General features: G+C 44.1%; 223 protein-coding genes, 2 pseudogenes, 12 riboswitches and 1 other annotated feature (2 of these 238 only partly in view). Of the genes and pseudogenes, 63 read left to right on the top strand and 162 right to left on the bottom strand.

Features of this window, described 5'->3' with window-relative positions:
• The 6 genes from AZ46_RS14820 to AZ46_RS14845 all read right to left on the bottom strand — a co-directional run.
• Nucleotides 1-785: the 5' portion of an MBL fold metallo-hydrolase gene (locus tag AZ46_RS14820; protein ID WP_029283969.1), read on the bottom strand. Its footprint begins 133 nt before the window's first position; only the first 785 of its 918 coding nucleotides appear in the window; it begins with the start codon at nt 783-785; its stop codon lies off the left edge, out of view.
• Entirely contained in the window at nt 766-1,182 is a 417-nt protein-coding gene (locus AZ46_RS14825; protein WP_029283971.1) for a secondary thiamine-phosphate synthase enzyme YjbQ, read from the bottom strand. The genes AZ46_RS14820 and AZ46_RS14825 overlap by 20 nt, the downstream gene beginning before the upstream one ends.
• Before the next feature lie 84 nt (nt 1,183-1,266).
• A complete protein-coding gene (locus AZ46_RS14830) occupies nt 1,267-2,928 on the bottom strand; it encodes a glycoside hydrolase family 13 protein (RefSeq protein WP_029283973.1) in 1,662 nt (553 codons plus the stop codon).
• Nucleotides 2,929-3,184: 256 nt separating this feature from the next.
• Nucleotides 3,185-4,420, bottom strand: a complete 1,236-nt coding sequence (locus AZ46_RS14835) for a dicarboxylate/amino acid:cation symporter (RefSeq protein ID WP_029283974.1) — start codon at nt 4,418-4,420, stop codon at nt 3,185-3,187.
• 109 nt (nt 4,421-4,529) lie between these two features.
• Nucleotides 4,530-5,843: a hemolysin family protein gene (locus AZ46_RS14840; protein ID WP_029283975.1), complete on the bottom strand. Its 1,314-nt coding sequence runs from the start codon at nt 5,841-5,843 to the stop codon at nt 4,530-4,532.
• 112 nt (nt 5,844-5,955) lie between these two features.
• Entirely contained in the window at nt 5,956-7,263 is a 1,308-nt protein-coding gene (locus AZ46_RS14845; protein ID WP_029283976.1) for a glycosyltransferase family 2 protein, read from the bottom strand.
• Nucleotides 7,264-7,401: 138 nt separating this feature from the next.
• Between AZ46_RS14845 and AZ46_RS14850 the strand changes: the two genes are divergently transcribed.
• On the top strand, nt 7,402-7,644 hold the full coding sequence (locus AZ46_RS14850) for a hypothetical protein (RefSeq protein WP_029283977.1): 243 nt from the start codon (nt 7,402-7,404) through the stop codon (nt 7,642-7,644).
• A 14-nt stretch (nt 7,645-7,658) separates the two neighbouring features.
• Nucleotides 7,659-8,651: a potassium channel family protein gene (locus tag AZ46_RS14855; protein WP_029283978.1), complete on the top strand. Its 993-nt coding sequence runs from the start codon at nt 7,659-7,661 to the stop codon at nt 8,649-8,651.
• Here AZ46_RS14855 and AZ46_RS14860 read toward each other — a convergent pair.
• The 3 genes from AZ46_RS14860 to AZ46_RS14870 all read right to left on the bottom strand — a co-directional run bounded on the left by AZ46_RS14860 (nt 8,648) and on the right by AZ46_RS14870 (nt 12,299).
• Complete coding sequence (locus AZ46_RS14860) at nt 8,648-9,052, bottom strand: YugN-like family protein (RefSeq protein WP_029283979.1); 405 nt, start codon at nt 9,050-9,052, stop codon at nt 8,648-8,650. The two genes, AZ46_RS14855 and AZ46_RS14860, sit on opposite strands and share 4 nt — an antisense overlap.
• A 590-nt stretch (nt 9,053-9,642) precedes the next feature.
• The gene (locus AZ46_RS14865; protein ID WP_029283981.1) at nt 9,643-10,992 is read right to left on the bottom strand and encodes a glucose-6-phosphate isomerase; all 1,350 of its coding nucleotides are present in this window, start codon (nt 10,990-10,992) and stop codon (nt 9,643-9,645) included.
• A gap of 143 nt (nt 10,993-11,135) precedes the next feature.
• Nucleotides 11,136-12,299, bottom strand: a complete 1,164-nt coding sequence (locus AZ46_RS14870) for an iron-containing alcohol dehydrogenase (RefSeq protein ID WP_029283983.1) — start codon at nt 12,297-12,299, stop codon at nt 11,136-11,138.
• A gap of 159 nt (nt 12,300-12,458) precedes the next feature.
• Here AZ46_RS14870 and AZ46_RS14875 point away from each other — a divergent pair, with 159 nt between their 5' ends.
• Nucleotides 12,459-12,692, top strand: coding sequence for a DUF378 domain-containing protein (locus tag AZ46_RS14875; protein WP_029283985.1), 234 nt, complete (start codon nt 12,459-12,461; stop codon nt 12,690-12,692).
• 82 nt (nt 12,693-12,774) lie between these two features.
• On the opposite strand, the gene yugI is transcribed toward AZ46_RS14875, so the two are convergent.
• The 5 genes from yugI to AZ46_RS14900 form a co-directional block, all read right to left on the bottom strand.
• Complete coding sequence (gene yugI, locus AZ46_RS14880) at nt 12,775-13,173, bottom strand: S1 domain-containing post-transcriptional regulator GSP13 (RefSeq protein ID WP_029283986.1); 399 nt, start codon at nt 13,171-13,173, stop codon at nt 12,775-12,777.
• Nucleotides 13,174-13,376: 203 nt separating this feature from the next.
• Nucleotides 13,377-15,014: a hypothetical protein gene (locus tag AZ46_RS14885; protein ID WP_029283987.1), complete on the bottom strand. Its 1,638-nt coding sequence runs from the start codon at nt 15,012-15,014 to the stop codon at nt 13,377-13,379.
• On the bottom strand, nt 15,007-15,564 hold the full coding sequence (locus AZ46_RS14890; protein ID WP_029283988.1) for an RNA polymerase sigma factor: 558 nt from the start codon (nt 15,562-15,564) through the stop codon (nt 15,007-15,009). Before AZ46_RS14890 ends, AZ46_RS14885 begins: the two co-directional genes overlap by 8 nt.
• A gap of 195 nt (nt 15,565-15,759) precedes the next feature.
• Nucleotides 15,760-16,929, bottom strand: a complete 1,170-nt coding sequence (locus AZ46_RS14895; RefSeq protein ID WP_029283995.1) for an aminotransferase — start codon at nt 16,927-16,929, stop codon at nt 15,760-15,762.
• The gene (locus tag AZ46_RS14900) at nt 16,926-17,426 is read right to left on the bottom strand and encodes an Lrp/AsnC family transcriptional regulator (RefSeq protein WP_029283996.1); all 501 of its coding nucleotides are present in this window, start codon (nt 17,424-17,426) and stop codon (nt 16,926-16,928) included. The genes AZ46_RS14895 and AZ46_RS14900 overlap by 4 nt, the downstream gene beginning before the upstream one ends.
• Nucleotides 17,427-17,661: 235 nt before the next feature.
• Here AZ46_RS14900 and AZ46_RS14905 point away from each other — a divergent pair, with 235 nt between their 5' ends.
• Nucleotides 17,662-18,489 carry an alpha/beta fold hydrolase gene (locus AZ46_RS14905; RefSeq protein ID WP_029283997.1) on the top strand — a complete coding sequence of 276 codons (828 nt, stop codon included), beginning with the start codon at nt 17,662-17,664 and terminating at the stop codon, nt 18,487-18,489.
• Nucleotides 18,490-18,527: 38 nt separating this feature from the next.
• Here AZ46_RS14905 and AZ46_RS14910 read toward each other — a convergent pair whose 3' ends face one another.
• A complete protein-coding gene (locus AZ46_RS14910) occupies nt 18,528-18,782 on the bottom strand; it encodes a DUF1871 family protein (RefSeq protein ID WP_035206850.1) in 255 nt (84 codons plus the stop codon).
• Between the two features lie 109 nt (nt 18,783-18,891).
• Between AZ46_RS14910 and AZ46_RS14915 the strand changes: the two genes are divergently transcribed.
• The 3 genes from AZ46_RS14915 (at nt 18,892) to AZ46_RS14925 (ending at nt 22,061) form a co-directional block, all read left to right on the top strand.
• Entirely contained in the window at nt 18,892-20,061 is a 1,170-nt protein-coding gene (locus AZ46_RS14915) for a MalY/PatB family protein (RefSeq protein ID WP_412768601.1), read from the top strand.
• Nucleotides 20,062-20,353: 292 nt separating this feature from the next.
• Nucleotides 20,354-21,652: an ATP-binding protein gene (locus AZ46_RS14920; RefSeq protein WP_161781217.1), complete on the top strand. Its 1,299-nt coding sequence runs from the start codon at nt 20,354-20,356 to the stop codon at nt 21,650-21,652.
• A 94-nt stretch (nt 21,653-21,746) separates the two neighbouring features.
• Nucleotides 21,747-22,061 (top strand): hypothetical protein, encoded by a 315-nt coding sequence (locus AZ46_RS14925; RefSeq protein WP_029284009.1) that lies wholly within the window; start codon nt 21,747-21,749, stop codon nt 22,059-22,061.
• A 109-nt stretch (nt 22,062-22,170) separates the two neighbouring features.
• Here the strand turns inward: AZ46_RS14925 and AZ46_RS14930 are convergent, their stop codons facing one another.
• Complete coding sequence (locus AZ46_RS14930; protein ID WP_029284011.1) at nt 22,171-22,371, bottom strand: hypothetical protein; 201 nt, start codon at nt 22,369-22,371, stop codon at nt 22,171-22,173.
• Between the two features lie 155 nt (nt 22,372-22,526).
• On the opposite strand from AZ46_RS14930, the gene kapB reads away from it, so the two are divergent.
• Nucleotides 22,527-22,916, top strand: coding sequence for a kinase-associated lipoprotein KapB (kapB, locus tag AZ46_RS14935; RefSeq protein WP_029284012.1), 390 nt, complete (start codon nt 22,527-22,529; stop codon nt 22,914-22,916).
• Nucleotides 22,917-22,943: 27 nt separating this feature from the next.
• On the opposite strand, the gene kapD is transcribed toward kapB, so the two are convergent.
• Nucleotides 22,944-23,567 (bottom strand): 3'-5' exonuclease KapD, encoded by a 624-nt coding sequence (gene kapD / locus AZ46_RS14940; RefSeq protein WP_029284013.1) that lies wholly within the window; start codon nt 23,565-23,567, stop codon nt 22,944-22,946.
• Between the two features lie 225 nt (nt 23,568-23,792).
• On the opposite strand from kapD, the gene AZ46_RS14945 reads away from it, so the two are divergent.
• From AZ46_RS14945 to AZ46_RS14955, 3 genes are all read left to right on the top strand, one after another.
• Nucleotides 23,793-24,971, top strand: a complete 1,179-nt coding sequence (locus AZ46_RS14945) for an MFS transporter (protein ID WP_029284014.1) — start codon at nt 23,793-23,795, stop codon at nt 24,969-24,971.
• Nucleotides 24,972-25,811: 840 nt separating this feature from the next.
• Entirely contained in the window at nt 25,812-27,638 is a 1,827-nt protein-coding gene (locus AZ46_RS14950) for a transglycosylase domain-containing protein (protein ID WP_051865704.1), read from the top strand.
• Between the two features lie 58 nt (nt 27,639-27,696).
• A complete protein-coding gene (locus AZ46_RS14955) occupies nt 27,697-28,095 on the top strand; it encodes a thiol-disulfide oxidoreductase DCC family protein (RefSeq protein WP_029284020.1) in 399 nt (132 codons plus the stop codon).
• A 51-nt stretch (nt 28,096-28,146) separates the two neighbouring features.
• On the opposite strand, the gene AZ46_RS14960 is transcribed toward AZ46_RS14955, so the two are convergent.
• A complete protein-coding gene (locus AZ46_RS14960) occupies nt 28,147-28,704 on the bottom strand; it encodes a DUF5366 family protein (protein WP_029284022.1) in 558 nt (185 codons plus the stop codon).
• A gap of 417 nt (nt 28,705-29,121) precedes the next feature.
• The gene (locus AZ46_RS14965; protein WP_029284024.1) at nt 29,122-29,349 is read right to left on the bottom strand and encodes a hypothetical protein; all 228 of its coding nucleotides are present in this window, start codon (nt 29,347-29,349) and stop codon (nt 29,122-29,124) included.
• Nucleotides 29,350-29,565: 216 nt separating this feature from the next.
• On the opposite strand from AZ46_RS14965, the gene AZ46_RS14970 reads away from it, so the two are divergent.
• From AZ46_RS14970 to AZ46_RS15005, 8 genes are read left to right on the top strand one after another with little or no spacing between them, the layout of a single operon-like run.
• Nucleotides 29,566-31,956, top strand: a complete 2,391-nt coding sequence (locus tag AZ46_RS14970) for a Na+/H+ antiporter subunit A (RefSeq protein WP_029284026.1) — start codon at nt 29,566-29,568, stop codon at nt 31,954-31,956.
• Nucleotides 31,953-32,387, top strand: a complete 435-nt coding sequence (locus tag AZ46_RS14975) for a Na(+)/H(+) antiporter subunit B (RefSeq protein WP_029284028.1) — start codon at nt 31,953-31,955, stop codon at nt 32,385-32,387. Before AZ46_RS14970 ends, AZ46_RS14975 begins: the two co-directional genes overlap by 4 nt.
• Nucleotides 32,387-32,728, top strand: coding sequence for a Na(+)/H(+) antiporter subunit C (locus tag AZ46_RS14980; RefSeq protein WP_029284030.1), 342 nt, complete (start codon nt 32,387-32,389; stop codon nt 32,726-32,728). Before AZ46_RS14975 ends, AZ46_RS14980 begins: the two co-directional genes overlap by 1 nt.
• Nucleotides 32,721-34,202: a Na+/H+ antiporter subunit D gene (locus AZ46_RS14985; protein WP_029284031.1), complete on the top strand. Its 1,482-nt coding sequence runs from the start codon at nt 32,721-32,723 to the stop codon at nt 34,200-34,202. The genes AZ46_RS14980 and AZ46_RS14985 overlap by 8 nt, the downstream gene beginning before the upstream one ends.
• 5 nt (nt 34,203-34,207) lie before the next feature.
• Nucleotides 34,208-34,684: a Na+/H+ antiporter subunit E gene (locus tag AZ46_RS14990; protein WP_029284032.1), complete on the top strand. Its 477-nt coding sequence runs from the start codon at nt 34,208-34,210 to the stop codon at nt 34,682-34,684.
• Nucleotides 34,684-34,974, top strand: a complete 291-nt coding sequence (locus AZ46_RS14995; protein WP_029284033.1) for a Na(+)/H(+) antiporter subunit F1 — start codon at nt 34,684-34,686, stop codon at nt 34,972-34,974. Before AZ46_RS14990 ends, AZ46_RS14995 begins: the two co-directional genes overlap by 1 nt.
• Nucleotides 34,952-35,317 carry a monovalent cation/H(+) antiporter subunit G gene (gene mnhG / locus AZ46_RS15000; RefSeq protein WP_029284035.1) on the top strand — a complete coding sequence of 122 codons (366 nt, stop codon included), beginning with the start codon at nt 34,952-34,954 and terminating at the stop codon, nt 35,315-35,317. The genes AZ46_RS14995 and mnhG overlap by 23 nt, the downstream gene beginning before the upstream one ends.
• A gap of 33 nt (nt 35,318-35,350) precedes the next feature.
• Complete coding sequence (locus AZ46_RS15005; RefSeq protein WP_029284037.1) at nt 35,351-36,010, top strand: DNA alkylation repair protein; 660 nt, start codon at nt 35,351-35,353, stop codon at nt 36,008-36,010.
• Between the two features lie 46 nt (nt 36,011-36,056).
• Here the strand turns inward: AZ46_RS15005 and AZ46_RS15010 are convergent, their stop codons facing one another.
• From AZ46_RS15010 to AZ46_RS15070, 14 genes are all read right to left on the bottom strand, one after another.
• Nucleotides 36,057-36,626 carry a GNAT family N-acetyltransferase gene (locus tag AZ46_RS15010; RefSeq protein WP_029284039.1) on the bottom strand — a complete coding sequence of 190 codons (570 nt, stop codon included), beginning with the start codon at nt 36,624-36,626 and terminating at the stop codon, nt 36,057-36,059.
• A 24-nt stretch (nt 36,627-36,650) separates the two neighbouring features.
• Nucleotides 36,651-37,043, bottom strand: a complete 393-nt coding sequence (locus AZ46_RS15015) for a hotdog fold thioesterase (protein WP_029284041.1) — start codon at nt 37,041-37,043, stop codon at nt 36,651-36,653.
• A 13-nt stretch (nt 37,044-37,056) separates the two neighbouring features.
• Nucleotides 37,057-38,118: a PQQ-dependent sugar dehydrogenase gene (locus AZ46_RS15020; RefSeq protein WP_235728226.1), complete on the bottom strand. Its 1,062-nt coding sequence runs from the start codon at nt 38,116-38,118 to the stop codon at nt 37,057-37,059.
• Nucleotides 38,119-38,378: 260 nt separating this feature from the next.
• Nucleotides 38,379-39,077: an SIMPL domain-containing protein gene (locus AZ46_RS15025; protein WP_029284045.1), complete on the bottom strand. Its 699-nt coding sequence runs from the start codon at nt 39,075-39,077 to the stop codon at nt 38,379-38,381.
• A 270-nt stretch (nt 39,078-39,347) separates the two neighbouring features.
• Nucleotides 39,348-39,989 carry a response regulator transcription factor gene (locus tag AZ46_RS15030; protein WP_029284047.1) on the bottom strand — a complete coding sequence of 214 codons (642 nt, stop codon included), beginning with the start codon at nt 39,987-39,989 and terminating at the stop codon, nt 39,348-39,350.
• A gap of 80 nt (nt 39,990-40,069) precedes the next feature.
• A complete protein-coding gene (locus tag AZ46_RS22380) occupies nt 40,070-41,302 on the bottom strand; it encodes a sensor histidine kinase (RefSeq protein WP_235728227.1) in 1,233 nt (410 codons plus the stop codon).
• Nucleotides 41,303-42,414: 1,112 nt separating this feature from the next.
• Nucleotides 42,415-42,576: a competence pheromone ComX gene (gene comX / locus AZ46_RS21595; protein ID WP_081870207.1), complete on the bottom strand. Its 162-nt coding sequence runs from the start codon at nt 42,574-42,576 to the stop codon at nt 42,415-42,417.
• 3 nt (nt 42,577-42,579) lie between these two features.
• Nucleotides 42,580-43,506 carry a polyprenyl synthetase family protein gene (locus tag AZ46_RS15040; protein ID WP_051827371.1) on the bottom strand — a complete coding sequence of 309 codons (927 nt, stop codon included), beginning with the start codon at nt 43,504-43,506 and terminating at the stop codon, nt 42,580-42,582.
• Nucleotides 43,507-43,652: 146 nt separating this feature from the next.
• Complete coding sequence (gene degQ / locus AZ46_RS15045; RefSeq protein ID WP_029284053.1) at nt 43,653-43,793, bottom strand: degradation enzyme regulation protein DegQ; 141 nt, start codon at nt 43,791-43,793, stop codon at nt 43,653-43,655.
• Nucleotides 43,794-44,021: 228 nt separating this feature from the next.
• The gene (locus tag AZ46_RS15050; RefSeq protein WP_029284055.1) at nt 44,022-44,249 is read right to left on the bottom strand and encodes a hypothetical protein; all 228 of its coding nucleotides are present in this window, start codon (nt 44,247-44,249) and stop codon (nt 44,022-44,024) included.
• A gap of 113 nt (nt 44,250-44,362) precedes the next feature.
• Complete coding sequence (locus tag AZ46_RS15055) at nt 44,363-44,974, bottom strand: pyroglutamyl-peptidase I (protein WP_412768602.1); 612 nt, start codon at nt 44,972-44,974, stop codon at nt 44,363-44,365.
• Between the two features lie 91 nt (nt 44,975-45,065).
• On the bottom strand, nt 45,066-45,968 hold the full coding sequence (locus AZ46_RS15060; RefSeq protein ID WP_029284059.1) for an aldo/keto reductase: 903 nt from the start codon (nt 45,966-45,968) through the stop codon (nt 45,066-45,068).
• Between the two features lie 61 nt (nt 45,969-46,029).
• Entirely contained in the window at nt 46,030-47,262 is a 1,233-nt protein-coding gene (locus AZ46_RS15065; protein ID WP_029284061.1) for an EAL and HDOD domain-containing protein, read from the bottom strand.
• Between the two features lie 100 nt (nt 47,263-47,362).
• On the bottom strand, nt 47,363-48,634 hold the full coding sequence (locus AZ46_RS15070) for a helix-turn-helix transcriptional regulator (protein ID WP_029284063.1): 1,272 nt from the start codon (nt 48,632-48,634) through the stop codon (nt 47,363-47,365).
• 136 nt (nt 48,635-48,770) lie between these two features.
• Here AZ46_RS15070 and AZ46_RS21980 point away from each other — a divergent pair, with 136 nt between their 5' ends.
• Nucleotides 48,771-48,911, top strand: a complete 141-nt coding sequence (locus AZ46_RS21980) for a hypothetical protein (protein ID WP_161781218.1) — start codon at nt 48,771-48,773, stop codon at nt 48,909-48,911.
• Nucleotides 48,912-49,108: 197 nt separating this feature from the next.
• On the opposite strand, the gene AZ46_RS15075 is transcribed toward AZ46_RS21980, so the two are convergent.
• Both AZ46_RS15075 and AZ46_RS15080 read right to left on the bottom strand, forming a co-directional pair.
• Nucleotides 49,109-50,359: a S8 family peptidase gene (locus AZ46_RS15075; protein WP_029284065.1), complete on the bottom strand. Its 1,251-nt coding sequence runs from the start codon at nt 50,357-50,359 to the stop codon at nt 49,109-49,111.
• A gap of 458 nt (nt 50,360-50,817) precedes the next feature.
• Nucleotides 50,818-51,207: a YueI family protein gene (locus tag AZ46_RS15080; protein WP_029284067.1), complete on the bottom strand. Its 390-nt coding sequence runs from the start codon at nt 51,205-51,207 to the stop codon at nt 50,818-50,820.
• A gap of 477 nt (nt 51,208-51,684) precedes the next feature.
• On the opposite strand from AZ46_RS15080, the gene hpaB reads away from it, so the two are divergent.
• Nucleotides 51,685-53,145, top strand: coding sequence for a 4-hydroxyphenylacetate 3-monooxygenase, oxygenase component (gene hpaB, locus AZ46_RS15085; protein ID WP_029284069.1), 1,461 nt, complete (start codon nt 51,685-51,687; stop codon nt 53,143-53,145).
• Here hpaB and AZ46_RS15090 read toward each other — a convergent pair.
• From AZ46_RS15090 to AZ46_RS15120, 7 genes are all read right to left on the bottom strand, one after another.
• Complete coding sequence (locus tag AZ46_RS15090; protein WP_029284072.1) at nt 53,142-55,190, bottom strand: molybdopterin-dependent oxidoreductase; 2,049 nt, start codon at nt 55,188-55,190, stop codon at nt 53,142-53,144. The two genes, hpaB and AZ46_RS15090, sit on opposite strands and share 4 nt — an antisense overlap.
• A gap of 105 nt (nt 55,191-55,295) precedes the next feature.
• Entirely contained in the window at nt 55,296-56,264 is a 969-nt protein-coding gene (locus AZ46_RS15095; protein ID WP_029284073.1) for a LacI family DNA-binding transcriptional regulator, read from the bottom strand.
• An 88-nt stretch (nt 56,265-56,352) separates the two neighbouring features.
• Nucleotides 56,353-56,574 (bottom strand): spore germination protein, encoded by a 222-nt coding sequence (locus tag AZ46_RS15100; protein WP_029284075.1) that lies wholly within the window; start codon nt 56,572-56,574, stop codon nt 56,353-56,355.
• Between the two features lie 106 nt (nt 56,575-56,680).
• Nucleotides 56,681-57,829 carry an AI-2E family transporter gene (locus tag AZ46_RS15105; RefSeq protein ID WP_029284077.1) on the bottom strand — a complete coding sequence of 383 codons (1,149 nt, stop codon included), beginning with the start codon at nt 57,827-57,829 and terminating at the stop codon, nt 56,681-56,683.
• A 448-nt stretch (nt 57,830-58,277) separates the two neighbouring features.
• Nucleotides 58,278-59,615 carry a hemolysin family protein gene (locus AZ46_RS15110; RefSeq protein ID WP_029284079.1) on the bottom strand — a complete coding sequence of 446 codons (1,338 nt, stop codon included), beginning with the start codon at nt 59,613-59,615 and terminating at the stop codon, nt 58,278-58,280.
• Nucleotides 59,616-59,699: 84 nt separating this feature from the next.
• Entirely contained in the window at nt 59,700-60,113 is a 414-nt protein-coding gene (locus AZ46_RS15115; protein WP_029284081.1) for a MerR family transcriptional regulator, read from the bottom strand.
• Nucleotides 60,114-60,229: 116 nt separating this feature from the next.
• The gene (locus tag AZ46_RS15120; protein ID WP_152554760.1) at nt 60,230-60,418 is read right to left on the bottom strand and encodes a hypothetical protein; all 189 of its coding nucleotides are present in this window, start codon (nt 60,416-60,418) and stop codon (nt 60,230-60,232) included.
• Nucleotides 60,419-60,465: 47 nt separating this feature from the next.
• On the opposite strand from AZ46_RS15120, the gene AZ46_RS15125 reads away from it, so the two are divergent.
• Complete coding sequence (locus AZ46_RS15125) at nt 60,466-61,020, top strand: TVP38/TMEM64 family protein (RefSeq protein ID WP_029284085.1); 555 nt, start codon at nt 60,466-60,468, stop codon at nt 61,018-61,020.
• A 73-nt stretch (nt 61,021-61,093) separates the two neighbouring features.
• Here the strand turns inward: AZ46_RS15125 and AZ46_RS15130 are convergent, their stop codons facing one another.
• Nucleotides 61,094-61,315, bottom strand: coding sequence for a YuzF family protein (locus AZ46_RS15130; protein WP_029284087.1), 222 nt, complete (start codon nt 61,313-61,315; stop codon nt 61,094-61,096).
• 183 nt (nt 61,316-61,498) lie between these two features.
• Here AZ46_RS15130 and AZ46_RS15135 point away from each other — a divergent pair, with 183 nt between their 5' ends.
• Complete coding sequence (locus AZ46_RS15135; protein ID WP_029284089.1) at nt 61,499-63,004, top strand: esterase/lipase family protein; 1,506 nt, start codon at nt 61,499-61,501, stop codon at nt 63,002-63,004.
• A gap of 69 nt (nt 63,005-63,073) precedes the next feature.
• Here AZ46_RS15135 and AZ46_RS15140 read toward each other — a convergent pair whose 3' ends face one another.
• Nucleotides 63,074-63,607: an HD domain-containing protein gene (locus tag AZ46_RS15140; protein WP_029284091.1), complete on the bottom strand. Its 534-nt coding sequence runs from the start codon at nt 63,605-63,607 to the stop codon at nt 63,074-63,076.
• 186 nt (nt 63,608-63,793) lie between these two features.
• Here AZ46_RS15140 and AZ46_RS15145 point away from each other — a divergent pair, with 186 nt between their 5' ends.
• Nucleotides 63,794-64,267 carry a helix-turn-helix domain-containing protein gene (locus AZ46_RS15145; protein WP_029284093.1) on the top strand — a complete coding sequence of 158 codons (474 nt, stop codon included), beginning with the start codon at nt 63,794-63,796 and terminating at the stop codon, nt 64,265-64,267.
• 111 nt (nt 64,268-64,378) lie between these two features.
• On the opposite strand, the gene AZ46_RS15150 is transcribed toward AZ46_RS15145, so the two are convergent.
• The 4 genes from AZ46_RS15150 to AZ46_RS15170 all read right to left on the bottom strand — a co-directional run bounded on the left by AZ46_RS15150 (nt 64,379) and on the right by AZ46_RS15170 (nt 72,181).
• A complete protein-coding gene (locus AZ46_RS15150) occupies nt 64,379-64,921 on the bottom strand; it encodes a hypothetical protein (RefSeq protein ID WP_029284095.1) in 543 nt (180 codons plus the stop codon).
• 149 nt (nt 64,922-65,070) lie between these two features.
• Entirely contained in the window at nt 65,071-65,823 is a 753-nt protein-coding gene (locus tag AZ46_RS15155; RefSeq protein WP_029284097.1) for a (S)-benzoin forming benzil reductase, read from the bottom strand.
• Nucleotides 65,824-65,894: 71 nt separating this feature from the next.
• Entirely contained in the window at nt 65,895-70,421 is a 4,527-nt protein-coding gene (locus tag AZ46_RS21030) for a cell wall-binding repeat-containing protein (protein WP_235728237.1), read from the bottom strand.
• A gap of 356 nt (nt 70,422-70,777) precedes the next feature.
• Nucleotides 70,778-72,181, bottom strand: coding sequence for an alanine/glycine:cation symporter family protein (locus AZ46_RS15170; protein ID WP_035319416.1), 1,404 nt, complete (start codon nt 72,179-72,181; stop codon nt 70,778-70,780).
• A gap of 280 nt (nt 72,182-72,461) precedes the next feature.
• Here AZ46_RS15170 and AZ46_RS15175 point away from each other — a divergent pair, with 280 nt between their 5' ends.
• Complete coding sequence (locus tag AZ46_RS15175) at nt 72,462-73,691, top strand: PucR family transcriptional regulator (protein WP_029284104.1); 1,230 nt, start codon at nt 72,462-72,464, stop codon at nt 73,689-73,691.
• Nucleotides 73,692-73,831: 140 nt separating this feature from the next.
• Entirely contained in the window at nt 73,832-74,962 is a 1,131-nt protein-coding gene (gene ald / locus AZ46_RS15180) for an alanine dehydrogenase (protein ID WP_029284106.1), read from the top strand.
• 361 nt (nt 74,963-75,323) lie between these two features.
• On the opposite strand, the gene AZ46_RS15185 is transcribed toward ald, so the two are convergent.
• Entirely contained in the window at nt 75,324-76,046 is a 723-nt protein-coding gene (locus AZ46_RS15185) for a DsbA family oxidoreductase (protein ID WP_029284108.1), read from the bottom strand.
• Between the two features lie 147 nt (nt 76,047-76,193).
• Between AZ46_RS15185 and AZ46_RS15190 the strand changes: the two genes are divergently transcribed.
• On the top strand, nt 76,194-77,123 hold the full coding sequence (locus tag AZ46_RS15190) for a DMT family transporter (protein WP_029284111.1): 930 nt from the start codon (nt 76,194-76,196) through the stop codon (nt 77,121-77,123).
• Here AZ46_RS15190 and AZ46_RS21035 read toward each other — a convergent pair.
• Both AZ46_RS21035 and AZ46_RS15200 read right to left on the bottom strand, forming a co-directional pair.
• Nucleotides 77,120-78,886, bottom strand: coding sequence for an ATP-binding protein (locus AZ46_RS21035; RefSeq protein ID WP_029284113.1), 1,767 nt, complete (start codon nt 78,884-78,886; stop codon nt 77,120-77,122). The genes AZ46_RS15190 and AZ46_RS21035 overlap by 4 nt on opposite strands.
• A gap of 115 nt (nt 78,887-79,001) precedes the next feature.
• The gene (locus AZ46_RS15200; protein WP_029284115.1) at nt 79,002-79,598 is read right to left on the bottom strand and encodes a sulfite oxidase-like oxidoreductase; all 597 of its coding nucleotides are present in this window, start codon (nt 79,596-79,598) and stop codon (nt 79,002-79,004) included.
• A 104-nt stretch (nt 79,599-79,702) separates the two neighbouring features.
• On the opposite strand from AZ46_RS15200, the gene AZ46_RS15205 reads away from it, so the two are divergent.
• Nucleotides 79,703-80,287, top strand: a complete 585-nt coding sequence (locus tag AZ46_RS15205; RefSeq protein ID WP_029284116.1) for a biotin transporter BioY — start codon at nt 79,703-79,705, stop codon at nt 80,285-80,287.
• A 148-nt stretch (nt 80,288-80,435) separates the two neighbouring features.
• On the opposite strand, the gene AZ46_RS15210 is transcribed toward AZ46_RS15205, so the two are convergent.
• Entirely contained in the window at nt 80,436-80,969 is a 534-nt protein-coding gene (locus AZ46_RS15210) for a DUF6241 domain-containing protein (protein ID WP_029284118.1), read from the bottom strand.
• 185 nt (nt 80,970-81,154) lie between these two features.
• Here AZ46_RS15210 and AZ46_RS21985 point away from each other — a divergent pair, with 185 nt between their 5' ends.
• Nucleotides 81,155-81,313: a hypothetical protein gene (locus AZ46_RS21985; protein WP_158001665.1), complete on the top strand. Its 159-nt coding sequence runs from the start codon at nt 81,155-81,157 to the stop codon at nt 81,311-81,313.
• Between the two features lie 38 nt (nt 81,314-81,351).
• On the opposite strand, the gene AZ46_RS15215 is transcribed toward AZ46_RS21985, so the two are convergent.
• From AZ46_RS15215 to AZ46_RS15225, 3 genes are all read right to left on the bottom strand, one after another.
• Complete coding sequence (locus AZ46_RS15215; protein WP_029284120.1) at nt 81,352-82,680, bottom strand: Na+/H+ antiporter family protein; 1,329 nt, start codon at nt 82,678-82,680, stop codon at nt 81,352-81,354.
• Nucleotides 82,681-82,880: 200 nt separating this feature from the next.
• On the bottom strand, nt 82,881-84,371 hold the full coding sequence (locus tag AZ46_RS15220; protein WP_029284122.1) for a leucyl aminopeptidase: 1,491 nt from the start codon (nt 84,369-84,371) through the stop codon (nt 82,881-82,883).
• 30 nt (nt 84,372-84,401) lie between these two features.
• Complete coding sequence (locus AZ46_RS15225) at nt 84,402-84,785, bottom strand: DUF309 domain-containing protein (RefSeq protein ID WP_029284124.1); 384 nt, start codon at nt 84,783-84,785, stop codon at nt 84,402-84,404.
• A 158-nt stretch (nt 84,786-84,943) separates the two neighbouring features.
• Here AZ46_RS15225 and AZ46_RS15230 point away from each other — a divergent pair, with 158 nt between their 5' ends.
• Together AZ46_RS15230 and AZ46_RS15235 are read left to right on the top strand one after the other, a co-directional pair.
• Entirely contained in the window at nt 84,944-85,423 is a 480-nt protein-coding gene (locus AZ46_RS15230) for a divergent PAP2 family protein (RefSeq protein WP_029284126.1), read from the top strand.
• A 12-nt stretch (nt 85,424-85,435) separates the two neighbouring features.
• Nucleotides 85,436-86,251: a cobalamin-binding protein gene (locus AZ46_RS15235; RefSeq protein WP_035319418.1), complete on the top strand. Its 816-nt coding sequence runs from the start codon at nt 85,436-85,438 to the stop codon at nt 86,249-86,251.
• 616 nt (nt 86,252-86,867) lie between these two features.
• On the opposite strand, the gene AZ46_RS15240 is transcribed toward AZ46_RS15235, so the two are convergent.
• The 5 genes from AZ46_RS15240 to AZ46_RS15255 all read right to left on the bottom strand — a co-directional run bounded on the left by AZ46_RS15240 (nt 86,868) and on the right by AZ46_RS15255 (nt 90,175).
• Nucleotides 86,868-87,542 (bottom strand): 3D domain-containing protein, encoded by a 675-nt coding sequence (locus AZ46_RS15240; protein WP_029284130.1) that lies wholly within the window; start codon nt 87,540-87,542, stop codon nt 86,868-86,870.
• A gap of 146 nt (nt 87,543-87,688) precedes the next feature.
• Nucleotides 87,689-87,979 carry a YuiB family protein gene (locus tag AZ46_RS15245; RefSeq protein WP_029284132.1) on the bottom strand — a complete coding sequence of 97 codons (291 nt, stop codon included), beginning with the start codon at nt 87,977-87,979 and terminating at the stop codon, nt 87,689-87,691.
• 91 nt (nt 87,980-88,070) lie between these two features.
• A complete protein-coding gene (locus tag AZ46_RS21990; RefSeq protein WP_158001666.1) occupies nt 88,071-88,199 on the bottom strand; it encodes a YuiA family protein in 129 nt (42 codons plus the stop codon).
• Between the two features lie 164 nt (nt 88,200-88,363).
• Nucleotides 88,364-88,846, bottom strand: coding sequence for an NUDIX hydrolase (locus AZ46_RS15250; RefSeq protein ID WP_029284134.1), 483 nt, complete (start codon nt 88,844-88,846; stop codon nt 88,364-88,366).
• Nucleotides 88,847-88,951: 105 nt separating this feature from the next.
• Complete coding sequence (locus AZ46_RS15255) at nt 88,952-90,175, bottom strand: NAD(P)/FAD-dependent oxidoreductase (RefSeq protein WP_029284136.1); 1,224 nt, start codon at nt 90,173-90,175, stop codon at nt 88,952-88,954.
• A 382-nt stretch (nt 90,176-90,557) separates the two neighbouring features.
• Between AZ46_RS15255 and yumC the strand changes: the two genes are divergently transcribed.
• On the top strand, nt 90,558-91,553 hold the full coding sequence (gene yumC / locus AZ46_RS15260; RefSeq protein ID WP_029284138.1) for a ferredoxin--NADP reductase 2: 996 nt from the start codon (nt 90,558-90,560) through the stop codon (nt 91,551-91,553).
• 255 nt (nt 91,554-91,808) lie between these two features.
• Here yumC and AZ46_RS21040 read toward each other — a convergent pair whose 3' ends face one another.
• From AZ46_RS21040 to AZ46_RS15295, 5 genes are all read right to left on the bottom strand, one after another.
• Entirely contained in the window at nt 91,809-92,639 is an 831-nt protein-coding gene (locus AZ46_RS21040; protein ID WP_051865588.1) for a hypothetical protein, read from the bottom strand.
• A 143-nt stretch (nt 92,640-92,782) separates the two neighbouring features.
• Nucleotides 92,783-93,145: a HesB/IscA family protein gene (locus AZ46_RS15275; RefSeq protein WP_029284144.1), complete on the bottom strand. Its 363-nt coding sequence runs from the start codon at nt 93,143-93,145 to the stop codon at nt 92,783-92,785.
• Nucleotides 93,146-93,228: 83 nt separating this feature from the next.
• On the bottom strand, nt 93,229-94,089 hold the full coding sequence (dapF, locus tag AZ46_RS15280; RefSeq protein ID WP_029284146.1) for a diaminopimelate epimerase: 861 nt from the start codon (nt 94,087-94,089) through the stop codon (nt 93,229-93,231).
• A gap of 135 nt (nt 94,090-94,224) precedes the next feature.
• Nucleotides 94,225-95,448 (bottom strand): NupC/NupG family nucleoside CNT transporter, encoded by a 1,224-nt coding sequence (locus tag AZ46_RS15285; protein WP_029284148.1) that lies wholly within the window; start codon nt 95,446-95,448, stop codon nt 94,225-94,227.
• 643 nt (nt 95,449-96,091) lie between these two features.
• On the bottom strand, nt 96,092-96,328 hold the full coding sequence (locus AZ46_RS15295; RefSeq protein ID WP_029284153.1) for a YuzB family protein: 237 nt from the start codon (nt 96,326-96,328) through the stop codon (nt 96,092-96,094).
• Nucleotides 96,329-96,613: 285 nt separating this feature from the next.
• Here AZ46_RS15295 and AZ46_RS15300 point away from each other — a divergent pair, with 285 nt between their 5' ends.
• On the top strand, nt 96,614-97,681 hold the full coding sequence (locus AZ46_RS15300) for an NAD(P)/FAD-dependent oxidoreductase (protein ID WP_029284155.1): 1,068 nt from the start codon (nt 96,614-96,616) through the stop codon (nt 97,679-97,681).
• 81 nt (nt 97,682-97,762) lie between these two features.
• On the opposite strand, the gene AZ46_RS15305 is transcribed toward AZ46_RS15300, so the two are convergent.
• Entirely contained in the window at nt 97,763-98,089 is a 327-nt protein-coding gene (locus tag AZ46_RS15305; RefSeq protein WP_029284157.1) for a YuzD family protein, read from the bottom strand.
• Nucleotides 98,090-98,193: 104 nt separating this feature from the next.
• Here AZ46_RS15305 and AZ46_RS15310 point away from each other — a divergent pair.
• Nucleotides 98,194-98,527, top strand: a pseudogene (locus AZ46_RS15310) (NifU family protein).
• Between the two features lie 46 nt (nt 98,528-98,573).
• Here AZ46_RS15310 and AZ46_RS15315 read toward each other — a convergent pair.
• The 7 genes from AZ46_RS15315 to yutH all read right to left on the bottom strand — a co-directional run bounded on the left by AZ46_RS15315 (nt 98,574) and on the right by yutH (nt 106,448).
• Complete coding sequence (locus AZ46_RS15315; protein ID WP_029284161.1) at nt 98,574-100,547, bottom strand: S9 family peptidase; 1,974 nt, start codon at nt 100,545-100,547, stop codon at nt 98,574-98,576.
• Between the two features lie 124 nt (nt 100,548-100,671).
• Complete coding sequence (gene thrB / locus AZ46_RS15320) at nt 100,672-101,607, bottom strand: homoserine kinase (protein WP_029284163.1); 936 nt, start codon at nt 101,605-101,607, stop codon at nt 100,672-100,674.
• Nucleotides 101,604-102,662, bottom strand: coding sequence for a threonine synthase (gene thrC / locus AZ46_RS15325; RefSeq protein WP_029284165.1), 1,059 nt, complete (start codon nt 102,660-102,662; stop codon nt 101,604-101,606). The genes thrB and thrC overlap by 4 nt, the downstream gene beginning before the upstream one ends.
• Nucleotides 102,662-103,960: a homoserine dehydrogenase gene (locus AZ46_RS15330; RefSeq protein WP_029284167.1), complete on the bottom strand. Its 1,299-nt coding sequence runs from the start codon at nt 103,958-103,960 to the stop codon at nt 102,662-102,664. The genes thrC and AZ46_RS15330 overlap by 1 nt, the downstream gene beginning before the upstream one ends.
• Nucleotides 103,961-104,192: 232 nt before the next feature.
• A complete protein-coding gene (locus tag AZ46_RS21995) occupies nt 104,193-104,366 on the bottom strand; it encodes a hypothetical protein (RefSeq protein WP_158001668.1) in 174 nt (57 codons plus the stop codon).
• 53 nt (nt 104,367-104,419) lie between these two features.
• Nucleotides 104,420-105,385, bottom strand: a complete 966-nt coding sequence (locus tag AZ46_RS15335) for a 2-hydroxyacid dehydrogenase (protein WP_029284169.1) — start codon at nt 105,383-105,385, stop codon at nt 104,420-104,422.
• Nucleotides 105,386-105,449: 64 nt separating this feature from the next.
• Nucleotides 105,450-106,448: a spore coat putative kinase YutH gene (gene yutH / locus AZ46_RS15340; protein ID WP_029284171.1), complete on the bottom strand. Its 999-nt coding sequence runs from the start codon at nt 106,446-106,448 to the stop codon at nt 105,450-105,452.
• Nucleotides 106,449-106,611: 163 nt separating this feature from the next.
• On the opposite strand from yutH, the gene AZ46_RS15345 reads away from it, so the two are divergent.
• Entirely contained in the window at nt 106,612-107,112 is a 501-nt protein-coding gene (locus AZ46_RS15345; RefSeq protein WP_029284173.1) for a phosphatidylglycerophosphatase A family protein, read from the top strand.
• Between the two features lie 50 nt (nt 107,113-107,162).
• Here the strand turns inward: AZ46_RS15345 and AZ46_RS15350 are convergent, their stop codons facing one another.
• Together AZ46_RS15350 and AZ46_RS15355 are read right to left on the bottom strand one after the other, a co-directional pair.
• Nucleotides 107,163-107,933, bottom strand: coding sequence for a TIGR01457 family HAD-type hydrolase (locus AZ46_RS15350; protein WP_029284175.1), 771 nt, complete (start codon nt 107,931-107,933; stop codon nt 107,163-107,165).
• A gap of 265 nt (nt 107,934-108,198) precedes the next feature.
• Nucleotides 108,199-108,636, bottom strand: coding sequence for a DUF86 domain-containing protein (locus AZ46_RS15355; RefSeq protein ID WP_029284177.1), 438 nt, complete (start codon nt 108,634-108,636; stop codon nt 108,199-108,201).
• A 121-nt stretch (nt 108,637-108,757) separates the two neighbouring features.
• On the opposite strand from AZ46_RS15355, the gene AZ46_RS15360 reads away from it, so the two are divergent.
• The gene (locus tag AZ46_RS15360; protein WP_029284179.1) at nt 108,758-109,024 is read left to right on the top strand and encodes a DUF3055 domain-containing protein; all 267 of its coding nucleotides are present in this window, start codon (nt 108,758-108,760) and stop codon (nt 109,022-109,024) included.
• Nucleotides 109,025-109,075: 51 nt separating this feature from the next.
• On the top strand, nt 109,076-109,363 hold the full coding sequence (locus AZ46_RS15365; RefSeq protein ID WP_029284181.1) for a hypothetical protein: 288 nt from the start codon (nt 109,076-109,078) through the stop codon (nt 109,361-109,363).
• Between the two features lie 31 nt (nt 109,364-109,394).
• Here the strand turns inward: AZ46_RS15365 and AZ46_RS15370 are convergent, their stop codons facing one another.
• On the bottom strand, nt 109,395-109,670 hold the full coding sequence (locus AZ46_RS15370) for a YutD family protein (protein WP_029284183.1): 276 nt from the start codon (nt 109,668-109,670) through the stop codon (nt 109,395-109,397).
• Nucleotides 109,671-109,779: 109 nt separating this feature from the next.
• On the opposite strand from AZ46_RS15370, the gene AZ46_RS15375 reads away from it, so the two are divergent.
• On the top strand, nt 109,780-110,454 hold the full coding sequence (locus AZ46_RS15375; RefSeq protein ID WP_029284185.1) for a YhcN/YlaJ family sporulation lipoprotein: 675 nt from the start codon (nt 109,780-109,782) through the stop codon (nt 110,452-110,454).
• A 45-nt stretch (nt 110,455-110,499) separates the two neighbouring features.
• Here the strand turns inward: AZ46_RS15375 and lipA are convergent, their stop codons facing one another.
• Nucleotides 110,500-111,396, bottom strand: a complete 897-nt coding sequence (gene lipA, locus AZ46_RS15380; protein WP_029284187.1) for a lipoyl synthase — start codon at nt 111,394-111,396, stop codon at nt 110,500-110,502.
• Between the two features lie 223 nt (nt 111,397-111,619).
• Between lipA and AZ46_RS15385 the strand changes: the two genes are divergently transcribed.
• A complete protein-coding gene (locus AZ46_RS15385) occupies nt 111,620-112,600 on the top strand; it encodes a M23 family metallopeptidase (RefSeq protein ID WP_051827386.1) in 981 nt (326 codons plus the stop codon).
• A 38-nt stretch (nt 112,601-112,638) separates the two neighbouring features.
• Here the strand turns inward: AZ46_RS15385 and AZ46_RS21780 are convergent, their stop codons facing one another.
• From AZ46_RS21780 to AZ46_RS15515, 28 genes are all read right to left on the bottom strand, one after another.
• Nucleotides 112,639-112,743 carry a methionine/alanine import family NSS transporter small subunit gene (locus AZ46_RS21780; RefSeq protein WP_139015515.1) on the bottom strand — a complete coding sequence of 35 codons (105 nt, stop codon included), beginning with the start codon at nt 112,741-112,743 and terminating at the stop codon, nt 112,639-112,641.
• Nucleotides 112,743-114,248: a sodium-dependent transporter gene (locus tag AZ46_RS15390; RefSeq protein ID WP_029284191.1), complete on the bottom strand. Its 1,506-nt coding sequence runs from the start codon at nt 114,246-114,248 to the stop codon at nt 112,743-112,745. Before AZ46_RS15390 ends, AZ46_RS21780 begins: the two co-directional genes overlap by 1 nt.
• A 216-nt stretch (nt 114,249-114,464) precedes the next feature.
• Entirely contained in the window at nt 114,465-116,021 is a 1,557-nt protein-coding gene (locus AZ46_RS15395) for a Na+/H+ antiporter NhaC family protein (RefSeq protein ID WP_029284193.1), read from the bottom strand.
• A gap of 127 nt (nt 116,022-116,148) precedes the next feature.
• Nucleotides 116,149-116,331: riboswitch (Lysine riboswitch) on the bottom strand.
• 121 nt (nt 116,332-116,452) lie between these two features.
• Nucleotides 116,453-117,220 (bottom strand): sporulation protein YunB, encoded by a 768-nt coding sequence (yunB, locus tag AZ46_RS15400; protein ID WP_029284195.1) that lies wholly within the window; start codon nt 117,218-117,220, stop codon nt 116,453-116,455.
• 102 nt (nt 117,221-117,322) lie between these two features.
• Nucleotides 117,323-117,625: a YunC family protein gene (locus AZ46_RS15405; protein WP_029284197.1), complete on the bottom strand. Its 303-nt coding sequence runs from the start codon at nt 117,623-117,625 to the stop codon at nt 117,323-117,325.
• Between the two features lie 61 nt (nt 117,626-117,686).
• Nucleotides 117,687-119,087, bottom strand: coding sequence for a bifunctional metallophosphatase/5'-nucleotidase (locus AZ46_RS15410; RefSeq protein ID WP_029284199.1), 1,401 nt, complete (start codon nt 119,085-119,087; stop codon nt 117,687-117,689).
• Between the two features lie 33 nt (nt 119,088-119,120).
• Nucleotides 119,121-119,945 carry a sulfite exporter TauE/SafE family protein gene (locus tag AZ46_RS15415; protein ID WP_029284201.1) on the bottom strand — a complete coding sequence of 275 codons (825 nt, stop codon included), beginning with the start codon at nt 119,943-119,945 and terminating at the stop codon, nt 119,121-119,123.
• A 19-nt stretch (nt 119,946-119,964) separates the two neighbouring features.
• Nucleotides 119,965-120,822 (bottom strand): DUF72 domain-containing protein, encoded by an 858-nt coding sequence (locus AZ46_RS15420; RefSeq protein WP_029284203.1) that lies wholly within the window; start codon nt 120,820-120,822, stop codon nt 119,965-119,967.
• Nucleotides 120,823-121,331: 509 nt separating this feature from the next.
• Entirely contained in the window at nt 121,332-122,729 is a 1,398-nt protein-coding gene (sufB, locus tag AZ46_RS15425; protein WP_029284205.1) for a Fe-S cluster assembly protein SufB, read from the bottom strand.
• Nucleotides 122,730-122,816: 87 nt separating this feature from the next.
• Complete coding sequence (sufU, locus tag AZ46_RS15430) at nt 122,817-123,245, bottom strand: Fe-S cluster assembly sulfur transfer protein SufU (RefSeq protein ID WP_029284207.1); 429 nt, start codon at nt 123,243-123,245, stop codon at nt 122,817-122,819.
• Entirely contained in the window at nt 123,235-124,455 is a 1,221-nt protein-coding gene (locus tag AZ46_RS15435; protein WP_029284209.1) for a cysteine desulfurase, read from the bottom strand. The genes sufU and AZ46_RS15435 overlap by 11 nt, the downstream gene beginning before the upstream one ends.
• Complete coding sequence (gene sufD, locus AZ46_RS15440; protein ID WP_029284211.1) at nt 124,455-125,759, bottom strand: Fe-S cluster assembly protein SufD; 1,305 nt, start codon at nt 125,757-125,759, stop codon at nt 124,455-124,457. Before sufD ends, AZ46_RS15435 begins: the two co-directional genes overlap by 1 nt.
• A 17-nt stretch (nt 125,760-125,776) precedes the next feature.
• Nucleotides 125,777-126,562: a Fe-S cluster assembly ATPase SufC gene (gene sufC, locus AZ46_RS15445; RefSeq protein WP_029284213.1), complete on the bottom strand. Its 786-nt coding sequence runs from the start codon at nt 126,560-126,562 to the stop codon at nt 125,777-125,779.
• Nucleotides 126,563-126,731: 169 nt separating this feature from the next.
• Nucleotides 126,732-126,902, bottom strand: coding sequence for a hypothetical protein (locus AZ46_RS22090; RefSeq protein ID WP_158001669.1), 171 nt, complete (start codon nt 126,900-126,902; stop codon nt 126,732-126,734).
• A 196-nt stretch (nt 126,903-127,098) separates the two neighbouring features.
• Complete coding sequence (locus tag AZ46_RS15450; protein ID WP_029284215.1) at nt 127,099-127,467, bottom strand: carboxymuconolactone decarboxylase family protein; 369 nt, start codon at nt 127,465-127,467, stop codon at nt 127,099-127,101.
• A gap of 769 nt (nt 127,468-128,236) precedes the next feature.
• On the bottom strand, nt 128,237-129,064 hold the full coding sequence (locus tag AZ46_RS15455) for a MetQ/NlpA family ABC transporter substrate-binding protein (protein WP_029284217.1): 828 nt from the start codon (nt 129,062-129,064) through the stop codon (nt 128,237-128,239).
• Nucleotides 129,065-129,078: 14 nt separating this feature from the next.
• Complete coding sequence (locus tag AZ46_RS15460) at nt 129,079-129,735, bottom strand: methionine ABC transporter permease (protein WP_029284219.1); 657 nt, start codon at nt 129,733-129,735, stop codon at nt 129,079-129,081.
• The gene (locus tag AZ46_RS15465) at nt 129,728-130,753 is read right to left on the bottom strand and encodes a methionine ABC transporter ATP-binding protein (RefSeq protein WP_029284221.1); all 1,026 of its coding nucleotides are present in this window, start codon (nt 130,751-130,753) and stop codon (nt 129,728-129,730) included. Before AZ46_RS15465 ends, AZ46_RS15460 begins: the two co-directional genes overlap by 8 nt.
• A gap of 129 nt (nt 130,754-130,882) precedes the next feature.
• A riboswitch (SAM riboswitch) is annotated at nt 130,883-130,989 on the bottom strand.
• A gap of 219 nt (nt 130,990-131,208) precedes the next feature.
• Nucleotides 131,209-132,525 carry an O-acetylhomoserine aminocarboxypropyltransferase/cysteine synthase family protein gene (locus AZ46_RS15470; RefSeq protein WP_029284223.1) on the bottom strand — a complete coding sequence of 439 codons (1,317 nt, stop codon included), beginning with the start codon at nt 132,523-132,525 and terminating at the stop codon, nt 131,209-131,211.
• A gap of 68 nt (nt 132,526-132,593) precedes the next feature.
• A riboswitch (SAM riboswitch) is annotated at nt 132,594-132,705 on the bottom strand.
• A gap of 74 nt (nt 132,706-132,779) precedes the next feature.
• A complete protein-coding gene (locus AZ46_RS15475; RefSeq protein ID WP_029284225.1) occupies nt 132,780-133,100 on the bottom strand; it encodes a hypothetical protein in 321 nt (106 codons plus the stop codon).
• A 142-nt stretch (nt 133,101-133,242) separates the two neighbouring features.
• The gene (locus AZ46_RS15480; RefSeq protein ID WP_029284227.1) at nt 133,243-133,551 is read right to left on the bottom strand and encodes a thioredoxin family protein; all 309 of its coding nucleotides are present in this window, start codon (nt 133,549-133,551) and stop codon (nt 133,243-133,245) included.
• 20 nt (nt 133,552-133,571) lie between these two features.
• Entirely contained in the window at nt 133,572-133,919 is a 348-nt protein-coding gene (locus AZ46_RS15485; RefSeq protein ID WP_029284229.1) for a toprim domain-containing protein, read from the bottom strand.
• A 131-nt stretch (nt 133,920-134,050) separates the two neighbouring features.
• The gene (locus tag AZ46_RS15490; RefSeq protein ID WP_029284232.1) at nt 134,051-134,293 is read right to left on the bottom strand and encodes a YusG family protein; all 243 of its coding nucleotides are present in this window, start codon (nt 134,291-134,293) and stop codon (nt 134,051-134,053) included.
• 53 nt (nt 134,294-134,346) lie between these two features.
• Complete coding sequence (gcvH, locus tag AZ46_RS15495) at nt 134,347-134,730, bottom strand: glycine cleavage system protein GcvH (protein WP_029284234.1); 384 nt, start codon at nt 134,728-134,730, stop codon at nt 134,347-134,349.
• 61 nt (nt 134,731-134,791) lie between these two features.
• Nucleotides 134,792-135,154 carry an arsenate reductase family protein gene (locus tag AZ46_RS15500; RefSeq protein ID WP_029284236.1) on the bottom strand — a complete coding sequence of 121 codons (363 nt, stop codon included), beginning with the start codon at nt 135,152-135,154 and terminating at the stop codon, nt 134,792-134,794.
• A 169-nt stretch (nt 135,155-135,323) separates the two neighbouring features.
• Entirely contained in the window at nt 135,324-137,108 is a 1,785-nt protein-coding gene (locus tag AZ46_RS15505; RefSeq protein ID WP_029284237.1) for an acyl-CoA dehydrogenase family protein, read from the bottom strand.
• Nucleotides 137,109-137,142: 34 nt separating this feature from the next.
• Nucleotides 137,143-138,318, bottom strand: coding sequence for an acetyl-CoA C-acetyltransferase (locus tag AZ46_RS15510; protein WP_029284240.1), 1,176 nt, complete (start codon nt 138,316-138,318; stop codon nt 137,143-137,145).
• 14 nt (nt 138,319-138,332) lie between these two features.
• Nucleotides 138,333-140,717, bottom strand: a complete 2,385-nt coding sequence (locus tag AZ46_RS15515) for a 3-hydroxyacyl-CoA dehydrogenase/enoyl-CoA hydratase family protein (protein WP_029284242.1) — start codon at nt 140,715-140,717, stop codon at nt 138,333-138,335.
• Nucleotides 140,718-140,964: 247 nt separating this feature from the next.
• Between AZ46_RS15515 and AZ46_RS21600 the strand changes: the two genes are divergently transcribed.
• On the top strand, nt 140,965-141,114 hold the full coding sequence (locus AZ46_RS21600) for a YuzL family protein (RefSeq protein ID WP_081414238.1): 150 nt from the start codon (nt 140,965-140,967) through the stop codon (nt 141,112-141,114).
• Nucleotides 141,115-141,162: 48 nt separating this feature from the next.
• On the opposite strand, the gene AZ46_RS15520 is transcribed toward AZ46_RS21600, so the two are convergent.
• Nucleotides 141,163-142,077 (bottom strand): proline dehydrogenase family protein, encoded by a 915-nt coding sequence (locus AZ46_RS15520; RefSeq protein ID WP_029284244.1) that lies wholly within the window; start codon nt 142,075-142,077, stop codon nt 141,163-141,165.
• Nucleotides 142,078-142,178: 101 nt separating this feature from the next.
• Here AZ46_RS15520 and AZ46_RS15525 point away from each other — a divergent pair, with 101 nt between their 5' ends.
• Nucleotides 142,179-142,448, top strand: a complete 270-nt coding sequence (locus AZ46_RS15525; protein ID WP_029284245.1) for a hypothetical protein — start codon at nt 142,179-142,181, stop codon at nt 142,446-142,448.
• Nucleotides 142,449-142,460: 12 nt separating this feature from the next.
• A complete protein-coding gene (locus tag AZ46_RS15530; RefSeq protein WP_029284247.1) occupies nt 142,461-142,799 on the top strand; it encodes a spore coat protein in 339 nt (112 codons plus the stop codon).
• 52 nt (nt 142,800-142,851) lie between these two features.
• Here AZ46_RS15530 and AZ46_RS15535 read toward each other — a convergent pair whose 3' ends face one another.
• Complete coding sequence (locus tag AZ46_RS15535) at nt 142,852-143,400, bottom strand: GNAT family N-acetyltransferase (RefSeq protein WP_029284249.1); 549 nt, start codon at nt 143,398-143,400, stop codon at nt 142,852-142,854.
• Nucleotides 143,401-143,504: 104 nt separating this feature from the next.
• Here AZ46_RS15535 and AZ46_RS15540 point away from each other — a divergent pair, with 104 nt between their 5' ends.
• Nucleotides 143,505-143,723: a hypothetical protein gene (locus tag AZ46_RS15540; protein WP_152554761.1), complete on the top strand. Its 219-nt coding sequence runs from the start codon at nt 143,505-143,507 to the stop codon at nt 143,721-143,723.
• A 38-nt stretch (nt 143,724-143,761) separates the two neighbouring features.
• Here AZ46_RS15540 and AZ46_RS15545 read toward each other — a convergent pair whose 3' ends face one another.
• The 5 genes from AZ46_RS15545 to AZ46_RS15565 are packed head-to-tail and all read right to left on the bottom strand — an operon-like array spanning nt 143,762 to nt 147,680.
• The gene (locus AZ46_RS15545; protein ID WP_029284253.1) at nt 143,762-144,025 is read right to left on the bottom strand and encodes a YusU family protein; all 264 of its coding nucleotides are present in this window, start codon (nt 144,023-144,025) and stop codon (nt 143,762-143,764) included.
• Between the two features lie 14 nt (nt 144,026-144,039).
• Entirely contained in the window at nt 144,040-144,783 is a 744-nt protein-coding gene (locus AZ46_RS15550) for an IucA/IucC family C-terminal-domain containing protein (RefSeq protein ID WP_029284255.1), read from the bottom strand.
• A complete protein-coding gene (locus tag AZ46_RS15555) occupies nt 144,780-145,592 on the bottom strand; it encodes an ABC transporter ATP-binding protein (RefSeq protein ID WP_029284257.1) in 813 nt (270 codons plus the stop codon). The genes AZ46_RS15550 and AZ46_RS15555 overlap by 4 nt, the downstream gene beginning before the upstream one ends.
• Nucleotides 145,593-145,626: 34 nt before the next feature.
• The gene (locus AZ46_RS15560; protein ID WP_029284259.1) at nt 145,627-146,682 is read right to left on the bottom strand and encodes a FecCD family ABC transporter permease; all 1,056 of its coding nucleotides are present in this window, start codon (nt 146,680-146,682) and stop codon (nt 145,627-145,629) included.
• Nucleotides 146,679-147,680, bottom strand: coding sequence for a FecCD family ABC transporter permease (locus AZ46_RS15565; protein ID WP_029284260.1), 1,002 nt, complete (start codon nt 147,678-147,680; stop codon nt 146,679-146,681). Before AZ46_RS15565 ends, AZ46_RS15560 begins: the two co-directional genes overlap by 4 nt.
• A gap of 178 nt (nt 147,681-147,858) precedes the next feature.
• Between AZ46_RS15565 and AZ46_RS15570 the strand changes: the two genes are divergently transcribed.
• Nucleotides 147,859-148,857 carry an ABC transporter substrate-binding protein gene (locus AZ46_RS15570; RefSeq protein ID WP_029284262.1) on the top strand — a complete coding sequence of 333 codons (999 nt, stop codon included), beginning with the start codon at nt 147,859-147,861 and terminating at the stop codon, nt 148,855-148,857.
• Nucleotides 148,858-148,939: 82 nt separating this feature from the next.
• On the opposite strand, the gene AZ46_RS15575 is transcribed toward AZ46_RS15570, so the two are convergent.
• Entirely contained in the window at nt 148,940-150,532 is a 1,593-nt protein-coding gene (locus AZ46_RS15575) for an acyl-CoA dehydrogenase family protein (protein WP_051865709.1), read from the bottom strand.
• Nucleotides 150,533-150,711: 179 nt separating this feature from the next.
• On the opposite strand from AZ46_RS15575, the gene AZ46_RS15580 reads away from it, so the two are divergent.
• Nucleotides 150,712-151,437 (top strand): ZIP family metal transporter, encoded by a 726-nt coding sequence (locus AZ46_RS15580; RefSeq protein ID WP_029284266.1) that lies wholly within the window; start codon nt 150,712-150,714, stop codon nt 151,435-151,437.
• Nucleotides 151,438-151,466: 29 nt separating this feature from the next.
• Here the strand turns inward: AZ46_RS15580 and AZ46_RS15585 are convergent, their stop codons facing one another.
• The 8 genes from AZ46_RS15585 to AZ46_RS15625 form a co-directional block, all read right to left on the bottom strand.
• Nucleotides 151,467-152,783, bottom strand: coding sequence for a TrkH family potassium uptake protein (locus AZ46_RS15585; RefSeq protein ID WP_029284268.1), 1,317 nt, complete (start codon nt 152,781-152,783; stop codon nt 151,467-151,469).
• A gap of 18 nt (nt 152,784-152,801) precedes the next feature.
• Nucleotides 152,802-153,458 (bottom strand): potassium channel family protein, encoded by a 657-nt coding sequence (locus tag AZ46_RS15590; RefSeq protein ID WP_029284270.1) that lies wholly within the window; start codon nt 153,456-153,458, stop codon nt 152,802-152,804.
• A gap of 102 nt (nt 153,459-153,560) precedes the next feature.
• Nucleotides 153,561-153,701: riboswitch (cyclic di-AMP (ydaO/yuaA leader) on the bottom strand.
• 727 nt (nt 153,702-154,428) lie between these two features.
• On the bottom strand, nt 154,429-156,846 hold the full coding sequence (locus AZ46_RS15600) for a heavy metal translocating P-type ATPase (RefSeq protein ID WP_029284274.1): 2,418 nt from the start codon (nt 156,844-156,846) through the stop codon (nt 154,429-154,431).
• 349 nt (nt 156,847-157,195) lie between these two features.
• Nucleotides 157,196-157,402 (bottom strand): copper chaperone CopZ, encoded by a 207-nt coding sequence (gene copZ, locus AZ46_RS15605; RefSeq protein ID WP_029284277.1) that lies wholly within the window; start codon nt 157,400-157,402, stop codon nt 157,196-157,198.
• Between the two features lie 20 nt (nt 157,403-157,422).
• Nucleotides 157,423-157,749: a metal-sensitive transcriptional regulator gene (locus AZ46_RS15610; RefSeq protein WP_029284279.1), complete on the bottom strand. Its 327-nt coding sequence runs from the start codon at nt 157,747-157,749 to the stop codon at nt 157,423-157,425.
• Nucleotides 157,750-157,812: 63 nt separating this feature from the next.
• Nucleotides 157,813-158,490, bottom strand: coding sequence for a response regulator transcription factor (locus AZ46_RS15615; protein WP_029284281.1), 678 nt, complete (start codon nt 158,488-158,490; stop codon nt 157,813-157,815).
• A complete protein-coding gene (locus tag AZ46_RS15620) occupies nt 158,487-159,845 on the bottom strand; it encodes a sensor histidine kinase (RefSeq protein WP_029284283.1) in 1,359 nt (452 codons plus the stop codon). The genes AZ46_RS15615 and AZ46_RS15620 overlap by 4 nt, the downstream gene beginning before the upstream one ends.
• 115 nt (nt 159,846-159,960) lie before the next feature.
• A complete protein-coding gene (locus tag AZ46_RS15625; protein ID WP_029284285.1) occupies nt 159,961-161,208 on the bottom strand; it encodes a dicarboxylate/amino acid:cation symporter in 1,248 nt (415 codons plus the stop codon).
• Between the two features lie 161 nt (nt 161,209-161,369).
• Nucleotides 161,370-161,513: riboswitch (cyclic di-AMP (ydaO/yuaA leader) on the bottom strand.
• 116 nt (nt 161,514-161,629) lie between these two features.
• Between AZ46_RS15625 and AZ46_RS15630 the strand changes: the two genes are divergently transcribed.
• Nucleotides 161,630-162,364: an alpha/beta fold hydrolase gene (locus AZ46_RS15630; RefSeq protein ID WP_029284287.1), complete on the top strand. Its 735-nt coding sequence runs from the start codon at nt 161,630-161,632 to the stop codon at nt 162,362-162,364.
• Nucleotides 162,365-162,421: 57 nt separating this feature from the next.
• Here AZ46_RS15630 and AZ46_RS15635 read toward each other — a convergent pair whose 3' ends face one another.
• Complete coding sequence (locus AZ46_RS15635) at nt 162,422-164,215, bottom strand: M3 family oligoendopeptidase (protein WP_029284289.1); 1,794 nt, start codon at nt 164,213-164,215, stop codon at nt 162,422-162,424.
• A 134-nt stretch (nt 164,216-164,349) separates the two neighbouring features.
• On the bottom strand, nt 164,350-164,526 hold the full coding sequence (locus tag AZ46_RS15640; protein ID WP_029284291.1) for a twin-arginine translocase TatA/TatE family subunit: 177 nt from the start codon (nt 164,524-164,526) through the stop codon (nt 164,350-164,352).
• Between the two features lie 221 nt (nt 164,527-164,747).
• Nucleotides 164,748-164,925, top strand: a riboswitch (Lysine riboswitch).
• Nucleotides 164,926-165,041: 116 nt separating this feature from the next.
• On the opposite strand from AZ46_RS15640, the gene AZ46_RS15650 reads away from it, so the two are divergent.
• Nucleotides 165,042-166,457, top strand: a complete 1,416-nt coding sequence (locus tag AZ46_RS15650; RefSeq protein WP_029284296.1) for an amino acid permease — start codon at nt 165,042-165,044, stop codon at nt 166,455-166,457.
• Nucleotides 166,458-166,488: 31 nt separating this feature from the next.
• Here AZ46_RS15650 and AZ46_RS15655 read toward each other — a convergent pair whose 3' ends face one another.
• The 8 genes from AZ46_RS15655 to AZ46_RS15685 form a co-directional block, all read right to left on the bottom strand.
• Nucleotides 166,489-166,905 carry a CBS domain-containing protein gene (locus AZ46_RS15655; RefSeq protein ID WP_029284297.1) on the bottom strand — a complete coding sequence of 139 codons (417 nt, stop codon included), beginning with the start codon at nt 166,903-166,905 and terminating at the stop codon, nt 166,489-166,491.
• A gap of 16 nt (nt 166,906-166,921) precedes the next feature.
• Nucleotides 166,922-168,073: a KdpD-like non-kinase potassium sensor gene (gene kdpDN, locus AZ46_RS15660; RefSeq protein WP_029284299.1), complete on the bottom strand. Its 1,152-nt coding sequence runs from the start codon at nt 168,071-168,073 to the stop codon at nt 166,922-166,924.
• Between the two features lie 291 nt (nt 168,074-168,364).
• On the bottom strand, nt 168,365-168,949 hold the full coding sequence (kdpC, locus tag AZ46_RS15665) for a potassium-transporting ATPase subunit KdpC (protein ID WP_029284301.1): 585 nt from the start codon (nt 168,947-168,949) through the stop codon (nt 168,365-168,367).
• A 20-nt stretch (nt 168,950-168,969) separates the two neighbouring features.
• Complete coding sequence (gene kdpB, locus AZ46_RS15670) at nt 168,970-171,039, bottom strand: potassium-transporting ATPase subunit KdpB (protein WP_412768604.1); 2,070 nt, start codon at nt 171,037-171,039, stop codon at nt 168,970-168,972.
• Between the two features lie 74 nt (nt 171,040-171,113).
• Complete coding sequence (gene kdpA, locus AZ46_RS15675) at nt 171,114-172,790, bottom strand: potassium-transporting ATPase subunit KdpA (protein ID WP_051827374.1); 1,677 nt, start codon at nt 172,788-172,790, stop codon at nt 171,114-171,116.
• 18 nt (nt 172,791-172,808) lie between these two features.
• Nucleotides 172,809-172,889, bottom strand: coding sequence for a potassium-transporting ATPase subunit F (locus AZ46_RS22595; RefSeq protein WP_081414239.1), 81 nt, complete (start codon nt 172,887-172,889; stop codon nt 172,809-172,811).
• Nucleotides 172,890-173,008: 119 nt separating this feature from the next.
• Nucleotides 173,009-173,392 (bottom strand): hypothetical protein, encoded by a 384-nt coding sequence (locus AZ46_RS21045; RefSeq protein WP_051827375.1) that lies wholly within the window; start codon nt 173,390-173,392, stop codon nt 173,009-173,011.
• Between the two features lie 99 nt (nt 173,393-173,491).
• A riboswitch (cyclic di-AMP (ydaO/yuaA leader) is annotated at nt 173,492-173,642 on the bottom strand.
• A 56-nt stretch (nt 173,643-173,698) separates the two neighbouring features.
• Complete coding sequence (locus AZ46_RS15685; protein ID WP_139015517.1) at nt 173,699-174,088, bottom strand: hypothetical protein; 390 nt, start codon at nt 174,086-174,088, stop codon at nt 173,699-173,701.
• Between the two features lie 362 nt (nt 174,089-174,450).
• Nucleotides 174,451-174,587: riboswitch (cyclic di-AMP (ydaO/yuaA leader) on the bottom strand.
• 360 nt (nt 174,588-174,947) lie between these two features.
• Between AZ46_RS15685 and AZ46_RS15695 the strand changes: the two genes are divergently transcribed.
• The 3 genes from AZ46_RS15695 (at nt 174,948) to AZ46_RS15705 (ending at nt 178,738) form a co-directional block, all read left to right on the top strand.
• A complete protein-coding gene (locus AZ46_RS15695; protein ID WP_029284313.1) occupies nt 174,948-175,325 on the top strand; it encodes a Na-translocating system protein MpsC family protein in 378 nt (125 codons plus the stop codon).
• Between the two features lie 254 nt (nt 175,326-175,579).
• A riboswitch (cyclic di-AMP (ydaO/yuaA leader) is annotated at nt 175,580-175,714 on the top strand.
• A gap of 116 nt (nt 175,715-175,830) precedes the next feature.
• Nucleotides 175,831-177,168 (top strand): type I glutamate--ammonia ligase, encoded by a 1,338-nt coding sequence (gene glnA / locus AZ46_RS15700; RefSeq protein WP_029284315.1) that lies wholly within the window; start codon nt 175,831-175,833, stop codon nt 177,166-177,168.
• Between the two features lie 187 nt (nt 177,169-177,355).
• Nucleotides 177,356-178,738 (top strand): amino acid permease, encoded by a 1,383-nt coding sequence (locus AZ46_RS15705; protein WP_029284317.1) that lies wholly within the window; start codon nt 177,356-177,358, stop codon nt 178,736-178,738.
• A 47-nt stretch (nt 178,739-178,785) separates the two neighbouring features.
• Here AZ46_RS15705 and AZ46_RS15710 read toward each other — a convergent pair whose 3' ends face one another.
• Nucleotides 178,786-179,964 (bottom strand): D-alanyl-D-alanine carboxypeptidase family protein, encoded by a 1,179-nt coding sequence (locus tag AZ46_RS15710; protein WP_029284319.1) that lies wholly within the window; start codon nt 179,962-179,964, stop codon nt 178,786-178,788.
• 214 nt (nt 179,965-180,178) lie between these two features.
• Between AZ46_RS15710 and AZ46_RS15715 the strand changes: the two genes are divergently transcribed.
• The 4 genes from AZ46_RS15715 to AZ46_RS15730 all read left to right on the top strand — a co-directional run bounded on the left by AZ46_RS15715 (nt 180,179) and on the right by AZ46_RS15730 (nt 182,427).
• Entirely contained in the window at nt 180,179-180,760 is a 582-nt protein-coding gene (locus tag AZ46_RS15715) for a TetR/AcrR family transcriptional regulator (RefSeq protein WP_029284321.1), read from the top strand.
• Between the two features lie 101 nt (nt 180,761-180,861).
• On the top strand, nt 180,862-181,200 hold the full coding sequence (locus tag AZ46_RS15720; RefSeq protein WP_029284323.1) for a DMT family transporter: 339 nt from the start codon (nt 180,862-180,864) through the stop codon (nt 181,198-181,200).
• Entirely contained in the window at nt 181,200-181,514 is a 315-nt protein-coding gene (locus AZ46_RS15725) for a DMT family transporter (RefSeq protein WP_029284326.1), read from the top strand. The genes AZ46_RS15720 and AZ46_RS15725 overlap by 1 nt, the downstream gene beginning before the upstream one ends.
• Nucleotides 181,515-181,527: 13 nt before the next feature.
• Nucleotides 181,528-182,427, top strand: a complete 900-nt coding sequence (locus AZ46_RS15730) for an EamA family transporter (protein WP_029284328.1) — start codon at nt 181,528-181,530, stop codon at nt 182,425-182,427.
• Between the two features lie 444 nt (nt 182,428-182,871).
• Here the strand turns inward: AZ46_RS15730 and AZ46_RS15735 are convergent, their stop codons facing one another.
• The 6 genes from AZ46_RS15735 to AZ46_RS15760 form a co-directional block, all read right to left on the bottom strand.
• Complete coding sequence (locus AZ46_RS15735) at nt 182,872-183,396, bottom strand: NAD(P)H-dependent oxidoreductase (RefSeq protein WP_029284330.1); 525 nt, start codon at nt 183,394-183,396, stop codon at nt 182,872-182,874.
• A gap of 21 nt (nt 183,397-183,417) precedes the next feature.
• Complete coding sequence (locus AZ46_RS15740; RefSeq protein WP_029284332.1) at nt 183,418-184,077, bottom strand: SDR family NAD(P)-dependent oxidoreductase; 660 nt, start codon at nt 184,075-184,077, stop codon at nt 183,418-183,420.
• Nucleotides 184,078-184,168: 91 nt separating this feature from the next.
• A complete protein-coding gene (locus AZ46_RS15745) occupies nt 184,169-184,603 on the bottom strand; it encodes a MarR family winged helix-turn-helix transcriptional regulator (RefSeq protein WP_029284334.1) in 435 nt (144 codons plus the stop codon).
• A gap of 91 nt (nt 184,604-184,694) precedes the next feature.
• Nucleotides 184,695-185,243: a hypothetical protein gene (locus tag AZ46_RS15750; RefSeq protein ID WP_029284336.1), complete on the bottom strand. Its 549-nt coding sequence runs from the start codon at nt 185,241-185,243 to the stop codon at nt 184,695-184,697.
• Nucleotides 185,233-185,724 (bottom strand): RNA polymerase sigma factor, encoded by a 492-nt coding sequence (locus tag AZ46_RS15755; RefSeq protein WP_029284337.1) that lies wholly within the window; start codon nt 185,722-185,724, stop codon nt 185,233-185,235. Before AZ46_RS15755 ends, AZ46_RS15750 begins: the two co-directional genes overlap by 11 nt.
• Before the next feature lie 110 nt (nt 185,725-185,834).
• Nucleotides 185,835-186,731 carry an aldo/keto reductase gene (locus AZ46_RS15760; RefSeq protein WP_029284339.1) on the bottom strand — a complete coding sequence of 299 codons (897 nt, stop codon included), beginning with the start codon at nt 186,729-186,731 and terminating at the stop codon, nt 185,835-185,837.
• Between the two features lie 132 nt (nt 186,732-186,863).
• Between AZ46_RS15760 and AZ46_RS15765 the strand changes: the two genes are divergently transcribed.
• On the top strand, nt 186,864-187,709 hold the full coding sequence (locus AZ46_RS15765) for an SDR family oxidoreductase (protein WP_029284341.1): 846 nt from the start codon (nt 186,864-186,866) through the stop codon (nt 187,707-187,709).
• Nucleotides 187,710-187,711: 2 nt separating this feature from the next.
• Here AZ46_RS15765 and AZ46_RS15770 read toward each other — a convergent pair whose 3' ends face one another.
• The 6 genes from AZ46_RS15770 to AZ46_RS15795 form a co-directional block, all read right to left on the bottom strand.
• On the bottom strand, nt 187,712-188,668 hold the full coding sequence (locus AZ46_RS15770; RefSeq protein ID WP_029284343.1) for an alpha/beta fold hydrolase: 957 nt from the start codon (nt 188,666-188,668) through the stop codon (nt 187,712-187,714).
• Between the two features lie 617 nt (nt 188,669-189,285).
• Nucleotides 189,286-190,491 carry a M20 family metallopeptidase gene (locus AZ46_RS15775; protein ID WP_029284345.1) on the bottom strand — a complete coding sequence of 402 codons (1,206 nt, stop codon included), beginning with the start codon at nt 190,489-190,491 and terminating at the stop codon, nt 189,286-189,288.
• 19 nt (nt 190,492-190,510) lie between these two features.
• Nucleotides 190,511-191,341 carry a MetQ/NlpA family ABC transporter substrate-binding protein gene (locus tag AZ46_RS15780; protein ID WP_029284348.1) on the bottom strand — a complete coding sequence of 277 codons (831 nt, stop codon included), beginning with the start codon at nt 191,339-191,341 and terminating at the stop codon, nt 190,511-190,513.
• 12 nt (nt 191,342-191,353) lie between these two features.
• Entirely contained in the window at nt 191,354-192,004 is a 651-nt protein-coding gene (locus tag AZ46_RS15785; RefSeq protein ID WP_029284350.1) for a methionine ABC transporter permease, read from the bottom strand.
• Nucleotides 191,994-193,025 (bottom strand): methionine ABC transporter ATP-binding protein, encoded by a 1,032-nt coding sequence (locus AZ46_RS15790; protein WP_029284352.1) that lies wholly within the window; start codon nt 193,023-193,025, stop codon nt 191,994-191,996. Before AZ46_RS15790 ends, AZ46_RS15785 begins: the two co-directional genes overlap by 11 nt.
• A gap of 87 nt (nt 193,026-193,112) precedes the next feature.
• A riboswitch (SAM riboswitch) is annotated at nt 193,113-193,217 on the bottom strand.
• Nucleotides 193,218-193,303: 86 nt separating this feature from the next.
• Nucleotides 193,304-193,409, bottom strand: a riboswitch (SAM riboswitch).
• Between the two features lie 65 nt (nt 193,410-193,474).
• Nucleotides 193,475-193,897: a DUF4395 domain-containing protein gene (locus tag AZ46_RS15795; RefSeq protein WP_235728228.1), complete on the bottom strand. Its 423-nt coding sequence runs from the start codon at nt 193,895-193,897 to the stop codon at nt 193,475-193,477.
• Nucleotides 193,898-194,045: 148 nt separating this feature from the next.
• Nucleotides 194,046-194,152: riboswitch (SAM riboswitch) on the top strand.
• Between the two features lie 70 nt (nt 194,153-194,222).
• On the opposite strand from AZ46_RS15795, the gene AZ46_RS15800 reads away from it, so the two are divergent.
• Both AZ46_RS15800 and AZ46_RS15805 read left to right on the top strand, forming a co-directional pair.
• A complete protein-coding gene (locus tag AZ46_RS15800) occupies nt 194,223-194,993 on the top strand; it encodes an alpha/beta hydrolase (RefSeq protein ID WP_035319420.1) in 771 nt (256 codons plus the stop codon).
• Nucleotides 194,994-195,022: 29 nt separating this feature from the next.
• Nucleotides 195,023-195,757: an AAA family ATPase gene (locus AZ46_RS15805; RefSeq protein WP_029284358.1), complete on the top strand. Its 735-nt coding sequence runs from the start codon at nt 195,023-195,025 to the stop codon at nt 195,755-195,757.
• 105 nt (nt 195,758-195,862) lie between these two features.
• Here AZ46_RS15805 and AZ46_RS15810 read toward each other — a convergent pair whose 3' ends face one another.
• On the bottom strand, nt 195,863-196,237 hold the full coding sequence (locus AZ46_RS15810) for a YciI family protein (protein ID WP_029284360.1): 375 nt from the start codon (nt 196,235-196,237) through the stop codon (nt 195,863-195,865).
• Nucleotides 196,238-196,774: 537 nt separating this feature from the next.
• On the opposite strand from AZ46_RS15810, the gene AZ46_RS21050 reads away from it, so the two are divergent.
• Nucleotides 196,775-201,304, top strand: coding sequence for an Ig-like domain-containing protein (locus AZ46_RS21050; RefSeq protein ID WP_051865591.1), 4,530 nt, complete (start codon nt 196,775-196,777; stop codon nt 201,302-201,304).
• 256 nt (nt 201,305-201,560) lie between these two features.
• On the opposite strand, the gene AZ46_RS15820 is transcribed toward AZ46_RS21050, so the two are convergent.
• Nucleotides 201,561-202,136: a hypothetical protein gene (locus tag AZ46_RS15820; RefSeq protein WP_029284362.1), complete on the bottom strand. Its 576-nt coding sequence runs from the start codon at nt 202,134-202,136 to the stop codon at nt 201,561-201,563.
• A gap of 1,215 nt (nt 202,137-203,351) precedes the next feature.
• Between AZ46_RS15820 and AZ46_RS15825 the strand changes: the two genes are divergently transcribed.
• A complete protein-coding gene (locus tag AZ46_RS15825) occupies nt 203,352-211,760 on the top strand; it encodes a DNRLRE domain-containing protein (RefSeq protein WP_081870211.1) in 8,409 nt (2,802 codons plus the stop codon).
• A 1-nt stretch (nt 211,761) separates the two neighbouring features.
• Nucleotides 211,762-212,187, top strand: coding sequence for an Imm26 family immunity protein (locus tag AZ46_RS15830; RefSeq protein WP_029284366.1), 426 nt, complete (start codon nt 211,762-211,764; stop codon nt 212,185-212,187).
• A 364-nt stretch (nt 212,188-212,551) separates the two neighbouring features.
• Here the strand turns inward: AZ46_RS15830 and AZ46_RS15835 are convergent, their stop codons facing one another.
• The 4 genes and pseudogenes from AZ46_RS15835 to AZ46_RS15850 all read right to left on the bottom strand — a co-directional run bounded on the left by AZ46_RS15835 (nt 212,552) and on the right by AZ46_RS15850 (nt 215,082).
• Nucleotides 212,552-212,824 (bottom strand): YolD-like family protein, encoded by a 273-nt coding sequence (locus AZ46_RS15835; RefSeq protein ID WP_029284368.1) that lies wholly within the window; start codon nt 212,822-212,824, stop codon nt 212,552-212,554.
• A 25-nt stretch (nt 212,825-212,849) separates the two neighbouring features.
• A pseudogene (locus AZ46_RS22600) lies at nt 212,850-213,140 on the bottom strand (ArdC-like ssDNA-binding domain-containing protein); the annotation flags it as partial.
• A gap of 699 nt (nt 213,141-213,839) precedes the next feature.
• A complete protein-coding gene (locus AZ46_RS15845) occupies nt 213,840-214,469 on the bottom strand; it encodes an immunity protein Imm33 domain-containing protein (RefSeq protein ID WP_029284371.1) in 630 nt (209 codons plus the stop codon).
• Between the two features lie 34 nt (nt 214,470-214,503).
• Nucleotides 214,504-215,082 carry a hypothetical protein gene (locus AZ46_RS15850; RefSeq protein WP_029284373.1) on the bottom strand — a complete coding sequence of 193 codons (579 nt, stop codon included), beginning with the start codon at nt 215,080-215,082 and terminating at the stop codon, nt 214,504-214,506.
• A gap of 15 nt (nt 215,083-215,097) precedes the next feature.
• Between AZ46_RS15850 and AZ46_RS22605 the strand changes: the two genes are divergently transcribed.
• On the top strand, nt 215,098-215,409 hold the full coding sequence (locus tag AZ46_RS22605; RefSeq protein WP_412768605.1) for an SMI1/KNR4 family protein: 312 nt from the start codon (nt 215,098-215,100) through the stop codon (nt 215,407-215,409).
• Nucleotides 215,410-215,599: 190 nt separating this feature from the next.
• Nucleotides 215,600-216,073, top strand: coding sequence for a hypothetical protein (locus AZ46_RS15860; protein ID WP_029284377.1), 474 nt, complete (start codon nt 215,600-215,602; stop codon nt 216,071-216,073).
• 109 nt (nt 216,074-216,182) lie between these two features.
• On the opposite strand, the gene AZ46_RS15865 is transcribed toward AZ46_RS15860, so the two are convergent.
• On the bottom strand, nt 216,183-216,614 hold the full coding sequence (locus AZ46_RS15865) for a hypothetical protein (protein ID WP_029284379.1): 432 nt from the start codon (nt 216,612-216,614) through the stop codon (nt 216,183-216,185).
• 250 nt (nt 216,615-216,864) lie between these two features.
• Nucleotides 216,865-217,122, top strand: a binding site (T-box leader).
• A gap of 51 nt (nt 217,123-217,173) precedes the next feature.
• Between AZ46_RS15865 and metG the strand changes: the two genes are divergently transcribed.
• Nucleotides 217,174-218,790: a methionine--tRNA ligase gene (gene metG / locus AZ46_RS15870; RefSeq protein WP_029284381.1), complete on the top strand. Its 1,617-nt coding sequence runs from the start codon at nt 217,174-217,176 to the stop codon at nt 218,788-218,790.
• Between the two features lie 18 nt (nt 218,791-218,808).
• Here metG and AZ46_RS15875 read toward each other — a convergent pair whose 3' ends face one another.
• The 11 genes from AZ46_RS15875 to hutH form a co-directional block, all read right to left on the bottom strand.
• Nucleotides 218,809-220,155: a sensor histidine kinase gene (locus AZ46_RS15875; protein ID WP_235728238.1), complete on the bottom strand. Its 1,347-nt coding sequence runs from the start codon at nt 220,153-220,155 to the stop codon at nt 218,809-218,811.
• Nucleotides 220,156-220,160: 5 nt separating this feature from the next.
• Nucleotides 220,161-220,841: a response regulator transcription factor gene (locus AZ46_RS15880; protein WP_029284385.1), complete on the bottom strand. Its 681-nt coding sequence runs from the start codon at nt 220,839-220,841 to the stop codon at nt 220,161-220,163.
• A gap of 11 nt (nt 220,842-220,852) precedes the next feature.
• On the bottom strand, nt 220,853-221,290 hold the full coding sequence (locus AZ46_RS15885) for a hypothetical protein (protein ID WP_029284387.1): 438 nt from the start codon (nt 221,288-221,290) through the stop codon (nt 220,853-220,855).
• Between the two features lie 14 nt (nt 221,291-221,304).
• Nucleotides 221,305-222,477, bottom strand: a complete 1,173-nt coding sequence (locus AZ46_RS15890; protein ID WP_029284389.1) for an ABC transporter permease — start codon at nt 222,475-222,477, stop codon at nt 221,305-221,307.
• Complete coding sequence (locus AZ46_RS15895; protein WP_029284391.1) at nt 222,474-223,160, bottom strand: ABC transporter ATP-binding protein; 687 nt, start codon at nt 223,158-223,160, stop codon at nt 222,474-222,476. Before AZ46_RS15895 ends, AZ46_RS15890 begins: the two co-directional genes overlap by 4 nt.
• On the bottom strand, nt 223,161-224,066 hold the full coding sequence (locus AZ46_RS15900; RefSeq protein ID WP_051865595.1) for an efflux RND transporter periplasmic adaptor subunit: 906 nt from the start codon (nt 224,064-224,066) through the stop codon (nt 223,161-223,163).
• Nucleotides 224,067-224,623: 557 nt separating this feature from the next.
• A complete protein-coding gene (locus AZ46_RS15905) occupies nt 224,624-225,253 on the bottom strand; it encodes a nitrite reductase (RefSeq protein WP_029284394.1) in 630 nt (209 codons plus the stop codon).
• 60 nt (nt 225,254-225,313) lie between these two features.
• Nucleotides 225,314-226,258, bottom strand: coding sequence for a formimidoylglutamase (hutG, locus tag AZ46_RS15910; protein WP_029284396.1), 945 nt, complete (start codon nt 226,256-226,258; stop codon nt 225,314-225,316).
• Nucleotides 226,230-227,513, bottom strand: a complete 1,284-nt coding sequence (hutI, locus tag AZ46_RS15915; protein WP_029284398.1) for an imidazolonepropionase — start codon at nt 227,511-227,513, stop codon at nt 226,230-226,232. The genes hutG and hutI overlap by 29 nt, the downstream gene beginning before the upstream one ends.
• A gap of 11 nt (nt 227,514-227,524) precedes the next feature.
• A complete protein-coding gene (gene hutU / locus AZ46_RS15920; RefSeq protein WP_029284399.1) occupies nt 227,525-229,177 on the bottom strand; it encodes a urocanate hydratase in 1,653 nt (550 codons plus the stop codon).
• A protein-coding gene (gene hutH / locus AZ46_RS15925) for a histidine ammonia-lyase (protein ID WP_051827381.1) crosses the window boundary here: on the bottom strand, nt 229,174-230,686 show its 3' portion. It continues 20 nt past the right edge of the window; the window shows 1,513 of its 1,533 coding nt (coding positions 21-1,533); its start codon lies off the right edge, out of view; it ends in the stop codon at nt 229,174-229,176. Before hutH ends, hutU begins: the two co-directional genes overlap by 4 nt.

A 230,686-nucleotide genomic window follows, 5' to 3' on the forward strand; every position in this document is an offset into this window, starting at 1 on the left:
TGCATGGGAACAAATGGCCCTTTCGCGTTCAGATCAATGTACGCCGTGACTGCATCCTCTGGATTGATGTGCGATACCTTCATAAACCACTCAGGCTCATAAGCTCCGATGGGCATCAGGACGGCATCGACAGACATTTTTTCACCGATTTCTTTAAAGCCGCGGAAGTATCCGGAGTCACCGGCAAAATAAATGGAGTGGCCTTTGTGTTCAATGACCCAACCTCCCCAGTGGGAAGTATTCGTATCCCACAGGGTTCTGCGCGTCCAGTGCTGGGCAGGAACGAATGTAAATCTGACGTCCTCTTTATCAAACACATCCCACCATGCAGCTTCTTTCACGTTCTTATACCCTCTTCTTCTGAAGGAAGCACCGAGGCCTTCGGGCACGTAAAAAACCGGGTCTCCCTTGAGCTTTCTGATTGATGCAAAATCCAGGTGATCATAATGTCCGTGAGAAATCAGAACAGCGTCGATTTCCGAGAGTGCCCGGATTGGCATGCCCGGTTTCGTCAATCTCCTCTGCATGCCCATCCGCTCTGCCCAGACCGGGTCAGTAAGGATATTGATGCCGCCCGTCTGAATCAGAAACGTAGAATGGCCGATCCAGGTCAAACTGGTTTTTGAACGGTTAGCCGACACTTCTTCCGTCTGAGGATTATCCAGCCTTTCAATGGAGACCGACATATCCTTCTTTTTCGCTTTTCGCTCCTTCATCCACTTTCTGAAATCCGAAAAGCTTTTGGTGTTTTCAACCCCGTCCAAGTTATGATATTTCTTGCCCATCTGCCTGCACCTTTACATAAAATGTCCGGGTTCTCGGCCCGTCAAATTCACAGAAATAGACTCCCTGCCATGTTCCAAGCAGGAGGTGCCCTCCAGTGATAATGACATGCTGCGAGGAGCCGACTGTGCTTGCTTTCATATGCGCAGCAGTATTCCCTTCGGCATGCCTGTCCTTATCGTCAAACCATGGATAGACTTCATCAAAGCGTCTGATCATGTCTGTTTTCACGTCAGGATCCGCATTTTCATTGATTGTGATTCCTGCAGTGGTGTGCGGACAATAGATTAAGGCTGTGCCTTCTACTGTGCCGGTTTCATTCACAAAATCTTCGATCAGGGCTGTTGTGTCGAGCATCTCATCGCGTGCTGATGTCCTAATCGTGAATTTTTTCAGCATTCTATCAGCCTCCTTTTTTAAATTGTACCATTATCAGCATGCAAAAACCCCGTAACGGCACAGGCTGTCTCGGGGATTGCATGTTTAGAACAAGTATACTCGTGTTTCAAAAGGTTTCATTGTAAAGGAAGTCACATGTTTGTGGCCTTCTGTTTCGTAGTTTTGCAGCACCAGGCTTTCGCTTGAAAGCGGAAGCTTGCTGTACTGATAGAATGCATTTTTGTTGCTTATGTTCGAAATGACAAGGGCTGTTTTGCCTTCAAACGTACGTGTATAAGCGTAAATTTGTTTATCCTTTGGAAGGATTAAGTCATATGTCCCGTAAACAAGGACATCGTTTTCTTTTCGCAGGTCAATCATTCTTTTGTAGAAATGGTAGACAGAGTTCTCATCTTTCAGCTGCTTTTCAACGTTTGTTTCCTTGTAGTTTTCATTAGCGCCGAACCAAGGAGTTCCTGTTGAGAAACCGCCGTTTTTCTCGTCATTCCATTGCATTGGCGTACGTGAATTATCACGGCCTTTATGCCAGATGATTTCCATGATTTCTTCGTGTGAGCGTCCTTTTGCCGTTTCAATGCGGTAAAGGTTTTTCATGGCAACATCGTCGTAATCATCGATGGACGGAAGATGAACATTTTTCATGCCGAGCTCCTGTCCCTGGTAAATGAATGGTGTACCCTGCATCATAAAGTACATAGCGCCAAGTGCTTTTGCACTTTCTACAAGACAATCCTTGTCATCGCCCCATGTTGAAACAGAACGCGGCTGATCATGATTTTCAAGGAAAAGAGCATTCCAGCCATTTCCATCAAGCCCCTTCTGCCACTTCGTAAGAGTTTCTTTCAGTTTGACAAGATCAACCGATCCTTCAAGTCCATTGTCCCAAAGGCCAAGGTGCTCAAACTGGAAAATCATGTTGAAGATTCCGTCCGTATCTCCGACCCAGTCCTCTGCCTGTTCAAGCTTAACCCCGTTCGCTTCGCCGACTGTCATGATGTCGTAACGTGCAAACGTTTGCGCTTTCAGCTCGCTCAAATGCTCCATAATGCCCTCTACGTTCATGTGGTAATCAAATGATGAAACGTAATCAAGGCCGTTTGGATTTGGAAGATCAGGGAATCCTTCTTTTTTGTTGATGTGTGAAATTGCATCTACACGGAAGCCGTCGATTCCTTTATCAAGCCACCAGTTGATCATTTCATAAACAGCTTGTCTCATGTCCTGGTTTTTCCAGTTCAAGTCAGGCTGTTTTGTTGCGAATACATGCATATAATACTGGTCTGTTTTTTCATCATATTCCCACGCAGAACCGCTGAAAATACTTTCCCAGTTGTTTGGCTCTTTGCCGTTTTTGCCGTCGCGCCAGATGTACCAGTCGCGCTTTTCATTGTCTTTTGACTCGCGTGATTCAATGAACCATGGATGCTCATCACTTGTATGATTGACAACAAGATCCAAGATCAGCTTCATGTCTCTTTTATGGACTTCTTCTAAAAGTTCGTCAAAGTCTTCCATTGTTCCGAAATCAGCCATGATGTCCTGATAATCACTGATATCATATCCATTATCTGCATTTGGAGAAGAGAAAATCGGACAAATCCAGATGACATCGATTCCAAAATCCTTCAAATAATCCAGTTTAGAAATAATTCCGCGGATATCACCGATTCCGTCCCCATTCGAATCCATAAAGCTTCTTGGGTAGATCTGGTAGGCAACTGCTTCTTTCCACCACATTTTTTTCATATACAGCACTCCTTTATTTCAACCTTAACGTCCAGTAAGACGAACGGGTAAGTGTTTCAAGTAAAAAGTATTCGCTTACATTTATGCTAAGTTTTCATTTCTAAAAAGTATTATACTCTAATTGTGTTAAAGATTGAACAATTTCCTTTGAATTCCTCAAAAAACGCTGAGTGCAGAGGAGAAACTGCCTGTATAGCCACATCATTTTGCATAAAAAAGAAAAAAGCTATCCGCTCCGGATAGCTTTCTCCTCTAGTCACGCAATTTTAGAGCTGACTTCAGCTGTTTTCTTCTTCAGCCAGTTCTTGCCTTCGACCATGCGGGAGACCATCATGCTGCTGACGTTATCGCCTGTCGCATTCAGCATGGTTGCAGGAGGATCAATGATCGTTGAGATCGCCGCAATAATCGGCAGCGCTTCAGGCGGGAACCCGTAAAGCGTAAGAATAAGCATTTCGCCGATCATTCCCCCGCTCGGGATCGCTCCCATGACCGTTCCGACAAGGATGGCTACTAGTATCACGCTTGTGATCGTGCCGAATCCTGAAAAGCTCATGTCAAAAATACCGAATAAGAACACAATTTTCAGGACGCCGCCAAGAACGGAACCATCTTTATGAAGAGCGGCACCAAGTGGCACTGTCGTTTCCCTGATATCTGCACTGACACCCATTTTTTTCGTCGCCTCAAGGTTAACCGGGATGGATGCTGCACTGCTGCATGTTGCAAGTGAAGTGATTGTAGGAGACAGCATGTTTTTCCAGAAAACATTCACTCCCTGTTTCTTGCCGGCGATGAATGCGTAAACCGTAAACGCAATGATAAAGTAAATAAAGGCTGCTGCATAATACATCACACCTGCTCTGAAATAAGTGCCAAGGAGCATCGGGCCGTATTCTCCAACAAGAGTTGCGAAATAAGCGCCAAGTCCGATCGGTGCATAGTACATAATGATGGAGACAAGTTTCATCAGCACTTCAGAACCGGACGAGAGAAAGCTTGCAAACGGCTTTCCTTTTTCCCCGATCATGGAAACGGAAAGACCGACCAATACAGAGAAAACGATCATCGCAAGCATGTTGTTTCTTGAGAACAGCTCGACAAAATCAGGAACCGTAAACGTGCTGACAATCTGATCAGCCAGTGTTACATCCTCCATCGCCTCCGGCTTTTCAAGCTGCAGCGTCACACCTTGTGCAGGAGGGATGATTTTTACGACAGCCGTCATGTAAATCGCTGCAATTAATCCTGTAAACAGGAACACAGCGAGCATGCTGCCCATAATCTTTCCAAGCCGCTTCGTTCCTCCCATATTTGCAATGGATGAAGCAATCGTAAAGAAGACAAGCGGTACAACAACCGTAAACATGGCATTTAAAAACAAATCGCCGAACGGCTTTAAAAACACAGCTTTTTCGCCAAACATCAGTCCGATAATACCGCCAATCACGACTGATGAAAGCAGAATAAGCGGAAAACGGTATGCTTTCATGTTAAAATCCCTCTTTCATATCAATAAGAACCAACTAATGCTATCAGAGGAATGGACTTTTTTCAAGAATGGTTTACTGGAATTTTCAGCGGCACAAAAAAACAGGCAATCACTCAGGATCGCCTGCGGCTGTTTCAATTTTCTTTTTGGCTTCAAGTGTTATGATGTGATGGCCTTCCATATCCGTTACAGTAAATTCATAGCCGTCTGCGGTGATTTTATCTCCTTTTTGAACGTCAATCATTTCGGTGAGGATCCATCCGCCGATTGTATCCACATCTTCGGAATCAATGTTTGTCTGAAGAAGATCATTTACTTCCTCAATAAGCGCTTTTCCGTCAAAAATGTAGTGGGTATCGCTTTTCTTCTGCACATTCGGGAGTTCATCGATGTCAAATTCATCGCGGATCTCACCGACAATTTCTTCAAGAATATCCTCAACTGTCACAAGTCCGGCTGTTCCGCCGTATTCATCGACAAGAATGGCCATATGAATCCGGTCCTTTTGCATTCTTAGGAGCAGATCCTGAATCGGGATTGTCTCAATTACTTTTATGACCGGCCGGATGTAATTTTTAAGGAGCACGCCGTCTTTTGACATATACAGCGCATCAAGCACTTCCTTAATGTTCACAAGACCGATGATGTTGTCTTTGTCTTCGTGTTCAAGCGGATACCTGGTGTATCTTTCGCTTCTCATGATTTCAAGGTTTTCTTCGAATGAATCTTCCAGTGCAACAGTAACCATTTCTGTTCTTGGGACCATGATTTCTTTTGCAATCCGGTTATCAAATTCAAATATTTTGTTCACATACTTATACTCGGACTGATTGATTTCCCCGCTTTTCAAGCTTTCTGACAAGATGATGCGGAGCTCCTCTTCCGTATGGGCCATCTCGTGTTCAGATGCCGGATGCAGGCCAAACATTTTGACAATCATCTGGGCAGACCCATTCAGTGTTTTAATAAAGGGAAACATGATTTTATAAAAAAGAATAAGCGGCCTCGAAAGATTCATCGTGACCCATTCCGCCTTCTGAATGGCAAGGGTCTTTGGGGCAAGCTCCCCAATGACCACATGCAGATACGTGATCGCCACAAAAGCAAGGACGAACGATAAAATTCCTGACAGCGACGGATTGACTCCCCATGAATCAAACAGTGGATGAAGAAGCCGTTCGATGGTCGGCTCCCCAAGCCATCCCAGACCGAGAGCTGTAATTGTAATCCCAAGCTGGCAGGCTGAAAGATATTCATCAAGACTTCCCGTTACTTTTTTGGCAGCAATCGCTTTTTTATTTCCTTCTCCTACGAGCTGATCAATTCTTGAGCTTCTTACCTTTACAATGGCAAACTCTGCAGCGACAAAAAAGCCTGTAGCTGCAATTAAAAGGGCGACTAGAAGTAGATTTGTGGCAATCAAAGAGTTCCCTCATTCTTCATGGACAAGGGTCACCTCCTTTCATAAGGTGAAACCCGGATTCCTTTTTATTTGCTTTTATTCTTTGCTTTTTCGCGTTACTTTAGCATTTTATTTATTTCCAGGTTCTTTTCAGCCTGAAAACCTCCTGAAAGTATCCCCAGACGGAAACAGGAGCCATGATCAGCTGGTAGCTTAAAACGAAGAAAAAGAAGCCTGTAATATTTTTTCTTACTTTTAAATCAAGTTCTCTGAACACTTTTTTCTGATAGGTATAGATGCTCAAATAGCTGATCAGGGTAAGAGGCAGAACAAAAAGGGTCATCGGCCCGACAATCCAGTAATGACCGAAAAAAGCGAGAATCAGGCCGGGAATCCAGAAAACGGTATACGTAAAATCCAGATACGGCATGATGAAATTAATGCCCGTCAGGAATTTCGCGAAAATGGCCGGCTGATGCCAAGGCTTCATTTCCTTCAGTGCTTCAATCATCCCCCGCGCCCACCTCGACCGCTGCCTGGCAAAGTGACGGAAGGAAGCCGGTACTTCTGTAAACGCAACTGACAAAGGCTCAAAGTACACTCTGTACCCGTGATGCAGAAATCGCCAGGTCAGAACAATATCTTCCCCGATTGCTTCCGGCCATCCTCCGGTTTCCCTTACAGCAGACGTTTTGTACAAACTGAATGCCCCCTGTGCTACGAGCGTCCCCTGATATAAACCTTGAAGCCTTTTGATTGCTGCAATGCCGAGGAAGTAGTCCCACTCCTGCATTTTTGTCAGGAGATTTTCCCTGCTGTTTCTGACGAGAATGGTTCCTGCAACAGCACAGACATCCTCAGGGGAACTGATCATCCTTGAAACAATGCGCCTGACAGCACTTTTGTGCAGAAGCGTATCTGCATCAAGAGTAAGGACGAATTCTGTCATTGTTTCATGAATGCCTTTGTTCAGCGCATGATATTTCCCCGGATTTTCTTCATGGAGGAGACGCACAGGAATGCCATAGGCAGTCCCGGCTTCAAGGGCAACTGACGGAGTTGAATCATCGGATCCGTTATCCACTACAATCACTTCAAGACTGCCCTTGTAATCCTGATCGGCCAAATACCTGATTGTCGTCCCGATATTCTTTTGTTCATTCTTTGCTGCAATCAAAATAGTGACCGGAACTTCAGGACTGCTGATTTTATACGGTGGCTGCCTGTCAATCAGCAGGCTGGTGATCAAAAAGGCATTCAAAAATCCCGGTATGTAGGCAATGCCTCCAATAATGAAAATGGCAAGCGGCAGCGAGGTCAGCTCAGCAAGCTCCCTTAACCAAGGAAGAGAAAGGAAGACAGAGAAGAGCATCCACAACAAAGCCGCGGTCTGGCTGATCCAAAATTTCTTTTTCACGCTCACGTATCGCTTTAGCACCATGTCTCAACCTTTTCACTCAAGTTTTCTTTTATCTTCCGCAATCCCTGACTATGCATACATAAACGAAACAAGTAGAAAAAATGGGAGAAACTTGCACATACTACATAAAAGCATGTTTGAAATCAAGGAAGTGATGAGATGAAACTGTCTGATGAGGAAAAGACCGCGCTTAGCGAAGCCATCGACAAAATGAATGAGGGGCTTGATGTATTCATTCAATTCTACAATGATGCTGAAGAAGAAAAGCCGGTGATCGAATTCAGAGAAGATACGATTGCTGCTATTGAAAAAGCAATCGAAGCCTATGGAACAGAAGCGGTTTCGGAGAAAATAAATGCCATTATCCGTGAGGTTCTATCGTTTTTACCAAACAAAATATAAGGCGGGTGTGAACGTTGAGATCAAATAAACTGCTTGTAGACTGGCTGAGATGGCCCCTCTATGTCCGCATTATTTTAATCGTGATGCTGATTGTCCTGCTCTTTGGACAAGTGATATCGCTAATAGAACCAGACGTCTTTCCGACTGTTTTTGACGGAATCTGGTGGGCGCTTGTTACCGTATCCACCGTCGGATTCGGTGATTATGTTCCTGAAACGGTTGCCGGAAGATCAGTAGGCATCGTGCTCATCCTTATTGGTGCCGGATTTGTCACGACCTACTTTGCCACATTGTCGGCAGCAGCTTTTCAAAAGCAGCATTCTTACCTAAAAGGAGAAACGGCCTACAAATATGGAAATCATGTCGTGATTGTCGGGTGGAATGAAAAATCAAACGAGCTGATCGAAACCTTCCAAAAGGTCAAGCCCTATAAAAACATCGTTCTCATTGATGACACTCTCGAAGAGTCACCTTTAATTGAAAATCTGCATTTTATCAAAGGCAATCCAACGATTGACCGGACACTGATCAAAGCAAACATCGAAAAAGCAGATGCTGCCATCATCACGGCCGATCAGTATAAAAGCGAAACAGATGCTGACATGCAGTCGATCTTAATCCTGCTTGCACTAAAAGGCATGAACCCTGATCTTTACACGGTTGTCGAGCTTGTTACCGGGATGCATGTGAATAACGCCAAAAGAGCAGGTGCAGATGAAATTATCAAGTCCTATCAGCTTTCAAGCCACTTGATGATGAACAGCTACCTGGCGAAATACGGGCTGTCGAGCGTATATTCAGAACTCAATCCCGCAAACGGAAACTACTTTAAAATCATTCCGATACCTCCTGAACTAGTCGGAAAAACCTTTCACGATGCCAGCCACAGTCTGCTTGAAAAAGAAAACTTGCTTATTGGCATCAAAAAAGGAGATCAGACGAAACTGAATCCGCCAATCTCCCAAATTCTTAATGAAGAGGATCTTCTGATTATGATTACTCATTAATCAAGCAGCAGATCCTCAAGTTCTTTTACCAAATCCCTGCCTGTATCAATGTATTTCTCCGGAAAATCGGCGTCTTTGTCCTGCGGCTCCTGAAACTGGTCAAAAGATGCCTTTACATTTCCAATATGAACATTGTCATCAAGACCTATCTGATATTTGTGCGAAAGCAAGTAAGGGTTTGAGAGCGTGACAGTCGTATTCTGCGAATCCAGCTGGCCGTCAGCTGCCGTAAACGGAACACGCAAAAACTGATAGCCCACCTCATCATCAATCTTATAATCAAACGAACCGTGATCATAGTCCCAGCCCCCGCCGATAGCATACCCAAGCGGCTTTAATTGTGTTTCAAGATGATACAGCTTGAACGATTTCCCTTCCAGTTTCGATGGAATTTCAATCATGAGATTCGACCTCCTTTTTAAGGTAGGTTCTCCTGATAACTGTTTTTTATGAGGAAGGGAAGGGAAGGGAAGGGAAGCGGAGGGAATGACATATTTCGGATGGTTTGCTTACCCTCCCATGCCGTTATTCGCTTTTAGCAGGGTATGATTCCACGCTTTGCTTACCCTGCCCATGCCATTTATCGCTCTTGCTGGGTACGATTTATCGCTTTCCTTACCCTGCCCATGCCGTTTTTCACTCTTGCTGGGTACGATTCATCCCTTTGTTTACCCTGCCCATGCCGTTTATCACTCTTGCTGGGTACGATTCATCCCTTTGCTTACCCTGCCCATGCCATTTTTCGCTCTTGCTGGGTACGATTCTTCGCTTTGCTTACCCTGCCCATGTCGTTTTTCGCTCTTGCTGGGTACGATTCACCACTTTGCTTACCCTCCCCGATCGTTTCTTGGTTTGCGAGGGTACGATTCATCGTTTTGCTTATCCTCTCAAATCATATTTCGTTTTCAAAGAATACAATTCGCTTATGCCCCAGCTTTTTTCCCACAAAAAAAGCAGTCCGGTTCAACTGTACCGGACTGCCATTTCCTACTTATTTCAAACGCTTTTCAAGCTCAGCTTTAACCTCTTCAAATCCTGGTTTGCCAAGCAGAGCAAACATGTTTACTTTGTAAGCTTCAACACCCGGCTGATCAAATGGATTCACGCCAAGCAGGTATCCGCTCATCGCACAGGCTTTTTCGAAGAAGTAGACAAGATAGCCGAATGTATACTCGTTCATTTCCGGAAGGTTCACAATCAGGTTTGGAACGCCTCCGTCCGTGTGAGCAAGCATCGTACCCTGGAATGCTTTTTTGTTGACGAAGTCAACTGTTTCGCCTTCAAGGTAGTTCAGGCCGTCAAGGTCGTTTTCTTCTGATTCAATGGTAATCTCGTGACGCGGTTTTTCAACGTTAAGGACGGTTTCAAACAGATCACGGCGTCCTTCCTGCACGTATTGGCCCATTGAATGCAAGTCAGTTGAGAAGTTTGCTGAAGCAGGGAAAATGCCTTTTTGGTCTTTTCCTTCACTTTCGCCAAACAGCTGTTTCCACCACTCTGAGAAATATTGAAGGCCTGGCTCATAGTTAATGAGCATTTCAATCGTTTTTCCTCGGTTATACAGCGCGTTGCGGACGGCTGCATATTGGTAAGCGGCATTTTCTTCAAGCTCAGATGTTGAGAAATCGTTCATGGCAGCGGCTGCGCCTTTCATCATTTCTTCAATATCCGCTCCTGCAGCAGCAATTGGAAGCAAGCCGACAGCAGTAAGAACAGAGTAGCGGCCGCCAACATCATCAGGGATGATGAAGGACTCGTACCCTTCTTCTGAAGCAAGTGTTTTTAAAGCACCGCGGGCTTTGTCTGTTGTCGCGTAGATGCGGGTTTTTGCTTCTTCTTTTCCGTATTTTTCTTCAAGCAGTTTGCGGAAAATACGGAATGCAAGAGCAGGCTCAGTTGTTGTGCCTGATTTTGAAATAACATTGATTGAGAAGTCGCGTCCTTCAATCAGATCCATCAAATCTTTCATGTAAGTAGAGCTGATGTTGTTGCCGACAAAGATGATTTGCGGCGTTTTGCGCTGTTCTTTAGACAAAGCATTGTAGAAAGAGTGGTTCAGCATTTCAAGGGCAGCGCGTGCGCCAAGATATGATCCGCCGATTCCAACGACTAAAAGAACATCCGAATCAGATTTAATTTTTTCTGCACTTTTTTGAATGCGTGCAAATTCTTCTTTATCGTATGCCTCAGGGAGGTCAACCCAGCCTAGGAAGTCGCTTCCCGCTCCTGTTTTCTCATGAATTGAGTGATGCGCAACTTTAACGAAATCACGCAGGTATGTAAGCTCATGCTCACCAAAAAATGACAGCGCTTTTGAGTAATCAAAACGAACATGTGTCATTGCAGTTCCTCCATCGTTCCTAAAATTTTAATCCTCTTTCACTTTAACGAAACTGTGTTTGTAAATCAAGCGGACCAAAAAATGAAAACGCCATCATTTAAAAATAAATGAAAACACCCTGCAGATGCAGGGTGCTGGTGCCATTAAAGCGAAGCTCTCAAGATGGCAAGAACATCTTCTTTGTTCAGCTTTTTAAAGTTGCCGAACTCTCCGTTTGCCATTGCTTTATCTGCAATCAGATCAAGTTTCTCATCTGTAATGTCATAGTCAGCCAGGCGGCTTGGTGCACCAAGGCTGCTCCAGAACGCGCTGAGCTTGTCAATTCCCTCAAGCGCGACATCACGGTCTGATTTGCCTTCTGTATCTACTTCAAATACGCGGACAGCAAGCTGTTTGAAACGGTCAAGGTTCTCATCAAGCGTATGTCTCATCCAGTTAGGGAACAGGATGGCCAGGCCGCCGGCATGAGGGATATCATATACAGCTGAGACAGCATGCTCGATATTGTGAGTCGCCCAGTCTCCGCGGTAGCCCATCTGAAGGGATCCGTTCAGAGCAATTGTTCCTGAATAAAGGATCGTTTCGCGAAGCTCATAATTTTCAAGGTCCTTCATCAGTTTTGGCGCTGTTTCCATAACTGTTTTCAGAGTCGATTCACAGAACCGGTCCTGAAGCGGCGTGTTTTTTGTATGATGGAAATATTGCTCAAATACGTGAGACATCATGTCGACCATTCCGTACACGGTTTGATCCTGAGGAACTGTGTACGTGTTGACAGGATCAAGAATGGAGAATTTCGGGAATGTCAGCGGACTTCCCCAGCCGTATTTCTCCTGTGTTTCCCAGTTCGTAATAACCGAACCTGCGTTCATTTCTGAACCTGTCGCAGCAAGCGTCAGCACGGTTCCAAACGGGAGAGCTTCTGACGGAGTGTGCTTTTTGGTTACGATGTCCCATGCATCTCCGTCATATTTAGCTCCTGCAGCGACCGCTTTTGTGCAGTCAATGACACTTCCGCCGCCTACAGCAAGCAGGAAGTCAATATTTTCACTTTTACAGATATTCACACCGCGGTGAACGGTTGAAAGTCTTGGATTAGGTTCTACACCGGAAAGTTCAAAGACGTTTGATCCGGTTTTCTCAAGCTCAGCAAGTACTTTATCGTAGAGGCCGTTTCGTTTAATGCTGCCACCTCCGTAAACAAGGAGAACATTTTTGCCGTACTTAGGCACCTCTGTCTGAAGCTGCTGAAGCTGGTCTTTGCCAAAAATTAATTTCGTAGGATTATGGTATGTAAAGTTTTCCACAATCGATCGCCTCCTTACGTTTTATAAAATAAGTATGACCTGTTTGGAATGTTTTTTGCAAGAAATGCGCTTGTGGAACTCTTTTTTTCAGTCGTGAATAATTTTGATGACAATTCCGCATTCTATTAGTGAATTCTTACATCCAAGGAGGTTATCAGCATGAGCGCATTACAGCGTATTGCACTTGTACTTACGATTATTGGAGCAATCAACTGGGGGCTAATCGGCTTCTTTCAATTTGATTTAGTGGCTGCTATTTTCGGCGGCCAGGGTGCTGCCCTTTCAAGAATTATTTATGGACTTGTCGGAATCGCAGGTTTAATCAACCTTGCCATCCTCTTCAAGCCGGCAGCTGAGCTCGGCCGTACGGAACCAAAACCTGAAGCACGTTAAAGAAAAAGCACCGGATTCGCTCCGGTGCTTTTTTTATGCAAAAAAAAGAATCCATCCATCCGGATGCATTCTTTTCACGAACTTATTTGTTCGTTTGTTTTGATTGCTCGATCCACTCTTCAAGCTTCTCTTTAAGTGTGTTGAAACCTTGTGGAGTTTCGTTAGAGTAAGCTGGAGTAGCTTTCACTGTAGCCTGGCGCTTTTTAGGCTTCTTTGGAGCTTCTGTTTGTGCAGGAGCTTCTTGAGTTGCACGGATAGAAAGGCTGATTTTGCCTGCTGCTTCGTCAACAGAAAGTACTTTTACTTGTACTTCGTCTCCTACTTTCAGCTGTTCGTTAATGTCTTTAACGAAACCGTGTGCGATCTCAGAAATGTGGACTAGTCCTTGTGTAGACTCATCTAATGCAACAAACGCACCGTAGCGCTGGATTCCTGTTACTTTGCCTGTGTAAACAGAACCTGTTTCGAATTTTGTACTCATGGTAACACTCCTATATAAGTTGATTTTTCTCGTTTAATATACGCAATTTAAAACTATATCATATCCCGCCTGTTTTTACAATAACAATTTAGTTACTGTCAAGTAATAAGCTGTTGGCTTTTATGATCTTAACAACATCGTCGTTTACTTAAGAACGCCAAAAAACCATAAAAAACCGGGCAGAACCCCGCCCGGTTTTTCCATCAGTTATAAACAACTTTAGATGTGTAGTCACTAGCATTAACCTTTACCGTCATCTCCCTGGATGAACCATCCTTGAGCATCAGTTCAAAAATTGTGCTTCCATCATCGCTGTAGGTTTCATTCAATTTAACCGTATTTGCAGAAAGAACGCTGTACTGCTTGGCTTTCTCTTCTAAATCTGCTTTAAATTCTTCTTCTGAAGGAGCTGATTCGTCTTTTGCAATAAGGTCATAAGCCGTATCTGCATCTCCGGTAACAGCTGTGTACAGATAGAGGCGGAGCACATCAGCCGGCTGCAGCTCGTTCAATGCCGCGCTGTCCCCGCCAGTATATGCCTGATAGGCAGTTAGGATGCTGCTTGATACAGGCAATAGCTGAATCTCTCTTCCCCTGAAGAAAGATACGTCAGGCTTCAGGCTTTGGGGCACGTTCACCTTATACTGCCAGTATTCCTCCTGTGATTTAAAGGTGAAATTCTTTGCTTTCAAAAACTCATAGTATGCCGATACAGCTGATGTCGTCTCGCGATTCGGATAGTCTTTCATGAGCTGCTCGAAGGCGGATTTCCATTCCTCTTTCAGTCTGAGCTGCTCATCAACAGCCATAGTATTATTGAGGCCTTTAAGCAAAACGGTGAGCCAGAACTCATAGCGCTCTTTTAATTTTTCCCGGTATTTAAAGTTTGGGTTCTGCAGAATGAAATCTTCAAGAGCAACAGTCCGCTCTGCCAGTTCATTGATTGGGACAGCGAGAGCTGCATCCATGGCAACCTGTGCCTGGTTTTCCGTTTCAAAATATTTCTTCATTTGCGGGCTTGGGTCAAGCTCGTTTTCAAGAAGTTCTAAATCCGGCTGGAAATTGATCATGCCTTCCCCTTCGTGATAAAAACGATAGCCGCTGTTTCTGATCTCTTCAATAACCGGCCCTGCTTCAGGATGATCAGAACCTTCCTGGTTCAATTGTTCAGCGTATGCAACGACATCCGTATATGGAAGATGTATTGAAACAGTCACCCACTTTTCAAAGAAATACTCCTCCATCATCCTCTGTTTTTCAAGAAGGCTGATGATTTCTGCATCCCTTACCTCTTCTCCTTCTTCTGCCTTTGCTCTTAAGGCAGCGAGCTGGGCCGCTGGAGAGGAGACGTTTTGTTCAACTGTCAGCTTGACTGTCTTAAAATAGTTGTCTAGTTCCTGTATGGACTGAAAGGAATTTCTGCTCTTAAATTCCCGGACTGCATCTTCTGCTTCCTGGATAAAAGGATAAAGTTCCGCGTCAGGCATCTGAATCTCTTCCTTGAAAGCAGCAAGTCTTTCCTTAAACAGGAGGTCCAGTTCACTTCGTTTAGCTTCAATCTCTTCAGCAGAAGGCGGCACCTGCACAGCAGGAGGCTGTTCACCTGTTCCGCCATTTCCCTCATTATTCTGCTGGAGCAGCTGTGCACCAAGCAGCCCCGCAATCAGCACGACACCCGCAAAGCTTGCCGCATATAGCGTTTTTGCTTTGAAGAAAGGATTATTCTTCTGTTTTTCAAGCTTGATGCGGTCCATTATATGATCAGCCGATGTTTGCACTGGAAGCTTTTCATAGGATTGCTTTAAATTCGATAGACGTTTCTCAAAAAGCTGATCATCCATGTGTTTCACCTTCTTTCTTTTCGTGCTCCTCCACAAGTTTTTTCAGCATCGTTTTCCCCCTGAGGATGCGTGTTTTAACAGTAGAAAGCGTTATTGACATAATTTCAGCAATTTCTTCATATTTCATTTCGTGGAAAAAATACAGGACAATCGGGATCCGGTATTTTTCATCCAGTTTTTGAAGGCACATGTGAAGCGCCCGGTCTTCTTCATTTTGAATCACACTTGATTCCACCTCAGGATAATCCACCTGAGGTTCATTTTGAATTTTGAACACTTTCTGCATGTTTGACATGCGTTTTCTGGCTGCATCTCTTGTCACATTGAGAGTAATTTTATAAAGCCATGTAGAAAATTTTGCCTTTGAAAATTGGTCCAAAAACCGGTATACCCGGATAAATACTTCCTGGGTAATGTCATCTATATCATCACGCCGGTTTCCAAGCTGATACGCAAACCGCTCGACTGTAGGCGTATATTTTTCAACCAGTTCCCGGAATGCACTCATATTTCCCTTCTTTGCCCGCCGCACTAATTCATCATCGTTCATAATCTGCCCTCCTTTTTACACCTGTGAAACGGGAGATGCATGCAGTTTGTTTCACGCTGATGGACGCAAGATGCAAATTTTTTCAAAAAAACAGGTTTAACTCAAATTTAAGGGGGGAATACTATCAGCGTATAAGCTTTCTAGTATTCCCCCCTTTTGTTTTTAGGACAAGGCCTTTAAGGTTTTGTCCATTTTTTATTTTCTGCCCTTCTCCATAAATAAAGCCATTCTTCTAAGCGCTTCCTGAAGCTGCTCAAGGGATGAGGCATACGAACAGCGTACAAATCCTTCACCGCTTTCACCGAATACGTTCCCCGGAACAACAGCTACTTTTTGCTCAATCAGCAGCTTTTCAGCAAACTCTTCTGAACTGAGTCCTGTTTCTTTTATTGAAGGGAAGGCGTAAAATGCGCCTCCAGGCAGATGGCAGGGCAAACCGATTTCATTCAGCGTCTCTACAAAAAAGTTTCGCCTGCGGCGATAGCTTTTTTTCATTTGCTCAACATCCTGCATGCCGTTTTTCAAGGCTTCAATGGCCCCGTACTGAGCCATCGTCGGTGCACACATCATGGCGTACTGGTGAATTTTCAGCATGGCTCCTGAAAGCTCAGCCGGTGCAGCGATAAAGCCGAGCCTCCATCCTGTCATGGCAAATCCTTTTGAAAAGCCGGAAATCAATATGGTGCGTTCGCGCATTCCGCTCAAGCTCGGAAAGCTCGTATAAGCTTCATCATATGTAAGTTCTGCATAAATCTCATCAGCCAGCACCACCAGGTCGTGCAATTCAGCCTGCTCTGCGATCAACTGGAGTTCATGCTTTGATAAGACAGCGCCTGTCGGATTGCTTGGCGAGCATAACAGCAGTGCTTTTGTCCGCTCCGTCAATGCTTCTTCCATTAACTCAGGCCGAAGTTTGAACTGATCATCTGCCCGCGTATGCAAAGGCACCGGCACTCCCCCCGCTAGCGATACAAGCGGCGCATAGGAAACAAAGCAAGGCTCAGGAATGAGCACCTCATCAAGCGGGTTCACAATGGCTCTTAATGCGATATCCAGCGCTTGGCTTGCCCCCACCGTCACAATGATTTCATCTTCATGCCGGTAAGACACATCAAATTTCTCGTGAAGATACCGGGAAATTTCCTGGCGCAATTCCAAAAGACCGGCATTGGCGGTGTATGATGTAAACCCCTGTTCCAGCGACAGGATGCATGCTTCTCTTACATTCCAGGATGTAACAAAATCCGGTTCCCCGACTCCAAGCGAAATAACACCTTCCATGCTTGCCGCAAGATCAAAGAACTTGCGGATGCCGGAAGGCTTCAGGGCTGAAACCGTATGTGATAAATACTTCGATTGCGTCATGGAGACACCACAATCCGTTTGTCTTCATCATCCTGTTCGTAAATCTTCCCGTCATGTTTATATTTTTTTAAGATGAAGTGCGTCGTTGTTGAAAGGACAGAGTCAAGAGTTGACAGCTTGTCCGAAACAAAATGTGCAACCTCTGACATTGATCGTCCTTCTATTACGACGGACAGATCGTATGCCCCTGACATGAGATAAACCGATTTCACCTCATTGAATCTGTAGATTCTTTCTGCAATCGCATCAAATCCTGTCCCTCTTTTTGGCGCGACCTTTACGTCAATCATCGCCGTGACTCCCTCATGCCCATCCACTTTCCGCCAGTTGACAGTCGTCGAGTAGTCGATAATGACCTTCTGCTCTTCCAGGCGTTTAATTGTTTGGAGTGTTTCTTCTTCGCTCAGCTGAACCATTTTTGAGATGTCCTGCGGCGTTAGTCTGCTGTTTTCTTCAAGGAGCTCAAGAATTTCTGTTTCTTTTTGAGTAAGCTTCATTTTCTTTTCCTCCCTTTCCGTTAAGAATGTTCTGATAATTATAGCATGAACATCTGAAAACAAACACGCATTCTTCCGTTTTTTTTCGGGAAAAACCGGGTAGATTTTACAAGAGTTATTTTCGGCCGGCAGGTTAAAATAGTAAAAACTTTCGCTGCCGGCACTTCATTGCCGCCAGCTTTTGAAAATCATGTCTTTTTCAAGGATTTAAGAATAAATGCTGGAGTGAATGATTATGGTGATATTGGATAACAAGCAGGAGTTTAAGATGCATATTCAGGGGATAGGGGTTCACTATGAGGTATATGAAAATCCCGGCAAACCTGTGATGGTTTTAATACACGGCTTTCTTTCTTCCACATTCAGCTACCGCCGGCTGATTCCATTTCTCAGGCATGAGTATCATCTCATTGCTGTTGATCTTCCGCCGTTTGGCCAGTCGGAAAAATCAATCGCTTTCGTTTACTCGTACCGGAACATGGCTAAAGTTGTGATTGAGCTTTTGAAAAACCTGCAAGTGGAACAAGCTATCCTGGTTGGACATTCAATGGGAGGGCAAATTTCCCTGTACGCATCGAAAGAAATGCCTGAGATGATTAAAAAAGTCGTGCTTCTATGCAGCTCAGGCTATATGAAAAGGTCCCATCCTTCGCTTATATTCGGCTCTTATTTTCCTTACTTTTACCTCTGCATCAAGCACATCATGAGCAGACAGGGAGTCTGGAAAAACTTATGCAACGTCGTACATGACCGCTCGATGATTGATCAGGAAATGATGGATGGCTATATTCAGCCATTTTACGACGACCGCATCTTCATGGCGCTCTCACGGATGATCAGGGACAGAGAAGGTGATCTGCCTGCAGAAGATCTGCGGAAAATCGAAACACCAAGCCTTCTTATTTGGGGACAGGAAGACCGCGTTGTACCGGTTCATATCGGAGAGAGAATGAACAGGGATCTTCCAAATTCTCATTTCTTCTCATTAAAAAACACGGGTCATTTAGTTCCGGAAGAACGCCCTGATTTTGTATCAGAACGCATTTTTGAATTTTGCGTGTAAGTGAAGAAACATAAAAAAATGCAGCTTAGAACGGCAAATCATCGTTCACAAGCTGCATTGTTTTTGATCAGCAGAAGCTGTACAGCCATTTTTTCACACTCTATTAAAGGAATAATCTCTTCAAAAGAGAACTCATAAACAGCCTGTATTTTTCGGGAAAGCTGTGCAGGTGTTTCTGAGACGTGCACCGCCTGAAGGACATCAAATACTTCCGTTTCATATGCTTCCGCGCCGTACTTCAGCGGGTCCCATTTAGATAACAGCGCGAGCATCTGCTCGTTCGCTTCTCTCATTTCCACTGCGCATCACCCAAACCTTTTTCTTTTGCATAACGTTCCATACATATTTTATCATAAGGTTTTAAAGGAGCAACATCCGGAGAAATCAAACTGGAGAGTGATAATGATGAGCATGTTTGACCAAAAAATCGACAGATACATGACGCACTCAGTGAAGTGGGATTATTCCGAGGAGATTTTCGGTGTAAAAGATGTCCTCCCCATGTGGGTGGCAGATATGGATTTCCGTGCACCTGATGAAGTGATTTCCGCCCTGCAGGAAAGAGCATCGCACGGTATTTTCGGCTATACTTCAGCAGGTCCAGAAGCGAAAAAAGCCGTGCAGTCATGGATGAAAGCGCGGCACGGCTGGGATGTAACCCAGGAATCCATCGTATTCAGCTCAGGAGTGGTTACTGCCCTTAGTATGGCCATTCAGTCCCTCACAGACCCTGGAGACGCAGTGCTGATTCAGTCTCCTGTTTACCACCCTTTTTTTGACATGGCAGAAAAAAACGGCCGCACACTTGTAAACAATCAATTGAAACTTGAAAATGGCGCCTATCAAATTGATTTTGAAGATCTTGAAGAGAAAGCTGCACACCAAAAAGTGAAGCTCATGCTGCTTTGCAACCCGCAGAACCCGGGAGGCAGAGTGTGGACAAAGGAAGAACTCGAGAGGATCGGAGAAATATGCGCAAAGCATCATGTCATTGTTGTTTCGGACGAAATCCATTCAGACTTGATGCTGTTCGGCCATAAGCATGTCCCTTTTGCTTCCCTTTCCAAAGAGCATGCCCGGAACTCTGTTACATGCATGGCACCGAGCAAGACATTTAATCTTGCAGGGCTCCAGTCTTCAGCCATTATCATTCCGAATAAAGAAATCCGGACAAAATACGAGGAATTTCAAAAGCGCCAGGGGTCCTTTACACTTAATACCTTTGGCATAGCCGGCTTAACTGCAGCCTATACACATGGTGAGAAATGGCTGGATGAGTTAAACAGCTACCTTGAAGAGAACGTGAACACAGTGATTTCATATATTGAAGAGCATTTGCCCAAGCTTAATGTAATTCGGCCTGACTCGACATACTTAATCTGGATTGACTGCACGCAACTGCAGAAAACAGATGCTGAACTAAAGGAATTGCTGCTTCAAAAAGGAAAGCTTGCGCTTGAGGATGGGACCAAATACGGCCCCGGCGGAGAGGGCTTTGTCCGCATGAATATCGGATGCCCCCGCTCTCTTGTCCATGAAGGACTGGAACGTTTGAGAAAGGCGTTTTCATAATCCTGAAAATCCGCGGTTCACAGCTGCGGTTTTTTATTGTTTAGAAAATTATAAAAGTAAAAACATAACAAAGTTATCCTCGGCAAGCGGAAGCGCCTAAATCCTCTGTCAGAACAAATCCGTCAAAAAAGTCGGGACCCGGACTTTTCCGCCGGATTCTTATCTGCCTATCGGAGCGGGCCTTGGCGCTTGCGCTTTTGTTCTTGCCCACAAACAAAAATTGTCATTTTAGGAGTTTTTTGAATGTTCAGATGGTATAATGGACTCAGAATATAGCAAAGGTGAGAATCCGTTGATCATTCCTATAGAGTCTGTAAAAGAACTGATACTTCATATAACCTTTCTTTTGTTTCCTGTTTTTCTCTATCAGACCGTTTGGCTCAGCAGGCCGTTCAAGTCCCCTCCAAGCAGGAACAAATTTCTTATTTCCCTTCTATGCATCCCTTCAGCCCTGCTCTGCCTGACTTATCCGCTTCACACAATTGAAAGTGTAAGCTTTGACCTGCATGCGATACCTGTTATTGTCAGCATCCTTTATGGCGGACCCTTCTCAGGTGCTGCGGTCATTGCCTCCGTTCTCGCCTACCGGTTTTATGCCGGAGGACACTGGCTTCTTCTCAGTCTCGTGACAATTCCTTTTTATACCCTTTTATCCTTCTACTTTCAGCGTTCCTGGTTTTCCTTTAATAAACAGCGAAAAATGTTGGTTATTCTTTTAATCGGCAATGCCAAAACAGCTATCACCTACTCTTCCCTGTATCTTTTTCATTCCTTTGGATGGGTGCCGGATGTTTTCTCGGGGGAAGGCCGGAAGTATTTAATTATCGGCTGGATCTTTTTTAACTTCGCTTTGTTTCTGACCCACTATGCCATTGAATACATTCGTGAAAATGCCATCATGAGATATCAGATTATCAGAAATGAAAAGCTGTCCATACTGAGCGAGCTTGCTGCGAGTGTTGCCCACGAAGTCAGAAATCCGCTGACTGTTGTAAGGGGATTCATCCAGCTGATGGGGCAGGAAATACGCGACAATGAACAAAAAAACAAGGATTATCACGAATTAGTATTATCAGAGCTTGACCGGGCTCAGGATATTATTACCGATTATTTAAGTCTTGCAAAACAGCATTATATCGAAAAAGAGAATGTGTCCCTGACTTCACTGCTTTATGAAGTGGATCAGCTGATGCGCTCCTATGCCAATTATAAAACAGTTGCGATTGAAACCAGCATTGAGGACGGGCTGATGATTGTTGGAGACCGCTCAAGACTGAAACAGGTGTTTATTAATCTGCTTAAAAATGCAATTGAAGCCGTTCCTGATTTAGAGGGACAAGTGGAAATCAGAGCTTATTCATCCCATGAATTTGTGAGAATCAAACTGACGGATAATGGCTGCGGAATGAGTGCGGATCAGCTTCAGAGACTTGGTGAACCCTATTTCACTTTAAAAGAGAAAGGAACAGGTCTCGGACTTACGGTGACGTTTTCGATCATTCAGCATCATGGCGGGACGATCCGCTATCAGAGTACATTAGGCGGAGGAACATCTGTGACCGTCTCTCTCCCTATCGGAGCTCTCAAATGAATAAAATCGAATGTTTCTCTTATTTGTTAATAAACTGTTTATAGGACATGGACGAAATGAACGTAAGGAGGGGGTACTCCTGAAAAACCGATTTATGCTGATTTTTCTGCTGACCCTGTGCCTGTTGACTGCAGCTTTTTCCATCCCAAAACAAATGGGCAATGGCGCAAGCGCCATTCCAAACGAAACCATGCAGCAGGAAGCTTCCCTTGCAATTGATACGGTTTTGACCATTCATTTCAACTCTTTTCAGAGGGCGCTTACGCTGAATGAGGAAGTCCTGAGCATTAAGCCTGTTAAAGACAGCGGGCAAAAATGCTATGAAACGACCATTCAGTTCTACACTTTTTTTGGACTGCCCCTGTCAAAAGTGAAGGCGGACTGCAATGAAATTGAGGAAGTAAATTAGCACGCACGACCAAAAACGGCCAGCTCGGCCGTTTTTTTATTTTCAGGTAATGTGCCGCATCCTGTTAATAAAAAATCCAATCCCGAAGCAGCGGAATTGGATTCTGACATTATTTGTTCTTATCAGATAGTTTTAGGCTTCTTTCAAACTCCTCTGCTTTCAGTTCCTCTTTTCTGGATACCTTTTTAATCAGCATAAAGGCTGCAATGGCCAGAAGTAAAAAGATAAACATTGTGATGCCGGCGGGAAGGTACTCAGACTTGTCTTCCGGAAAATATAAAAACAGCCCCATAATGAAAGCGTTTAACAATTTAATCACTCCTTGTCCCTTTTACTATAGCAAGAATTCATTGCTTCCTCTACTTTAGATAAAAATTTTTCTCCCGGACTTTGCTATAATGGACGTAAGAACGTTAAAAATGAAAAAAATGGGGATTTGCACCATTTTGTATGGGAGGCATAAACTTGAAAGAAGAACTGAGTACCGGAGAAATCGTGACAGGCATCTATAAAACAGGCAAATATATCGGCGTCATTACAAACGTGCGCCCTGAGCATTACTTAGTGAAAGTAAAAGCCGTTCTGCGTCACCCCGCTCAAGGCGATCTGCATATGCCTAAAGAAGCGGACGTTCCTCTTTTTCATGAACGCAGAGCTCTTGCAGAAAACGAACAAACGAATATCCCGAAAAATATGGTGCGCAAATATGAAGAACCCCAGCCTGCATACAAGGATTCCCTTGTTGCCGCAGTAGCAGCAATAGAAAACGAACTAAAAGAAGATGCTCGTCCTTGGGCAGTCAAATCTCTTGAGAAAATACAGCTTCTTAAAGCGGATTATTTTAAAATCGAATGAGCCAAATCACTTGCTAGTGATTTGGCTCTAAGTTGCAAACTTGTTCATAACTTTTGAAAAATCGATCCTGTCTCCAATGGTTGGCGGAGCAGGTTTCTGCAAATAACGTTTGTCGTTTTCTACCAGGTTGTAAATGTTATAGGTCGTAAGAGCATCATCCAGTGCGCAATGATGTCTTCCTGTTCCCTTCTTGCCGTATTCTTCAACAGCCTTCCAAAGTCCTGTCTGGTTTCTGTCACCAAAAAACTTTTTGTATTCCATGGATAAATCTCTGAACTTCGCATGAAACGGGAATTCAACATTGTTCTTAAGGCAGTTTTGGCGCAGTACCTTCATGTCCATATTTCCCCATGTAATGACTGTGGTGTTGGGATAATTTCCAAAATCTTTTAAAATGGCGATCAGGTCCAGAAACGAAATGCCTGAGTTGACTTGAGACTGGGATATGTTTAAAAAGGATTTGCAGCGGTTTGTTAAAAAGGGAAACTGTACGGGTCTTACATAAGAGGAAAATTGTCTGTGAGCAGTTTGATTGATGACGGAAACGATTCCTACTTCGATAATTTCAGGATAAAATCCGCGTGGGTTGGCTTTTCCTTCAGGCATAGTAAACTCAAAATCAACGAAAATTAATTGCTGAGGAGCTTCCATTTCTCCCCCCTCCTTTCTCCAAAAATTCATCATTTCCTTTTTATTACTATTATATCACCTTACTCGAAAATATAGCTTCATTTTTCGAAAAATAATGAATATGCCCCCATAATATTTCAAAAAACGAAAGGATTGATTTATAATATTAAGGGACACGAAATAAATAGTGGGTATTCTACCAGAGAAGGTGTTTTTATTTCTATTCAGAAACGCAATTTTCTCATCATGTGGACGGCTAATTTCTTTGTTGCAGCAAGCGCGACAATGATTATGCCATTTTTGTCTTTGTATTTGAGTACATTCGGTGATTTTTCAGATGACTATGTTCGCAGATGGTCAGGATATGTGTTTGGTATTTCCTTTTTAATGGCCTTCCTTGTTTCTCCGCTGTGGGGAAGATTCGGCGATAAATACGGCTATAAAAAAATCCTGATCATGACCGGAGCAGGAATTGCAACAAGCATTTTTCTGATGGGCTTTGTTCAATCCGTGCATCAGCTGTTTGTTCTCCGCCTGCTGATGGGGGCAGTGACCGGATTTATTCCTACATCTCTTGCACTCATCTCCGCTCAAACCAAAAAGGAAGAAGCCGGCCGCACCCTAGGCACTCTGCAGATGGGAACCGTGTCAGGCGGACTGTTCGGACCGCTGATCGGAGGCCTTCTTGCTGATCAATTTGGCTTCACCTATACATTCTTCATTACATCCGCCGTCATTTACATATCTGTTTTGCTTGTAGCCTTCGGCATCAAAGAAAAACCGCTCAGAACAAAAGAAGAAGGAAAGAAATCCTACTCGCGCAAACAGGTTCTGCAGCATATCTTCAAATCTCCGCTGCTTTTGACCATTATGTTTCTGACGCTGCTGATCCAAATTGGAAACTTCAGCATTCAGCCCCTTCTTGCTCTTTATGTAAGCGAGCTTCACGGCCCTGTCAATCTTGCGTTTTTCTCAGGCCTTGCTTTCTCCGCAACAGGAGCAGGCAATTTGCTGGCTTCCCGAAAATGGGGCGCTCTCGGTGACCGCATCGGCCATGAAAAAGTATTGATCGGCCTGCTGATCGCATCTGTTTTTTGCTTTATTCCCCAGGCCCTTGTATCCACACTATGGCAGCTGATGATTTTCCGCTTCCTTTTCGGCCTGGTGATGGGCGGCATCATCCCCTGCATCACAGCCTTTATCAGGCAGACCGCGCCCGTTTCAATGCAGGGAGAAGTGCTCGGCTACAACACAAGCTTCAAATTCCTCGGGAATGTCGCCGGTCCTGTATTAGGAGGAACCATTGCAGGCGGATTCGGCATTTCAGCCGTTTTTTACGTAACAGCAGGACTGTTTTTATCCGGAGCGATCCTTTTATGGAAAAGTGTCCGCACAGAGCAAAAGCAGCTGGCAGAAGCTAGCTGAATGAGGCTGGGACATAATTATATACAGCACTTTGATCCGAACTGGGAGATAACTAGTTCGGATTTTCTATGCTTAGAATATTTCTCCCGTAGTGCTGCCACTTTTCAAAGGGATGAAGCTGTATTTGTGGCGCCACTCCACGTGGTGCTCCCACTTTTAACAGAGATGCAGATGCATTTGTGGCACCACTCCACTTAGTGCTGCCACTTTTCACAGAGATGGAGATGCATTTGTGGCACCACTCCCCTTAGTGCTGCCACTTTAAACAGAGATGGAGATGCATTTGTGGCGCCACTCCACTTAGTGCTGCCACTTTAAACAGAGATGCAGATGCATTTGTGGCGCCATTCCAGGGAGTGGCATGATTTTTAAATTTTCATTTAAATTTCTTGTACTGTTAAAAACATTTTTCATCCTCTTTTACTCGGAGGAAATATATTCTAAAAAACAGTAGGAAATGGTAGTATGAATAGAAAAGCGGAGCCGACCGTTTAGCCCTGACAGGCAGAAAAGAAATCACCCGAAAAGTCCGGTTTTGACTTTTTGGGGGATTTTGTTCTGACGGAAGGGCTGGGAGGCGGAGCTGGACAACACGAAAAGTGGAATCAGCCGTTTAGCTCCGATAGGCAGATAAGAAATCACCGATAAAGTCCGGGTTTGACTTTTTAGGGGATTTTGTTCTGACAGAGGAGTTGGCTGATGGAGCTGGACAACGCGAAAAGCGGAGCCGACCGTTTAGCCCTGACAGGCAGAAAGAGCCGTACTATTCATCATTCCAATAAACTTTAAAGGCGTGTGACATCATTGCGTTCAATTACAGGCTGGATTTGCCTTCTGGCAATGTCCCCTCTCCTCATTTTCTTATTTATGCTATCGGGGGAAGAAGTAAAACAAGTAAAAGCCGTTTCGACTGTTTTGGAAGAACGGATTCCTTTAACAGACATTCCCATGATTCAAAACAGCTACATTCTAGACCAAAATGGAAGCATCGCTTCAGAAATTGTCAACTCAAGGGAAAACAGAAGATTTGTTCCTTTGGAAGAGATGCCGGAAGCAGTAAAAACGATTTTCATTGTTTCAGAGGATCAGCGTTTTTATGACCATATCGGATTTGATCCGGCCGGCATGACCAGGGCAGTCCTTGTGAATGCTAAAAACCAGTCGACCGACCAGGGCGGAAGCACCATTACACAGCAGCTTGCCAGGAATGTCTTTTTGACTCATGAAAAATCATATAACCGTAAACTGAGTGAACTCTTATACTCGTACCACCTTGAGCGGACCTTTTCAAAAGAAGATATCCTTGAAGGGTATTTGAATGCTGTTTATTTTCACAACGGGGTTTACGGCGTAGAGATGGCAAGTCAGTACTATTTCAGCAAGCCGATAGGAAAACTCACTCTTGCCCAGACAGCCTTTATCAGCGCGATCCCGAACAATCCTGCCCTGTATGACCCTATTACCCGTTTTGAGAATACGAAAAAGCGGCAGGAACGGCTCCTTAACGAGCTTCTTGAAGGAAAGTACATAACCGGGGAACAATACCGCGCTGCTGCTGCTGAAAAAATCCGGATAAACACCCAGACGAGAACAGACCGCTATCCGGATTACATCACGTACGTTCATGATGAATTGAAGCAGCTGATTGCTGAAGAAGAAGGGTACACCATCAAGCTTTCAAAAGCGGACAGTGCAGAAAAAGAGCGTTTGAACGAGCAGCTTAAAAACCGCGTGCAGGATGTGCTGAAGAGTGGAGTGCGCATCCATACTGCTCTCGATCCAACCCTTCAGACACGTGTTTCGGATGCTTTTAAAAACCATCTGACAGATCCCTCTGTACAGGGTGCAAGTGTTGTCATTGACCATAGGTCTCATGAAATTAAAGCGATGTACGGAGGAAAGGACTATAAAAAGTTCGACTTCAACCGCGCATATCAAGCATACCGCCAGCCCGGCTCGGCAATAAAGCCTCTGCTTGACTATGTGCCGTATCTCGAAACCACGGGGGCGGGACCGAATTCCATGATCAGCGCAGAACCATTTTGCGATAAAGAGTATTGTCCAAAGAATTACGATGAAAAAACGTACGGGAGGGTAACGCTGGAAACAGCCTTTAAGCGTTCCTATAATACACCGGCCGTAAGAATGATGAATGAAGTCGGGGTTGAAAAGGCCTTTTCATACTTAGAGCCTTTCAAATTCAGCCGGATTGTCAAAGAGGATTACAGACTTCCTGTATCAATCGGGGGTTTCACATACGGCTTCTCCCCACTCGAACTCACACAGGCCTATTCTGCTTTTGGAAATGACGGCGTTTTTTCTAAAAGCCGTGCTATTAAAAGTGTGACGGACCTTGAAGGGAACCCCTTATATAAGTGGAAGGACGAGCCGGTGCGAGTATGGCAAAGCGCAACAAATACGAAAATGCGAGCGCTTTTGACTTCAGTGACTGAAAGCGGTACTGGAACGAAGGCAAATCATCCCGCTGCCTATACTGGAGGCAAAACCGGCACAACAAATGATTACAATGATTTATGGTTTGCCGGATTAACAGACGCCTATACAGCCGCTGTCTGGATTGGAAAAGATAAAGCAGAAAGCATTGAGAGCCTTTCAGCAGCAGCACCGCATCAGCTGATTTGGAGAGATATCACTAAGAACCGCTAGTTTTTTCGTTTTAAGATTGGGGAACAGAAAAAGAAACAGCCAAAAGCAGGTGAGTGACATGACACACAGCAAAATCCTATTATTTGACGGTGTCTGCAATTTCTGTGACGGAACCGTTCAATTCGTTTTAAAACACGACAAGAAAGAAGTCTTCTCTTTTGCCTCCCTTCAATCGGAAGCCGGCCAGAGCCTGCTCAGGAAACACGGACTTCCCCTTGAAGATTACGACAGCTTTGTCTATCTCGATGAAGGGAAGGTTCATACAAAATCCACTGCCGCTCTGCGCGTTCTCAAAGAGCTCGGCGGAATATACAGAGCGCTTTATCTTTTGATTGCCGTTCCAAAACCGATAAGAGATGCCGTCTACATGATGATCGCAAAAAACAGATACAAATGGTTCGGAAAAAAAGACGCCTGCACATTGCCGTCTAAAGATGTCAGAAAAAGATTTCTGTGAAAACGTGCCCGAAGTAAACGAAAGCCCCTCAAAACCTGAGGGGCTTTCGCTTTAAATTGGCAGACTCGCCAAAAGGCTGTTATACAGCTTCATGCAAATATAAAGAATACCGAACAAAAAAACGGACCAGAACAGTACGTGAAACAGAACAAGGCCAATCAGCGAAAAGGATGTCAGGAAAAAACTGAACTGATACACGGCAAAAATGAAGTAGCAGACCGTTGCAAGCAGGAAAACCGCAATAATCGCTGCGCCAAATTGAACAAGCAGCAGAGATACTCCGCCTCCTGCCAGGTAAAAGGCAGAACCGAGCCTGATTTTTTTCAGGCTCTCCCCCTCAGCATCCTTTGAGAAAAACAGAAGGGACAGCTCTGTCACGGTATCAGAGATCAGCTTAAGGGCAGAAAAAACCATAAAATAGATAAGGGCAAAGACCGTGAAAAGAGCAAGCTTAATGCCGCTCTCTGAAAAGAACTCCAGCATCCCGCCGTATACGCCAAGCCTCTTCAGCAGCCCTACAATTTCAGAAACAGTTGAAATGGAAAGCGATGTGCTGAAAAGAAGAATAGCGATTAGGGGGAAGTAGCTGGTGAAATACGTATTTTTCATTCCATAATCTCCTAATCCGTCAGAATACTCATTTAGTATGAACGAATGAGGTCCGGGTGACAAGAAGGAAATGGAAAAATGACAGCTGACGGCGTTTGGCTGTCTGATTGATGCCCTTATCTTAGTCAGCAGCATAATACGGGGCTGACAGTTGAATTTCGGTTACTGACAGTAAAATTATGAAGTTGGTTATAAAACCAGGATTGTTGGCTGTAATCTCAAAATAGTTGGTAGTAATACTTCTATTGTTGGTTGTAATACCACAATTCTTGGTTGTAAAGCTTCAGTTTTTGCCGGCTGTCCAATTATAGCTTGAAGTTAAACCGCAATTACTGATCCGAGCTAATGTATTGATTTATTTCAAACCAAATCAGAATAGAACACGCAAACGAAACCGCCTGATCCAGACGGTTTCGTTTACTTATTGACGATTCTGATATATTCTCTTGGTTTGAATTTTTCAAGCATCCGTTTTTCTTCGTTGGATAAATAGAACGGCTCCTGTTTTTCAGACCATTCAGAATCGCTCTCGGATTGGTATACGGGATTGTAAAAAGGCTGTTCTGCTGATTCGTTTGCAGCCCATGCGGCGGCAAAAAGAACGGAAAACAATGCGGATGCCGTGATGATCTTCTTTTTCAGCATATGGATCACCTCAGCAATAGGTTTCTCATTCTCTCCCTGTGCTATACAAAAAAATCCCGTTATTTTTTGCCTGATTTTAGCTTTCTCTTCTTATTTAATAGAACATGAAAAGCTGGTTAATACTAGATGTGTGAGAAATGCACGATCGAAATTTTTACGTTATAATTGCATTTAGGGTCTTATGACCGTGAAATTTTATTGTAAGGAGGTTCAAAAATGACGTTATTGCATGCGGCTATCATCTCACCATTTCTTCTGGCCATTCTGATACCCTTCCTTTATAAATATTTCAGAAACATACATACAGGCTGGTTCGTCCTTATTCTGCCTGTTGTTTTATTTGGCTATTTTCTGAGCTTTATCGGTGAGACCGTGACATCAACTGTGAAATGGATTCCGTCTCTTGGAATTAACTTCACGGCATATGTAGACGGACTTGGATTGCTTTTTGCTTTGCTGATTACAGGAATCGGAGCGCTCGTTGTCCTGTACTCCATTTATTATTTATCCAAAGAGAAAGAAAAATTAAATCATTTTTACGTATATTTGCTGATGTTTATGGGGGCCATGCTCGGTGTGGTTCTATCTGACAACGTCATCGTTCTTTATACGTTCTGGGAATTTACGAGCCTTTCTTCTTTCCTTTTGATCGGCTATTGGTACCACAGAGAAAAATCAAGGTATGGCGCGCTGAAGTCGATGCTGATTACTGTATTCGGCGGTCTTGCCATGCTCGGAGGCTTTGTGCTGCTTTATTTAATGTCCGGCACATTCAGTATTCGCGGAATGATTGATGCTGTTCCTCAAATGATGGCCAATCCGCTTTTCATTCTGGCACTTGTTCTTGTGCTTCTCGGGGCATTTACAAAATCGGCACAATTTCCATTTTACATCTGGCTTCCTGATGCGATGGAAGCGCCGACTCCGGTCAGCGCTTACCTGCACTCAGCCACGATGGTAAAAGCAGGTATTTATCTTGTCGCAAGGTTCAGCCCTGTTTTTGCGCTTACTCCCGAATGGTTCTGGCTTGTTTCCCTGTTTGGAATCGTGACTCTTTTCTGGGGATCGCTGAACGCGGTCAAGCAGACTGATTTAAAGGCCATTCTTGCGTTTTCAACGGTCAGTCAGCTCGGATTAATTATGTCCCTGCTTGGAGTCGGTGCGGCAGCGCTGCATTATGATTCGCTTGATGATAATTACTTTACCATTGCAACGGTTGCGGCCATTTTCCACTTAATCAACCATGCCACGTTTAAAGGCAGTTTGTTCATGGTCGCAGGTATTGTTGACCATGAAACAGGCACGCGTGACATCCGGAAACTTGGCGGCTTGATGAGCTTTATGCCGATTACATTTACCATTGCGGTTATTGGTGCCTTCTCGATGGCCGGCCTGCCGCCGTTTAATGGTTTCTTAAGTAAAGAGATGTTCTTTACAGGCATGATTCATGTCACGAAGATGGATATTTTCAACGCTGATACGTGGGGTCTGCTTTTCCCTGTTCTTGCCTGGATTGCAAGCGTCTTTACATTCCTGTACAGCATGGTTCTTGTTTTCAAGACGTTTACCGGCCCTGCCCAGCTTGAAAAACTTGAGCGAAAGCCGCATGAAGCGCCGATCGGCATGCTGATCCCGCCGATTATTTTAGCTTCACTCGTTGTTATATTCGGTTTTTTCCCGAACCTGCTTTCCTACACGTTAATTGAGCCGGCAGTGGAATCTATTCTGCCTTCGCTTCTCCCTGAAGGAAAACAGTTTAAAGTGCATATTTACTTCTGGCACGGTCCTACGCCCGAGCTGTTCATGACAATCGGCGTGATCTTGATTGGAACCCTTCTCTACTTAACTCTTGGAAAATGGAGAAAAGTGTATGATCTGTTCCCGAAGAAGCTCGCACTCAACAAATTGTATGACGCATCAATAAACGGCATGGAACGTTTTTCAAACAGTTTCACCCGCTTTTATATGACCGGATTTATCCGCGACTATCTTGCCTACATCTTTGTGTTCCTGATTGTGATTACGCTCGGAACGATGGCTGTTAAAGGCGGATTTGCGTTTACTCTTGACGGTACGGCTGAAATCGGGATCTATGAAGTTGTTCTGGCACTTGCCATGGTGCTCGGAACCGTGACCATCCTATTTTCCAAATCAAGACTTACAGCGATTATTGCACTCGGTTCTGTCGGATACAGTTTGGCGTTATTCTTTGTGCTGTTCCGCGCACCGGATCTCGCATTGACCCAACTTGTCATTGAAACAGTTTCTGTTGCACTCTTCCTGCTTTGTTTCTATTTCCTTCCGAAATTCAAAAAGCGGGAGAAAAAGCTCAGCTTCAGGCTGGTTAATTTCCTTATTTCACTGGGTGTGGGACTTACTGTCACACTGGTGGCTATCTCTGCAAACAGCAGCAGAGCAGGAGAAACGATTTCTTCCTACTTTATTGAAAACAGCTACAAGCTTGCCGGCGGAAAGAACATGGTCAACGTAATTCTTGTAGATTTCCGCGGATTTGATACGCTGTTTGAAATAGCTGTTCTCTGCATTGCTGCACTTGGAATCTATGGAATGGTAAAACTTCGCATGGCAAAGGGGGAGGAAGGATGAATTCAAAAATAAAGACAAATGATGTGATCCTTCAGACCATAACGAAAGTCGTGTTTTTCATCATTGTCATCTTTTCGATTTACCTCTTTTTCGCAGGTCACTATACGCCCGGAGGAGGTTTCGTCGGAGGACTCATGACGTCCTCTGCAATTGTCCTTCTTCTGCTTGCGTACGATGTAAAAACAGTAGTGGGCATACTCCCTGTAAACTATATTCACATGGCGGCGGCGGGACTTTTGATCGCTGTTCTCACAGGTGTCGGCTCTTTCTTTTTCGGCGTTCCGTTTTTGTCCCATACGTTCGGGCATGTTCACCTCCCGCTGCTCGGTGATACAGAGCTTGCCACTGCCGTTCTGTTTGACCTCGGGGTGTACCTCGTCGTTATCGGGGTGACTCTGACCATTATTCAGACGATTGGAGAGACGGAATAATGGAAATTTTAATGTCGATCGTCGTTGGTATTTTGTTTATGGCTGCAACGTATTTAATGCTTTCAAAAAGTCTGCTGCGGATTATTATCGGCACAGGGCTGTTAAGCCACGGCGCCCACCTTCTGATCCTGACGATGGGCGGGCTGAAAAAAGGAGCAGCTCCTTTGCTTGGCGAAGAGGCGTCCTCCTATGTCGATCCGCTGCCGCAGGCATTGATTTTGACTGCAATTGTCATCAGTTTCGGTGTTACTTCCTTTTTCCTTGTTATGGCATACAGAGCCTATCAGGAGCTTGGAAGCGATAATATGGATCAGTTAAGGGGAAATGATCATAATGAATAATATCGTGATGCTGCCTCTTATTGTTCCTTTATTGGCAGGCATACTTTTAATTTTTTTCAACAAATATATCACTATACAAAAATGGCTGAGCGTGATTGCTTCCGTTTTGGCAGTAGTCATGTCTGCCATGCTTGTCCAGGAAGTCAGAACAAACGGTATCCTGACAGTTGAAATCGGCAGCTGGGCTCCGCCTTACGGAATTGTTTTTGTTGCGGACATGTTCGCAAGCCTCCTCGTTCTTGCGACAAGCATTATTGGACTCACTTCCATTCTGTTCGCCTTCCGGACAATCGGACCTGAGAGAGAGCGCTTCTATTTTTATTCGGCCGTACAGTTTCTTTTAACCGGAGTTACAGGCGCCTTTTTGACTGGCGACATTTTCAATCTGTTCGTTTTCTTTGAAGTGATGCTTATGAGTTCTTATGTTCTTATTGTGCTCGGAGGAACAAAGCCGCAGCTTAGAGAATCCATTAAATATATTCTGGTTAACATTGTTTCATCTGCTTTGTTTGTCATTACGGTGGCTTACCTTTATGCGGTAACAGGAACGCTTAACATGGCGGACCTCGGGCAGAAAATTGCAGAGAACGGGCAGACAGGACTGCTGACAGTCATTGCGATTCTGTTTTTAGTCGTTTTCGGAATGAAAGGCGCGATCTTCCCTCTCTACTTCTGGATGCCTGGTTCCTACAAGGCACCGCCAGCCGCCGTTACCGCGCTGTTTGGAGCGCTTTTGACGAAGGTCGGGGTTTATGCGATTACAAGAGTTTATACACTCATATTCATTCACGATACAGGCTACACGCACCAAATCCTGGCCTGGCTTTCCGTCCTTACGATTCTGTTTGGGGTCATTGGAGCCATTGCCTATTGGGACGTAGATAAAATTGTCATTTACAATATTATCGTTGCCGTCGGCGTTATCTTGTTTGGTGTAGCCGTCTTCAATTCTCCTGGAATCGAAGGGGCCATCTATTATCTTATTCACGACATGATTATCAAAGGCGCACTCTTTATGCTTGCAGGTGTGATGATTGTCATTACCGGCACGAGCGATCTGAGGCAAATGGGCGGACTGCTGAAACATCACCCTCTCCTTGGATGGCTGTTCTTCATCGGGGCTATTTCCCTGGCAGGCATTCCTCCGCTGAGCGGATTTATCGGAAAGCTGAAAATTGTCCAGGGCGGATTTGAGGCCGGAGAATATGTCTTCGCTTTATTTGTTCTTTTGTCCAGTCTGCTTGTTCTCTACTCCATCATGAAGATTTTTATTCATGGATTCTGGGGCGAAGTAAAGCTTTCCAAGGAAGAAGAGAAAGGGTCCACAAAAGGACTGCTCTATCCAATTGCCATCCTGATCGCTCTGTCCGCTGCATTCGGACTCGGTACAGAAGCTGCTGCACCTTATATCACTCAAGCTGCAGAAACGCTGCTTGATCCGTCAATCTATATTCAAGCCGTGCTGAAGGAGTAGATGATATGGCCTTTCAAATTTTGCTGAATTTTTTCGTTGCGTTTCTCTGGATGTTTTTAAAAGGGCAATATGCAGCACAGGACTTTTTCAACGGCTATTTCTTCGGTCTGCTTATGATTTTTGCGCTGCGGCGCTTTTTTGCCCGCCGTTTCTACTTATGGAACGTCGGTGCCGTTTTAAAGCTGATCTACATTTTCAACCGTGAACTGATTATGTCCAACCTTGCTGTTTTAAAAGTGGTGCTTGCACCGAAAATAAATGCCCGTCCCGGCATTTTTAAGCTTGAAACAGAGCTGAAAAAGGACTGGGAAATTACCATTCTGGCAAATTTAATTACGCTGACTCCCGGAACACTCGTTGTAGAGATTTCAGAGGATAACCGCTTCCTTTATATCCATGCGATGGATCTTGGGGATGCGGAAGAAGCAAGAAACGATATTAAAAATACGTTTGAAAAAGCGATACAGGAGGTGAGCCGCTGATGCTTGATTTGGTGCTCAGAATATCCCTGCTCATCATTGCCGTTTCAACCATCCTGTATTTGTACAGGCTGATTAAAGGGCCGTCTGTGCCTGACAGGGTCATTGCCCTTGATGCAATCGGCATCAACTTGATCGGCATTACGGCCATCATCTCTGTCATGCTGCGTACAAATGCCTTCCTGGAAGTCATTCTGCTGCTCGGCATTTTGACCTTCATAGGCACTGTGGCTTTTGCCAAGTTCCTTGAGAAGGGAGAGATCATCGAAAATGACCGCAATCGTCATCGCTAAGTTCATTACAGGCTATTTTGTGCTTCAGGGTGCTCTTTTAAGCCTGGTAGCGGCATACGGTGTTGTGCGCCTGCCTGATGCCTATACACGCAATCATGCCGCATCAAAAAGCGCCACACTTGGAGTAATCAGCATATTGCTCGGCGTGTTTTTCTACTTCTGGCTGATTGAAGGCCATATGAATGCCCGGATCATTCTCGGGATTATCTTTGTCTTTATGACAGCTCCTGTTGCTGGCCACCTTATTATGCGGGCAGCCTACAATACGAAGGTGCCGCTTTGGGAAAAAAGCGTTCAGGATGATTTAGAAGCAGACAGAAAAAAAGAAGGGGTTAAAGGATGAGACGCTCTCATCCTTTTTCTATAGGACTGCACGATGGATTATGCTGAAGACCTGCGAAAACTCTTTCGGGAGCATGCCGACGCGGAAAAGGCTCACCTAATGTCAGCTTATATGCGCGGCCAGTTTCAATTCTTTGGAATCAGGTCTCCCGAGAGAAAAGAACTCACAAAACAATTTCTTAGAAAACACGGAAATCCAGCCTCTCTTGAAGATGCCATTTTAAAGCTTTGGGCATTTGAAGAGAGAGAACTCCAGTATGCAGCCGTGGATATGCTGGAGCGCAATAAAAAGCAGCTCTGCGGAAAAGATATGGTGTGGCTTAAAACGGCAATCACGACTGAATCATGGTGGGATACTGTGGACCTGATTGCCTCAAACATCATTGGTCCACTTGTAAAGAAAGAGCCTTCCTTACGTGAAAGATACTTAGATGAATGGGCCGAATCGGAAAACATCTGGCTGGTCAGAACCGCAATTCTGCATCAGCTGAAATATAAAGCAAATACAGACGAAGCCTGGCTCTACCGTGTGATTTCACAAAACTCATCTTCGAAAGAATTTTTTATTCAAAAAGCAATCGGATGGGCGCTCAGAGAATATTCAAAAACAGCTCCCGCATCTGTCAAAGCGTTTGCGGAGAACCATCCTCTTGCCCCGCTAAGCAGGCGCGAAGGACTGAAATATGTTCAGTAATATGATCATGATCCAGCAGCGTAGCACCAAAAAAAACAGAGCCCTTCTATAAAAGGCTCTGTTTTTTCATATATTCATCCCGCAGCATGGAGCACACTGCTGCATCACAGAATACGCCTTTTTCATAGGCGGCCTGTCTCAAAACTCCTTCAAAAATGAAGCCGGCTTTTTCAAGGCAGGATTTGGATGCGAGATTGTCAGGATCATAAAATGCTTCAATGCGGTTTACATTCATTTCGTTGTATCCAAAGGCAATGACAGGTTTAAGCACTTCACTCATCACGCCTTTTCTCCAGTAGTCCGGATGCAGCTCAAAACCGATTTCAGCTTTATAATGTTCTTTATCCCAATTGTGATAGCCGCAGCTTCCTATAATTTTATCGGTTGCTGTTTCTGCAATGCCCCATCTGTACCCCTCATTTTTACCGAATCTTTCAGCCCAGCGGCTGATGATTTCCAGCGCCTGATCTAGGTCTGTAAAGCTTTCCAAATCATAATACCTTGTGACTTCGTCCTTTGAAAAATACGAAAATACAGCTTCTGCATCCCGTTCTTCAAGTTTTCTTAATGTAAAACGGTCCGTGAACAAAACCGGAAACTCTGCCGGTGTTTTCATCTCTTCTTCCCCTTTGTCTGCCGCTTATGCTTTCTTTTTTAACACAGCCATCGTGCATCTTGAAATGCAGATCAGGCTTTCTCTTTCATCGACTATTTTGATTTCCCAGACCATCGTTGTTTTCCCTCTGTGAACAGGAACAGCGTGAGCAGTCACTGTGCCGTCCTGCTTGCCTCTGATGTGGTTTGCATTAATCTCAAGTCCCACACACATTTCCGTTTCCTGATCGATCAAGTGATATGCGCCAATGCTCGCAACGGTTTCTGCAAGCGCGACAGAAGCCCCGCCATGCAGGATGCCAAATGGCTGTCTTGTCCGATCATCCACCGGCATTGTCGCCACAACTCCGTCATTTGTAATGCTTTTAATGTCGATTCCAAGCGAGTTAAGCAGTGTATTTTCAACGTTGTATTCCATCCTGATTCCTCCTCTATTTTTTCACCAGAAGCTGATCATCTCCAGGGCGCGGATTGCCTCTTCCATCGCGGTTGTTTGTTATAGCATAGATCTCGCTGCCTGCTACCAGCACATCCCGCATCCTTCCGAAACCATCCATTTCATTTGCTGCTTTGCGGGAATTTATATTCACTCTTTTTACAGCATTTCCGGACAATGCAGCAACGTACAGACGGTCATCCTTATAGGCGATGCCGGATGGTGCCCATGTCTCGCTGCCGGTATGGAAAAACGGTGTTTCCATCCCCTCCTGCTGCTCGTCCCCTTCAATCACAGGCCATCCATAATTCCTGCCTGGCATAATTCGGTTGATCTCATCGTGAGCAGACTGGCCGTGCTCCGTACTGTACATCTCCCCGTTATCGCTCCATGCGAGCCCCTGCGGATTTCTGTGTCCATATGAGTACACATATGATTCCGGGAACGGATTGTCATCAGGCAGTGCGCCGTCAAGTTCGAGTCTCAAAATCTTCCCTGCAAGTGATTCCCTGTCCTGTGCAAGCTCCGGGGTTAAAGCATCTCCAGCTGTCGCGTACAGCTTGTCGTCAGGGCCGATCTTCAGCCGGCCGCCATTGTGAAAACGGGCACCGGGAATATCTTCGAGCAGCACACGCACCTCTTTCCATCCACCGTTCCGCTCCTCAATGACAACAATCCTGTTCTTAATGCTTCCGCCATCCTTATATGTATGGTAAGCATAGGCCTGTCTGCTTTTGTCAAAGTCCGGGGCAAGCTGCAGCCCGAGAAATCCGCCTTCCCCTTCCAGGTGAACTTTTTTGTCAAAGGAAACATTCTGAACGTCTTTTTTGCCGGATGTGCTGTCCCACTTGACAATCTTTCCTTTTCGTTCGCTCAGATAAAAAGTTCCGCTGTGTTCATTAATTGACCATGGAACATCCATCTCTTTCAAGACACTTTCAGCCCCCTGACCCTCTTGCTGAACAACAGCTTCTGATTCTGGACTTTCCTGACCCGACTGACATCCGGCAAGAAAAATCAGTGCACCAACTGCAACCCATTTCCTCAGAACGATCACCTCTGATTTCCATTTACCTCTAGTTTAACTGAAATGAAACAATCATTCACGCGTCACCCTTCTGCTATTTGCGAAGAGCTGCCAAAGCAAAGCAAAAATAAATCGCCATTAAACCAAGAATCGGTAAAACCGCCGTCACATCCATGCTGCCATCCCCCTAATAGAAAGCGCTTACTTACGCTCATAATCTTAATTAAGGTCAATCATAGCGGATGGATGTGATGGAAATATTGAGAAAAAGTATAAAGTTTGTAAACTTGCTAATGATAGGAGAAAACAACCTCGAGTTCAGCAGTTACCTCGATTTGTCTTGCAAAAATGGGTGTCTGCCCGGAAGATTGCGCTCCAAGACTTAATTCTTTGGAAAGAGGTGAAAACCCTCTTGATTCTTCTGTAATTTTTACCGGGGTGCGGTTTAAATTCAGCCGATACGACAGTGAAATGGCTTCTGCCTTTTCTAGTGCCTGCTTTGCCGCAAGATCAAGAGCCTGATTGATCCATTTCTGCTGATCAGAAAGAAAAAACTGCAGCGAGTCAGACCGGTTGGCTCCGTTTGCGAAGGCCGCATCATAAATGCTGCCGATTGTGTCTAAGTTCCGTGTTCTGACAGAGAGTGTGTTAACCGCTTCATAGCCCTTCAGGACCGGCTCAGAGCCTCCAGTGTAGTCGTATTGCGGGAACACGGTATAGGAAATCGTTTCAATTTGTTTTTCATCAATTCCCTCGGCCTGAAGTGTCCTGATAAGCTGATTGACCCGCCGCTTGTTTTCTTCTTGTGCGGCCGTTACATCCTTATCCATTGTGACAACGGCAAGCTGCAGCACGGCTGTATCAGGCGCAGCCTCCACCTTCCCCATCCCTCTTACAGACAGGGTGCTTCCGCCTTTTGCTTTTCGTTCATCCGCCTTTAAGGCATGACGGTATGCAGGATTGTAAGGCTGTCCGTACATTGGATACATACATTCATTCTCCCCTCAGCATGCTAGCGTTCTATTTAACTGTATGCAGAGAAAAAAACGTATAATCACAAAAGCGCAAGCGCCTTGAACAGATCCGATAGGCAGATAAGAATCCGACAAAAAAGTCCGGTTTTGACTTTTATGTCGGATTTGTTCTGACAGAGGATTTAGGCGCTGGAGCTGGACGATGATAACTCACTACTAATTTCACACTTTAAGCATTTAAATATCTATAAACCTGCAAAAAAGTGTGCAGATCTGCTCTGCACACTAATCAATAATGCCTTCGGATTTGGAAATCAGAACGGCTTCTGTTCTTGACCCGACATTTAATTTATTAAAGATGGAAGTAAGGCTATATTCGATCGAGCGCTTGCTCAAGTGCAGCTTATCGGCAATTTCCTGGTTGGTTAAACCGCGTTCAACCTCCTGGAGAATGGCTTTTTCTCTTTCATTCAGCGTCTCAGTCTCTGAATGAGCAGAACTGCTTTTATTTTTTTGCTGAAGAATGAGGGATTTCAAATAGGAATAAGGAACAACAATATCCCCTGAAAGAGCATGCCGGATGGAAGAAAGAATTTTTTCTTTCGTTTCTGTTTTGCTTATTGCTCCATGAATGCCAAGCCTGATGGCTTCTTCAAAATAATCCTCTACATCATAGCCTGTATATAAAATAATTTTGCAATCCTCTGAGTGCTTAATAATCTCAGTGGAAAGCTCCATGCCGTTTATGTCTCCCAGGTTCATATCCATAAGAATCACATCATACTCCTGAAAATTCAGGTGCTGAATCACATCTTTGGAGTAAGGGGGATTCAGGTACGAAACCTTCACTTGTGAATCGGTTTCAAGAATGGCCTTTGTTCCTTCACGCACTGCCGGATGATCGTCCACAACTAAAATATGCAACATTGTATCAACCTCTCTGTCCACTGCCTCTGCTTACTATTCTATAAAAAAGACCTGGCCTGTGCCAAGTCTGAAGATGCAACTTAAATCTCTACGACGAATTTGAACCCATTACCCTTCGACGTCTCAATAGAGTGAGTGCCATTCAGCGCTTTAACCCGTTCAGCAATTCCAGAGAGCCCCATACTCTGATGATTGGAGTACAGCTCGTTCTGGTCAAAGCCAATTCCATCATCCTCATAATGCAGAACGATTTTATCCTTGATGCAGACAAGCATAATCAGCACATGCATGGCATTCGAATGCTTGCCTGCATTGGTAAGAAGCTCCTGGACAATTCGGTACAAGTTCAGCTGGGTGTCAATATCAATCGATTTTGTGAAATTGCCAGCATTAAGCCTGACATCAAACGGTGCCGTTTCATTGTACTGGGCAGCAAGCTTCTGAAGCGCCTTAACGAGGCCCAAATCATAGAGCAGCTGCGGACGGAGCTCCTGGCAGGTTTCACGGGTCGTTTTAATAATATTCGTCATTGAACTGTTCATATCCTGAAGCTGGTCCGTAAAAACAGCCGGGGCAGCCTGGAGCTCAGCCAGAGCCAGCTCACACTGGCGCTTCAGTGAAATCAAATCCTGAAGAACAGAATCATGCAGATCCTTAGCGAGATTAGAGCGCTGTTTTTCCTCGATGGAAAAGAGCACCTTAGTCAGCCAGGCCGGATTGCTGCCTTCGCTTTTAATCTTCTGGAGATGGCTCATCAGTTCTTCAATCTTAAGGAAGTTTTCAAGGGAGATATTCGTATAGAAAGAAAGGGTCTTCAGCCATGAAATCTCATCCCTGTTGAGCTTTGGCGTATTGAGCATGGACAGGCAGACCATCACAAAACTGCGCTCGTCTGTCTCCCCCACATTAATCACAAAACCCCTGTCCACTTCAACAATCTTCCCGATCTCATGAGATGCTTTCCTTATTTCCTTTTCATACAGGAGATAATCAGACCCTTTCATCTGAATATCAACCGAAACAATAGCCCCATCTTTATTTACTTCCACATAGCTTGCCCTGCTGACAAGCAGGACATCTGTAATAACCTCTTTCAGCTCGCTGATGACCTGATCCAGCTTGCTCGCTTTACGGATGCTCTGCGTATATTTAAAGATACTGTCCTGATAGTTGTACTTCTCCGAAAAACGCTTAAACCGGAAGCGGAAATCGAGAATTTCTTTGATGTAGAAGACAACCAGCATTGTTATATATATGAAGATTGAAAGTTTGACGGGGTAGAAGGTAGGGCTATTTTCTTTAATAATCAACATAATGCCTACACATACTATTGTTGGCAATACGGCTAACAAAGCATAATACCTTACTCTTCCTAGTATGAATTCTATATCATATATCTTTGTAGCTAAAAATTGGTAGACTAGCGAAAACGGTATTAGCAAAAGAAACGCAGCTAATATGTTAGGCGGGAAAATGTGTTTGTTTAGAAAAATATAAGGAAGTATATACAATAATACGAATGGTGAGAAAGCTATAATATTAGTGATGATTAGAACTTTAACAATATACCCTTGTGCGGAATATTTTACTTTTTTTAAGCCAACAAACTTAACAACAAAGGTTAAAATAAATAGAATAGCAAAAGAAGCTAAATTGAGATTCTTAACAAATATATAGAAAAAAGCATATGAAAAATCAACAGTTTCTGTGCTTAATTCAGCAATAATATTGAGGGCCACAATAACGAATGATGCATACAAAAACTTTTCTGAGAATAGTTTTTGGCCAAGTTCTTTGAAGTAATAATATAAAAATAAGATATAACTAACTGGTACTAGCAAGAAACAGCTTAAATTTAGATATCTACTGACCACATCTCCTCTTGATGAACCAGTACCACTGAAGTAAGCAAGCGCAATCATTAAAAGAAAGAAGTTTAGAAGAAGAGCAGATTGAAGATTGAGTTTTTTATTGCTTTTGTATATATAATAGCTGCAGAATAAGCAAAGGATGTAAGTAATCGTGGGTATTACAACTAGAAAAAGACTCTGATGACTAATAATTGAATCCTTTACTTTGTAACTCATCTGATTACCGTTTCTTATAATCGAGAGCTCCTCTACCTGTTCAAGCATGCCATATCTGACTGCAGGATAATGTTCATTTGCAGGCAATTTATTTATACCAGTAACGACATCTCCAATTTCAAGACCCACTTTTGAGGCCCAAGTATTAGGCTCAATAACAGTTATTTCCAGTTTATCTGTGTCATTGAATCTAACACTTGCACCCACATATGGATATTTAATGCTGATTGTTAAGAAATAAGTTACTAAAACAAAACTGAAAATGATTGAAACTATATACAACTTGTTAAAATTAATAGAATGCATTTTAATAAACCCTACTTAAAATTTTGTAGAGACTAGTACCAGAATAAGTTAGTCGTTCTAGTTGTATTTAAAAGCCCCTCAACTAATCCTAACACTTCATCTACATTTTTCACACCCAGTAAGCTTGCTTCTCCGTTTACTACTTTTTCAACGATTTCAGGGTTTTCTACTAAAAAATTGACGATTTCCTGCATGAATTAATCTCTCCTTTTATTTTCTGATTGATTTATGATCAAATGAGACTTAAGAAGCTCAATTTGATGCTGCGGCAAGGGCAGTTCGGCAAGTAAAGTTGAAGCTTTTTGAAGAGCAATTTGTTTGATGACATTGAGGTAGTGGACGACGCCAGATTGAAACAATTTCGATTTGAATGCTGCTGCATCCCCGTATTGCTCCTCATATGACTTGCCTTCTGCGATAAAACGGCTCAGTTCTTTTGAATGTTCATTAAACTCCCTGTTTATGTAGAGGAGAGCCAAAGATTTTTTCTGTGATGACAAATCATTTTTATGCAGATGAAATAAGTCACGGTAATCGTTCTCAATTTGGGCAGCCAGTCCTATTTGATAGGAATATTTTTCGACAATTGCCTGCTCTTCTCCAGTTGCGAGCATAGCTCCGCTTACAGATGCGAGAGCTACGAGGGAACCTGACTTTTTTTCGATCATGGAGGTGCATTCTTCTTCGGTTTCAATCCTATTCTCCAAATCGGCGTGCTGTCCTTCCATTGCCTGAAGGGCTAAACGGTGAAATACGCTGATGATCATTCCTTTATAAGGGCTGTGAAGTTCATCAGCCATTTTCAGACTGACCGTATAGAGGGCTGTAGCAGCGTTAAGGGCGACCGAAGAATCAATCTTCATCCATGGTTCTTCAAAATTGTCTAGGTCTTCGAGATCATCCAGAATGTCGAATGAAAGAGCTAAAAGCTCAACTGCACCCGACAGGTGAACAACTTCGTCCTCTTTCCCTCCAAAAGCTGTATAGTGCAGGTTTGTCAATTGGGCAAAAGGGAAGGTCTTTTTCGCTTCTATGAACGAAAGGAGAAGGTGCAGCAATTTTTTGTTCTCAATATGAGATGTTACTGCAGTGTTTAAACGGTGAATCAGAGATTTATAGTCCAAATGTAATCACCCCTTCGAAATTATATTACAATATTCGCGACAAATTGAGTAGCTTAAAAACAATCTTTTTACATAAATATAAAACATTTAACAGTTAATCCCATTAAATGGGTAAAAAAAAAGACCCGGCTGCATTCAGCCAAGTCTTATGACACGTTTATAAAGGAGTATTTATCATACTTATCAATGCTTTTATTGATCATTCTCAGCGACTGCTTCGTTTCTTGAATTTCTTTTTCAAGACGTTTCAATAATTGAGTTATCTCTTCAATGTTGTGCTTTTTCATCGTTTCCACACTCCTCTGTAAAAGATCAAATTCTGCATGGTGAACGAAACACGTGTTTTGATCTTTCCTTACTTTAAATTTTAAAGGATATGAAAAGGATTTTCACCGAAAATAATGCGAAAGAATCAGTGCGTGATACCGCAACTTGCGCTGGTAGTCTTTTTTGTTCACTGTCCAATCTCATTTATAAAAAAAAGGCAGAAAAAAGCCCCATGTGAATGGGGTGATTTATTTTACAGTATTAATTGACTGCAGATAATAGGACTCTGCTTCCTGAAGGGCCATTTTTGTCAGTTCTTCTCTCTTTTCGATCGGTCCGCTAAATTCCAAGGTGTAATCAAGAATTCCCTGTTCTGAGAGCAAACACTCCATTTTAACCTTACTGTCACCGATAACCACCGAAAACACCGCAACCGTTTTATCATCCAGCACATATACGGATGGCTGCACACGCATGAGAGAGTTGAACCTCCTTTAAAAATAGAATGAACATTACCTTATTTCGACATCAAATTGGTCATTCCTTTATTTTCCTGGAAGCAGCTCTTATTTTTCTGCAAAAAAGTCGCTCAGTCCAAACAGCCAATCATTTTTCTGACTGCATCTGCTAATTTCTCCTGAGGCATCCCCGGTACATGACCAAGTTCCAGGGCAAGCTCTTCTGATGCAGGAATATGGATAAATCCTGCCGGAACCTTTTGATCAGCCGATTCAAAGTGATGGCACACGCGGTACATAAGGTAGTTGCATAGATATGTTCCTGCTGTATTGGAGATTCCTGCAGGTATGCCGTCTTTTTCAAGTGCATTCACAAATTTTCTGATTGGGAGTGTGCTGAAGAACGCAGCAGGGCCCTCATTCTCTATCAATTCGTCCTGCTTTACAATTCCGTCGTTGTCTTTATCTCCATCCGCACAGTTGATGGCCACTCTTTCAGGCGTAATTTTATCTCTTTCGGCAGCAAAACCGAGCAGCATGACGGCATCCGGCTTTTCCTTTTCAATCTGCAGGAGGCATTGTTCCCACGTGTTTGAAAATGCTACAGGCAATACAGCACCTGCAACTTTCCAGCTGCCTATGATCTCGCCGTCAAGCCGCTTTGCAATTTCGGCTGTCGGATTAAGCGAGTAATCCAAGAATGGTTCAAATCCTGTCAGCAATAGTTTTTTCAACTGGATCATCTCCTCACGGGCTTATTATATCAGAAGATTCTGTCACATTATTCGTTCATAGAAAACCCCCCGCCTGTCAGGCAGAGGGTTTCGGGTTAGGTCACGCTACTTCATGTCCCATTGACACCTGAAGAATGTCAAACCATTGCTCGCGCGTCAATTTGAGATCAAGAGCGCGGATCGCGGATTGAATTCTGTTCATTTTACCTGAGCCTACAATCGGCATAATCCCTGCAGGATGGCTGATCAGCCACGCATAAAGGACTTCATCGATTCCGTCTGCGCCAATTTCTCCGGCAATTCGTTCAAGGGTGCTGCGGAGGTTTTCAGCTCTTTCATTTTCTGCAGAAAAAATGCTGCCGCCTGCAAGAGGCGACCACGCCATTGGCGCCATTCTCTCTTCCTGGCAAAGATCGAGAGTGCCGTCTTCGAAGTTCTCAAGCTGATAAGCAGAAAGCTCGATTTGATTTGTCACAAGCGGAAAATCGAGATGGGACTGAAGCATTTTAAGCTGAGAGCGCTTAAAATTAGACACGCCAAAATGACGGACTTTGCCTTCTTCTTTCAATTGTTTAAACGCTTCTGCCACTTCAGCAGGGTTCATATATGGATCAGGGCGGTGGATCAGAAGAACATCTATGTAGTCTGTCCGGAAGTTTTCCAGGGATTTATCCACTGATGCCAGGATATGGTCTTTACTTGTGTCGTATGATTTAATCCCATGATCCGGGCGGTTGTCAGAGACAAGTTTAATTCCGCACTTCGTGACAATCTCCATTTTTTCCCGCAGCTCCGGTTTAAGAGCAAGCGCGTCGCCAAAGAGTTTTTCACATGTGTAGTTTCCGTAAATATCAGCATGGTCGAATGTTGTAATTCCCGCTTCAAGGCAATCTTCGATCAGCTGAAGCACTTCCTCATTTGACATGTTCCAGTCAGAGAGTCTCCAAAGTCCATGAACAATTCTTGAAAATGATAAGTTTTCTGTCAGTTGTATACGCTGCATCATCATTCTCCTTTCTATCGTATTGTATCTCTCATTTACATAAATTCAAAGCGATTGGCTTTCAGCCGCTTTTCGCCGTTTCTTTGTCTGCATCAAGCAGATGGGCTGACCAGGCAATTGCCTCTCTGTAGCATTCATCAATTTCATCAAGGGACAGCGGCAAATCCTCCCATTTAAATGTTTCAATTTTAACAGCCGCGTCCAAAACAATCCGGATTTCATTCTGTTTTCCCCGAATGGCATCCCGTATGTCGTCTGATAAAGGAAGTTCATCAAGCACTTTATCAAGACTGCGGTGCAAGAGCGCGTCTACAAGTGAAAACATGCCCGTGAGCATATAAAGAGATGGTTCTGTTTTGCCCATTTTAACAGAAAGCTTTTCGCATAATTTTGCTCTCTGCAGAGAAAGACGGATCACTTCTTCCTGAATGGGATCTTGATTTCCTTTCAGGTTTTTGATGGATAAAATGTAAATCCATTTCTTTATTTCATTTAATCCGAGAAGAACGATCGCCTGCTTTATGGACTTTATTTTATTTCTTGGCCTGAATGCAGGAGAGTTAATGAGTTTGAGCAGCTTGTATGACAAAGACAGATCCTGCTCAATTTGTTCAGTGATGGTGTCGATGTCAGGCTCTGTTTTTGACAGCTCATGAAGAATCTGCAAATAGGCCTGTATATAAATCGGAATATCATAGCTTGACAAAACAACAGGCTTGCTGAAGAAGTACCCTTGAAAATAGTCATATCCGTCGCGTACGGCCTGCTCATATTCATCATGTGTTTCCACTTTTTCAGCCAGAAAGGAAACGCCGAATGGCTTGTATCTCTCTATAATTTCTTTCCTGGCTGCAGGACTTGTCTGCAGCAGGTCAACTTTAATGATGTCGATATACGCAAGCAGCCTGTTCAGCAGAAGGTTATTCTGCACAACATTAAAATCATCCAGGGCAATTGTATACCCCTGCTTTTTCAAGTCTCTGCAGATGCTGACAAGTTCTTCTGTCACAGGAACATCTTCCAGGATCTCCACTACAATCGAACTAGGATTGAAGTAGCTTGGGAGCTTCATTTTTAGCAGGCTCTCTGTAAAGTTAATAAAACATTTTTTCCCCTGTGACAGTTCTTCAAGACCGATATTTATAAAGCTGTTTACAATCACATCTGTTGTTGCCTCGTCCCCGTCTATATTAGGGAATGTGTTACTTTTATCTCCATTGCGGTAAAGTAATTCGTAGGCAACATTTTGACCCTTTTTGTCAAAAATCGGCTGCCTGGCTACGAATACCTTCATATGTTCAACCCCTTTGCCCTTTTACCAATCAGTACAATTGACCTATATCGATTGTACACAAAAGCTGCAGTCAGGGCTGTCGAATTATGTAGATAGTTTTTTAAAGTGCCAAGTATTTTTCTGTGACGTAAAACAGCGTTTTCTCATCGCGCCTGCCGCATGCAATCGCAGCCACTTTTTTCAGTGCATCCTTAATGACTGAGCGGTCGTTAACAGCTTCCGATTCATCAAGGATTTCATGATAACATCTTAAAGCATCCGTCAGTTCCCCGCGTGATTGATGCATATCGCCAAGCAGATGAAGAAATTTAAATTTATAATCGGTAAAAGGCTCTGAATACGCTTCGTTGAATGATTTGTACAGGCTGAGAACGTGCTCCTCTTTTCCGGACTCCTGATAAGTAACAGCAAGTTCAAATAAGGTATTTAGGATCCCTTTGCTGTCTTCCAGCTGATTGTACAGGTCATGAGCTGATTTTAGATACGAGACAGCACTTTCTGCATCTGATGTATATCTGCTTAAAATACCCAGGTTTGTATATGTTCCTGCCAGGTTCAGCTGATCGTCTGTTCCCTCAAAAAACAGAAGTGCCTTTGAATAGGCGCCTTTTGCATCTTCATACTGGCTCATCCTTCTGTAGCATAAGCCAAGAACCATGTAGACGATGCCTGTCTGAAAATAGATGGCTGTTTTGCTGCTGACTGAAAGAGCCTGCTTAATAAAACGGATGGCGGAGTAGTACTCCCCCTTTTTAGCATGGGCAAGGCCAAGGTTGTTCAGCAGGGATATTTTTTCTACTCCCGATGCCTTGAAGGCAATGGAATCATCATACGCTTCATTTAAATATGTAAATGCTTTGGAAAAGCGGTCTTCATTAATCAGCAGAGAGGAGAGTTCATTGCTCGTTCTCAGCCGTTCTTCGCAATATGGCAGATTACAATACAGTTCATAGCTTTTTTCAAAAGCCGTGACTGCTCCATCCGTGTCCTGTCTGACACTTTGCAGGATACGCCCCTGACAAAAATAATAAAGAGCAAGATCCCGCTGATTAAGAGCGGACAGATTCTTTTCGATATCATTCAGATGCTCCTCAGCATCCGCAAAATCATCGTTTATAACAGCAAACTCCAAATTTGACAGCGCTTTTTTAATATCAAATGAAAGAAGTGCTTTATTTTCCTCTTCAAAGAAATCATGAATATCACACTGAAGCCGTTCACTGAACTTTAACAGCAGTTTATACGATGGCTGCACCATGCCTTTTTCAAGCTGGCTGATATAGCTTCTGTTCACAATGCCTGCTGCAAGCTCACTTTGGGTCAGTTTTTGTTTCTTTCTCAAATGCCTGAGTTTTAAGCCAACGGTATTCATTCTTACCCTCCTGAAAAAAGTCGATTATGTCTTGACAAGAAATTGAATAGTTGTATATATTTGAATTGTCAGTTAATTATAACAAAATGTTAGTTTTATTAAAATGTTTAATAAATAAATCATTGGAGGTCATAACATGAAAAAAGGGAACAAATATTTATTGTATCTTGCACTTGGTGCAGCCATCCTTACAGCAGGCTTTTCTGCATTAGATGATAAAGTCCATACGGCTGACGAAGAATGGCCGAGAATCATCAAGTCTGAAAAATACAGCTGAGCTGATTGTTTTATATTCATCTATTAAACCATATTTTTCAGAACGTGAACCAATCAATTTTGGAAAATCCTTTAAAAAAGAAAGCTTTACAGTAACTGCAAAACCGCTTAAACAGGCCTTCAAGCTACCTGTTTAAGCGGTTTTTCCTGTATAAAAAGAGCTTCCGGATCTAAAATCCGGAAGCTCTTATCATCATATTATTGAACTCTTGCAAATCCGAAGCCTGATGCATGGTCGTCACCAGTTGCCGCTCCGTATCCGCCTTTGATGTCATACAGTTTTGCACGTCGCTGAAGTTCCGCACGGACTTGTGCATTGCTTTGGCCTTTATTTGAAGACCAGATTTTCGCAGCAAGACCTGAAACGTGAGGAGTAGCCATAGAAGTTCCGCTGATTGTGTTGTAGCCGCTGTTAATCCAAGTAGATTCGATAGCAGCACCAGGAGCAGAGATCTCAACATCTCTTTCCTGAATCACAAAGTCTCCGTCAGTCGCTGAATTTCCACGGGATGAGAAGTTTGCAACACGGTATGTCCCGTTTTGCTGTACATTTTCAAGAGCTGCGACCGCCACTGCGTTTGTCAAAGCACCCGGGTAGCCGATTGTGTTATTTGCATAACCTGAGTTTCCTGCAGCAGCAATCACTAAAGCGCCTTTGCTGTATGCGTAATCAACTGCACTTGTGATAAGGCTGTCTTTTCCGCTTGAACCAAGTGACATTGAAATAACAACTTTTGATCCAGTTCTTGTTCCTTCATCAGCAGCATGTCTGATCGCCGCTGCAATATCATCAGAGTAGCCTGATCCGCTGTCAGTCAGCACTTTGTATGCCCAAAGCTCAGCCTGAGGTGCTACACCGTAAATGCCTTGTCCGTCTGAACCGCCGTTAGCAAGAGCTGAACCTGCCACGTGAGTTCCATGTCCATTGCGGTCTGTACAAGAGTTGTTCGTATACGTTGTGCCTACAGTGAAATCTTTGCACTGCTCGGCGTTTTGAGACAGGTCAATATGGCTTGTCTGTACTCCAGTGTCCAAAACAGCAATTTTAATGCCGTCACCGCCTGAAGTCTGAGTCAGCGAGCTGTTGTTGTAAATGGCCTTAATTCCCCACGGAGTCCGTGTGCTTGGCACTGCCATCGTTTTAATTGGCTTGCCTGCAGCCACTTTAAATGTTGCCACCTTTTCAACCTTCAGCCTGCTGTTTTTCTGAAGTTTCTCAAGCTGCTCCTGAGTCACCGTCGCAGTATAGCCGGCAGCACCGAAATCTCTGCGGACTTTATGATTCTTCTTTACCTTTTGTGCATCGGTTCCCTTAATGACAACACGGAATTGCTCCTGCTGCGCCTCCTGCTTAACTGGAGCCTCGGCAAAAGCGGCAGCTCCAAAAGATGAAAGACTTAAAGACAGACTAAGTGCAGCGGCTCCAAGCGTTTTTGAAAACTTCATCATATTTCCCCTCTCAAAATGTTAGTTTTTTATAACTTTGTACTTCGAAGTAAATTAAATATATAATACGTTAACAATTTTCACAATAATCTTAATTTACTAATAAGTACAAGTTTTAATATGTGAGAATAGTCTGTCTTTTGTGTTGGAAGGAGTATTCTTTTCCTGATTTTCATAATACTGGAATTTTTTATCTGGAGGTTTAACTAATCTTTAGTTGTAAAAGGAGATTAAAGAGTTTAATCGACAAAATAAGACATTTTTTGTTGAATTTTTTTCTGTTCCAAAGATATAGTAGGGGTATGACGTATCATCAAGGAGTAATTTATGAGGAATGATCAATCTTTTGCAAAAGGATGTTTTTACGGGATTATTCTTTCCATTCCTATATGGCTGTTTGTTTTTTATGTTTTTTATAAAGTATTTTAAAAACCACTGGGGATCCCAGTGGTTTTCATTCTTTATGACAAAGATTTCTTATAAATAGAGTCTTCAACAAAAATGGATTCTTTGTCGATGGCATGTTCTGCAGCGACAATCAGGCCTATTTTTGTATCCTTCTGATCACTTACAATGGTAAATGGCTGTTCTGCTTCATTTGCAAGCTTAATATATTTTGATAGGTCTGAATAGGCAATGGTTCCGTTTAAAAGCAGCTGATATCCTTTTCCGAGCCTGATGGCGGCTGCGGCTTCGCTGTATACTTTTTTCTGTCTAACCTGCCCATTTGTAAGAGCTATTTCAATTCTTTCTCTCAAAGTGCCTAGAAATTTGTTTCTTTCTTCCGGTTTCGTCTCAGGGGCACCGTAGATCCCCTGCTGTAAGTAAAGGTCAATCTGCTCGTCTGACATGATGAACGACTCCTTTTATGCTGGGTTATACATTTTACTTTAGCAGAGATGCGTGTAAACGTGAAATGATGCGATCCGCTTACAATGAATAGGCCAGAAGAATTTTCATCCATCCGAAGAAAGACAGCCACAGCGGTACACTCAAAACGCCAGCCCAGATCATCCCTTTAAAAAAATCTGCTTCTTGCATGAGTAGTTCCCCCTTTAATTCAATCTGGTATTCATCTTTTCCTTACTCTTGCCTTTTTAAAACGCCCGCATAAAAGTAAACGCTTTCATAATTAATATTCTTCTTTTTTTCTTCGTTTCCTCTGGGTCAAATTCTTCATTTCATCACACACCCTGCCTGCAGCCTCTTTCCATTTTTCCAAAACACCCGCAGCATGAGGCCGGCATATAGTATCTGTATCAGTGATTCATTTATTTGGGTATATTTTACAATCACACACGCTACTTCAAACCGCTGGGAGGAATAGGATGTCTGCGATATCAGGGAAAGATTATTTGCAGCGTATGGCGGCATTAAAACCAAATGTATGGCTAAAAGGACAGCCGATTGAGAAGCCTCTATTTATGCACCCTGTATATAAAGGTGCCATGCAGACAAAGGCTTCTCTATATGATTTGCAGGTGCAGAAGGAAAACCTCGGCTTTATGACATTTCCTTCTCCATTTACTGGGGAGCCGGCAGGGATGTCCTACCTGGAGCCGAAAACCGCTGAAGACTTAAAAAGAAGACGGCGGATGATTGAGACTTGGGCAAAAGCTACATGCGGCATGATGGGAAGAAGTCCCGACTATATGAATACCGCCTTAATGTCGCTTTCCGCTGCTGCTTCCATTGCCGGGTCCCAGGATGAGGAGTTTGCCAAGAATTTAAGGAACATGTACCGCATGGCGCTTGAACAGGACTTATCTTTTACCCACAGCTTTATCAATCCGCAAGTAAACCGCTCTTTGTATTATACAGAAGAAACACGACAGCCGATTGCAGCTAAAATCGTCAAAAAAACGGCTGACGGCCTTGTTATAAAAGGGGCAAGACTGCTTGCAACTGAAGGCGGAATGACAGATGAAGTGCTGATATTCCCTTCAGGCGGAAACAATTTAAGCGATGATTATGCGTTTGCTTTCAGTATTCCTGCCAATACACCCGGACTGAAGTTTATTTGCCGAGAGCCATTTCACTCAGGAGAATCCGCCTTTAATTACCCTCTTTCATCCCGGTTTGATGAAATGGATACCCTGCTTGTGTTTGAGGACGTTCTAGTACCGTGGGAACGGGTCTTTTTCTATCATAGACAGGACATTGCTTTTAAACTTTTCACTCAGAGCGGTTTTGCACCGCACGCTCTTCATCAAGTCGTCACAAGACAGATCGTCAAGCTGCAGTTTCTTATTGGTCTTGCCCAGGTGATGATCAATTCTCTTGAAGTAACTGCCTATGAACATATTCAGCTGAAAATGTCTGAAATGATTCTTGGGCTTGAAAGCATGGAAGCACTCCTTCTCCGTTCTGAATCTGAAGCAAAAGTGGATGCTTTCGGAACGATGACGCCAAGTTCGCATGCACTCTACGCTGCCGTTACTCTTTTCTCAAAGCTCTATCCGCACTATATCAGCCTTCTTCAGCAGATTGGCGCCGGCGGACTGATGGTGCTGCCTTCAGAAGAAGATTTTGCATCTCCTATCGGAAAGGATATTGAGCAGTACCTTCAAGGGGCAGCAGTTGATGCAAAAACGAAAACAAAGCTGTTCCGCCTCGCATGGGAGCTGACGATGAGTTCATTCGGAACGAGGCAAACCCATTATGAACGGTATTTCTTCGGAGATCCTATAAGGCTTGCTAAAAATATCTACAGCAGCTATTCGAGAGAACAGTATATGGACAGAGTAAAAGACTTTTTGGAAAAAGCGGAAGAACGCCCTCAGGACTAAGGACGTTCTTTCTTTTTTATGCCGACTCTTCCCGAGAAGAAGACAGCTCCTTTTCCCATATCGGACAGCCTGTCTGGCGTCAGTACATTCACAAGCTGTTTTTTTGCCGGGTCCTCTGCCCACAGCCCTTGTGTGACTAAAACGCCCGGCAGGACATTCTCTCCGGCAGCAACCGTCAGCTCGCACTCTCCCCTCCCGTTCCAGATAATGGCCGTATCTCCATCAGAAAGCCCCGCCTCTTCTGCATCCTTTTTATTTATATGGACAAGTGGCGTTTTCTCAAGCGAAACGTGTTTTTGATTATTGGAGAATGTGGAATTCAGAAAGTTATGATTGGGTCCCGGCACAAAAAGAAAGGGAAGCTCACTCTCTTTTACAAGCGGAGTATACACAGGAAGCGGCTGGTAGCCGGCTTTTTCCATTGCGCCTGAATAGAGCTCGATTTTCCCGCTTGGCGTATTCAGCTTCCCTGGAAATAAAGGTTTTACGCTGGCCTTTATCCATTTCTTCTCAGCCAGTTCATCAAATGTCACGTTGTCCAAATAGGGATTATGAGTATTATTCAGCGCCTGATTGATCATCTCTGCATCTGTATCTTTAAACGCCTGTTCAGTGAATCCCATCTTTTCAGCCAGAAGACGGAACACTTCGGCATTTGACTTTGACTCTCCGAATTTCTCAATAACCGGTTCCTGCAAATGAATATAGTGATGCCAGTAGGAGGTATAGAAATCCGTATTTTCAAAAGCGGATGAAGCCGGCAGCACAATGTCTGCATAAGCAGCGGTCTCTGTGAGAAAAAGATCGTGGACGACAAGAAACAAGTCTTCCCGCATCAGTCCTTTTTTTACTTTTCCCGATTCCGGCGCCACAACGGCAGGATTGCTTCCGTAGACAAACATCGATTGGATGGGCGGGTCTGCGCTGAGAAGCTCTTCGCCTATAAGGTTCATATTAATGGTTCTTGTCTGTTTTTTTCTAAGAAGATCCGGTCTTTGCAGGGCATTTGTGTTAAATGCCAGAAAGCCGGAATTGCCCTTAATGGCGCCCCCGCCCTTATGCATCCACTGGCCGGTCAGCGCCGGCAGACAGGCGATGGTCCGAATACACATCCCTCCATTATCGTGATGCTGGAGGCCGTTTCCGATGCGGATACAGGACGGGGAGGTTTCCCCGTACATTTTTGCAAGCTTAACGATATCCTCGGCAGGAACGCCTGTCAGTTCAGATACCGTGTGCGGATCGTATTGCTTCACATGCTCCCGAAGCTCCTTGAAGCCCGAAGTATACTCTTTCAAAAAGCCTTCATCTGTCAGTTCCTCTTTAAAGAGAATATGCATTATCCCCAGTGCCAGCGCGCTGTCTGTTCCCGGCAAAATGGGAATAAACCAGTCTGCCATTCTTCCTGTCTGGTTTTTATGCACATCGATGACAACGATTTTTGCGCCCTGTTTCCTTGCTTTCTGAGCAATAGTCATCTGGTGCATGTTCGTACTCACCGCATTGATACCCCAGAAAATAAACAGCTTCGTATGAATCGTGTCTTCCGGGTCAATGCCGAAGCTTCCTCCCATGGTGTATTTATACCCTTCAGAACCCGCCGCCTGGCAGATCGTGCGGTCAAGCCTGCTCGCCCCCAGCAGGTTAAAAAAGCGCCGGTCCATCCCCTCAGCGCTTAAATTCCCCATATTGCCGTAGAAGCTGTATGGGAGGATGCTCTCAGGACCATCCTTTTCGATCAGACTTTTCCATTTAGATGAAATGGTGTTCAATGCTTCTTCCCATGAAATGCGCTCAAATTGGTTTTCGCCTTTTTTTCCTGTTCGTTTAAGGGGATACTCCAGACGTTTCACATCATAAATTCGTTCAGCCATGTGCCGTACTTTATTGCAGATGCTGCCCTTGGTGACAGGGTGATTTGGATCACCGTCTATTTTCGTAATTTTACCGTTCTTTTTGTGCACCAGGAGACCGCACTGATCAGGGCAGTCAAGGGAACACACACTTGGAAAAACGCCATCCTTTTTTTCGACATAGGGATGCATGCGTACACCTCTTTTTGGAAAATGATTGCATTAAGAATAAAATAGATTTGGATATACATCAAGAAAAAAGAAGGCCGGGATTTTCCTCCGCGGCCTTCCTGATGTTTATTTTGAAGCAGTAGATTCTCTCATTTTCATCGTTGCCGGTACAAGCATTTTTAAAGGGGTATCCCTGTGATTTGTCATCTTATCCGTGAGAAGTGACAAGGCAGCTTTCGCCATTTCCTCAGCAGAAACATGAAGCGTTGTCAGGGACGGGGCAAAATAATGGGCTTCCGGCACATCATAAAAGCTGACAATCGACACCTCATCCGGTATCCTTTTTCCCTCTTCTCTCAGAGCCGTGATGGCGGCAAGCGACATGACGCTGCTCTGAACAATATACGCATCTGCCAGACTGCCGCTCTGAGATGCCTCTTTCATTATCCGGTAACCTTCTGTTCCGTGCGGATCTGTCAAATACAAATGCTCCTCAGAGAGCAGGCCTGCTTTCATAAGCTCATCCTTTAAGGTCTCTCCCCAGTTCGGCGCACCGATGTAGCCGATTTTTTCATGCCCCATCTCCCTCAGATGAGAAATAACCAGTTCAGTCATTTGATGCAGGTCAATGCTGACAACATCACCTTCAGCCCCTCCGTCCCAGTCAGTTAAAACAACTGACTGGCGGGACACTTTCTCAATAGCCTCACTGTAGCCATCTTGTACCCTGCCAATCACAAGAACTCCGTCTACATCTGCCATTCTCTTACTGTCAGATATATTTTCTCTGCGGATTATCTCACGAATATGTATGCCCTGCTTTAGACAATAAACTTCCGCATACTTTCGCAGCGCTGCAAAGAAAGGATTTTCAAGTTCATCAGATGAATCATCTAAAACAGCCAGGGCAATGGAGTACTCTTTTTCAGCAGGTTTTGAGGAAAGCTTGGGAACTCTATACTGAAGAGATTCAGCAGCCTGCATGATTCTCGTTCTGCTGATCTCAGATACGTTTGATTCATACTCATGCAGCACGTCTTCTGCTTCCTGCCGGGAAACGCCGGCAAGCTTTGCAATTTCATTTAACCGATTCATGTAAGCACCTCTTCCACTGTTCATACGGATTAATACCCAATTCCACCAAATATGAAAACCCTCTTTCTGCATGAAAGAGGGTGCTTACTTATCCGTTAAATGCTTTTGTCTGATCGATTAAATCAAAATCAAAAAGATTTGTTGCATTTTTATCACTCGTAATCACATTGAAGTCTCCTGTATTCAAACCGCCCGCTCCGAAAAAGACTTTGTCCGTGTGCTTTGGCGATAAAGCAAAAACATCTCCCACGCTGACAGCCCCGCTGCTTCTTACCCCGTGAATTAAAATCGGCCCCACAAATGCCGGCATGACATCTCCACCTTTACTGTATATAACTCTTATCTGCCTATGCCAATGTATGCAGGGATAATTTGTATTGACACCCGGGGGCTAAATTGAGCGATTCCGCTTTTCGTTATTCAGGAGGTCTCGTTTCATCCTCTTTAGGCACGGTGCTCGCCGTCTCCCGTTTGTACCGGTTTCTAAGCTTGATCAGCCTGATGACATTTAAGAGAACGGCTTTCAAAACAGCATAGGTCGGAACCGCAAGAATCATTCCCAGTATGCCGCCAAAGCTTCCTGCGCCAATCAGCAGAAGAATGATCGTAAGCGGATGTGTATTCAGTCTCTTTCCAATGATCAGCGGAGAAAGAACGTTGCCGTCGATTTGCTGAACCACTGTCACAACGACAGCAGCAAGCAGCGCTTTTGTCGAAGAATCAAGCAGCGCAATGATCACTGCAGGGGCAGCGCCAATAAACGGCCCGAGATATGGAATAATGTTGGCAATCGCTACAACGATTCCAAGAATGAGCGCATAGTCAAGTCCAATCAGCGTATAGCCGATAAAACATCCCGTTCCGACAAACAGAGAAACAAGCACCTGTCCTTGTATGTATGCAGCAAGCGTGTCATAGAGATCTTCAAAAATCTTCATTCCTTCGCGTCTGTATGCAGCCGGAAGGACTTTAACAGCAGTCACCGGAAACTTATGTCCGTCCTTCAGCATATAAAACAAAATAAACGGGACGGTAATCACAGTAAGTGTGATATTTGTGACAACCCCAAGCACCTTCGAAACGGATGAAGTAATACTCTCAGGGAGCGATGTTGTTAAATTGCCGAGCGATTTCTCTACTTTAGAAATGGTCTCTTCAATAGAGACATACTCCTGAGTCATGATCCACGTGAACCACCTGGATTCAGAAAGATTCATGATAAACTGCCGGAATTCAATCATATACCGGGGGAAATTTTTAAATAAATCCGTGATCTGCTGAGAGACAACCGGTCCTGCAGTCGACATGACCAGCATGATGAGCCCGATAAACATGAGGTACAGGATCAGAATCGCAAGGCCCCGGGGCACTTTGTTTTTCTCAAGCAGCCTGACAACCGGACTGAAAATAAAAAAGAGAAAGCCCGCAATCAAAATGGGGAAAAACAGCGTAGATGCAAAAATAATCAGCGGCTGAAACAAAAAGGAAACCTTTGTACTTACATAAATGATCAGCAGCAGCAATAATATTTCGATGGTCCAGAAATGAACCTTTGACCTGTTCAGTTTGCATCCTCCTTTTACTCATAAAAAGACCCTATTTGATTCAAACGTACTACGTGATGTACTGGGTGTCAAATTAAGATTTATGAAGATTATGCGTCAGAATTAGTTTAATTAAATAGGCTGTGTTTGTTTAGGAGCTGGAAGATTGGAAAGATTGACAGCAGCTGGGGAATGACGCCATAAATGAGCGTTCATCACAGTCAAAAATGTCGCCACTACCGCGAATGACGCCACAAATGAGCGTTCATCACAGGTAAAAGTGGCGCCACTACCATGAATGACGCCACAAATGAGGATTCATCAATGGCAAAAGTGGCGGCACTCTCACGAATGTCGCCACTTTTGAGTGTTCATCACATCCAAAAGGTATAACAATGCCACCCAAAAGCCCTTTAAACAGGAAAAATCCGAACTAATTGAATCTTAGTTCGGATTTTCAATGGCTGTATTAGCTCTCTTTTGCGATTAGTTCTTCTTCTTCTGCTTCTTCAAGCTTAAAAATTTCAATAACACGGATCAAGTGGCCATCCATTTCTTTTGTGAAGAATTCATAGCCATCAAGGATGATGCTTTCACCCTGTTTAATATCGATATTCTCAGTGAGCATCCACCCGCCGATTGTATCAACATCTGCATCATCAATTTCAAGGCCTAGAAGATTATTAACTTCATAAATGAGAACTTTGCCGTCAAGAAGGTAATGTCCCTCGCCTTTTTTCTGCACTTCAGGCACTTCATCCTGGTCAAATTCATCACGAATTTCACCAACGATTTCTTCAATGATGTCCTCAACTGTTACAAGGCCTGCCGTTCCGCCGTATTCATCGACAAGGATTGCCATATGAACACGTTCTTTCTGCATCTTTATAAGCAAATCATGAATCGGAATCGACTCAATGACCTGAATGACAGGACGGATATATTTCTCAATTGTGCTTTTCTTCCGTTCCTCTTCAGAAAGTGAAAAAATATCGGTAAAGATCTCCTTAAGGTTAATCATGCCAAGGACGTGATCTTTGTCTCCGTTAACGACCGGATAACGAGTGTACTTTTCCATACTCATCGTCTCCAGGTTTTCTTGGAACGATTTTTCTACTGAAGCAGCTACAATTTCTGTACGTGGCACCATAATTTCTTTTGCGACACGATCGTCAAATTCGAAAATTTTATTCATATACTTCAGTTCAGATTGATTAATTTCCCCGCTCTCATAACTTTCGGAAAGAATAATGCGCAGTTCTTCCTCAGTATGGGCAAGCTCATGCTCAGAAGCAGGCTTTAATCCAAAGAGTCCCGTAATGACACGCGCTGATCCGTTCAATACCCAGATAAACGGGAACATAATACGGTAAAACCAGATTAAAGGAGTTGCAAACAGCAATGTAACAGCTTCAGCTTTCTGAATAGCTACTGTTTTAGGAGCAAGTTCTCCGATTACAACGTGAAGAAACGTAACAGAAGCAAAAGCAATACCAAATGTCAGAACGTGCGAGAGTGACTCGTTAATGCTGAAATTATCAAAAACAGGTCTCAAAAGACGTTCTACCGTAGGTTCACCAAGCCACCCAAGTCCTAAAGCAGTAACCGTAATACCAAGCTGACAGGCTGAAAGGTACTCATCGAGATGTGTCGTTACCTTTTTGGCAGCAACTGCCCCTTTTTTGCCTTCTGCAATCAATTGATCCAATCGTGAACTGCGAATTTTAACAATCGCAAATTCTGATGCAACGAAAAAAGCTGTTAAAGCAATTAAAATCGCCACGAATATCAAGTTAACTATGTCCAAAACACCCTTATCCCCCCGGTGGAGAATAAGGAGTCACCTCCTAAAATAGTAAGTTCATGCATGTTCAGCCGAATTCTATAAATGTTAATGAAGCAAAACCATTAAAGACTGTATGAGTGCCATTCTCTGCGGAGATATACGGCTCGCGATCATCTCCTGGTTTTCACCGTTTAATTTATCAAATATCGGCTTTAATTCTTTTATTTCATGGTCCAGCTGCTTCATGTGAGAAGCAAGAATTTCAGCTTGTTTCAAAAGCTTATCTTCTTCATTTGTCTGGCTTCGTTTCAGCTCCAGTCTATCTTTAATATCCTGAAGGCACATATTGAAGAGCTTGCATTCTTCAATGAAGTGAATATCATCCAGCGCCTGTTCCGAATAGAGGCGATAATTAGACCCAGACGTACGGTCCGCATGGAGCAGTCCAATTTGAGTGTAGTAATCTATCGTTCTCTTAGAAACATTTGCAAGCTTTGCTACCTCGCCTATTCGATACAATGCCCCATCTTATCACCCCAATCTAAATAGTTACATCTATTATACTTTTAATCTAAGTGTACAGTCAAACGTTCTGGTTTACCCGAAAAGCGGAATCGCCCGTTTAGCTCCGGGAGTCAGATAAGGAAACGCCGGTAAAGGCGCTTTTTGCCTTTGCCGGCGGTTCCGTTCTGACAGAGGAGTTGGGCGATGGAGCTGGACACCGCGAAAAGCGGAATCACCCGTTTAGCCCTGACAGGCAGAAAAGAAATCACAAAATCCAGATAAATCCGAATCACCCGCAATCCCTTTAAAAATTCACTCATTTCCATTACACTTATTCTTTATAAACTCAAAAGACAGCGGTGAACTCATGAAAGATACTTTACTCGCATGGCTTGAGGAAAGCGGTCCTTTCGCTTTTCTTATCAGCCTTCTTGCCAATACAGCAATCAGCCTCCTGGCATTTGTTCCAAGTGTATTTGTTACGGCGGCAAACCTTTCTTTCTTCGGGCTGATCAATGGACTGATGCTTTCCTTCTCGGGTGAGGTCATTGGTGTCATGGTAAGCTTTTATGTCTACAGGAAAGGTTTCCGCTTCTTAAGTAAGAAAACGTCTGTTCACAGCAGCTCTGTATTAAAAAAGCTATCCGGCATAACAGAGAAAGACGCTTTTTTTGTCATTCTTTCCCTGCGGATTTTTCCTTTTGTTCCTTCAGGGGCAATCACACTCGCAGCTGCCTGCAGCAGCGTCAGCGCAGGAACGTTTCTGGCAGCAAGTTTTCTCGGAAAAATACCGGCAATCCTGATAGAGGGCTTTGCTGTGCATCAGGTTTTGAATGCAGGATGGCGCGTTCAGCTCTTTCTTGTAACTTGCTCTCTGCTGATCCTCGCCGGAATATGGATGAAGAAAAGAATAAACGACTAGAGAAAAGCTGCGGATGACCCCTGCAGCTTTTGTTATTTATGGAAAATAAAAAAGGCCCTAGAAGGACCAAATCTTAATCAGGCATAATCGTAACGATTTGCTGGATGCGGATAAAGAACGTCGAATCTCCCGCCTGAAGCACGATATGATCAGGCTTTACATCTTTCAGCACGCCGCGGGTGCTGTCTCTGACCGTTTGGATGACAAGGGTTTTTCCGATCACGCTTTGAAGGGTCTGGAAAACATAAGGATCCACTATTGTAATCATTTGCGGTACTTGTGATTGGTTTTGCATCGTGTCACATCCTCTTCTGAAGTTCACTGACACTATATGAAGGCATTTACCTATTTAATACAAAAAGCTGCCTGCGAGTAAAAATCCGGACTAGCATGAAAATAGGCTGAATGGCCTTCTTCTTTTTTGAAAACAGCATCCATATATTTGTAAAGGTTTTCATAAAGAAGGAGGAGATGGAACTTGAAAAAGTGGATTTTGCTGTTTGCTGTTTTTCTGCTCATCTTGCCGGGAAGTACATATGCGGGCTCTTTTGGCGGCGATTATACAGGCACGCCTGGCCAATGGTATGTTGGCGATGCACCGTCATCACAAAACACTTCTAAATCACCGGTCGTTTTTGTGCACGGACTAAACAGCTCGTCAAACACGTGGTGGAACGGAAATGATATGTACAGCACTGCGCTCGCAAATGGCTATCAGACAGCCTTTGTTGATTTATATCCCACTAAGAACATGTGGGACAACGGCGCACTTCTTTCACAGAAGCTGAGCGAAATCTACCAGTATTTCGGGGGTAAAAAGCTCGTCCTTGTCACACACAGCAAAGGCGGAATTGATGCGCAATCAGCTCTGGTTCATCACGGCGCCCATCAATATGTGAGCAATTTAATCACTTTGTCCACCCCACACTGGGGTTCACAGCTCGCAGATCTTGCCTACAGCAGCTGGGCGGGATGGCTCTCAGGCATACTCGGCAGCAAAAACGATGCTGTCTATTCGCTTCAGACAGGATATATGAGTCAGTTCAGAACACAGACAGATGTACATGCGAACTCAAGGAAAAATCCGATCTACACATTCGGAGGAACGAAATGGGGAAGCTTCGGATCTTCGCTTTACTGGGGAGGACTGTATTTAAGTACCTATGGAAGCAATGATGGAGCTGTGACGGTACAGTCTTCACGCCTCGGATACGGCAGGGAGATTAAAACCGGCAGCTGGGACCACTATTCTGTAAATAAAGGAAGCTCCACGTTTCTTCTCTTTGAACCTTATTTAAGAACGGCAGGAACAGCTTCCTTCACAGCAAGCAACAGCGCAGATGTATCTGTTTCAAATGCCTCTTCTGCCTTCTACATTAGAGGCGGCGAGTTCTCCGGAGTCAAGCAGGAGTCATTCTATGCAGAAGACGGTGTAAGGAAAGTAACCGTTGACTGGCTGAGCAGCTCAAAACAAACAAAGCTCTCTCTTCTCTCACCTGACGGAAAGAAGGTCATCACATCATTTAAAACAGCGTCAGCTGATGGAATTTTCAGTGGAGCGTATCATCATCAGGCTGTCCTGACGCTGCCTGAAAGCGGGAAATGGCAGCTCACTGCACAGAATCAAGATAAAGAAGCCTATTTATTGCACGTCTCTTACAGCTCAGATAATCATGACGCCATTTCCATGCAGCCGCTCTCAAGACAAAACCAGAAAATTTCTTTTAAAATAAATTCGGCAAAGGCTCTAAAAGAAACGGAAGCAACTATTACCATTGATCAATATAAAAACAAAACGAAAATCCGTTCACAGAAACTAACGAAAACAAAACAGCAAACTTCAGCAGGAATTCATTTAGCGCAGGAAGGTCTCTATAACATTACAGTAGAAGCTCGAGGGAAAACACAAAAAGGAGAAATCATTGAACGGACGTTTATTAAATCGGTGTATGTTGACGCTGACGGCAAATGGTTTGTTCAGTAACCAGCTGAAATCCACCAGTTTCATTGGTGGATTTTTTTCTGCTGCAGAAGACAGCAGGATCAATACACATTAAACGGATTCTTTTAATGAAGAATTCGGCAGCCGGTCTATTTTTTCATCCAGCTTTTGAATGGTCTTCAAAGCTGTCACTTCATTTATTTTACGGTAGTGATGCCCTCCGCCGGGCTCTTCATCCATTTCATCCGCTAATCTGACAACTTTCTGAAGGGTGCTTTGGTTCAATGAACCTTCAGGAAGATACGAGTCTGTATGCAGCAGGATCGCAAGGGCAATCTCTTTTGCCGACTGGGGATTTTCTCCCAGGCGAATCAACAATTTATGGGCGCGCTCTGCCCCTTTAATGGCATGAATATCGTTTTCTTTATACTTTTCATAATCCCATTCTCCGTCGGTATACCATTCATAGTGTCCAATATCATGGAGAAGGGCTGCTTTCGTCGCTAAATCAGGATTCACCCCGTATTTCACCGCTAATTTATATGCATGACAGGTTACTGCAATTGCATGCGCTAAGCCTGAACGCTGCAGATATTTTTGAGCAATCGGATGGGAATAAACCTCTGTCAATGTGACATTTCGCATGTAATCTCCTCCCTGAAAAATAATGAAAATAACGGAACCGTTGAAAATATTTCTATATACATTATCATATTACTCATGCAGCCGCAACAATCCTGTTACATTGCATAACATAATCTTCCTGTTCCTGATAGATTTAGGCAAACTCTTCGTGTAGAATTACACTAAAAGATGAGCTGAGGAGGATCTATGAAAAAACATGAACTGATTTCCGCACTATCAGGCAAAATTCTTTCCATCCGAACAGAAAGCGGCTATACACAAGAAGAAATGGCTGAAGTGCTCGGCCTATCTAAAAAAACACTTGTGCAAATTGAAAAAGGACGGCAGGAGGCATCCTGGGCGACAATCGTCGTTCTCTGCACCCTTTTCAGAGACAATGCCGCACTTCATTCCGCAATTGGCGGGGATCCTCTCGATGTTGTTCAGTTGGTTGCCCACCAGAAAATTCATTCCCGTAAAGAAAAGACGATGGGAGGAAAAGTATGGTGGAGAGATATTGCAAGCAGCAGCAAGTATAAACTGCAGCAAAATATCATCAGTTTTCACTATAGAATCATCGACCATGATGATTACCGCTGGTTTTCTTCTTTTGATAAAGACGAATTGGACCGAAAATGGACCGAATTGACGGATGAATCTCCTGGAAAAGCGCGCCAATAAGTACAAGGCCGGCGTTTTATAAAGTATATGCGGCTGAAAACATTTTGGCATAGAAATAATCACTATTTTTCAAGAAAAAAGAGGGTTGCCAAAAAGCAGCCCTCTTTCCATTTAACGGGCAGGCCCTCTGTCCAGCACCTGCTTCATTTCTTCATTATGCTTTTTCATGTACTGAAGTCTGGCATCGAGCAGCTCTTTTATTTTTGCCGCATCATTGCTTCTGACGGCAGACTCCCATTGTTTTCGTGATTGAGCTCTTTTCAGCCGGAATTGTTCTCTTTTCGCTTTGAACGAATTTATTTTTTCCTTCATTTGCGCTTCTGTCATTTCACCGTTCTTTACTTTCTCTTTCATCTCAGCAATTTCTTTTTGCCTTTGAGCTTTGAAGTGATGATGTCTTTTGTGTAATCCCTGCTTCCTCATCCTATCAATTAATTGCTTTCTTTCGCTGAGCACAGCCTCCCACTCTTTCTTTGTTTCGGGTGAGTATTTATCCGCAAGCTCCAGCAGCTGCTGATCCCATTTTTCTCTTTCCGCAATCCAATCTCCCTTTTCGTGATGACGGCTCTCTGCTTTCTCTGCCTGAACATTTGGCGCTGCTGACAAGAGCAGTCCGGCGGCCGAAAGGATGAACAGCCACTTTCTTTTTCCCATGGTTTATCACTCCTTTTTGCTGATTAGTCTTATCTTGTCCGGCAGAAGGAAAACCATTAGAAATAAATTGTGTGAAATCATGTGAAAATATGATGGCCTGCAAGAAGACGATATAAAAAAAGCACTCAATGAATGAGTGCTGAAGCTTCTTATAGAAATTCTTTTATATCATAAATCCTGCCGTTTTCAGGCTCTTCTAAAAGAAGATTCAGGAGGACGCCTGCAACAAAATCCGCTGACCTGAGCTTTCCTGTTTCGTGATACTCCTGAAACCTTGCCACATCCGCAAAATCCTCAGGCTTTGTGCTTCGAATATTCCCCTGCATCTCTGTATCCATGATGCCCGGCGAGAAAGAAAGAACGGTAATAGGATGCTTCTCCTGCTTCTGTTCAAGACCGAATGATTTTGTAAACATGTCAAGGCCCGCTTTTGAGCTGGAATAGGCATTCCATCCGAACAATGAATAATTTGCTGCACCGGAAGATATGTTTACAACTGTTTTTTTCACGGGAAGATCTTTTGTTTTCGCTGCGAAAGCATGGCTTAGAACCATCGGAGCTGTTAAATTAAGCTGAATGTGTGCTTCAATTTCAGATGCTTCCGCTTTACCTACCGGCTTCATTGGATGAACCGTTCCCGCATTGTTGATAAGCGTCAGCTGTTCGGCATCATTCCAATTGATTTTTTCAAATACTTCCGTGATCGCCGCTTCGGTTTGATGAGCATTTGACAGATCGCATGGAACGAATTGAAGAACAGCGTCTTTTTCAAATGCAAGCTGTCTCAGGGAATGGTTCTCTGAACGCGAAAGGTAAATAATATGATGGCCCGGTGCAAGAAGCTGTTTGGCAATTGCTTCCCCGAGTCCTCTTGAAGCTCCTGTAATAATCGTAGTGTTCATTTTACCGCTCCTTTCTTTCTCCTTACATTCTATCAAAAAACTGCCGGGAACACCTCCCGGCAGCATGGGTTTTATTTCTTCAGTTCGTTTACAACTTCTTCTCCTACAGCTTCTTTTCCGCCAAGGATCGTGAAGTCATTTGCTTTCAATGCTTCAATTGCATTTTTGGTTGCAGATGGAACAGCTGTTTTCTTCACTAACAGCATAGAAGCTTCATGTTTTGAAGCAAGTACAGAGCCTGTAAGAGCATCTGCAAAAGTTGTGCCGGTTGCAATGAACACTTTGTTTGAAGGGTTCAGTTTCTTGGCAATTTCAGCTGCTGTCGCGTAGCGGTCTTTCCCTGCAACACGCTCAGCATTTTTCAGCTTCTTGAATACTTTTTCAGAAACTGCATTCTCTCCGCCGGCAACAATGACACTGTCGATTCCTTTTAATGCTTTAGTAGATGCTGCTGGAAGATTCTCAGCATCTGTCAAAAGAATTGGATACTTCATTTTCGCTGCGTAAGACGAAACAGCCAGTGCATCTGGGAAGTTTCTTCCGTTAACAACTACCGCTTTTTCTGGGTCTCCGCCAAGATTCGCTGCAATGTTGGCTGCTGTGTCAAAGCGGTTTTTCCCGCCAATGCGCTGTACTTTTTCAACGTTTTCAATACCTTGCAGCTGGTTTTTAACGTAATTGCTGATTGCTTCTTTACCGCCGAGAATGATGACTTTTTCAGCTCCTAGACGCTTAATCTCAGCTTTTGCTGCAGCATTCAGTCCATCTTTTTGCGTTAATAGAATTGGTGCATCAAACTTTTTGGCAAGCGGTGCTCCAGCTAGTGCATCAGGGAAAGAATCTCCGCGTGCAATTACAACTGTTTTCGCTGTTTCCCAGCCCTTTTTCGAGATTTCAACAGCCGTTTTGTAACGGTCTTTGCCTTCAATGCGCGTTACCGGAGTTTCTTTTACTTCTTCTGCCTGAACAATTCTTCCTTCTACTTTAGGAGATACAGGATTGTTCTTAGCAAGGTAAGAAGTGAATACTTCATAATCCACTACAAACAGCTCAGTCATACGGCCGTCATCTTTTGCTTTTTTGAACATTGTGTAGCCGTCTCCGCCGTCAGCTGTAAATGCATTTGTAGCCACGCGGTAGGTCTTGGCCGGATCAATTGCTTCAAAACCATTATCTGTTTTTGCTTCTGCAAACCAGACTCTGTCTCCAACCGGCTTGTTGATATCGTATTTGAAGTTCAGGCCTGAAACTTGAAGGAATCGTCCTTCTCCTGTTTCTACTCCGCTGACGCTGTGCTCAAGTGCATCAAGCAGTTCCTGTCCTGTCAAATCAAGTGTTACAAGATTATTTCCAAAAGGAAGAACGGTAAGAACTTCACCGAGGGTAATTTCACCTTCGTTGATTGAATCACGGACACCGCCGCCGTTTTGAAGGGCGATATGAGTCTTAATAGATTCATTTGCTTTAGCAGCCATGCCGTCAGCAATCAGGTTTCCAAGGTTTGTTTCTTTCGTGCGGACATCAGCGCGAAGTCCGTTAAGGGCAACTGATGTATTTCCAACCACTTCATTCTTAATTTCTTCAAGAGGTGCTTTGTATTCCTGCACTTTTGCCTCAGCTTGTGCATCTTTTTCATAGTTTGCAAGTGTTTCTAAATATCCGTTATGACCTGTCACTACACCTTCATTGTTGAAGGTTACATCAAGCATTCCAAGGAAGTTCAGGTATTCACCAGCCTGTACGATAACTGTCGGCTCTTCTTTTTCGATTAAAACAGGAGCTTCAAGCTTCGTGTGGGAGTGACCGCCGACAATTACGTCAATTCCGTCCACTTCCTCAGCAAGTTTAAGGTCTGGTGCATATCCCAAGTGAGAAAGAACAACAATTTTATTTACGCCTTTTTCTTTCAGTCTGCTGATTGTTTCATTGGATTTTTGAACAACGTCTTCAAATACAACATTTTCTCCAGGACTTGCAAGGAAAGCTGTATCCGGAGTTGTTAATCCGTAAATCCCTACTTTTTCTCCGCCGATTTCTTTGATGATGGCAGGATAGATGTTTCCGCCTTCACCAGGTGACGCCACTTCATCTTTGAAAAGAGGTCCAAGATCTGCATCATCTTTAACGTTGACGTTAGATGAAACCATTGGGAATTCCATTTCTTTAATAAAGTTTGCGAGCGTTTTTGAGTCTTTGTCAAATTCATGGTTTCCAAGTGTCATCGCATCAAAGTTCAGCTGATTCATAAAGTGAAGATCCGCTAAACCAAGGTATTGACGGAAATACAATGTACCTGAGAAAACATCTCCCGCATCAACAAGAAGGCTGTTGTCCTTTTCTCCGCGGAACTTGTTCACAGCTGTGAACAGCTGAGGATATTTCTCTACATGAGCATGTGTATCGTTCGTGTGCATGATGGAAAGATTGTATTCATCTTTCGTTTCTGCTTTTAAATCAAATTGTCCTACATATGCATCATGGTCGCTTGCACGGCCGTGCTCTTCCATATATGGAGAATTGAAGTTCACAATGTCAAATTCAGCTTTTGAAGCTAAGCGGTTTGACACGAGCATGTGATCAAGAACCTGTGCATTTCCTTGATAAGAGTACGTATAGCGCTCAGATAAAGGAAGTGTTTCTACAAGGTTTGTAAGCTCAGTACCCTTTAATGTCTGAAGAGGAGCTGAGAATTCAAAGTCGTTCAAGTCACCTGTTACGATGACATTTGCTTTTTCGTTTTCAGCATGAATATCAGCTACAAACTCGTTGACAATTTTGGCAATTTCCATGCGCTGTGCTTCACTGCCAAGAACCGGTGGCTGCTTTTTGCCGAATAACGGCTCGTCTCCGCCTTTAGAGTTGAAGTGATTATTGATGACAACAACATCTTCGCCTTTAAAAGTAAATTCTGCAGCAAGCGGCTTGCGGCTGTCTGCAAACGCAGGATCCTGCGGGGCAATGCGGCCTGGGTTAAGAGTCAGAGAACCGTTTTCATATGCAGCTGCTTCTGTTGCCGTGCCTTTTGTTCCTTCTTTCAGTGTTACTCTCTCAGGGTTGTAAAGGAATCCTACACGGATGTTTCCGCCAGGAACTCCGCCGTCTTTTTTATCTTCAGGAGCGATTTCCGTCCATGCATAAGCAGGACCGCCGAAGCCTTTTACAGCATCGCTTAATGCTTTATAGTTTGCATCTGCTTTAACCGTGCCGTCATCTGCCGTTCCGCTTTCATCAAGTACTTCTACAAGCCCGATGATGTCCGGAGATTTCAGGTTTTCAACAATTGATTTAGAAAGCTTGTCACGCTTTTCAGCATCTGAAGCTGCAAAGTTTTCAATGTTGTAGCCTGCAACCGTCAACTTGTCTTCAGCCTTTTCAATTGTTGTTACTTCAGGTGTAAATTCACGCTCATTTAAAGCTGGAAGATTTGCTTCTTTTACTAGGATTTTAAAGTTGCTGAACCCGTAGCTGACAACGCCTGTTACCGTGCCGTCGAACTTATCTCCCGCTTTTGCAACATAATTGCGGTTATCAAGAAGCAGAAACATTCTTTCAGGGTTTTGGTTTTCTTTTGTAAGAAGAGGTGCTCCCTCTTTCGTATATGCTTTTCCTTCTGTTTTGCCTGTGACAACTGTAACTTCACCATATTTTTGAGGGCCTGTCACTGTTGGGCTTTCAAGAGAAACGCGCATGCCTTCAAGGCTTTCGTAAAAATCGATTCCGTCTTCTTGAGGATCAAATGTACCAAACTGGTCGTTATCGATGACTTCAGTAGGAGGGATGGCATCTTTGCCGATCACAACTGCAGCAGGGAGAGCCTGTCCGTTTGATTTCACTGTTACATTGCCGTTTTGGGCATTGATTTCTGTCATCGCAAGGTCAGTCTGGAGTTTCTCGGCGTAGCCGTCAAGCACCCATTCCTTCACTTGGCCGTCTACAGAAACCAGGTCGCCTTCTTTAACACCGTGGGACGGCTTGTAAACAAGAACTGCCTCTGATGTATTGGCATTGTCATCCGGAGATGCATCCTGCATGAAGAAGTTGCTTGCATCCTGAACGTGAGTGACAATTCCTTCAACTGCTTTTACATTTTGAGTGTCATAAGGAGATTTATGGCCTGCGCCCTGAATATCATGAATGCGGAGTCCTTCAACGCCTTCAAATGGCTTTGGCTCTTCAGGAGTTTCACCGTCAAATTCCATGGCTGTAGGGTTTTTGAGGCCTGGTTTTGAAAAATAGGCTTCAAGTGTGCCTGTGACAATCACTTTTTTTCCTGCATTTGCAGGGTTTGTCATTAATCCAAATTTGCTTCGGAAAGTTGATGGAAGCTGGACAGGAAGAATTTTCGATAGATCTGTTTCGCTTGCACTGTCAGCAATCGCAAAGTTTGTATCAGCAGAAAACGGTGCTTCAAAATCAACATTTGTACCGCTGACTGTATATCCTACAATGTATCCTTCGACTGTTCCGCTGCCGGAATTATTCGCGATGGCTTCTGCAACAGTTATATTGCCTTCTGCCTGCGCCGGTGCGCCAAACGGCACCATCAGCGAAACAAGCAAAGCAAAAATCGTCGTCAGAGCGATCAGCTGTTTTTTCATGATCTTCAAACTGGTTCCCCCTCAAAATGAATAAAATAATGAAATAAGCGTATGTAACCTCGGCCGGCTTATTTTAACCACAATAATGTAAGCGTTTACTTACATAGACATGTTTAATAAGCAACTAAATGTTAACCCATTGGAATTTTTGCCTTCACGCACACCTCCGGTCGAATCATGTAATTTAGCACCCTTATAATATATCACTTTTTTGTCAAATATTAAGGAATTTACAGATGATTTGCAAAAAAACTACAATTCATTTACACAATGTAAATAATTTTTACCTGTTTTTTTCAAATGAATGAACAAATTGACCTAAAAAAACGCGGACATCAGGGTCCGCGTTTCTCTTCTTAACTGGCTTTCTTGTATTCTGCCATTTTATAGTGATTTTCAAAATAATCATTTGTTTCATTTACGATTACTTTCCATAGTAAGATTAAGGCAATTAAGTTTGGAATCATCATAAGCGCATTCGCCATGTCAGCAAATGCCCATACAACAGTAAGCTGTGCGACAGCACCGTACCCGCAGGCAAAAATGTAGATCAGCCTGTAGCCAAGAATTCCCTTTGTGCCCACCAGGTACTCAAAGCATTTTTCACCGTAGACATACCAGCCGACGATCGTTGAGAATCCAAAGAATATAACGGAGAATGCCACGATATATTCACCGATTGCCCCAAGAGCAGATGCAAAAGCAGCTGATGTCAGCGCTCCCCCGTCAAGCGCAGCATTGTGTTCCACGCCTGAAATCAAACCGCCTGTAGGATCCCAGAAACCTGTAATGACAAGTACCAGACCAGTCATTGTACAAACAATGATTGTTACGATAAATGTACCGGTCATTGCCACAAGCGCCTGCTTAACCGGATGATCTGCTTTAGCATTTCCGGCAATCAATGCGGCAGTCCCAAGACCTGCTTCGTTTGAAAAAATCCCTCTTGAAACTCCGCTTCGAATCGCTTCAACCACTGCAACTCCGACAAATCCGCCGGCAGCCGCAACAGGATTAAACGCATAGTGGAAAATGGTTCCGAAAGCAGGAAGAATCTGATCGTAATTCACAGCAAGAATCATCAGTGCTCCTCCGATGTACAGAAAAGCCATGATTGGAACAAAGAAACTCGCAACTGTACTGATTCTCTGAATACCGCCGAAAATAATCAGGCTTGTCAGAACGGCAAGAACAATACCTGTTGTCAGCCCGCCTATTCCAAAGCTGTCATCCATGACCTGTGCAATCGTATTGGATTGCACACTGTTTCCAATTCCAAGTGCGGCGAATGCTCCGAAAAGGGCAAATGCAAGCGCAAGGAATTTCCACTTTTTCCCCAGACCTTTTTCTACATAATACATCGGTCCGCCAGAATATTCTCCGTTCTCATTTTTAACCCGGTATTTCATGGCCAGCAGGGCCTCTGAATACTTCGTTGCCATGCCAAGCAGTCCGACAATCCACATCCAGAAAATCGCACCAGGTCCTCCAAGCGTAATCGCTGTTGCAACCCCCGCTATGTTTCCGTTTCCGATTGTGGCAGCAAGTGCCGTCATGAGTGCTTTAAAGTTGCTCACGTCACCTTCAGCACTGTCATCTTCCTGGTGTTTTTTTGAAAAGCCCAGCTGAAACGCATAAATCAGTCTTCTAAACTGCAAACCTTTTAAAACAAATGTTAGAAATAAACCTGTCCCAAATAATAGAATCAAACTTGGAGTTCCCCAAAGGATCCCGTTAATCTTTGAAAGTATATCCATCATGTGCTGTCACCCCTGTGCTGTGTCATTTTGTTAACGCTTTCACACCATATCACTATAATAAATTTTAAGATACTACTATGTAATTGTTGAATTCCATAAAACAAGTACATCCTTTTTGTTGATTTTTACAAAGGCTAGTTACATAATATCCATAAGGGTCCCCGTTGTCAAAATTAAAAAAGTACCAATTTTTTTCGCTTAAAATAAACCCTTCAGAAAGATAAGATAGAATAATATTTCATTGTAATATTTATAAACGTAAAAAGCAGGTGATTTTCAGATGAACCGTTCAATAGATCCTTTTCACCACCATTCAGACAGACTTGAAGATGTAGCAGACCGCATCAGTGAAGTTCTGCAGTGTCCTATTACTATAGAAGATGTGAACCACAGGCTTTTAGCCTACAGTACACATGATGACTGCACAGACCAGGCCCGGATTTCCACCATTATCGGCAGACGGGTTCCGGAGAAGGTCATCAACAGCCTCTGGAAGGACGGCACGATCCCTATGCTCCTCCAGACAGATGACCCAATCCGTGTTAAAAACATTGATGAAGTAGGACTCGGGAACCGGATTGCCATTTCCATCTGGAAAAACGAAGAAGTGCTTGGCTTTATTTGGGCCCTTGAAATTGATAAAAAGCTTACGGACGAAGAACTCGGACTCTTAAAAAAGGCAGCCCAGGTTGTAAAAGGGAAGCTGCTGAATTTCCATAACCGCACATCCAAAAAAGAAGAAAGAAACCAGGAATTTTTCTGGAAGCTGCTGACTGGGCATATTCAGCAAAAAGAGGAGATCCTTAATGGCTTTCATGAAATTGGCGTCACGCCTCCTTCCCAGCATTCTGTCGTTCTTTTCCGCTTCAGCGAGGAGATCAAAGAGCCGACTGAAAAACAGATCAACTATCTGCTGCAGACGACACAGCAAGTACACGTGCTGCTTTCTACTCTTGATCAGAACGAGCTGATTGTCTTGCTTTCGCCAAAAAGCGATCAGCCCCTCTATGACATCAAGCAGTTTGTCGACTGGACCATTCTTCAGCTGAAAGAACGGTTTAAAATTGACCGTGTGAAAGCAGCAATCGGAAGCATTTACCGCGAAATTGATCAAATTGAACTCAGCTACAAAGAGGCTCTTTCTGTCCAAAACATAAAAAAGCGGTTTACTGAAGAAACAGACGGCTTGAACAGTTTTTCAGAGCTTGGCATCTATCAGTATTTAGATCTGCTTCATGAAAAACAGCAAAAAGAAGGGTTTGTTCACTATTCACTGAGAAGGCTGAAGGAATATGATCAGGTTCATCACACGGATCTGGTTGAGACGCTTGAAACTTATTTAGATAAAGACAGCAATGTGAATGAAGCTGCAAAAGCCTTGAATGTTCATGTCAATACACTTGGCTACAGAATGAAGCGGATCTCTCAAATCGCAGAGCTTGATCTGCGGAATCCAAATCAGAAAATCACGATTTATCTCAGCCTGAAGCTCGATAAAATGAATTTGTGAAATTTCACAAATGATCCGAAATCCTTTCTCTTTTTTAAACAAACAAATGTGTGAGAAAACGCTTTATACTGATGTCAGGAAATCAACACATTTGAGAGAAAAGCCAGTTTAAGGCTTCTTCAAAAGGAGGAAGGATTTCAATGATTATTGGAGTTCCCGGAGAAATTAAAAACAACGAAAACCGAGTAGCGTTAACTCCTGGCGGGGTTACACAATTTGCAGCTGCTGGACATAAAGTGATTGTACAAAAGGACGCTGGAATTGGAAGCGGTTTCACTAATGAAGATTATGCTGCTGCCGGTGCAGTCATTGCAGAAGACGTGAAAGACGTCTGGGCTGCTGAAATGGTGATGAAAGTAAAAGAGCCTCTGCCATCTGAATACGGCTTCTTCCGCGAAGGACTAATTCTTTTCACATACTTGCATTTAGCTGCTGAGCCTGCTCTTGCAGAAGCGCTTAAAAACAAAGGGGTTACTGCTATTGCGTACGAAACGGTGTCTGCCGGACGCACATTGCCTCTGCTTACACCAATGAGTGAAGTGGCTGGCCGCATGGCTGCACAAATCGGTGCACAGTTCCTTGAAAAACCTAAAGGCGGAAAAGGCATTCTGCTTGCGGGCGTCCCTGGCGTAAGCCGTGGAAAAGTAACAATCATCGGCGGCGGTGTTGTAGGAACAAACGCTGCGAAAATGGCAATCGGCCTTGGAGCAGACGTAACAATCATCGACCTTAGCGCAGACAGACTGCGTGAACTTGACGACATCTTCGGTAACCAGATCAAAACCTTGATGTCAAACCCTGTGAACATCGCAAACGCAGTTGCAGAAGCTGATCTATTAATCTGCGCGGTGCTGATTCCGGGTGCAAAAGCTCCTACTCTAGTATCTGAAGCGATGGTTCAATCCATGAAACCAGGCTCAGTCATCGTTGACGTTGCCATCGACCAGGGCGGTATCGTAGAAACTGTTGACCACATTACAACTCATGACAATCCAACATACGTTAAACACGGTGTTGTGCACTATGCAGTTGCCAACATGCCAGGAGCTGTTCCAAGAACATCTACGCTCGCTCTTACAAACGTAACCGTGCCTTACGCCCTGCAAATTGCAAACAAAGGCGTCAACAAAGCGATTGCCGAAAACGCAGCTTTGAAAGCCGGCGTAAACGCAGCAAAAGGCGACATCACGTATGAAGCCGTAGCACGCGACCTTGGCTACACTTATGTACCAGTTGATGTAGCTCTTGATAAAGAGATCGCTGTTAATTGATAAAGATGAAACCGGCCTTTTAGGCCGGTTTTTTTGGGTTCTATGAATTCGGCAATGCATTAGTATCCTGTATTTTTGGTGTCTGTTTTTATAGGGATGCATTTTCTCTTTTTGATACCCGATATTTCCGCACCCCTTTTATATAGGGCAGCATTTTCGGGTTTTGATACCCCATATTTCCGGCATCCATTTTTACAAGGATTCATTCTTCCATTTTAGTACCCATATTTCCGCATCCCATTTTTATAAGGATGCATTCTCTCTTTTTGATACCCCATGTTTCCGCATCCCGTTTTTATAAGGATGCATTTTCTTTTTTGCATTAAAAAACGACCCGCTTCTAACACGAGTCGTCCACCGCTTATTTTTCTCCTGCAATGTCACAGCCGTCATCGCCGCATACATCGCCTTCTCCGCCGGAGAGGTCCTGCAGCTTTGAAGCAGCCTGTTCTTCTGCCCACACCTTTGCAAGGGCGCCTGAGAAGGTTTCTGTTCGCTGAGCACCTGAAATCGCATACTTATTGTTGATGATAAAATACGGGACCCCGCTGATGCCGTACTGGCGCGCAGCCGCTTCATCTCCGCGGACTTCACCGCCAAAAGCATCTTTATCGCCCAGGATTTCAAGAACTTTCTCCCGCTCCATACCTGATGCTTCGGCGAGATCTGCGAGCACTCCGTGGTCGGAAATGTCTTTTGAGTCCGTGAAGTAAGCTTGGAGCAGCTTCTCTGATATCATTTTCTCTTTGCCTTCTGAAGCAGCGTACTTTGCCAGGCGGTGGGCGTCAAACGTGTTTGACGGCTTCATATTGTCAAACCGGAAATCAAGACCGGCACTTTTTGCCTGAAGGGCAACATTGGCGCTTGCCTCTTTTGCCTGTTCAACCGTCATCCCGTACTTGGCAGCAAGCTGTTCATGAATCGTCTGCTCCGTTTTCAGCGGAGTATTCGGATCAAGTTCGAATGCTTTAAACTCGACATCCACGTGTTCTTTATGCGGAAAAGACTCAAGTGCCTCTTCCAGCCTTCTTTTCCCTATATAGCAGAATGGGCAGACGTAGTCAGACCAAATCTCAATTTTCATCACAGCACCTCATTTCAAAGATAGTTCTATCGTAGCATAATCATTATAAAAGAGCAGAACTGAAGCATTGACTTTAATCTCCCATTGGATATCTTACCCAAACTGCCCGAAAACATGGTATGGTGAAGAATGAAAGGGGTGCAAAAGATGAATAAAAAAATGCTCCTGCCTTATTTGGCGGCAATCCTGAATGCCTCCATTGTGGGTCTGACCTTCCTGTTTACAAAGCTTGCGCTCGAGGATGCCTCCCCGTCCGATACGCTGTCCTACCGTTTCACCCTTGGTTTTATTGTTCTTATCCTGATCAAGATTATTTTTAAAGTGAAGCTTCCGGCAATCAAAAGCAAAAAAGCCCTTGGCTATTTATTGCTTCTTGCCCTGTTTTACCCAACTATGTTTTTTAGTTTTCAGGCTTTTGGCCTTCTTTATACCACATCTGCTGAAGGCGGTATTCTGATGGCGTTTGCTCCAATTTTGACTGCTCTTCTTGCTGCTTTATTTTTAAAAGAACGAACAAACCTCGTGCAGGTGCTGTTTATTTTCATGTCCATTGCCGGGGTTGTCTCCATTTTTTTTATGAAAGGCGCGAGCATTCAAACGGGCAGCTATCTCGGCTATCTGCTGCTTTTTATAGCCTGTCTTTCCATTGCAGGCTATACGGTGCTGGCAAGGTTTCTTTCAGTCTCTTATTCTCCCCTGCAGCTGAGCTTTATTATGGTTACGTTCGGCTTTGTCTTTTTTAATGCCTATGCCATTATTCAGCATGCCGCAGCGGGTGATTTGATGACTTATACATCCCTATGGACAAATGTTCCGTTCTTGCTCTATACATGCTTTTTAGGGGTTTTTGCTACTCTTTTGACCTCTTTTCTGTCTAACTATATTCTTTCAAAGCTGCCTGCTTCTCAAATGAGTGTATTTGCAAATCTGTCTACTGTTATTTCCATTGCAGCCGGGGCAATTGTGCTGAACGAAACGATTTATCTTTACCATTGGATTGGCGCTTTTCTCATTATTGCAGGAGTAATCGGCACGAATGCCACTAAAAAAACAGGATCAAAAAGCCGCAGCCTTTAATCCTGTTTTTCCGGAAGGGTAACATGAACCACGGTTCCCTGCCCTTCCTCACTTTCAAACTGAATGTCTCCCTGATGCTCTTCCCTGATAATCTTATAGCAGACTGTCAGCCCGAGCCCTGTGCCCTTCTCCTTGGTTGTATAAAAAGGTTCCCCAAGCTTTTCGAGCCGTGCTCTGCTTAAACCGGTTCCATCGTCTGCTATTGAAATTTGAATCCGTCCGTCAGGAAGTCTTTTAACAGATGCGGCGACTGTGCCTCCGTCCGGCATGGATTCGATTGCATTTTTAATCAGATTAATAAACACTTGTTTTAAATGATTTTTGTAGCCTTGTATCCAGAAAGGTTCAGAAGCCGCAAGCTTAAAGCGGATATCCCTTGTTTCCGCACTGCCTGTCATGAGCGTCATGACATCTTCAATCACCGTTTTCATTTCAACAGAACTCATCGTCTGCATTTGCGGCTTTGCAATCAGCAGCAGCTCTCCGACTACTTCGTTGATTCTGTCGATCTCTTCTGACATGACCCTCAAGTGATCCCGCCTCGCACGAAGACTCTCATCCTCCTGAAGAATCTGGACGAACCCTTTAATAGAAGTCAGGGGATTGCGGATTTCATGGGCAATGCTTGCTGCAAGTTCTCCTACAACACTCATCTTTTCTGACTTTAAAATCAGTTCAGCTTCCCGCTTCTTTTGCGTAACATCGTTCCCTATGCAGAGTATGTACGTTTCGCCTTCCAGCCTGACCGGTATTTTCGTGACTTCGATCCATCTTGTGCCTCCGGTCGAATCAATGGCAAGCTCAGGCTCTGCCCATTTTTCGGTTTCCCATGACAGGATGCGAAGCTCCTCATCCCGGATTTTTTTTATTTGATCCGGCTGGTCATTTAAATCGGAATCTTCTTTTCCAATCAAATCACTTACTTCCCTGCCGTAAAGCTCAGACATCGCTTTATTTGCCAAAACAAACTTCAATTGCTGATTTTTCACATAAATATAGCTTGGATTCAAATCCATCACTTTTATTAGAAAGTCTTTCTGATCGTTCAGATTCCGGTTCATCCTCTGAATCCGCCTAGAATGCATGACAAAATACGCCATAAAAATGATCAGCGTCGAGAGAACTGAACCAAAACTTGATAAAAATAAGGGAAGAACATGATAGCCCGCAAGCACCCCATTTATGAAAACGAACAAGATCGACGTGCAGAAAAAGATGCTGAAGAAACGCACGTCTCTGTCAGCAAGCTGCATCGAAACTCTGATCAGCAGGAGAATGGTGAAAAAAACGGCCGCAATGTTCAGGTAATACGTCCAGTTCAATCCTCCGAACACAGGATAGTAGTGGTCAGGGAAAAAATCATCCTGAATCATTCTCATGCCTGAGATTCCATAAGACGTAAGATTAACAGTAAAAACAAGGGTGCTCCAAAGCATAAAAATACGGAACGTTTTTATGTTAACGATCCTGAACCAGTTTTTTTCAGAAACAAAGTTCTCGTCTTTTAAAAGCAGGTACATGTAATAAAAAACCACCGGCAGGATAAAAATGGAGCCAAAGCGCCCTATTTTAAATAACCATTCGGCTGTTCCGGCTGAAAACAAATCCGTTCCGTACAGGACCGCAACATCTATCTGCCAGATAAACAGCATCATTAAAAAGGATACAATCGCCTTTGAGAGAATGGTTTTTTCATTTATATAAATAATCATCCCAAGAAGCATCGGGATGAGGGACACGAGTCCAAGAATTGTGAAATACATACTGGCGTTCACTCCGGTTTAATTGTGTAAGCATCCTCATTATAGACGATAATCTGCCGGTGCGCGCATTCAATTTATTTTAAGAAAACAAAAAGCACCTGCAGCAGGTGCTTTTTCAGTCCCATGTAAACCTTTCCTCTTTCCATGGATCTCCGTACATGTGATACCCGTTCTTCTCCCAAAATCCAGGGTGATTGTGCTCTGTAAACTGAATAGCGCGCAGCCACTTGGCGCTTTTCCAAAAATACAGGTGAGGAAAAACGGCCCTGAACGGATAGCCGTGCTCAGGTGTAAGCGGTTCTCCGTTATGGGAGTGGGCAAGCAGACTCGTTTCTTTCAGGAAGTCTTCAATTGGAAGGTTTGTGGTCCATCCTTCTTCGGCATGGAGGATACAGTATTTCGCGTTCTCAAGCAGGCCACAGGCTTTAACAAGTTCACCCATCCGAATTCCTTTCCAGACATTATCAAGCTTTGACCAGCCCGTTACGCAGTGAATATCGTTTCCCTGTTCTGACTGAGGCAAGCTCTTGAGCTCTTCATATGTAAACTGCTTCGGCTGTTTGACCAGTCCGAAAATCTGAAGATCCCATTTGCTGATGTCCTCATAATACGGTACATTCCCTGCATGCAGGACAGGAAATGTTGTTGTAACATGCTGATTTGGCGGCACTCTGTCCGGGTCGCCTTTCGATCTTGCCTTGCCAAAATACACCGGGAGACCTCCTTTGTTAACCTTTTAAAAATGAAGTTGACATATTTATGCGTTTTCAGTTACTCTTTAATGGAACATACATAGCATCTATGGGGGATGAGAACATGAAAACAAAATTAAAAGCTTATGATCTGGCGCTTGTCGGGATGTTTGCAGCGCTGATGGCAATCGGCGCAAACCTTACTTCCTTTTTGACTGTGGGAACCGTGCCATTATCGATGCAGCCCTTTTTCTGTATTTTAGCAGGTTTGCTCCTCGGCAGCAGGCTTGGCGCATTATCTATGATTGTCTATGCGCTTATCGGCATTGCAGGTGCACCTGTATTTGCCCAGTTCAGCGGCGGCATCGGCGTGATTTTCGGCAGCACAGGCGGATTTATTCTCTCCTATATTGCGGCGGCATATGCAGCGGGGAAAATTGTTGAAGCAAGCAAAAAACCTGGATTGGGTGTATTCTTTTTATCATCGTTTGCAGGCATCGTACTTATTTATCTAATCGGAACAACCTATATGTATGCAGCTCTTAACTACTGGCTTAATGTGGATATGAGCTATGCAGGTGCATGGGCGGTCATGACATGGTTTATGGTCAAAGACGTCATTTTCACGGCAATCGGAGCGCTCATTGCACCAAGAATTTATCATGCTGTTCATAGAGGAGCAAAGACTGGGAGACACCGTGCAGCGTAATGTTTGATTATGAGTCATTGTAAAAAACTTGGAGAACTAATCTCCAGGTTTGATATTGTATAAATCTCTGCTCTCAATGGCTGCAATATGAACGAAAAAAGAACGCCAAGGCGTTCTTTTTCTTTCGTATTCTAGTGTCCGCGCCTTTTCATTTCTTATCTTCCTTATTCTCCTCCAAATACTGAGCCTCTTCAGCCTCCGACAGCACACCGGTCGCTTTTCCGATTGTCCCTCCCTGAAGATTCCACACTGCATTATGGTCCCGGTCCGCTTTTGAGTAATCTCCTTCCAGCCATCTGCTTAAAATGTCAAGATACAGATCGGCATGTCCGAACGCAGATCTGTTGCTTTCAATCTGCTTCATTAAATAGAGAATCCTTTCTTCGGTTATTTCAAAATGGATCCATTTATCTTTTGCCTCAACCTTCTGGTGGGACATTCCGTGCAGGTACTTCTGAATTTGATCTTCTGTTACCGTTTCGCTGCCGACCGGAAACGGATTGCTGCTCAAGTCCACTTTTGCAAGCTTGTCTGCATGTTTATCGATCTTGCTGTCTACCTGTTCAGCACTCTGCACAGGTGTTGGATTCAAATCGGTAAAAACATAAGCCGCCGCTCCTCCGCACACAAGAACAATGAAAAGAACGCCCGCAAAAATCCGCTTCTGCTTCGTCCACTTCATGACAGCACCCCTCTCATTTTTTCTTGTCTAGTTCGATTTCTCTTCTTCTATCTCCTGCTTCAGATTCAATCCTTGCACAACTAGACAAAATTCGATAAAATCTTACAGTATCATAGATTTCATGTATAAAAGATTCCTGTTTTGGAAAATCCTAAATATGAAATCTCATGAAAGAGGTGAACGTCATGACCGTAATTCAAATGAAGCGCTACTTTTTAAGCGAGCTTGAGCGCGAAACATATGAAAACAAACTGGCTGCCGAAAAGCCTGAGCTCGAAGAAGTCATTCTTGAAATGGATGACGAAGAGCTTGTTCAGCGGATAAACAACTTACCTGTAAAATAGCCAAAAGCCTCCTGCAAGAGCAGGAGGCTTTTTCATGTTTATAAAACCATTGCGGCGATCCAGCCGAAAATAATCAGCGGGATATTATAGTGAAGGAAAGTAGGTACGACCGTATCCCAAATATGGTTATGCTCACCGTCGGCATTCAAACCTGATGTTGGTCCAAGCGTACTGTCAGATGCCGGAGAACCTGCATCCCCTAATGCACCGGCGGTTCCAACTAAGGCGATTGTCGCCATTGGGCTGAAACCAAGTTCGAGACATAGCGGGACAAAAATGGTAGCGATAATCGGAACAGTTGAGAACGAAGATCCGATCCCCATAGTTACAAGCAAACCGACGAGAAGCATCAGCAATGCAGCAAGTGCCTGGTTTCCGTTAATGAGATCAGCTGACGTTTTTACAAGAGTTTCAATATGCCCCGTTTCCTGCATAACAGCTGCAAATCCTCCAGCAGAAAGCATGACAAATCCGATAAATGCCATCATTCTCATGCCCGTTGTCAGCAGTTCATCCGCTTCATTCCACTTCATCGAGCCTGTGGCATAAAGGACGATGATTCCGGCAAGCGCACCGAAGATCATTCCCTCTACCTCAAGTTTTTGAGACAGGATCAATTGGACGGATAACGAAACGGCAATTGCAAGCACTGCAAATCCAACGCTTTTTTTCGTGTAAAAGGCCGTTTGCTGTCCGGCAACATTCTTCGTTTGATAGATCCGTTTTTTTCTGTATGTGAAAAAAGCAGCGGCTAAACCAATGACCATACCTGCAGATGGAATCAGCATAGCCTGAGGGATATCTTTCAGACTTACCTCAAGTCCGCCTGATGCCATATTCTTTTGAAGAATATCATGGAAAATGGCGCCGAATCCCACTGGAAGCAGCATATAAGGTGTAATCAGTCCAAAAGCAATGACTACTGCAATTAAGCGGCGGTCTATTTCCAGCTGATTAAGAACCTTAAGCAGCGGCGGAATTAAAACAGGGATAAACGCGATATGAACCGGCACCACGTTTTGTGAAAAGATTGAAATAGTCAGGATTACGAAAAGGATAAGTACTTTAGATAGAGATTTCTTTCTCTCTTCTCCTTCTTTGCCGACCAGTTTAATCGCTCCGTCAACCATTGCATCAGGCAATCCCGTTTTTGAAAGAGCGACAGCAAACGCACCGAGCAAAGCATAGCTCAGGGCAACTGTTGCATTGCTGCCAAGACCGCCCGTAAATGTTTCAATTGTTGCTTTTAAATCAAGACCGCCTGTCAATCCGCCGACAAGAGCTCCAGTCACAAGGGCAAAAACAACATTTACCCGCAGCAGGCTCAAAATCAGCATCACAACGACAGCCAAAATCACTGCATTCATCTATAAAACCTCCGAAATCTTTTGCTTTAGTTTGGTAATGTATTAGAGAAATAAATTCAATAGAGATAAAATAACACATTTTCTTTTTTCATGTCAATGTTAAAATTTTATTATATTAGCAGACTAAAGGATTTAGAGGTGTGGAGGGATTTTGGAAAAAAAAGAGCCGGCAGTATATAACTGCCGGACACTTGAAAATTTTATGCTTCAAACCGTTCAACTAAAGCTGCCAGTGTACGCGCCATAACACCTGTGGCGCCCGCAGGACCAAATTCATCCCCTTTGGATGATGTGGCTGTTCCTGCGATATCCAGGTGAACCCAAGGTGTGCCTTCTGCAAATTCACCTATGAATGTGCCTGCCATAATGGCGTGCCCTTCTCGTCCTGGAGAATTGTTCAAGTCCGCCATTTTGCTTCCGCGCACTTTTTCAATGTCCTTCTTTGTAATCGGCAGTCTCCAGATTGGCTCGCCGCATTCATGCGAAGCCTCAAGAACCTGCTCAAACAGGGCTTCATCGTTTGTCATGGCTCCAGTCGTGTGAGTGCCGAGGGCGATAATTACTCCTCCTGTAAGAGTCGCCACGTCCACTAAATAGTCTGCTCCGTGGTGCTTGGCATACGTGATGCCATCAGCAAGGACCAGCCTGCCTTCTGCATCTGTATTCAGCACCTCGATTGTTTTTCCGCTTAGTGATACGATGACATCATCCGGCTTAAACGCATTGCCGCTGATCATGTTGTCTGTTGATGGAATCACTGCCAGTACATTTTGCTCTGGCTTCAGCTTCCCGATGATTTCCATCGCTCCAAGAACGGCAGCTGCTCCGCCCATATCTGTTTTCATGCCCACAATACCGTCCTTTGGCTTAATCGAGTAGCCTCCGGTATCAAATGTGATGCCCTTGCCGACCAGGCCAATGACATCTTTCCATTCTTCTTTTCCCTGATATTTCAGGACGATCATCTTCGGCGGTTCCTCAGAGCCTTTGTTTACGGCAAGAAGCGCTCCCATTCCAAGCTTCTCCATGTCTTCCTTTTCAAGCACTTCATACTGGAATCCGTATTTCCCCGCAAGATCTACTGAATACTTGGCAAGCTCTGTTGCTGTTAAGATGTTCCCTGGCATGTTGACAAGCGTTCTTGCAGCATTTGTTCCTTCTCCAAAAGCGGAGCCTACTGTCAGACTTGAGCGTATTTCATCTTCGTCTGCCTGTGAAATGACTGTGACCTGATGAATGTTCCGCTCGGGTTCGTTTGAACGCTGTTTATAATCCTGAACTTTATATGTAGACAGCGGCAGCACCTCAGCAAGCGCATGTGCGGCCTCATTCCCGTCGACGTTTTCGTTTGTAAACGTATCAAGCCATACAGCGACAGACTGGATTTTAGCCTCCTGAACCGTTCTGAAAACCTTGGCGAAAGCTTCTCTTGATGCATCAAAATCATATTCTTTTTCCTTGCCGAGTCCGACAAAGTAGATTCGCTTTACTGCCAGTTTTCCAAGTGTATGTACTTTGGTAATGGCTTTCTTTTTCGCTGACAGATCTCCTTCTTTGCTGAGCTCTGAAAGCTGTCCGTCAAGCTTCCGGTCAAGTTCGCCAAGAACGCCCGAAAACGGACCGTTTTTATGGAAAAGACCGATTACGATTGTTTCTTCTTCCCAGGATGCATGTGATTTAATATGAAACATCCAAGCACACCTCCATCATATAGTATGTTTTCATTCCTGCTCTTTCAGGTAAAGAAAAAGAGCAGGCAGTTTTGGGAGCCGTCCCGCTTCTTCAAAAGGCACCGACTGCACGTCAGATGGAATGATCTCAAGCGAACGTTCCATAAAATCATTTATTTCCTCAAGGTCGACGCCCCAGTGAAAAGGACGGTAAGGCTGTATGTAGGAATGCCCTGCTTGCATCATCAGCCGTGCTCCTTTAATATTGCCATATTCGTAATGATAAATAGCGACCGTCATCTGAAGAAGCCCTTTTAAAAAAAGGTTATCTTTTTCAGTCAGCCAGATCCATTCAAGCAGATCATGGCACGTATAATAATCGCCTTCATTAAATGAGATAAAAAACTGATAATATTCCATCGGATAAAGAGTCATGAAGCAGGCACACTCCCCTCTGTCCCCATTGTATCAAAGCACAAAAAGTTTTTATACTATTTGAACAAATGACAAAGGATAAGGGCACGAATACATGGAACTATAAATTAGAGCGATACCAGCATACCATCACGAAAACCGAAAGGATGTAAGACTTCATGGAGACATTTCTTAACTTCCCTTTACTGGCTTCTCTTGCAGCCATCTTTTTTGCACAATTTGTAAAAGTGCCCATCACCTACATAGCCACCCGCAAGATTGACTGGTCGCTTATCACAAGCACAGGCGGAATGCCGAGCTCTCACTCTGCAGCAGTAACGGCCCTTGCAACAGGGGTAGCGCTTGACAACGGCCTTGCTTCCTCCCTTTTCGCTATTTCAGCCGTATTTGCAATCATTACGATGTTTGATGCAACTGGAGTACGAAGGCATGCCGGTGAACAGGCAACCGTCCTCAATAAGCTAGTCACCGACTTTAATACATTTGTAGGCGAAGCCAAAAACTGGCCAAAACAAGAAGAACAAAAAAAGCAGGAAAAATTAAAAGAGCTCCTCGGACATCAGCCGATCGAGGTGTTCTTCGGGGGACTGACAGGCATTCTTCTGACTCTGTTCCTTCATTACCTGATTATCTTATAAAGGAGAGATCGTGTGCGCCTGATTTCAATCTGCCCAAGCAACACAGAACTTGCTGCCTATCTGGGGCTTGCAGATTCCCTTGTAGCCATAGACGACTTTTCAGACTGGCCAGAACGGGTAAATGAACTCCCAAAGCTTGGCCCTGACCTGTCCATAAATATGGACCTTGTTGAACAGCATCAGCCAGATCTGGTTCTTGCATCACTGAGTGTGCCGGGCATGGAAAAAAACATTGAAGAGCTAAAAAAGCGAAACATCCCGCATCTTGTTCTTAATCCGCAGTCATTTAAAGACATTGGTGATGATTTACTTACAGTCGGAAGAGCAGCGGGAACGGAAAAAAGAGCGGAAGAAATTGTTTCCCGGTATCATCAATTCCTGGATGAGTACCGGGAGATTTCAGAGCAGATAAAAGACCGCCCCTCCGTCTATTTTGAGTGGTGGCCCAACCCGATCTTCACACCGGGCAGAGTCAACTGGCTCACAGAAATGTGTGAACTTGCAGGCGGTACGAATCTATTTAAAGATGTCGATTTAGCAAGCGTCCAAACGGACTGGAGCGATGTAGCGGAGAGAGACCCGGATCATATCTGCCTTGCCTGGGTCGGAGTCAAACAAAGCCGGATGAAAATCTCGCATGTATTAAAGAGACAGCATGCAGAGAGCGTTGCAGCTGTAAAAGAGAATCGAATTCATCTTCTCGAAGAACAGCTTTATTGCCGGCCTTCCCCCCGCCTGCTGCACGGACTTGCTAAGCTTGCTGATATTTTGCATCCTGGTGTTTACCCAAAACCGGGAGCACTGGATGATTTGCAATTGCGCATATAACTTTAAGTCCCTGGCCGCGGCCAGGGGTTTTTTAGTGAATTGCTTTGTCCAACCGATTGATAGAAACTTGTCCGTATAGAAAAAGGGGCTGTCTTGTTGGCGTGCCTCCAGGTTTGGATTGGGGGTGTTGGTAAGGCAGATAGAACCTTTAAACGAAGAAGGACAGGTTTGAAAGGTCATAAACACAATAGATACGACCCTTAAGTGTGAAGGAAACTGTCTGAGGGGTTATAAGGGCATATGATATGACCCTTCAGTATGAGAAAACTGTGTGAAGGGTCATAAAGGCACATGATTTAACCCTTTAGCATGAAGGAAACTCTTTCAAGGGTCATAAAGACACATATTTTAACCCTTCAGCATGAAGGAAACACATTGAAGGGTCATAATGACACATTATTTAACTCTTCAGCATGAAGAAAACTCCGTGAAGGGTTATAAGGGCACATGTTTTAACCCTTCAGCATAAAGGAAACTCCGTGAAGGGTCATAATGACACATGATTTAACCCTTCAACATAATAAAAACTCCGTGAAGGGTCATAGAGGCACATGATTTAACCCTTCGGCACAAAAAGAATGGCTGAAGGGTCATAAGAGAACATGGTTCCCAGTCTCTAACTCTTTGTTTTAGGCTTCATGTATTTTTGACGGAACGCCTGCATGGATCTGTTTTCGTTAAGCTCCGTCAGCTGTTTTTCAGTTAACCGTCCGTTTCCTTTTTGGACGATGTATATGTCTAATGTCTTTTTGCCCCAGTGCTCATAGACTTCGTCTACCGTGTCGTAGTAGAGATCAAGCTCATTTCCCTTGATAGCGCCGCCTTTGTCCGCTACGACTCCGAAGCCGTAGTCTGGTATAAAAAGAATGGTGCCGATCGGAAAGACGTTAAGGTCAGCTGCAATTGTAGAATATAAATCTCTTTTCACTTTTACGCCGGAATAAGTGATGCCGTATTCCGGATGTTCGGGATGTTTGCCTGTTGATTCGAACCCTGCGGTGTATCCGGTAGCTGTGACTTCTTTTTTGGGATAGTGCGCCATTTGATCTTCAAGCGATTCTGATGTTTCAACGGCGGCTGAAATCGCAAGTGCCGTTTCTTTGATTTTTAATGACTTGAATGTAAGTCCTGATTTTTTATAGGGGTGATTTTCAACCTTTAATCTACCTTCTGCTAATCCGGTCCAGCCCGTTATATCTGTCGCTTCTGCACCTGAAAAAGCATTGAACGTCGTGCCAAGCGCAAGCAGCAGCATAATAGCCATCAGCAGGCGCCTTATCACTTTTTTCATTTAGTGTTTCACTCCTCTCACTCTCATAATCGTTTCCAATCAGGAAGCGAAATATTCAGAATGAGGAGGAATCCAATTTCTTCTAGTTCCTATATATCAGCGAATAAACATACTAAAAAGACCTGCACGCATCGCACAGATCAGGACTAAAACATTTGATATCCTCTTTTTCGGAGCATGTTAATGACGATTCCGGATACGATGGCTCCGGTGAGACCGCTGGCTAATATCAGGATATCTGCAAGGGCCAATGACGCAAAACGCTGTCCAAGCGAAGATATAGATGAACCGGGAGCTGTGAAGTAGGCCGTGAATTTAACTGAATCTACGATAAAGATGCAGACAATCGGATAAATAATAGCCATGATCCATGACATTCTGAGAAGCATGTTCAGCAAGAAACCGATTCCAAAAAACAAAACAAAAAATAAAAGCATTGAAATAATTAATACAGGCAAAAACAAGTTATCCCCTCCAGTACACCTCTTTTAGTGTACTGAACAAGGGATAACCCGTCAATCTTAAAATCTATGCTGATTTCTTCCCTGTTCCGTTGCAGCAGTCACACGTTTCGGAACCTCCAAGAAGCAGCTGGAAATATCCTTTACCCGAACAATAAGGACACTCTTTCTTTTCGATAACAGATCCATTGATCATCTATATTTCCCTCCCGGTAAAAAAAAGCTCTTTTTAGATATTGAAGATACTATATCAGGTTCTTTGTAAAGGATAAAGGAAGAAAATCTGACGGGATTCCTGATGTAAGCGAATACATCAACTTCTTTCTCTCGTTTTCTTAATTTTTCTTATTATTTTGAAAATTATAAAAATAAACGGTAAGCTGTGTATCCAAACTGATTTCCGGGATTCGCCCCGTCCACTTTGTTCAGCATTTTATCAAACGTTTCATCTGCGAATGATTTAAGCAGCAAAGACGTATCAATATGCTCCCTTAATAGATCGGGGTGCATAAAGGCTGCTTCAAACAGTTCATTTTCCTGGACGGTGATGTCAGAAGAGATGGCCTTTAATCTGAAAATAATCATGTTGTCGCTGATTTTATCATGGATGACACCTGACCTGATCCCAATCACGCCAAGAACGGCCGTTTCTATCCCTGTCTCTTCTAGGATTTCCCTTGAAACAGCTTCATCCACTGTTTCTCCCTCGTTTACAAAGCCTGCAGGAAAAGACCATTTGCCCTTTAAACCTCCATAACGCTTTTTAACGACAAGCCATTCACCATTCTCATTTTCAACAAGGCCTGAAACGGCAATCCAGACATTTCCCCGTTTGGTTGACATGTAAAAACTCCCCTTCCTTTTGAAAATTCTTTATGTAAAAATCAATTTTTCGCGCATAAAAAAAGACAAAAGCATATAGCTCTTGTCTTTAGTTTAATCGATTACTTAGAAAAACTTAAATTTTCCTTTTTTCACTACAAGACCTGCTCCGCCAACCATTAGAAGAGCACGGTTATCAATCATTTTCTTCATGAATGAAGCTTTTGTACCCATTACTTTTTTGCCGAATACCATGCCTACTGCATCGTCTTCGCCAAGAGAAGCTACTGTACCTTTGATATCAGGCTTGAATTCTTCCATCTCGCCCTGGTCGCGGACAGCAACTGAAATGTTCTTAGCCGCTGTGATACCTTGCTGCATAGCGATTTGAGCTGTCGGAGGGTATGGACGGTTGATTTCTTCGTTGATCACAAGAGAGCAGTCCCCGATGATATAGACATCATCATGGCCTGGAGCTCTAAGGTAAGAGTCAACTTTTACGCGGCCGCGCATGTTTTCGAATCCAGCTTCTTCTACGATGCTGTTTCCGCGTACGCCTGCTGCCCAAACAACTGTGTCAGCTTTGATTTCTTCCATTACATCGTCTTTTGCAACGATAATGCCGTCTTCAACACATTCTTTAATCGCAGTGCCGATTTTAAATTCAACACCTTTGCGCTCAAGATGGTTTACAGCATACTCGACAAGCTCTGGATCAAATCCAGGAAGAGCTGTTGGAGCAGCCTCTACGCAGATGATGCGCACTTTCTTATGATCAACATCGTACTCGCGGCAAAGCTCAGGAACACGGTTTGCAAGCTCTCCAAGGAACTCGATGCCAGTGAAGCCTGCTCCGCCGACAACAATCGCAAGACGCTGGTCGCGTTTTACTTCTTCTGTGTTGTAAGTAGCAAATTGATATTCGATGTGCTCGCGCAATTGACGTGCAGCATTAATATTTGTGATGCCGAATGCATATTCTTTAAGACCTTTGATTCCAAATGTTTCAGGGTGTGAACCAAGAGAAATAACAAGATAGTCATACTCAAGCTCACCATTTGAAAGGACAATTTTCTTCTCATCTTTGTTGATCGATACTACTGTATCTTTCACAAATTTCACGCGGCTGTTATCGATGACATCTTTCACTTGGTATCTTGCTTTGTCATGATGCAGCGTACCAGCTGATGCCTCGTGAAGCCATGTTGTTTCATAATGATAATCGTTTTTGTTCACCAGTGTAAGATCTGCTTCATTTACACCGATCATTTTTTGAAGACGCGTAACTGCCATTAATCCGCCGTAACCTGCACCTAGTACTACTATTTTGGGCTTTCTCAACCGAATCACATCCACCTTTTTTGATTTTTTTGCTGTGAAGGATAGAATAATGTCTATATTCCTTATCTTCCTCCGCTTTACAGCTTTTTATTTTGTTTTCCGCAAAAAAGTTTGTGAAAATGTTCACTTAACTTTTCAGAAAGAAGCAAATAATTAAATATGATAGAAATAATGCCTATATTCCATAATAGCACCTGTACTGATTTTTTCAAGACCAAATTAAAGGATTAAAAACGTTAAGAATTTTACAAAAATAAAAACATTCTCTATAATAATCATAATCAATCTGTGAATGACTCTTTCGCTCATCCGGCTGCAGGCTAAAATGACGAACGAGTGACAATATGTTAACATTAAGAATCATTATCAATTACAAATGGGGGTTATCTTTGTGAAGGAAGACACAAAAGTATACGACATCACGATTATCGGAGGCGGACCGGTAGGATTGTTCACTGCATTCTACGGCGGCATGCGCCAGGCATCAGTTAAAATTATTGAGAGCTTACCGCAGCTTGGAGGACAGCTTTCTGCCCTTTATCCTGAAAAATACATATATGATGTAGCGGGATTCCCAAAAGTCCGCGCTCAGGAACTTGTCAACAATCTAAAAGAACAAATGGCTCAATTTGAACCAACGATTTGTCTTGAACAGGCAGTTGCCGATGTTGAAAAACAGGCAGACGGTGTTTTCAAACTGACAACCGATCAAGAAGTTCATTATTCTAAAACCATCATCATCACTGCCGGAAACGGTGCTTTTCAGCCGCGTAAAATCGAGCTTGAAGAAGCGGCTTCTTTTGAAAAATCAAACCTTCACTATTTCATCGATGACCTGAATCAGTTTGCAGGACAGCGCGTACTCGTATGCGGAGGCGGAGACTCAGCAGTCGACTGGTCACTGATGCTTGAACCGATTGCAGAAAAAGTGACCCTTGTCCACAGACGAGATAAATTCCGCGCCCACGAGCACAGTGTAGAAAATCTAAACAACTCGAAAGTGCAAATCCTGACTCCTTTCATCCCAACTGAACTGACAGGAACAGACAAGATTGAACAGGTTGTTTTAGAAGAAGTAAAAGGAGACCGCAAAGAAGTATTGGACGTTGATGCTGTCATCGTAAACTTCGGATTTGTTTCCTCTCTTGGACCAATTAAAAACTGGGGACTTGAAATCGAAAAGAACTCCATCCTCGTAAACAGCAAAATGGAGACAAATGTTGAAGGCATTTATGCTGCAGGAGATATCTGCACATACGAAGGAAAAGTCAAGCTGATTGCAAGCGGATTTGGAGAAGCTCCAACTGCCGTCAACAATGCAAAAGCCTACATGGATCCAAAAGCAAGAGTGCAGCCGCTTCACAGCACAAGCTTGTTTGAAAAATAAGTGAAACAATGAAGAATGCAGAGAAATTGTTTATGTCTCTGCATTCTTTTTTATTTGCGATAATTTTTTTGATTTCATCCAGAAAAAACGATCAATTCTGCTGCCTGGAAAGTTCGTTTTTCTGCTAATCCTTCTTTTCACTTCCAAGATTGCCCTTTTTACAACCAACTTTTCCCGCTTTACTGTCAACTCTTTCTGAATTACTGCCAACTCTTCCTTTTTAACAACCAACCACTTCATTTTTCTCTATATAAATCACTGCCAGTATTGGCTGTAGGGGTTATAAAAATACGGCTGCGGCTGCTGATAACGCTGGCCGTCAAACTGCATCATGCCCTGATCTGATCCGGGCATCTGGCCAAACGGACTTCCCTGGCCTCCCTGCATGCCTCCGCCCTGGCCCATTCCAGGCATTTGGCCGAACGGACTCTGCTGACCTCCCTGCATGCCACCGCCCTGACCCATTCCAGGCATCTGACCAGGCGATCCACCTTGACCTCCCTGCATGCCTCCGCCCTGACCCATTCCAGGCATCTGACCAGGCGATCCACCTTGACCGCCTTGTGAGCCACCGTTCTGACCCATTCCAGGCATCTCGCCAAATGGGCTCTGTCCGCCTCCGGAACCGCCATTTTGGCCTCCTGTTCCGCCGTTCTGGCCGCCTTGGCCGCCTGAACCGCCGTTTTGACCGCCACCAGAACCGCCGTTTTGACCTTCCGATCCGCCGTTTTGACCGCCAGATCCTTCTTGCCCGCCGTTCTGGCCGCCTTCTGAAGAGCCTTGCTGCTGCTCCTGCTCTTCCTGGCCGCCTCCATTTTGCCCTTCGCCTTCAGCTTTCGGAGGTTTCTCCATCACTTTAAACGATTTTATATCACTAACGTTTACTCTGCTTGTCGTTAAAGCAGGAAAAGACAGGATATATGCATCTCCCGACTCTTTGTCTAAGTAAAATATAAAGGCCTCTTTTTCAGCATCATTTGAAAATGTGAACTTGCCCCATTTATACAGACCTTCATTTAATTCGTCTGTCGAATTCAGACGGTAAGAATAATAGCCGTGATACGGCGTATATGGATGATAATACATACTTTGCTCTGCCCCCTTATCGTTTTCACACCCATACTATATGCCGGGTTTTTGTCCAGTGTCAGAGAAAAGAAACAGGGGTTATTATGTAAAACAAGCAAAAAAAAGACATTCCCCTGTCGTTACAGGGAAATGTCCTTTTATCAGCACTCCTCAGGAGTACCAGTATTCGTTGCAGTTCTGAAAGAAGAACCGCAGCCGCATGAAGCAATGGCATTCGGATTGTCGATTGTAAAGCCGCCGCCCATCAGCGACTCTTTAAAATCGATAATCGTGCCTTTCAGGATTGCCGTGCTCTCCTTGTCTACGACAACTTTGATGCCGTGAAGCTCAAATTGCGTGTCATCTTCGCCCGGCTCCTGTTCAAAGCCCATTCCGTAAGAAAGGCCGCTGCATCCGCCGCCTTTAACGCCTACGCGCAGATAAGCCTGCTCCTCACCGTTTTCTTTCATCATGTCTTTTATTTGAAAAGCTGCTGCTTCCGTAATTGTTACTAAATCACTCATCTTTATTCCTCCTTTGCCGATTATCCAAAGGCTATGCTACCAGTATACCGAATCCGAAAGGAAGTCTCAAATGATTCAGCCTGTCAGCTGTTATAGTAATAAACTCCTGTGCAGATCACTTCAGCGGGCCCTGTCATAAAAACATTTCCTTCTTCAGACCAATTAATAAGCAAATCTCCGCCTGCTAAATGAACCGTCGTATCTTCTCCTCTTTTTGTGAAGCCATTTAAAACAGAAGAAACAACGGCGGCACATGCCCCTGTTCCGCAGGCCATCGTTACACCTGAACCGCGCTCCCACACTCTGAAATGAAGCTCGTTTTCAGATACGACTTCAACAAACTCGACATTCACACTTTCTGGGAATAAAGGATCTTTTTCAACAACCGGACCAAGGGTCAAAACAGGTGCCGTTTCAATGTCATCGACATAGAACACAAGATGGGGATTCCCCATTGAAACGGCAGTGCCCATGTACTGTTTCCCGCCAAATTCAAGAGGTGTGTTTACCGCTTTTTCCTCCGGATTGCCCTGCATCGGAATCTCGCTGCGGGTAAGCAGAGGTTCTCCCATGTCGATTGTCACTTTGCTGATAACTGAACCTTCGCCTTCAAGTTTCGCATAGACAAGGCCTGAGAGGGTTTCAATTGAAAACTCTCTTTCTTCTGTCAGTTTATTCTCGTACGCGTATTTCGCCACGCAGCGAAGTCCGTTTCCGCAGTTTTTTCCTTCAGAGCCGTCACTGTTGAAAATTCTCATCTTTACGGCTGCTTTATCTGAAGGGCAGATCAGGATCATGCCGTCAGATCCTATACCTGTATACACATTCGATACCTTTACGGCAATCTCGGCTAAACGTGATTCTTCCATCTTTTCCTCGAACATATTTACATATATATAGTTATTTCCAAGTGCATGCATTTTGGTGAAGGTAAATTGGTTCATAAGAGTCTCCCGTTTTTTTTCTTTTTATAAGTATAAAATGCTGGAAACCGGAGCACAATAGAAATATCCCCCGTTTGTTATAGATAATAAAAGCTCCCTGCTTCATGCAGGGAGCTTTTATTCGTTACAGCCGTCTTAAAACATAAACATTCCTGCAATGGCAGCACTCAGAAGGTTTGCAAGAGTACCTGCAGCAATCGCTTTGAATCCGAGTCTTGCGATATCCTGACGTCGGTTAGGCGCCATGCCCCCAAGCCCGCCGAGCAAAATCGCAATGGATGACAGGTTTGCAAAGCCGCAAAGGGCAAAGCTGACGATCGCAATGGTTTTATCGGACAGATCTTCAAGCTGAGGAGCAAAATTACTGTAAGCAACAAACTCGTTTAATACTAGCTTTTGCCCAATAAAACTTCCCGCTTTTACAGCTTCCTCCCACGGAACACCAATCACGAATGCAAGCGGTGCAAATACAAATCCGAGGATATATTCAAGCGTAAGATTTGAAGCTCCGAAAAGCCCGCCGATAAATCCGAGAATTCCGTTTAATAGAGCGATTAAAGCAATAAACGCAAGAAGCATCGCTCCAACATTCAATGCAAGCTGAAGTCCGGTAGATGCCCCCTTGGCTGCTGCATCAATGACATTCGCTGCATCTTCATCGCTTTCCATTTTCACATCGTCCATTGTCACCGGTTTTTCCGTTTCAGGAATCAGCATTTTAGCCATGATCAATCCGGCCGGCGCTGCCATAAAACTCGCAGCAAGCAAGTATTCAAGCGGAACTCCAAGAGCCGCATATCCAAATAATACAGAACCTGCAACAGATGCAAGGCCGCCTGTCATAACCGCAAACAGCTCTGATCTCGTCATTTTGGCTATGTATGGTTTTACAACTAGAGGCGCTTCTGTCTGGCCGACAAAAATGTTCGCCGCCGCTGAAAGAGATTCTGCTTTGCTCGTTCCGAGAAGCTTCGACAATCCGCCTCCCAAAATTCGAATGATCCACTGCATCACGCCTATATGGTACAGGACCGAGATAAGCGATGAAAAGAAGATAATAATTGTAAGGACGTTAAAGGCAAAAATAAAACCTGTCGGCTGAGAGGGATCTCCTAAAGATCCAAACAAAAAGCCAATACCTTCACTTGCGTATCCCACAAGATTCTGAACAGCTTCCGTCAGCGCTTTAAATGCCCGTGTTCCGGGCTCCCATTTCAAAACTAAAAATGCAAATAAAAGCTGAATGGCAAGGCCGCCGAGAATGGTGCGGATTTTTATTTTCTTTTTCCCTTCAGAAAGGAGAAAAGCAATCGCAAACAGGACGGCAACCCCCATTATTCCCCATAAAAAATTCGTCATTTCTTCACCTCAGGCAATAGTTTTTGATGAGTCTAAAATAACAGCCGATTGCAGCCGTGTCCATATATTTTTGACAAAACACGATATTTTCCGACAAATTCACTAGCTGCTACATTTTATAGTGCTACTGATCAAATATCATTATGCAAGAAAGGATATTTTAAAAAGAGTCATCAGTTGTATTACTCCGTTTGATGGTTCCGAACCCTGCGATAAGTGCCACCAAAAATGTTATTCCTCCGTTTGATGGTTCCGAACCCTGCGATAAGTGCCACCAAAAATGTTATTCCTCTGTTTGATGGTTCCGAACTGAGGGATAAGTGCCACCAAAAAGGATATTCCTCCGTTTGATGGTTCCGAACCCAGAGATAAGTGCCTTCAAAAATGAAATTCCCACACTTGATGGTTCCGAACTCAGAGATAAGTGCCACCAAAAAGGATATTCCTCCGTTTGATGGATCCGAACTCAGAGATAAGTGCCATCAAAAAGGATATTCCTCCATTTGATGGTTCCGAACTCAGAGATAAGTGCCACCAAAAAGGATATTCCTCCGTTTGATGGTTCCGAACCCTGCGATAAGTGCCTTCAAACATAAAAAAACACGCACCCGAGTACGTGTTCCTGCCTAACAAAAGGCATCTATTAAAACATAGGATTCTCTTCAAGGTAATCATAAACGTTCTTGACCAGCTCGTCTGGTGTCTCGCCGGCTACGATCTCTCCGTTGACAAGGGCATAGAGTGACGAATAGCATTTGCCGCAGTACCCCAAACATCCGTATTCAATAATATCCAGATTCGGATCCTTTTCGAGCTGTTCTAAAGCAGCCTGAGAGCCGTTCGCCAGATTGCTTATGCAAAATTCAATTATTGGTTTCAACCTTATCACCTCACACCTGCAATCAATGCTACCTCTTTTTATGCCCCATCGTCAATATTTAACGTTTTGTGATATACTTTTCAGTAAATAACAACACATATTTACAAAAGTGATTTACTATTGACGGTCTTTGCAGATTATTAGATGACTTTTTCATAACATATTGTGGTTTATCTGCAAATTCGTTATACTTTTATATGGCATATTGCAAAGGTTTTCTTATGAATCATCCATAAAATAGATTAGAATATACTCGCTTAATGAGGAGAAAAAGGGGAATCTGCAATGAAGAACTTAGTTATTCTTGGCGGCGGATACGGCGGAATGCGCATCCTGCACAGGCTGCTTCCTGGACAGCTGCCTGATGATGTGCAAATAACACTCATAGATAAAAATCCCTATCACTGCTTAAAAACGGAATATTACGCGCTTGCTGCGGGAACGATTTCAGACCACCACATCCGCGTCGATTTTCCTGAGCATGAGCGTCTGAACACAGCCTACGGGGAGATTACTTCTATTGACCTTCAGGAAAAAAAGGTTTATTTGGCCAATCAGGAACCGATTTCATACGATGATCTGATTATCGGCCTTGGCTGTGAGGACAAGTATCACAATGTTCCGGGAGCAAAGGAATACACACACAGCATCCAGACCATTGACCAGTCACGAGAAACGTATCAGCTGCTTAACAACCTGAGCGGCGGAGCATCTGTTGCAATCGTTGGCGCAGGCCTAAGCGGAGTTGAGCTTGCCAGTGAGCTCAGAGAAAGCCGCAAAGATCTGAAAATCACATTATATGACCGCGGCAAGAATATTCTCTCAAGCTTCCCTGAACGGTTGAGCAAATATGTACAAGGCTGGTTTGAAGACCATGGCGTGACAATCGTGAACAGCGCGAATGTGACAAAAGTAGAGCAAAACGTTCTCTACAATCATGATGAGCCGCTTACATATGATGCCATCGTATGGACAGCCGGCATTCAGCCAAACAAAGTAGTCAGAGACCTTCCGGTTGAAAAAGATCCGCAGGGAAGGGTCATCCTGACGAAGCAGCATTTTCTTCCTGATTATGAGGATGCTTTCGTTGTCGGCGACTGCGCGAGTCTCCCTCATGCTCCAAGTGCCCAGCTTGCTGAAGCACAGGCCGAGCAAATTGTTCAGGTACTGCTGAAAAAATGGAATGGGGAAGAACTTCCGCAAAACTTCCCTGCCTTCAAATTAAAAGGCGTGCTCGGATCACTTGGAAAAAAACATGGCTTTGGCCTTGTAAATGACCGTCCGCTGATTGGACGTGTCCCTAGACTTTTGAAATCCGGGATTCTTTGGATGTACAAGTATCATAACGGGTAAAGGACAGGATGCATCTCCTGACTGTGCTCACATAATAAAAACGCAAGGCTGTCTGCAGCCTTGCGTTTTCTTTGTCTTTTTTCACGATGCTGAAACGTAGCCGTGCTTTTCCATTTCCGCATAAATCACTTTTAATTTCGGACTGCCTTCTCCCACCACTTCTCCATTAATAACGACAAGCGGATAGAAGTATTCATCATTCGCAATCTTTTCTGCAAATTCCTTTTTCTCTTCATCTTCGTGCTCCTGGTAGATATCCACATATTCAATATGAAAGGGCTGCTGCGGGAATTTGCGTGTGAGAGCTGCTTCTAGCCATTCGCATGTATCTTTTGTTGAAGGGAGGTTCACACAGCTCGGACAGAGCACTTCAGCACCGTACACAAAAACCTTTAATCGTTTATCCATCGTTCTCCCCCTTTTCTTTCCTTTCATTGTAAGGGACAGTGTGCATTTTTGCCATGAAAAATACAAGGTTCTATCCATTTTTATTCCCTGCAGAGTGTGTTAAAATAGAACTGATTACAGAATTTGCACCATTCAAAACAATAGATTTTCAGAAGCATTTTGAATATAATAGCAAGATAAGGAAGGAGTCGATTTAAAATGGCAACAGAAACTCATATGATCGAACAAGTTCAGGAAGTACTTGATAAATTGCGTCCGTTCCTTCTTCGCGACGGCGGGGACTGTGAACTGGTTGATGTGGAGGACGGCATTGTAAAGCTTCGTCTTCTTGGTGCATGCGGAAGCTGCCCAAGTTCAACGATCACACTTAAAGCCGGTATCGAACGCGCTCTTTTAGAGGAAGTTCCTGGCGTTGTTGAAGTAGAGCAGGTTTTTTAATGAAATAGAAAAAAGATGGTGAGCCACGCTCACCATCTTTTTTTATTTACAGGTATTTATCAAACCATTCCTTAATATGATTCAGGCGGTCAATTCTGAGCTTTGGATGCCCGCTTCTTGACAGTTCATGGTTGGCTTCAGGGAAACGGACCAGCTTAGTCTCTTTTTTCAGCTGCTTCAGAGCAATGTAAAGCTGTTCTGCCTGCTCAACAGGGCAGCGGTAGTCCTTTTCGCCGTGAAGGATAAGAAGCGGTGTTTCGACGTTCTTTACGTACTTCAAAGGCGAATGGTGCCACAGCTTCTCGAAGTCATCAATCAGATTCCCGCCAAGCTCCCATTCAGTAAAGTAGTACCCGATGTCGCTTACTCCGTAAAAGCTGATCCAGTTGGAAATTGAACGCTGTGTCACTGCTGCTTTAAACCGGTTTGTATGGCCGACAATCCAGTTTGTCATAAAGCCGCCGTAGCTTCCTCCAGTTACACCAAGCCTCTCCTCATCAATAAAATCATATGTTTTCAGCGCATAGTCAACTGCACTCATCAAGTCCGTGTAGTCGCTTCCGCCATAGTCTCCCCGGACCCCGTCAACGAAATGCTGGCCATATCCATGGCTTCCGCGCGGATTTGTGTAAAGAACCGCTTTTCCGCTTGCAGCGAGCATTTGGAACTCATGGAAATAGGTGTTGGCATACATGGCATGCGGACCGCCGTGGATTTCAAGGACGAGCGGGTACTTCTCGCCTTCCTCATAGCCTGCCGGTTTCATGATCCATCCGTGAATCTCAAGACCGTCCTCCGCTTTATACGCAATTGCTTCCGGAACAGAGAGCTCCACTTCGTTTAAAAAAGCTTCATTAATGCTTGTCAGCTGCCTGTTTTCACCTGTGCTGAAATCGAAGAAGTGAAGGTCACTCGGGTGATCCGGACGGCTGATGCCAAGGACCGCCGTATGGCTTTGAACATGAACGGACAACCCATAGACGTGCTCGTTTTCAAATCGTACAGGAACTGTCTGGCCTTCAAGCGAACCGTAGTAAACGCCTGTATTTCCCTGATCCGTCAGAATGAAATAAAAGCCCTGGCTGTCTTCCGTCCAGATAAGTCCAGGATAGACACTTCCCGAAATAAAATCTGCCACCGCCGCATCACTGATATGGACATCCCAATCTGCAGAATAGCAGGAAAGCTCTCCAGTTTCACGATCAGACAGCCAGATTTTTGAGAAAGTAGCCCCAAGATACTCTTTTTCGTGTCCTAAAAAGGATACGTACTTGCCGTCAGGCGACCAGGATGGATGGCCGTAAAATCCATTGCTGTTTGTCAGTTTTGTCAGATCATGCCCGTCAAGGGACAGAATATAGACATCTGAAATCAGGTTTTGGTCAGGGTCATCCGTCATATTGGATGTAAAAACTATAGCCTTTCCATCAGGAGACCAGGCTGCGTCGCTGCAGTCATATTCTCTGAACCCAAGCAGGTTGAGTTTTCCGGTTTCTGCATCTGCAATAGCCAGCTGTCTTTTTTTGTTTCTGACAAAGCCCGAAGCATCCGACTTATATCTCATATCTTCCACAACGAGCGGTTGGGGCTGCTTGTCCTCTTCTTTCGCTTTTTCGAGTGTATCTTCAGGAGCAAGCGCAAGTGAAACGAGGATGCTCGCACTGTCAGGGCTCCATACAGGCTGTGAAACGGCAAGGTGCTCTTCTGTCAGTGCCTTTGCTTCTCCCCCTCCTGCTGACATGACGTAAAGCTGATTTTTCCCGCTTCTGCTGGACAAAAAGGCAAGCCTGCTGCCATCCGGAGACCACCTTGGCGATGTATTTCTGTGTTCGCCAAATGTCCATTGAACCTTCTCGCCTGTTTTTAAATCAATCAAAAACAGGTTCGATATGTAGTGATGTTTTTCTTCCTGAATGGATGTCTCAACGTATACAGCCTTCGTTCCGCAGGGAGACATTTGCGGATCGTTGACGGACTTCAGTTTGTATAAATCTTCTGCAGCAATGACCCTTTTTTCCATTTTACTAACACCATTCTTTCTCTTAAATTTGCTCTTATTCTATTTATTTCGACAAGCTAAATAGTTTTCCTTCTCTGCCTTTGATTTTAAACTAAAAAAAAGCATCCTCATCCTGAGAATGCTTTCAGCCGATCGAGTCATGAACTTGTCCCGCACCCTTTTCATAGTAAACGTTTGATCCTTCAAGAACGGGTTCCAGCACTTCAACTTCACATTTGGGAAACTTCACTTTAAGCACATCTGCAAGAGCCTTCCCTTTGCCTTTTGCAGCAAACGCAAGGACGGTCGGGCCTGCGCCGCTTAGGGCAGCGCCGTAAGCACCTGCTTCGAGTACAGCTTCCTGCACTCGGGAAAGTTCTTTAATGAGTGTTCCTCTGTATGGCTGATGAAACAAATCTTTCTGCATCATTTTTCCTGCCAACGGCCAGTTATTTGAAAGCACGGCGGCAACAAGGACGTTGCTTACTGCACTTGCTTCAACTGCCCCGCTGTACTCAAGGTACCCTGGAAGGACATCCCTCGCATCCTTTGTATAAAGTTTATAAGGGGGGACAACCGCAACCAGCTCAACATCCACCTGCTGGACGGACACGAGCTCTGTTTCGTGCTCCTGGTGAATACCTACAACCAGACCTCCGTACAGCGAAGCACCTGCATTATCCGGATGTCCTTCAATCAGGCTTGCAAAATGAAGCTTTTCTTTCATAGTAAGCTCGAGTCTGCACAACTCATTTGCAAGCTCTACGCCTGCAACGATGGCGGCGGCGCTGCTTCCGAGCCCCCTTGCCATTGGGATATCGCTCCATACTTCAACTCTGCAGGGTGGAAGCTTTGCATGACAGGTGCCGGCAACCTGCTCAGCCACCTGATAAATCAAATTTTCCTTGCCTTCCGGAATATCAGCCATTTCATCATTCAGGGGAACAAATGTCCAGCTGTGGTCCCTTGTGACATTCAGTTCAAGATACCTGCTGACTGCAAGACCGACAGAATCAAAGCCGGGACCGAGGTTCGCCGTGCTGCCCGGCACCCTTATTTTAAGCATGTCACCTTCATTCACCATGCACCGACTCCTTTTAGCTGCTCCATGACAGCACGCTCGTCATTCGGCAGAACCGCAGGCTTTATAGATGAAACATCAATGGCCGTATTCGGATCCTTCAAGCCGTTTCCAGTCAGGACCGCTACTGCTTTGGAACCTCTTTGATACACGCCTTTTTTTGCGTTTTTAATCAGCCCTGCAATGGAAGCGCAAGATGCAGGTTCGGCAAAAATGCCTTCTGTTCTGGCAAGAAGCTGGTAGGCCTCCACAATTTCTGCATCTGTTACTTCATCAATGAAACCGCCGGACTGCTCAGCTGCCTGTACGGCTTTATCCCAGCTTGTAGGATTTCCAATCCGGATAGCCGTTGCAATCGTTTCAGGATCTTCAATAATCTGATTTCGAACGATCGCCGCAGCACCTTCCGCCTCAAAGCCGTGCATCTGGGGAAGCCCTGTCTGATGATGCTCGTGATATTCTTTGAATCCTTTCCAGTAGGCTGAAATGTTGCCTGCGTTGCCGACTGGAATCGCCAGCACGTCCGGAGCTGCGCCTAATGCGTCACAAAGCTCGAATGCCGCTGTTTTCTGGCCTTCAAGTCTATATGGGTTGACAGAGTTTACAAGAGTAATAGGAAGCTTTTCTGACATGCTGCGGACCATTGTAAGGGCCTGATCAAAGTTTCCCTTGATGGCGATAATTTCAGCACCGTACATTACCGCCTGGGCAAGTTTGCCGAACGCAATTTTGCCGTCAGGGATAACGATGATGCAGCGCATCTTCGCGCGCGCCGCATAAGCTGCCGCAGCCGCTGATGTATTTCCCGTTGAAGCGCATATGACCGTATCGCTGCCCTCTTCTTTTGCTTTAGCAACAGCCATGACCATTCCGCGGTCCTTGAATGAACCGGTCGGGTTGGCTCCTTCTGTTTTTGCATAGAGTTCAAGACCAAGCTTTTCTGAAAGCACCGGCAGAAACACCAGAGGCGTATTGCCCTCGTTCAACGTAAGCAAAGGAGTCTGGTCGTTTACAGGCAAGTAATTGCGGTATTGATTCAAAAGGCCTTTCCACATCATGAATATCCGTTCCCTTCTACGCGGTATGAACTCTTAATGCCCTGAACAACTTCAAGGTCCAGCAGGTTTCCGAGAATTTCATCAAAATCTTTATTTGAAGCCTGATGCGTCACAATGACAATTTCAGCAAGGCTGCTGTTTTTAAGCGGCAGCTGAAGGATTTTTTCAAAGCTGACCCCGCGTTCTGAAAACAGGGATGTAATCGTCGAAAAAGCTCCGACCTGGTCTTTTACATGAATGCGCAGGAAATGCTGGGCGTAAATTTCATCACTCTGCTTGAGCGCCTTTTCATATTGAGGAAGGACGGCACTGCGGCCATTTACACCAAGTCTCATGTTTTTCATCACACCGACAAGATCTGAAACAACGGCCGTTGCCGTCGGCAGGCTTCCTGCCCCCGGTCCGTAAAACATCGTTTCGCCGACTGCCTCACCGTACACATAAACAGCGTTGTACTCATTGTTTACAGATGCAAGCGGATGAAAGTCAGGAAGCAGGGTCGGCTGAACGCTGACCTCGACTTTGTCGCGTGTTCTGTTTGCAATCCCGATCAGCTTCATTGTATAGCCGAGGCGTTTGCTGTAGCTGATGTCTTCATCCGTCACTTCGCTGATGCCTTTTACACTGACATCCTCTAAATCTACATGCATGGAAAAACCAAGCCGAGCCAGAATGGCCATTTTTCTCGCAGCATCAAGCCCTTCAACATCCGCAGTCGGATCTGATTCAGCATATCCAAGCTCCTGCGCTTCTTTCAGCACTTCTCCGTACGGACTTCCGTGCTTGCTCATTTTTGTTAAAATAAAATTTGTTGTTCCGTTAACAATCCCCATCATTTTTGTAATCCGGTCTGATGCAAGTCCGTCTACCAAACTTCTTAAAATAGGAATGCCTCCCGCGACACTGGCTTCATAGAATAAGTCGCATCCATTTTCAGTTGCAGCATCCAGCAGCTCCGTGCCGTAAACCGCCATCAGATCTTTGTTGGCTGTGACTACGTGCTTTTTCGCCTGCAGAGCCTGAAGGATATATTCTTTCGTAAGCTCAACGCCGCCCATCACTTCTATTACAACATCAATCTCAGGGTCATGGATGACCTCATCTGCATTTTTCGTCAAAAGATCTTTCCCAAACTCAATTTGCCGTTTCTTATCTATGTCCTGAACAAGAACTTTTTTCACTTTAACAGGGCAGCCTACCTGATGCATCAGCTTATCCTGGTGATCTTCAATAATTTTCACAACGCCGCTTCCGACTGTTCCGAGCCCTAATAATCCAACGTGAATCGCATTCATGATTTCTTCCACTCCCTTGATGTCTTTCTTAGAAATACATTTGTTTATGTATGATAGACATTTTCTATTATTGTCATTATAAACAGTGTGCCATTGCTTATCAATAGAGAATTTTCAGTAATTTTATTGTAATCGCTTTCTTTCCTGTTGGACCGCTGTTTATATTTTTTGTAAAACTGGTTGGATTGTCCTCCATTAAAAAAGCGTGCAGGAAATCTCCCGCACGCACGTGTTATTCGCGGTCAAGCTGAATGTCGTTCTCGCTTTCGACAACTACATCCATGTGACCCTTCATTTCGAGTTTTTCTTTTTCCCTCATTGCTTCTTCCTCTGTAGGAAAAACAGGGCCGTCAAAAACCCGTTCCATCGTTTCTTTATCCGTATACTGCACTAAAAAACTGTTCAAGTCAGATCCCTCCCGTTTTGAAGGTCTTATTCCCCTTTTTCCAAACGGCTAATCTAACGGACAGGTGTAAGCGGCTTTTTCCCTTCAAGGACTTGTTTAATGTTTTCTATGCAGCATGCCATCATGGCAAATCTCGTTTCCCGTGTAGCACTTCCTATATGGGGAAGCGCCACAGCGTTTTCCAATTGCAAAATGGGGTGATCTGCACGGATCGGTTCGTTTTCGAATACATCCAGCCCCGCTCCTGCAATCACACCGTTCCGAAGTGCCGCAATCAGGTCTTCTTCGACAACGGTGCCTCCGCGCGAAGTGTTGACGAAAATGGCCTCCTGTTTCATTTTTTGGAAAGCGCCGGCATCAAACATCCCTTTTGTTTCGATTGTTAATGGCGTCATGCAGACAACAAAATCAGACGTTTGCAGCAGGTCCTCAAATGACCTGTATTCGGCTCCGAGACTTTCTTCCGCCTCCGTATCTCTTGAACGGTTATGATAAAGAATGTTCATATCAAACCCTTTTGCCCTCTTGGCAACAGCCCGTCCTATATTCCCCATCCCGACAATGCCGATTGTTTTATGATGGACATCTGCCCCCGCAAGCAGCATCGGGCTCCAGCTTGTCCATTTTCCTTCTTTTATGTAATTTGCCGCTTCCGTCACTCTTCTTGCAGCAGACATGAGCAGCAAAAAAGTTAAATCTGCTGTTGTTTCCGTCAGAACATCCGGCGTATTGGTTATGATGATGCCTTTTTCCTTCGCATATTCCACATCCACATTGTCATAGCCGACAGCAAGATTGGCGATTACTTTTACCCCTTCACACGCATCAAGCAGCTCCTTGTCGACCTGGTCAGAAAGCATGGTCAGAAGAGCATCAGAGGTTTTTGCTTTTTCAAGCAGCAGATCCCTCGGGCACACTTCATCTTCCTTATCCCACATCTCGACATCAGCGGACGTTCTAAGCGCTTTCAAAACTTCTTCCGGAAGCTTTCTCGCAACAAATACAGAAGGCATTTCCATCCTCTCACCCTTTACTCATTTTCTTTTATCTTATCATATCAGGCATGAGAGGGAGGAAATAAGCCTACAGCCAGTGAATGGAGGGCAAATAAATTTTTTTCGTTCTCATCGACAGAAGCTGTTCATAGGATTTCAGGAACCCTTCGTATCTTGAAGAGTTTTTCAGCATATCTGCAAGCTTCGCCTCATAATAAGGCTTATCGGTTTCAGCGGATAAGTAATAATCTTCAATGCATTCGAAATAGTGAATCGGAAGGAGCATCCTGCTGTAGATCAGCCTCCAGGAAAAAGACGACAGCGGCGTTGTCCTGTCATAGTCCTCTAAAAACTGAAAACCTTCCTGACGGAGCGACTCCGGCTCCTCAAAAAACTGGTTTCTCAAGTATTCCGCAATATCCCTGCTGCAATGATCAAACACCCAGTCTGTCGGAACCTTAACCAGACCTGAAGACCTCCACGTATGGGAATAAAAGCGATTGTGGCATACTGTCGCAGAATCAATCGGCTGCGGCTCATCATCAAGCTCTGTGTCGACCAAATACTGAATGGCATTCTCCGCAATCCCCATATAATATGGAAACGATTCAGCAAACATCTTCTCAAATGAATCAAGCGGCTGGGAATTCACCTTGCCCCTCCAGAAGCCTTCAAGCTGATCTGTCCGCTTTTCCCAGAGATTTTTCCACTGCCCGATCCGGCTGATTTTAGACACCTGGTACGGATAGCTTCTCGCCTTCTGATGAAAACGCGCAAGCTCTCTGCCCACCTGAAACACCCGCTCTCCCTGCACGTACGATGTTTTCAGAATGCCGTATTTCCGCTTTTCCCATTCTATATACAAATTCCCTTGTTTTGTCAGCAAAAAGACGGCCACGAACGGATCTCCCCGCTCAAGCAGGTACTGGCTCATATGGTAAAGCTCATAAAGCTCTTCATCTTCATAGTGGGAAACCGGCACAATTAAATACACATGCTGATGATGCGAAAACGCATCGTAGTGACCTACCCGGAATGTCTCTCCAATTCTAAGCCCGTACTGTTCCCGAATCAATTTTTCCACCAGATTCTCCCCCATGTATAAAAAGTCCTTATCCTATCGTAATCGCAACTTAGCCGATTTATGTATAATTTGGCCCTGCAGTTAAACACTTTTTAATGATTGTCATTTTCGTTACACACTAAGAGAGCCATTTGCGTAAAATGGTAAAAAAGATTGGGTGAAATGGATGAAAGATAAAGAACAGATGGACATTGTCGAAAAAACAGCACGCCAATGGTTAACAGACCGCGGAGTCACACTCAATGACATCGCAGAACTCGTATACTTCCTGCAAGTCAAATATCATCCTTCATTAACAATCGATCAATGTTTAGAAAATATAGATCGAGTCCTTGCAAAACGCGAAGTTCAAAATGCCATCCTTACCGGCATTCAATTAGATATCCTGGCTGAAAAGAAAATGCTTGAAGAACCCCTGCAAGCCATCATTGAAAGTGACGAAAGCCTTTACGGGGTTGATGAGATCATCGCTCTCTCCATCGTCAACATTTACGGATCAATAGGATTCACCAACTACGGATACATTGATAAAGAAAAACCGGGAATCCTTAAATTCCTGAACGATAAATCATCCGGAATGGTCCATACCTACCTTGATGACATCGTTGGAGCCATCGCTGCCGCCGCCTCAAGCAGACTGGCGCACAGGGCGAAGAATACAGAGTGAGTTCACAAAAAGCTGCATCCAGAGAATAGGATGCAGCTTTTTGGTTGTCTTTATATTTTTTCAAACCACTCAGAAAGAGAATCAACCGTATAGGTCGGCTTTTCATCGTAGTTCACAAGGTGCTCCCGCAGAGTTACGCCAGTATGGACAAGCAGGGTATCAAGACCTGTATTCATCCCCGCTTTTATATCTGTGTCATAGTTGTCCCCTACCATCAGTGTTTCTTCAGGTTTTGTGCCGAGCACTTTCAAAGCCTGTTCCATAATAATACTTTCAGGCTTGCCGATAAAGATCGGATCTACAGTTGTGCTGACAGCGATGACAGATGTGAGAGAACCGTTTCCCGGCAAAAGTCCGCGTTCTGTTGGAATGGCAATGTCACCGTTTGTAGAGATAAACGTCGCACCATTGCGGACGGCAATGCAGCCGAGAGCCAGTTTCTCATAAGTAATATCCCTGTCGATTCCGGATACGACGAAATCAGGGTTTTCATCTACAAGCTGCAGATCCCGTTCGATGAGAGCTTTTTGAATCCCCTCTTCCCCGATGACATAAACGGATGCATCCGGCTTTTTCTCCCAGATAAAATTGGCTGTTGCCTGGCTTGTTGTAAACACTTTATCTTCACTTGCAGGAATGTCAAACGTGTTGAGCTTTTCTGCTACCTGCTGGGGTGTTCTTGATGAATTGTTGGTTACAAACAGATAGGGGATCTTTTTCTCGATCAGCAATTTGACAAAGTCGCTTGCTTCTTCAATCCGCTCTTTGCCGCGGTACATCGTTCCGTCGAGGTCAATTAAGTAGCCATTGTATGTTTTCAAAGTGAGTGCACTCCCTGTATTTTTATATTTTACCCGTTCCCTTTCGCTCCAGTCACTTGCTTTCCGCGGGGAGCAAAAAATTTGACTTTTTGGGGGATTTTGTTCTGACAGAGGAGTTGGGCGCTGCAGCTGGACAAGGAGTCAAGTGCCTTCCGCTGCAGTCCACTGGAGCTTAAAAATTTTATCTAAATCAAGTTTTTTATGAAGAAAGCAAAATAAGACGCAATATTATCATTGCGCCTCTTCATTATAATCCGTTCATTTGTTAATGTCTAAAAGCAGAGACGGGTCCCAGTTCATTTTCGAGATAGGTTCTTACACGTGCCGGAAATGAAGCAAGTATGGCTGCTTGCTCCTGGAGGCATTGTGTTAATTCCCCGTGGTTAATGCCCAGGTATTCCTGCACGAGCTGCTTGCGGAAGGAGATTACCGCTTTCAGTCCGTCTGCTTCATCAGCGCCGATTACTTTTTCATCGAGCATGATGTCGATGATGTCTTCATAGCTCCCGGGGTCACGCATGATAAATCCGTCGATGATGGCATTGCCTGTATCTAAAACGGCTTCAATCAGCATGTGGGCAAGCCGTTCAAGCGCTTTCAATTCAAGGTCAGTGTCCCAGTTCTTCTGCTCAGAAAAAAGAGTCAGGTTCTTCTCATAATAAACAAGCGTTTCTTCTATTTTTTCACGATCGACAAAATACATCCCATTACACTCCCAGCACAGTTGAATGCTTTTATTTTACCACATTCAAAGCACTTTGTTTCAGGATTGGATGACGTCTGCTATTATTAAGAGACAATGATGCATGAGAGGGGAATTATGGATGTCTGAACGATTTTTTTTATATGATGATACGGTTGAAACAAAGACACGATTTGTAAGCTTTATGGGAGAGAACAGCCGGTTTGACCTGGCGATTGTAAGATCCGACCGCTATTACGGAAAGCACCTTGTTCTGAACCTGCTCAGCAGCCGCTTTGCCATTATCGGCGAAGATGATTTAAATGAGCCCGGTTATATTGAACATGCTTACGGCCTTGATGAAAATGAGGCAAATGAACTTAGAGAATTTTTGTATGAAATTGTCTGATTAAGAAGTGTCCTGCTACTGCACAATAAGTAAAAAAGCAGGTGATCTTGAATGGATGATAAAGAAAAACGGGAGTATACGGATTTTTCGAATGTGGAAAGCATGCGGAATTTCATCCTGCCGGAAATAACACCGGAAGGCCCTTACGGCGCTCCAAGAGGAAAGAATACACCCGTAGAGAATAAAAGCTCGGAGTGGAAAGAAGGCCAGCGCTATTACAGTGCGTTTAATTATGAATTCAAATCTCTTCATCAGAACCTGCCAAGACAGTACCCGGGAGCGCATCCGACACATGATGACCCGGAGAAAAATGAAGAGCCTCCATATACAGCCAAATAGAAAAATACAAGCCGCTGTTTTACGCAGCGGCTTATTTCTTTATTCGTTTTAAAACGAAATGCGCACAGCCGAAGTTACAGTACTCAAATATGTACTCGTCAAGCGTGCTGATTTTCGTGTCATAGGATGCTTTTTGGTTCTGATCATCAAAAAAGCCTTTCAGCCTGAGCTGATTATAGCCCCAATCCCCCACGATGTAATCGTACTTGTTCAGGATCTCAGAGTAGCGCGCTTTGAATGCTTCTTCATTAAAGCCGTTCCGCTCGTCCTTAATCAATTCAAAAGTATGATTTTGAACAGTTATCACAACTATCACCTCTCAACCGCATTATTTACTATCATAATCGATTTCCCCATCAATTGCTAAGAAAGTTTGGATATGTTTTGGCAAACCTAAGGTTACGGAGGTGTTTGCGATGAAGAAAATCGCGTTCACGGCGTCCATAATCGGGATTGCCATCATCACGGGATGCCAGAATACAGCTAGTGAAAACGACCTTTTTGAAGAAAGCGGTAATACGGTCAATGTCAACGACCGCAACGAATTGTACAACGAAGATGGGATGAAAAAAGGAGAAAAGAACACAACGTCAAACTTTGGGTATGTCCGCCACGAAAAAAGCGGCCTCGCCAGAGATATTGACTACAACAAAGTTCCCGGCATCGACCATGAACAGCTGGCAAATGTGATATCAGATCTTGTAATCCAGCTGCCTGGCATAGAGGATGCTGCTACCCTTGTAACAGATGAAGAAGTATTGATTGCCTATGAAGCGGAGAAAAACAGAGACCGTTTTGAAACCGCTGATATGGTCAAGAAAGCAGCGATCTCCGCCATTCCAAGATATTATCATGTCTATGTCTCAGACCAGCCGGGAATGATCAAGCAAATTGAAGGCTATTCGGGCCTTGACGCCAACAGCCGTGACATTGACGAAATCATCAACAGCACAATCAAAGAAATGCTCAAATCCCCTCAGGGACGCAAGCTCAACACAGGCGAAAACCCTAACGGAGAAGGCTACGGCGAAACAAACGAGGAACTGGATCAGGATATGAAGGATAAATATCAGGAATCTAGATATAAATAAAACGCAAAAACCCGCAGCTATGCGGGTTTTTCTTATGAAAAGCTATTAAGCCTGAGCCTGTCTCGCTTTTGTTGCAGCGTTGACCTGCTCATCTGCATGATAGGAAGACCTTACAAGCGGTCCTGCCTCACAGTGGCTGAAGCCTTTGCTCATGGCGATTTCGCGTAGTTCTGCGAATTCTTCCGGCGTGTAGTATTTGATGACTTTAAGATGTTTTTTGGACGGCTGGAGATACTGGCCGATTGTCATAATATCAACATTGTTAGCGCGAAGATCATCCATTGTTTCGATAATCTCTTCTTTTGTTTCTCCAAGCCCGATCATCAGACTTGATTTAGTCGGAATATCAGGCTGCATTTCTTTCGCACGGCGGAGAAATTCAAGGGAGCGGTCGTATTTGGCGCGGGCTCTGACTCTTGGTGTAAGGCGTTTAACCGTCTCAATATTATGGTTAAGAATGTCCGGTCTTGCGTCCATGAGAATTTTCAGGTTTTCTTCCACTCCGCCCATATCTGATGGAAGAACTTCAATTGAAGTAAACGGATTTTTGCGGCGGACAGCGCGAACCGTCTCAGCAAATACATTGGCACCGCCATCGCGGAGGTCATCGCGGGCAACCGCTGTAATAACCGCATGCTTCAGGTTCATCAGGGCAACTGAATCCGCAACGCGTTCCGGCTCTTTGAGATCAAGCTCGTTTGGGAGGCCCGTTTTGACAGCACAGAATCGGCATGCACGGGTACAAACGTCCCCGAGGATCATGAACGTCGCCGTTCTACGCACAGCCCAGCATTCGTGAATGTTCGGGCATTTTGCCTCTTCACAAACGGTGTGAAGATTATTTTCGCGCATCATTTTTTTAAGGCCTGTGTAATTTTCATTGGTGTTCAGTTTTATTTTTAGCCAGTCAGGCTTTCTCAGGTATTCTTCTTTCTTAGCCATCTGAATCATCTCCAGTATGTATAGTCAGGTTTCTTTAGGCAAAATAATCAGGAAAAAAGGAAAATTCGCTTAAAACGTACACTTGTCACTTTAACATAACAGAGTGCGGTTCTACAAGGATGGAAATTGGATCAATTACTAACATTTTCTACATATGAATTCTTCCTGAAGCACCAAACTAAGGTTATGAAATTGGGTAAAGGAGACCGGTAATGTGAGAAAAATGTTGACCCTGTTTAGTGTATGTTTTCTTTGCTTTATTCAACCGCACTCTGTCCTTGGATCAGAGAAAAGCACAGAAGAAATCAATCAGGAGAGAATGATTCTGTTTAAAAATGCAGAGACCATTACTCAGATTCCCTGGTATGTGCTGGCATCTGTTGATCAATATGAGCGCAATGTGAGAAGAACACGCAATGATATTCCGAAAGCGAAGGGCGTAATTGGCATTTATATTCGTCCAGAATTATGGGCCGGCATCCAAAATCCAAATCAGTCTGACACAAACCCTGCAAGCATCGCGCTGTTTGGCGGGCTTGGCATAGACGGAAATGGAGACGGGAGAGCAGACCCCACGAATGATGAAGATGTTCTTTTATCCTTTGCCGATTATCTCCTTTCGTATGGAACTGATTTTGAAAACATTAAAATCGGGCTTTGGGATTATTACCAGCGCGATAAATCCATCGGTTTAATTACAGGACATATGAAGCTTTTCAAAAAATACGGCAGGCTGGATCTTGATCAGCATGCGTTCCCGGTTCCAATCAGATTTAACTACAGCTACAAAAACACATGGGGAGATGCCCGCGGATGGGGCGGCAGAAGGATCCATGAAGGAACCGACATTTTTGCTAATTACGGTGTTCCCGTTCGTTCCACCTGCTATGGCATCATTGAAATGAAAGGGTGGAACATGTTTGGCGGCTGGAGACTCGGCATTCGCGACAGCACCAACACGTATCACTATTTTGCTCATTTAAATGGGTTTGCAGACGGTCTTGAAGTGGGACAGATTGTTGAACCCGGGCAGCTCATCGGCTCTGTGGGAAGCTCAGGCTACGGCCCACCAGGCACATCCGGCAAGTTCCCCCCGCACCTTCATTACGGAATGTATAAGGACAATGGACGAACAGAATGGTCCTATGACCCTTTTCCGCAGCTTAAGGTTTGGGAACGTGCCGAGTACAGAAAGCGTAAATAAGAAACGGGCCAGCCCTTTTAAGGACTGGCCCGAACATTTTATGACTTTTTGGCCTTCACAACTGCATTTGCAATGCTTGCTGCAAGACCTCCCCAAATCACAACAATACCGACTACCATCATTGTAATAGCTCCACCACTCATCAGCGTGATACCTCCTTATCAGCCGGCAATTCAATTGTATCCTTCTTCCATGAAATAAAGGAGAACAGAATGCCGACGATTAATGCGCCCGCTGCAACGAGCCAGCCTGAGTAAAGCAGGAATTCTCCTGAGTAAGATCCTCCGCCGTAAGGCTCAGCTCTAAGTTTATCAATCATCATGTAGCCAAGGATGATTGGAGTGATGACACCCAGACAGATCTTCCACCAAGAACCTAATTGAATGTCGGAAATCTGATTTGCATGAGTTTGAAGATTTGTTGCCTGCTTAAGGATCCAGATGACAACAACTACTTCTACAAGTCCTGCAAGAGCCACACCAAAGCTGTTGATAAACTCATCTGCTACATCAAGGAAGTTGATGCCGCCTCTTGTTGCGAACAGAAGAGAGATAATAGCTGAAACTCCGCCTCCGAACAGCACGGCTTTCGTACGGGAAACATTGAATTTATCCTGTACACCCGCAACAAATGTCTCAACAATCGAAATGAGAGATGTAAGTCCGGCAAGCGTCAGGGATGCGAAGAATAAGAATCCGAAAAGCTGGTTAAATGCCGGGAATTCATTAATAATCTGCGGGAATACGATAAATGCAAGACCGATTCCTTTAGAAACGACTTCACTTACCGGAACGCCCTGCTGCATAGCCATAAAACCAAGTGCACTGAAAACCCCGATTCCTGCAAGAAGCTCAAATGCAGAGTTTCCGAAACCCGTAATGAACGCATTGTTTGTAATATCCGATTTTTTAGGCAGATAGCTTGAGTACGTAACCATAATGGCAAATGCAATCGATAAACTGAAGAAGATCTGCCCGTAAGCAGCAACCCACACCTTGCCGTTTGCAATCATGCTCCAGTCAGGTTTGAAAAATGCCTCAAGACCTAGTGCAGCACCTTCAAGTGTTAATGCCCGGATAACAATAATTAAGAATAAGACCACTAAAGTCGGAATGAAAATTTTGTTTGCAAGCTCAATCCCTTTTTTAACTCCGGCAAATAAAACACCAAGTGTAACCACCCATACAATCAGGAGCGGAATGAGAACTCCAGGTGCAAATCCGCCAAGTTCGCCAGGCGCTGCAGCTTGAAGGTAATCATTGAAGAGGAACGTTTGAGTGTCTTTTCCCCAGCTTAAATTTAATGAAAAACCGCTGTATGATATTGCCCATGCGATAATGACAGAATAATAAGTAGAAATGACAAATGCTATTCCAACCTGCCACCATCCGAGCCATTCAAACTTCTTGCTTAACCGTGCATACGTTAAAGGTGCAGAACCGCGGTACTTGTGACCTAGAGTAAATTCCATTACAAGCAGGGGAATACCTGCTGTCAGCAATGCGAAAAGGTACGGGATGAAAAACGATCCTCCGCCGTTTTCGTACGCCACTCCAGGAAAACGCCAGATGTTTCCAAGTCCGATTGCCGATCCGACAGCCGCTAAAATAAAGCCTGCCCTTGTTCCCCACTGTGGACGATTATCCATTTGTGTAAAGCCCCCTTTAGCCTTTTCTTCCGAATTTGGAAGAATTATAATTTTTAATATTTTCTGATATTTCAATATAACTATACATAGTATAATCGGACATTATGCCTAAGTCAAAATGATTTTTGAAATTTATTATAGTAAAATGATAAATCTGTCATATTTTCTCGCAAAAAAAAGACAGAGTCCGCGTGAACTCTGCTTTTTTCTTATTTGTTAAACAGCTGTTGCCTTTTTCTTGAAAATAAGGATAAAGACAATTAAAAGCACAATTACTGTCAAAAGTCCCAGAATCATACTTCCGGAAAGTCCAAGAACTAAATATCCAAGAGCTGCCATGATTCCTCCTGACACTGCATATGGAAGCTGCGTCACCACATGGTCGATGTGATGGCTTCCCGCTCCAGTAGAGGATAGAATCGTCGTATCTGAAATAGGAGAACAGTGATCTCCGAGTACAGCTCCTGCAAGGACAGCCGCCATTGCCGGAAGAAGCATCGAAATATCAGTTGCAGCCGTTATTTCGCCTGCTATCGGAAGCATGATGCCGAATGTTCCCCATGACGTTCCTGTAGCAAACGCCATAAAACCTGCAAGAACGAACAGAATGACAGGCAGGAAGGCTGTATTCATGTTTGACTGCTCTACTAGCCCTGCAAGGTATTCTCCTGTTTTCAGCTGGCCGATCAAATCAACGATCATCCAGGCAAGCGTCAGAATATAAATGGCCGGAAGCATTGATTTAATGCCCTCAAGGAAAGCTTTTGGCAAGTAGGCAGAAGAGATGCCTTTGCCTAAATATAAACCAAGTGTAACCACGAGACCGATAAGTCCTCCAATGACAAGCGACTTCGCCACATCCGTGTATTCAAACATTGTAAGAAGCGTCACTTTAACGCCATCTTCTGCTAGAACGCCTTCATACCCGGTCCAGAGCATGGCGCCTACTGTTCCAATAATCAGGGCAATAATCGGCCAGACAAGATTTCCGATCGAGCCTTTATCACTAACAGGCAGATCTTCCTTAATATCTCCGAGCGGCTCTTTTTCAGGATCAAACAATACGCCTTCTTTCATAGCCCGCTCTTCATGAAACTTCATGCTGCCGAGATTGATGTTGAAGTAGGCCGTTGCAAAAACTAGAGCCAGTGCAGCGAACACATAGTAATTCATAGGAACCATCGTCATAAAAGCAGACAACGGGGTATATTCAGAAACACTGTGGGTTGCAAGAATGGTCCCGATCATGGCAATGATATACGCTCCCCAGCTTGAAACCGGAGAAACAACACACACTGGCGCAGAGGTTGAATCAATAATATAGGCAAGCTTGGCTCTTGAAACTTTCTGCCGGTCTGTAATCGGACGGCTGACCTGACCTACAGCCAGTGCGTTGAAATAATCGTCGATAAAAATCATAATGCCCAGAAGTGCAGCGGTAAACTGAGCACCAGCCCGTGTTTTAACACGCTTTTGAGCCCATTCGCCAAACGCCCTGCTTCCGCCTGAAATGGAAATCAGCGCAGTCACAACGCCAAGGATAAGCAGGAAAAGAAGAATGAACACATTCCACGTATTGAGCTCTCCGTCTGCAACAAAGATGGCTTTAAAAGCTCCCCAGATTTTCGAAAGGGTTTCTCCAATGGAAAAGTTTGTGAGAATAAGTGCGGCGGAAAGGATTCCGACTCCTAGTGAAAGAAGGACTTTCCTTGTAAGTATGACCATCAGAATGGCGATGATCGGGGGAAGAATTGAATAAATAGTGCCTGACATGGTAAAACCTCCTGGAATTAGTAATGGGGCTACCGGCACGATGCAAGGATAAAAAAGTGCAAATAAAAAAGAGTACGATAGAAAATAACTATCATTACTCTTTTTAGGTAATGTTATGTTATCCTCCACGATCAGTAGCCCACCATTGCAGATATCCCTGCAATGACAGTGTTACCCTTATTCAAGGTAACCCCAGCTGTGCAGATGTTGACGCATGCTGCATAACTTCGGCAAAAAAGCCTTTTGTATAGTGATCTCAGTTGTCATCCTCACACTATCTACTCTTCTTTTTCGCGCCTCTACCTCATCATGAGACAAGGTGAAGTATTCAATTTGTATGCTGATTTAACGGACATATTTCTTTAGCCCCAAAAAGCAGCTCATTAACTAGTTGGATTATATCAATAATCTCCTAATCTATCAACAGCAACTTACCTTCCAGTTGATTCCACGGGAACTTCAAGCGCAGGAGGTGAGCTTCCTCCGCCCCCGTTGTAATAGCTTGGCACTTGCCCCTGAACAGCTTTAATCGCAATCGGGATGTTGTTTCTTACTGTAGCAGTTCGTGTGGAGAACGGAATGACCACCTCGACATTCACTTCAATTTCAACTGCTATTTCAATCAGCGCATTGTTAATTCCATACTGCTGAATCGTTTCCTTCACATCAGTCTGCACCTCACCGACAACGTAAAAACGGACGGGCACTTTCGGACCGAGGTTTCCAATCAGTGCATTATTCGTTGCCTGGCCAAGCGGAATCGAGTAGATGATTCCCTCGCCCTGTTTATCTTTCGTAAGATGCTCGCCCTCCGGCAGTTCAAGCGCGTCAATATTACCTTTGGAAGCTTCTCTTAAATTCGCCTGAATCTTGTCGGTTGTCTTGGCAAGCACGCTTCTGACAAATTTGGCGTTAAAATCGATTGTCGTCACATTCCCTTTTTCATCCGTATCAACGACAAACATTTCATCCACATCTACATCTTCTTTAATGTCCTTGTTAATCGCATTCTGGATAACAAGTGTCGCAATCCGTTTTGTTTCGGTTTCAGCCACCGTCATTAATGTCGGTTCAATTCCCTTATTAACAATCCACAGCCCCGCAGCTGTAGATAAGATAAAAAAGACGAGTGAAAGCAGGAATACATATCTGAAAGGAAGCGGCCCTTTTTTATGAGGACGGCTGCGGAATCTGGCCAAAAATAAATCCCCCCTTTACAAGCTATATTTATGCATGTAAGGAGGGATGTACGCTATTTTTTTGAAGTTATCTATTAAAACAATGATGTTATACAGTTCGACTCAGAGCATTCTAAGCAGGGCATCTCTTCCGCTCATTCCTACGTGGATTCCGCGGTTTTCGGCTTCAAAGGTAATGGATTCAAGCGGAGCATCAAGAAGCTGTTCGATCGTCCGGACGCCGACTGCTCTCCCTGCAATAATTCCCCGCTCTTTCAATTTTTCATTCAGCAGCGCTACATCGAGTGCGCCGCACATAATGTACCCTTTGTCGCTTGTAACAGCCATGAAATTTGTTTTAGGTAAAGCAACCGTTACAGCTGTAAATTGATGACTTCCAATCATAATAGGTGTCATGGATACCATCGTTCTTTCACACTCCCTTCCTTCTGTAATTTATGAAGGCAGGAGGCATTGAGTGTGAAAACTAGGCATTCTTGTACGAATGTCCCTGTTTCAGCTTCCAGGCAAGGACATCACGCAGCATTTCAGGCATATAATAGGTTTTCTTTTCTGCATGATAAATGGAAGGGTAAAGCACGCCCAAAGTGAACATATCGACTGTCGCAACCTCATAGGTGCGGTCAGGATCAATCGGTTCCCCTTGTATAAGAATGCCCGTAATGTGATTTAAACCGTCTGATTTCTGCTCACTGCGAACCTCGATTCCGTCAAAAATCATCCGGCCCATTACTTTCCCCCTGAATCCAAGCCCTTTTAATCTCAACTGTTCAATTTTTTCTGTCCGTGATTCTGCAATCACTTCTTTCAGGACATCTCCCTTTAACTGCACTTTACAGGGGTTTATTGGATGCGGACAGATCCTGTGCAGGTCTTTTCTCGTCACTGAGCCTGCTTGTAAAGGTTCCAGCAGCAGCCCGGCATTGACCATGCTCACATCGCCTTTGCACCATTCCTTGACGGCTGATGCCAGAAGGGCTGTAAAGTCAGAAGGACCAAACCAGTCCAGCGTGAGATCCCTGTCAAGCACTGTCACTTCCTCTGACAGAATCTCATCGCTTTTCTTCCTCTCCGCATCAAGAAACACTTTTACATCTTCACATTCCGGCTCTGCAGCAACCGAAATGACATTTGCCGTTTTTGACAAAAGCGTGTCACCGTCAACTGATAATGCCACGTGGCCGATTAAGCTGCAGTTTTTCCCCGCACCTGTAAGAAGCACATTATTCACCAGCTTCCCTTTTTCCAGGACGTGGTGGGTATGGGCACCTAAAATGACGTCAATTTCAGGGAATTCCGCAGCCAGGAGTTCATCGTCATTAATCCCTAAATGAGAAAGCAGAATGATGATATCCGCCTGGTCTTTCATCAACTCCAGCGTTTCGCGAAGACTTTGAAACGGATCCGTTACTTTCCATCCGAGAAGCTGATAAAACTTCTCATAGAAGACGCTGACACCAAGAACGGCAGCTCTAGTTCCGTTTGCAAAAGAGAAGATTTTATAAGGCTCCACCCAGCGGGGACGCTCCCCTGACTCTGTATAAAGATTTGAAAGAATGACCGGAAATACTGCCCGGTCATATAAAGTATCCAGCGCATCATGCGGCAGCGTTATCCCCTCATTATTGCCGATGGTCACAGCGTCATACTCCAAGCCGTTCAATAGCTCTACATTCGTCTTTCCATTCGTAGCTTCCGTGATTGGATGCACACGGTCAAGATGGTCTCCGACATCAACAAGCAGCATCTCTTCCCCATCTTCTGCATGCTCTTTTTTCATCCGCTTCAAGTAGTGAGCAACCATAGGCCAGTTCTCAAAATAACTGTGCAAATCGTTTGTATGATATAAATGAATGGTCTCAGCCATCAATAGTCCCCTTTTCAAAAAGGTGTTCAGGTTTTAGAAAACACCTTCATAAATCAGTTTAAGTCCCGCAAGGATCAAGACAATCCTGAGCAGACTGATGAGCGCTTTTCCAGAAAGCTTTGAGGCAATCAGCGCACCTGCTTTTCCTCCTGCCCAGGCTCCTGGTATTAAAGCAAGAGCAAACAGCCAGTTTATATTTCCAAGAGCCGCATGCATAACCGAGCTTGTCAGACCAGAGAGAAAAATAATAAACATAGACGTTGCGACAGCTATATGTGCCGGGAAGAAAAAGAGGAGAATCATCGCAGGCACCATCAGGGCACCGCCGCCAATGCCAAAAAGACCGGACAAAAAACCAACGCCAAATGAAATGATGATGGCCGGTACGGGTTTATAAAAATAGACTCCCTCCGCACCTTGCTCACCTTGATATGTACGGACAATCTCTTTTTCTCCAAGCTGTCTCGCACTCGGTTTGAGTCTGTCCCTGAGCATCAGCAAAACAGAAACGAAAATCATAAATAAACCAAAATACAGGGAAAAAGAATCCGTGTTTAAATATTGATTCGCATATGCTCCAATTATTCCTCCAGGCCCGCTCCCGATAAAGAAGATCAGTCCGCTCCTGTAATCCACTTTTTTCTTTTTCATATAGGCGAGTGTAGAGGAAAGGCCTGTGAAAATGACAACAAGGAGCGAAGTCCCGACCGCTGTCTGAGGGGAAACTCCTTCAAAAATCGTAAAAAAACCTGATGAAAACAGCATGGCCGGAACGACAATAATGCCTCCCCCAAGGCCAACAAGGCTGCCGATTGTTCCTGCTATAAAGCCTATGAAAATAAGGAAAATCCATTCCATTTAAACAACCCGCCTCTTTCTATTCTCCGCTGAACAAGTCCAGCTGCCTCGGCGCAAGACCCTCATATTCAATCTTCATCAGCTTTTGCATTTGTTTCGCATTGTCAGCAGCATCTCCGCCGGAATTATTATTAAAGAGGAGAAAAATATCCTCTGTTACCTCTTTCAGTTCTTCAATAAATTCTGCCCATTGATTCAGCTCGTTCTCATTGTACCTGTATAAATATCTCACTTCGCGCCATTCTTCTCCTTTAGCAGGCTTCGTCCAGCCATGAACATTTCTTCCGTGCATCCGGATCAGCGTTTTACCTGAGTCTGTGGCCTTCACAACTGCCGGAACCGACCCGCTGCCTGCCTGAGGCTCATCGCATATACTGTGAATCCACTTTTCATTCCGCATAAAGGAGAGCGTTTTTTCGCGTGTTTCCGGAGTAAACCACGACTGATGCCTGAACTCAAGAGCAACCGGAACGTCTCCCATTTGCTCGCGGCACCATCTTAAATAGGTCACATTCTCCTTTTTGCAGTCAAACCACGGCGGAAACTGAAAAAGCACCATGGCAAGCTTTCCTGTCCGTATGTAGGGTTCAATGGACCTGAGAAAGGCTGCGAACATCTCTTCTTTCGAATCAAAGGGAATGTCCCCGCGCTGATGGCCTGTCATTCCCTGATAAGCCTTCACTATGAATTTGAATGACTCAGGAGTTTCACTCACCCATTTTTCTGCATTTCTTACAGGCTGAACCGCATAAAAGCTTGCATCCACTTCAACTGCCGGGAAATGGGCCGAGTACTCCTTCAGTTTCTCCCCTGCTGCAATTCCGTTAGGGTACAGGGAATCATGGTCTCCCCAGCCTGTCAATCCAATATAGATCAATCTGCGTTCAGCCTCCTTTCGTACGTATCGGTTCTTTTATGATACTACATGGATGAAAAATTTTCATTCTGGATGGTTTGTGCAGTTGATTGGAAGAGGTGATTAAGGGATTGAATACTGTGAAATATGCGTGAGCTGTTTTTAGAACATTTTGCGGGAGGCTGCGCTTTGGCTAAGTGCGCTTATCTCGGCTTTAGAACACTTTCACAGATATTGCACTTTGGCTAAGTGCGCTTATCCCGGTTTTAGAACACTTTCACAGATACTGCGCTTTGGCTAAGTGCGCTTATCTCGGCTTTAGAACACTTTCACAGATATTGCACTTTGGCTAAGTGCGCTTATCCCGGTTTTAGAACACTTTCACAGATACTGCGCTTTGGCTAAGTGCGCTTATCTCAGTTTTAGAACACTTCCACCTATGCTTTGATTCGCGTAAGTGCGCTTATCCCTGTACCTTCAGTTACATACAAAAAAGCCCGCCTCTAAAGGCGAGCTTTTTTTCGTTACTATTAACCGATTGAACCTTCCATCTCGAACTTAATCAGACGGTTCATTTCAACGGCATATTCCATTGGAAGTTCTTTTGTGAATGGCTCGATGAAGCCCATTACGATCATTTCAGTTGCTTCTTCTTCTGAAATTCCGCGGCTCATCAAGTAGAATAATTGTTCTTCTGATACTTTTGAAACCTTCGCTTCATGCTCAAGCGAGATGTTGTCGTTGAAGATTTCGTTGTAAGGGATCGTATCAGATGTTGACTGGTTATCCATGATCAGTGTATCGCACTCAATGTTAGAACGGGCGCCTTCAGCTTTGCGGCCGAAGTGGACGATTCCGCGGTACGTTACTTTACCGCCTTGTTTTGAGATTGATTTTGACACGATCGTAGATGATGTGTTTGGTGCAAGGTGAATCATTTTTGCACCGGCATCCTGATGCTGGCCTTTTCCTGCAAGAGCGATTGACAGTGTCATACCGCGTGCACCTTCGCCTTTTAGGATAACCGCAGGGTATTTCATAGTCAGTTTAGAACCGATGTTTCCGTCGATCCATTCCATCGTTGCGTTCTTTTCGCAGACTGCACGCTTTGTAACAAGGTTGAAGACGTTGTTTGCCCAGTTCTGAATCGTTGTATAACGGCAGTAGCCGCCGTCTTTTACGATGATTTCAACAACTGCACTGTGAAGTGAGTTTGTTGTGTAAACTGGAGCTGTACAGCCCTCAACGTAGTGAACGTGTGCACCCTCATCAACAACGATCAGAGTACGCTCAAACTGACCCATGTTTTCAGAGTTGATGCGGAAGTACGCTTGAAGCGGCGTATCCACTTTCACGCCTTTAGGAACGTAGATGAACGATCCGCCAGACCAGACAGCCGAGTTCAAAGCTGAGAACTTGTTGTCTGTTGGAGGAATGACTTTTCCAAAGTGTTCTCTGAAAATGTCTTCGTTTTCTTTAAGTGCTGTATCTGTATCTTTAAAGACGATGCCAAGATCTTCAAGGTCTTCTTTCATGTTGTGGTAAACAACCTCAGATTCGTACTGGGCTGATACACCTGCAAGGTATTTTTGCTCAGCTTCAGGGATTCCAAGTTTGTCAAACGTACGCTTGATTTCTTCAGGAACCTCATCCCATGAGCGCTCTGACTTCTCAGACGGCTTTACGTAATACGTAATTTCATCAAAGTTAAGAGCAGCCATATCTCCGCCCCACTGCGGCATTGGCATGCTGTAGAAATGCTCAAGAGATTTCAGGCGGAAATCAAGCATCCATTGAGGCTCGCTTTTCATACGTGAAATTTCTTCAACGATTTCTTTTGTCAATCCGCGTTTTGAACGGAAAATCGAGACGTCTTTGTCTGCAAATCCATATTTATAATCGCCGATATCCGGCATTTTTTTAGCCATCCGTATTCAACTCCAATCATAGTTGATGGAAGTTTCTCCATCATTGTAAGCAGGAGAGGGACAGCTTAAAGCTGCCCTTTTTCCTGTTCAGCTGTTTTGAACTCCTTTTTCCATGGCCTTCCACGCAAGAGTTGCACATTTAATGCGGGCAGGGAATTTCGCAACACCCTGAAGGGCCTCAATATCCTCAAGTTCAATGTCGTCATCGTACTCTTTTCCCTGCATCATATCAGAGAAGATTTTTGACAGTTTAAGCGCGGTCTCAACAGACTGGCCTTTAATGGCCTGGGTCATCATTGAAGCAGAGGACATGGAAATGGAACAGCCTTCCCCGTCGAATTTGGCATCTTTTATCTCGCCGTCTTCAATTTGAAGGGTAAGGCGGATACGGTCGCCGCATGTAGGGTTGTTCATATCAATTGTTAAGCTATCTTCGAGTACACCTTTGTTCCGCGGGTTTTTGTAATGATCCATGATGACCTGGCGGTACAAGGTGTCCAGGTTGTTAAAAGACATTTGTAAAGTACTCCTTTGTTTTAACAATTCCTGCAACAAGCTTATCGATTTCTTCTTCTGTATTGTACAGGTAAAAACTTGCACGTGCAGTGGAAGAAACATTCAGCCATTTCATAAGGGGCTGTGCGCAATGATGGCCGGCACGCACGGCGATGCCTTCTGCATCAAGCACTGTAGCCACATCGTGAGGATGAACATCCTCTATATTGAACGTTACAAGTCCTGCGCGGTGCTCTGGACCGTAAATTGTAATCCCTTCAACATCTGAAAGGCGCTCTAGGGCATAGCCTGCAAGCTTGTGCTCGTATGCTTCGATGTTATCAAGACCAATATCCTGAAGGAAATCAATCGCTGCACCTAGCCCGATTGCTCCGGCGATAATCGGTGTTCCGGCTTCGAACTTCCACGGAAGCTCTTTCCACGTTGATTCGTACAGGCCGACAAAATCAATCATCTCGCCGCCGAATTCGACCGGCTCCATTTTTTCAAGAAGCGCTTTTTTCCCGTAAAGAACGCCGATGCCGGTAGGACCGCACATTTTATGGGCAGAAAAAGCAAAGAAATCACAATCCAGATCCTGCACGTCAATTTTCATATGAGGAGCACTCTGTGCACCGTCAACGACCATGACTGCACCTTTGCTGTGTGCAATTTCTGCAAGTTCTTTGATAGGGTTAATCGTTCCAAGCACGTTTGAAACCTGCATCACCGATACAATTTTAGCGGCATCTGTAATGGTCTCTTTTGCATCCTCTAAAGAAATCGTTCCGTCTTCTTGAAGAGGGATGTATTTAAGGACAGCTCCCGTTTCTTTGGCAAGCTGCTGCCATGGAATCACATTCGCATGATGCTCCATGTGGGTGATGACAATTTCATCCCCGGCCTTAAGATTCGCACGCCCATAGCTCGCTGCAACTGTATTTAAAGCTGTCGTAGCTCCGCGCGTGAAAATAATTTCTTCCATTGATGAAGCGCCAATGAACTTCCGGACCTTTTCACGGGCTCCTTCATATCCATCTGTCGCTTTCGTTCCAAGCGTGTGAACGCCGCGGTGCACATTTGAATTGTACTCCCGGTAATAGCGGTCCAGCGCTTCAATGACGGGCAGCGGCTTCTGGGAAGTCGCTGCACTGTCAAGATATACAAGATCCTGTCCATTTACCTGCTGATCCAAAATCGGAAAAAGTGAACGGATATCTTGAATATTCATTACTTAACTTTCCTTTCGATAACCTCAACAAGCTGTTTCTTAACGCCTTCAATTGGAAGGACGTTGACTACCGGTGCTAAGAATCCATGAATGACAAGGCGCTCTGCCTCAACTTTTGGAATTCCGCGGCTCATCAGGTAGTAAAGCTGAAGAGGATCTACACGGCCAACAGAAGCCGCGTGTCCTGCTGTAACATCATCTTCATCAATTAGAAGAATCGGGTTAGCGTCACCGCGCGCTTTTTCACTCAGCATAAGCACTCTTGATTCCTGCTCAGCATTTGATTTTGAAGCACCGTGCTCGATTTTTCCGATGCCGTTGAAGACAGATGACGCACTGTCTTTCATTACACCGTGTTTTAAGATATATCCTTCAGAGTTTCTTCCGAAGTGAATGACTTTAGTCGTAAAGTTCTGAGTTTGCGATCCGCGGCCAACTACAACTGATTTTGTGTCGCCGTAAGATCCGTCGCCCATCAGGTTTGTCGTATTCTCAGAGATTGTGTTTCCATCGTTCATCAACCCAAGAGCCCACTCGATGCGGCCGTCACGACCTGCAGTTCCGCGGCGGTTTACATATGTTGTAACACCTTTATTCAAGTGATCAACAGCACCGTACGTTACTTTTGCGTTTGAGTTTGCGAAAACTTCTGTCACGATGTTGAAAATCGCTCCTTCAGTCTCCGTTACAGAAATATAGTTCTCAACATACGTTACTGAGCTGTTGTTATCTGCTACTACGATTACATGGTTGAAAAGAGTCGTAGCCGGATTCTCGTGAACATAAACAGCTTGAAGAGGTGCAGCAACTTCGACATTTTCAGGCACATATACGAACACTCCGCCGTTCATCAAAGCAGCGTTCAATGCTGTCAGGCGGTGCTCATCTACTTTAACGCCATCTGTCATGAAGTATTTTTGCACAAGCTCTGAATGCTCGCGTGCAGCTGTATGAATATCTGTAAAGATAACGCCCTGGTCTTTCAGCTCCTGTGACAGAGATGAATAGGCAGGTGTTGTATCAAGCTGGATGTACAGATTTTTGTTCTCTTCTTCAAGGTCGATAAGAGATTTTACTTCTTCATGCAGACTGTCAAGTGACGTTAGCTTTTCGCTTTTCACTGCATGAGTTTTAAACTCAGTGAAGTTCCATTTGTCAATCTTTGTTTTATCCGGCTTTGGCATAGAAAGGTCTTCAGCTTTTGCAAGAGCCTGTAAGCGCAGTTCTGTTAGCCATTCCGGTTCGCCAAGTTCTTTTGAAAAGCCGGCGACATAGTCATGGTTGAATGTTGTCTCTACTGTCATCTTAATCCCCCTAACGCTTACGCTTCTTGACCAACAGTTTCGTCTTCGATGCCAAGCTCTTGTTTAATCCAGTCATATCCTTCTGCTTCAAGGCGCTGAGAAAGCTCAGGACCGCCTGATTTTACGATTCGTCCCTGCATCATAACGTGCACATGATCAGGTGTGATGTAGTTAAGCAGGCGCTGATAGTGAGTGATGATCAGGCAGCCGAACTCTTCAGAACGCATTTGGTTGATACCTTTTGAAACGACTTTAAGAGCGTCGATATCAAGTCCTGAGTCAATTTCATCAAGAATGGCAATCTTAGGCTCGATCATCATTAATTGAAGAATTTCGTTGCGTTTTTTCTCACCGCCAGAAAAACCTTCGTTCAGGTAGCGCTGTGCCATATCAGGATCCATTTCAAGGAATTCCATGTTTGAATCCATTTTGCGGATGAATTTCATTAATGAAATTTCTTCGCCTTCTTCTTTGCGTGCATTAATAGAAGAACGAAGGAAGTCCGCATTTGTTACACCGCTGATTTCGCTTGGATACTGCATTGCAAGGAACAGACCTGCGCGTGCGCGCTCATCAACTTCCATCTCAAGCACGTCTTCACCGTCAAGAGTGATGCTGCCTTTTGTTACTTCGTACTTAGGGTGCCCCATAATTGCTGATGAAAGCGTAGATTTACCAGTACCATTCGGTCCCATGATTGCGTGGAACTCTCCGCCTTTTATTTCAAGGTTTACACCTTTCAAAATCTCTTTTCCGTCGATTTCCACGTGTAAATCTTTAATCACTAATGTTGATCCTGCCATAACTGCTTATACCTCCAATAATCTATAAGATCTGAATTTAATCATTCTCAATTTATTCTCATTCTAATTTTATAACAAATGAAAAGTGAATACAACTTTTTCGGAGGCTGATCCAATTTGCCGCAACCTAAAAGGAACCAGCCTGCGGCTGATTCCTTTTATCCATAGTCTATCCATTCATTTTCCGGTCAAGTTCCGCAAACAGCTGTTTGCTTTTCTGATAGTCCTCTTCACGATTCTTTTCTACTTCCATACGCTTCTCATGGTTTCTGCTGTACACTGCGTACCCCATTTTGTGGGACTGCATAAGAGCCTTTTCCATTTCAGTCGTGTAATTCAAATCAAGCTTCTGCTGACTTGCGTAGATAATGAATCATCCTCTCAGGTTTTGTAAAAACGATACTACTATCGTAATACCCCTTGTAAAAAAGTTCAAACCTGCTGAGAAGGGATAAGAATGAGTGACATACATACAGAGCTCTTCACTGCTCGAAGCAGGCAGAATTTAAAAAGATGCTCTCGTTTCCTTCTGTTTGCTACTGTTTCAGCTGGTTGAGTTCTGTGATGCACTCCTGAACAAGCGTAACAGACTGGCTCATGGCGGCTCCTCCGCCGAATGCAGCCGTCACCCCTACGGTTTCGAGAATTTCCTGTTCGCTCGCTCCCTGATCAAGGCAGCCCTTCGTATGATAAATGATACAGTACTCATCTTGAGAGTAAATACTGATTCCAAGGGCAATCAGCTGCTTTTCTTTTTGGGAGAGAGTCCCTTCTTTAAAGCATTCCTGTGTAAATTCATTATAAAGGTGAGCAAGTTCAGGCATCTTTTCTGTAAAAATGCCAAGGCCTTCTTTGTAGTCGTGCAAAGCTGCTTCGCTTGAGTTTCTCGGTTCAAAATGCTGCATACTGTTCAGCTCCATTCCTAAGATTCAACACCGTTAGTATGCAGAAAAGGGGTCCAGAGTATGCGGAAAAATAAAGGATGCAGCAGCAGCTTATTTGGTTTGGAGTGACTGTTTTCTTCTATATAATATTGATTGTTGTTTGAGGAGGAATTTTCTTTCTAATTTATTTTGCAGTGGTACCCGTTCCCTTTCGCTCCGGGAACTTGCTTTCCGCGGGGAGTGCCTGAAGCTTCCTCGCTGCGCTTGCGAGATCTTCAGTGCCCTCTTCATCCCGCAGGAGTCAAGTTCCCTCCGCTGCAGTGCACTGGAGTTTAGCGACGCCACAAACAGGAAGCATTCTCCGCTCGTCTTGACCCTTTAGCTCTCGTGAATCGTGACCCCGCCGAAAGTGTTCCAAACATGAGTTAGCAGCACTAACTCGCTGCAAGGCCACCCCGAAAGTGTTCCAAACATGAGTTAGCAGCACTAACTCGGTGCAGGGACACGACGAAAATGTTCTAATCATGAGTTAGCAGCACTAACTCGGTGCGGAGACACGACGAAAGTGTTCTAATCATGAGTTAGCAGCACTAACTCGGTGCGGAGACACGACGAGAGTGTTCTAATCACCGCTTTTGATGGTTCTGAATTCTGCAATAAGTGCCATCAAATTATAATCTGCCTTAAGGGTCATATCTGTATGACCCTTTACCTCCCGCACCTAAGATGTGCCTGCACAAGAAAAAAACCCGAACTGATTTCAGTTCGGATTTTCCAATGGCAGTGCAAATTATTTTCCGTCTACAGGAACAACTGCACCTTCGTATTTTTCTTCGATGAACTTCTGGATTTCTTCTGAGTGAAGAACTTCTACAAGCGCTTTGATCTCTTCTTTGTTTTCGTCGCCTTTGCGGACAGTGATGATATTTACGTACGGTGAATCTGATCCTTCAAGGGCAATTGCATCTTTTTGAGGGTTTAGTCCTGCGCCGATTGCATAGTTCGTGTTGATCAGAACAGCATCGCCTTCGTCGTTGTTGTAAGCCTGAGGAAGGATGCTTGCTTCTACATCAGCTTTGAACTTCAGGTTCTTTTTGTTTTCATCGATGTCGTCGACAGTCGCAGTTGTTTTGTCGACTCCTTCTTTAATTGTGATCAGGCCTTCTTTTTCAAGGAGGGAAAGCATGCGTCCGTGATCAGCAACAGAGTTGCTCATAATGATTGTTCCGCCTTCAGGAATATCTTCAAGCGATTTATGTTTTTTAGAATATACACCGATCGGCTCGATGTGGATTCCGCCTGCATTCACAAAATCATAGTCCTTGTTTTCAGCCATTTGTGACTCAAGGTACGGGATATGCTGGAAGTAGTTTGCATCAATTTCTTCACTTGCAAGTGATTTGTTCGGCAGAATGTAATCCTGGAAAGGAACGATATCAAGCTCGATTCCCTTTTCTTCAAGTAAAGGCTGTGCTTCTTCTAAAATTTCAGCGTGAGGAACATTTGATGCTCCGATTTTCAGAGTCTTTGTTTCCTCTCCGCCACCGTCACCGCCGCCGCAAGCAGCAAGAGCGAAAGCAGATGTAGCAAAAACAGCACTTAATAGTAATTTTTTCATGGTGAATATCCTCCCTAACGTTTATCTAATTTTGATGTTATTAAATCTCCAATAAATTGGATTATGAAGACAATGACTAATATTAAAATAGTTGCAATCATCGTTACAGCATTATTGTTCCTCTGGAAGCCTTCCAAAAAGGCAAGATTTCCAAGGCCTCCTGCACCAACTACCCCAGCCATGGCTGTGTAGCCCACAAGAGCGATAGCCGTTACTGTAATGCCGGATATTAAAGCAGGCGATGATTCAGGAATCAGGACCTTCCAGATAATCGTCGATGTTTTAGCACCCATTGATCTGGCCGCTTCAATGACTCCTTTATCAATTTCACGGAGTGCAATTTCAACCATTCGGGCATAAAACGGAGCAGCTCCGATGATTAATGCCGGCAGTGCCGCCTTTGCACCAAGGAACGTGTCAAGAATGGCCTTGGTAAAAGGAATAAGTAAAATGATCAGCAGGATAAACGGAATCGATCTAAAAATGTTTACAAATGCAGATATGATGACATTAACCGGCTTGTTTTCCCAAATTCCGCCTCTGGATGTCAGGAAGAGCAGCAAGCCGAGGATAATGCCCAGTACAAATGTCGCAGCCACCGAGAATGCAGTCATGAACAGGGTTTCACTGGTTGCTTCCCAAACGTTTTCCCATCTCACGTTCTCAAACATTTGAAATCACCTCCGCCTCGACCTCTTGGCTGCGGATGTAGGCCATCGCTCTTTCAAGCTCAGCCGGTTCTCCGTCCATGTGGATAAACAGTGTGCCGTAAGATCCGCTTTGCGTTTGTGAAATTCTCCCCTGAAGAATGTTCACCTGAATCGGATGGTTTCGGATCAGGTTCGTAATAAGGGGATTTTCAGTTGAGTCACCTACAAATGTCAGCTGAATAACCATGCCCTGCTTATATTTCTCAAGAATCAGCTCCATTGTTTCCTGCGTGTCGTCCGGCTCTGTAATTTGTTTCACAAAGCGCTTTGTGATGGCCTGCTGAGGCCTTCTGAATACGTCAAGCACTTCACCCTGCTCGACAATTTTTCCGCTTTCCATTACTGCCACACGGTGGCAGATTTTTCGGATAACATGCATTTCGTGGGTAATCAGAACAATCGTCAGTCCTAACCGTTCGTTAATGTCAACAAGCAGGTCAAGAATGGAATCGGTTGTCTGCGGGTCAAGTGCTGATGTTGCCTCGTCACAAAGCAGGACTTTTGGATTGTTGGCAAGGGCTCTCGCAATTCCGACCCTCTGCTTTTGCCCTCCGCTCAGCTGGGAAGGATAGGAGTCTTCCCGGCCTTCGAGCCCGACAAGCTTGATCAGCTCTTCTACCCGTTTAGCCCGCTGCTCGCTTTTTATCCCGGCAATCTCAAGGGGAAACGCAATATTTTCACGGACAGTTCTTGACCAAAGCAAATTGAAATGCTGGAAAATCATGCTGATTTCCTGCCGTGCCTTTCTAAGATCGCTGCCGCTGATTTCATCGATGCCCTGGCCTGCCACCTGAATGGAGCCTTCCGTTGGTTTTTCAAGTCCGTTCAGCAGGCGGATAAGTGAACTTTTCCCAGCGCCGCTATAACCGATAATTCCGAAAATTTCACCTTTGTTTATGTCCAGATTGACGGAATCAACAGCCGTGACACGGCCATTCTTCGTCTGAAAGACTTTTCGCACGTCCTTTAGCGTAATCATGAATTCACCTTCTTCCAAAATTCCACTCACTAACATTTTGCTCTATATCTCCTTGCTTCATGTTTTTCCATGAAAACAAAAAAGCCTTTCTGCAGAAATGAGCAGAAAGGCATATGTGAAAAAACCTTTCTCTCATCTTTCAAAGCTGCAAGCTTTGAGTGAATTGGCACCTTTTCAACAATGTTGACGGTTGCCGGGCTTCATAGGGCACTTCCCTCCACCTCTCTGGATAAGAGACTAACATTTATTAAATTGACTGTATATTTAGTGAGTTTATAGTACGAGAGTGATTCTATCATGCAACAAAAGTACGTGTCAAGAACAAAAGCGCAAGCGCCTTGGTCAGATCCGATAGGCAGATAAGAATCCGGCAAAAAAGTCCGGGTTTGACTTTTTTGACGGATTTGTTCTGACAGAGGATTTAGGCGCTGGAGCTGGACGAGGATAACCTTGTCTTATCGTGCTGTCGATTCTGTCAGTGACCTAATGCCGACAGCCTTCTCAATTGCCTGCTCCAAGTCTTCGAGAAGGTCGTCTATATGTTCAATTCCAACAGAGAGCCTGATTAAATCCTCCGTTACGCCTGATTTTCTTAAGCCCTCAGCGTCAAGCTGCTGGTGTGTCGTGCTGGCAGGATGGATGATTAGGCTCTTTGCATCCCCTACATTCGCAACGTGTGACCACAGCTCTGCAGAGTTGATCACTTTAGCCCCTGCTTCGCGTCCGCCTTCAATGCCGAATACGACAACTGCGCCTGCTCCCTCAGGCAAGTATTTCTCAGCAAGTGCCTGGTCCGGATGCTTTGAATCTTCAGGATAAAGAACCCATTTCACTGCAGGATGTCCGTTCAGATAGTCTACAACCTTCCTCGTATTCGAGATATGCTCTTTCATTCTGACGTGCAGCGTTTCAAGACCGAGGTTAAATTGAAAAGCATTAAACGGGCTGAGTGCAGGCCCAAGATCCCTCAGCAGCTGCACCCTCGCTTTTACAATATAAGCTGCTTCCGGAAGGGCTTCCGCATAAACCAGGTTATGATAGCTTGGATCAGGTGTGGTGAAACCTGGGAATTTTCTGCTGTTCCAGTCGAATTTCCCTCCATCTACAATGACGCCGCCAAGCGTTGTGCCATTTCCAAGCAGCCACTTTGTCGCAGAATGAACAACGATATCAGCACCGTGTTCAAGGGGACGGCACAAATACGGCGTGGCGAATGTGTTATCTACAATCAGCGGAATGCCGGCCTCATGAGCAATTTTTGCAACGGCTTCGATATCAAGCACTTGAAGACTCGGGTTGCCGATTGTCTCGGCAAAAATGGCTTTCGTTTTTTCTGTGATCGCGCTTCTGAAATTTTCCGGGTTCTCCGGATTAACAAATGTGGTTTCAATGCCGTATTTTGGCAAAGTTGTCTGGAAAAGATTATAGGTCCCCCCGTAGAGACTGGACGCGGACACGATTTCATCCCCGGCACCGGCAATGTTCAGAATCGAAAGGGTGATGGCAGCCATACCGCTTGCTACTGCAAGACTTCCGACACCGCCTTCAAGTTCAGCAATGCGCTCCTCAAGGACGGAGGAAGTCGGATTATGTATACGAGTGTAAATGTACCCCTGTTCTTTTAATGCAAATAAGTTTGAAGCGTGCTCAGTGTCATTGAAAACGTATGCATTAGACTGGTAAATCGGAACAGATCTGGCTCCTGTTCCAGGATCAGGCTTAAGCCCTCCATGAATGTTGACGGTCTCCAAACGGTACTTTTTTTGAGTCATGATCCATTTCTCCTCCCAAGTTTCAAAAAATAAAAAGCCCCTTCAAAGAAGAGGCGCGCATCCCGGTCTTCTTATCTTTCAGAGCATATGCACTCTGCTGGAATTGGCACCGTGACTTACTCACTATAACCGGTTGCCGGGCTTCACAGGGCCAGGCCCCTCCACCGCTCTTGATAAGATATCTTATTATTTCTGTTGGAATTGTATCACTTTAGTTTGTCTTAAGTCAATTATTTGTTTGAATTTTTAGAATATTATTTGCAGAGCTGAATGAGTGACTCTATCCGAAGTATATTTCTGAATGATCCTTTTGCCTCCATAGCGCCAAGTTTTACAAGCTGCAAAAGCCTGATCGGCGAATGAAAGCAATCTTGAAAATGCTTTTCTTCCCCAATAATCTGCACATGAAAGAATTCATCATCACTGCTTATATGGCAGTTGCCTTTTTGCAAAACCAGGGTTGATTTCTTGTTGATATTTTTAACAAAAAACTCAATTCTCAAGTTTTCATTTGGAAGCAGCGGCTGAATAAAGTGGGCATTATTCATTTTTTCGGCAAAAAAGTCCAGATCCATCGTTTCTCCCCATTTCCGTGCAAGTGGTTAAGGGAGAAATTCTAGTTTTCCGTACTTTTCCCTTTAAGAAAGCTTCGACATATTCCTTCCCGCAGATAGACAAGATTCTATTTCCCAAGAAATATGTCAAATGCCGCCCTCATCAGGCGGCATGTTTTTTCAATATGTGATAGAGATGTTCGACAGAATGAAAGGCATACGTTTTGCTGATTACTCTTCCATTTTCAAAAACAAGCAGGCAAGGGACACTTTCAATTTCCCAGTCTGACGCCTGTTTCGGAAGATAATTCAGGTTGGCCATATTTATTTCAAGGGCAGGCAGCATCGCCTCAACGACTGTCATCATTTTTTTAGCAAGCTGACATGTGCCGCAAAAAGGTGTATAGAGATAAAGAATGGCTTTTTCCTTGTCTGCGAGTCTGCTTACCTGCTCTTCATTGCATTCGATCATCGGCTTTTCAGCAGCTCCCTTTATAAAAATTTAGCATGTACATCAATGTTTGCACTCAGCAGCACAGCTGCGACGTGCTGATCCGGCGCGGTGGCAACTTCCCTGTACATTTTGTCGATAAACAAATGCGCAGCCTCGGGAAATTCGCGTTTAAACTGTTTTCTCAGGCGATCCCCGGAATCGTCAGAATCCACAAGCACATATACATCGCGGCTGAACAGTTCATCCACCATTTCATCAAGCCGTGTCAGACTGATCGTGCCGTTTGTACAAATGATTTCTACCGGTTCATTGACAACATTCAATACTTTACGCTTATCAGATGTTCCTTCAACTATTATGACTTTTTCAACCTCAATTGCAGACATCGCCATCACCTATTCAGTTAGAGTATATGTTATCTATAACCTATTCGAAATGCATGAGGTTGTTTCCTTCTGACCTTTAAAACAGGCCGTCACAACAGGAAAAGGCAGTGGAACATTCCACTGCCAAGTCATCAGCACCAGCCGTTTTCTTCGTCACAATCGACATACTTCTCATCTTGTTTAGATAGAACGTCTGCATACTGAAAAAAGGAATGATTTTCTTCTTCATATCCATTTTTCAACGACACCCGGCCGTCCGGTCCAAGTGACATCGAACCGATTTGCTCTTTTTCAAAAAACAGATTCATCTGTCCGCCTTCAAACCTGCCGGTAACGCGATCCGTAATATCCAGCCGCTTCTTTTCAAATGACATGCTGAAACACCCTCCTTTTTACTGTTTAGGGTGTCCAGAAGGCAGATTGATTATCAGTCTTCGTTTGTCATTTCTTCGTATTGCTCAGCAGTCATCAGGCTGTCAACATCACCTGCATTGCTTGGCTCGATGACAATCATCCAGGCTTTTTCATATGGAGACTCGTTGACAAATTCAGGGCTGTCATCAAGGTCTTCATTAATTTCAACAACCGTTCCGCTGATTGGAGCATAAAGCTCAGATACTGTTTTTACAGACTCAACGCTGCCGAATGGCTCGTCTGCTTTAATTTCGTCGCCTACTTCAGGAAGTTCAACAAACACAATATCTCCAAGCTCTGATTGTGCAAAGTCCGTAATCCCGATGCGTACTTTATCGCCTTCAACTTTTACCCACTCGTGTTCTTCAGAGTAGCGAAGTTCTTTTGGTGTGTTCATGTTTTCTACCTCCAACTGATTATCGTGTTTTATTTGTAAAAAGACTAAAAGTGTAAGTCTTCTACTTCCCTAGCCAGGTTTCTTTAAATTGATCTTCTTTAAATCCGGCAGTTGTCTTGTTTCCGTCTGTTGTCAGCGGACGTTTAATAAGCATGCCGTCTGATGCCAAAAGCGTAAGAAGCTCATCTTCTGACATGGAGGATATTTTATCCTTCAGGCCAAGTTCACGGTATTTTTGACCGCTTGTGTTAAAGAATTTTTTGATTTCCAGACCGCTTGAATCAAGCATGGTTTTCAGCTCTTCTTTTGACGGCGGATTTTCGACAATATGTATTTCTTCTGCCTGCAAATGGTGATCTTCTAACCACTTTTTTGCTTTCCGGCATGTCCCGCATTTCGGATACCAGTAAAATTTAAGCGCCACTCTTTTCACCACCTGCAACCGTAATTGAACATCATTATTTTACCACATTCTTTTTGACAAGCATAATGACAAGCATCGTCATTCTGCCATCTATTATCTTAGCCTTTTTTCAGCAAAAAACATCAAAAAGGCCTTTTCTTTTGAAAAAGGCCTTTTTGAAAGGTGTTTATTACGCGCGGTATCCGTTCTCTTCGATCAGTGCAGCAGCGATTTCACGCTTTTTGGCAATCACATTGATCGGCGTGTGGCGAGTGAATTTTCTTAATGCCGAGATCATCATGCGGAGAGTGTCTCCCTGTTCAATCGCAACAAGAGATTCCTTTGCATGTGCTTCAATTTCGTTGAATGCTTCCTGGCAATACACTTGTGTGTAAAGAAGTTTTTGAGCACTCTTAGCTTCACCATACTTGTTAATTGCCTTTTCCGTGCGGAGGATGGCAGATTCCATAGCGTATACATTGCTCACGATATCAGCAATGTTCACTAAAACTTCCTGTTCCTTCTGCAGGGACTTGCCGTATTTCTGAGCAGCAAGTCCGGCAATCATTAGACCGATTTTCTTTGCATTTTTCAAAAGGTGCTTTTCCTGCTCAAGAACGCCGTCTCCCGGTTCTTCAGGCATAAGCATCATTAGCTCTTCCTGAAGAGCCTGTGCTTTTTGAAGTAGCGGCAGTTCACCCTTCATTGCTTTTCTTAAAAATGTGCCAGGAACGAGAAGACGGTTGATTTCATTCGTTCCTTCAAAAATACGGTTAATACGTGAGTCGCGGTATGCTCTTTCTACTTCGTACTCAGCCATGAAGCCGTATCCGCCGTGGATCTGAACGCCTTCATCAACGACATAGTCAAGTGTTTCAGAACCGAGGACTTTGTTCAGTGAACACTCGATTGCGTATTCTGCAATAGATGCCGCAACTTCTTTTCCGTCCTTGACTTCTTCAGGAGTCAGGCGGCTCATGCGGTCTTCAAATAATCCAACTGTACGGTAAACTGAGCTTTCCATTGCATATGTTTTTGAAGCCATGTTTGCCAGTTTTTCCTGGATGAGCGAGAAGCTGCTGATTGGCGTTTTGAACTGCTGGCGCTGATTGGCATATTCAACAGATACGTCGATAATGCGTTTTGATCCGCCGATCGTTCCGACAGCAAGCTTATAGCGTCCGATATTTAGAATGTTAAAGGCAATAACGTGGCCTTTTCCAAGATCTCCAAGAAGATTTTCTTTAGGAACAAGCGCATCTTCTAAAATAAGTGTTCTTGTAGATGAACCTTTGATTCCCATTTTCTTTTCTTCCGGACCGGTTGAAACCCCAGGATATTCTTTTTCTACGATAAACGCTGAGAAATGCTCTCCGTCAACCTTTGCATAGACAACGAACACGTCTGCAAAGCCGGAGTTTGTGATCCACTGTTTTTCGCCGTTCAATACATAATGCGTGCCTTCTGCATTAAGCTTTGCCGTCGTTCTGGCACCAAGGGCATCTGAGCCTGATCCTGGTTCAGTCAGTGCATAGGCTGCAATGCGCTGTCCTGATGCAAGGTCTGGAAGGTACTGCTGCTTTTGCTCTTCGCTTCCGAAAAGAACGATTGGCAGAGACCCGATACCGACATGCGCACCGTATGAAAGAGAGAAGCTTCCTGCACGGGCAAATTTTTCAGTAATCAGCGCAGAGCTGATTTTATCAAGGCCAAGGCCGCCGTATTCTTCAGGTACGTCAGCACCGAGAAGGCCAAGGTCACCTGCCTGCTTCAATAGTTTGACAGACTTGTCAAACTGGTGATTTTCAATATCTTCAAGCTGAGGAAGTACATCATTTACGACGAAATCCTCTGTCGTTTTGGCAATCATTTTATGCTCATCTGTGAAATCCTCTGGCGTAAAAACACTTTCAAATGTTACATCATCAAGTAAAAAGCTTCCGCCCTTGATTAGATTTTCAGTTGTTTTTGACATTGCTTGTTCCCCCATTTTCCTGATTTTTTAAGCCTTACACTAATTCAAATACTCCCGCTGCACCCATTCCGCCGCCGATGCACATTGTGACAACTCCGAATTGCTCGCCGCGGCGCTTCATTTCGTGAATAAGGGAAAGGGTTAATTTTGCTCCTGTACAGCCAAGCGGATGACCGAGCGCAATTGCTCCTCCGTTGACATTCACTTTCTCTTCATCAATTCCAAGAGCTCTCATGACTTGTATAGACTGTGAAGCAAATGCTTCATTCAGTTCAAAGAGTCCAATATCAGACAGGCTTAAACCTGCAGCTTTCAGTGCACGAGGAATCGCTTCGATCGGACCGATTCCCATTACTTCAGGAGGTACTCCTCCTACTGCGAAGGATCTGAATTTCACGAGTGACTCCAGTCCAAGCGCATCCGCTTTTTCGCGGTCCATGACCATTACGGCAGCAGCACCGTCGCTCGTCTGCGAGGAATTTCCTGCTGTAACTGATCCTTTCACGTTGAATGCAGGTCTTAATGTTGATAGAATCTGCATAGTCGTTCCAGGACGGACACCCTCGTCTTTTGAGAACTGGAACGTTTTTTCGCGGAGCTTATGATCTGCTCCCACACTTCTATGTGTAACCTCTACAGGCACGATTTCATCGTCAAACTTGCCCTCTGCAATGGCTCTTGCCGCTTTTTCATGGCTTCTTACTGCAAAGGCATCCTGCTCCTCGCGGCTGACTCCGTATTTGACAGCTACCTGCTCTGCCGTGTGGCCCATTCCCATGTAATATTCAGGCGCACTTTCAGCAAGCAATGCATTCGGACGGACAACATGGCCCATCATCGGCACCATGCTCATTGATTCGGCTCCGCCTGCAATGGCTGTATCCGAGTGGCCAAGCATAATCTTCTCCGCTGCGTAAGCAATACTTTGTAGACCTGATGAACAATAGCGGTTGACAGTGATCGCCGGTACTGTATACGGCAAACCGGCAAGCGCGCCGATGTTACGTGCAAGGTTCAGCCCCTGCTCTGCTTCAGGCATCGCACATCCAATGATCAGATCATCAATATTCCCTTCATATCCGCCAGCACGCTTAAGTGTCTCTTTTACGACAAGCGCTCCAAGATCATCTGGTCTAACGGCTGCTAGTGACCCTTTTTTTGCTCTTCCGACAGGTGTTCTGGCACCTGCTACAATGACCGCTTCTCTCATGACAGTGCACCCTCCTAGTTACGTAATGGTTTTCCTTTTACAAGCATGTGCTGCATTCTTTGCTGAGATTTGCCTTCCTTCACGAGACTCAGGAACGCCTCTCTTTCAAGGTCAAGTAAGTACTGTTCATCTACTTCCGTGCCAAACGGCACTTTGCCTCCCGCAATGACATATGCGAGCTTTTGGGCAATTTTCAGATCATGCTCTGAAATATATCCTGACTGAAGCATGGATTGTGCTCCAAGAAGAAGGGCAGCATATCCCGTCTCGCCTACGACCGGTACCTTTTTGCGCACAGGTGCCTTATAGCCGTTATCAGACAGCTGAAGAACTTTCTGCTTTGCATCATAAATGAGGTGATCCCCATTGAAGCTTACAGAATCTTTTTCATTCATAAAGAAATTTTCTTTTGCTTCAGCAGCAGAAGAAGAAACCTTAGCTGTTGCAATCGTTTCAAATACTTTATTGGCTACGTTCTGCAGATCGAAATCGACGCCTTTTGGAACGCTGTTAAGAAGTTTAATGTAAAGCTCTTTATTGCCTCCGCCGCCCGGAATCAGGCCTACACCGGCTTCAACAAGTCCCATGTACGTTTCGCTTGAGGCCTGAATGCTTGCAGACGGCAGACAGATTTCTGCTCCTCCGCCAAGTGACATGCCAAATGGAGCAGCAACGACCGGCTTTGGACTGTATTTGATTTTCATCATGGCCTGCTGGAAGTGGCGGACAACCATGTCAACTTCAAAATAGTTGTCATCCTGAGCTTCCATCAGGATCATGGCAAGGTTCGCACCGACACAGAAGTTTTTGCCCTGATTGCCGATGACAAGTCCTTTAAAGTTCTTTTCGACTTCATCCACCGAAAAATTGATCATCTGGATAATATCAAGCCCGATCGCGTTATTCGGTGAATGGAACTCAAGCAGCGCTACTCCGTCCCCAAGATCCACTAAACTTGCTCCGCTGTTTTTCTTGATGACCCCTTTTTTCTCTTTTAAGTCTTTAAGATTGATGACTTTTTCGTTCGTCTCAATGCGTCTGTAATCCCCGTCATGGTAATAGTAAGAAACGCCGTCTTCTTTTTTATAGAAGGAAGTGAAGCCTCTCCCAAGCATGTCTTTGATCCAGGCTGGAACTGTTTTTCCTTCTGCCTCCATCTTTTCGACGGATTTTGAAAGGCCGATGCTGTCCCATGTTTCAAATGGGCCATACTGCCATCCGAATCCCCATTTCATTGCTTCATCTATTGCAAGGATGTCATCTGCTATATCGCCGAGAAGTTCAGCAGAATAGAGAAGAGTAGGGCTTGTAATATTCCAAAGAAGCGTTCCTGCTCTGTCGCCTGAATAGATAAGCGCTTTCATTTTTACTGCTGAACCCTTGATCTGTTTTGCAGCCTCGATGCTCTGAGCTTTCAGCTTCTTCCGTTCTTGATACTCCAGGGTCTCTGGATTCAGCTCGAGAATCTCTTTTCCTTCTTTTTTGAAGAATCCCTGGCCAGATTTGCTTCCGAGCCAGCCGTTCTCAAGCATCTTTTTCATAAATTCAGGAATGTCGAATACATCTTTCTCTTCGCCTTCCACCTGGTCATAAACGTTCTTTGCAACATGTGCAAAAGTATCAAGTCCTACAACATCAAGCGTTCTGAAAGTTGCGCTTTTTGGACGGCCGATAAGAGGACCTGTCACAGAATCCACTTCACCTACACTGTATCCGCCCTTTTGCAGTTCCTTAACCGTAACAAGGAGGCCGTAGGTTCCAATTCTGTTGGCAATGAAATTTGGAGTGTCCTTTGCTTCGACTACTCCTTTTCCAAGAACATCTTCCCCGAATGTTTTCATGAACGAGAGAATCTCCGGCGATGTTGCTTTTGTCGGGATGACCTCGAGCAATTTCAGATAGCGCGGCGGGTTGAAAAAGTGAGTTCCGAGGAAATGCTTACGGAAGTCATCAGAACGCCCCTCTGACATCGCTTCAACTGATATGCCTGATGTATTTGAGCTGACAATGCTGCCTTGTTTTCTATATTGATCTACTTGAGTAAAGACTTTTTGCTTCACTTCAAGATTTTCAACGACTACTTCAATAATCCAATCCGCTTCAGCGAGTCTGTGCATGTCATCTTCGAAGTTACCCGCTTCGATTAAAGCCAGATTTCCTTTTGCAGTAAGCGGTGCCGGCTTTTGCTTAAGAAGCTTTTGCACAGCTCCGGATGAGATGCGGTTTCTCACAGCTGCATCCTGCAGAGTCAGTCCCTTTTTCTCTTCGCCGTCTGTCAGCGTGCGCGGTACGATATCAAGCAATAGAACAGGGATTCCGATATTTGCCAAGTGTGCAGCAATGCCTGAACCCATGACTCCGGATCCGAGAACTGCGGCTTTTCTAATACGCTGGTTCATGAATGCTCCCCCTTTAGTCGCTTTGAATGAATGCTCATTCATTTTTTGGTGAAAAAAATTCGGGAAATCTTCCCTCTATCTATTAATATAAAAGATTTAGAAAATTTGTTCAACACATTTACGAAAAATTCACATATTAATTTTTAAAAAGAACCATTTGTCCAACTCATTTGCCAAAAATACGGGCAGCTCCGATTACATGAAAAATGAACCCCCGGGAAAAATAAAACCGGGGAGGTGATCACTCATGGCAAGACTGAAGAAAGATCCATCCAATGCAGGGATTAGCGCTGCAAGTGTAAAGGGAAGCTCCGGGCCGACAAACGAAATGGCCGGCGGAGGGAAACGCTCAAGCACAAACCAGCAATATAAGAAAAAGAATATGGGACAGGAATAGGTGCTGGGGTCAGTCACGCCGTGCTTTAAAGCACAGCGGGACTGACCCCTATTTTTTAAACAGGCTTTTCAGGATAAACGCAGCGTTTGCAGGCCTTTCTGCCAGCCTCCTCATGAAATAACCGTACCAGTCTTTGCCGTACGGGACATAGATCCTCATTTTGTAGCCCTCTTCTGCGAGTTCAGCCTGGCGCTCGGGGCGGATCCCGTACAGCATCTGAAACTCAAATCGGTCACTCGGAATGCTGTTTTCTTTTACAAATTGCATTGTGAATTCAATGATGGCGTCATCATGGGTGGCAACAGCCGTATAATGGCCGTTTTGCATATGCATTTTTATAAGCTTTTTAAAGTTTTCATCTGTGTCTTTCTTGTTTGGAAAAGCGACATGCGGAGATTCCCTGTACGCTCCTTTTACTAATCGCAGGTTCGGATGATAAGCGCTCAGATCCTCCAGGTCTTTGGATGATCTGTATAAATAACCCTGAATCACGGTGCCCAGATCATATTCCTTCTTGAGCTCTTTGAATAATTGGAGTGTCTTCCCGCACCTTGCATAGTCTTCCATATCGATTGTGACAAAGACTCCATGCTGTTTGGCGGCTTCCATAATCTTTTTCATGTTGGTGCAGACAATCTCATCAGAAAGATCAAGTCCCATTGACGTTAACTTCAGTGACAGTTGGGACTGAAGCTGTTCCCCCGCGATTGTTTCAATAGCCTTTATAGACTGCTCAGCCATTTCATTTGCCTCAATTTCGTTATCAACAAACTCCCCGAGATAATCAATTGTCACATCCAGATTTTTTTGATTGAGCTCTTTTATGACCTGTGCAGCCTGCCCAATCGTTTCTCCTGCCACAAAACGCGATGCGCCGAATCTCAGGCCGTAGCGCTTTGCGGCATTCGTCAGCCATTTGTTTTTTGATAAAAACAGGAAAAAATGACGGAATAAAAACTCCAACCGGCATACCCCTTCCGATATAAAATCTTACATAGGTGAACCTGTATAAAATCAGCAGCCTGAGGAACGATAAGGAAGAAAATGTCCAAGGAGGTTTTTCCATGCAACAACAGCAGAACACAGGCCAACAGCAAGGTATGATGCAGCAGCCGCCTGCCATGATCACAACAAAGGATCACCTTTACTTAACCGATATGCTTTCATGGAATTTGCTCGCCATGAAAAAAGCTCATTTTTTCGCTTCTCACTGCAGCGATCAGCAAATTAAAGCAGAGCTTGAAAAGACCGGAAAAATGCATGAAAAGCACTATACGGCCATTCTTAATCACTTAAATCCAAATCAGGAAGCAAGCTCAACACAGCTTCAATAGGAGGGGTGCAGCATGAACAACAGTCAAAATCAGAATAAGATCGGAAATCCTGAAATACAAGTTCCCAAAACCCCGCAGATGAACGACAGGGACTTCATTAACGAACTGCTTGCAACTGAAAAGTACATGACGGATTCCTACTCCACTGCGCTGAATGAAATGAGCAACGATGCTCTCTATCAGGATATTCAGGGGATCTTTAATGAAACACAAAATTGTCAGCGCGAGCTTTACAACATGATGTATAAGTACGGATGGTACAAACTCGAAGCTGCCGACACAACTAAAATTCAGCAGTCTCATCAGCAGTTTGCCGGCTATTTGCAGCAGCAGTCTCCTTATATTCAGTAAAAAAAGCAGCCGCCGGCTGCTTTTTCTTTTACTGATATGGCAAAACCTGAACTTAAACCTGTCTTTTTCCAGAAAGAGCTTCCCATTCTTCTCTTAAAATGCCGACTCTTACTGAATCGTAGTGTTTACCGTCCACTACCCTGCATTTTCTCATCCTTCCCTCAACGGTCATTCCGAGCTTTTCTCCAACCTTCATCATTCTGGCATTGCCTGACCAGGTTGTATATCCCGCTCTGACAATCGGCAGGGATTCAAACAGATGATCAATCCACATTCGAAAAGCTTCCGTACCGTAACCTCCGTTCCAATAAGCGGGGTCGTAGATGCCGATGCCCATTTCAAGCCACATGGACGGCTCATGTTCCCAGTAATAGCTGACGGTTCCAATTACCTTTTCATCTACGGTAATAGCCCAGTAGTCATCCAGTCCGACAATGCTTTCTTTCTGAGAGAGAAAATCAGCCAGAGTCAAGCTTTTATGTTCAAAATAAGGGGCGTCCCATTTTTTCCATTCAGGGTGTTCGTCACTGTATTTTATTTCCCAAAGGTGAATAAGATCTCTGCTTTCAATAGGGCGAATAATGGTTTTTTGCTGCTTCATTTCGTTTATCCTCCGTTTTGGGATATGATTTCCATAAAATTCTTTTACTCTTTTAAACTATATCTTATAATGACAGAAACAGGGAAAATATGGAGGTTGTTAGGTTGATGAGAAGTATTCCTTCCGCTTTAATCATCTATTTTTCTTTAGTCGGCATTCTGTATGCATGCGGCTATGTATTCGACATTACCTGGCTTCAGTGGCAAAAAACGGTGTACGATCAGGCAGGAGGAGTGAAAACGGTTACAGGTTCAGTCATTCCTTTTTTTCTTTGTGTACCAGTTCTATATGTCTTTTCAAAAAAAGAATCGGGACAGCCTTAAAAATAAAAAATCCCAGAGTTCCTGGAGTATCTCTGAGATTACGTGCGTTTTTTATTCGTCTGGGACATGCGGTGCTGTTCATTCAGCTGTTTAATTTCAGAAATCAGTTCTTTCACCATTTCCTTCTCTTCCGGATATGTTTCGTTCCAATGCTTGACCAGCGGCGGCATTGATTTTGCAATGTGTGAATAGAGCACCCACATTTTCACTTTTTCCTTCAGCTCAGGAGTTGCTTCACCAAGGAGCAGCTCTGTATACTTTTCAAGTAATCCGTCAAGCGGAGCATTCAACTCGTTCTGCACAAAAAATCCCTCCATTATGTAAGGCAATGTTTCGGGCATGTGCTGCACCGGTCTCTCTTTTCAGATGTTAAATAATACAGGCAGCAGGTCTGTCTGATTCTCGCTCCATCTGAATGCTGTTCTCTAAATAACGATTGAAACGGGTTTCTCAATCCTTCGCCAAACAGAGAGCCATCCGCCTTCCTTACCACATACTCATAATCTTCCTGTATTTGTTCTATCGTAACACACTCAGGTTTGTTTGCAAGGAGGGTTTCATACATCCAGACAATATAAAGGCCGATGTTTTCCCAAAGAATCATTTTAGAAATCTTTGCTTCTTTTGATACAGTCAGGACAAGCCTGCTCAGATGGTTTTTGAAAAGGCTGCGGAGAACCTCGTCCCTCCACTCATCCCTATTCTCTCCCGGCACAGAGCACTCAAGCTTCCGGAAATAAAAAGAAGGCAGCCACAACGGGTCTTCATCATCAGATTCCAGGCTCATATTTTCGGGATCTGTATTCAGACCTTTCTCAAAGACGGTCATTGAGTAAAGCGTAAGTGCTGCAAGAAAGGCATATCTTTTCACAAACAGGGACCCTGTCACATTTAATCTGTCAGAATGGATTTTATGCTTAACTGCATCTAAATAAGCAAGGAGAGCTGCAGGTTCAAATAAACCGGCTGATTCAACAGACAGATCCGATCCGCTTCTATCTGACCCGAGCCGAAACCTGGACAGGTCCTGAAGCTCCTCTTCACTCAGAAAAACCGTCATGAAATAGCAGCCTCTTTAATGATGCAGCGTCCTCTTCCGTGGGGAATGCACAGCGGTGTGCCGAAAAGCGGATCCATTGTGACTTCGCAGTTCATCTGGAAAACATCCTTTACAAGATTGCAGTTAATCACATGCTCCGGACGGCCTTCTGCATAGATTTTCTTATCTTTGATCGCCACAATATGATGAGCGTAGCGGCAGGCAAGGTTGAGATCATGAAGCACCATGACAATCGTTCTTTTTTCTTTTTCATTCAGCTCAAACAGCAGATCAAGGATCTCAATCTGATGGGTCATATCAAGATAGGTCGTTGGCTCATCGAGCAGAATAATGTCTGTGTCCTGAGCAAGCGTCATCGCAATCCAGGCGCGCTGACGCTGGCCGCCTGAAAGAGAATCAACCGGACGTTCGGCAAATTCCAGCATTCCCGTAGATGCAAGTGCATCCATCACGGCTTTCTCATCCTTCTCTGTCCACTGTTTCAGCCAGTTCTGATAAGGATAGCGTCCCTGCTTCACAAGCTGAAGAACCGTCAGACCTTCAGGAGCAGCCGGACCCTGAGGCAAAATCGCAAGCTTTTTGGCCACTTCTTTTGTAGGAAGCTTTGCAATCGCCTCTCCCTCAAGAAGAACAGCCCCTTTTTCAGGTTTGAGCAGTCTCGCAATGGAACGGAGAAGAGTCGATTTTCCGCAGCCATTGCTGCCGATAAAGACGGAGATTTCTCCTTTTGGAATCGTGAGGTCAAGTTCATTGATGATCGTTGTATCCCCGTATGATAATGTGAGCGACTTCGTTTGAATAGCTGTCATAGTAGCCTCAGCTCCCTTTCGCATAAGAATGGGTTTAATTGTTTCTGCTTCTGTAAAGCAGATAAATAAAGTACGGAGCCCCGATTGCTGCGGTAAAAACGCCTGCAGGAATTTCAAGAGGGGCGAACAGTGTTCTTCCGATGAGATCTGCAGCCATTACAAGAACAGCACCTATCAGAGCTGATACAGGAAGGAGTGCTCCAAAGGAAGATCCGACAAGCCTTCTTGCAATATGCGGCGCGATCAGCCCCACAAAACCAATGCCTCCGGCAAATGCAACTGCGCTTCCTGTAAGTGCTGTTGCAATCAGCAGAAGAATGAACCGGTTTTTCTGCACTGAGCTGCCGACACCGGCTGCAAGCTCATCCCCAAGCTCCTGAATGTTGACGTTCCGGACAAAAATAAAGCTGATGATCACAAGCACTATGGTAACAGGCACCATCACTTTCACCTGTTCCCACGTTGCAGAGTACACCGTCCCGGTAATCCATATATTAGCCTGCGCTGCCCTGTATATCGGACCTTTGATCAGCAGCAGGGTTGTAAGTGACTGAGCAAGCATTGAAAGGCCAATTCCGACCAGAACCAGTCTAATCGAGGATGAACCGCCTCTCCAGGATAAAAGATAAACAAGCAAAGCAATAACGGTTGCCCCGATAAAAGCAGCGACAGGCATCCACTGAATTGGAACTGTCAGTGAATTGTTTTTATCACTGAAAAGCACCAGGAAAAGGACTATCGCGACAGATGCTCCGCCTGTAATCCCGATAATATCAGGGGATGCGAGCGGATTGCGGATAATGCCCTGCAGAATTCCCCCTGCTATGGCGAGAGATATGCCGACCATCAGCGCAATTAGAATCCGCGGCAGCCTGAACGAGTTTATGACGAGCTCATCCATTTCCGTGCCGTAGCCCGCTAGCGTCTTCAGCACCTGCAGAGGTCCAATCCGCATATCCCCCATCCCCGTACTGAACAAAAACGTAAAAGACGTAACGGCAAGAAGGATTAAAAAAACAGCTAGTGCCTTCTTATCAATAAGAAACGAGATAAATCCTTTGCCGATTCTGAAAGATTGGTAGCTTTTCATTTTTGGAACCCCCTGCGTGCGATGTAGATGAAAAACGGCGTTCCGACAAGAGCCGTCATCACTCCAACCGGAACCTCTTCAGGCATCGCTGCAAATCTGGCTCCTATATCCGCTATCAGCAGCAGGACTGCACCAAGTACAGCGCAATACGGCAAGATCCAGCGGTGATCATTTCCAACCAAGTAACGCGCTATATGAGGAATCACGATTCCGACAAATCCGACAGGTCCTGCAATGGCCACTGCACCGCCTGCAAGCAGAATAATAACGGCAGCTGTGACCAGTTTAACCGTCCCTGTCTTCTGTCCGAGACCTTTTGCCACATCTTCCCCCATCATGAGAAGGTTAATTTTTGACGCAAGAAAAACGCAGATGAAAAAAGCGGCGGCTGTATAAGGCAGCACACTGTAGAGCAGCTCGAGCTTCCTTCCCTGAACAGAACCTGCAAGCCAGAACAGCACCTGATCAAGGGCAGCCTCATTGCTGACAAGAAATCCCTGAGTTAAAGAAGAAAATAAGGCGGCCATTGCAGCACCCGCAAGTGTGAGCTTCATCGGAGTAAGACCTTCACGCCCGAAGGAGCCTGCAAAGTAGACTGTAAACGCTGCAGCTGCAGCTCCGGCAAACGAAATCCATGTGAATGCCTGGAGAGACGTCACGCCGAATACGGACACGGCAATGACTACAAAAAAGCCAGCTCCTGCATTGATCCCGAAAACGCCTGGAGATGCGAGCGGATTTTTTGTAAGGGCCTGCATAAGTGCCCCTGCAACAGCAAGACTTGCTCCAACAACCGCAGCAACCAAGGCTCTCGGAAGGCGCACATTCTGAATAATAATATGTTCATTTGATCCATCAAAGCCTGTAAAAGCAGCAATCGCGGTCTGCCAGGAAGTTTGTGTATAACCGAGCACAACACTGGCACATGCACTTGCAATAAGAAGGATGACTCCAAGAACAAGTCCTCCCGATTTCATTAAATTAGATTGTAATAACATATTTATACCTCTTGAAGTTAAACCATCCCAGGATTATTTTTTTCTACCGTTATTGTAACAAAATCAAATGATTTTGAAAATCATTTTCAATTAAATGTTGACAACGGAAATCAGAAAAATTAATATTTAACTTGTAAATGAAAATCATTATCAAATACAATACGGGGGTACGAAACATATGCAAGCTACATATCAAAAAGCATGGCTGGCACTGATTGCAATCGTTTTATCTGCAGTAATGCTTACAGCATGCGGCAATGGCGAAAAAGAAGAGGCAGCCGATACCGGCAGCAAAGATAAAGAAGGCGAAACTTATACAGTTGAACACGCAATGGGCACGACAGAAGTAAAGGGCAAGCCTGAAAAAGTGGTCATCCTTACAAATGAAGGAACTGAAGCATTGCTTGCACTTGGAGTAACTCCAGTGGGAGCCGTTAAATCATGGATTGGCGACCCTTGGTATGAGCATATTGCCGGTGACATGAAAGACGTTGAAGTAGTAGGAGACGAAAGTGCTCTTAATGTGGAAGCAATCGCAGCGCTTAAGCCTGATTTAATTATCGGAAACAAGCTGCGCCAGGAAGATCAGTATGAAAAACTAAGCAAAATCGCACCGACTGTTTTTTCAGAAACGCTGAAAGGACAATGGCAGGAAAACTTCAAATTCTACGCAAAAGCTCTTGACCGCGAGGAAGAAGGAAAAAAAGTTCTTGCCGACTACGATGCACGCGTTGCTGAACTGAAAGAAAAAGGCGGAGAAAAGCTGAATCAGGACGTATCTGTTGTCCGTTTCATGGCTGGCGCTACCCGCATTTACAATAAAGACTCATTCTCAGGTGTCATTCTTGAGCAGCTTGGATTCACTAAGCCTGCGAACCTGGAAAAAGTATTCTCTGATAACCCAAAGGACCTGTTCGCACGTGAGGTAACAAAAGAATTAATTCCTGAAATGGACGGAGATCTACTCTTCTACTTCACTTATGACCCGGCTGAATCAAAAGCTGATGCAGACAAACAAGTAGAAGAATGGACAAATGACCCGCTTTGGAAAAACCTGAATGCTGTTAAGGAAGGCAAAGCATACCAGGTGAGCGATGCAATCTGGAATACATCAGGCGGAGTAAAATCAGCGAATCTTGTTCTTGATGATATTGAAAAGCTGGTTCTTGAAAACTAATCATTGTCTCCCACTTATCTTTAAATAGACCCTTTTAAACGAAAAAACGTCCTCCCATTCGGTGGACGTTTTTTCGTTTCTTCTATTGAATGACAGATTCTCTCGTTTCAGTAATCAACTCATAATATTTCAGTGCAAGCATCTTTTCATCTTTAACTGAGCGGTTCCAGCAAAGGTCATTCCAGATTTCTGCAACAGCACTTTTCCTCGCGTCTCCGGACTCTGCATCCTTCTTGGCAATGACCGTAAGCAAAAGATCACACATGAGTGAGGACAGTTTTTTTGCATGCAGCTGCCAGGCGTCATCATCCTGATTTTTCAAATAAGAAAGGAGCTCCCCGAGTTCCTTCACTCCCTTCATGACTTCAGGACTGTTTGCAGAATGGGAAAGAATCCATCCGGTAAACGATTCATGAACGGAAAACTTTCTGATCAGCCGAAGAACCTCAAGCCCCAATATATTGGCTGTCCCCTCCCATACCGTCAGCACCTGCGAATCTCTCAGCAGCCTTGGTGTGACAAAGTCCTCTATATACCCGTTTCCGCCGTGCATTTCTATGGCTTCATGCGAAAAGTGAATCGCTTCTTCAGCCGTTCTTGCCTTTAACAAGGCGATAAACAGCCTTGTCAGGGCTTTCTCCTCTTCTGTTGCAGTTTTTTCTCTTGCCGATTTTTCAAACAGCTCGATCATTTCAAAGCAGGCACTTGTCTGAACCTCCTGCTTGACGGCCATTTTGACAAGTGTTTCTTTAATCATCGGGGACTCTGTTAGCTTCTTGCCGAATGCTTCACGTTTATCGGCGTAGGACTTTGCTTCTACATAAGCTCTTCTCATAATGCCTGCGGATGCAATCGCGTTGCAGATTCTTGATAAATTAAGCGCTTCCATCATATAGTAAAACCCTTTAGAAGGATCTCCAATCAAGTAAGCTTGTGCGCCCGTCAGTTCAACTTCAGCAGAAGGGACAGCACGGACACCGAGCTTGTCCTTTAAACGCCTGACTGACAGGTGATTCAGCGTTCCGTCGTCTTTTCTCCAAGGTACAAGAAAGAGAGACAGCCCTTTCGTTCCCTGAGGGGCACCCTCCATTCTTGCCAATACAGCGGCAGCCCCGCAGGCACCGGCATTGCTTGCAAAATACTTTTCCCCATAAAGCCTGTAACCGTCATTTGTTTTTACTGCCTTAGTCTCATTAGCGCCTACATCTGAGCCTCCCTGCCGTTCTGTTAAAAAAGTCGCTCCTTCATACAGCTCTGTGTCGCCTGTTGAAATAAGATGTGGCAAAAACTTTGCTTTTACTTCATCATCTGCGTATTCATCGACAAGGTAAGCCGTCGCCATCGTCAGTGTGACCGGACAGTAAAAACCTGATTCCACCTGTGACAGCACATATCCGAGAGCATACGAGTAATGATAGGTTGCTTTTCTGCCAAGCTCAGGCACCGGCTTATGCAGGTACCCGACAATTCCGGTCCCGTACGTTTCTTCAATCGTCTTTTTATAGCCCTCATTCAGCCATATTTCAGACGCATCGTTTCCGTATTTATCATAGCGGATCAGCTTCGGCTGTCCCTCCCTGTCTGTGTGTGCGGCACGCCTGTCAAATTCCCCGTAGCAGCGTTTATAAAAAGAAGAAAGACGGGTAATTGTATATTCATACAGTTCATGATCCATATACTTTTTCAAGTTAAACAGCAGATTTGCTTCCAATGATTGTGCACCCCGTTTCAGTAAATGCGTTCACTTCTTATTTTACTGAAAATTCAAATCTTTTACATATGTTTCTTCGTATTCTTTTAACAATCTTTGGAAAGCTATAGATAGAAAATTCGGGGCAGGAGGGAGTCAGACAAATGCTTCAGGCCGCACTTTGGGGAGCTTTTGCTGGTTCCTCTATTTTGCTGGGCGCATTGCTTGGCATTTATAAGGAAATCCCAAGGAGAATTCTTGGGTGGATAATGTCGTTTGGTACAGGTGTTTTAATAGGGGCAGCTTCCTTTGAACTTTTGAGGGAATCTGTAGATGATGGCGGCCTGATGACCGCATCAGCGGGATTTATCATTGGTTCGCTGACCTTTACCATCAGTGAACTGCTGATTACGAAAAAAGGGGGCAGCGACAGAAAACGCTCAGACAAAAATCCCGAGAATCATTCGGGAGTCTCAATTTTTATCGGCACGGTCATCGATGCCATACCCGAGTCCGTCATTATCGGAGTCAGCCTTCTTCAGGAAAATGCCGTCAGTTTCCTGATGGTCACAGCTGTTTTTATCAGCAATTTCCCGGAGGGACTTTCAAGCTCTGTGGGACTGCGCAAGGACGGGTATTCAAAAAAGAAAATCCTTCTCATGTGGCTCATCGTTCTTGTGCTGTCCTCTTTAAGTTCGTTTCTTGGATACACCCTCCTTCAGCAGGCAGGCCCTGCCGTTATAGCAGGAATAGGCGCCTTTGCCGCAGGGGGAATTATCGCTATGGTTGCTTCGACCATGATGCCTGAAGCGTTTGAAGAGGGCGGCCCGGTAGTAGGCTTTATTGCTTCCATTGGTGTACTGGCTTCATTAATCTTATCTAACTTGTAAAAGGGCCCCGCTTTTGCGGAGCCCTTTTCTCATCCTGTTAAGATGTCTTCATTTGGATATTTGATTTTTTCTTTCTTTGGTTTCGCCAATGAGAACAGAAGTGTAAGAGGCCCAACTTTTCCAATAAACATAATGATGATGATTACTTCTTTCCCAAGATCCGACAGGCTGCCGGTGATCCCCATCGATAACCCAACCGTTCCAAAGGCGGAAACGACTTCAAAGAGGATTTCTATAAATGAGGCTTTTTCTGACAGGGTCATAATAAAGATTGCTGTCAGTACAAACATCAAGCTTACCATCGCAATAGCCAGCGCCTTAAGAATAAACCTCGGATGGATGCTTCTTCTCCCGATTGTCAAATCTTCTTTTCCGCGCAGGAAGGTAATGGTCGCAAAGACAATAATGATCGCTGTCGTCAATTTAATCCCGCCCGCAGTCGATGCACTGCCGCCCCCGATAAACATGAGAATGATCATCAGAAAAAGAGTCGCTTCATCAAGGCTCGCCATATCGAGTGTGTTAAAACCTGCTGTTCTCGGAGAAACCGCCTGGAAATAGGAGGCAAGCAGCTTGCTTCCTGAAGACAGATTCCCGAGTGTTTCCGGATTGCTGTACTCCACGAAGAAGATAAAAAACATGGCAAACACATTTAAAACGAGCGTGCCGATCAGCATGATTCTTGTATGAAGAGAAAATTTGCTGAACTTCCGTTTTTTCCATATATCCAGGAGTACGGTAAACCCAATCCCCCCGATGATAAACAGGGAGGAAATAACGATATTGACCAAAGGATCATTTACATAGCGGATAATATTATCCGGCCACAGGGCAAATCCGGCATTATTAAAAGCTGATATGGAGTGAAAAAAGCTGTAGAAAAGACCTTTGGACCAGCCAAATTCTGGAACCCAGCGGATCGATAAAAAGACCATGGCAACAAATTCAATCAAGATGGAAAACAAAAACAAGTGTTTGACAAGATTGACCACTCCGCCAAGAGATGTTTGGTTAAGCGCATGCTGCATCACAAGACGTTCTTTTATCCCAATCTTCCTGCCAAGGACCATATAAATCAGGATGGCAAAAGACATAATACCAAGTCCGCCAAGCTGAATAAGGAGAGCGATAATGGTCTGCCCGAATGTAGTAAATGTGCTTCCCGGATCAACCGTAGCAAGACCTGTAACCGTCATGGCAGATGCTGCAATAAATAGGGCGTCAAGCCATCTGACAGACTCATGCGTAGCGAATGGCAATTTCAGAAGAACCGTTCCAAGCACAATGCCGGCTGCAAAAACGACGACAAGCAGCTGAGAAGGATTTAATCGTGTTAACCTCTGCATTCTTTTTCTGCTGAACACCTACATCCCCTCCTCCTCAAACCTTGAAATGTCTTTATTGCGTCCGATGACAAGCAGAATATCACCGCTTTTAATGAATTCTTCTGCAGGCGGGGAAACAATGATTTCTTCCTCCCGCTGAATCCCTACAATGTTGCAGCCGTATCTTGATCTGATATCCAGATCAATAAGCGTTTTCCTGTGGATTTTGGAGGTCGCCAAAAGCTCCGCCATACTGTAATCCTTTGAAAGTTCAATGTAATCAACCATTTTTTCAGAAAAGATATAATGCGCGATCCGCTTTGCCATATCGCGCTCGGGATGAATCACTTTGTCTGCTCCTATTTTGTCTAAAACTTTATGATGATAGTCATTTTGGGCTTTTGCCCAGACCTGCGGAATCTTCATTTCTTTCAAAAGCAGAGTAGTCAGGATGCTCCCTTCAATATCATCTCCAAAAGAAACAAAGGCATGATCCACATTCCGGACCCCCAGCTGCTTTAGTGTTGCTTCATCAATCGCATTTGCCTGCACAGCAAGAGTGGCATATTGAGAATAGTACTGCACCTTTTCATCATCTTTATCAACTGCCAGCACTTCAATTCCCATTTCATGAAATTCCTTTACAAGACTTCCTCCGAAACGTCCAAGCCCAAAAACCGCAAACTGCTTTCTCACCTGATTTTCCTTCTTTCAATCCATTAATTTTGCACACAAAAAAGACACAGAGGTTCCATGAACCACTGCGCCTGTTTTTTCAGACTGCAATATGTTTCATTTATCCTCTCTCAAGAACGCTTGCGAAGTTAGCTGTCGGATTCGGGCCATGAGAGTAGCCCTACCTGTAAAGGATTCACCCCGAGCTGCAGTCTGCAGCAAATTTGGGTCCCCCGCTCCTAATGGATTCAGCGATTTAAGAACATATGAATGTGAGTTATGAGAGTATCTTACTCCTGTTGGAATGGACAGTAAAGAGGCATATTCGGGCAAAAAGCTTTAATTTTACGTGTAAATCGTTTAGTTAAGCGCTTACATATATGTTTTGCTGACTCTGGCTGTAAATTTTAGGGTTTCTCGTGTATTGTACTAGTGAACTTTGATGCTGATATCTGAACCGCAGGAGGGACATGACTCGTTACCGCCGACTTTTGCCTTTTTTCTGCCGACTCCCGTGTTTTATCTACCGACTTTTGAACTTTTACTGCCAACTTCATCCATTTTACATCCAACTCTCTCTGCAGGCGGTTCCCACAGTATAACTTCGTTTTCCCTAGAAAAAGAAGGCTTCTAAAGAGGGCTTCTGCCTGGCTAACGATCCAGCTCAGTTTTAGAATCAAATCTCCGTAAAATCAACAATCATACAGCGAATAAAAGGCCAGAATACCTCTTTTCTAGAAACCTTGTGACCGAGTTCAGCGTTCCGCTGGAAAAAGAGGTCATCTCAGAGGGCTCCAGTCCGGCTAACGATCCAAAGTCAGAGTCTAACAGTCCAAACTGCCTTGCTAATAAGCGAAATACCGGGTCTAACAATCCAAAACAAGCATCTAACAATCCGAGGCCAATTCAGAGCCGGATCCCCATCATTTACAGCAGGCAATCACTGCATCAAAAAAACCAGGCCGCCGCAGCAGACCTGGTTTCGATCTCTTTATAATTTTGCACGCTGCAATCTCAAGGCATTCAGTACAACTGATACGGAACTGAAGGCCATGGCTGCTCCGGCAAGCCATGGTGCAAGCAGACCTGCCGCTGCAATTGGAATGCCGAGCGTATTGTACCCAAAAGCCCAAAAGAGATTCTGCTTAATGTTGCGGATGGTCAGCTTGCTCATGTAGATGGCATCTGCAATGCTGTTCAAGTCGCCTCTCATCAGCGTAATATCTGCCGCTTCCATGGCGATGTCCGTTCCTGTGCCGATTGCCATGCCTGTGTCTGCAGCGGCAAGGGCGGGAGCATCGTTAATGCCGTCCCCAACCATCGCCACTTTTTTCCCGGCCTTCTGAAGGTTTATCACTTCTTCTGCTTTTCCTTCAGGAAGCACTTCAGCAATGACATGATCAATGCCCGCAGCTTTTGCGATAGCCTGTGCTGTCCGTTCGTTGTCGCCGGTCATCATGATGACGTCGAGTCCCATCTGTTTTAACCGTTCAACCGCTGCTTTAGATGTCTCTTTAATCGTATCCGCTACAGCAATCAAGCCCGCCAATTCTCCGTCAATCGCTGCAAGCATAGCCGTTTTCCCGTCAGCTTCAAGGCGTTCTTTTTCTGAAAGAGCTTCTTGCGGGTCAACTCCGTATTTTTCCATCAGGCGGATGGTGCCAATCAGCACTTCATGGCCTGCTGCCTCAGCTTTAATACCAAAACCAGGTACAGCCTCAAACTGGCTTGCTTCTGCGAGCTCGACACCCTTCTCTTTTGCTCCTGCGACAATAGCCTGAGCGAGAGGATGTTCAGACTGATTTTCTGCTGCAGCAATCAGCTTAAGAATAGCCTCTTCATCGCGGTCACCATAGAGAATCACATCCGTTAATTCCGGTTCCCCTTTTGTCACAGTACCGGTTTTATCTAAAACAACCGTATCCACAAGGTGTGCCGTCTCCAGGTGTTCTCCGCCTTTAAAAAGAATACCCGCTTCAGCAGCGCGCCCGGAACCTGCCATGATGGAGGTAGGCGTAGCAAGGCCCAGAGCACATGGACATGCGATGACAAGCACCGCAATCATTTTTTCAAGCGCTCCTGCAAAGTTTCCCTGGTCAACCCATAAGATCCAAATCAGGAACGTTAGAACGGCAATCCCGACAACGATCGGAACGAATATGCCTGAAATTTGATCGGCTAGACGCTGAATCGGCGCTTTTGACGTTTGTGCCTGCTCAACCACTTTAATGATTTGTGCAAGCGCTGAATCCTTGCCGACTTTCGTTGCTTTCACCTTAACGAAGCCATTTTTATTAATGGTTGCTCCATAGACTTGATCACCAGGTGATTTATCGGCAGGAATGCTTTCACCTGTCAGCATGGATTCATCAAATGCTGAGATCCCCTCTATAATTTCACCATCAACCGGCACTTTTTCTCCCGGTTTAATTAACACGGTGTCTCCTGCTGCAACTTCTTCAAGAGGCACCTCAAGTTCGGTGCCGTTCCTGATCACCCTTGCTGTTTTTGCCTGAAGTCCCATCAGTTTTTTTATGGCTTCTGACGATCTTCCTTTTGCTTTAACCTCAAACAGCTTTCCGAGCAGAATCAAGGTAATCAGCACAGCACTCGTTTCAAAATACAGCTCCGGCATATGACCGGCATGCCCGATGGACTCTATTGTCAAATAGAGACTGTAGAAATAGGCAGCTGATGTTCCAAGTGCAACAAGAACGTCCATGTTGGCACTCTTATTTTTAAGTGCTTTGTAGGCGCCAATGTAAAACTGGCCTCCAATTATAAATTGAACCGGAGTTGCGAGAATCAGCTGAAACCAGGGATTCATAAACAGTTCCGGCACATACATCCATGAGGTGAAGGAGAAATGACCGACCATTGACCAGAGCAGGGGAATTGAAAGGATGGCCGATAATATAAATTTTCTCTGCTGCTTCCCAATCTCTTTTTGCTTGCGGTCTGCTGTATCTTCATGGCCCTTCTCTGCTTTGACACTTGCTCCATACCCCAGTTTTTCAATCCGCTTGATCATATCCTGATGTGTAATAACAGAAGGGCTGTATTCAACCGAACCTGTTTCAAGAGCTAAGTTAACGGTTGCTTTTGATACGCCTTCGAGCTTGTTCAGTCCTTTTTCAATTCTTGCCGAACAAGCTGCACACGTCATTCCGCTAATACTGAATTCAGCTTTTTCAAGACTGACTCCGTATCCCAGATCCTCTACCTTTTGATGAATGGCTGCGCTGTTCGTTTTTCCCTGATCGAATGTGACGGAAGCTTTCTCGAGAGCGAGGTTCACTGTTGCCTGCTCAACTCCCTCAAGCTTATTCAGGCCTCTTTCAATTCTGTTTGAACAGGCTGCACACGTCATTCCGGTTATTTGAAAATTGGTTTCTTTGAGATTGCTCATTTCGAGTCCCTCCATATACCACATAGGGGTATATATTTTTGAAAAAGAAAACGTGCGGTTTAGCACGGTTTCTTTGGTTTGATAAAGGCAGTTCCGATTTCGCATTGTCCAGCTGCACCTCCCAGGTCCTCAGTCGGAACAAAATCCCCCAAAAAGGCAAACTCGGCCTTTTCGTGTGATTTCTTATCCGCCGATCGGCCCTAAACGGTCGGCTCCGCTTTTCGTGTTGTCCAGCTCCATCGCCTAACTCCTCGGCCAGAACGGCTCCGCCAAAAAAAGCAAACCCGGCTTTTTCCGGCGGATCCTTTTCTGCCCTTCGGAGCTGACCAAGGCGATTCCGCTTTTCGTTTTATTCCACCTCATACCCCTGATCATCAATAGCTTCTTTGATGGCAGCCAGGTTCACTTTTTCCGGGTTGTACTCGACAGCTACTGTGCCTTCGTTAAGATTGACTTTTACTGATGTGACACCGTTCAGTTCACCCACGCCGCCTTCTACTGCTTTCACACAATGGTTGCATGACATTCCCTGTACATTCAATGTTGCGTTTTCCATATTGTATCTCCCCTTTTGTTTTATTTCATTAGACGTTTAACAGTTACAAGTACTTCATCGATGACTTCAAGATCACCATCCTGGATGCGTTCGACCAGACAGCTTTTCATGTGGCCTTCAAGAAGAATTTTGCTGACGGAATTCAGGGCAGATTGTACAGCAGCTATTTGAGTCAGAACATCATCACAATAGGTATCCTTATCAATCAGCCCTTTTACTCCCCGAATCTGGCCTTCTATTCTGTTCAGCCGTGTCACTAAATTCTTTTTAGTTGTTTCCGAATGATGGCTCTTTCGGTCTGTTCCTGGAACATGACAGCTTTCAGGTTCATTTACGTGATCAACCATGTCATGCACCTCCTTGATTTAAATTTACCATACCCCCCTACCCTATGTAAAGGAAAAAACCGCCTATTTTTTTTCGTCTGTCCACTTGTAGCCTGCACCCCATACCGTTTGAAGGTGTTCTTCAACCGGAAAGCCTGTTTTTCTAAGTTTGTCCCGGATATGTCTCACGTGAGAATCGACCGTTCTGCCGTCTGTATCTGCCTCATATCCCCATACTGCCGTAATCAGGTGGTCCCGGTCAAACACCCTGTTCCGGTTTTGCAGAAAAAGACCGACCAGTCGAAATTCTTTTGGGGTAAAAGGAATTGTTTTCTCTCGGTAAACAGCTTCCTGCTTATTTTCATCCCACTTTAATCCCCTGAATTCAATTGCAGGGTTGTTTCGCGTTCTTCTTAGAATGGCTTCAATTCTTGCAAGCAATTCGGATTCATCAAACGGTTTCGTCAGATAGTCATCCGCACCGGCCCTGAGTCCTTTTACAATATCCGCCTTATGATCCCGGGCGGTGACCATAATAATCGGAATATCTGAAAACAGCCTGATCTCCCTGCAGATCTCAAAACCGCTTTTATCCGGCATCATGATATCTAAAATCACCAGAGCAGGGTTTTCACTTGCGATCAAGTCTGCCGCTTCATTGCCGTCGGTGCTTTTCACGCAGGAATAGCCTGCAGGCACAAGATAAAGCTCCAGCAGATTAAGCATCAGCTGTTCATCATCTATCAAAAGTATTTTTTTCATGCTTTTGACTCCTTTTGAAACTCAATGATAATAGAAGTTCCTTTTCCAAGACTGCTCTCTGCACGGACTGTGCCTCCCGCAGCCTCCACAATTTCTTTTACGATGGCCAAACCAAGACCTGTCCCTCCGCTGTGGCGCGACCTCGACTTGTCTACTCTGTAGAGCCTGTCAAAGACATGCGGCAGGTCTTTCTCAGGTATCCCGATCCCCTCATCAGAAAAGGCAATCTTCACGGAATGCTGCTCTTCCCGGACTTTGACTGTAATGGCTGAATTCTCCTCCGAATAGCGGATGGCATTGTCTAAAATATTCAAAGTAACTTGCTCAAACCTTGCCAGGTCAATAAAAAGATAGACCTCATCTTCCGGAAAGTCCTCTACAACCTCCATTTTTTTGTCTGCCAGAACGGCCTGAACCTGTTCAACTGTTTTTCGGAGGAATGACCGTATCTCCGTTTTCTCTTTCTCAATGTGAAAGGACAGCTGATCCATTCTTGCCAGTTCGAACAGATCCTCCACTAATCTTGACAGGCTGGATGTTTGCTCGCTTAATATTGTCAAATAGTTCGATCGCTCAGCAGGGTGAAGCTCCGGTCTTTTTGCCACATCAGCATATCCCTTAATATACGTGAGGGGGGTACGCAATTCATGAGCAATGCTTGCCAAAAATTCGTTTCTTTCCTGTTTCAGGTGCTCAAGATCACTTGCCAGCTTTTGAATGGAGGCACCAAGCTCGCCAAGCTCATCGTTTCTGTGCATTTGCAGCTTAACCGTAAAATCCCCTGCACTTAACCGCTCCGTTGCCTCTTTCATCTTGAGCAGGGGCTTTGTCACAATTCTTGATAAAAAGAAAACGGCTATAATCGTCAGCAGCACAGAAACAGTGCCGATAAAAAGGAAATGGTCGTTCAGCCTTGAGATCATGGATTGGATGGAATCTGTCCCTTTAAACATATAGACATATCCTTTTACCTTTTCCCCGTCGCGGACGGGGCTTGCCGTCCATATATAAGGACTGTTTTTCCAGTCTTCCCCCGATGCCGAAGGTTCCATTAATGCCTTTTCCATATCAGAATTGAGATCAGCAGATCCATAGAGAACGGTTTTATCCGCTGCTGTCAGCAAAACGTCCGTATCAGCCTCAGATTCCATGAGAACCACATGCTCCATTGTTGTTTCATCCCCGTGTTTCTCAAGGACATCACGATGGCTGTCCCCCCTGATTTGCAGGGCAGTCAGCTCTTCTTCTACACGTGTATTTACAAGATTTCTGTATAAAAAGAGAAAAAGACAGGTCTCTACTATTAAGATAATGATAAAAAACAATAATCCAATTTTAATGGCAAGCTTGTTCACGGTGAATCCCCTTATTATTCTTATTTCTTTTACCATACCAGAAAAATATGCATAATTTGTGCAAGCGGGCTAAAAAAGCATACACAAAAAGCGGCCCCAAAGGCCGCTTTCTGTATTAAACCATTTTCTCATCAATTTCAGGAATCTTATATTCTCCATGTTTCTTTTCCGTTTCAGCAACAATAACAGCACATGCTGCATCTCCAGTGATGTTAACGGCTGTACGCGCCATATCAAGAAGACGGTCAATACCGATGATCAAGGCGATACCCGCTACTGGAAGACCGACAGAGTTCAGTACCATGGCAAGCAGGATTAGTCCTACTCCCGGCACACCGGCAGTACCGATTGATGCAAGAACAGCTGTCAGAACGACCGTAATCATTTGAGTGATTGTAAGGTCGATACCGTAAACCTGCGCAATAAAGATTGTCGCTACACCTTGCATGATTGCTGTTCCATCCATGTTGATTGTTGCGCCAAGCGGTTGAACGAAGCTTGAGATCGGCTCAGGAACTTTCAGGCGTTTTTGGGCTGTTTCCATAGATACAGGAAGTGTTGCATTACTGCTTGACGTACTGAAGGCAACTGCCATTGCCGGCGAGAAGTTTTTGAAAAATGCCACCGGACTTTGTTTTGCAAGGAAGAAGATGGCCGATCCATATGTGACAACGGCATGAATCACAAGGGCAAGAATAACGACTCCCATGTAGAGACCCATTGCCTTCAGAGCATCGAGTCCCTGGCTGCCGACTGCTGCTGCGATTAAACCAAATGTGCCGTATGGAGCGAATTTCATTACAAGATTGACAAGGTACATCATTAAGTCATTGCCCTGCTCAACAAATCTCAGCAAAGCACTTGCCTTTTTACCAAGGAATGTAATACCAAGACCTACAAAGATTGAGAAAACGATAATCTGAAGCATATTGCCGTCAGCAAAAGCCTTAACAGGGTTTGTTGGAATCATGTTCAGCAGTGTTTCCGCTACAGAAGGGGCTTCCTTCGCTTCGTACTCTGCAGAAGATGTATCAAATTCCCCGAAGTTCCCCGGCTGAATCGTAAGGGCAAGAACCAGTCCGATGACAATGGCGAGTGCGGTTGTTCCAAGAAAGAATGTTACAGTTTTAACACCGATTCTCCCAAGCTTCTTCGGATCACCGAGCCCGGCTACCCCAAGAGTAATAGAGAAGAAGACAATCGGCACAACAAGCATGTTAATTAAGTTCAAGAAGATTTTTCCAAGCGGCGTAAACAGGAATGTATCCAGCTGCTTAAATAAATCCGGGGCGGTAATATTGAGGATTAATCCTACAATTGCACCCAGAATGAGACCAATGATGATTTTCGTTGCTAGTTTCATAGACAACCTCCGTAAAATAGAATAATAAAAAGCTAGTTATTTATTCCCAGTTTAACGGGATGGAGAAACATGATTGTGAGAGTTTTTTGAAAAATACAAAAAAACCACAGGAGGAACCCATGGTTTGCATTCGTCAATTTGAATAATTATGACTTTTCACAGTTGAGTCTCTCCAGCGCAAGCGAGGTTAGCTGTCGGATTCGGACGAAGAGCTGTCCTACCTCAAAACTACAAGGATTCACCCCCAGTGCATGCGCACTTACTCGGGTCCCCCGCTCCTGTTAAGGATTAAGCGTATATTTATTAAGTTATACTACTATTCTAAATAATAGTTTGTCTTTTGGCAAACATCAAAATTTGCCTTTAGTTGGATTTAAGCATAAAATTTAGCAGAAATCGCGATAAATTAAGGAGTTTTCCCATGAAAAGATGGATCAAAAATTTTTTTCTGATAGCCGTGGCAGTACTTGTACTTGCGTTTGCAGGCTTTTTCATATGGTCACAGCAGACATATAAAGCAACTGAAGACCTTTACAACTCGACCAATATTCAAAAGGAAAACACAGCAGACGGCTATTTGCTTTTTGAACCGGTGAATCAGAAGACAAATACGGGCATTATTTTTTATCCCGGAGCAAAGGTCGAGCCTGAAGCTTACGCCTATCTTGCCGAGCAGCTTGCTCAGCGGGGATATACAGCGGCGATTGTCAAAATGCCTTTTAACCTGGCGATTGCCGGCATCAATAAAGCCGGGAATGTAATTAAAGACAATCCGGAAATCACAAAATGGTATCTGGGAGGGCACTCACTTGGGGGAGCTTCAGCATCGATCTATGCCTATGACCACCAGGATACAATAAAAGGACTGTTCCTTATGGCTGCCTATCCCACAGATTCCAGTGATTTTTCCGGGACTGATTTTCCGATTTTGACAATTTACGGAGAGAAAGACGGTTTGGCCACTCTTGATGATATCAGGGAGAAAAAACACCTGCTTTCAGAGGATACATTTTTCTATCAAATTAAAGGCGGAAATCATGCGCAGTTCGGCATTTACGGCAATCAAAAAGGCGATAATGAAGCGGACATCAACGTTTATATTCAGCAGGACCTTATTGTTAATACAATCGACAGATGGATCATCATGAATCAATAAGTTTTAAACAAAAAAACTGCACCCCTTCAAATAGCTTAAGGGTGCAGTATCTTATAATTATTTTACTGCCTCAAGAAACTCCTCTGCATCCTGAACTATAAGAGCCACTGCGTCTTTCCAGAAATCCTCTTTTGTCAGATCAGCGCCAAGATGCTTCATGGCAAGATCTTCAACCTGCATCGAGCCTGTATCTTTAAGCAAGGCAATGTATTTCTGCTCAAAAGCAGCTCCTTCCTCAAGCGCTTTTGCATAGATTCCAAGCGAGAACAAGTAACCGAATGTATACGGGAAGTTATAGAATGGAACGCCCGTAATATGAAAGTGGAGCTTTGATGCCCAGAAGTGCGGGTGATACTCGCCTAATGAATCACAATAGGCTTCTTTCTGAGCGTCTTCCATCAGCTCGCTGATTCTCTCGGCACTCACCATTCCTTTTTTGCGCTCTTCATAAAACGCATTTTCGAAAATAAAACGGCCATGTATGTTCATCAGAAGCGCCACACTGCGCTGTACTTTATCTTCAAGCAGGGCAAGGCGCTCTTCTTCCGTTTTTGCTTTTTTCACTGAAGCATCCGCCACAATCATCTCGGCAAATGTCGAAGCCGTTTCCGCCACATTCATCGCATAGCTGCGGTTCAGCGGATGAACGCCTGCCATTGCATGCTGGTGAAACGCATGGCCAAGCTCATGGGCAAGAGTCGCAATGTTTGAAGGCGTGCCTGAGAACGTCATAAAGATGCGGGACTGGTCGCTCTCAGGAAAGCTTGTGCAAAATCCGCCCGGCGCCTTTCCCTGTCTGTCTTCCGCTTCGATCCAGCGGTCCTCAAAGGCTTTTTTCGTAAAAGAGGTAAGCTCCTCTCCGAAGTTTGAGAACTGATCTAGAATAAACTCAGCTCCCTCCTGGTAGGAAACCTTCGACTCTTTGCCGCCGATCGGCGCATCAAGATCATACCAGCTGAGTTTCTCCACCCCGAGAAGCTCTGCTTTTCTTTTTAAATACTTCACTAGAGACTGCTTGTTTTCAGAGATAACTTTCCACATGACATCAAGCGTCTCCCGCTTCATCCGGTTGATTTCAAGGGGCTCGCTGAGCACGTCGTTCCAGCCGCGCTTTTCGTAGACATTCAGCCTGAAGCCCGCAAGATGATTCAGCGTTTGTGCAAATAAATCAGCTTTGCTTCCCCATGCTTTTTCCCACTCTTCAAAAACAGCCTTGCGTACTTCACGGTCCCCGCTTGAGAATTTATTGGCCGCCTGGCCAACGGAAAGTTCTTTTACTTCTCCATTTTCTCTGAATGGAATTTTCACCGTTGAGACGAGCGTGTCATAAAACTGTCCCCACGCATGATATCCATCAACAGAAAGAGCATTGATCAGCGTTTCCTGCTCCATCGGCAGTTTATTCTTCGCTTTGTTTCTGCGTTCAGTTAGCACATAGCTGAGGTCAGCCAGACTTTCCGTCAGAATAAGCTCTTCCCAGATTCTATCCTCCACTTTTACAAGCTTTTGATCAAGGCTTGCGAGTGCATTCTGAAAGTGAGAGCTGAGCTGCGTTACTTTCCCTCTCAGAACAGCAGCGTTTTTGTCCTCTGTATCCTGGGCCTGCAGGCAGCCGACAAATGCACCCGCCTGTCTAATTCTTTTTGCAATCCCCTGAAATGAATCAAGGATTTCATTAAGGTAAACGTGATCCTCTTTTGAGCTTGGCACATCCAGCTGATCTGCCTCGGCCTTAAATAATGGAACGTCCTTTTCAAGCTCTTCTAAGTGGCGCTTAAAACTTTCAGACTTGCTGCCCCCTTCGAAAAACACATCCAAATCCCATGTTTCTGCATATGTAGCGGCTTTCATAATTCTACCCCCTATTAAGTATTTCGCTGCACTAAATAAACTGACAGGTCTATTATATAACATCCGTTTGAATTTTTGTATAATTCTTACTCTTTTCAAAATCAAAAAAAAAACAACCCGCAGGCTGTTCTTAGTTACTTCACCGATTTATCTGATTTTACCTCATCGTCATCCATTAAGCCTTTTGTTGCATTCTTGAATTCTCTCAGTGTTTTGCCTGCAGCTTTGCCCAGCTCCGGAAGTTTTTTCGGTCCGAAAAGCAGGAGTGCCACAAACACAATCAACATGATTTCGCCGAATCCCAAGTTCATCATGTACCCTTCTTCCATGTCATATTTTCATAAAAATAGAAAGAAAACGTTATCTTTGTAAATTATAGTAGATTCCTGTGTACATTGCAAAGTGAAGTTTTGGTGACAATTATTTCAAGATATCATGCAAATATTGCTAAATGGGATATCTCGTTGACAAATTTATATCCCCCTGCTAAATTAATGCTATTAAAATAACATTAAAAATCCTCACGACATCTCAGTGAGGTAGAGGTTGCGCGATTGGAAGAGTAGCATGCATGAGGCCGGTGGGGCTGATGAACGCATGACGAAAGGCCTTCGCGCCGAAGTGTATAACAGCCACACTGTTATACGCTGGGACGGCATCGAACAGGTGCCGGACTGCCGCAGATTTTTCTGCGGAGTGCTATCTGGAGATGATGGTGAGTTTTTGCGTATTCTGGCGCACGGACTTTTCCGTGCGTCTTTTTGTTTGTTTCTATCAAGAATGACACAGACTGAAAATAAGGTATGTGTTCCATAGGAGGTTTCACATTTTGAAACAGAAAAAATGGGGTTTCTGGCTGTTAACAGCCTTTGTTGTAGGAAATATGGTCGGATCGGGTATTTTCATGCTTCCGAGTACACTTGCACAAACGGCAAGTCCTCTCGGTGTAACGAGCGCCTGGCTTGTCACTGGATTCGGCGTACTGATGATTGCTCTTGTTTTCGGCAATCTTTCTATCCGCAGACCGGATTTGACGGCCGGTCCTCAAAGCTATGCGAAAGCACTTTTTGATTCGCCTAAAAAAGGAAATGTCGCAGGCTTCAGTATGGTCTGGGGATACTGGGTCGCGAACTGGATCAGCAATGTCGCCATTATCACCAGCTTTGCCGGCTATTTATCTTCCTTTTTTCCGATTATGTCTGACAAATCGGTTCTTTTTACGATAGGTTCACAGGACGTTCAGCTTGGGAGAGCAGTAACGTTTGCTGTGTGTACCATCCTGCTTTGGGGTACTCATTCCATTCTTGTCACAAACATGACGGGTGCAGGGAAGCTTAATTTTGCTGCTACCGCTTCTAAAGTCATTGGATTTATGCTGTTTATCATTGCCGGATTATTTGCACTCGAATCTGCCTCTTTCGGCGAATTCTATTTCCCGGTTGAAACAGACAGCGGCAGTACACTCGGACTGACAAGTCAAATTCAGTTCGCCGCGATCTCAACTTTATGGGCGTTTGTCGGCATTGAATCGGCCGTTATTCTTTCAGGTCGTGCATCTTCACAAAAAGATGTGAAAAAAGCGACTATTACCGGCTTAATCATTGCTGTTTTCATCTATATGATTATCACACTTATAACCATGGCCGTTCTTCCGCATGAACAGCTGCAGACCTCCGACAAACCATTCGTCGATGTGCTCTCCGTTATTTTAGGAGATGCAGGAGCGAATGCGATGGCTCTGCTCGCGGTTGTGTCTCTGTTCGGTTCCACCATCGGCTGGATTCTGCTTTCTTCTGAAGTGCCGTATCAGGCCGCGAAATCAGGCATCTTCCCGGCATTCTTTGCAAAGACCAATAAAAAAGGCAGTCCCGTAAATGCCCTGCTGATAACAAATTTGATGTCGCAGATTTTCATTTTCTCAACGATTTCAGGAACCATCAGCGAAGCTTATACGTTCCTGACAACGTCAGCTACACTTGCTTATCTTTTCCCGTACCTAGTATCCTCCATCTTCTTCCTGAAGCTGATTGCTAAAGGAGAAACGTATGATCTGGTAAAGGGTTCGCGTGTAAAAGACGGGATCATCGCGTCCATAGCCTGTATTTATTCTGTCTGGGTTATCGTCACCGGAACAGCAGACCTTAAAACATTTGCTTTAGGTGTCGGCCTTTTCCTTGCAGGCTTTGTGATCTATCCATTCCTTGTAAAGTACATGAAAAAAGAAGAATCTGCCTCTGCTTAACCAAAAGGGCTGCATCCATTATGCAGCCCTTTTAATTTGCTGCCGGAGCAAACATCTGGCTTGCACAATACTCAATGATTTCTCTCCTTCTTATGATTCCAATGAAGATTCCTTTGTCATCAGTCACTGGCACAAAATTCTGTTCCATGGCCCTTGTAATAATATGTTCCATCTCAGCCTGAATGGAAATGGGCTCGTTTTTGCGGTGAAAAGGAATTTCCGTCAGCCGGATGTTTTCTGTGTTATGAAAATTCAGGTTTGGGGTATTTTTCAGCTTCCAGAGCAGATCTCCCTCTGTCAGCGTCGTGACATATTTCCCTTCTTGATCAAGCAGAGGGACCGCTGAATAGCGGTGGTATTCCATCTTTTCAAGCGCCTGACGCATCGTCGACTGGATAGGCAAATAGACAACTTCCTTTTTTGGAATCAGGAAAAAAGCAATATTCATTTCTTAAAAGTCCTCTCTATATTTTTCCATCTGACACAATATGAATATCAATGTTTTCTGTTTTTCTCATAATTGTATTTACGATAGACCCTTTTCGGATTTCCTCCCATCTTGTTCTTGCTGACTGCCCAAGGAGAATTTGGGTCACATGGTATTTCGTTGCTGTTTCTATGATGATGTCTGCAGGTTTCCGGTTTCTCTCATGCTCAAGCAAAAAGACGGCATTGAATTGAGAGGACAGCAGCTTCCACCTTTCCATTTTTTCTCTCATCTCCTGGGTAAATGATTCTTCCGGTAATTTTGCTGCATGGAGGATAAAAAGCTGTGCTCGGAGCCGGTTCGCCATCCTCCAGCCTCTTCTGATGAGTTTTTCTGCTGTGGGGCCGTAGCCCACGCAGACAAGTATTTTTTCATGTACGCCTATGGGACCATATGAAAGGTTTCCGCTGATCTGCTCCATTTTTTCATCTACATCGTCCGCCACTTCTCTAAGGGCGAGCTCCCTTAAAGCAGAAAGATTGGGAACAGTAAAGAAATGGGAGAGACTTTGCTCAATCTTGTCAGAGCCGTAAATTTTACCTTCTGACATTCTTTTTCTCAGCGTTTCAGGCGTCACATCAATCAGCTGGATTTCGCTTGCTCTTTGAACAAACAAATCAGGCACGCGTTCGCGCACCGCTACTCTCGTAATTTGCTGAACAATATCATGGACACTTTCCAGATGCTGAATATTGACGGCGGACATGACATGGATGCCTGCTTCCAGTATTTCTTCTACATCCATATACCTTTTAAGATTTTTAGAGCCTGGTATATTGGTGTGGGCAAGCTCGTCAATAATAACAACCGCCGGCTTTCTTTCAATAATGGCCTCCACATGCAGTTCTCTGAATATACTTCCTTTATACGTCATCTCTTTTAGCGGGATAACTTCAAGGTCTTTTACCAGATCCTCTGTTTCTCTTCTTCCATGACACTCTATCAGTCCAATAACTGCATCAATTCCTTCAAGCTTTAAATCATGGGCATCCTGAAGCATTTTATACGATTTTCCAACCCCTGGGGCAGCTCCGACATAAAGCTTCAGTTTGCCCCGGTTCATTTCTGCTATTTCATCTAGCAGCTCTTGAGGAGTTTTCCGTCTGAAATAAGGTTGGTTTTCATTCATAGTTTCACCTGCTCTATAATAGAAAAGCGTAATCTGCCGCCTGCAAGCATCCAGCCTCAGCTTACCCTGCAACTGAGGCGGATCTTTATTATGGCTGTTTTAGAATAGATTGTTGTTTCCTGCGGTACCCGTTCCCTTGCGCTCCAGTCACTTGCTTTCCGCGGGGAGGGCCTGAAGCTTCCTCGCTGCGCTTGCGGGATCTTCAATGCCCTCTTCATCCCGCAGGAGTCAAGTGCCTTCCGCTTCAGTCCACTAGTTTCGAAAATCTAATATAAGGAAACACAGCCATTTTTATTGTTTCTTCATGTTTTTCAAGTCCAGATTCAATTGAAGAACATTCACTCTTTCTTCGCCAAACAGTCCAAGTTCCCTTCCCTGCACATGGTTTTCAATCAGTTTTTCAAGTTCAGCTTTTTTAATTCCTGTTGCTTCTGAAACTCGATCGACCTGCACGTAGGCTGCTTTTGGACTTATGTGGGGATCAAGTCCGGAACCCGAATTTGTCAGCAGATCATTCGGCACTTGACCAATTTTCACTTCCGGGTTGTTTTTTTCCCATTCCTTTATAGATTCCATCGTGCGGTTCAGCATATCTTCATTGGATGGAGCGTAGTTGTTCGATCCTGATCCTGCTCCGTTGTATTCAATGCTTGAAACTCTTCCGTGGAAATAGCCTGCTTCAGTAAAGGACTGACCGATCAGCTCAGAACCTATCACCTTATCATTCTCATCATAAATTAAACTTCCATCTGCCTTATGAGGAGCAGCCGCCTGGGCAATTCCTGTTACCGCAACCGGATATACCAGGCCGCAGAAGGCCATTAACACAAGGGTCATTCTGATAATCGGCCCTATCATTGATTGTTTTTCTTCCATTGTATAAACCTCTTTTCTTCTTATATAAATAGAGCAAGGCAGAGATCGATCATTTTAATGCCGATAAAAGGAACCAGCACTCCTCCGAAACCGTATACCAGCAGATTTTTTCTGAGCAGGGCATTTGAACTCATCGGTTTATAGCTGACACCTTTCATTGCGAGAGGAATCAGAATCGGGATAATAACTGCGTTAAAAATCAAGGCTGACAGGATCGCAGAGATTGGCGAATCAAGTCTCATGACATTCAGCATATTCATTTCCGGAATGGCGAGCATAAACATGGCTGGTATGATGGCAAAATATTTGGCAATATCGTTTGCGATACTGAAGGTTGTCAGTGCCCCGCGTGTCATCAGCAGCTGCTTTCCGATTGAGACAACTTCAATGATTTTCGTCGGGTTCGAATCCAGATCCACCATATTCGCAGCTTCCTTGGCAGCGGCCGTTCCGCTGTTCATGGCAAGACCTACATCTGCCTGTGCAAGTGCAGGGGCATCATTTGTACCGTCACCCGTCATGGCAACAAGCTTGCCCTGTGATTGTTCATATTTAATGACTTCGATTTTGTCCTCAGGCTTGCACTCTGCAATAAATTCGTCAACTCCTGCTTCTTTTGCGATTGTGGCAGCTGTGAGAGGATTATCTCCCGTACACATAACGGTCTTGATCCCCATGCTGCGAAGCATGTCAAACCGCTCTTTCATTCCGGACTTCACCGTATCTTTCAAATAAATTAATCCGAAGATCTGATTATTCATGGCTACAGCAAGCGGCGTACCGCCGGCCTTGGAAATGTCATCCGTTTTTTTATCAAGATCAGCAGGGATGACTCCTCCATGTGACAGAACCCATTTCTTCACGGCATCAACCGCGCCTTTTCTTACAACCGTCCCATTAGGCAAATCCATGCCGCTCATGCGGGTTTCGGCTTTGAACTCAATGAACGTTCCTCCAGCTGCAAGATCCGTTCTATATGAAAGCTGCTTGTTCTTTAACAGCTCAAGAACCGATCTTCCCTCAGGTGTTTCATCATCCAGTGAACTGATGGCTGTCCATTGGGCAAGGTCCTGCATCGGGGCATTGCCGACAGGAATGAACTCACTTGCCATCCGGTTCCCGAATGTAATCGTACCTGTTTTGTCCAGAATGATGGTGTTTATATCACCTGCAGCTTCAACGGCTTTACCAGACATGGCAATGACGTTGAACTGGGTTACCCGGTCCATCCCGGCGATTCCAATCGCGGATAGCAATCCCCCGATTGTCGTGGGAATCAGGCAAACCAGCAGTGCAATCAGAACAGGTATTTCTAGCTGAAAACCGAGATAATCCGCATAAAAAGGAAGTGTTACAACGACAATCATGAAAATGAGTGTCAAGCTAGTTAAAACCGTATTCAGAGCAATTTCATTCGGTGTCTTCTGACGCTGTGCACCCTCAACAAGAGCAATCATTTTATCAAGGAAGGATTCTCCCGGATCACTTGTGATTCTCACTTTAATCTCGTCGCTGACCACCTTAGTTCCTCCTGTTACGGAGTTGAAGTCCCCTCCTGCTTCCTTAATAACAGGGGCAGATTCTCCTGTAATGGCTGATTCATCAACAGATGCAAGACCGGAGATAACCTCACCGTCCCCTGGAATAAACTCTCCCTGTGATACAATAACCACATCTCCTTTGCGGAGCGAAGCGGAGTCAATTTTCTCAATCTCTCCATTAGGTTTCAGGCGATTGGCCGTCATTTCTTTCTTGGAATTTTTCAGCGAGTTTGCCTGAGCCATTCCCCGTCCTTCTGCCAAAGCTTCAGCAAAGTTAGCAAATAACACGGTGAACAAAAGAATCAGTGAGACCGTTAAATTAAACGTCACGTTTACTTCTGCAGATCCAAAAGCAGAAGGTGCAAAAGTGAGCAGCAATGTCAGGAAGAAACCAATTTCTACAATAAACATGATTGGATTTTTCACCATGATTCGCGGATCAAGCTTAATAAAAGATGCCTTTATTGCGTTTCCAATCAGCCCTTTATCCACTTTCGTTCTGCATTCCGGCTTCTGATCTTCCGGCTCTGTCTGTCTTGCATCTTCCATCTGATCATACCTTTCAGCAGCCTTCACTGCGGTTGCTAATGATGTCTTACTCATTTCGGATCCTCCAATTAGGTTTATAAAGTTAAAAACTCTGCGACCGGTCCTAAAACCAGTACCGGGAAGAATGTCAATGCCCCTACAATAAATACCGCTCCGACAAATATGGTGCCAAACAAACTAGTATCTGTACGGAATGTTCCGATTGTTTCCGGCACAAGCTTTTTAGAAGCTAATGATGCTCCAACAGCAAGCATGGCAATGATGCCAAAGTATCTGCCGATAAACATGACTATTCCTGTTGAGATGTTCCAGAACGGAGTGGCATCTCCAAGACCTTCAAAGCCTGAGCCGTTATTGGCTGCAGAAGATGTGTATTCATAAAGAACTTGGGAAAGCCCATGGAATCCCGGATTTGAAATACCGTCAGATCCTAGCGGCGTATAAAGCGCAAGGGCTGTTGATCCCAGAATCAGAAACGGATGAATCAGCAAGGTAACAGCGATCAGTTTCATTTCTTTTCCTTCTATTTTCTTGCCAAGGAATTCTGGCGTGCGCCCTACCATCAGGCCAGATAAGAAAACGGCGATGACAGCGTACATGATGATATTCATAAAGCCAGCTCCAATCCCGCCGAAAACCGTATTCAAAAGCATATTCGACAAGGCCAGCATCCCTGTGATGGGAGAAAGCGTATCATGCATGGTATTAACCGCTCCTGTTTCAGAAGCTGTTGTCACGATTGCATAAAGAGCAGATTGTGCCGCACCAAAGCGGACCTCTTTGCCTTCCATGCTTCCTGATGCCTGCTCAAGGCCTGCTTCAGCCAATCTTGGGTTACCCTGATATTCAGATAAAAGAGCTGTTCCAAGAAAGACCACGAAAATCATGGCCATTGCAGCAAATAGGATTCTGCCCTGCTTTGCGTTTCCGACCATTTTTCCATACGTGAAAGGAAGGGCTGTCGGAATCAGCAGCATCAAAAGAATTTGCAGCAGGTTGCTAATCCCGTTAGGATTTTCAAAAGGATGGGCTGAGTTGACACCGAAGAATCCTCCTCCGTTGTTGCCCACTTCCTTAATGGATAAAAGAGAAGCAACAGGGCCCATTGCGATCGTCTGATCCGCGCCTTCTACGGTTTTTGCCGTCACACTTGAATCCAGCGTCTGAGGAACACCAAGAAAAACAAATACCAGACCCGTTACAAAGGCTATCGGCAAAAGAACACGAGTAATGGAACGAATTAAATCTACAAAGAAATTTCCAAGAGGGTTGCCTGAAAGTCCTCTTATTAATGCAATGGCTGCAGCAAATGCTGTAGCAGGAGCGACAAACATCATAAACGTAATGCCGATCATCTGAGAAAGATAAGATAATCCGCTCTCTCCGCTGTAATGCTGAAGATTTGTATTGGTCATAAAGCTGATGGCCGTATTAAAGGCAAGTGTCGGATCCATTCCGGCAATGCCGCTCGGATTCAGCGGAAGCGAACCCTGAAAACGAAACACAAGGTAAACGATAAAAATCATGAAAATATTTGAAATCAGTAGAGCAGAAGCATATTGCCTGAAACTTTGATTCGTTTGTTTGATTCCGCTTAGTTTATAAACCGCATGTTCAAAAGGGCCAAAAAAAGCATCAAGTTTCGTTGTTTCATAAGAAAACGCACGCGCAATGTAGTTGCCTGCAGGCTTTGCCAGCAGGACGACAAGCGCCAATGTCAGGATAATGGAAAGTATGGATAGTACACTCAATGTCTCTTCCTCCGCAAGTTAAAATTTTTCAGGGTTTACCAATGCATAAAGCAAATAGAGCGTGATGGCGGCGATTCCGCCGAGCAAAACAATCGTCACTTTTCTTCCCTTCCTTCAGTCACAATCTTTTCAGACCATTTTACAAGTCCTGACATAAGCAGCGTTAAAGCTGCAAATGAGAGAATCATGATACTGTCAAGCATTTAAATCCCCCGTTCTTATTGAATCAGAAATTTTACGTTATCCAATCTTGAATACATGACATGCTGAGCGCCGAGCAATTCATAAAGCTTAGCCGGATAATTCGCTCTTTTTGTAATCACCGTAATCGGCGCCCTGACACTCGCTTTGAGTATTTCCATCAGCCGGCAGGTCTCAGCTATTTTGTCTTCGAGCAAAAGCACTCGTGAAATGGGCTCGTTTATAATCAGGTACTGTGCATGTTGCTTAATAAAATAAATGGTTTTAAACCCTTTGGTTCTCAAATGACTTTCTACACTGTAATCTCCGGTAATAAATGACAGAGATGAATTCTCCGGGAGAATCTCATCCAGGCAGCCAAGCCTCGTATAGCTCGGAATGCAAATCAACATCGTTTCCATGACGTTCCCTTCCTTTTCAAATCAATAAAAACCGCGGAAGAGGGTCTCTTCCGCGGTTTTTAGGCATCACTTAAAAAAGCATGCAGCACCTGCGATTTTGATTTCCCTCACTGCGCTTTCGGGGTTAGCTGTCGGATTCGGGCTATGAGAGCTGCCCTGCCACCTTTTCAGATGGATTCACCCCAAGCGGCTGTATGCCGCAGAAGATTGGTTCCCCCGATTTCATTGTGAAATTAAGCGTCCAGGTATTCAGTTCTGATTTGACATCTCTTTTAGAGATCCACCTCCTTAAATCATTCTCGTATTTTAACCTTGCTTCATTTCGCCAAGCCAGTACGAGCACGTTCCAGGCTTGCTGAAAATCACGTATCGTGCTCCCAGTTTTTTATATAGGTCATAGTGTCTGCTGTCATCTGTCATCACGATAATCCGCATCGTGCCCAGATCTGAGAAAAAGGCTGTTAATTCAAATCCTTCATTGATCGAATCCGATATAACATAAACAGAACGATAATTTGAAAACTTCTTTTCCAATTCGATCAGGTTATCCATTCGTGTGTTTCCATCTCTAGAGTTCGACAGTTCACACGCATACTGCTCATAGTTCATGACATCTGCAAATCTTCTATTCACGCTTATACTCTCTACGACAGAACCGAATAAATCTCCCTTGCCTATAACCAGTGTGTGATTCATCGTCATCCCCCGCACATCCATGTATAACGGTATTTTTTCCCTCCTGCCGGCTCTAACCCTATTGGATGAAGCAGCCCAAGTGAAAAAAAAAGAGACCAATGCTTACCCTTCCCCCAAACAGATCCATATCCAATCAAATCAGCAGAATAAGCTGATTGATCTACATATGGCTGTTTTGGAGAAAAAGTACTCATTGGTCTACTTAACGCCCAGCAAGCCGAAGCCCTCTTTGCGTTCCGTCTTCCGTTTTTTCCTTTTTCGAATGAATTGCATGCATCAAAAAGACCTTTTACAGTCCCCAGGCCTCTTCTCTGCCTTAAAAAAGGGCAGTAAAAAAAAGACTCCTGTTAAGGCGGTCTTTTGACCTCCTTCGCTTTAGCCGACGAAGTTAGCTGACGGGTAGGATGGCGAAAGATCTCATCCTTCCTGCAAATGCAGAATTAACCCCAAAAAATTGGTTCCTCCGCTCCCGAATCTCGGGACTAGGCCGTTATGCAATTCGTGATTACGTGATTATCTTACTCCCGCGGTGAGATCGTGTAAACAGGGAAATACACCGAAAATCAGGTGAATTATACTGCTTTCGCCTTTCATTCTCTCTATTACTCTTATTTGCTCATGTTATTACAAAATTTAAGTCTTTTTTTTTAACGATTGCTGCAGCATATTACCAGCATACTATTCCCTATCATTTACAGTTTGCTATTGACAGGGTCTGGGTGTGTAAGTAAGATAAACTCGTCAATATATGCAAAGCGCACTCACCAGCAAGATAAGATTTTGTCATTGTATGACGGTGGATCTGCGCAACTGCAGCAGCAATGTTAATCAAAAGCATGTTTGCCGGGGGTATATTCATATGGCTGTGTCGCCAAAAAAAAAATTAGAAATGGAACTTAGTGAAGCCTTTATTAAGCTTCAAAGAGACTTAATTGGACGCGGTCCTCAGGAGACCAGAACCTACATTGTCCATGATATGGTGATCGCGAGGTTCAAAGGTGTTCTCACAGTTGAAGAAAAACACCTGGTTGAAAACGAGAATGGCAGAAAGCTTGTGAAACAAATGAGACAAGTCCTGCGTGAAATGTACAGTAAAGAGTTTGAGGAAATCGTAGAAAGATGCACCGGCTGCAAAGTGCTGTCCAGCCACAGCGACATCAGCACCAAAATGGGGGAACGGATTGAGGTTTTTGTGGTAGATAAGGATTTAGAGCGTTCTCTCGAATCAAAAGGCTAAAAACCGCATTTCAAAAGGAGTATGCATAGCCCGCATACTCCTTTTTTCTATGTATTCAACTATTTTCCACCTCATTTCAAACACCTTCTCAGGAATAATAAATAATAATCTGGAGATATACAATAAATTAAAAAAGAGAGAATGAGAGAGAAAACGAGAGAAAAACAGAGTCTGGATAGATTAATTTCTAAATTATTCCTCTTTTTCAGAGCTTTACAAGTAAAATTACCCGGGCTTATGATAGGCTCAATTTATTTCCTAATTCGCAGAATCCGCTAAAGGAACGGGGGACCCAATCTTCCGGGGTGAAGCCGCAGCATCAAGCGGCCGGGCGACTCTTACCGTCCGAATCCGTCAGCTAACTCCGTATGCGTTGTTTGAGAGAGGAAGGTGTGACTATTCAGAGCCGGCTAAAACCCGCTTGCTGAAACAAAAATATAATCCTTCGATTTTTCAAAAACCGTTCGTAATGTCAGACAAAAATTAAAAAATCGGGGTGTTTTTTATGTTGACCATTTTAGATACGTTAAGTGAAATCAAGGCAGAAATAGCTGAAAAACATGTAGAATTGCTGCACCTTCAGTTTGTTGATCTTGAAGGGAATTTAAAGCATGTCACCATTACAGCTGATCAGATTGATGAGGCGGTGGAAGGTAAAATGATGTTTGACGGGTCGTCAATCACGGGCTTCTGTCCAATTAATCAGTCCGACCTATATTTAAAGCCTGATTTGAACACATTTGCCATCATTCCCTGGTCAGTTGAGGAAAAGTATGCGGAAGCAAGGTTTCTATGCAGCATTCACAATCCGGATATGACTCCTTATGAAGGTGATCCGAGATTTGTGCTGCAGCAGGCAATGAAAAGAGCAAAATCACTCAGTTATTCCATCAGCATCGGGCCTGAATTGGAATTCTTCCTTTTCAAAACCGACGAGAATGGAAATCCGACAACAAATCCGCATGATCTGGGAGGCTATTTCGAACCCGCTCATGATTTAGGTGAAAAAGTGAGGCTTGAGATCTACCGGACGTTAAAAGCAATGGGCTTCAAAATTGAAGCCTCACACCATGAAGTAGCAAACGGCCAGCATGAAATCAACTTCCGTTTTAACGATGCCCTGACTTCTGCCGATAATGCAACGACTTATAAATGGGTTGTTAAAAATGTCGCAAAGCAATTTAATCTGCATGCTTCTTTTATGCCTAAACCGGTTCAAGGAATAAACGGATCAGGCATGCACGTGAACATCTCGCTGCTTAAGGATAGGGAAAATACGTTTTACGACGAAAACGATGATATGCAGCTTTCAAATGAAGCCTACTACTTTATCAATGGCATACTGACCTATATTGAAGAAGTGACCGCCATCACTAACCCGATTGTTAATTCGTACAAGCGGCTTGTTCCTGGCTTTGAAGCTCCTTGCTATATTGCCTGGTCAACCTCAAACCGTTCAACCTTAATTCGCATACCGGCAAAAAGAGAGGCTGCAACACGCATTGAAGTGAGGCATCCTGATCCAAGCGCTAATCCATACCTTGCTTATGCCGCGATTGCTGAAGCCGGAATGGCAGGCATTGCCTTATCAGAATTCCCGAAGGCTGCTGTTCATGATGACATTTTCAGCATGACAGAATCAGAGCGGCTTGAAAAAGGCATCAAGCATCTTCCAGATAACCTTGAGACAGCACTGGATTTGCTGGAAAACGGCCCACTTGCGAAAATGGTTCTAGGGCCTCACGTTTTCCGTCAATTTCTTCTTCATAAAAGGGCTGAATGGCACGAATACAGAAATACCGTACATTTATGGGAAATTGAACGTTATCAGACGAAATTTTAATAGAAAATCAAAAACCCCGGTTCGTTGTTGAATCGGGATTTTTTGTGTCTCATTCCGTGAAGGGATTCATAATTTCCGGCCAGTTGGTTAACGTAAGAAAATAAGCTGATTCGCAAGGTGAGCGGACTGGTTATTATATCAATATACTTTTGTGAGAGTGTTATTCTCAACTGTTGGAGGATACTGTATGAATTCCCTTTTCCGAAAAAAATCAATTACCGACCTGCTTGCCCAAAGTCAGCAAAAGTCACTTGAACGCACGATGGGTGCAATGGATTTGACCCTGCTCGGCATCGGAGCCATCGTGGGTACAGGCATTTTTGTTCTGACAGGAGTAGTTGCTGCAGAAGCTGCGGGCCCTGCACTCATTCTTTCTTTTGTCCTGTCCGGTATTGCCTGTGCGCTTGCTGCCTTTTGTTATGCTGAGTTCGCTTCCTCAGTGCCGATTTCAGGGAGCGTGTACACCTATACATATGCAACACTTGGTGAGCTTTTTGCTTTTTTAATCGGGTGGGATTTGATGCTTGAATATTTGCTTGCGACTTCTGCTGTTGCAACCGGATGGTCTGCTTACTTTCAATCACTGCTCGCAGGTTTCGGACTGGACCTGCCAAAGGCCTTCACCTCCGCTCCCGGTGCTGGAAAGGGCGGATTGATCGATTTGCCTGCTGTGTGCATCATCTTTTTAATCACCGCACTTCTGTCAAAAGGAATCAAAGAAAGCACCCGCGTCAACAACATCATGGTGTTCGTCAAACTTGCCGTGATCATCGCTTTTATCGTAGCTGGTGTGTGGTATGTTAAGCCTGCAAACTGGACGCCGTTTGTCCCTTTTGGCTTTGACGGGATTGTAACAGGTGCTGCGACTGTGTTTTTTGCATATATCGGGTTTGATGCTGTTGCCACTGCAGCTGAAGAAGTGAAGAGACCGCAGCGGGATGTCCCGATCGGCATTATTGCTTCTTTGACTGTTTGTACAGCTCTGTATATCATCGTTTCGCTTATCCTGACAGGAATGGTTCCTTATACAAAACTGAATGTGGCCGATCCGGTTTCTTTCGCCCTTCACTTTGTCGGCCAGAACACACTGGCAGGCTTCGTTTCTGTCGGGGCAATTGCAGGCATTACGACTGTGCTTCTCGTGATGATGTATGCGCAGGTCCGGATTTCATTTGCGATGAGCCGTGACGGACTGCTTCCAAGCGTTTTATCAAGTGTGCATCCATCATTTAAAACGCCATTCAAAAATACGTGGCTGACAGGTCTCGTTGCAGCAGCCATTGCAGGCTTCGTCGATTTGACTACACTGGCCCATTTAGTGAACCTGGGTACCCTTGCGGCCTTCACCCTGATATCAATCACTGTGATCGTTCTGAGAAAAACACACCCAACTCTTGAGAGGGCATTTAAAGTGCCGTTCGTCCCTGTATTCCCGGCAATCAGCGCCTTGTTCTGCATCTACCTCATGACGAGCCTTCCGGCCATCACTTGGACTTCCTTTATCATCTGGATTGCCATCGGGGCCGTCATCTATTTCGTTTATGCAAGGAAAAACAGCAAACTAGTTTAGATCGCTAAAAAAACCTTTCTCCGCTGCAGGAGAAAGGTTTTTACTCTTTATGATCGTCTGACCTGTCTGAAAAAGTACCCGACTAGCAGCAGTGCGACAGCAAATGAAATCATGACAATAAACTTCAGATGATCATGCAGAACGCTTTTCCCAAAAACGGGTTCTACATCTGCTACTGCGCTTTTCACAAGCTTATTTTTTTCAGCTTTCACAGGATCAAGCGGATGTTTGGCGAGTTCTCGGCCATCTTCACCGTCAATCGTCAAATTTCCGCTGGTATCCACATCAGCAGAAATGGTCTCATGTGTTTTTCTGGCATAATAAAGCGGCTCATCCAATGTGAACTCCTGTCCTTCTTGATCCTTATAATATGTTCCAGAAGCGACAAATTCGGATGTGAAATTTGCAAAGCCGTAATCAAGCAGCTTGACCGTATCTTTGTAAGACATACGGTCTGTCTTTGCATTCAGCGTGACAGCGATCAGCCTGATATTTTCTCTTTCAGCGAGAGTCGACAGCGTAAAACCGGACTGGCTGACATATCCGTTCTTTCCCCCCACCATTCCTTCATATGGGGTCGCCTGCAGAAGTTTGTGATGATTGTGGAGAGTTGTATCCCAGGTTTCCCCGTCCCATTTCAGCTCGGCTGTTGAAAAGATCTCGCGGAAGATTTCGTTTTGTGATGCATACTGAGTCAAAGCAGCCAAATCTTCCGCTGTGGTGACATGATTCGGGTCAAAAAGACCGTGCGGGTTCGTAAAATGAGTATCCTCAAGCCCTACTTTCTTCTCCAAAAACTCATTCATTTCCTTTGAAAATGTTTCTACATTTCCGCTGATATGTTCAGCAATGGCAATTCCTGCATCATTCCCGGAATTGATCATGAGTCCCTGAATCAGCTTTTTCAGTGGCACCTGTTCGCCTGCCTCAAGATACACTCTTGTCCCGTCGGCATTTCTGGCATTTTCGCTGACAGTTACGATATCATCCAAATTCCCATTTTCAATCGCATAGATGGCTGTGGCCATTTTTGTCACACTAGCAGGGTACATCTCGGCATCGCTTTTTTTCGAATAGAGAATCTGGCCGGAATCAGCATCGATCAGGACGGCTGATTCACTTTCGATTGCCGGTTCATTTGCCGACAGTTCCTCTGCTGATGGTTCTGAAGAAAAAATCATACCTAAAAAGAAGCTCGCTGCAAGAATCAAAGGGGTTTTTTTCATCTATATAAATCTCCTGATTGTAGTAGTCTATATTCATTCCGTATACAAGCATAACAGGTAATAAAACGGCATGACAATGTAAAGTTATAGAAACGGATGCATAAACGTTCATTTTACCTGAATTTATAGAAAAATCTGTATTTTTATTGATTTGACTTCCAATTCTGCCTGTCATATACTTTACCTGACGAACGTCAGGAAGGCGGTTTTCAATGTGACCTCAGAACAGCTTAAACAGGCGGCCATCCGCCTATTTGCCGATCATGGCTATGAAGGTACTTCACTGGCTGACATTGCTGCTGAAGTTGGAATAAAGAAACAGTCGATTTACACCCATTTTAAAAATAAGGATGAACTCTTTCTTAAAGCGATGGCTGATGTTCTTGAAAAGGAAATTGAATATGCAAAAGCTTCATTTTCTTCTTCAGAACAGCCTCATCTAAAAGAAATTCTCTTCTCCTATTTGACGGATTATGTGCACCGTTTCGAAGTGGAGGCGGAAACAAAATTCATGCTGAGAATTAGCTTTTTGCCCCCCTCACATTTATATCGGGAGGTCATGGAAAAAGTTTATGTGTACCTCGATACGTTTGAAGAACTGCTCATCAGCGTTTTTGAAAATCAGCCTGCTCTTGCTGTAAAACCGTCTGAAGCGGCCACGGCGTATATGGGTGTCGCAGATGCTGTTTTCGCCGAAATGCTTTATGGCGGACCTTCGCGCGTGCAAAAACGGCTGGACAGCTGTTTTTGCGTTTATTGGAATGGGATTAAAAGAAAAGCGGAGCCGACCGTTTAGCCCTGACAGGCATCCAAAATATCATTCGGTAAAGAAGGTGCTTTTCTGCCTCTCATCCGTTCTCATCGATGATATGGAAACATAAGGAAAGGACGATTATCATGAACAAAGACTGGACGAAAGTATTTATGGCCGGTTTTATTGAAGTCATTTGGGTTGCCGGTCTGAAGTATTCAGACAGCTGGCTTGAATGCCTGGGAACCATCATCACAATCTGCATCAGCTTTTACCTGCTGATCAGTGCATCGAAAAGACTGCCTGTCAGTACGGTTTACGCTGTTTTTACGGGACTTGGGGCAGCCGGAACCGTTATAGCAGAAATTCTGTTTTTTAATGAGCCTTTTCAGCTGGTTAAAATCCTTTTAATCACCGTTTTAGTATGCGGGGTTATCGGGTTAAAAACACTGTCTGATGACAAAAAAGAGGAGGCTTCCATATAATGGACTGGGCGTTTCTAATTGGGGCCGGCCTGTTTGAAGTAGCCGGCGTTATCGGGATTAATAAAATGAAGGAATCTAAGGGAATCGTTCCACTGCTGATTATGATTGCAGGTTTTTCGCTAAGCTTTCTGCTGCTGAATCAGTCCCTCCAGACGATTTCACTCGGGACTGCCTATTCCGTCTGGACAGGAATCGGATCTGCCGGGAGTGCGCTGATCGGCATCTTGTTCTACGGGGATTCAAAGAGCTGGAAACGGATATTATTCATCAGCATGATTATTTCCGCAACGGTAGGGCTCAAACTGGTTTCGTAAGGAGTTTTTACTTTTGATTAAATATTCGTTTCTCGTGTTTATTGGCGCATGCAGCTACGGTATCATTTCAACAATTATCAAGCTTGCCTACAAACAGGGCTATTCAGTGGAAGAAGTGATCGGCAGCCAGTATGTGACTGGCTTTCTTCTGTTTTTAGTCTGCTCCCTTCTCTTTTCAAGAAAAAAAGCGACATGGAAACAGGCGCTCTTCTTGATGCTGACAGGGACGACGACAAGTTTTACAGGGATTTTTTACGGCAAATCACTTGAAACCGTTCCGGCGTCCATTGCGATTATTCTGCTGTTTCAATTTACATGGATCGGCATTTTAATTGAGGCAGTTTATCTTAAAAAGAGACCTGACAGAGCGAAGCTTTTCGCTGTCCTTCTTTTGCTTATAGGCACTTTCATGGCAGGCAACCTGTTCGGGAAAGAAGCCGTCAGCTTAACGGACCCGGGAATCATCTGGGGCCTTTTCTCGGCTGTCTCTTTTTCCCTCTTTATCTTTGCAAGCGGAAAAGTGGCAGCTGAGCTTCCATCGCTGAACAGAAGCTTGTTCATGTCGTTTGGGGCGGCGATCTTTCTCACCGTCCTTTTCACTCCCGATTTTATGACAAATGGTTCTCTTCAGGAAGGACTATGGAAATTCGCCTTGCCGCTCGGCTTTTTCGGCGTGTTTATCCCGGTTGTGCTGTTTTCCATCGGCACTCCTAAAATAGGCTCAGGACTCGCCACGATTGTCGGTGCTGCCGAACTGCCAGCAGCCGTTCTATGCTCGGTCTTTTTTCTGAAAGAATCGGTGAACCTGGTGCAGACGGCCGGTATTATGCTTATCCTTTTGGGAATTTCCGTCTCGCAGCTTTTTTATTATTTTCGGCAGAAAAAGAAGGTAAGTCATACGCTGGATATGTAAGGTGATATGCACAGCAAAAAGAGGAAAAAACGTGAATCGTATGCTATACGTACACTGGATGGAGATTATAACGTAAGGAAACCCTCAAATCGTATGCTATTCGTACACCAGATGAAGATTATAACGTAAGAAAACACTCGAATCGTACGCTATATGTACACCAGATGAAAATTATAACGTAAGGAAACACTCGAATCGTACGCTATACGTACACCGAATGAAAATTATAACGTAAGGAAACACTCGAATCGTACGCTATACGTACACCGAATGAAAATTATAACGTAAGGAAACACTCGAATCGTACGCTATTTTTACACAGGATGGAGATTATAACGTAAGAAAGAAAATAGATTGTACGCCACGTATGCCTTATATAGAAAAAAAGAGGGTGAATTTGATGTGTTTATACTCAAATTCACCCTCTTTTCTATATGCTGTGTCTTAATAATCCGCTTTAATGTGGCGGATCAATGCCTCTGCACTTTCGTTTACCTGTTCCTGATTCAGCGTTCTTACCCCATGCTCGACAAACGCTGGAAGAAAGCGCATGCCGGTCAGATTAGCCATTGCCTGAAACGGCTTGAACAGCTCGCTCATGCTGTAATGGTTATAGCCGCCTGACTGATACGCAGCTTCCGGTCCTCCCGTTGAAACAGCCAGCATAAACTCTTTTCCGTGAAGCTTTGTCCCCTGTGAGCCATATGCCCAGCCGTAGGCAAGAACTTCATCCTGCCATTCTTTCAAAAGTGACGGACTGCTGTACCAGTAGAATGGAAACTGAAAAACGATCCGGTCGTGTTCAAGCAAGAGCTTTTGTTCGCGTTCCATGTCAATTTTAAAATCAGGATACTCACTGTAAAGGTCATGAACCGTGACGTCCTGCTCTTCGTGTAATCTGAGACTCCACGCTTTGTTGACTGTTGAATCTGATAGATGAGGGTGTGCAAGTATAACAAGTGTTTTCATTTCATGTATCTCTCCTTTTATTTAGTTTCCGCCGGTCGTTTCTTCGTAAATAACCTCTGCTTCTGTTCGGTTTTGATACATACTGTAAAAAGCATCGGCAATTTTTTCTGAATCATAGTAGGTGCCGGATTCTACAAAGCCTTTTATCGTCAAAGTACCTGCATAAATTCCTTCCGGCTTCAGTTCATCATGAAGGCTTTTGGCCAGACTGCGGATCCCTGCTTTTCCTATGGATAAAGACGCGAGATCTGCGTAAGGATGGAGAGCAAGCCCACCGCCAGTCAGAAGAATAGCCCCTTTGTTCATATATGGAAGAACTTCTTTCGTGCTTGCAAGAGCTCCAGACACGCTGACTTTGAAATCGGCAATCAAATCTCCGCTGTCAAGGGCCGTCGGTTTTCCCGGCTTTCCTGCAGCCGCATTGTACAAGAGAACATCCACCTTGCCAAAAGCATGGATAACATCTGAAATGGCGGACTTAAGTTGAGATTCGGATGCGATATCTGCCTTGAATCCTCTAGCCTCTATTCCATGAGCTTCCAGTTCTCTTTGATAATCCGCCAAAGCTTCTTTTCGGCGTGCGATCATCGCCACCCTAAATCCTTTTCTCCCAAATGCAAGAGCCGTGTTCAAACTGATTCCTTTGCCGGCTCCAACCACAAGCAGGACATTTTCATTCATATTTCTATCTCCTTTGCACTTTATATTTGTATATGCAAATGAATAAGCAAAAAAATATAGTTGTACATGCAAATGAATACCAAAAAAAAATTTACGTTCTTTTCTCTAGTTTATTGCTCGCCTCATGCAGTGACTTGCTTAATTCCAGGCTGAATTCTTTTCCTAGAACAGCCGAGTATTCCTGAAACAGATCCTTCAGAGATGCCCGGAACTGTGTATAAATTTTATCTCCCTCACTCGTAAGTGAAATGAAAGACTGCTTGCCGCTTACTTTCCGGTTTACAAGCCCCTGCTTCTCAAGCTTATCAATAAATCTGGTGCTTGTGGAAGGCGCAATGGAAAGCTTTTTGCACAGCTCTTTTTGAGTAATTCCGGGATGGAATTTAACGGTCATGATTAAGTACAAGTAAGATGGTGCAAGGTCACCCGCATCAAAAACCTGTTCAGCAAGCTTTGTCATGTTTCGAGCAAACCTGCTCGCTGTAAAATACAAGCAGTGCATGAGTACTTGTTCTTCTTCGTTCATCTGCATCATTCCTTTTTTCATTTGCATATACAAATTAACATTTTTCTAAATGCAATGTCAAGTAAGTCATTCAGAGCAGGGAGAGCGTCAATCAGTCCCCTGCCCGAAACGTCTTCATTGCTTCCTCTGCCTGCTCTTCTGTTACATAAGGAGTATGGAAGTAAACACGCACAAGCGTCCCGTCTTCAAGTTCAAGAAAATAATGATAGGTCTGCACGGCGGTCATCGTCTTTACGTGCTGAAGCAATCGTTCAGCAGGATAGGCCAGGTTCGTGATCTCCTTTATCTCAAAAATTCCAGGACTGGATTCAAGACTTAGTTTTTCCTTAGTCGAACTAGGAACAGCACCTCCGACTGTGCGCTCGCCCAGCTTGAATTCAAGACCCTTCTCCCTTTTTAAAATGTCCATTCCCTGCGGCAGATCAATTGCGTACGTTTGCTCGCCGCTCCTGCCGGATTCATTTGCAAGATAGACAGAGAAAACACCAATGCCAAGGAGCAGAACAGCGGCAGCAGCTATCTGAAAAAATCGGTGCATGAGTGTAATAGGAGCCTGCCTTCTCTGCATGCGTTCACGAATGAATTGTTTTTGTGAAGGGGACATATTTTTTCTAGGGAATTTCATGTTCTCATAATTCAAGCTCAGCACCTCTTTCCAACCGTGGGTTTTGCTTTAATTTCTGCAGGGCCCGGTAATACGTCCGGCTTACTTTGTCCCTTGACCATCCGAGAACATGTGCTGTTTCTTCTACCGAAAGCTCAGAAACAATTCTGAGCAAAATCACATCGCGGTATTCTGCCTTCAGCTCTGAAATCGCTTTGTACGCTTCACTCAGCTCCTCATGTTCAAGCAGGATCTCATCCGGCGTTTTCACATTCCGCACTCCGGGCATCCAGCCAAGAAATTTTTTTCTCCTCCACTGGTCGATCACAAGTCTTCTTGCGATGCTGATCAGCCAGGTTTTCGGATGGCTCTCGTCCCGGAACCTGCTTTTGAATGCTTTTAAAAACACTTCCTGAACCTCATCTTCGACATCATGCGTACCTTTATAATAGACAAGAAAGTGATGCACATCGTCACCGTATTCGCTGAACATCCTCTCCAGTTCCTGTCCGTCCATCCCATTCACCTCATTTTGCCCTCTTTGCCCCATTAGACGTTTTCTTTCTCCCATTCTCTCACTGAAACGAAAAAAATTCAGTCCCTTTTCAGACTGAATTTTCCTCCCTCTTATACTTGTCCGGCCCATTCCTTTTTGGCAGCACGGTTATATAGGTCTCTTATTTGATTATATTCTTTTTCTGAAAGATTGCCTTTAGCCGCAAGCTTCGCATTCTGTATCCACCTGTCCGGTTTCGCCGTTCCGACAATGGCTGTATGAACACCCGGAACTGTAAGTGTAAAACGGAGTGCTTTTTCTACTGCCTCAGGCAATTCCCCTTTTAGAAACGGATAATCAAGCTCGTTAAATCTTTCCCAATACTCCTGGTAATAGCCGTTTTCAGGCTTCTCGCTGTAGTTCCAGGCAACGTTTGCAATTGGGCGTTTTGCAATGATGCCCATTCCTCTTTTTACTGCCTCCGGAATTGTGAGATCAACAGCCTCCTGATCGGCGATGCTGACGGATGTTTCAAAGGTATCGAAAGCGCCGGTTTTTATCGCATACAAGGCGTCAGTGTGATCTCCGCTGTAGCCGATATAGCGGGTTTTCCCCTTCTCCTTCGCCCGCTTTAGAACATCAATGACATCTCCCTGTCTGAGGATATCCTCAGAGCAGCTGTGCAGATGGATGGTATCAACATAGTCTGTTTTGAGCCTTTTTAAGCTTCGGTCGATGGATTCTTCAAGCATGGCCGGATTCCAGTCTTCGCCGTCAAGGCCTGACGTGTGGCCGCACTTTGTGAAAAGATAAAAATCATCTCTGCGGTGAGACATCGTTTTGCCGATCAGTTCTTCACTTGTGTTGTAGCATTCTGCGGTATCGATGACGTTCAACCCGGCATCAAGCGCCGTTCCGAGAAGGCGGTCCACCGTTTCTTCAGAAGCATTTGAAAACCCGATTTCCGCTGCTCCAAAACCAAGTACACTGACCATCATATCTGTTTTTCCAAACGCGCGTCTTTCCATTTTCCTCATCCTCCCTGAAATGGATCTCCTGTAAATTTTATAACAATTCGGACAATAATACGAAAGATAACCCTTCGTTGCTGCCGCCATATATAATGGAGAAAAGACATGCCTACACGGAGGAAATGCCATATGAATGAAAAAACGGTGCTCATTACAGGTGCATCAAGCGGCTTTGGGATGCTCGCTTCCCTCAGACTTGCTGCGGAAGGATACCGCGTCATCGCTTCTATGAGAAATACGGAGAAACAAACGGAACTTTTCAGGATGCTTGGAGAACACAAAGAAAGAGTGACGGTCCTCGAGCTTGACGTCACGTCCCCGGAATCGATTGATGGCTTAAAGGAGTATTTGAAAGAGACCGGCAGAATCGACATTCTGATCAACAACGCCGGATTTGCCTTTGGCGGATTTGGAGAGGAAGTAACGGTGATCGACTATAAAAGCCAGTTCGAAACAAATTTCTTCGGTGTCATCGCTGTTACCCAGGCGGTCCTGCCGCATATGCGCAAACAGCGGAGCGGAAAAATCATCAACATGAGCAGCATCAGCGGATTGATCGGCTTTCCGGGCATCTCGCCGTATGCAGCATCAAAGCATGCGCTTGAAGGGTACAGCGAAAGCCTAAGACTCGAAGTCAAGCCGTTCGGCATCGATGTCGCCCTGATTGAACCGGGTTCCTTTTCTACGAACATTTGGACAACTGGAAGAAAAGTATCTTCTATAGAAGATTCACCGTATCTTGTGTATATGAATGCCATTGAAAACGAACTTGAGCAGGGGAAAGAGAAGCTTGGGAATCCAGCTGATGTCGCTGAACTGATTGTTAAGCTATGTTCAAAAGATTCATTGACCAAGCTCAGATATCCGGCTGGAAAAGGCGTCCGGATATCTCTGTTCTTAAAACGGATTCTTCCTTGGCGCATGTGGGAATCCATACTTATTGGCAAGCTGCTTGGAAAAAAGACCGAATTGTAACCTTACTTTTTCAGAAACTCTGTCGTATACTCGCTTATTTCCGCTGACTTTGTCCAGTGGAGATAATGATGACCTGTAAGTGAAACAAGTTTATGTTCCTCCGCAGGACTCATTTGATCTCCATAAAATGCTTTGATCTTTTCGTCCTTCTCTTTTTGGTCCTTGTCCATCGCTTGAAAAATCATGACGGGAACATGCGGCGGGAACGTCATAACTTCTGTTTTTTCCGCATTCCTGTTCAGTTCATTCGCTTCATCTATGACGTTTTTATTGGAACTTTTCCATGCGGCAATTCGTTTGGTCATATTCAGATTCTCCTCTGAATACGTTCCTTCCCCTGCAATGGGCAGAAAGTCTTCAGGTGTGAATACAGCCGCCCACCTGGCAGCACCAAGTACAGATGCAGCACGAACGAACGAAGGAACCGACGGAGCCTTTTCATTAAAGTAGTCAAAAGCCTTTGGCAGGGTTGGATCAATTCCGATAATGGCTTCTATTTCATCTGGATAGGCATTGGCATAATACATGCTGTAGACCCCGGAGACTGAATGCGGCATCAAAACATACGGTCCTTGGATGCCGGCTTTCTTAAGCGCCGTCCGCACCTCTTCCACCATGTTTTCCACTGTGCGCGCCTTATTTGTCCCATCACTCCATCCATAGCCGAATGGTTCTGCGACCACGACCTTGTGCTTCTTTGCCAGTTCATTTACCAGCGGTTCAAAATCAAGGACTGGCGCAGCCGTTCCGAGGCCGCTTAACAGCAAAATCGTGTGTTCCCCTTCCCCCTTTGTGTAAACGTGCATGCTCCTGCCGTCTACCTCGACAAGCTGCCCCGGAGCCTGGTATTTCTTCTGCTCATAGAGTGTGATCCCTTGATGAAGGATGAAGCTCAGCAAAATGACAGCTCCAATCAGCAGAAAAAGAGTTCGAATGATTTTTTTCCATTTCATTTTCATGGTTTGTCCCGCTTTCTTTAGTAAAAGTATTCACCTAGTTTAGCGGACAAAAGTTAAAAAAAAGGTGTGATTATAGGAATATTTTGTTTAAGTTTGACATCGCGGGGAGTTGCGACAAAATGGGGAACCATCAATTGAGTGGCAGCATTTTCGGGAATTGCGCCACTTTTGAGAGTCTCATCACTCGAGAAGTGGCAGTACTGCGCAGAATGGCGCCACTTTTGAGAGTCTCTTCACTCGGAAAGTGGCACCACTGTGCAGAATGGCGCCACTTTTGAGAGTCTCATCACTCGGAAAGTGGCACCACTACGCAGAATGGCGCCACTTTTGAGAATCTCATCAATCGAAAAGTGGCACCACTGTGCAGAATGGCGCCACATATTAGAATCTCATCAATCGAAAAGTGGCACCACTATGCAGAATGTCGCCACATTTGAGAATCTCATCACTCGAAAAGTGGCAGCACTGCGCAGAATGGCGCCACATTTGAGAGTCTCTTCACTCGAAAAGTGGCAGCATTCTGGGTGAACTGTTGAACCCTTTATATACATTAAAAGATCCGGACTAATTACAGTCCGGATTTTTCTTTGGCTGAATGATTTTCTTTAAGTCTCTTCCTATCCCTCAAGTTCCTTCCGCTGTCTGAATTCTTCCTTAATTTCATCCAGAAGGACAGGGTCTGTCAGCAGCTCAAGCGCTGTCAGGGCAAGGCCTTTTGCACCGAGCAAAAGCGCTGCGTCCCCCTGCTCTGACTTGGCTGCCTCCCTGAATTCGTCTGTGTGGCCGACGAGGGTATCAGGTCCAATTTTGATATACGGATGGATCGTCGGAACAACGTGGCTGATGTTGCCGGCGTCCGTTGAACCGAGGCCTTCGCGCTCAGACGTTTCCACTGTTTCTCCGAGACTTTCAAGCTGCTTTTTAAAAACGGAGTCAAATCTCCGGTTTAGCACCAGGTTGTCGACTTCATTTTGAAAAGCAATGACATTCAGCTTAGCGCCTGTTGCCAATGCTGCTCCCTGTGCTGCAGCTTTGATGCGTTCTGTTGTTTCTGAGCATTTTTTTCTTGTTGCCGCACGGATGTAAAACCGAGCTTTCGCATAGTGCGGGACGATATTCGGGGCATCGCCGCCGTGTGTGATGATCCCGTGGATCTTCACATCGTCTGTAACATGCTGACGGAGGGCATTGATGCTGTTGAAAAGCTGAATGACTGCATCCAGCGCATTGATTCCCTGATGAGGAGCAGCTGCAGCATGCGCCGGCTTTCCAATGAATTCAAAATCAAGCGGATCCACCGCAAGCGAGTTCCCCGTTATTCTTGTAGCATTGGACGGATGCACCATCAAGGCCGCATCAATGCCTTCAAGCAGCCCGTGCTTGACAAAACTTCCTTTCGCACTGCCGTTCGGTCCGCCTTCTTCCGCTGGTGTGCCCAAAACAACTACTTCTCCGCCAATTACGTCAATCTGTCTGCCTAGGGCAATCGCTGCTGCTGTGCTTGCGGTGCCGATGATGTTGTGGCCGCAGGCATGGCCAAGTCCCGGAAGCGCATCGTATTCCGCCAGAAAAGCAACAGATGCCCCGTTTTTTAGCGGCGATTTCTTCCTGGCCAGAAACGCCGTCTCATGTCCTGCGACTCCGCGTTCAACTGTAAACCCTTCTGACTCAAGCAAGTCGGAAAGGAGCTTTGAAGCGAAAAATTCTTCGTTGCCGATTTCAGGGTTTTCATGAATCGAATGGCTGATTCTCAGGTAGCTTGCCTTTCTTGATTCGATTTCATCAATGATTTGCTCTTTAAGCGTAACAACTGCTGTGCTCATGCTCTTTCCTCCTCAATGATTATTCTCCAATTTCACTTAGAGGGACAAACGTCGGAATCGTGGCTCCATCGTATTCTTTTTCAATAAATTCAGCTGTGTCTTCCTCCTGGTAAAGCTCAACGATGCGTTTCAGTTCTTTGCGGTCCTTGTCTTCTGTGCGTGTTGCGATGATGTTGATATAAGGTGTGGCTGTGTCATCTTCATGGAAAATAGAATCCTTGATTGGGTTAAATCCTGCATCAACAGCAATTCCGTTGTTGATGATAGAACCTGCTACATCGGGAAGCACACGCGGTGTCTGGCCGGCGACGACGGGCACGATTTCAAGCTTTTTCGGATTTTTGACGATTTTATCAAGTGATCCGTTTCCGTCAAAGTCTTCAGGAAGTTCAATTAAACCGGCTGCCTGAAGAAGAAGGAACGCTCTTCCCATGTTTGTCGCTTCATTCGGAACTGCAATTTTTCCGCCTTCCGGAATGTCTTCAACAGATTTGTATTTATCCGAGTAGAGGCCAAGAGGTGCGATGACCGTTGTTCCAATGGGAGTCAGGTCAAGATTGTGTTCTTTTTTGAAGGCATTAAAGTAAGAAATCGTTTGAAACGCATTGGCATCCAGCTCGCCTTCTGAAAGCGCAAGATTCGGCTGCACATAATCTGAAAATCTGACAATCTCAATGTTAATGCCTTCTTTTTCTGCCTTCTTGGCAACAAAGTCCCAGATGCGGTTATCAGATCCGCTGACGCCGATTTTCACATCCACCTCTTCTTTTCCGCTTGCTGTTTTATTTCCGCATCCCGCAGCAAAAGCGGCGAGTGCTGCAATCAGTGTTAAAATGATCCATTTTTTCATCATTGTTCTCTCCTATCGTCTTCTGATTTTTTTCGATAAAATGTTTCCTGAAGTCTGAAGTCCCTGAACAAGGACAACAAGAATGGCCACTGTAATGATCATGACAACCGTGTCAAAGCGCTGGTAGCCGTATGTAATGGCGAGATCTCCAAGTCCGCCTCCGCCGACAGCCCCTGCCATCGCAGATGCACCGACAAGTCCCACTGTCGCAATCGTCAGACTCAAAACAAGTGAGCTTAATGCTTCAGGAACAATAAACTTGAAGATGATCTGGGTTGGCGTTGCACCCATTGCTTCTGCCGCTTCAATGACTCCCGGGTCCACTTCAAGCAACGAGTTCTCTATTAATCTGGCAATATAGGGTCCTGCGTAAAAGACAAGCGGCACAACAGCTGCAGCTGTTCCGATTGAGGTTCCGACAATCAATCTCGTCAGCGGAACAATCGCCACCATCAAAATGATGAACGGCACAGAGCGGAAAAGATTCACGATCCCGTTCAGGATGTTAAAAATAATGGCGTTTTCCCATAGATGTCCCTTTCGGGTGATGACCAGCAGCACGCCGAGCGGAAGGCCGATCAACGTGGAGAAAAGCAGGGAAAAACCGGTCATTGCGAGTGTTTCGACTAAAGCATCAAGTATTTGCTGAGAATCAACTAGCATGTGCATTCACCTCTTTCACTGATACGTTCTCCTGGTTCATCACCAGAAGCGCTCTTTTTATTTCACTTTCCGTTCCCTGAAGTTCAACGATTAAATGTCCAAATGGAATCCCCTGAAGCTCCGTGATGTTGCCGAACAGCACGTTGATATGGAGGTCAAATCGTTTCGCAATCTGCGAAAGCAGCGGCTGACCTGAGGATTTTCCGACAAAATTAATTTTGAAAATCTGTCCCTGGCTGTTTTCTTCCTGAACAAGTTTCAGAACCGATTCAGGAATCGAATCATTCAGAACAGAGCTGACAAAGTTTGAAGCGGTTTTTGTTTTTGGATTTGAGAAGACCTCAAACACAGAACCTGATTCTATGATTTTTCCGCCTTCGATCACGGCTACTGTATCGCAAACCTCTCTTATGACTGACATTTCATGCGTGATCATGAGAATCGTAATGTTGTATTCCTCGTTGATTTTTTTCAAAAGCTTCAGAATCGAAGCTGTCGTCTGAGGATCAAGTGCCGAGGTAGCTTCATCGCAAAGAAGAATGGATGGCTGGGTAGCAAGTGCCCTTGCAATCCCGACGCGCTGTTTCTGGCCGCCTGATAACTGATCAGGGTACTGATTCGCTTTGTCCTCAAGTCCTACAAACGAGAGCAGCTCGGCAACCCGCTCCTTAATGACTTTCTGGGGGACATTTGAGAGCAGGAGCGGAATGGCCACATTTGCATAGACCGTCTTTGAGTTCAACAGATTGAAATGCTGAAACACCATGCCGATTTTCCGTTTGACTCCGCGCACATCCTTTTTGGAAAGCGCCGTTAAGTCGAGACCATCCACGATGATCTGCCCTGCTGTTGGACGCTCGAGCAGATTCACTGTGCGGATCAGGGTGCTTTTTCCGGCTCCGCTAAAACCGATGACTCCGCATATTTCCCCTTTTTTCACTTCCAGATCAATGCCGTCAAGAGCTTTCACTTCATTGCCGCCGCTCCCGTATACCTTTGTGACGCCTTTAAATTCAATCATTTATGTAACCTCCCTGTATTTTTGCAATAAAAAAACCCTCTTCTATCCGACAAGAAGAGGGCATGGCATAAGAAATCACCGGTTCTCTTCTCATCTCCCAGGCTATCGCCTGCTGGAATTGGCACAGTACTTTTTCAAAAGTCCGCTGCCGAAGCATCATGGGGCCAGTCCCTCCGCTTCTCTGGATAAGAAAATCATGATTTAGTTTTAAAGAAAAATAAAAACCTCTCCCTGAAAGACAGGAAGAGGCTGGATCTGCAAAAAAAGACCGTTCGCTCTTCTCATCTCTCAGGCTGCACGCCTGCTGGAGTTGGCACAGTTCTCATAAAGAGTCCGCTGCCGAGGTTTCAAAGGGCCATATCCCTCCACCTCTCGTGATAAGAAGCTATATTTTCGATGTGTCTAACTTTACTCCCGTATTTTCTGAAAGTCAACACTTTTTTAAAAAATCAGTTGGACTGTTTAGAAAGTCTGCGGTATTTATACTGCTGCCACTGAAAACGGATAAAGCAGCCGATACAAAAACCGAGAATCGCGACAAATGCGGCAATGGCAACCATAATAGTTGCCGCATAGGCAAGCACCGTCCAGTCAAGCATGTATCCGGCAAACCCAAGGCTCAGGCAGATCACTGCTATAACCTGATTAAACTGCTGCTGATCAAAATCTTCCTGTATATAGGCTGAAGGCTCTTTTTTCAAAAAGGTGCCGGCAGCTTTCATGATCGGGTTTACTTTAAACAGCAGTCCCATAATCCCGGCCGTAAGAGGCACCAGTAAAAAAGCGCCCATGCCGCTGATCAAGAATGCTGCAGCGGATAGCACAATCACCCATTGATTAACTAATACTAAAGGTTTTGGAATGGTTTTCACACTAAAACCCACCTGTCTGATTGGAATATAAGTATTTTACTCCAGGCAGCCAATTTTGTGAAGAGGATTGCTTCAGGAAGTGATTGACAGCTATCTCTCCAGCATGATAAGATCGTTAAAACCAACTAAACCAATAAGAATTAAATATAATCTATCAAGAGTGAACGAGAGACCTGGCTCCATGACTTCACAGCAGCCGCCGCTTGCCGGAAAGGTGCTCCAACCAGCAAAGCACGATGCTTTGGCCGATAAAGAAAAACCCTCTCTTGTCAGCTGTAAGCAGGAGAGGGTTTTTTAGTTCAGAATTGATTGGGAGGAAATGATGATGACGACGAAACATGTGCCTGTCCTTGCAGGAGCTGAAAGCTTTTTTCATAAAGGAAATGAGATCGGCATTCTTCTGTGCCACGGATTTGCCGGTACTCCCCAAAGTGTCGGCGAGCTCGGAAAACTGTTGGCCGCAAAGGGATATACCGTTTATGCCCCGCGCCTGAAAGGCCACGGAACCACTCCCCTTGATTTTGAAGACTGCTGCTTTACAGACTGGATTCAAAATATCGAAGAAGCTTATAAAAAGCTTAAAAAAGTGTGCCGCAGGATCTTTGTTGCAGGGCAGTCCATGGGCGGAATTTTAGCGGCTCACCTTGCATGCAGGCACCAGGACATCGACGGGCTAATCACCATCAATGCAGCACTTAGCGTTCCGGGCTATGAGGTTTTTCAGCACGAGATCGAACCCCGTTTTATTCCAGAAGGAAAACCGGATATCAAAGCGGACGATATGGAAGAAATTACGTATGAAGCCGTTCCGATTAAAGCCGTCCACAACCTGCTGACGCTCATTAAAACAACGAAGCCCGTGCTGTCTGAAGTAACCTGTCCGACCCTGATTTTCAAATCAGAAGAAGACCATGTTGTACCGGCCTCAAGCTCAGATGTTCTTTTCCATGCCATCTCATCTCCTTTCAAACAGATGGTCAGCCTCACGAATTCCTATCATGTGGCCTCAATGGATTTTGATAAGGACGTCATTGCAGAAAAAACAGCCGCCTATATTGAACTTTGCTGCAGCCGGGAGTATAAATTGTCTGTCTGAATCTGCTAAACTGTAGACAGGTGATGAACATGTTCTTAAAATCAATTAAACTGCTTAAAGAGAATATCCCCTCTTTTAAAAAATATCCCTTTTCCATCCCTGCCATTTCCGGTATGGACGAACTGAGACTGACCAGCACTGTTACTTTTTTTGTCGGTGAGAACGGCTCGGGCAAATCGACTCTGATGGAGGCCGTTGCCTATCAGTGCGGCTTTAACACTGCAGGCGGAAGCCACCATCTCTACCAGCCGAGAAGCTCGCAGTCTGACCTTGGCGATTATATTCGGCTCGGATGGATGCCCAAAGTGAAAAACGGCTTCTTTCTCAGGGCAGAATCCTTTTTCCAATTTGCCTCCCACCTTGAAGAACTCAGTGAAGATCCTGATTCAGGAGATGTCTTCGGTGCATACGGAGGAAAATCACTGCACGAACAGTCCCACGGCGAGTCGTTCTTGTCCCTTTTCCTGAACCGCTTCGGCAGCAAAGCCATTTATCTGCTTGATGAGCCTGAGGCAGCCCTGTCCCCGTCAAGGCAGCTGACCCTCCTCCGCCTCCTTCACGATTTGACGAAAAACGGAGACACTCAGTTCATTATTGCCACTCATTCCCCTATCCTCCTTGGCTTTCCGGGTGCTGACATTCTTAGCTTTGACGATGAAAAAATCACAAAAAGGACGTACGAAGATACGGATCACTATCAAATTACGAAATACTTTCTGGAAAACCGGGAGCGGTTTTTGGAGGAGCTATTTAAAGAGGAATAAAGAAAGGGAGCTCCACGGAAATTGGAGTTCCCTTTCTCTTAATCGTTTGGAGTTCCAGCTGTGGGAGCTCCATTCTGTTCACCAGTTACACTTTATCAAGGCAGCTCATTTTTCATTCTTAAAGAAATGAACAGGACGGACTTCTATCCGCCAGCCGAATTCTTCCCCTTTGCTGATTTGCGTCGTTGGATGAAGAGAGGCCATTTTAATTGCTTCATCCATACTTTCTGCTTCAAAAACAAATACACTGCCGATCAGATCTTCCGTTTCTTTAAAAGGACCATCTGTTACAAGAACCTGTCCATTTACGCGGCGCAGGCTCTTAACTTCAGATTCAAGGCCTGCATCAAGAAGCACCTTACCGCTTTCATAAAAATTTTCAATAACAGGCTGGCATTCACTCATAACCGCCTCAATTTCTTCTCTTGGCCGTGCATTCATTTTTTCAGGGCTGAAATAGCCCATACATAAAAATATCATGATTTTCTCTCCTTTAGCACCCGAATTTCCAACTAAAACTACAACTGTTGACCACAAATGGACTTGGACTGAAAGTGTAAGAAAACCTCCTAAAGCTATCAAAACATCAAACTTTTTATAACCTTCTCTACCATTTCAATATTCAGCTTCCATTCTCCTCTAATGAAAAAAAACAGCTTCTCCTTCACAGACAAAGAAAGAGTTAGAACCGTTGCTGCTTAAGCATGCACAAATCTCTGGATGTTACAAAAAATCCTAGGTCATACTTCCCTCTTTTCATCCTTCCATAAAACAAAGAACATCTGAATCTTCTCAGAATCTCTTAAATCACGTTATGTTTCAAGCCGAAAACAAAATATCTGCACTCTATACAAAATTTCCTTCCTAACAAATGACTGCAATTAAAGATAGAATAGTCAAATCAAATGAAAGCGTTACCAAATTGCGGGGTGAAGGCTATAGTTCTATAAGACTAGATGACATTCAACTATTTAAAACGTTTCGTGCAAAGAAAAAATCAAATCAGGAGATGAATACATGACAAGAAAGCCTAAAGCAAAGAGGATACTGATTTTTTTACTGGCCATTCAAATGCTCATATTCAATGCCGGGTTACTAACAGGCCATACAGAGGGACCAAGCAAGAATGCGGCCGGAACTGCTGCAATGCAGACTATTACATCCATGACTCCGGCCGGCGAAACTTCTATTAAAGTAGGATTTGACGGCGGTGCGGGATTTCAATTTCCAACCTTCAACAATGGGGCGGCGTTCAATGACGTAAAAGATGATATTGCCCTTTTTGTGAAACAGAATAATGAGTGGGTTTCAATTGATAACAATCCGGACAGCGGATGGATCTACGACTCTAATTTCGGAAACTGGTGGGAAGGTCCGGGCGGCTACTGGTTTAATCCGGTAGAAGAAACTACGCAGGTGAAAGTGGCTTCCAAAACAAATCCAGGCGTTTTTGTTGAGTATACATTAAACGTCACTCCGGCCGTGCCTCAGCCAATTACAGCCATGTCACCGGCTGGAGCTACTTCACTTGATGTATCACCTTCAGGCGGGGTTGGGTTTGAATTTCCTAGGTTTAACAACGGGGCTACCTTTAAAGATGTAAAGGATGATATTGCCCTCTTTGTAAAGCAGGATGGTGACTGGATTTCAATCGATAACAATGCAGCAAGCGGATGGATCTACGATACGAATTTCGGAAACTGGTGGGAAGGTCCGGGCGGCTATTGGTTTAATCCGGTAGAAGAAACCACGCAGGTGAAAGTGGCTTCCAAAACAAATCCTGATGTGTTTGTTGAATACACGCTGAAGGTTACGGTGCCGGTTAGAAATTCCTTTAAGATCACAAATTTTGACGGCAGATCAACTTTTGAAGCGGATCAAAACGGGGCAATCGGCCTGCCTATACCTAAAATAGACGGCGGCTCCGCGATCAAAAGTGAAGTCGATAAATTTGTCTATGAAGTGAAGGTTGATGATGAGTGGGTCAATATCCTTGAATCCAATTTGACTAAATTCAGCTATTCTTCCAATGGATACAACCGGATGTCTTCTGCCAATCAGTGGGGATACTGGGTGGATTACATCTTTGGACTTTGGTTCCAGCCTATTCAGGAGGACATGGATTTCCGTATTGGCTATCCGCTGAATGGAGAAAAAGGCGGAGAAATCGGAGACAACTATGTTCAGTATAAGTTCATCGGGAATCCGGATGCCTATCGTCCGGACGAAACAAAGTTAGATGATATCCAAATCGGCACGTCTGAGAACTCAGAAATTGCAGGCTGGAATCTAACTTGGGGTGATGAATTTAACGGCACGGAGTTAGATGAATCCAAATGGAATTATTCCACAGGATACTACCTGAATGATGATCCTGGCACTTGGGGCTGGGGCAACAATGAACTTCAGCATTATACGGACAGTGAGGATAATGTTTTTGTAGAAGACGGGAAATTAAACATAAAGGCGCTCGCTGATCCGAAGACATTTCCGCAGGATCCGGACCGTGTAGCCCCCTACTCTTCAGGAAAAATCACGACACAGGATAAATTCACGTTTAAATACGGCAGAATTGATTTCAGCGCGAAGCTTCCCGCCGTTACTGGAGCTTGGCCGGCACTTTGGATGCTGCCGAATGATGATGTATACGGAGGCTGGGCTTCTTCTGGTGAAATAGATGTCATGGAAGCAAAAGGACGTGTTCCTGGATCGACAAGCGGTGCGATCCACTTTGGCGATGAATGGCCATTAAATAAGTATCTTTCCGGTGAACAGACCTTTGCTGACGGAGGAAGAATTGATACAGACTACCATGTTTACAGTTTAATATGGGAGGAAGATATCCTTAGCTGGTATGTTGACGGCAAGTTTTTTTACAGCGTGACAAAGGAACAATGGTATTCAGCAGCGGCAAGGGAAAATCCGCGCGCTCCTTTTGATCAGGACTTTTATATCATCATGAACCTTGCCTTAGGAGGCTGGTTTGATGGAGGAAGAGAACCATCACCGGATGATTTCCCTCTTTCCATGCAAGTAGACTATGTTCGCGTGTATAACCAGGAAGTGAAGGAAGAAGAACCAGTTCCTGTTACAGGCGTAAAAATCAATAAAACGGAAGCTGCATTAACGGCTGCAGGACAGAAAACAACTCTATCGGCTGCCGTTGAACCGTCAAATGCAACGAATAAGAAAGTAACATGGTCCTCAAGCGACGAAACTGTGGCTACAGTTAGCGCCAGCGGTGTTGTAACGGCCGTAAAAAATGGAACAGCGACGATTACGGCAACAACCGAAGATGGACAAAAAACAGCATCATGCACGGTGACTGTCGCCATTGAACCGCAAATACCGGCAGAAAAGCTCTTCCCGTTAAAGAACGGTTCGTTCAGCCAGGAGCTTGCTTCATGGTCAGCATGGAGCTGGAAAAGCAATGATAGTTTTATCAATGAGATAAGCGCAAAGGACGGTAAAGCTAAAATTACGATTCCAAAGTTTGATGCCAGCGGTTCTGGAGCTGAAAAATGGGCTGTCCAATTCAAGCAAACCGGACTTCAGCTTCTCAAAGACAAGGAGTATGTAGTCTCATTTGATGCCAGTTCGACAATTCCGCGGGATATGGAATTGGTTGTTCAAAACGCGGCATTTAATAGAGTCTTTGAGAAAAATATATCTTTAACACAGGAAAGTAAAAGATATACCTATTCATTCAAAGCAACAGCAGAAGAAATCGTCGAATTAAACTTCTTATTAGGCAAATATGCTGACTACGACCAGCATGGCATCACGATTGATCATGTCGTCCTTGAAATGAAAAATCCTGCTTCAAACAAGATTAAAAACCCTTCATTTAAAGATGGAAATGCTTCATGGGAAGTATGGTCGAATGTTGGAGCAACTTCCAGCAATGAAGGCGAAAAGAAGCAAATAACGATCCCATCATTGGGCAGTGATTTCTGGAGCATTCAATTCAGCCAGCTTGGCCTTTCATTAGAAAAGTCAAAGTCCTATCGATTGGTTTTTGATATGTCCTCTACCATTGGAAGAAAAATAGATGCGATTCTTGAAAGCACCGGCTATGACAAATATGTATGGGAAACGATTGAAGTAAATGAAGAGTCAAATACCTATGCGATCGAATTTACTCATGAAAAGAATACCGACCCTGCTGCAAAGCTTATTTTTGCATTAGGGAAAGTGGATGGACAAGACGCACTGGGAGAGCATACCGTAACGATTGATAACGTGCATCTCTATGAAATCCCAGAGCTGACGGCAGATCCGGCTGATCCCCCAGCACCAGAAAAAGAAGGCTATGGTGTTGGAACAATTAAAGAAAATTCTGTAGAGTTTTATGTGAATGATGCTCCTTGGGCCATTATTCATTACATTAAAAATGGCACTACGCAGCAAAACATCATGATGAATAAAGCCGGTGATAAGTACTCTGTTTACACATTAAATGATGTAAAAGAGGGGGATGTCATTAAATACTGGTTTACCTATGGCTTAGATGCCGGAGGACAAGCAGAATACAGCGAGCAGATTTATACGCATAAGTTTGCCGTCGCTGCCCCGACAGCGGATGAAGTATCCGATCAGTCTACAGAAGTTACTGGAAAAGCAGAAGCCGGTTCAATGGTGACTGTGACGATCGGGACAGAAAAATATTCGGCAGCTGCGGACTCTGCAGGCGCCTTTAAAGTAACGATTCCCAAACAAACGGCAGGCACTGTGCTGAAGATCACAGCAGCAAATGCGGCCGGAAATGTGAGCGAAGAACTGAGCATTACAGTAAAAGATAAAACAGCTCCTGGCAAACCTTCTGCGGGTGAAGTATCGGATCAATCAACAGAAGTGACAGGTACAGCAGAAGCAAGCTCGACTGTTACCGTTATGATTGGACAAGATAAATATACAGCAGCTGCGGATTTCGAAGGTTCATACAAGGTAACCATACCAAAGCAAAAAGCGGGCACTGTGCTCAAAATTACAGCAGCAGATGCCGCTGGAAATGTGAGCGAAGAACTGAGCATTACGGTAAAAGAAACGGTAGATTCAACGATTCCAACTGCGAACGAAGTATCAGACCATTCTAAAGAAGTAACCGGAAAAGCAGAAGCAGGTTCGGTTGTAACTGTGACAATCGGGACAAAAAAGAAACAGTATACGGCAACTGCGAATGCTGCAGGCGACTTCAAAGTGAAAATTCCTAAACAAAAAGCAGGAACAATCATTTACCTTACAGCAACTGATGCAGACGGCAATATCAGCGGCACCAGAACGGTCATTGTCACAGATAAAACGGCGCCTTCAGCTCCAAAGGCAGACAAAGTAGACAGCCATTCTACATCTGTCACAGGCAAATCAGAGGCTCATGCCACTATCACCATTAAAGTCGGCAAAAAGGTCATCGGAAGCGCCAAGGCAGACCATAAAGGGAAGTTTAATGCTTTAATTGCCAAACAAAAGAAAGATACCATCCTCAGCATCACCGCTTCTGATGCAGCAGGGAATGTCAGCAAATCTGCGAGTGTGAAAGTGAAATAAGGAGCAGGAAAGTATACTGTGAAAACAAAAGATGAAGGTTAAAAAGCATGCAGGATTTATAATTAACGGGTTCAGTTTTGAAGTGCAAAATTGGATATATCAATGCTTTTCGCAATATAATTCCCAGTAGTTTTAGCAGATACTTCAGTTGTGAAATTAGCACACAAAAAAGCTCGAGGCAAATGCTTCGAGCCATTTTTTAAAGTATTATTTGTTGAAGATAATCACCCATTAGTTGAAAGGATGATTTTTTGTACTATGCAATTTGCTCTACCCTACACTTTTGGCAAAGTGGATATTCAGATAAAAAAGAAGTCATTCTTTGCTTCATTTCTCCAAACGAAATCCCATAAAAATATAAAGCTGTATTTTCTGGACCTTCCCAATAGCTGTAATATTGTCCAGAACCATCGAGCACTTCATCAATTTTTTCAATCACATAATTTATATCGCAGTTTTGATACACTTCTTCTGACAATTCTGTACCATTTAAATAAAGTGCTAATCCTTCAAGCGTTCCAACGGATTGTTCGAGACCAGCAGCTTTCAGAATAGAACCCTTTGGCACACCCATTCTATCAATAAATTGTAGTAGTTTTTCAACGTTTTCCTTGTTGTTATCTTTAAGGAATATTTCTATATCACAAAACTCTATTTCTCCTGTTGCCAGCTGCATTGTTCCACCGCCGTCTGTTGTACCGCATTTACTATCTTTTAATGCTTCGTTAAGAGGGTCCTCGAAAAATTCACCACGGTCAAAAGGTTGTAACCGTGCATTAAGTTGCAATGTTAGTTGATACTCCTTTTTTTTGAAAATATCAAACAGTCCCATCTTTACCTCCAGATTTATTTTTAATAATTATATCATTTCTTATTAATTAACCTGCCTCCTTAATTGAATAAGCCTCCTTATCACTTTAATATAAATATCCAATAACCTGCTTTTACTTTTTAACATACCGATTTGCATACGAATTCGTAACAATGACAATAACTTCTGTCACATTGCTAAAAGGGATGCGAAATCGAGTGGTGAACCCCCACTAATTTTATGTTAAATCCAGATATATCACTAAAAATTATCAGTCCAATCCAGGTGCGAATTGGACTGATAATTTTAATGTGTATTAGGTTTTTGTACTCTGAAACCGAACCTGTTACTATTCAGTTCCTTTTCTTACTTTCTATACACCTAAAATTTCCACCTTATTATTAGTCATTGTCAATGCCTAATTCTACTAAGATGTTATCCAAAATTCTTACGCTAAATGTTAATTCGTCCAATTCTTCTTTGGTTAATTCATAAACTTTGTTATTTAAAATTTCATTGAAAACATTTTGAGTAACGACTTCAATTTGTTCTTGTGTCACTCCCCATTCATTGAAAATTATAGGCAGTAGGCAGTGTTTGTATGAAATATTCAACGTAGATTTTAAGTGGATAATCTGAATTAACGATTCCAAAATACAGAAAACACAAATGACATAGTATGTTCGCGTCTATAAAGTAAGATTTAATTGCATATTCTTCTAAAAATATTTGTAAACTCGGAGAGGCTATCCTCAATTTTGTCCATTACTTCTTTCTTCAAATTACCGTCAGAATCCACTATTATCTAAAAATTATAATGAGGATGATGAACATTGTTCATTAAATTAGATTTTTAAAATTTAATTTGAAAATTAAAAACCGCAACCTTTTGGGCTGATTTCATTATCTTGATATGTAAGCAAATCCTGACTTTCATCCGGCCTCTTCGTTCCGCAATAAAGATTTCACTTTTTAAGACAAAAGTTTTTGTGTTAAATGCTTAAAATATCTACTACATATTTTTAATTTTCAGGTTAGAAAAAGAAACAATGTTTGCATTTGTAATTTTTTATATTTTTTTGTAACAAATAGTACAAATGGCATTTCTTAACATCAAGTAAATTGTGTAAAATTTCTCAGAAACAGTAAAAAGGAGGGCTCTTTACTACCTACAATTAACCTGCGACTCTAGTAAAGTCAGGAAATAACATCTTATATATGAAAGGAAATTGAGAAATGAGTCGCTATTTTCAAAAAAAACCATTAAGACTTATGCTACATCTAGTTATTGTTTTTACTCTTCTGCTATCCATTATGCCGTTAAATGCTATTGAAGCATTCGCTCACGGTGGATCAGATATGGAAGAGGAAGAAGTAGGAAAGACTGAAGAGAAAGACAAAAAAAAGAAAAAAGGAAAAACTAAAAGAACAAAAGCAGAAAAAATAGCAGAAATTAAGGAAAAAAGAACAAAAAACTCTAGGACATGGAAAAACAGTGATTTATCAGAATCAATAGAGGTCTTTCCTGTAGACGTTCATTATCAGGAGCCTGGCAAAAAAGAGTGGAAAGAAATTGATAATGATGTTACAGAACAAATTTCAACGCCCGAAGACAAAGTAACATTTAAATATCAGAACAAAGCTAACAAATATAAAGCTTCTTTTGGTAAAGATGCCAGCAAAGAAATTTTCAAAATGAAGCAAGGATCCTATCACCTGTCATATAGCATAAGAGAAGCTAGCCCCTCTAAGCCTGTGGGGAAAGACCAGTTTATAACATATGAAAAAATCTTTCCCAACATTGATGCAAAATACACAATACGTGCTAACGGGGTTAAAGAAGATTTCATAATAAATAAAAAAACAAATCAAAAAAATATTGTGTTCGATCTGAAAACAAACCTTCAAGTGACACAGAAAGAAAATGTGATAGAGTTTACTGATCCAAAAACAAAGACAGTGGTGTGGAACTTTGAACCTCCATTTATGAGAGATGCAGAAGACAAGGAATCTCATAAAAATTATTATGAGTTAAAGAGTGAGAAAGGCAGTCACCAACTTACTCTTGTCTTGGATCAAGACTTTATAACAGATCCTGAAACAAAGTTTCCTATCTTACTTGATCCAACGCTAACTGTAGGCGGGACAACAAGCACTACAAGTGATGCCTATGTTGGAGAAGTATATAACAATGTGAACTATGGCAGTGATCCGGAACTAAGGACAGGGTATGCGCCAACTGTTAACAGCCATCGCACTTTTATTAAGTTTGGAACAAGTTTGCCTAGCTTAAACGGCGGTTTATTAACGGGAGCAACTTTCAAAGCCTACAAATATTATGAACCAGCAAGTGTAGATACAACTGTTAATATCCATAAAGCAAACGCCGCATGGGGTGAAACGACGGTAAAGTGGAACAATCAGCCAACCTTTGACGGTTCTTATGCCAGTCAAGCTTTCCCTAAAGGGGCAGCAAATGGATGGTACTCATGGGGAGTAACGAATCTCGTCAACTATTGGTATGACAATCCTGCAAACTATCACGGACTAGTGATGCAGGCTTCTAATGAGAATACAACAGGTAGTTACCGCAAATTCTATTCAGGTGATTATAGCAGTGGTACGTATGCTCCGAAGCTTGAAATTACCTATTCTCCTAAGCCAAGCGCTCCAACAGGGAGTGCACAAGGAAACGGAGTAAATTCAAAAAATGGGTATGTCAACTTAAATTGGACAGCCGTTTCAGGCGCAACGGGTTATAAGGTTTTAATTTACAATGGGGCTTCTTATGAAGAATTTAACGTAGGCAATGTAACATCGTATACAACCAAAGGGAAAAAACTTTGGCCCCTCGATAACACCTGCTCGCTTAAAAAGGATGGTACAGGCGGAGAGTTACCTGATGATCCGCGGTCACATTACCAAAAATGCGGAAACAATTATCCGAATAACAAGAATTTTTGGTTTAGAGTTGTAGCCTATAATGGAAACGGTGACACAGCACAATCCGATGCGTTTATGCCAACAATTCCTGATGCAACTGCACCATCAAAACCAGGAAAGCCGGTTGTAAGCAACAAGTTAGATTCCAATTTTACATTTACATGGGGCGCATCAACAGACTCGAACTCTGGATTAAAAGGATATCATGTGTATGTTGGCACAGGTGCCGGAAAGACGGATGTCGTAAACGGTACCTTCGTCACAACGAATTCATTTACAGTACCAAACGCTGTTGCTCGCACGAACTATCATATGTATGTAAAAGCCATAGATAATCAAGGAAACTATATCAATTCGGATGCTTCATCAGACGTTGCCAGAAAACAGATGGATGCGTCGATTGTAAGCTATTCCATACCTCCTCAAATGGAAGCGAGCTTGAATTACGATGTAGCAATCACTGTCAAAAACGAAGGGTTACAGACTTGGACTTCAACTGATGGGTTTTATCTGGGTTCAAAAGAGGAAATTGATCCCCTAACTAAAGATACGAGAATGCCGATTCCTAGCGGTGAATCAATAGGACCAACTCAAACTAAGACGTTTAACCTTAAATTTAACGGCGGTAAAAACCCCGGCAATTTCTTAACTCAGTGGCAAATGCTTAAATTAACCGTGGGCCGTTTCGGAGACGAAGTATCATCAACTATCAAAGTTGTGGATACGACTTCACCAACAGGTAATATCGTTATTAATAATGGTGAACCCATCACAAATTCACCGAATGTAAACCTCAACCTTTCAATGAGTGATAATGCCAATGGACCGTATCAGCAAAAAATTCGCAATGAACAAAACACATGGTCGGTTTATGAAACCTTTTCTCCTTCAAAGTCTTGGGTTTTATCTGAAGGAAATGAAGTAAAAACGGTATCTGTGACCTATAAAGATGCATCGGGTAATGAATCGACTGTTTCTTCAGATACGATTATTTTAGACACATCTTACCCAACTTCAAGATTAGATTTGCCTCGTGCACTCGATTATGTAAATGGGAAAACACTAATTACTGGAACAGCGTTGGACGACAAGGATCTTAGGGATTATTCAGTTAGTTATGGCCAGGGTGAATCACCGCAAACATGGACTGTTATAAACCAAAAATCACAAACGATTGAAGATAACGTTCTAGCTGAGTGGGACACAGAAAGGTTAGCAGCTGGACTATATACCATCAAGCTCGCTGTATCAGACCAAGCTGGAAATACGTCAGTATCAACTCGGATGGTTTGGGTAGACCCAATTATTCCAATGTTGGGATCTGAAGATTACTGGGCTTATGTCGATACTCAATCTGGTTACGGCATGAGTAAGGTAAACGTTGCTAACGGGAATTTATTTTTCCAGTCTTCCGATAGTTCTCTTAAAGGCAGAGGATTAGACACCACCATCAGTCGTTCTTACAATAGCCAAGATGGGGCTTCCACAACATTGGGGCAAGGCTGGAGACTGGATCTTCATATGTCTATTTCAGAGGAAGCCAATGGTAATCTTCAGTTAGTAGATGAAGATGGAACAAGACATACATTCATAAAAAATACAGACTCAACCTTCACAGCTCCTAAAGGTGTATATAGACAACTAGTGAAACTAGGTAATGGAACGTATACGTTAAAGGATCTAGACGAATCTGGTATCGTTCAATCGTTTGACTCAAATGGAAAGCTTGTTTCTTATGAAGATAGAAATGGAAATAAGAACCTCATCCGTTATGAGGGAGCTACAATAAAAGAGATTGAAGATGCAACCGGACGGATAACAAATTTTGTCTATCAAAATGAAAGACTGGTTGAAATCAGCACCTTTGCCGGAACAAAAATTAAATATGGATACACAAATGATCGTTTAACCAAAGTAGAGTATTTTGATAAGGACATCAATCTCTATCGCACGTTGACCTATGATTACAATGCATATGGAAAGCTTAAAGAGTATGTAAATCCAAAACAAAATAAGATTATTTATGAGTACAATGGACATCGTTTGGTGAACGTTCAGAGTACACTCACTTCTAGAAATGCAGCAACTGGCGGAAAGAATGCTCCTTGGACTTTAAATGAATCCTATGTTTACAACTTAACGAATAAAACAACCAGAGTCTCACAAGCAGGTCCAAACAAATCAAGTATTTCAGACTATGAGACGAATGAAAATGGGAACTTAATTAAAAGTGTAGATGATCCAGACGGTTTAAGAGTAGCAAAGCGAAACACTTATGAGAATAACAATTTAAAAGAGTCCATCAATGGAAAAGGCTATAAAACTTCATTCACATACGATGGAATAGGTAACGTCTTAACAGAAACGGAACCAACAACAAAAGATATTGAAGGAAATACGTATACCCCTGTTACGACTTACGAATACAAACCAGGAACAAATCTCGTCACAAAAGAGACTGATCCTTTAGGAAGGATCAAGTCTTATGACTATGATACTAAGGGAAATCGTATATGGGCTATCGACTCAGACGGATTTAAAGAAACTTACAAATACGATGAGTATGGAAATGTAATTGAAACAGCGTACGAGCGAGGCCCATTATACGGATATGTTCCGAACTACAGTTTTGAAACAGGAGAAGGTTCTTCTTTTCCAAGTTGGAGAATTTCAGGAACAGCTGCATATCAAACTGCAGACAAGCGAAGTGGAGCTAAAAGCCTCATTTTAAATGGTACAGCTGAATCGGACTATGTTCCAGTGAAGTCCGGGAAACTGCCTGTGCGTGTATTGGGTTGGATTAAAGGCACGGGGGCTGTTACGTCCGTTCAGTTTTATGATCAATCCAAGTCCTTAATCAGCTCTAAATCAAGTGCTGCTTCTACATCTGCATCATGGACACTCCAGCATGTTGCAGCTGATATTCCTGCCGGTGCAGCCTTTGTGACGTATAAGGTTGGGTCTTCATCATCACTATTAGTGGACGATGTAAGAATGGAAGAAAGCGGATATACTCTCAAAAACACCTACAGTACAAATGGATTGCACTTAGTAGAGTCCTTTGATCCTTATGGAAAGAAAATGGTTTTTGAATATGATACAGCCGGTAATAAGAAAAAAGAAATAAACGAATTGGGGCAGGCTTCTCAATTCACCTATAACGCTGATCATCAGATTACCGAACAAATGGACCGTTTAGGAAAACTGACAAAGTTTGAATATGATGCAAATGGAAATCTTCTTAAGGAAACGGATGCGCTTGGGCAAGCTGTAGAATACGAATATGATGAACAAAACCATCAAGTCGTTATTAGACAGCCGAAAGTGACAAAGACGTTTTATGATTTGCAAGTACCACGAACTCCTGAAGTTGTCACAATTACTGAAATTGATGAATACAACGAACTGGGAGAAAAAGTTGCTGAAAAGGACGGAAATGGCTCTGTCATCCGTTACGATTATGATGCACTCGGCCGTCAAGTGAAAAGTATTGATCCTTTGCGCAACGAACTTAGGTTTACGTATGATGCAAATGACAATAAACTAACAGAAGAAGATTGGGCATTTGATGCTGTGACATCCACTCCTCATCTAAGAGGAATAACACATAATCGGTATGATGAATTAGACCGAATGATCAGTTCCTCAGATCCGACAAAAGATCAGAACACGCTTGTTGAGCAGAACAAATATGATGCAGTTGGAAACCTTGTAAAGACCATTACAGGTACAGGTGCTTGGACTGAATTCCAGTATGACAAAAATAACAATGCCATATACAGCAGAGATTCTTCCACTCCTTCAGTCGAGACATGGACGTTGTACGACGGATTAGGAAATGAAGCCGTTGCCCTTGATAAATTGGGTGCAACAACCTATATCTATGAGGCGAATGGCCAGTTAAAGGATGTAGTGGATGCCGAAGGAAAACGAACGGTCTATACGTATAACGCAGCAGGGGATAAAACTAAGCTAGTTGATGCCACAGGATCTGTGACAGATTGGACGTATGATGAGGAAGGACAGCTTAAAACAGAAACGAAAGAAATAAAAGATCCTAACACTGGCGAGACAACGCTGCAAATTGTTTCATATGCTTATGATGCAATCGGCCAGGTACAGAAAAAAAGCATAAAAGAGACAAAAGGATCAGCTACTACCACATCTAAAGAAATCGAATACGTCTATGATGAGTTAAGTCAATTAGTTAAAGAAACTGGAACCAACACGGAAGATGGAAAGAAAACGGAGAGTCGTTTCTATCATGACAACAATGGTAATGTCACACATACTTGGGTGTATGATGAAACGAATCCGGTTCCAATTCCAGTCGATCCTGACGGAGACGGATTCTATAACAGTGAAACAGTGTCAATTTATGACAAAAACAATCGATTGTTATCAGAGACGATCAGCCACACAAATACGGTAACGACGAACACGTTTAATGATAATAAAAATGAAGAAACAATGAAGAATGCTTTGGGAGATACTGTTGTAACTTACGATAACAGTGATCGAACACAGAAAATTATGACTCCTAACTTTGATACGTTTTCTTACGAGTATTTAGTGGATGATTCATTATCAAAAGTCACCGCCCCTGGAATTGTAACGGATATCACTTACAATGGCGGATCCAAGGTCAAAACCTTAAAGGCAAAGAACAGAGGCAACGGAAATGTCGTTATCGATTTAGACTATCAACACTCAGATACGGAACAAATCATCCAGATTTCTGATAAAGGGTCAGTCAAGAAAAAGTATACGTACACAGCTTCTGGACAATTAGAAACAGTTGAATCCAATGGAAAAAAACTTAAATATTCATATGATGCCAATTCGAATCTACTTAAAGTTGAAAATCTAAGCACAGGAAAAGTAATTGAATCGTATACCTATGCAACAGAAAACAGAATCCTTCAAAAGAAAGTATTCAATGACAGCACTGGCAGTTTGGTACGCACATATGATTATGTCCATAATCCTTCAGGCACCCTGGCAAAAATAACGCTGAAAGAAGGGGCCACTACCACTGTGACCGACTATGGGTATAACAGTGATGATCAATTGATGAAAGTCAATAAGACTGTCAATGGTCAAAAACAGCCAGAGGTTTTATATGAATATGATACTGATGGTAATCGTATAGCTAAGAACATTAATGATGGAAGCAAAAATACGCATTATCATTATCATCGTGATACAAATGGGGAGTTGTTTTTAGAAACAATAGAAGGCCCTTCTCAGCAGCAGCGTTTAAAGTACTATCGTGATGCAGATGGAAATGTCTTAAGCTTCAGTTTGGATGAAGTCGTTTATTACTATCAATTCAATGCGCGCGGCGATGTTATTGCGATTACAGATGCAGCTGGAAATGTAAAAGCCACCTATGATTATGATGAGTGGGGAAATGTCATTGCCATGACGGGTGACCAGGCCCTCGCTAATGCAAACGTGTATCGATATGTAGGAAAATACGGTGTCATGTATGATGTTGATACCAACCTTTATTTGATGGGATGGAGAGATTATGATCCATCTACAGGCAGATTTATTGTACCGGATGAATATGAAGGCACAGAAGAAGATCCAACATCACTCAATCGTTATCTGTATGCAGATGCAGATCCCGTCAACAACATCGACCCAGACGGCCATGCGCCAAAATGGCTTCAAAAAGGCTGGAAGGCTTCAAAGAAATATGCAAGAAAAGGCTACAACGCATATATTGGAAACGATATAAGAACTCTGCGCAATCCAAAATCAAAATGGTATCATAAAGCAGGAGCAACAGTATCGATTGCAAGTAACTTTATACCTGGAGCTGGACAAGCAAAATGGGCAGTAAAAGGTCTTAAAGGTGCAGTTAAGTACGGAAAGAAAGCGAAAAAAGCAAAGAAATTTGCGGCTTCCTCTTTAAAGAAATCAAAATCAAAAAGAAATGTAAATGCAAGTAGAAAATGTAACTGCTTTACGTTAGGGACCAAGGTTCTCACTGAAGATGGTGAAAAACCGATTGAGGACATTCAAGTAGGAGACAAAGTCCTTGCCAAAGATGAAGAGTCTGGTGATCAGGCGTATAAAGAAGTAGAATGGCTATATGAAAGAGATGTAGATACCATCTATCAGCTTCACATAAAAGGCAAAGTGATCGAGACAACAGATGAACATCCGTTTTGGGTTGTCGGAGAAGGATGGATTAAAGCCAAAGATCTTGTAAAGGGAGATCTATTAGAGACGAGTGACGGAACAACCCTATCTATCGACGATATCAAAATTGTTAAAAAGCATGTCACAGTCTATAATTTCAAGGTCAAAGACTATCATTCTTATTTCGTTTCAGATCTTGGGGTGTGGACACATAACAAGTGTACTTTAACATATCAAACATATACTAAGAAAAATAAAAAGACAGGAGAAGTATATACAGGTAGAACAAGCGGACGAGGAACACCCTTACAAAATGTAACAAATAGAGATAGGAATCACCATATGAATAAAGAGGGTTTTGGGGCGGCAGTACTCGATAAATCATCTAAGAATAAAAACGCGATTCGGGGAAGAGAACAACTACTTATTGAAAAAAATGGAGGTGCAAAATCAAAAAAGGGAAAATCAGGAAACAAAATCAATGGAATCTCGGATAATAATAAAAAGCGTAAAACATATATTAAAGCAGCAAGAAAGGAGTTCTATTAACATGAAACCTAAAAAGAGACGCGTAAAAGTTGGAAATGTACATGCTATTCCTTTACCTAACAATAAATATGCTTTTGGAAAAGTTTATAAGGACGGTTGCATTGGGATATACAAACAAATAGGGAATAGTATAGACGATGTTCCTAAAGATGAAGAATTTAACTTTATCGTAGGAGTATATCAAGATATTTTAAAATCAGGAAAATGGCCCCTTGTTGCCTTTAAAGAATTTCCATCTGAAGATGCAGCATGGCCACCTAAAATGTGTGTGATTGATACGATTTCTAACACATATTCCATATATTTTAAAGGAGAATTTTACCCTGCTACTCATGAAGAGTGTAAAAACTTGGAGTTAGCTGCAGCTTGGGATGAAGAACACATCATAGATAGAATACTTGGCAGCAACAGATGGAATAACGGTTAATAAATACTTCTAGAATATATAGGGATGACTCGAACCATGTTATTGACATAAGGTATCGTAAACCTGAAATGAGTAAAGAGCACCATCTGATAAGCACAACAAAAGGCCAGCAAGCGAAATTACTTTCGAATTGCTGGCCTTTTGTCATATTTAGTTTAGAAAGTAAGGAAATATAGTATTTATCCAGCATTTTTCTATGAATTGAACGAGGGCTACATATGAGAGGTTTTTTGAATAGATAGATGAATAACAACATAACATATATGTTAAAATATATATCGCATTATATAACGATGTGCGTATTTCATTCTAATTAATATTCTAATTATTTATAATTGGAGCTTTTAAAAGTTTACCTGTCATCTTACAAGTTGTGATGACCAGTATTTATATTAAGAGAATTAGCTTCCAATACATACAGAATAACAACCTCATCTAGCTTTAGACGGATAATATCGCCAAATGTGTTGATGATTCTAATATCATCTGTTTCCTCGTTCCAGTAATGAATGAAACCTATAAAATGCAGGATTTGACCGTTCTGCAAATAAATAACGGAGATTTCACGCTGATACTCCATTGCTAGACTCATAGATCGCTGGATGTCCATTGCCTTTTCATTCGGCATTATACTCATACGACTACCGCCCTTATCGTTTACTTTAATCAAGTATACAAACTTTCGTTCTCTTATTCGAAATGCCTGGGTTCTTGAAAGAGGCAATAAAAACACGAAGAGAAATGACGGCGTCGCATGCTGCTTTGCATTCGTTTGTTTCGATTTGCTTCTGCTTATAAGCTCTACTTAACGGTGCAAGGACCCTGATAGTTTTTGCCCCCTTCATTACGAACAGGCCGTGCTTTTTCCACTCCTGAAATCCCTTTACATGGTTTGCATCCGGCCTTTGCGTGTAGATGAGAATAGTGTTATTGAAACTGTAGCTGTGAAAGCTTGTAAGGAACGTAAGCCACCCCCGGAACTACTCGCTCATCATGACCTCCCTTATCCCTTTATCGAGTTGCTCCTTGATTTCTTCCAGTGCCTAGTTTTGTGCCACTTGTTTTTGCGCTCTGAGCGAGTCACTTCCCTAAAGGGGAGGATTTTCGCCCTTTTAACGCGGAGAACGAACAAGCAGCATAGGCAGGCGGTCAAGGGAAAAGCACAAAAGTTTTTGATGAAGCCCCGTCTCATCACAAATTTTTGTGCGCCTTGACCGGCTGACTGTCCGACTTACCTTTCAGCAATCAGAGGGCGCTAGCCTGGGAGGCTCAGGCTGATGAAAGGGTAGCTCGGACTGCGCCCTTGTACGATTCAGAGCGCAAAAAGGCTGAAAAAGACAATATAAAAAGCAGCCTGCAGGCTGCTTTCCTTTCTTCTCTTTATGTTTATGCTCTCCGGCTCGTTCGGTATGGCGGTTTTACGCAAATGGAACAGAATCCTACCGGTGTGTAGGTGAAGAATGAGCCTTACAGTGATTTACATGTAATATATACATTGACATATATGTTAATGATGTTATTATTTATATCTTTAATTTAATATTTGTGAAGTACAAAACGTAATTATCATTTAAAAATTAGAACAATTCGCAGAGAATTAAAACTAGAAATAGCAATCACAAAATATCAAAAAAAGAGTTCTACTTTTTCAATTAACCATTTAAATAACCGTCCCAATCGTAATCATCAATCTTATAAAATCCGCCTTTATCATCTCTTTCATATGCACATAATGGCGGCTCATGGATAAATTCCAATATGGAATCTTCAAAATTCAAGATTACTCCAACAGAGACAATTTGAAAGTTTTCGGAATCATTTAGGTATTCATCATCTTCATAGCCACTGAATATAGACCAGCCAGAATCGTCTTCGCCGTTTGGATGATCTCTTAACATAAAGTTGAATTCTTCCCTTTCAAGCACATCTTCGCTGACTGTAACTAAGCTGTCAAAATAAAAATCCCATCTAGATGAGGCTGGGTCTTCATATTCCGTATCGCAAATATTTTCAATGCCGAATGAAATCTCATCGCCTATTTTCAAAGGCAAACGGAAAGGTTCATTGTCCAGTTTGCCTTTAAATCTCTTTCCGTTTGTGCTAATGATTTGAACCCACATTCTCTCTCCTCTATATCCATCATCTTCAGCCTTCTCAGTTACGAAGATTAACTTAACCAAATCACCAACTTTTAATTTGTCCAACACTTTTGAGCTTGGCACATAAAACGTATACGGCGATTCTTTGTTTAGGTCGTAAACATTATCTAAATACCAGGACATCCCTTTTCTCTCCTTTGACCTCGCAAAATTGCGATTAATAAAAATCATTGTCACTTAGTTTTGAGATAACCTTACAAAACCTGGTCCATTTATCAGGAAAATGGTTGCTTCCTGTCTTTATTTCACAATATGTGTCATATTCGATTCGGACACTCCAATGTGTTCCGTCACATACCAGACCATTCACTTCATACTCCTCCGCCCAGTTTAAAAGGCTGCATTCGTATAGTTTATTCAAGAGCCACCTTACTTCGGTTTCATCTATTTTTTTCAATTCTATTCCTGGACGCTTCCTATCAATTAAACTAGTTGAGTGTTCGATGGTCTTCTTAACAAAATCTATTTCAACTTCGTAGTTTGGACCAGGAAATCCCCAAATAGAAGTATAGAGTTTTGTAATCTTTTCATAAGGCTTTTTCCCTCTATATTTCTTCCAGGTATGATTACATGTCATACAATAAAACTTTGCATTTCCTATTGCATAATTATCTAGATTATAATCAACAGCTTGTAATTGGTAATCCAGTGTTTCAGGTAAGTCTGGAATAATATCATACGTATTGATACTGTTACACTTGGGGCAATTGGGTGATAGTCTTCTTAAATTAATCATGTCGTACCCTTCTTCATAAAGTATTATGGGCTTGGTGATATCTTTGGAGAAGAAATTTATGGCTTAGGTGTAGAACCCTTAGGTATACCAAGTGTCATTTGTATTACAGAATTATTAAGGAAGGAAATGGAACTCCCAAAAGATTACTTAGTAATATATAATTCAGGGGTCAACAATGAGTATCACGCAATTGATTGTAATCCTAATGAGAATTTTGGGAGTGTTATCTCATTTACTGAAGGTATTAGTTTTAAGGAACAAGAGATTAATATGGAATTTTCATCTTTTGGCGAATTCTTCTTAAAACTACTCGAAAATAACAATTGAATTCTGAGTTTAGTTATTAACTTAAAGAAATTTAAAGCTAAATATACAATTGTTTTTTCATATTGGACACTCCTTGATTGGAATCTAATGTCTCCCATTATACATAGATTCTCCCTATTCTTCGTGTCCAATATTCAGAGTAGCATCATTTTGTACAGCACCTTATATATATATCTATCTGGAGGTTACTATGTATATTACTGTCTCACGTCTATATGACGAGGTTGGAACCTATTTCCCGATTTCTTATAAAGTAGGTAATTTAATTATTCATGAGATAAATGAAAAGATTACAGGTCCGTACAAACTGGACTTAGTAAATAAGGATCAGTTAATTAACTTGATGGTCACTACTAACAGAGCAACTACAGAGCTTGAAGTGAGAGGTCCAGATTACTATAGAAAAGATGATATTAAAGTTTGGGCTCTATGCTTGCCCTATTACAGAATTACGGAGGCACCAGATGTAATAGAAGCTTATCTTGACTACTTTTTCCTGGGAGCATTTGAGGTTTTAAAGAAATATAACGTTAAACTGAAGGATATTGAACATGTAAGAGACGTTATAAAAAAAACAATTAAAACGTCCCCGGAAAATTTTTTGTATGATGAAGAAAAAGAAAGGACACCAGAAATAGACTTATCTGATTTAGATTTAGATTAAAAAACAAAGCTCTCTTATACGATACTGTTGATTTTTCAGCAAGAGAAAAACCATTGGTCCTCTTACTTAATCCTTTTTGAACTTACTCACCCGTTAGTTGAATAAGAAGTTAATTTAAATTTGTTTTTAAGTCATTTTTATAAATATCAACTTTATTTGCAGAAAAAACTAAAGATTTAGGTTTTCCTTTAATTGTAAGCTCGATATTAATTGATATTGGTAATTGAAATTCTTTAACGACATCTTCTAAGGCACAGTACTCATCTTCTATTTCATTATAAAAAATAATAGAACTAATAATGACTTGGTTATTATCAATATCAAGACTACACATCATCGGAAATATATCGTCAATATTTGTGACTAATTCCCCTGATACTATTGAACCGTTTAGTTCTTCTGTAAAATTTTTTGCTTCTGATGGTCTTACCCACGTTTCGTCTTGTTCTTCATTTTCCTCTTCATCTATTGCCCATTCCCATATTGGATTTTCTTTTAGGTCCTCTATGGTTAATTTATCAATTGGTTTGCTTTTCCTCATAAATAAATCCTCCTTTTCACCCTGATAAATTGATAATTCTTCAAAATTACGGCCAATACCTTCTTAAAGTAATCTGCCAGTTAGTTCACTAAGAAAATCAACATTGTTTTTTTAAAGAGCCAAAGCAAAAGTAAGAAACTAAAAATTCTGAAGCCTATCAAAACAAGTATGTTATTGACTCATGCTAAAAAGTTCACCCTAAAATCCTCTCCTTTACAACCTTCCTTCTTTTGGATAAAATGAGAACAAATGAAAAGCGATGAGAAGGAAAAGTACTTGCAGGGACACCTCCAAAGAGAGCTTCGGCAGCTGAAAAGAAGCGTGGCAGACCGCACGGAAAATGACCTTTGAGCTTCACACCGAACGTGCATGTGCACAAGTAGGCTGTGACGTGGTTGCTGACGTTACAACAGCATACGTATCAGGCTTTCATGCCCCGTACGGACAAAGGCAGGTCAATTGATCTGTAAACTAAGGTGGTACCGCGACTTCAACCCTCGTCCTTAGACTGTTTCAGTCTATGGACGGGGGTTTTTTGCGTGGAAAAGGAGGAAAGATGATGAGTATTTTTATTGGAGGTGCTTGGCCGTATGCAAATGGATCTCTGCATATCGGACATATTGCCAGTCTTTTGCCGGGAGATCTTCTGGCCCGTTATTATCGTCTGAAAGGAGAACGGGTGCTGTATGTTTCAGGGAGTGACTGCAACGGAACACCTATTTCAATAAGAGCCAGACAGGAAAACGTGGACGCAGCTGTGATTGCAGACCGCTACCATAAGGAATTTTCCGATTGTTTCACCAAACTGGGTTTTACGTATGACTGCTACACACGAACGGATTCGACCCATCACCACAAGACAGTCCGGGAAATTTTCCTGTCCCTGCTTGAGAACGGCTCTCTTTACGAAAAAGAAACCAGGCAGGCATATTGCGGACATTGCGAACAGTTTTTGCCTGACCGGTACGTGGAAGGTGTCTGTCCCTCCTGTTCATCGCGGGCAAGAGGAGATCAGTGTGACGTGTGCTCTGCCATACTCGACCCGCTTGATCTGATTGACAAGGAATGCAAGCTTTGCGGGCATGAGCCTGAAGCAAGGGAGACAGCACACTATTATTTCAGTCTTTCTTCCCTCCAGAGTGCGCTGGAAGAGTATGCTCTCGATAATGGCTCAAACTGGCGGGAAAATGCCGTGAACCTCACAAACCGATACCTGGCAGAAGGCCTTCAGGACAGGTGTGCCACACGTGATCTGCCGATTGGCGTGCCGGTACCGGTCAAAGGGTATGAAAAGAAAAAAATCTATGTCTGGATCGAGGCGGTATCAGGCTATCTATCTTCAAGCAGGCTCTGGGCGGAAGAAACCGGAGAGGACTGGAAAGAATTCTGGAAGGATGATACCTCCTCCTATTACGTTCACGGGAAGGACAACATTCCGTTTCACACCATTATCTGGCCTGGTATCCTTACAGCCCTTGGCGGACTAAAACGGCCGGAGCATATCATCTCCAGTGAATATGTAACTCTTGAAAAAAGAAAGCTGTCCACAAGCCAAAACTGGGCTGTCTGGGCGCCTGATCTTCTTGAACGCTATCATCCCGATTCCATTCGCTATTTCCTGATCATCAACGGACCGGAAAAAAGAGACACCGATTTTTCGTGGAGAGAATTTATCCATTCTCATAACGGAGAGCTGCTTGGAGCTTTTGGAAATCTAGTAAACCGGACGTTAAAGTTTATTGAAAAATCATTTGGCGGAACCATTTCCGGCTGTCAGGATTCTGTGATAGAAGAGGAGATAAAATCTCTATATATTCAGACAGGAGCACTGATAGAAAGCGGGCATTTCAAAGCCGCGCTTGAAACCATTTTAGCTTTCATCAGGCATTTGAATAAATACTTTGACGAAAAGAAACCATGGATTTCAGTAAAGCAAAATAAAGAAGACTGCGAAAAAGTACTCTTCACCTGTACGCTGGCCATTGCCAATTTGTCGGTTATTCTGCAGCCTTTTCTGCCTTTTTCCTGCCTCAGGATACAGGAGACGCTGAACCTGTCAGCGGAAGAATGGGCATATTTTCAACAGCAGGTCTTCACAGTTCAGGATGTGAAGCCGCTGTTTGAACGGATTGATCCGGAGAGGATTGACGTGGAAACTGAGAGGCTTCTGAAGTAATAAAAACCGGGAATACTGTTATGCCAGTATTCCCGGTTTTTGATGATTTTGAGAAGGAAGCTCTACATAAAAAACACTTCCCCGGCCAAGTTCACTTTCAACAGTTATTTTCCCGCCATGGATATCAACAATTTTCTTAACGATAGATAACCCAAGTCCAGTTCCTGTTTTGGTCCGTGATTTGTCAGCTTTATAAAACCGTTCAAAAATTCGTTTCTGATCGCTTTCTGAGATGCCGATTCCGGTATCAGCGATGGAGAAAGATATATGGTCTGCGTTTGAGTGAAGCTCGATTTCTATCGTTCCTTGATCAGGTGTAAATTTTATGGCGTTGATCAGGAGGTTCAGCCATACCTGCTGCAGGAGTTCCTCGTCCCCAGTAAATACTGCCTTATCAAGATTAATAGTCAGATGAAGGTCCTTCTTTTCCCACTGATTCTGCAGCAGCAGAATCACTCTTCGAATTTGTTCATCAAGGTCAAACGTGTTTTGTTTATACTGAATGGCCTGATGTTCAAGCTTTGACAGTCTGAGAAGATTTGCTGACAGGTTTGACAGCCGTTCACTTTCTTCAATCACGATGTCTGTATATTCTTCTCTCTCCTTTAATGACAAGTCCTTCTTTTTCAGCAGTTTGCCAAAGCCATGAATGGAGGAAAGAGGTGTCTTGAACTCATGGGACACGGATGATACAAATTCTTTATGAAGATATTCATTTGCCTTCAGTTCTTTTACCATGACATTAAAGTTTTTAACCAGATCACTGATTTCATCTTTCCCTTTTACGGGGATGTTTATCTCGAAATTGCCTTTGGCCACCTCAACGGATGCTTTAGATAAAGCTTTTATAGGCTTTACGACCATAGAGACTGCAAACAGAATCAAAAGAGAACCCAATAGAATAGCTGTAAGAAGAACGGTCTGAGCCGTCCTTTGAAAACGGACAATCTGATTATTATCTATATCAGGGTGTATGGTCACAAACTGTCCGTCAATGATTGCAGCTGTAACAGGGAGCGGAGGCCTTCTGTTCAGCTCGATCGTAACGCTTCTTCCCTGCTCCAGCTTCTCGAACTCGTTTTCCAGAGGAGAATATTGCCCGGCTTTTAAGAGTTCTTCCCTGTTCTGAAACACCTGTATATTCATGTCCGGACTGCTGATGTACTGAATGGCCTCTTGAAGAGGAATATCTTTTTCTGCAACAAGAGAAGTGACTGCTGTGATTCGGTCTTCGAGCTGTTCTTTCACGATTTTCTTCAGGTCATCTAATTGAAATGCGGTTACCACACTGAGTGCAAGCAAGGCTGAAGCAATAAGGATACCGATAAAAAGAAGGACAAACCTGACATAAATAGAGTTCAGCATCCCTTTCACAAATGACCTCTTTTCTCTGCTTTATATCCAAGTCCCCGAACAGTAACGATTTCAAAGTCTTTTACAGCCGAAAGCTTTTCCCGGAGGCGTTTTATGTGGACATCGACAGTCCGGTCCATACTTTGAACATCAAATCCCCATATTTCATCCATAAGCTGCTGCCGGGTAAAGATTTTCTTGGGGTTAGACAAAAGCTTATAGAGAAGCTTAAATTCTTTTGCCGGCAATTCAATCACAGCATCACCCGACGTCAATGTCATTTGTTCCTGATTCAGCACAGTGCTGCCCACTTCAAGGAGGTTAGAAGAAGTGATTTTAGCCCGCCGCAAAAGAGCTGCAACTCTTAAAAGCATTTCCTCCATATCGACCGGTTTGACCATGTAATCATCACTGCCGGCCAAGAAGCCGTTTCTTTTGTCTTCAACTGTTTCCAGAGCTGTAATCATCAAGATGGGGAATTCATACCCGTACTCCCGCAAATCACTTGTCAGTTCCAGACCGTCAGTTTCAGGCATCATGACATCAGTAATTAATAGATCGATGTGATGATGTTCCATAACCTTCAGAGCATCTTCGCCGTCACTTGCTTCAAGTACCCGGTACCCTGAGCTTACAAGGTGATCTTTTATCAGCCGTCTTATATTTGCATCGTCTTCCGTAACCAGTATCGTTGCCAAGGTTCCACCGCCTATTGCACGTTTCCTGTTTGTTTTGATTTTCTCAGCTTATAAAGCCGGTACGTGCTGAATGCTAATACAATTGTTCCCATTATCATAGCTCCTGCAGATACAATATTCAACGCTTTGGGAGGTGCTGAGGTTTCCATCATCTCAAGCATTTGATCAGGCAGCCCCAATTCATCTGCCTGCTGTTTTAATTCGGGAGTCAGACCTCCGTTTTTTTCCACTTCCTCCATGAACTGCTGTATTTCAAACATATCTATGTTTTCAGGCAATCCAGCACCGGGCATCCCTCCTGCAGGCATCTCGTTCATTGGAGGAAGACCTTGAGGCATGGAAGCGGCTCCTTCAGCAGGCGGCTTCATGAACATGGGCAGTGCAGACAGGATTATAACCGTGATGGACAGTCCAATTAAACTGATAAAAAACCATTTTGATTTAAGCATTTACTCTCCCTCCATTAATTGCTTCTGAGCGCATCGATAGGATGCAGCTTTGAAGCCTTTCTAGCCGGTGCAAATCCGAACAGGATTCCAATAGCCGCCGAGAAACCCACTGCAAGCAGGACGGTTGAAGCAGAGAGCGCGAAACTTGTCCCCATGATGCTGCAGACCACAAAGGCAATGACCACTCCGGCCCCCAAACCAATCAGCCCTCCAACTAGTGAAAGAAAGACAGATTCAAACAGGAATTGCTGCTGAATGCGTTTCGGTTCTGCTCCAAGTGCTTTTCGAAGTCCGATTTCAGCCGTCCTTTCCGTTACTGAAACAAGCATCATGTTCATAATTCCTATACCGCCGACGACAAGTGAAATAGAAGCAATGCCGCCGAGCATAAGAGTCATCATCCCGGTTATGTCATTGATGGAAGAAATCATATCTCCCATATTCATGATGGAGTAGCCTTCCTTTTTATAGTTAAATGCCTGATTCATGGCTTTTTCCACAGCGCTTGTTACCTCGTCTGAATTCTTCGGGTCATCCATGTAGATATCGGCGTTTGAAACCGATCCCGCCTGAAGAAAGCTCATGGCTGTTGTATACGGCATGACAACCGTTTCATTGGTTGACTCATTTGAGTAGCTGTCTGATTCCTCCAGCGTTCCGATGATTTGAAAATTCACGCCTGCTATCTGGATGTTTTCACCGACAGGATTCTTCCCCCAAAACAACTCTTTTTCAATTCCTGAGCCGATTAGAACAACACGGTTTTTATTCTCAATATCCAGCTTATTGATGGCTCTTCCCTCTTCAACAAGATCCTCGTTCTTTCGGAAGTGCACTTGATTTTTTCCCTGGATCGAGATATCATCCATTACGTTCTTTGAATATGAGATTGACGTTTTCCCGCTCAGTGTAGGAGAAACACCGGTCACATGCTCTATTTTTTCAAGCTCTCCTATATCACTTTCAAGCAAACCTTTCTTTAAGGGAGTCCCCTGTACCTGTACAGTCACTTTATCCGCGCCGAGAGAGGACATCTGCTCTGTTACTTCTCCTGTAGCTCCTTTAACAATGGTGATAAGGGCAATAATGGATGCTACCCCGATGACAATGCCTAAAATGGTGAGGAAAGAACGCATTTTATTATGAGCAATGTTCATCCAGGACATTTTGATGTTTTCAAGCATCATGAGTGCGTCACCTCTCCTAGCTCTCCGTCCAAAATACGGACGATTCTGCTGCCGTTTTTGGCTACCTCCAGATCATGAGTAATCATGATAATCGTCTTTCCTTCCTCATGCAGCTCCCGGAACAGGTTCATAATTTGCTGGCCTGTCTTTTGATCAAGTGCTCCCGTTGGTTCATCCGCAAGCAGAATGGAAGGTTCTGTCACTAAAGCTCTTGCAATCGCTACCCTTTGCTGCTGACCTCCGGAAAGCTGGTTTGGACGGTTTTGCATTTTTTCTGCAAGACCTACCCGCGCCAGCATCTCTTCTGCACGCTTTCTTCGTTCCTTTGCAGGCATTCCTGTATAGATGAGCGGCAGCTCTGTATTTTGAAGAGCCGTCAGTTTTTGAAGAAGCTGAAATTGCTGAAAAATAAAGCCAATCTCTTTATTCCTGACGGCGGCAAGTTCACGTTCATCTAGATGGTCAACCTTATTTCCGGATAAAGAGTAGTGCCCGGATGTCGGTTCATCGAGAAGCCCGATGATATTCATCAGCGTTGATTTGCCTGAACCGGATGGTCCGAGCACGGACACAAATTCACCCTTTCTAATGTCGAGATTAACGGACTTTAAAACCGTCTGCTCATCCTCTCCCATCAAATAGGATTTATAAATATTCTTTAATTGTAAAACAGATTCAGTCATTTATTGTCCCCCCTGAGAGCCGGATTGACCCATTCCCTCAGGTCTTGGAGGCATAAAGCCGCCTGGTGCCGCGGGCTGCTCCTGTGACGGAATCACAACTGTTTCTCCGATCGAGAGCCCCTCTTTCACTTCAACGTGCACACCGTCATTGATCCCAGTTTTAATGTATTTTCTATTTGGCTGGCCATCTTTTACCGGAACAAGGACATATGGATTGTCATTGCCGTCAAACTGCACGGCATCCATCGGCAATGTTGGTACGTCCGCCGCCTGTTCATTCAGGATTTTGGCTTCAGCACTCATTCCGGCACGAATGTCTTTATTTTCCTCAAGGTCGATAACAGCCGTAAAATAGGCCACGCCATTTTCATTTGCCGCCTCTTTGGAGATGGAGGAAATAACCCCTTTTACTTCTTTATCTAGAGCTGAAATGATGACATTTACCTCTTTGTCCTCTTTCACACTCTTCAAATCGTACTCATCCACTTTCATGCTTGTCTGCAAATCCGAATAGTTTACGATTTCCAGCAGCTCCGCCCCCGCCATGACCTGAGCGTTCTCCTCAGCTGTGACAGCTGATACTTCTCCATCAATAGGAGCTTTTATTTCTTCACCTGCAGCCGTTTCAAGGAGAACATCATCCTTCTTTACTGCATCCCCTTCTTCCACTTTGATCTCCTCTACTTGCATGGCTGTTTCACTTCTGACAATCTTGCGGTCCTTTGCTTCAACTGTTCCGGAGAATGTGTAATAGGATGATAGATTGCCATTCTCTGCGCTGACTTCTTTATAGACAGCCTGACCCTTCGGCATAAAGAGAGGAGCTGCTGCTGCGCCTGCAACAATGAACCCAATCACGATTCCAATAACCAGTTTGGTCTTCTTTTTCTTCTTTTTTGCACTCATGTTTTATCCCTCCAATATGTGATGAGATAAAGGTACATGAGATTTATGAACTGATTATGAACTTCCGTTAAGGGAGTAGATTGATTTTTTTTGGGGTGTTACAAATGGGGAAGTGTAAACCGGGAAAGTGACGGCACTACAGGGAGTGGCGCCACAAACATGTATGCTTTCACATGAAAAGTGGCAGCACTACGGGGAATGACGCCACAAACATGCAAGCTTTCACGTGAAAAGTGGCAGCACTACGGGGAATGACGCCACAAACATGGATGCTTTCACATGAAAAGTGGCAGCACTACGGGGAATGACGCCACAAACATGGATGCTTTCACATGAAGAGTGGCGGCACTATGCGGAATGGCGCCACAAACGTGGAAGCTTTTACTTGGAAAGTGGTAGCACTACGGGGAATGACGCCACATATGGGAGAACCTTTACTCAGAAAGTGGCGGCACTCTTCAATCTTCCGATTCTCCCCCACACAAAAAAACCAACCCTAATGGATTGGCTTCAACTGTATTTTATTTACGGCCCAAATGCGAAAAGATTGAGAGAGTCTAAACCGAAACTTCCCCTCTCAGCTTCTCCACCCCATACCGCTTCAAGAACTTTGCAAAGTACTCCCGCTTTTTTCCGTTCTCCGCGTAAATGTCAATGATCTTCTCAACTGCAGAGTACAGCTGCGCGGGTGTGAGTCCTTCAAACAGCAGCGTTCCGGTCTGGGCATTCATGCCTTTAGCCCTGCCGCCGATGTACAGGTCATAGGAATCTTTCATTTTTATCACGCCGATGTCGTTGACGAGAGGCTCACCGCAGGCATTAGGGCATCCGGTGTAGGCTGCTTTGAGCGGAAACGGAACCGGTTTTCCCTGTATTCTTTCGTTCAGTTCAATGGCGGTGGGCATCCCTTCTTCTTCAGCGCCTTTGCAGAAGTTGCAGGTGCGCAAGCTTTTGACAAAGCTTCCGACGGGATACCACTGCAGGCCGCAGAGCTGAAAGGCTGTTTTGGCTTCTTCCAGCTTGCTTTCAGGAATGTCGAGATAGAGCTGCTGAAAGGTTGTGAGCTCAAGTTCCTGGTCCTCTTCCATGTAGGCGGCAAGCGTCAAAAGCTGCCTGGCGGTCAACTTGGCACCGAATCCGATTCCTGCATTCACCGCCAATTTAACGGTTTTTTCTTCTGTGATCAACAGGTGCACACTCCCCGTTTTTCTTTTAAGTATACCAATCTGTCAGAAAAGTGTGAACAGCTATTTCCGGTTTTGATACCCTGACAGAAACGTTAAGATGGCATGGGCAGCAAGTCTGCTCGTCATATCCCTGAAGTCTACGGCCGGATCAATCTCTACGATATCAAGGGCTTTAACCTGCGGCGTTTCTCCAAGAAAACGCATGGCTTCAATCAGCATCCGCGCATCCATTCCTCCGGGGCCAATAGCCGGACACCCGGGAGCAAACGCCTGATCCATGACATCCATATCAAGGGATACGTAAATTTGGTCTGTTTCTTTGAGCAGTTCGTGAACGGCTGTCTCCAAGATTGTCAGAATGCCGGTTTCATAGACATCCTGCATGGTATAAATGTGGACCCCATGCTGTTTCCCGTAATCCGTATAGGCTTTTCCATTGGAGAAATTGCGGATTCCGATTTGGTGAAGATGCTTTCCTTCAAGGACGCCCTTTTCAATCAGCTGCCTGAATGGCGTTCCGTTTGACGGGCCTCCATCTTCAAGGTTCCGGAGATCGTGATGGGCATCAAACTGGATGATTCCCGCTTTGCCCCTTGCCTCTTTAAAACTTTTAAAAAGAGGGGCAGTGACAGAATGATCGCCGCCAAGGAAGATTGGTAGAATATCAGAGTGCCTGTTCAGGATGCCTGCTGCTGTTTCTTCGATTCGTCTGATCGAATCTGACAGGTCGGTCACATGCAGGGTGATGTCCCCAAAATCTGTAATTGGCTTTATATCCATATCGTCCTGAATGGAATATGTGGTAAAGGCGTTCATCATTTTCCGGATCGTCTGCGGGGCAAAGGATGCCCCCGAGTGGCTGATTGACGGTTTTGACAGGGGGACTCCAATCAGTCCGATGCCTGAATCCTCTCCCTCTTTCCATTTTCCAAGCAGCTTTCCGGCCTTTGTAATGCCTCTGTCTATAAACCCCGCTTCATGTGAAAGATAGGGAAGCCCGCTCATGATAGTCCCCCTTTTCATACACGACAGCGCCTTTTTTAATCACGGTCCCAACATGGTTTACACCAAAATGGTACGGAATGTACTCGTAGTTATCTGCGTTCCAGATGACAAGGTCCGCCTGCTGCATCGGGGCAATGACGCCTCTCTGTCCGCCGAGACCAATGGCATGGGCGGCATTTACCGTGACCGCATTCCAAATTTCCTTCACTGTCATTTTGTACATAACGGCTGAAAATGACATGATGAGCTGCAGGTTTTCAGTCGGGCAGCTGCCGGGATTAAAATCCGTTGCAAGGGTCACAGCGACGCCCTCATCAAGCATCTTCCGCGCCTTGGCATGGTCCGGTTTGTTCAGGTAAAAAGATGTTCCCGGAAGAAGACAGGCGATGACGCCGGTCTCTGCAAGACGCTTGATGCCCGCGTCTGATGCGCCTACCAGATGCTCGGCACTGACAGCGCCGAGCTCTGCGGCGAGTTCTGCCCCGCCCAGCGGGTCAATCTCATCAGCATGAATCTTAAGCCCAAATCCCCTCTGTTTAGCTTTTGTCAAAAAGGCACGCGACTGTTCGATTGTGAACACGCCTGTTTCGCAAAAAATATCAACAAACCGGGCCAGTTCTTCTTTTTCAATGACATCAAGCAGCTGAAGCATTTCGTCTAAGAACACTTCGGGCTGACCCTTGAGCTCTGCAGGAATGGCATGGGCGCCGAGAAAGGTGGAAACGACGTCGACAGGATGTTCCGCGTTTAATTTTTTGGCCGTTCTCAGCTGTTTAAGCTCAGCATCGGTTTCAAGTCCGTACCCGCTTTTTGCTTCAACCGTTGTCGTTCCGTATGACAGCATTTCATTCAGGTGCCCGGCTGCTTTTTTATAGAGATCCGCTTCGGTTGCGGCTCTTGTTTTTTCCACGGTCGAAAGAATCCCCCCGCCCCGCTTCAGGATTTCAAGGTATGGCACCCCCTGCTGCTTGAGGCCCATCTCATGTTCCCTTGATCCCGCAAAGACAAGATGGGTATGCGGGTCGATGAGACCGGGAGTGACAAGGCGGCCGCCGCAGTCAATCTGTTTGTCCGCCTCCCAGTCCGCAGCCGAGGATGTTGCTGCAATCTCTGCAACCTTGCCGTCCTTTATGGCTATGGACATGTTTTCAAGAACAATGAGCTGATCCATTTCTTTTCCGCAGAGCGGTCCTTCTTTTCCATAATCCATCGTCAGGAGCTGGCCAATATTCTCAAGTATTAAGTCGTATTGCATAATACCTCCTCCTATTCCTGCATCGGGATGCGGACATTGTGTTCTTTTGCAAACTCCTGGGCTTCCGCGTAGCCGGCATCTGCATGGCGGATGATGCCCATGCCCGGATCTGAAACGAGCACGCGTTCAAGCTTTTTCTTTGCAGTTTCCGTCCCGTCCGCCACCACGACCATGCCTGAGTGGAGGGAATATCCCATGCCGACTCCTCCGCCGTGATGGAAGGAAACCCAGCTCGCCCCTGCAGATGTGTTTACGAGCGCGTTCAATACGGCCCAGTCTCCGATGGCGTCGCTGCCGTCCTTCATCGCTTCTGTCTCCCGGTTCGGCGAGGCGACAGAGCCGCAGTCAAGGTGATCACGGCCGATGACAACCGGAGCCTTCAGCTCTCCTGTTCGGACCAGTTCGTTGATGGCGAGGCCCATCTTCACACGCTCTCCGTAGCCAAGCCAGCAAATCCGGGCAGGCAGCCCCTGAAAAGCAACGTGTTCATGAGCCATGTCAATCCAGCGAAGCAGGGCTTCGTTTTCCGGGAACAGCTCTTTAATGAGCTCATCCGTGCGGTGGATGTCAGCCGGATCTCCTGATAGAGCCGCCCATCTGAACGGACCCTTCCCCTCGCAGAAAAGCGGCCGGATATAGGCAGGAACAAATCCCGGGAAGGCAAAAGCATCTTCCACTCCCTCATCTTTCGCCACTTGGCGGATGTTGTTGCCGTAGTCGAAAACGATCGTTCCCCGCTTTTGCAGTTCAATCATGCAGCGGACATGCTCCGCCATCGATGCTTTTGATTTTTGAACATAAAGGTCTGGATGGTCCTGTTTCAGCTGCAGCGCCTCATCTACCGTCATTCCATGAGGAAAATAGCCGTTCAGCGGGTCATGGGCAGAGGTCTGGTCGGTCAGAACGTCAATTTTGATTTTTCTTGCGAGCACTTCCTGAAGCACATCCACGGCATTTGCCACAAGGCCAATCGAAAGCGGGCGGCCTTCTGCCTTTGCTTCTTCCGCCCACTGCACCGCTTCGTCGAATGAATGTGTGAGCCTGTCGCAGTACTTGGTTTCAAGCCTTTTCTCAATTCTGCTTTGATCCGAATCTGCCGCAATGACTACGCCGCCGTTCATTGTCACAGCGAGCGGCTGCGCTCCTCCCATGCCCCCAAGTCCAGCCGTCAGCGTGATCGTCCCTTTCAGGCTTCCGCCGAAATGCTCTTTCGCTACAGCAGAAAAGGTTTCGTATGTTCCCTGGAGGATGCCCTGCGTGCCGATATAAATCCAGCTGCCTGCTGTCATCTGCCCGTACATCGTCAGCCCTTTTTGATCAAGCTCATGGAAGTTCTCCCAGTCTGCCCATTTAGGGACAAGAACAGAGTTTGAAAGCAGAACGCGCGGAGCATGCTCATGTGTTTTAAAAATCCCGACAGGCTTTCCTGACTGAATAAGCAGTGTCTCATCTCCTTCGAGTGATTTCAGCGAGCGGATAATGCCGTCAAGCGCCTCCTTGTTTCTCGCCGCTTTTCCAATCCCGCCGTAGACAATTAAGTCTTCCGGCTTTTCCGCTACCTCAGGATCAAGGTTATTCATCAGCATCCGAAGTGCCGCTTCCTGCTCCCATCCTTTACATTCAAGCTCTGTTCCCCGTTTTGCCCCCGTAAATTTCAATGTCATGATACAAATTCCCCCTTTGTGTCGTTATGATTTTTTTCAAACCGCTTCATATTTGTTTTTTTCAGAAGGGCTGCCGCCGCCTCGATATCTTTTGAGAACACCCGGTCCTTCGTGATGGCAGGGACAGCATTCCGGCCGTGAAAATAAAAGCGTCTCGTTGTCTCCGCCATTTTTTCAATTCCCCTGTAAGCCGCCGCTTCCATGGCGCAAATGAGTTCAATCGCAAGCACCCTTCGCACGTTCTGGATAATCTGATGGGCATGCCTTGAAGCAATGGTTCCCATGCTCACGTGGTCCTCCTGATTCGCCGATGACGGAATAGAATCAACGCTTGCCGGGTGGGCGAGTGTTTTATTTTCAGAAACAAGAGACGCCGCGCAGTACTGCATGATCATGGCACCGGACTGAAGACCCGGCATCGGACTTAAGAAAGGCGGGAGGTCATTCAGCTGCGGATTGACGAGGCGCTCGATTCTCCGCTCTGAAATATTAGCAAGCTCCGCCATTCCCACTTTTAAAAAGTCCATCGCAAACGCAATCGGCTGTCCATGGAAATTGCCGCCGGATAGCACTTTTCTGCCTTCATCAAAAATGAGCGGATTATCTGTCGCGGCATTCATTTCAATTTCCAGCTTTTCTTTTACATATGACAGCACCTGAAGACTTGCTCCGTGTACCTGGGGAATGCACCTGAGCGAGTAGGCATCCTGCACCCTGAGCTCGCCTTGATGCGTCACGAGATAGCTGCCGTTTAAGATGCCTCTAATACGCTCAGCCACCTCTGTCTGCTCCTTATAGCCCCTGGCAAGGTGAATGTCTTCATCGAATGCATCAATGATTCCTCTTAATCCTTCCAGTGTCATGGACGCAATGTAATCCGCCTGAAGCGCAACCGATTCTGCTTCGATGTAATTGACAAGCCCCATCGCCGTCATGGCCTGTGTGCCGTTAATGAGAGCGAGGCCCTCTTTTGCCTGAAGAGTGACAGGTTCCAAGCCTGCTGTATGAAAAGCTTCAGCAGTCTCCATTTGCTTCCCCTGATAAAGGACCTCCCCTTCTCCCGCAAGGACAAGAGCCATGTGGGAAAGCGGAGCAAGATCCCCGCTTGCACCGAGTGATCCCTGCTGCGGCACAACAGGGTGAATCCTCTTATTCAGCAGCTCGGCAAGCAGCTCCAGCACTTCTTTGCGTACACCTGAAAAACCCTTCAGAAGTGCATTGAGCCTGAGAAGCAGCATGCCTCTTGATACTTCTTCGGGAAATGGATCCCCGACACCGCACGCATGGCTTCTGATCAGGTTGATCTGCAATTCTTCCACATGCTCGGCATCAATCAGTACATCACTGAATTTTCCGAATCCCGTGTTTATGCCGTACACAACTTTTTTCTGCGCCACAATGGCGTCAACCGCTTTCCTGCTTTTCTCGACTTTTCCCCATACATGCTGGGGGATATGCACTGCTTCTTTGTCATAGATAATCTTTCTGGCCGCTTCAATTGTTAAGGAA

Origin of the sequence: Metabacillus indicus LMG 22858 (assembly GCF_000708755.2) — a bacterium.
Taxonomy (GTDB): domain Bacteria; phylum Bacillota; class Bacilli; order Bacillales; family Bacillaceae; genus Bacillus_P; species Bacillus_P indicus.

Coding starts and splice junctions, on each gene's coding strand:
- AZ46_RS14825 (WP_029283971.1), bottom strand. CDS start 1,182: ATGCTGAAAAAATTCACGATTAGGACATCAGCACGCGATGAGATGCTC.
- AZ46_RS14830 (WP_029283973.1), bottom strand. CDS start 2,928: ATGAAAAAAATGTGGTGGAAAGAAGCAGTTGCCTACCAGATCTACCCA.
- AZ46_RS14835 (WP_029283974.1), bottom strand. CDS start 4,420: ATGAAAGCATACCGTTTTCCGCTTATTCTGCTTTCATCAGTCGTGATT.
- AZ46_RS14845 (WP_029283976.1), bottom strand. CDS start 7,263: ATGGTGCTAAAGCGATACGTGAGCGTGAAAAAGAAATTTTGGATCAGC.
- AZ46_RS14850 (WP_029283977.1), top strand. CDS start 7,402: ATGAAACTGTCTGATGAGGAAAAGACCGCGCTTAGCGAAGCCATCGAC.
- AZ46_RS14860 (WP_029283979.1), bottom strand. CDS start 9,052: ATGATTGAAATTCCATCGAAACTGGAAGGGAAATCGTTCAAGCTGTAT.
- AZ46_RS14865 (WP_029283981.1), bottom strand. CDS start 10,992: ATGACACATGTTCGTTTTGATTACTCAAAAGCGCTGTCATTTTTTGGT.
- AZ46_RS14875 (WP_029283985.1), top strand. CDS start 12,459: ATGAGCGCATTACAGCGTATTGCACTTGTACTTACGATTATTGGAGCA.
- yugI (WP_029283986.1), bottom strand. CDS start 13,173: ATGAGTACAAAATTCGAAACAGGTTCTGTTTACACAGGCAAAGTAACA.
- AZ46_RS14885 (WP_029283987.1), bottom strand. CDS start 15,014: ATGGATGATCAGCTTTTTGAGAAACGTCTATCGAATTTAAAGCAATCC.
- AZ46_RS14890 (WP_029283988.1), bottom strand. CDS start 15,564: ATGAACGATGATGAATTAGTGCGGCGGGCAAAGAAGGGAAATATGAGT.
- AZ46_RS14895 (WP_029283995.1), bottom strand. CDS start 16,929: ATGACGCAATCGAAGTATTTATCACATACGGTTTCAGCCCTGAAGCCT.
- AZ46_RS14900 (WP_029283996.1), bottom strand. CDS start 17,426: ATGAAGCTTACTCAAAAAGAAACAGAAATTCTTGAGCTCCTTGAAGAA.
- AZ46_RS14905 (WP_029283997.1), top strand. CDS start 17,662: ATGGTGATATTGGATAACAAGCAGGAGTTTAAGATGCATATTCAGGGG.
- AZ46_RS14910 (WP_035206850.1), bottom strand. CDS start 18,782: ATGAGAGAAGCGAACGAGCAGATGCTCGCGCTGTTATCTAAATGGGAC.
- AZ46_RS14915 (WP_412768601.1), top strand. CDS start 18,892: ATGATGAGCATGTTTGACCAAAAAATCGACAGATACATGACGCACTCA.
- AZ46_RS14925 (WP_029284009.1), top strand. CDS start 21,747: ATGCTGATTTTTCTGCTGACCCTGTGCCTGTTGACTGCAGCTTTTTCC.
- kapD (WP_029284013.1), bottom strand. CDS start 23,567: ATGGAAGCTCCTCAGCAATTAATTTTCGTTGATTTTGAGTTTACTATG.
- AZ46_RS14945 (WP_029284014.1), top strand. CDS start 23,793: ATGTGGACGGCTAATTTCTTTGTTGCAGCAAGCGCGACAATGATTATG.
- AZ46_RS14950 (WP_051865704.1), top strand. CDS start 25,812: ATGTCCCCTCTCCTCATTTTCTTATTTATGCTATCGGGGGAAGAAGTA.
- AZ46_RS14955 (WP_029284020.1), top strand. CDS start 27,697: ATGACACACAGCAAAATCCTATTATTTGACGGTGTCTGCAATTTCTGT.
- AZ46_RS14960 (WP_029284022.1), bottom strand. CDS start 28,704: ATGAAAAATACGTATTTCACCAGCTACTTCCCCCTAATCGCTATTCTT.
- AZ46_RS14965 (WP_029284024.1), bottom strand. CDS start 29,349: ATGCTGAAAAAGAAGATCATCACGGCATCCGCATTGTTTTCCGTTCTT.
- AZ46_RS14970 (WP_029284026.1), top strand. CDS start 29,566: ATGACGTTATTGCATGCGGCTATCATCTCACCATTTCTTCTGGCCATT.
- AZ46_RS14975 (WP_029284028.1), top strand. CDS start 31,953: ATGAATTCAAAAATAAAGACAAATGATGTGATCCTTCAGACCATAACG.
- AZ46_RS14980 (WP_029284030.1), top strand. CDS start 32,387: ATGGAAATTTTAATGTCGATCGTCGTTGGTATTTTGTTTATGGCTGCA.
- AZ46_RS14985 (WP_029284031.1), top strand. CDS start 32,721: ATGAATAATATCGTGATGCTGCCTCTTATTGTTCCTTTATTGGCAGGC.
- AZ46_RS14990 (WP_029284032.1), top strand. CDS start 34,208: ATGGCCTTTCAAATTTTGCTGAATTTTTTCGTTGCGTTTCTCTGGATG.
- AZ46_RS14995 (WP_029284033.1), top strand. CDS start 34,684: ATGCTTGATTTGGTGCTCAGAATATCCCTGCTCATCATTGCCGTTTCA.
- mnhG (WP_029284035.1), top strand. CDS start 34,952: ATGACCGCAATCGTCATCGCTAAGTTCATTACAGGCTATTTTGTGCTT.
- AZ46_RS15005 (WP_029284037.1), top strand. CDS start 35,351: ATGGATTATGCTGAAGACCTGCGAAAACTCTTTCGGGAGCATGCCGAC.
- AZ46_RS15010 (WP_029284039.1), bottom strand. CDS start 36,626: ATGAAAACACCGGCAGAGTTTCCGGTTTTGTTCACGGACCGTTTTACA.
- AZ46_RS15015 (WP_029284041.1), bottom strand. CDS start 37,043: ATGGAATACAACGTTGAAAATACACTGCTTAACTCGCTTGGAATCGAC.
- AZ46_RS15025 (WP_029284045.1), bottom strand. CDS start 39,077: ATGTATCCAATGTACGGACAGCCTTACAATCCTGCATACCGTCATGCC.
- AZ46_RS15030 (WP_029284047.1), bottom strand. CDS start 39,989: ATGTTGCATATTTTAGTTGTGGACGATCATCCGGCAGTGCGTGAAGGA.
- AZ46_RS22380 (WP_235728227.1), bottom strand. CDS start 41,302: ATGTTGATTATTAAAGAAAATAGCCCTACCTTCTACCCCGTCAAACTT.
- comX (WP_081870207.1), bottom strand. CDS start 42,576: ATGCAGGAAATCGTCAATTTTTTAGTAGAAAACCCTGAAATCGTTGAA.
- degQ (WP_029284053.1), bottom strand. CDS start 43,793: ATGAAAAAGCACAACATTGAAGAGATAACTCAATTATTGAAACGTCTT.
- AZ46_RS15050 (WP_029284055.1), bottom strand. CDS start 44,249: ATGCGTGTGCAGCCATCCGTATATGTGCTGGATGATAAAACGGTTGCG.
- AZ46_RS15055 (WP_412768602.1), bottom strand. CDS start 44,974: ATGATCCAGTTGAAAAAACTATTGCTGACAGGATTTGAACCATTCTTG.
- AZ46_RS15060 (WP_029284059.1), bottom strand. CDS start 45,968: ATGCAGCGTATACAACTGACAGAAAACTTATCATTTTCAAGAATTGTT.
- AZ46_RS15065 (WP_029284061.1), bottom strand. CDS start 47,262: ATGAAGGTATTCGTAGCCAGGCAGCCGATTTTTGACAAAAAGGGTCAA.
- AZ46_RS15070 (WP_029284063.1), bottom strand. CDS start 48,634: ATGAATACCGTTGGCTTAAAACTCAGGCATTTGAGAAAGAAACAAAAA.
- AZ46_RS21980 (WP_161781218.1), top strand. CDS start 48,771: ATGAAAAAAGGGAACAAATATTTATTGTATCTTGCACTTGGTGCAGCC.
- AZ46_RS15075 (WP_029284065.1), bottom strand. CDS start 50,359: ATGATGAAGTTTTCAAAAACGCTTGGAGCCGCTGCACTTAGTCTGTCT.
- AZ46_RS15080 (WP_029284067.1), bottom strand. CDS start 51,207: ATGTCAGACGAGCAGATTGACCTTTACTTACAGCAGGGGATCTACGGT.
- hpaB (WP_029284069.1), top strand. CDS start 51,685: ATGTCTGCGATATCAGGGAAAGATTATTTGCAGCGTATGGCGGCATTA.
- AZ46_RS15090 (WP_029284072.1), bottom strand. CDS start 55,190: ATGCATCCCTATGTCGAAAAAAAGGATGGCGTTTTTCCAAGTGTGTGT.
- AZ46_RS15095 (WP_029284073.1), bottom strand. CDS start 56,264: ATGAATCGGTTAAATGAAATTGCAAAGCTTGCCGGCGTTTCCCGGCAG.
- AZ46_RS15100 (WP_029284075.1), bottom strand. CDS start 56,574: ATGCCGGCATTTGTGGGGCCGATTTTAATTCACGGGGTAAGAAGCAGC.
- AZ46_RS15120 (WP_152554760.1), bottom strand. CDS start 60,418: ATGAGTGAATTTTTAAAGGGATTGCGGGTGATTCGGATTTATCTGGAT.
- AZ46_RS15125 (WP_029284085.1), top strand. CDS start 60,466: ATGAAAGATACTTTACTCGCATGGCTTGAGGAAAGCGGTCCTTTCGCT.
- AZ46_RS15130 (WP_029284087.1), bottom strand. CDS start 61,315: ATGCAAAACCAATCACAAGTACCGCAAATGATTACAATAGTGGATCCT.
- AZ46_RS15140 (WP_029284091.1), bottom strand. CDS start 63,607: ATGCGAAATGTCACATTGACAGAGGTTTATTCCCATCCGATTGCTCAA.
- AZ46_RS15145 (WP_029284093.1), top strand. CDS start 63,794: ATGAAAAAACATGAACTGATTTCCGCACTATCAGGCAAAATTCTTTCC.
- AZ46_RS15150 (WP_029284095.1), bottom strand. CDS start 64,921: ATGGGAAAAAGAAAGTGGCTGTTCATCCTTTCGGCCGCCGGACTGCTC.
- AZ46_RS15155 (WP_029284097.1), bottom strand. CDS start 65,823: ATGAACACTACGATTATTACAGGAGCTTCAAGAGGACTCGGGGAAGCA.
- AZ46_RS21030 (WP_235728237.1), bottom strand. CDS start 70,421: ATGAAAAAACAGCTGATCGCTCTGACGACGATTTTTGCTTTGCTTGTT.
- AZ46_RS15170 (WP_035319416.1), bottom strand. CDS start 72,181: ATGATGGATATACTTTCAAAGATTAACGGGATCCTTTGGGGAACTCCA.
- AZ46_RS15175 (WP_029284104.1), top strand. CDS start 72,462: ATGAACCGTTCAATAGATCCTTTTCACCACCATTCAGACAGACTTGAA.
- ald (WP_029284106.1), top strand. CDS start 73,832: ATGATTATTGGAGTTCCCGGAGAAATTAAAAACAACGAAAACCGAGTA.
- AZ46_RS15185 (WP_029284108.1), bottom strand. CDS start 76,046: ATGAAAATTGAGATTTGGTCTGACTACGTCTGCCCATTCTGCTATATA.
- AZ46_RS15190 (WP_029284111.1), top strand. CDS start 76,194: ATGAATAAAAAAATGCTCCTGCCTTATTTGGCGGCAATCCTGAATGCC.
- AZ46_RS21035 (WP_029284113.1), bottom strand. CDS start 78,886: ATGTATTTCACAATTCTTGGACTCGTGTCCCTCATCCCGATGCTTCTT.
- AZ46_RS15205 (WP_029284116.1), top strand. CDS start 79,703: ATGAAAACAAAATTAAAAGCTTATGATCTGGCGCTTGTCGGGATGTTT.
- AZ46_RS15210 (WP_029284118.1), bottom strand. CDS start 80,969: ATGAAGTGGACGAAGCAGAAGCGGATTTTTGCGGGCGTTCTTTTCATT.
- AZ46_RS21985 (WP_158001665.1), top strand. CDS start 81,155: ATGACCGTAATTCAAATGAAGCGCTACTTTTTAAGCGAGCTTGAGCGC.
- AZ46_RS15215 (WP_029284120.1), bottom strand. CDS start 82,680: ATGAATGCAGTGATTTTGGCTGTCGTTGTGATGCTGATTTTGAGCCTG.
- AZ46_RS15220 (WP_029284122.1), bottom strand. CDS start 84,371: ATGTTTCATATTAAATCACATGCATCCTGGGAAGAAGAAACAATCGTA.
- AZ46_RS15225 (WP_029284124.1), bottom strand. CDS start 84,785: ATGACTCTTTATCCGATGGAATATTATCAGTTTTTTATCTCATTTAAT.
- AZ46_RS15230 (WP_029284126.1), top strand. CDS start 84,944: ATGGAGACATTTCTTAACTTCCCTTTACTGGCTTCTCTTGCAGCCATC.
- AZ46_RS15240 (WP_029284130.1), bottom strand. CDS start 87,542: ATGAAAAAAGTGATAAGGCGCCTGCTGATGGCTATTATGCTGCTGCTT.
- AZ46_RS15245 (WP_029284132.1), bottom strand. CDS start 87,979: ATGCTTTTATTTTTTGTTTTGTTTTTTGGAATCGGTTTCTTGCTGAAC.
- AZ46_RS21990 (WP_158001666.1), bottom strand. CDS start 88,199: ATGATCAATGGATCTGTTATCGAAAAGAAAGAGTGTCCTTATTGTTCG.
- AZ46_RS15250 (WP_029284134.1), bottom strand. CDS start 88,846: ATGTCAACCAAACGGGGAAATGTCTGGATTGCCGTTTCAGGCCTTGTT.
- AZ46_RS21040 (WP_051865588.1), bottom strand. CDS start 92,639: ATGTATTATCATCCATATACGCCGTATCACGGCTATTATTCTTACCGT.
- AZ46_RS15275 (WP_029284144.1), bottom strand. CDS start 93,145: ATGAGTGATTTAGTAACAATTACGGAAGCAGCAGCTTTTCAAATAAAA.
- dapF (WP_029284146.1), bottom strand. CDS start 94,089: ATGAACCAATTTACCTTCACCAAAATGCATGCACTTGGAAATAACTAT.
- AZ46_RS15285 (WP_029284148.1), bottom strand. CDS start 95,448: ATGACGAATTTTTTATGGGGAATAATGGGGGTTGCCGTCCTGTTTGCG.
- AZ46_RS15300 (WP_029284155.1), top strand. CDS start 96,614: ATGAAGAACTTAGTTATTCTTGGCGGCGGATACGGCGGAATGCGCATC.
- AZ46_RS15305 (WP_029284157.1), bottom strand. CDS start 98,089: ATGGATAAACGATTAAAGGTTTTTGTGTACGGTGCTGAAGTGCTCTGT.
- AZ46_RS15315 (WP_029284161.1), bottom strand. CDS start 100,547: ATGGAAAAAAGGGTCATTGCTGCAGAAGATTTATACAAACTGAAGTCC.
- thrC (WP_029284165.1), bottom strand. CDS start 102,662: ATGTGGAAAGGCCTTTTGAATCAATACCGCAATTACTTGCCTGTAAAC.
- AZ46_RS15330 (WP_029284167.1), bottom strand. CDS start 103,960: ATGAATGCGATTCACGTTGGATTATTAGGGCTCGGAACAGTCGGAAGC.
- AZ46_RS15335 (WP_029284169.1), bottom strand. CDS start 105,385: ATGGAAATGCCTTCTGTATTTGTTGCGAGAAAGCTTCCGGAAGAAGTT.
- AZ46_RS15345 (WP_029284173.1), top strand. CDS start 106,612: ATGAAAGATAAAGAACAGATGGACATTGTCGAAAAAACAGCACGCCAA.
- AZ46_RS15355 (WP_029284177.1), bottom strand. CDS start 108,636: ATGTATTTTGTCGATCGTGAAAAAATAGAAGAAACGCTTGTTTATTAT.
- AZ46_RS15360 (WP_029284179.1), top strand. CDS start 108,758: ATGTCTGAACGATTTTTTTTATATGATGATACGGTTGAAACAAAGACA.
- AZ46_RS15365 (WP_029284181.1), top strand. CDS start 109,076: ATGGATGATAAAGAAAAACGGGAGTATACGGATTTTTCGAATGTGGAA.
- AZ46_RS15375 (WP_029284185.1), top strand. CDS start 109,780: ATGAAGAAAATCGCGTTCACGGCGTCCATAATCGGGATTGCCATCATC.
- lipA (WP_029284187.1), bottom strand. CDS start 111,396: ATGGCTAAGAAAGAAGAATACCTGAGAAAGCCTGACTGGCTAAAAATA.
- AZ46_RS15385 (WP_051827386.1), top strand. CDS start 111,620: ATGTTGACCCTGTTTAGTGTATGTTTTCTTTGCTTTATTCAACCGCAC.
- AZ46_RS21780 (WP_139015515.1), bottom strand. CDS start 112,743: ATGAGTGGTGGAGCTATTACAATGATGGTAGTCGGTATTGTTGTGATT.
- AZ46_RS15390 (WP_029284191.1), bottom strand. CDS start 114,248: ATGGATAATCGTCCACAGTGGGGAACAAGGGCAGGCTTTATTTTAGCG.
- AZ46_RS15395 (WP_029284193.1), bottom strand. CDS start 116,021: ATGTCAGGCACTATTTATTCAATTCTTCCCCCGATCATCGCCATTCTG.
- AZ46_RS15405 (WP_029284197.1), bottom strand. CDS start 117,625: ATGGTATCCATGACACCTATTATGATTGGAAGTCATCAATTTACAGCT.
- AZ46_RS15410 (WP_029284199.1), bottom strand. CDS start 119,087: ATGGCTGAGACCATTCATTTATATCATACAAACGATTTGCACAGTTAT.
- AZ46_RS15415 (WP_029284201.1), bottom strand. CDS start 119,945: ATGGAATGGATTTTCCTTATTTTCATAGGCTTTATAGCAGGAACAATC.
- sufB (WP_029284205.1), bottom strand. CDS start 122,729: ATGGCTAAAAAAATGCCGGATATCGGCGATTATAAATATGGATTTGCA.
- sufU (WP_029284207.1), bottom strand. CDS start 123,245: ATGTCTTTTAACAACCTGGACACCTTGTACCGCCAGGTCATCATGGAT.
- AZ46_RS15435 (WP_029284209.1), bottom strand. CDS start 124,455: ATGAATATTCAAGATATCCGTTCACTTTTTCCGATTTTGGATCAGCAG.
- sufD (WP_029284211.1), bottom strand. CDS start 125,759: ATGACAGTAGAGACAACATTCAACCATGACTATGTCGCCGGCTTTTCA.
- sufC (WP_029284213.1), bottom strand. CDS start 126,562: ATGGCAGGATCAACATTAGTGATTAAAGATTTACACGTGGAAATCGAC.
- AZ46_RS15450 (WP_029284215.1), bottom strand. CDS start 127,467: ATGCAGCATTTTGAACCGAGAAACTCAAGCGAAGCAGCTTTGCACGAC.
- AZ46_RS15455 (WP_029284217.1), bottom strand. CDS start 129,064: ATGAAAAAATTACTATTAAGTGCTGTTTTTGCTACATCTGCTTTCGCT.
- AZ46_RS15460 (WP_029284219.1), bottom strand. CDS start 129,735: ATGTTTGAGAACGTGAGATGGGAAAACGTTTGGGAAGCAACCAGTGAA.
- AZ46_RS15465 (WP_029284221.1), bottom strand. CDS start 130,753: ATGATTACGCTAAAGGACGTGCGAAAAGTCTTTCAGACGAAGAATGGC.
- AZ46_RS15470 (WP_029284223.1), bottom strand. CDS start 132,525: ATGACTCAAAAAAAGTACCGTTTGGAGACCGTCAACATTCATGGAGGG.
- AZ46_RS15475 (WP_029284225.1), bottom strand. CDS start 133,100: ATGGATCTGGACTTTTTTGCCGAAAAAATGAATAATGCCCACTTTATT.
- AZ46_RS15480 (WP_029284227.1), bottom strand. CDS start 133,551: ATGATCGAATGCAATGAAGAGCAGGTAAGCAGACTCGCAGACAAGGAA.
- AZ46_RS15485 (WP_029284229.1), bottom strand. CDS start 133,919: ATGTCTGCAATTGAGGTTGAAAAAGTCATAATAGTTGAAGGAACATCT.
- AZ46_RS15490 (WP_029284232.1), bottom strand. CDS start 134,293: ATGTCATTTGAAAAGAAGCGGCTGGATATTACGGATCGCGTTACCGGC.
- gcvH (WP_029284234.1), bottom strand. CDS start 134,730: ATGAACACACCAAAAGAACTTCGCTACTCTGAAGAACACGAGTGGGTA.
- AZ46_RS15505 (WP_029284237.1), bottom strand. CDS start 137,108: ATGTCAAAAACAACTGAAAATCTAATCAAGGGCGGAAGCTTTTTACTT.
- AZ46_RS15510 (WP_029284240.1), bottom strand. CDS start 138,318: ATGAGAGAAGCGGTCATTGTAGCAGGTGCCAGAACACCTGTCGGAAGA.
- AZ46_RS15515 (WP_029284242.1), bottom strand. CDS start 140,717: ATGAACCAGCGTATTAGAAAAGCCGCAGTTCTCGGATCCGGAGTCATG.
- AZ46_RS21600 (WP_081414238.1), top strand. CDS start 140,965: ATGGCAAGACTGAAGAAAGATCCATCCAATGCAGGGATTAGCGCTGCA.
- AZ46_RS15525 (WP_029284245.1), top strand. CDS start 142,179: ATGCAACAACAGCAGAACACAGGCCAACAGCAAGGTATGATGCAGCAG.
- AZ46_RS15530 (WP_029284247.1), top strand. CDS start 142,461: ATGAACAACAGTCAAAATCAGAATAAGATCGGAAATCCTGAAATACAA.
- AZ46_RS15535 (WP_029284249.1), bottom strand. CDS start 143,400: ATGAAGCAGCAAAAAACCATTATTCGCCCTATTGAAAGCAGAGATCTT.
- AZ46_RS15550 (WP_029284255.1), bottom strand. CDS start 144,783: ATGACGGTTTTTCTGAGTGAAGAGGAGCTTCAGGACCTGTCCAGGTTT.
- AZ46_RS15555 (WP_029284257.1), bottom strand. CDS start 145,592: ATGACAGCTATTCAAACGAAGTCGCTCACATTATCATACGGGGATACA.
- AZ46_RS15560 (WP_029284259.1), bottom strand. CDS start 146,682: ATGAAAAGCTACCAATCTTTCAGAATCGGCAAAGGATTTATCTCGTTT.
- AZ46_RS15565 (WP_029284260.1), bottom strand. CDS start 147,680: ATGTTATTACAATCTAATTTAATGAAATCGGGAGGACTTGTTCTTGGA.
- AZ46_RS15570 (WP_029284262.1), top strand. CDS start 147,859: ATGCAAGCTACATATCAAAAAGCATGGCTGGCACTGATTGCAATCGTT.
- AZ46_RS15575 (WP_051865709.1), bottom strand. CDS start 150,532: ATGGATCATGAACTGTATGAATATACAATTACCCGTCTTTCTTCTTTT.
- AZ46_RS15580 (WP_029284266.1), top strand. CDS start 150,712: ATGCTTCAGGCCGCACTTTGGGGAGCTTTTGCTGGTTCCTCTATTTTG.
- AZ46_RS15585 (WP_029284268.1), bottom strand. CDS start 152,783: ATGCAGAGGTTAACACGATTAAATCCTTCTCAGCTGCTTGTCGTCGTT.
- AZ46_RS15600 (WP_029284274.1), bottom strand. CDS start 156,846: ATGAGCAATCTCAAAGAAACCAATTTTCAAATAACCGGAATGACGTGT.
- copZ (WP_029284277.1), bottom strand. CDS start 157,402: ATGGAAAACGCAACATTGAATGTACAGGGAATGTCATGCAACCATTGT.
- AZ46_RS15610 (WP_029284279.1), bottom strand. CDS start 157,749: ATGGTTGATCACGTAAATGAACCTGAAAGCTGTCATGTTCCAGGAACA.
- AZ46_RS15615 (WP_029284281.1), bottom strand. CDS start 158,490: ATGAAAAAAATACTTTTGATAGATGATGAACAGCTGATGCTTAATCTG.
- AZ46_RS15625 (WP_029284285.1), bottom strand. CDS start 161,208: ATGAAACTAGCAACGAAAATCATCATTGGTCTCATTCTGGGTGCAATT.
- AZ46_RS15630 (WP_029284287.1), top strand. CDS start 161,630: ATGAAAAGATGGATCAAAAATTTTTTTCTGATAGCCGTGGCAGTACTT.
- AZ46_RS15635 (WP_029284289.1), bottom strand. CDS start 164,215: ATGAAAGCCGCTACATATGCAGAAACATGGGATTTGGATGTGTTTTTC.
- AZ46_RS15640 (WP_029284291.1), bottom strand. CDS start 164,526: ATGAACTTGGGATTCGGCGAAATCATGTTGATTGTGTTTGTGGCACTC.
- AZ46_RS15655 (WP_029284297.1), bottom strand. CDS start 166,905: ATGAATATTGCTTTTTTCCTGATTCCAAAAAAGGAAGTTGTCTATTTG.
- kdpDN (WP_029284299.1), bottom strand. CDS start 168,073: ATGAATGAAAACCAACCTTATTTCAGACGGAAAACTCCTCAAGAGCTG.
- kdpC (WP_029284301.1), bottom strand. CDS start 168,949: ATGGAAGAAAAACAATCAATGATAGGGCCGATTATCAGAATGACCCTT.
- kdpB (WP_412768604.1), bottom strand. CDS start 171,039: ATGGAAGATGCAAGACAGACAGAGCCGGAAGATCAGAAGCCGGAATGC.
- AZ46_RS21045 (WP_051827375.1), bottom strand. CDS start 173,392: ATGGAAACGATGTTGATTTGCATTCCGAGCTATACGAGGCTTGGCTGC.
- AZ46_RS15685 (WP_139015517.1), bottom strand. CDS start 174,088: ATGAATCACACACTGGTTATAGGCAAGGGAGATTTATTCGGTTCTGTC.
- AZ46_RS15695 (WP_029284313.1), top strand. CDS start 174,948: ATGGCTGTGTCGCCAAAAAAAAAATTAGAAATGGAACTTAGTGAAGCC.
- glnA (WP_029284315.1), top strand. CDS start 175,831: ATGTTGACCATTTTAGATACGTTAAGTGAAATCAAGGCAGAAATAGCT.
- AZ46_RS15705 (WP_029284317.1), top strand. CDS start 177,356: ATGAATTCCCTTTTCCGAAAAAAATCAATTACCGACCTGCTTGCCCAA.
- AZ46_RS15710 (WP_029284319.1), bottom strand. CDS start 179,964: ATGAAAAAAACCCCTTTGATTCTTGCAGCGAGCTTCTTTTTAGGTATG.
- AZ46_RS15720 (WP_029284323.1), top strand. CDS start 180,862: ATGAACAAAGACTGGACGAAAGTATTTATGGCCGGTTTTATTGAAGTC.
- AZ46_RS15725 (WP_029284326.1), top strand. CDS start 181,200: ATGGACTGGGCGTTTCTAATTGGGGCCGGCCTGTTTGAAGTAGCCGGC.
- AZ46_RS15735 (WP_029284330.1), bottom strand. CDS start 183,396: ATGAAAACACTTGTTATACTTGCACACCCTCATCTATCAGATTCAACA.
- AZ46_RS15740 (WP_029284332.1), bottom strand. CDS start 184,077: ATGAATGAAAATGTCCTGCTTGTGGTTGGAGCCGGCAAAGGAATCAGT.
- AZ46_RS15745 (WP_029284334.1), bottom strand. CDS start 184,603: ATGAACGAAGAAGAACAAGTACTCATGCACTGCTTGTATTTTACAGCG.
- AZ46_RS15755 (WP_029284337.1), bottom strand. CDS start 185,724: ATGGACGGACAGGAACTGGAGAGGATGTTCAGCGAATACGGTGACGAT.
- AZ46_RS15760 (WP_029284339.1), bottom strand. CDS start 186,731: ATGGAAAGACGCGCGTTTGGAAAAACAGATATGATGGTCAGTGTACTT.
- AZ46_RS15765 (WP_029284341.1), top strand. CDS start 186,864: ATGAATGAAAAAACGGTGCTCATTACAGGTGCATCAAGCGGCTTTGGG.
- AZ46_RS15770 (WP_029284343.1), bottom strand. CDS start 188,668: ATGAAAATGAAATGGAAAAAAATCATTCGAACTCTTTTTCTGCTGATT.
- AZ46_RS15775 (WP_029284345.1), bottom strand. CDS start 190,491: ATGAGCACAGCAGTTGTTACGCTTAAAGAGCAAATCATTGATGAAATC.
- AZ46_RS15780 (WP_029284348.1), bottom strand. CDS start 191,341: ATGAAAAAATGGATCATTTTAACACTGATTGCAGCACTCGCCGCTTTT.
- AZ46_RS15785 (WP_029284350.1), bottom strand. CDS start 192,004: ATGCTAGTTGATTCTCAGCAAATACTTGATGCTTTAGTCGAAACACTC.
- AZ46_RS15790 (WP_029284352.1), bottom strand. CDS start 193,025: ATGATTGAATTTAAAGGCGTCACAAAGGTATACGGGAGCGGCGGCAAT.
- AZ46_RS15800 (WP_035319420.1), top strand. CDS start 194,223: ATGACGACGAAACATGTGCCTGTCCTTGCAGGAGCTGAAAGCTTTTTT.
- AZ46_RS15805 (WP_029284358.1), top strand. CDS start 195,023: ATGTTCTTAAAATCAATTAAACTGCTTAAAGAGAATATCCCCTCTTTT.
- AZ46_RS15810 (WP_029284360.1), bottom strand. CDS start 196,237: ATGATATTTTTATGTATGGGCTATTTCAGCCCTGAAAAAATGAATGCA.
- AZ46_RS21050 (WP_051865591.1), top strand. CDS start 196,775: ATGACAAGAAAGCCTAAAGCAAAGAGGATACTGATTTTTTTACTGGCC.
- AZ46_RS15820 (WP_029284362.1), bottom strand. CDS start 202,136: ATGGGACTGTTTGATATTTTCAAAAAAAAGGAGTATCAACTAACATTG.
- AZ46_RS15825 (WP_081870211.1), top strand. CDS start 203,352: ATGAGTCGCTATTTTCAAAAAAAACCATTAAGACTTATGCTACATCTA.
- AZ46_RS15830 (WP_029284366.1), top strand. CDS start 211,762: ATGAAACCTAAAAAGAGACGCGTAAAAGTTGGAAATGTACATGCTATT.
- AZ46_RS15835 (WP_029284368.1), bottom strand. CDS start 212,824: ATGAGTATAATGCCGAATGAAAAGGCAATGGACATCCAGCGATCTATG.
- AZ46_RS15845 (WP_029284371.1), bottom strand. CDS start 214,469: ATGTCCTGGTATTTAGATAATGTTTACGACCTAAACAAAGAATCGCCG.
- AZ46_RS15850 (WP_029284373.1), bottom strand. CDS start 215,082: ATGATTAATTTAAGAAGACTATCACCCAATTGCCCCAAGTGTAACAGT.
- AZ46_RS15860 (WP_029284377.1), top strand. CDS start 215,600: ATGTATATTACTGTCTCACGTCTATATGACGAGGTTGGAACCTATTTC.
- AZ46_RS15865 (WP_029284379.1), bottom strand. CDS start 216,614: ATGAGGAAAAGCAAACCAATTGATAAATTAACCATAGAGGACCTAAAA.
- metG (WP_029284381.1), top strand. CDS start 217,174: ATGAGTATTTTTATTGGAGGTGCTTGGCCGTATGCAAATGGATCTCTG.
- AZ46_RS15875 (WP_235728238.1), bottom strand. CDS start 220,155: ATGCTGAACTCTATTTATGTCAGGTTTGTCCTTCTTTTTATCGGTATC.
- AZ46_RS15885 (WP_029284387.1), bottom strand. CDS start 221,290: ATGCTTAAATCAAAATGGTTTTTTATCAGTTTAATTGGACTGTCCATC.
- AZ46_RS15890 (WP_029284389.1), bottom strand. CDS start 222,477: ATGATGCTTGAAAACATCAAAATGTCCTGGATGAACATTGCTCATAAT.
- AZ46_RS15895 (WP_029284391.1), bottom strand. CDS start 223,160: ATGACTGAATCTGTTTTACAATTAAAGAATATTTATAAATCCTATTTG.
- AZ46_RS15900 (WP_051865595.1), bottom strand. CDS start 224,066: ATGAGTGCAAAAAAGAAGAAAAAGAAGACCAAACTGGTTATTGGAATC.
- hutG (WP_029284396.1), bottom strand. CDS start 226,258: ATGAGCGGGCTTCCCTATCTTTCACATGAAGCGGGGTTTATAGACAGA.
- hutI (WP_029284398.1), bottom strand. CDS start 227,513: ATGCAATACGACTTAATACTTGAGAATATTGGCCAGCTCCTGACGATG.
- hutU (WP_029284399.1), bottom strand. CDS start 229,177: ATGACATTGAAATTTACGGGGGCAAAACGGGGAACAGAGCTTGAATGT.